Origin of the sequence: Gracilibacillus orientalis (assembly GCF_900114645.1) — a bacterium.
Taxonomy (GTDB): Bacteria; Bacillota; Bacilli; order Bacillales; family Amphibacillaceae; genus Gracilibacillus; species Gracilibacillus orientalis.
The window spans coordinates 401,302-631,987 of the sequence record NZ_FOTR01000001.1; the positions used below are offsets into that span (position 1 = coordinate 401,302).

Consider the following 230,686-nt stretch of genomic DNA (forward strand, 5'->3'; position numbering starts at 1 on the left):
GCGTTAGGTGCTGCGATTATCATGTTTATCGTATATCTTTATAATTTACGTTTAGGGAAAAAAATCAATAGTACTGCACTACAAGCAGCCGCTCAAGATAATAAATCAGATGCATTGGTTAGTATCGGAGCATTTGTCGGAATTACAGGAGCTCAATTTCAATTATATTGGTTAGACCCTTTAGCCGGAGCCATTGTAGGTTTGATTATTTGTAAGACTGCTTGGGATATATTTAGAGAAGCTACACATACACTAACAGATGGATTTCACCCAAAGGAACTGGATCTAATTAAAGAAAGTATTGATACTCATCCAGATGTATTATACATTAAAGATGTCAAAGGACGGTTGCATGGAAATCAATCCTTGATCGAAGCAACTATTTACGTAGATCCTTTAATGACAGTGGAAGAAAGTCATGAAATTACTGATCGTATTGAAGAAAATTTAAAAGAAAAACACGACGTACCTCATGCCCATATCCATATTGAACCATTTGAAGGGGAACAATAATTTATATGGTTTTCTGAACAAATCATACCCTGCAGCGAAGAAATTTCCTCTTAAGTGAAGCTGCTTACCACAGTAGGTTGTCAGAAGGCACATTACAAAGAAGATGAAGAAAAATAACTCCTCGAGAAGTTTACATTGTCGTTTATGATTTTTCGAGTCTTGCAAAAAGGACTGTAGCCCAGGCTACAGTCCTTTCGCGAGTAATTTATCTAACAGTAGGTCGATTGTTACAAAACCGTAAGCTGTCTCCTGATAAGTTCCGTGACCAATCGTTGTTTGCTCTTGCTCAATTTTCTCTGCTCCAAAATGCAGATAAAACTGATGAGTTGGATTGTTTGTTAACACCCAAATTAATAATGATCGGTAGCCTAGTTCTTTCATTTCTTCTGCGAACGCTTTTAGTAAGCGCTTACCTAAACCCTTGCTTTGATGGGTTGGTAATAAATAAATCGCAAAAATTTCCCCGTCGTAACCAAACCGATCGGTTCTTTCTTTACCACCAGAAATAAACCCGACAATTTCACCCGCTTCTTCAATCACTGTCACCGGCTGTTGCTGTCGTGGCAACTTAAGTATTGTTTCCCAATATATTTGCCGATGTTCTACTGTTGTATTCGATAAATCGAGTTCGTTAATTAAATTCTGATAAGTTGCTTTCCAGCTATGTACATGAACTTCTGCAATAGCTTGTGCGTCTTCGATACGTGCTTTTCTAATATGATACATGGTTAACACCCTAACATTTAGATAGTTAAAAGAAACACTGTTAAAATTGCACTTAATACAACTAAAATAACATGGATTTGGAGCCAGGCCAGCAAAATTGCCACTACACCTGCTATCACCCCGATGTATGGTTTTTCTGGTACCACTGTCATAATTCCTGGAAAAACCAGCGCACCTAATGCTGCATACGGAATGGCTTGTAACCACTTATTCACCCAATCTGGAAATTGAATTAAATCAACGATAAAAGCGGGGATTATTCGGGGAATTACAGTGACAAGCGCCATTCCAATAATAATGACCCAAATCATAATTTTTCCTCCTCTAATACGAAAATACCGATAAATGCTCCAAAGACGGTACCTACGACAATTCCCCAGCCTTCTCCTATCCATGGGCTAACTAAATAATTAATAAGCATTGCAGCAATACTGATAACAGCGATCCTTTTATATTTTCGTATGGATGGAATCAACAATCCAATAAACATAGCATATAACGCTACACCCATGCTCTGACTTAAGTTTTGAGGAATAATATCACCTAATACTCCGCCAAGGAACGAGCCAAATACCCATGAAATGTAGGAAGAAAGCATAATCGTTCCGTAGAAAAAGTACCCATACGTCTGATCACCCTGTTTTTTATAAATCGATGAAACAGAAAAGGTTTCATCTGTTAAACCTAAGGATAAACCAAATTTCCATTTCATTGCATAATGCTTCACTTGATTAATAAAGGACAAGCTCATGACAAAATGACGGAAATTTAACACGAAAGTAGCAATAATAATCTCCAAGGCGCTGACTCCAATTCCGATCATTCCTGCGCCCATAAATTGTGCTGCACCAGCATAGACAAGCAGACTCATGCCAGTAAGCTCCAGCAATGTCATGCCGGCCTGCTTTGCTAAAACACCATAAGCAATCGCTATTGGCAAATAGCCTACAAAAATTGGTGAACCAGCAATGAACCCATCTCTTATCTGCATTTTTATCCATTGTTTCTCCTCTAGGCCCATTGCAACTGTTTCTCCTTTATCTTAGTCTTCAATATTGTCTTGATCTGTTAAGATAATCGGTCCTTCTTTAGAAATCACTAATGTATGCTCAAATTGGGCAGATCGCTTTCCGTCGACTGTACGTGCAGTCCAATTGTTATCATCCATTTTACTTTGCCACGCGCCTTCATTAATCATTGGCTCGATCGTTATGACCGTGCCTTCTTTAAGACGTGGACCTTTACCTGCTAAACCGAAATGAGGAATTTTTGGATCTTCATGAATCGTTGGACCAATACCATGCCCTGTAAACTCACGAACAACGGAAAAGCCTTCTGCTTCTGCATATTGTTGAATAGCATGACCAATGTCACCGATCCGATTTCCCGGCATTGCTTGTTCTATACCTTTATAAAGAGAAGTTTTTGTCACTTCTAATAATTTTTCAGTCTTTTCATCGGGTTGCCCGACAACATACGTCCATGCAGAATCTGCTAGTCCGCCATTAAGATTAACAACCATATCAACTGTGACGATATCACCATTCGTGAGCTTTTCATCACGTGGAAAGCCGTGACAGATTTCATCGTTTACAGAAGCACAAGTAGCATATGGATAGTCATTGTAACCTTTTTGTTCTGGTGTTGCTCCATTTTCTGCCAAAAAGGATTCAACAAATGCATCAATTTCTTTGGTTGTCATCCCAGGTTTAATTCGTTTCGCAATTTCTGTATGACAACGTGCCAGTAATTCACCAGCTTCCTGCATCATTTCTATTTCACGTTTGCTTTTTCTCGTAATCATCTAAATCTTCCTTTCTAAAGCCCTTACCTTTTTTCATCTCTATAAAGTTTATCATATTTTGCTGAAAAGGTGTGTAAGAAAATACTCTCTGTACAAAGTGGTTATTCATGTAACAAAAGAGTAGTATTTTTATTTTGAATAGTTAACATTTTTCAATCATGATATAGAAGAGTGATGGGATATATTAGCAGTATAAAGAACTGCAGAAACCTCGCAAAAAACGAGATTCCTGCAGTATTTTGTGAAGCACTTATTTAGAAAACATTTCAAAAATAATATGTAATACCCGTTTCATCAGTATGAAACGGGTTCATTTCTTGTCAAGCTATCTTTTGAGACAGCTTATATTCTTTTTTGATTAATAGCCGCCGAATCCCCAAGAAGCACCAATGATGATTAAGAGAATAAACAACACGACGATTAGCGCAAAACCTGAACCCTGACCATATTGTTGTGCACCCATCTATATCCCTCCTTAAAATACTTACAGTTATAAAGTATGTAAAGGGAATGGAAATGGTCAGTGTTATTCACTAAAATGGGTGTTCACCTATTCAAAAAACACTTGCATAATCATGCATAGATGAAGAACATTAGTATTTCAAACAAATCGAAATAATTACTTTTGCAGCTGATTTAAAATCAGAAAAGCCAACCTAGGTTAAACAAGGTTGGCTTTTTAATGCATGTCATTTAGTTTAAATCAACTTTAACTTTCGTTAACTCAACAGGAATATTGGAACTTAATGATCCCATATTAACTTTTATTACATAGTCTTTGAGGTTAAAATTACTAATTTCACTAATGTCAAACGTGCTTGTAAAAGTTAAGTTATCTTTGTTAATTACTTCAACTGAGTGTTTAATTGGCTTCTCATAAATATCCTTTTCTGATTCTTTAACCAAAGTGACATCATTGCGGGCAAAATCACTAAAAAACGAAAAGCGTCGATTCATGTTATTACCATTTATTTGAAAATCAAAAGTAATGCTCTTATCCTTAACAGTAATATCATCTATTTCAACAGCTAAATCTTGCCTTTCAGCATTAATCTCGACAGGAGTCTCATCTAATTTAACAAATTGATCAGGTTCACTTAATGCCACTTTAGGAAGCACCTCTATGTAACTAGTCTCTCCCTTTATTGACTTTGAAATAATACTTCTGCCTTTAACAATAATTCTATTGTTCTCTTTGGCAGTTTCTAGGTCGATGCCATCTGTGGAGATATTGATTTCTTTACCTTGATCATCATAAACCTCTAGTTGTACTTGATCATGTTTTCCTTCAATTGGAAAAGCGGCTGTATAATTAATAGCAGTTGAAGCCTTTCCTTCAATAATTGAATTGAAATGAACATTTACCTCTGCATCTTTTTCGTTAGTTCCTTTGTCAACATTTACTGTTTCATATGGCAATTGGTTTATCGGAACGTCGAACTGCCAACTCCCTTCCTTTCCACCTATTCTCTTAAATTCAAGTGAGAAAGAAGTTTCTGAAGGTAATTCTGTTTTGGGATAGTTTAATTGTATATGGCCTATATAGCCATTCTCCGATGGCTCCATATATACTAGTTCTTTACTATCTGCAATGCTACTCATACCACCAAATATTTCATAGAACCCTTGAACACTGCCATCTTCTTCTGTACTTACTTTTCCTTCAACAAAAAATGTAACTCCTACGACAACTCCATCATAATAAGCATTTGTAATAGATACATCTACACCTTTATAATTAGAGGATTGATTCAATTCTGTTATTAAATTTTGAGATTGTAAACTTCGACCCACAGCATCATTAAAAGCAGTATACACATTTCCAAGCAATGGTACTTCCGCCATTACGTGAGATAGAGAAGGAGAAATGAAACTGGAAGAAATAAATAAAGTTGCAGCCGCAACTGTAGACCATACAATTTTACTTGCAATTTTTTTATTTTTAGGTGCATTATGACTAGCACGTTCCTTTCCAGACTTTATTGCATCTAAAACACCATCTTTAGGTACTTCAATCTTCTCATATAATTCTCGAAGTGATTTTTTCTCCATTATGGTTCACTCCTCCTAACATTTTTTTTAGTCGACGTTTCCCTCTACTTAAATAAGTTTTCACTGTATTTTCAGGTATGTTCAACACTTTAGCTATTTCACTTATAGGGAGATCCTGAAAGTAAAAAAGAATAATGGCATTTTTGTGTTTTTCATCTAGCCTATTAATTGCTTCTAATAGGTCTAAGTACTCCTCTATGTTTTCCTTTTTATCCGCAGTAAGTTCAGTTATATTGTTCCAAGGTAATTCTTTCTTGCTCTTTTTTAATAAATCATACGAACAGTTTATAAGTATTTTTGTTAGCCAAGTTAAAAAGAATTTTTCATTTTTCAATTGACCTATTGATAAAAAAGCTTTAAAAGATGTTTCTTGAACAATATCCAAAGCATCTTCCCGATTCCGGACATATATGTAAGCAGTACGGTATAATTGATCGCCATGTATAACAAGAAGTTCCTCCAGACACTCCTTATTTCCCTTAATCGCCTTTTTAATAAGTTTGAGTTCTTTCATCAATTTGACCTCCTTTCTGCTTATTAGAGCGATTTTATTATTAAAAAGTTTCAATTTTTTTATAATAAAACAAAGATGCTGTCAACACAAAAAAGAGCGTCTCAAGACGGCTCTCTACTATAGCATTTTATATCATAAACTTTTATAATATAAAAACTCTTCTTTTATTAAACATTCAGTTAGCACAATATCTACTTGCATCATTTTAATTTTAGGACATAAAAAAGACGATCATTTGAGAATCGTCATGTTTAACTATTGCACCAGTTACTTTTAATGTAATAATATTATCGTTGTTAGTAGAACCAAGTATGAAAAAGACCTATAACTAAATATTTATCTTCTATAAAGTCATCATCATATATTTTCACTTCAACTCGTCGTGCAGTAATCTGTATTTTCCAAACAGCTATCAATGAGTCTTGCATATATAGTTTAGCCTGTTCAAAAAGGGGTTGCGATAGCAAAAAATCTTTTTCTTTATATTTAAAATGAATTCCTTTTTCACCAAAACCATCAAAATGCTTAATATCAACCATTGTTATTTCATGTCCTCTACCATTATTCTCAAAATAAGTAATATATACTTTTCTCTTCAATGTACCACCATTTTTTGAAAATAAGCGAATATGTTATCATTATCTTTAATTTGATATTTAAGAAAACCAGAGCTATTACCAATGTTATCTATAATTCTTTTAAGAAGCTTATCATAATACCCTTTTATTTCACCAATTTTATTAGCACCTGCTTTAACCCCCAATATCTTAGTCTTTGTTCCAAATGATATTGGATAATAATAGTGCATCATTATAAAGCCCCCCTGAAGTATTGCTGTTCTTATTCCATACATCCTTAAGCTTTTATAGGTTTCCATAGCTTTTCAAACATTCCTGGCTTATAGCACAATGTCTTCTTTTATCAATTCAACATAATATTCCAACACTTCATTTAAATTTTAAGTCATGAAAAAGGCGATCATTCGTTGAGATCCATATTTAGTTATTCACCATAATTATCTGTTATATCAAAAACTTGCTTTGCTGAATCTTTTTCTAAAGTATAAATAGTATTTGTGTTGCTAGTTTTCATTACGGAACCTGAACCAGCACTTATCCAAAGAAAATAGCTTTTTTTACCATATTCGAATTTGTAATCTGGGTCCGACACATCAACAACACCCGGCTCTCTATTCGCACTTTTAACTGCCTTGTCGAAAACTTTAATTTCTTCTTCATCAGTTATATCAAGCGCTGTATCTACTTTAATTTTTTCAAAACTTTCCATTTCGAATATTGTTACTTTATTCTGTAAAGAACAAGAAACTAGAAAAAAGGTAAAGATTACAAAAGTTGCACAACACCAAAATACTCGCAATAGGAACACGCCCCTTTATAACTATTTAACTATCCTGCTTCGTTTTAATTTTAACATAATATTCCATCAATTCTTCCGCAAAAAGAAAAGACCACCAAATTAATGATAGTCTTGTTCTCCTATTACCTCTTCTTTTTCAAAATAAAGGGAATTCTGTTTCTGTTTACTATAAAACATTTGAGTTCTTTTCTTCCAAATATCAATCCTAGGATGAAATTAACTCCGTTTTTCTTTTTTTCTTAGAATGCGTTTCCCCAATAAGGAAGAAGCGCTTTTTTGAAGTACTTTCCCTTATTGGGCATTAAAGCATAAATTGAATACTTAGTGACCTCTTCTCTCTTCTGAAGGCTCCTCATCTGGATCTGGTTCTTCTTCATCCATGTTATTCGGGGTATCGGCCTCATTTGGTTGCTTTCTATCGCGTGGATCCGTATCAATATCTGGACCTCTGTTATTGTTATCCCCATCATTAAATTGAGTGGGCTCATAATTTACATCTTCTGGTTGCTCATTCATATTATTGTCGTCACCAGTAGCACATGCTGTTAGAGCACCAATTGATATAGCCACAGATATTATTAGAGTGATTATTCTTTTCATAACTTAACCTCCATATAGCTTTTTTAGATTGCCACATTTGTATCTTGTTCATTTTTTGATATTTTACTCATTTTTAAGTACGTACTTAAATCGATTTGTATTTCAAAATTGGAAAGAAAAGATTGCCACGCATGTTCTAATTCATTTTCCACAACATATTAAAGGCTGAAAAGCTAATTTTCTTGGGAGGTGTTTTTATGAGAAATATTCAATGGTTATCTCTACTAGGATCAGTAGGAGTAGGTATTGCCGCTTATAATATGATGAACAATCAAGGTCAAGGAAATCAGATGCAAGAATTACTTTCTAATGTAACGAATATTGGAAATCAAAATCAATAGTAATAACCCATATTTATGGCGACCTACAAAATAGTTAGGTCGCCATGGAATAAGAAATTTAATGATAATTAATTTGATATCATTAAGAAATCAAAAGATAAATTCATAACAGCAAATGATTTAAAAAAGCAAAAATAGTGGGTGGGGACAAAATAAAAGTCCCCCCATTATAATTACAAGGCTTTGAATGCCATTTAGTTATTAAAATACATCTTTCACACTATAATATTCACCATTTTGAATGGATGATTCATCTAATAGACGCTCCACTAATACTTTTGCGACTACATCTGTATCACGAAGTTTATCTTCCGTTTTATAATTTTTGAATTGATCGACATCTACAAATTGACTAGGATCTGCTGAGCGGATTTCACCCTGCATATCGGTATCCATAATACTTGGATCAAATAAAATTATTTTATTACCAGTCTCAAGTTTTTCTTGTTCCACTGCTACTGTATCCGTATATCGATCAAGACCAGCTTTTGTACTTCCATACGCATTCCAGCCATATACTGATCGATTGGCTGCACCAGATGTTATATTAGCGATCACTAGTGACAAATTTGAATCGCGCCAAGCATCTAACCATAAATTGCTCACCACCATTGGGGCTAATAAATTTACGTGGACATGAGCGGTTAACTTTGCTATGTCTTGTTTCCCTACTTGTTCAATCGGGGTAACTAATGCTGCATTCTGAACTAATTGCAAAGATTCTAGTGGTTGCTCCTTCAAAAAAGAAATGATATTTTCAAATGTTTTTTCTGTTTGTTCCATATCGACTAAATCAACTTGGTAATGTTTGTAGCTACCTGGTAAATTAGCGTTTTCTAGTTCCTGATTTTTTCCTCTGGCAAGTCCGATCACGTTAACAGATGCTTCCATTAACAGTTTTGCTATGGATGCACCTAGTCCTTTCGACGTTCCTGTAACAACTGCATATTTCAAATGATCACCTCATTTTTTGGATTGATCTAATGCTTGTTTCATCGTAGAAATAATATCATCTGCATCTTCAATCCCAACAGAAATTCTTACTAAACCTTTTGTAATTCCTAATGCTTGTTGGGACGATTCTGGTAAGCTTCGATGAGAAGTAGCGATAGGATAAGATACTGTTGTTTCTACTCCTGCTAATGTCGCCACAATTTTGATCCAATCCAATGATTCAAAAAAGGTGGCAATATCGCCTTTATTGGTAATATCAATCGTCACAATCGCTCCATTGCCTTTTTCCGATACATTTGTCGGATAATAGACTTTATCTACTGCTGGATGTTCTGCTAGTGCATCTGCCAATCTGGCTGCATTATTAACATGACGTTCCATGCGAACACTTAATGTTTTAATACCTCTTACCGTTAACCATGCCTCAAACGGACTTAAATTAGAGCCTAAATTGACAGTTTTTGTTTTTGCTTTCGCAATCAATTCTTCCTCTCCTGCTAAAACACCCGCAGTAATGTCACTGTGACCACCTAAATATTTCGTTGCACTATGTACTACAAGGTTAACTCCTAAGCTATAAGGTTGTACCAAATAGGGAGTAGCAAATGTATTATCCACCATTGTCCTGATGTTATGCTTGTTTGCAATTTCGACTATATTTTTTAGATTCTCTACTCGTAACAGAGGATTCGTAATTGATTCTGTATAAACTAATACTGTATTTTCTCGAATGGCCGTTTCCAGATCGTTCTCAAAGGAAACAAAACTTACTTCTATCCCAAATGCAGTTAGTTCGTTTGCTAACAATTCATAGGTTCCACCATATAAATCTTCTGAAGCTACGATATGGTCTCCCGCTTGTGCTACCGAAAGAATCCCAACCATGATAGCTGAAAGTCCCGAAGAAGTCGCAATTCCTACAGGTGCCGCTTCTAAATTTGCTACAGCTTGACCTAGTTCATCTGTATTAGGGTTCCCAACTCTTGAATATAGATATTCTCGCTCACCATTGAAGAAATTCTCAATATCTTCTAAGTTGTCAAAGGTAAAAGCTGATGTTTGATGAATTGGTGTAACTTTTGTCGGTACACCTTCATTTCTTTTCATTGTTACGTGCACAGATTTCGTGTCAAATCCTTGTCCCATTGTTGCTCGCCCTCTCTATCTAAACATTCTGACTTCTATTCTAATAATACTACTTTAACGTAAAAATCAAGTTTTTCCAATAAGAAAAACTTGACCTATCTAATCTCACTTGATTCATAGTAGATACAAACTGCGCAACAGTGAAAATGTCTGTATTAAAGTTTCCATCCATTCTGATTAAAGATATGTACATGGATACGCTACGGCAGAACACTGCGCTTTCCATGGGCACGGCTTCAGCTAACTTGGTAAAGAAAAGCACTTTACCAAGTGGATCTTCAGCCCGTGCTGTACCCACAGGAGTCTCCGTATTCTGCCTCCGCTAATAACATGATTCTATCTTTTTAAAAGTGAAAATACTCGGAAGCTAATTCCCATGTATTACTTCTTTTTAAAACCAGAACACTACGCAAAGCGGAGGCAAGATACGTAGACTCCTACGGGAACAGCGCGAGCCGAAGACCCCGCAAGAAAACGTTCTTTGTTTTCTGAGGAGGCTAAGGCCGTGCCCGTGGAAAGCGAAGTATCTTGCCGTAGCGTATTGCAGCAATCATCAAAATGCAGAATGGAAGGAAGTAAGTTCTTTATAGAGTTACTGCGCAGTTTATGGTTTTTGTGTATCATTTTTTATATTTCTGAGAAAAAATTTAATTTCCGTTTAGTCTCTTAACCACGCCAAACAAATTGTACCATGTCCAGTGTGCACACCAGCTACTGGTACGAGGGTTTGAATGTTAACTTTTAGCTCCGCATGTAGTTTTTCGATTTCATCTTTCCATTTATGAGCTTGATCTTTAACACCTGCGTGTAATATACAAATTTCCTTTAAATGATATATATCCATTGCATCATCTAATAATTGAAACATTTTTCGTTTTGCTCTCTTTTTAATGCGCACCTTATCTTTCACAACAACCTTTCCATCGTCAAAGCCAAGTATTAAATGAATATTTAATAATGATGCAAAAATAGATTGTGCCGCACTTACTCTACCGCTTTTTCTTAGTTGTTCAAAACTTTGAGGCATTAAATACATCTGTGCAAGCTCCGGATAGGATCTTAGTTTTGCTACAATATCAGTCATGCTATATTCTTCCTTAACCATCTGCACACCATTTTGAATCATTTTTCCTAAAGCAAAATCACCAATTTTTGAATCAATCACTTCCACATCAAAATCGACCATTTCAGATGCGGAAATCGAACTTTGGTAAGTCCCTGTAAGCTGGCTTGAAGCGTGAATGGCAATGCCGCAATCGTACTCCTCTTTTAAACGCTCATATAACGTAATGAAGTCACCATAGGCAGGTTGACTCGTTTTCGCGCCATCACCGTGCTCTTTTAACATTTGATAAAACTCTTCTTTTGTTAAATCCACTTCTTCTTTATATGTTTTCCCGTTAATGATGACACTTAAAGGAAGGATAAAAATATCATGTTGTTCCGCATATTCTTTATCTAAGCCACATGAGCTGTCGGTAATCCATGCTATTTTCTTCAAGATACTCGCCCCTTTTCTCACACACCGTGTGCAATAGTTATAGCAACTATTTTACTTGATATAAGATGTCAAGTAAATCGACAAATTACGCAAAGCAGTAATAAATTATTATAAAGGTTAACAACTAATAGGTAACCAACGATAATAACCAGGTACATTCAATGATTTAATTCTCTACCAAAATATAAGAAAGGAAGTCCCCAGACCATTATTATTATTTGCCAAAAATCAGTTATTTCAAACTTTGGGGCAAACATAGCTCCTGATATCAGTTGAATAATGAAAGCAAGTGCTGTACCATATTTCAAGATATCACGAGAATATTTATGAATGCCCTTAAAGAAAGGAATAGATGTAATGATGGAAAAACCCCCAACTCATTTTAGATGTAGGTGGAGTTCTGGCGACTGACTTAGATCTATTTTGGGATGAACTCGTCAATCAGGCAGGTCTTCCTTATGATAAAATCCGAGCCATTTATAAAGTGAGACTATGATCAATGGGGGTTTTGACCCCACTGATCATTAGCGAAACTTATCAGGGTGTTAACGTCTGTTATCCCCCACTTAGCTCCCTTGTGTTACTTGAAGCTTGAAGTGGGGAGCTTACAGACGGTTAGCACCGTGATAAAACAGAAATTCGCGAACAACTTTGGCAAGGCGATATTTCAGAGTGTGATTTTTGGCTATGGCTCGATGATACTTTTCCTGGAATCAAATTAGAATATTTACAAGCAGTTATCCAGAAAAGCTTAGTTGAATTGGAAGGCATCCATCATGTAGAAAAATGGAGTACTATCAGTGACATACATATATTGAGTAACCATCGCTCAGAATGGCTCCAACCAGTTATGGATCGACTTCGACCTTTTTTAACTAGTATGACCATATCTGCCGAGGTTGGTGTAGCTAAGCCTGATCCGATTATCTATAAGATTTGCAATAAACAAACAGATCCCGATCGTCCCATTTTATTTGTTGATAATAAACTAGAAAACCTGATCCCTGCTATTGACCTGGGCTGGCAAACGATTCACGCTGATCCAGATCATGAATGGATTTCAAAAGTCGACCAATTCGTCCGTGGGTAAGGTCAACTCTATTGTTTTGGATCTTTCAATTTTTAAACAAAAAGGGCTGCACGAAAACCGCAAAGGTTCCAGCAGCCCTTTAAATTGTTTAATGCATGGATGCGTGTCCTGATGTTAATACCCAAATCGAACCGAAGATAATGATTAATGCTAGGATAAGACTGTTGACCATGTTTATCACATTAATGATACCTTCTTTTCCTTCTGTCACGTGCATAAACATAAACAGTTGAATAATCGCTTGAAATAGCGCTAATATTCCGATAACCCATATAATAATGTTGTTGGAGAAATCAGTGTTGAATGCTATAAAAACAGCTAGTAATGTTAGTACAATCGACAGAATATATCCGACTAAAAGATTCCATGGAAAACCATGAGACTTTGCACTCATTTACATCACCATTCCTTTCAGGTAGACGAATGTAAAGATAAAAATCCATACTACATCTAAAAAGTGCCAATATAGACTTGATATAAATAATTTACTGGATGTTTTTTCAGTAATTCCGCGACGATAAACCTGTACAAGTAATAAGCTAATCCAGATAATCCCGAAAGTTACGTGTGCACCGTGTGTTCCTAGCAATGTGAAAAAAGCAGCTGTAAAACCACTAGTTTGAATTGTTGCACCTTCATGAACATAATGGATAAACTCATTAATTTCCATGTACAAGAAGCCTGCTCCCAGTAACAAGGTCACGATCATCCAGATAAGTAATCCTTTTTTATCATGATTACGCATGGAATGAATTGCTAACCCACTCGTAAAACTACTTGTTAACAAAATAAAGGTCTCGATCAAGACATCTTTTAGAATAAAGATGTCTTGACCCGCTGGTCCATCAGCTGTGTTATGCTCTAATACAAAATAAGAAGCAAACAATGTGGAGAAAAGTACTATTTCCGCACCCAGAAAGACCCAAAAACCTAAAATATTCATCTGACTTTGCTCTGTATTATATTCTAACGGTGTAGTAGTATGGGATGTCATTCTAAATCACCTCTCCACTCTCTTTCTTCCTCTTCTAATTCATCCACCGGAATGTGATAACCATCGTCATAATCAAATGTGTTGGCAACTAAACCAATCACAATACCAACCGCTGCGATAATTGCTAGCGGAATCCATTCAAAGACTAGGAAAAATCCGACTAGACCAAATGCTCCTGCTAAAACGATCGGTGTCCATGAATTACTTGGCATATGAACAGGTTTTAAATCTGCTTTCTTCAAACCTGTTTCACCTTTTTTCTTCTTATACCAGAAGTCGTCTAAGGTCTCCACTTCTGGAACTACCGCAAAATTATAATGTGGTGCTGGAGAAGCTGTGCTCCACTCTAGCGTACGGGCATTCCACGGATCATTCCCGACATCTCTAGATGCATAACGGAAGCTCCAGTAAATGTTATAGCATAATGCTGCAAATCCTGCTGCCATCACAAGTGATCCGATTGCTGAGAATCCTAGCCAAGCACCCCATCCGGTACTTTCCGCATAAGTGTACATACGGCGTGACATGCCGTCCAGTCCAACAAAGAACATCGGCATAAATGTTAAATTGAAGCCAATCACAAATAACCAGAAATGCCATTTACCGATTTTTTCGTTCAGTTTGAAACCAAACATTTTTGGCCACCAGTAATAAAGAGCAGCAAATACCGCAAATACCACACCAGGTATTAATACATAGTGGAAGTGTGCCACTAAGAACATCGTATTATGGTATTGATAGTCCGCTGCTGCCATCGCAAGCATAACACCTGTTACTCCACCTATTGTAAAACATGGAATAAATGCTAATGACCATAACATGGACGTAGTAAATTGAATCCGACCCTTACGTAACGTAAATAACCAGTTAAAGATTTTTACGCCGGTCGGAATTGCAATCATCATCGTTGTTAGTGAGAAGATCGAGTTCACCGCTGCACTGTTTCCCATGGTATAGAAGTGGTGTACCCAAACTAACATACTTAAAAACGCAATACCGGCAATGGCATATACCATTGATTTATACCCGTATAAATTTTTGCGTGCGAAGGTTGCAATGACCTCTGAGAACATACCGAACGCTGGTAATACAACAATATACACTTCCGGATGTCCCCATAACCAGAACAAATTCAGCCATAACATGGGGTCGCCGCCAGCTGCCACCGTGAAAAAGTGTGTGCCAAATAAACGATCTAACGTCATGAAAAGCAATGCTACGGTTAGGATCGGGAATGCAGCAACGATAATGATGTTTGTGATAAATGCTGACCACGTGAAGATTGGCAACTTCATCCAAGACATACCTGGTGCACGCATTTTAATAATCGTTACGACAAAGTTAATTCCCGTCGCTAATGTACCGATACCAGCTATTTGTAAGGAAAGGGCGTAATAGTTATTCCCGACACCTGGTGTAAATTCTTTGCCTGCTAAAGGAAAGTAAGAGGTCCATCCTGCGTCAGGTGAACCGCCGATAACAAATGAAAGGTTAAATAACATGGCCCCAGCAAAGAATATCCAAAAGCTGAAAGCATTCAACTTCGGAAACGCCACATCCCGTGCTCCAATTTGTAACGGAATAACGACGTTCATAATACCAATCAACAGGGGCATCGCCATAAACAAAATCATGATAACACCATGAGTTGTAAATATTTCATCATAATGCTGTGCATCTAATATATCCAATTCTGGTCTAGATGTTTGTGCCTTCATTAAAAGGCCATCCACCCCACCTCTAAAGAACATGAGCACCCCAGCTAAAACATACATAATCCCTATTTTTTTATGATCAACCGTTGTGAACCATTCACTCCACAACCATTTCCATCTTTTTAAATACGTAATTAAAGCAATCAGACCAACCATTGTCAGACCAATTCCAATTTGTGATGCCAAGATTAATGGATCACCTGTAACAAAAAATTCATCCCATGACATGTCGTTCACCACCTCTTTTAATGATGTGAGTGATCTGTCGTAGCAGAGTCACTTGTTTCTTCTGTATCTTGATTTTCGTTTTCTTCCTGGACATCTTCATGATCTTCTTCATGATCTTCTTCTTGATCTTCCTCGTCATCTCCGTGGTCAATTCGATATAGTTCTGAATCAATATATTTTTCTGAACCACCATGAGCATGATCAATCCACTCTAAATGTGTTCCGTTAAATGTCATACGTCCCAAAACACCTGGCTTGAGGATTTCACTGTATTTTTCTTCAGATAAATCTATCGCTGTGTTATGCACTTCATGTACCCATTTATTAAAATCTTCTTCTGTTTGTGCTTGCACTTCAAACTCCATGTGAGCATATCCTTGACCATTAAAGTTTGTGTTTCTACCATAAAATGAACCTGGTTTGTCTGCTACTAAGTATAGATTGGTTTGCATATTGGCCATTGTATATTTTTGCCCACCTAATTGAGGTACCCAAAATGATTGCATCGTTCCTGCAGATGTTAATTTGAATTGAACGGGATGATCTGCCGGAATATTAATATAATTCACTGTTTCAATATCTTGTTCCGGATAACTGAAAATCCATTTCCAATCCGCTGATGTTACATTGATAACAAGCGGTTCTTCATCTTTATAACCTTTAGGAATATCCTCGACCTCATAAATGGTTTTCATCGTGGGAATCATCAAGGCAATAACGATAATAATCGGAATCGTAAACCAAGTTATTTCCAGAAGATGATTTCCTTTTTCCTCTTTTGGTTCGAAATCACCGTCATCTTTTCGCGCTCGATATTTCCAAACAATGTAGGTGAATAACACAAAAATAATGACTACGACGACTAACATTAAAATAATCGAATATACAATTAAATCTGTTAAACTTCTTGCGACAGGCCCTTTAGGATCAAATACGAGCAGTTTTGATTCACAGCCTGCAAGTAAAACAGGAATGAACAATAAAGTGAGAGCATATATGAGCTTCTTCATTGCTTTCATGGTGTTTCTCCTTTCGTTAAAAACATTTCTATTACTTTACATACCCTTTTGTTTACTAAGTAAAATTACATCTGTGTTACATTGTGACAGGTAAATGTGATGAAAGTATGATGAAGTCATAAATGTCATAATTTGTTCAAAATAACGCCATCCATTTTACTAATAACGTATTTTTCTATACTATTTGAGTAGAGACAAAATTGAAGTTTGAGAGGGATAACAATGAAGACGATATTAATTGTCGATGATGAACAACAAATGAGAACGATGTTAACCTTATATTTAAGAAATGATTTTAATTTAATAGAAGCTAAAAATGGCAACGAAGCAATCCATTTATTAAAACAAAACGAGATTGACCTTGTATTGTTAGATATAATGATGCCTGATTTAGACGGTATAGAAGCGTGTAAGCAAATGAAAACGATCAAACCGGATGTTCCAATCATCTTACTTACCGCCTTAAACGAAACCTCTCAAAAAGTAGAAGGACTAACAATTGGAGCAGACGATTATGTAGTTAAACCTTTTGAGCCGAAAGAATTATTAGCACGGATTCAAGTACAACTCAGGCATTTTCACAAGGAGAGAGAACAGACAAAAAACATACAGTTCAATGAATTAAAAATTGATCCTCTATCCCATACCGTTACGGTTCATGGAAAAGAAGTCAAATACAGTCCCAAAGAATTTGATTTACTCTATTTGATGGCATCCCATCCAAACCGGGTATACACCAGAGAACAGCTATTAGATTTAATATGGGGATTGGATGATATTGTCGATATCAGAACAGTAGATTCACATGTTCGATACGTGCGTGATAAATTGAAGAAAGCTAGCGTATCCCATCAGCCAATAGTAACCGTTTGGGGTGTTGGATACAAATTTGATTGGGAGGATAACCATGAAACTTAATAGTGTTGTTTTTAAGCTTGGAGCCACCATCTTATTTTTACAACTCATTATTTTAATTCCACTTGGGTATATTATTTTACAACTCATTTTAAACTACTCCATGAACCAGACGGAGCAGCAGCTTGTACAGCTGTCAGAAAAATATGCAACACAAGTAAACAATATAGATGATCCAGAAAATCTACAACTGTTGGAACACCTAGCAAATATGACAGATACAAGTGCGGTCATTCTGGATCAAAATGGCGAAACCGTTTTACAATCAAATTGGCATGAAGATATCACCGATGAAGTGCTCGCTAATCCACAAATCAGGCAATTAGAACACGGGGAAACGATTGTGGAAGAGTACACATTTAACAGTACAACTTATTTAAAAGTAGCACAGCCGATCACGAATCAGGATCGTATACAAGGTAGTGTTGTTTTATTCTCTTCATTCGGACTTATCAGCAATTCGATTCATAATATTATTTTTCTTGTGATTTTTGCAAGTTTAGGAGCAGTTGCATTAGCAATCGGATTCACCTTTTTCATTTCAAAAAAATTAGGTGCACCATTAATCGCTATGGAGAAAGTCGCTAAACAAATAGCGGAAAAAAAGAACTTCTCTTTACGTGTTGATTATAAAGCGAATGACGAAATTGGTTCTCTGGCACATGCAATTAACCATCTATCCGAAACATTGGAGCGTTATCAGACAAACCGGAATGAATTTTTCTCGAATATCACACATGAACTAAAAACCCCGTTAACTTATGTAAAAGGGTATGCCAACGCCGTACGTCACGAGATGTATCAAAGTAAAGAAGAACGTGAGGAATTCCTCGAAATTATCGAGAATGAAGCGGATCATATCAGTAACTTAATGGATGATCTCACAGACATATCCAAAATTGAAGAAGGAAAGATCGATTTAAATAAAGAAGATATCAATATAAATAACTTAACGGAGGAAATGATAAGACGATCACAGTTCAGAGCTTCGGAAAAAGGACTAAAAATGAATTTAGATGTACCGGACAATACCGTCTTTTTATTCGCAGACAAAAACAGACTTGATCAAGTATTAACAAATCTAGTCGAAAATGCCGTTCGATACACAGAAAAAGGCAGTATTACCTTGCAAGTAAAAGAAGAACGTAATCAAATAATCATTCGGGTAAAAGATACAGGTATTGGTATTAAAACAGAAGCTATACCATACCTTTTCGAGCGTTTCTATCGAGTTGATAAATCTAGATCCCGCGCAAATGGAGGAACTGGATTAGGCTTAGCAATTGTAAAAAATTTAGTTGAAATGCATGAAGGAGACATCGATGTCGATAGTGAATTAAATAAAGGAACAACGATCACATTACGCTTTCCGAAAGAGGAGAATTCCCAGCATACGACATCAAAATAAAGTGATAAATACGAACATTAATGGAAAGGACGACCATCATGGAACTGCAACTAATCGAAGTCTATATCCCTGTCCATCGATTTGAACGATTTCTAAGAGAAGTCGAAGAATACCATGTGATAGAAAAATGGTATACGCAAATATCGGAAGAAGAGCAATTAGTCAAAATATTAATCGAAAAAAAATATGCAGAAGAGATCTTAGATTTTCTCGAAGTAAATGACCGTGGCCAGGAAGATATACGAGCTCTACTCTATAATATTTCGACATATATACCAAGAATAGAAGTTGAAGAGGAAGAAGATCAAGAAGAAGAAGATCCTGAAGAAAAACAAAAAGAAATTACTCGTGCCAGCCGACATGAATTATATAATGTTGTACAATCATCCAGTACTTCAAATGTGAATTATATTTGGATGTTGCTATTATCTTCTGTAGTTGCAACAGCTGGCATTGTCAAAGATAGTGCTGCTATTGTTATTGGAGCCATGGTAATTGCACCCTTAATCGGTCCTTTTACTGCACTTGCTTTTGCTGCAACGCTAGGTGATTATAATTTGATGAAAAGGTCTGTTTTAACATGTTTATATGGTTTAGTGATACCTATAGTAATAGCGATTATTTTTGGATTAATCTTTAATTTGCCGATTAATAGTGATGAATTTTTAGCAAGGACAAACATTGGATTGATGGATATTGTCGTAGCACTTGCGGCTGGTACAGCAGGTGCGATGTCATTTGCTAAACGGGTATCCGAAGCACTTGTTGGGGTGATGGTGTCAGTCGCATTATTACCACCTGCAGTCGTACTAGGAATGATGCTAGGAGCTTTTGAATTTCAGCAGGCACTAACTCCGTTGATTCTCTTAATGGTAAATATAAGCGCCATTCTTTTCTCAGCAATACTTGTTTTTTGGACAAGTGGCATAGAACCGGTTAAATGGAGCGAAATTCAAGTTGCCCAAACGTCAAAAACCTATTCTCTCTTATTTGTCAGTAGCGTCATTATTATTTTAGCTGTGATGATTATTATTATTCAATTTTAAAAAAAGTGGTCAAAACTCACTTCGTTTAACTTATCAGATACTAACTGGGACGCAATGCAATTTAAATTCACCTCTTTCTCAGTTTGTTGAGTTCTGCCATATGCCCGGTATGTTCCGCCCCGGGGTAAAATAGAGATTTTAAACGTTTGCACTTTTAACAAAAACTTTACTTGTCGATGTGTGACGGGATTGCTATACTTACAAAGAAATTTTGAACAGGGAGGTTTTTATGACTACAGAAAAAAACACTTTTCGTGATTTACTGGTCATTTTGTGGATTGCAACTCGATTAGGATTCACCTCATTCGGTGGCCCTGTCGCACACCTCGGCTATTTTCATGAGGAATACGTACGCCGAAAAAAATGGCTCGATGAAAAAGCTTATGCAGATTTAGTAGCATTGTGCCAATTCCTACCTGGCCCTGCGAGCAGTCAAGTCGGCATTGGTGTCGGAATCATTCGTGGCGGTGTATTAGGTGGTATTCTAGCATTTCTTGGCTTCACCTTACCATCGGTTATCATCCTTATCTTATTTGCATTAGCGCTTCACCAGTTTTCCTTTTATGATGCAAGCTTTATCCATGGTTTAAAAATTGTTGCTGTGGCCGTTGTCGCCCATGCAATTATGGGAATGGGTGCTAAATTAACTCCTGATTTACCACGAAAAGCGATAGCTATAATCGCTTTAGCTGTCATGCTTGCATGGCAAACAACGATTACACAAGTGATAATCATCTTGGTCGCAGCGGCAATCGGTATTTTCTTTTTCCAGAAACAAGAAAGACAAGACCAACCTGCACGGCTACGTTTATCTTTATCCAAGAAAACAGCCATTATTAGTATTACTTTATTTTTTATCTTATTAGGCGTGCTTCCAATTGCAAGTCAGATCACAAACTGGCAATGGCTTGCGATGTTTGACAGCTTTTACCGTTCTGGTGCTCTTGTATTTGGCGGTGGACATGTTGTTTTACCATTATTAGAGCAAGAATTTGTACCAACTGGTTGGGTAACGGAACAAGAATTTTTAGCTGGTTATGGGGCTGCACAAGCAGTACCTGGTCCGCTCTTTACTTTTGCAGCATACCTTGGAACTGTAATCGGCGGTATTCCTGGTGGTTTACTCGCTACAGTTGCTATCTTTCTACCGGCCTTTTTACTTATTATTGGTAGTTTACCTTTTTGGCATGCGTTACGCCACATTTCCTCTGTACGTGGTGCCTTACTTAGTGTCAATGCAGCCGTTGTTGGTTTGTTAATCGCTGCTTTTTATCAACCAATTTGGACAAGTACGATTATAGAAACGAAGGATTTTATCTTAGCTGCAATTCTTTTTTGTTTATTAGCATTTTGGAAGTTGCCATCCTGGGTTGTTGTTATAATTGGATTGATTGGTGGCATCTTATTACCATACTTACCTTTTTAGTGATCGGGAAATCCGGTCACTATTTTTCTGGACAGTTTTTCTCCATATCTGGACAGTATCGATTACTTTCTGGACAGTTTTGCCTTTTTTCTGGACACTTTCCATTTTACTTGCACATTTTTGATACTCATTTTATAATATGAATATGTGTTCATGTATTGTATTGAGGAGGATATGTATGGGACATCATCACGGACATGGTCATGGTCATAGTCATGATCATACTAGCAATAAAAAAGCATTGCTGATCAGTTTTATATTTATTTCCACGTTTATGGTTATCGAAGTTATTGGTGGTATTCTAACAAATAGTCTAGCGTTATTATCTGACGCTGGTCACATGCTAAGTGATGCGTTCGCTTTAGCACTAAGCTTGTTTGCATTTAAATTAAGCGAAAAAGCAGCCAACTCTCAGAATACTTATGGCTACAAACGCTTTGAAATTTTAGCAGCATTTATCAATGGTGTCACACTTCTGGCCATTTCTATTTATATTTTTTATGAAGCCTTTCACCGTTTTTTAGACCCTCCTAATGTAAGTCCTATGATGATTTGGATTGCGATTACAGGACTTATCATTAACATTGTCGTCGCATTTATATTAATGTACGGTGGAGATACGAAAGATAACCTAAATATGCGCAGTGCATTACTTCATGTATTCGGTGATTTACTTGGATCAATTGGCGCGATTATAGCTGGTCTACTCATTATGTTTTTTAATTGGAATATGGCAGATCCAATCGCAAGTATTATTGTCGCTGCTCTCATTTTGATTAGCGGCTACCGGGTCACTCGTGAGTCCTTTCATATATTAATGGAAGGTACTCCTAATTATTTATCATATGAGGACATTGAAAATAAGTTGGTCCAATTAGACGGTGTCATTAATATTCATGATTTACACGTCTGGACCATCACTTCAGATTTTCCAGCGTTAAGCTGTCATATGGTAGTAGAAGAAAATCTGGATCGGGATCTACTATTAAAAAAAGCAGTTAATGTTTTGCATGATGAATTTGCGATTCATCATACAACCATTCAAATAGAAGGTCCACATGCAGATATGGAACATAATGAAAACAATTGTAATTGATCACAGGAGGGATACATGATGTCAGACGAAAACTATCAGTCATTAGATGAAGAAACACTTTTTTTAATATCTCAAACTTTTAAAGCGTTAGCTGATCCGACAAGAATACGTATCTTGCATCTATTGTTTAATCGTGAGTTGTCTGTTTCCAACATTGCAGAACAACTTGATCTCAATCAATCAAATGTCTCCCATCAATTACGGTTTTTAAAAAATTTACGACTAGTGAAATACAGGCGTGATGGTAAGACAATTTATTATTCCCAGGACGATGAGCATGTGATGAAAATATTGCAGCAATCGATTGACCATGCAACACATCATTAAAAGTCGCTCAGACGTTATGTAAATACAACAACACATGCATTTACCTTAGGGGAAAACGCATGTGTTGTTGTTGTTTTAGACACATGTAAAAGATTGAATTCTTTCGGTATCTATACCGAAATATACCCAGTTAAACCCTGTCCACCGGTAGCCAGCTACAGAGCGTCTGCCTATATAGGTTGGATAAAACCAGAATGAATTAAAGCGACTGAGCCAGACATACGTAAAACGATATAAACAACCTCTCATCGAACCGGGATCAACTGCATATAATTGTGGTCCGTCTCCTAGCTGTTGGGAAGGCTGTGGTATTTGAGCAGGTGGTGGACCTGTTGGCGCCATACCTTGTGGCCCCTGTCCTGCACCTGGTGGCCCAAATGGTGGCGGAGTCGATGGGCCGCCTCCTTGCCCCGTACCTGGCGTACCTGGATAACCTCGTTGAGATAATGGCGAGAATTGACCATTGACTGGATACACATTTCCATATTGATCATACATATATTGATGTGATGGATAGTATTGTTCCATGATGATTAACCTCCTGTCACTAACATTATATGTTAGGCATGAGGTTGGGTATTTTGTCCATATTAAAATTAGGCGTTTTTTGTGAACAAGTCTATTTTTTTAATCAACAAAAAAGAACCAGTATTATATACTGATTCTACATTCTACTTGATAGGTAACATTTTCTACTTTATGAGATATATTTTTTCATCACTTTTGTACCATCACAAGAAAATAAGCATTCTTTACCTTCCATTAATGTTTCAATATGGACGTCTCTTCCCCATAATCGAAAAATGTATGGCAATGTTTTCTCTAAATAACGTACATCAAGCTCTACACCCTCATAATGATGTCGGATATATAACTCACCATTGCGCATATAGTCACCATCAACAACCGTCAAATAAGGAAATCCTCCATTTAATCTGCTCGAAATTAGCTGATCACGTACATCTTCCCATTTTTTATCGACAATTTTATATTCTGGTCCTTGTTTTTGAAAAAGGTATAAGTCTTCCTTTTCAACAAGATCTTTGGTTAGATAATTGCGCATAAAAGAGATATCTGATTCTATTTCACGAACCTCGAAAATCTTTTCTCTCCCTGTCCCGGATTCTGCACCAAATCGCTTCATTTCATCAGAAGGATTGTTGTATCGTTCCTCAATATCTTCAAACATTTTCACTCCAAGATAATAAGGATTAATCTGTGTTGTCGATGGTTGAACAACACTGGCATTCAGTGATGCAAATTCAACTGTTTCATCACTGGTTAAATCTAACGCTCTGACAATCCGTTGATGCCAGTACGTTGCCCAGCCTTCATTCATAATTTTAGTTTCCAATTGTGGCCAAAAATAAAGCATTTCTTCTCGCATCATCGTTAAGATGTCCCGCTGCCAATCCTCTAACTCTCTACTATGCTCTTCAATAAATAATAAAATATCTTTTTCCGGATGAGGTGGAAAGGATTTTTTACTTTTAGTTGATCGTTGTGTACCTGCAGACGATGACTGGTCTAAGTCCCATAAATCATCGTATTCTGTTCTTGTACGTTGCAGTTCTTCTTCCTCATCATTTTTTTGCCAATCTAATTGTGCCTTTAATAAGGTGGGATCAATGTGCTCTTGAATAGAGAGTACCGCATCTAGGAATTCTTCTACTTCTTTAATTCCATGTTGTTTCTCATATTTCGCTACACGCTCAGCTGTCGCTGCCATACTTTCTACCATATCACGCTTCGTATTTTGAAATCGTACATTATTTTTAAAAAAGTCACAATGTGCTAATACATGGGCAACAATTAATTTATTTTGAATCAAACTATTGGAATGTAATAAAAAAGCATAACAAGGGTTAGAATTGATCACCAATTCATATATTCTACTTAACCCGAGATCATATTGCAGTTTCATTCGGTGAAATTGTTTACCAAAGCTCCAATGCGAGAACCTTGTCGGCATCCCATATGCACCAAATGTATATAATATTTCAGGCGGACAAATTTCATATCGCATCGGATAAGAATCTAAGCCAAATCCTTCTGCGATCTCAGTGATTTCGTGAATTGCCTTTTCTAAATTCTTTTTATCTTCTGCTTTCAAACAAAACACCTCCACTATAATATATGAGAGGTGTTTGAAAATAGGACACACTTTATAAGATTAATGGGTGTCCTAAACCACATTAAATAATGATTCTTTAGTTACCTAACCTATACTAATAAAAATCACCTTCATAAACTGTACTGTTGAATGAAAGAGAGGTGATTAACATGCGGAAACTCTTTATCGCTCGATTAAAAGGTAAAAATGAAGTCCCTCCTGTTAAAACTAATGCTTTTGGTTTGGCAAAATTTTTAGTTAATAAAAACAGAACTAAGATAAAGTTTAGACTAGAAGTTAACAACATTGAAAACTTGGTTCAAGCGCACATCCACTTTGGTAGACGAGGTGAAAATGGACCTGTAGTAGTGTTTCTTTTTGGTGCTGACTTAGAAACGCTTGAGGAACAAAATGGTATATCGACAGGTAGAGGCGTTGTTACTGGAACTATTACGGATGACGATATTATAGAAAATGACGTAGGTATAGAAACTGTAGAAGAATTATTACAATTCATGGAACAAAAATCAACTTATGTTAATGCTCATACTGAACAAAATCCATCCGGTGAAATTAGAGGCCAAATTATACCCAATTAAGTTTCCACTTTGTTGGTTTTATTTTAATGCAAAAAATAAACCTTGCCTACTTAGACAAGGTTTATTTCCTGCATTATGCTAGTTTTCCTATCTTTTTTTTACATTTACATTCCGTAAGGGTATAACCTGTTATTTCAAACCCTTTATTTTTCAAAAAGCGAATCGCTAAATTCTTTTCCACATGATTCGAAGCAACAATGTGAACGAACCTGGAAGGAATTTCGTGATAATATCTTCGTAGATATGGAATGGGAATCACAAGCGCTTCTTCTACTTTATCATTATCTGCTTCTTGATAATCACGAATATCCAGGGTTAATTTCTCCCGATTGCGATTTTTATCAAATTCCACACATGGTATCCCTTTAACAGGTACATAACGTGTATATAGTAAATGGCTTAAAAATACGATGATCAACAATAAAACAATCCAAAAGATTGACATATTAAGTTATCCTCCATTACCTATGATAAATGGCTCACAAATATCTTTACACCGTTACAGTATATTGTCAACCTTTTGCTTTCATCACAGTTTATTGTTTAAGATTTTTAACTTTCTCCCAATAATGGACAATTGTCTTCATTCCTTTATCAAAATGAGCAATCGGGAAGCTTTCATTAGGAGAATGCAATCGGTCATCTGGTGTTCCGAACCCAAGCAATACAACAGGTATTTGATAGATCGAGTCAATCCATTCCACCACTGGTATAGAGCCACCCATTCGAACATATACTGCTTCTTTTTCAAAGGTATCTGTTAAACTCTCTGCTGCTTTGGTAATCAACGGGTGATCTGGATCCACTTTATAAGCTTTTGCTGATAATGGTTCACGCTTTATAGTTAGTTCCACACCTTTTGGCACGTGTTGTTCTAAATGTTTTACTAATAAATCCTGAATTTCTTGCGGATCCTGGCCTGGTACTAGACGACATGTTAGTTTCGCTGTTGCAGTAGACGGGATAATGGTTTTCGTTCCCTCTCCTTGATAACCGCTGAATAAACCATTGACTTCTAGAGTTGGTCTAGCCATAGTATGTTCTTTTGCAGTATAGCCTTTTTCAGAAACCGTTTCTTTTACTCCCGTAGTCTCTTGGTAATCTTCACTTGGTGCATCTTTAATTAAAGCGCGTTCTTCAGTGGATAAAGGTTCAACATTATCATAAAAATGAGCAACTTGAACAACTTCTTCTTCATTTTTCATTGTTGCTAAAAGCTGTGCCATAGCCATTGCGGGGTTTTTCACCGCACCACCGTACAGACCTGAATGCAAATCATTGTCAGGCCCTTTCAAAGTAAATTCCAATCCGGTAAATCCTTTTAAACCATAAAGAATGGTCGGCTGATCCTTGGCTACCATTCCCGAATCAGATATGACTGCAAAATCAGCTTGGAATTTTTCCTTTTGTTCATGAAGGATATCATAAAGATTGGCACTACCGATCTCTTCTTCCCCTTCGACACAGACTTTCACATTGATTGGTAATGAGCCTGTCGATTGCAGGAAAGCTTTTAATACAACGAGGTGCATAAAGACTTGCCCTTTGTCATCACTGGCACCACGGGCATAGATTCTTCCATCTCTAACTTCTGCTTGAAATGGGTCACTTTTCCACTGGTCGAGTGGGTCTGGTGGCTGTACATCATAATGGCCATAAAATAAAACAGTTGGTGCATCTTCACCAGCATTCATCCATTCAGCGTATACAAGTGGATGACCTTTTGTTTCTTGGACTTCCACGGTTTCAAATCCAGCGTTAGTTAAATAGTCGCCTACAAACTCGGCTGCTTTCTTTACATCTTCTTTATGGTTTGAATCTGTGCTGACACTTGGTATATGTAAAAAGCTTTTAAGGTCTTCCATGTGTTGATCTTTATATTTTTCAAGATATTCAATAACTTCTTTCATTGTGATCACGTTCCTTTCGCTTCATTCCTTCCATAGTTTAACATGGAATTGCTAAATCATTCACCCAAAAAGTTTTAGGAACTGCTTTTTCTTGAATGTTAAGATGGTGCTTTGAAATTTGGCTGATGATGGACATTTTTTCTAGTCTTCTGCTTATTTTGTCCTTCATTGAGCTTATGATGGACACTTTTCTTATTTTTCTGCTTGTTTTGTCCTTCATCAAGCTTATGAAGGACATTTTACTTCGATTTCCTGATCTTTTGTCTTTCATTTTAGCGTAAAAGATAAAAATACATATCATCTCCACCAATTCAAATTAAAAATGCATAGAGCTAAGCCCCATACCAACACTTTAACATCCTTACTAGCAAAAATTACTCAGATATTTTGGTAATTCAACAAACAAATCATTAGTTTTTCGAGCGGTTTTTGCTTTAGCTTCGGAGAAAACCCCGTGGAAAGGGAAGTGGGCAGCCGAAGCGATTTCCTTGCACATGATTACATTCATAATAAACAACAAAAACGCACATGAATTTCAGTGTGAAATCCAGTGCGTTTTCTTTGAGATTCGATTGTTTGCACCTTTGAAGTAACCCGTTACTCCCAAATAGGCAAGTGTATTTTATTGCTCTTAGTCTAACCCTTTTGCCAAGTCTTCAATTAAGTCATCAACGTCCTCGATTCCGATTGATAGGCGAATAAGGCCGTCGGTTATACCTAACTCTTCGCGGCGGTCTTTTGGAATCGATGCGTGTGTCATACGTGCCGGAATGGAAATTAAACTTTCCACTGCACCAAGACTTTCCGCTAAGGTGAAATAATCGACCTTACTCAATACTTGATCCGCTTTTTCTCCGCTACCGACGTCAAATGCGATCATACCACCAAAACCTTCTGCCTGCTGTTTGGTAACATCATGTCCTGCATGTGATGATAAGCCTGGATAATAGACCTTCTCGACATGTGGATGCTGTTCAAGATAAGCTGCAATTTTGTTTGCATTTTTTTCGATTGCTTCCATACGCAAGCCTAATGTCTTAATACCTCGCATTAATAACCATGAATCCTGTGGTCCTAAAATAGCACCGACCGAGTTTTGAATAAAGTGGATTTCTTCAGCCAGTTTTTCATCATTTACAGCCGCAAGCCCTGATACAACGTCACTGTGCCCGCCGATATATTTGGTTGCACTGTGTAAGACAATATCTGCACCGAAATCTAATGGATTTTGCAAGTATGGTGTCGCAAATGTATTATCAACTACTAATAAAAGATTATGCTTATCAGCAATTTCTTTCATTTTTTTCAAATCAGTTACTTTTAAAAGTGGATTCGTCGGTGTTTCAATATATAGCATTTTTGTATTTGGCTTAATCGCTGCTTCTATTTCAGTGATATCACTAGTATCAACAAACGTGTGTCCCAATTCAATACGATTTAACACTTTAGTTGTTAAGCGATAGGTTCCACCGTATACATCATCTGTTAATACGACATGATCACCCGATTTGAGTAGCATCATGACAGTTGTAATTGCCGCCATTCCTGAAGCAAAAGCAAACCCTGCTTTTCCATTCTCTAATTCAGCGGTAACTGTTTCTAGTGCATGACGTGTTGGGTTACCTGTTCTTGAATATTCGTAACCAGTATGTTTTCCGGCTTCTGGTTGTCTGTAGGTACTTACTTGATAAATTGGTACAGATACAGCGCCTGTTCTTTCATCCCCTGTGATACCGCCATGTACCATTTTTGTTTTACGTTTCATAACTATTCCTCCTACGAATCAAACGTATAAATATCTTTACTTAAATATCGTTCACTGCTATCTGGAAAAATGGTAACGATGTTGCTACCAGGTTTTGCATTCTTCGCTTCTCTTAAAGCAGCAACCATTGCTGCACCTGATGAACTTCCTACCAGCAGTCCTTCTTTTTCTGCCAGTTGCCGCACCATATCAAAGGCCATATCATCATCGATCGTATGGATTTCATCAAACAATGCCCGATCCATATAATCAGGTAAAAATTCCATACCGATTCCTTCCGTACGGTGTGATCCTATATCACCACCAGCAATAATCGATCCTGTCGGTTCAACAATTACTGTTTTCGTATTCGAATTTCTATCTTTGAAATAACGGGCAGCTCCCATAAAAGTGCCACCTGTTCCTGCGCCTGCAACAAAAACAGATACCTCATCACCATGTAAGTCCTTCACAATTTCTGGTGCTAATGTCTTATAATAAGTCTCTGGATTTGCTTGATTTTCAAATTGTTGCGGAGCATAACTGTTCGGAATTTCTGATAGTAACTGTTTGGTTTTATCGATCGCTCCACGCATCCCTTCAGCGCTTGGCGTATGAACAATTTCTGCACCTAAAGCTTTCATTAATAATTGTTTTTCCTGACTAAATTGTTCAGGAACAACAAAAATAACATGAAATCCTTTATTAATAGCCGCTAATGCAATTCCGATCCCGGTGTTACCAGCGGTCGGTTCGATAAGCGTTCCACCTGGTTTCAATGCACCAGTTTCCATTGCTGTTTCGATCAAATTTATGCCTAAACGATCTTTAATACTGCCACCCGGATTAAAAAATTCTAATTTCGCAAAAAGTCGTACACCGTTTGGAAGTTCGAAATTCGATAACTCCATTAACGGTGTACCTCCAATTAATTGTTGTATATTCTTATAAAGTGCCAATCTAATCCCTCTTTTTATTCAGCAAACACAATGTGCCATTCGTCTTTACCAGCTAACATATTTCTTGCGATGTCTTTGGCACCTTCCAAGCTATGGTTAGCTGCCCAACCGCATTGGACTTCATTACATGCTGGTACTTCTGTTGCTTCTAAAACATCTTGCAATGTCTTCTCCAACGCTTCTACCACATCATCATAATTGTCATTGTTTAGGATAGCAAAATAAAAACCTGTTTGGCATCCCATTGGACCAATATCCAAAACATTGTCAATGTGATTTCGAATATTTTCTGCCATTAAGTGTTCAATCGAATGGAGTCCTGCCATATCCATATGGTCTTTATTCGGTTGACAAAAACGGATATCGTATTTATAAACTTTATCACCATTTCCTCCTGTAGTAACTCCTACAAGTCGTACATATGGTGCTTTTACTTTAGTATGATCTAAATTAAAGCTCTCAACATTCATTTTTTTAGTCATCTTCCATTCACTCCTCTTCTTTTTTTTCCGCTACAAATAACCAAACAAATTTATTTCGCTGTTTAGCTTCAAAATGAAAACCATTTGCTTCAAAAAGTTGGCGTACGTCCTCTAATTGAGGATAGTATTCTCTGTTCAAATCTTCTAGTAAATCATAATAGCCCAACTCATGTGCTTCTTGTTTGATCTGCTGTTCATCCTGACTATTTTTATAAACCGTATCTGCAAATACCACACGACCGCCATCGGCTAACAAGAAATAAAACTCAGCAATCGCTTTGTTCTTTTCTTCTTTAGTTAAATGGTGAAAAGCATACGTACTAACAATTGTATCTACTGGTTTATCAGGTAATGGAAATGCAAGAAAATCCCCTTCATGCAGATCTAATTCAGGTAATTTCTTTTTAGCTACCTCTCTCATCGGCTCTGACGGTTCAACCCCAATAACTTTTAAATCTTTAGCTAGAACTTTTTCCGTTAAATTGCCGGTGCCTACGCCGAACTCCATCACTGTACCTTCAGTTAGCTGAGCAACTTCATCTAATATTGTATCATATCCTTCGAACACATCTCTATACTGAGGATCATGTCCGGTGACAGCCTCATCATAAGTGGAAGCCCACTCTTCAAACACTTCCAAAAACTCTCTGCCCATGGTAAACTCCTCCATCTATGTTAATCCATACTATTTTACTCTGTTTTATCGGAATTGACACTAATATAGCACAAAAATAGCCGATATGCAAAAATGGAACTTGGGCATAAAACCTTCTGTCTGGCACCTTTTATCTAATGAATGAAAAGAAAGACTGCGCAGTATGTACCAAAGCAAATTTACGCCCCATATTAAAATGAGCAAGTATCCGAAGATACTTGCTCATTCTAATTATTCTTCATCATTCGGGAAAACTCTTTCAATCATATTTCCCATACGTTTGAAAAAGCCTTCTACCGGTTCGCCACCTTCTACATCATTGGCATATTGACCTGCTAAATCAAAGAAATCCGGGTTTGTCGAAACATAAACATTATCGATATCATCATTCACAGATTTAACTGTTTTCGTAATTTTTTCTTTTGTTTCTTCACTTAATTCTTCATTGTTTCGATTAGGACTTTCATTATCTGTTTCTTTATCCCATGATGCCGCTACATATGCATTATTGTCAGTTGTTACTACATATACACGGTCAATTTCCGGAACTTCAGACTGGATTTTTTCAGCCGCTTCTTCTCCAACATTATAGTTTGCACCATTACGTCTAGAGTTAGTCATATTATCGGCATCTCTGTTTGTGTTGCCATCAAACATAAATTGATTGTTGTCATTTCTACGAGTTTCACGGTTCATATTATCTTGTCCGCGGGATGGATCTGTAGTTTGATTTCTATTGTTAGCACGATCATTGGCTGGATCGTTAGATGTCTGATTGTATCCTATCGGTTGTGCCGGATTACCATTATATTCTCCATTTTCTTGACCATATTCATTTCCGCCACATGCTGTCAGTGTTAATGTTGCAGCAAAAGTCATTGCTAAAGCCGGCTTTGATAATTTCATCTGTTTCCCTCCTTTTTTTAATATCATCAATAGTATGGATGGAAACAGAATGACTTATGTTGATTAATATTTGGTAACGAGACCAACAGTTCTTTCGACTTTTTCATTGTAAACCGCACACACTAATAAGGATTCCCCAACTAAAATGTATACAACAATTTAAGAAAAGGGGGATTATTCGTTGAATATTGACTACGATAAAGCAATGTATTATACGTTATGGGGGCAATGGGATGACTTGCTAGTATTAATGGTCCGAACAAATGATGACTTACTGTCCAAAAAAATCGAACAATTTTTACATGCCTATCATTATCCAAGCTCACAGGATTATCTAATGAGTTCGCATGAACAACTTATGCATTATATCGACCATGCTTTAGTCAATCAAATGAGCCTTACTTCACAATAAAAAGATGCTGAGGAAAGATTATCATCAGTTCCTAGTTCGTCGGTTCTGTATTTGTCTCCTCAACTGCTTTAACTTTCCTCAGCTGATTTAAATAAGGGTTAGTTTAACACTAACCCTTCAACTTAATGACATCGTCTAACACGCTATTGTCATTATTTACACAAAACTCGCTACAAAAAAACTCTAGTTATTACCAAAAAAAAACTGGAATCTCTTCATACTGAGATAACAGTTTAAACTTTATTTGTTATGTCCTTTACCTGGATGCTGTTTTTGCGGTTTATCTTTCTTTTTAGGTTTGTTATTCTGCTTAGATGTTGACTTTTTATCATCCGATTTCTTGTTTTTGTTAGTTTTTGATTTTTTATTTTTATTATCCTGTTTTTTTTTCTTATTGTTTTTCTCTTTTGTTTTTTTCTGAGTCTGCTCTTTTGTCTTTTTGTTCGCTTTTTGATCTTGATTGTCGGTCTTTGTTTTTGCCTCATCGCCCACTTTTTGACCGTGATTATCTTGTTTCTTACCATTATTTACTGATTTTTGTTCTTTGGCACGTTCACTTGCATTAGCAGGTAAAATAGCAGGATCATTTGTCTCTTTTTTCGATTCGCCTTGATTGTTTTCCTCGATATCTTCTAGATTCTCTTCCTGTTCTGTTTCATCGATTTCAATCTCTTCCTGATTGACCTCTTCCTCTTGTTCTTGCTCATTATGATTATAAAAATTTTCAATTAGTTCTCTTTCTTCTGTATCTAAGGAAGTTTCAAGCGTATCATTTTCGGTTGATATTTGTTTTACTTCTGATCCAAGGCTTTCCTCTAACGACTGTGCTGTTAACTCATTCATCGAGACATGATCTGTTTCAGCCTGTGCTCTAAGTTCTTTCGACACTTCATAAATGGCCACTTGATATCCAAGTTGTTGATAATAACTACCTAATTCATCTTCAAAATGATGATCCTGGTTGTTCTCATCGTAGTAGCTTACCGCCATTAAAACCGGACGATCTGCTTCAGCTTCTGTGTTAACTGTTACTTTGTCAATAATTTCATCTGTCAACGATGTTATGGTACGATTTTTAACCTCTAAATTATCCATCAACTGTTCAGCATCGTCATTCATCGGTTCAACGTCAAGTACTTGATATTGTTCATCAATGGTAATATTTAAGCTTGGATTAATGTCAATACTAACTACTGCATAAGCTTTATTACCTGCTAACCATATGTATAATGGACTTAATAGCAGTAAACATATTAAGACCATAGGAACTAGCTTCCACGTTATTGATCCTTTGAAAAAATTAAAAAACGATTGCAAGACGGATTTTTTTTGTTGATAAAAGGTTTCCGTACCAATTTCTTTTTCCTTCATTGGTACCGCTCTGTGGAACACACCATTCTTATCCATCACGATTGTGTATCGTGATGTATGTTCCACAATTATTCCTTTTTTCACAGATCTACCCCCTCGAGGTATTCTTTTAAATATACATAATCACCTGTAAGGATAATAAATACCGTTAATATATATTTTCGATTTCTCTCTAACGTTTTTTTACTAACAGGTACGACCTTCAATAATTTTTTAATAGGTACTCTTTTTTTAAGTAGTACATAATCTTTTAATTCTGAGTCATTTATTAACTGTTTCGCAGCATAAACTGCAGATTCACGCGCATCTTGGTGTTTTGGTGAAATTTCTGTAAGCTCTCTAAATGAAATTTTAAACTGTTTCAATTGTTCAGATAACTCCAAAATTTCTTGTCTGCGATTCCATGATTCTTGTTCCAGTTGAAATATTTTTTTAGCTTGTGATATCTGTAACGGACTTTCTTCTATTTCTTCCTCGTCATTCATATTCAGAGCTGGATACATATATTGTCTCTGTTCTTTCCGGATATAGTCAATTACTTTGCGTTTAATTATGACTTGAGCAAAGGCAAGAAATGATGAGCCTTTCTCCCGTGAATACAACTCTATTGCCTCATTAAAAGCAATCATACCGACGCTAAATTCATCATGTTCATGTTTGATATATCTTTTACACACATCCGAAACACATTTTGCAATAAATGGTTGATATGCTTTAATTATATCATTACGTAAGTAGTCATCACCTCGCTGTATCAACTCAATTTGATCTTCTAATCTATATTCTTTATCGGTTAACTGGCTTTCTATCATATTCGGCACCACCAGTCCTTTATAAAATTCGTATTGTATTAGTGTTTTTTTGTCTGTTATTAATAAAAATTAAGTCTATTTTCACCAGTTTTTTTTGTCACTTTATACAGAATAAAAGAAAATCTTGTTTCTATCTACCATAATTCAATTACAATTCATTAAGTTTTATTTTCAATCAATAGATATATTGACTCATTATGATTAAATACTCACAGAAATAAGGCAGTAACGAATAGTCCTTTGGAACCTATTCTTTAATGTTAAAGTATATAATCGCCCTCTTTTTTGAGATAATAAACTAACTCTCAGTAAAAACAATACTGAGAGTTTACATGAATCATTGTTTATTTATATTTAGATATTCTATAGGCACGGCTAAGCCTACTCTGCCGTGTTCCTCATTTTTTTGTGTCGCAAAAACAACTGCAATGACATCACCTTGCTCATTCAAGACCGGACTGCCACTGTTTCCTCGATAAACTGGCGCATCTAACATATAGACTGGTTTCTCCCAGGAAGATAATTGTGTCTTTCCAATTAAATCTCCCTCGTTGGCAATGCCATTAAAACGTAGAGGATTTCCAATAAAAAGAACATCTTCAAGCTGTTCTTCGCTATTTTTATCGCTTAGTGCTAAATATGGAAGATTTTCTGCCTCTATATCTAATACAGCAAGGTCTATTTCTGGATAGGTTTCCACTACTTCACCATTATACAGGCCTTCCTCCTGGAAAGCGACAGTGATCCTTGGTTGATCCTCAATCACATGATAGTTGGTGATGATATAACCATCTGTTGAGATAGCAAAGCCGGTACCTTTATTGTCCTCGCCTTCAATGACAACAACTGCATCGCGATACTGTTGTACTGTTTCATCCTGCATTAACCTTCCAGAAGTTTGAATAAATTCAATTGCTGGAATCGAAAAAGTTTGTGGCAGAATGGCAATCACTTGAATAAACATCGCAATAGCAATCGACCACACCGCCCATTTAGGAAATACTCTCTTTTTACTATCTTCTGCTTCTGTTCGTTCATTCTCTTCTAATTTGCGTCGTTCTTCTTGGACCAGTTCATACATTTCTTCCGGATCTATTTCTTCATATAAATCTTCATCAATAATATCCCGTTTTTTGTCATCCGAATGTTTCATACTACACCTCATCCAAAAACGATCTGTTGACTTCATTATATCATTTTGATTGATTGAATTGCTATCTTGTTTTATATTATAAGTTAATAGAGAAAGGAGTGTCATGATGTTATTAGATGAAATTCTTGACTACAATAAACAATTTGTCGAAGAGAAAGGCTATGAGGTATATGAAACGGATAAATTCCCAAATAAAAGAGCAGTAATTTTCACATGCATGGATACTCGCCTAGTCGAATTATTACCAAAAGCTTTAAATTTACATAATGGCGATGTGAAGATGGTTAAAAATGCTGGTGCTATTTTGAATGATCCGTATGACAGTACAATGAAAAGTATATTAGTAGCAATCCATGCCTTACAAGCAGATGAGGTATTTGTGATCGCACATCATGGTTGCGGAATGAATGGTTTCAATACGGATAGTTTCGTTGATTTAATGAAGGAGAAAGGTATTAAACAAATAGCAATTGATAGTCTTGATAAAGAGCCCAAAGAGTGGTTAACCGGTTTTGACGATGTTACTGCATCTGTTGAACAATCAGTGCGTATTATCGATAACCATCCATTGTTACCGGAAGAAATACCCGTACACGGACTAATCATTGATCCTGCTACAGGAAAATTAGATTTAGTTAAAAAAGGATATTAGACTCTTTTAAAAAGAAAAGGCTTGGTTTGTACCAAGCCTTTTCCTTTTGCCTTTCATCTATCATTTCACACTCTAAACTCCATAATCAAACTCATCAGGATGAGCGCCTAACCGTTTGTCTGCATCCATACCTTTGATTTTTTCAATATCTTCCTTCGATAATTCAAAATCAAAGATATTAACATTTTCCTGTTGACGTTCCTTATGAACAGACTTTGGAATCGTAATAATACCAGATTGATATTGCCAACGCACAATAATTTGTGCAGGCTTTTTATTATGTTTCACAGCTAAATCTTGTAAGACTGGATGATCGAAATAGCGTGCTTTACCTAATGGAGCCCATGCTTCCACTTTAATATCGTGCTTTTCGCAAAAATCCCTGACAGCTTGCTGTTGTAATTGTGGGTGTAATTCTACTTGGTTAACTACTGGCGTAATCTCTGCCTCTTTTAACAATTCCTCTACATGATGAGGCTCAAAATTACTAACTCCGATCGCTTTTGCTTTCCCGTCCCGATATATTTCTTCCAGAGCTTTGTAGGTTTCGGTGAATGTACCTGGTACCGGCCAGTGTACTAAGTATAAATCAACATAATCCATTTGCAGACGTTCTAAACTGCTCTTAAATGCTGCTTTCGTTTCTTCATACCCTTGTTCGTCATTCCATACTTTTGTTGTCACAAAGATGTCATCACGAGGAATACCACTGTCGATAATTGCTTGACCTACCCCCTCTTCATTTGCATAAAGGGATGCCGTATCAATATGACGATAGCCTAATTCTAATGCTGAACGTACCGCATGGTAAACCTCATCACCTGGTTCCGCTTTGTATACGCCAAGTCCTACCGCAGGAATTTCTGTTCCATTGTTCAGTTTTAATGTTGTCGTTAAGCTCATTCTTAGAAACGCCTCCTTTTTAATTAACCATTCACTTTCTATTTTAGTATTCTGTTGGATTTTTCCAAAATAAACTGCTTAATTTGCTTGCTTTTTAATAATTTCAATAACCTTTTGCTTTGCTTCACTGGAACGGTATTGATTCATTTTATCTTTTATCTCAAATTTATCTTTTTTCAATTCAAGCAGAGAAGCTACTAATGACTCTGTCGACAAATTTTCTTCCTCCAATACTTTTGCATATCCTTGTTTTTCGAAAGATTGAGCATTGACAATCTGGTCTCCACGGCTTGCTTGACGTGATAATGGAATAAGTAGCATTGGTTTATTTAATGCTAAAAATTCGAAAATCGCGTTAGCACCTGCACGTGAACAAACCAAGTCTGTGATCGCTAGTAAATCTTTTAATTCATCCTGGACATATTCATATTGAACATAACCTTCTTGAGCATATGTCTCATCAATATTGTCTTTTCCACAAATATGAATAACTTGAAATTGATTTAACAGGTCTTCTAATCCTTCGCGAACTGCCTGGTTAATCTTTTGAGAACCGGCACTCCCACCCATAATTAATAAAACATTCTTCTGGCTGGTAAAGGCAGTCATGGCAAAACCTTTTTCCCTGTTTCCTGTGAAAAGCTCCTCACGAACAACCGCGCCGATCCATTCAGCCTTTTGTTCAGGTAAATATTTTACCGTCTCAGGAAAGGTTGCCAACACTTTTTTGGCAAAAGGGATTGCTAATTTATTGGCAAGTCCTGGTGTAAAATCGGATTCATGAATGACGGCCGGTACACCTTTCATGCGTGCAGCCACCAATACGGGAACAGAGACAAATCCACCTTTCGAGAAAATAACAGCAGGCTTTTTTTTACCAATAATTCGATGTGCTTGCCAAGTTCCTTTTAATACTTTGAAAGGGTCTTTAAAATTTTCCTTGGAAAAATAGCGTCTAAGTTTTCCAGTTGAAATCGGGTGGTATGTCACCCCTTCTAATGGTTCCATTAAATCTTTTTCGATACCATCTTTCGATCCAATATAATCAACTGTCCAACCGTCTTTTAAGAAGGCAGGAATAATGGCTAAGTTGACCATTACGTGTCCTGCTGTGCCACCACCTGTGAAAATGATTTGTTTAGTGGTCATAAATAAAACCGTCCTCTCTTTTAACAAAATATGTTATAATCCTCCTACTAGCGTAGAAAAAGGAAGAATGATTATGTACAAAACAAAAACCTTACGAGAAAAAATAAGACTCTTTATGATTATACTGATACCCATTCTAATCACGCAAGTAAGTATGTATGCGATGAATTTTTTTGACACGATTATGTCAGGCAGGGCAGGCGCTGCCGATTTAGCCGGAGTAGCGATTGGCTCTAGTTTATGGGTGCCGGTACAAATGGCGGTCGTCGGTATTCTGATGGCAATGTCCCCGATTGTTGCTCAACTGACAGGTGCTAATGAAGAGGAGAAAATACCTTTTACCGTACAACAAGGTATTTATGTATCGATTGGATTAGGGGTTGTCGTTACATTGATTGGCACTTTCCTGATCGATCCGATTTTAGGATTGATGGATTTGGAAGACAGAGTACAACACGTTGCCAAGTATTACATTATTACGATTGGATTAGGAATGATTCCTCACTTCATATATAATTTATTACGGTCCTATATCGATGGTCTTGGACATACAAGAATTTCGATGGCGATTATTTTAATTTCGCTTCCATTAAATATTGTATTTAATTACATATTTATCTTTGGCAAATTAGGTTTGCCAGCCTTTGGAGGGATTGGTGCCGGAATTGCATCAGGATTAACGTTTCTTGTCAATTTAATCTTATCCATTTTAATTGTCCATTATGTACGGCCATTTCGCGGTCATAAAATTTTCCACAAGTTCGTAAAACCTTCCTTGAAGGAATGGTTCAGCCAATTACGACTAGGTCTTCCGATTGGCTTTTCGATCTTTTTTGAAGTAAGTATTTTTTCTGCGGTGACATTCATGCTAAGTGTTTATAGCACCAATACGATCGCCGCACACCAGGCAGCAATTAATTTCGCTTCCTTTTTATATATGATACCATTAAGCATTGCCATGTCACTAACAATTGCAGTCGGCTTTGAAATCGGTGCAAAACGGATTCAGGATGCGAAAACCTATTCCTATATGGGCATTATATCAGGTGTAATAATCGCCTTCTTAGCTGGTGGTATCATTTATCTGTTGGACGATCAGGTGGCTCATCTTTATAGTGATCACCAAGAAGTAATTGAGCTAACAAAACACTTCCTTTATTATGCAATATTTTTCCAATTCGCTGATGCAGTTGGTGCACCAGTTCAAGGAATTTTACGTGGGTATAAAGATGTGAACATTACCTTTTGGATGTCACTTGTTTCCTACTGGTTAATCGGATTACCAAGCGGTTGGCTATTTGCGAATTATACAAATTTGGATGCGTTTGGTTATTGGCTAGGGTTAATCGTTGGGCTTTCAGCTGGAGCAATCACCTTATTTGGACGGATGTATTACCTGCAAAACAAATTAGCCAAACAGATGTAATTTTTTCTGGACACTTTCCCCGATTATCTGGACACTCGTAAAAAAAAGGTGTAGCTTATCACATGCTACACCTTTAAATTCATTACAATTAATTTCTCTTCTGTCATTTCCTCAATTGAATATTTTGGTCCTTCTTTTCCATTACCACTATCTTTCACACCACCATATGGCATTAAATCCACACGATATTGTGAGCCGTCATTAATCATAAATCCGCCAACTTCAACATGTTTTGCTGCGTAATAAGCAGTATCAATATTCTGTGTGAAAATGCCTCCTTGCAAGCCATAATCAGATTGATTCATTTCATGAATACACTGCTTCATATCTGAAAAAGGAATGACACTTGCTACTGGTGCAAATATTTCTTCACACACCACACGCATTTCTGGTTTAACATCAGTCAAAATAGTTGGTTTCAGTAGTGCTCCTTTTCTTTCACCACCGATGAAGATATTAGCACCTTTTTTTACTGCTTCCTGAATCCATTCTTCTGCACGTTCAGCCTCTTTTTGTGCAATCATTGGACCTACATCTGTTTCTGGATCGGTTGGATCTCCTATTTTCAGTTCAGCCATATGCCCTTTCAGTTTTTCTAAAAAGAATTCCTGAACTTCTTCATGAACATAAATTCGTTGTACGGAAATACATACTTGACCGGCAAAAGCAAATGACTGTGCTGCAAGTGTTTTGGCAGCTAAATCAAGATCTGCTTCTTTATCGACAATCACTGGTGAATTATTTCCTAATTCTAAAATTAAGCAATTCAGTCCTGTTTCCTGTTTTAATTTCAAACCTACTTTTGCACTACCTGTAAAGGTGTAAAGTGCAATTCGCTCATCCTTCATCATTTGATTACCGACTGTTGATCCAGATCCAACTATAACTTGTAATAATCCTTTCGGCAAACCTGCCTGATCAAGGATTTCTGCTAGCTTTAATGATGAGATCGGTGTTTTACTGGCTGGTTTCAAGACAACCGCATTACCGGCTGCTAGGGCTGGTGCTACCTTATGTGATACAAGGTTAAGCGGAAAATTAAAAGGACTGATCGCACCGACAACTCCTACCGGTACTTTAATGGTAAAAGCCATCCTATTTTCCGATCCAGGTGCTGCCTCAACTGGAACACCTTCACCATGGATTCGTTTTGCCTCTTCTGCTGCTATTAAGAAGGTTTGAGCAGAACGGTCAATTTCAGATCGTGCTTGTTTTAACGGCTTGCCTGCTTCTCTGGTAATAATCATTGCCAACTCTTCTTGTTGATCTGAAATAAGTTGAGAAGCCTTGTGTAAAATTTGATAGCGTTCATACGGAGACAGTTGCTCTTGTTCAAAGGCATTCGATGCACTATTAATTGCTTGATCCACTGCATCTTTATCTGCTTTGGCAACTCGTGCATATACTTCTTGTGAGTATTTATCTAATACATCCAAAGTTTCCTTTGTATCTACCCATTTTCCACCAATAAAAAGTTGAAACTGCTGCATTGGTTAACACCTCTGTTTTTTAGATTTTCACTATTAGAATGCATAAAGTAGATATTCTGTTTTTCTTATGATTGGTATTCCACTTTCTTACTATTTTAAACGTTAAATCAAGCAGCAGCTTGTATTTTCATTATCCCTTGTATACTTGTTGTAGCTTTGTAAGATCAAGTTTCTTCATTTTAAGAGTTGCCTGATTAACACGCGCAATTTGTTCCGGTGTGCCATTGCTCATCATCTCGTCCATTTCTCTCGGCACAATCTGCCAGGACACTCCATACTTATCTTTCAGCCAACCGCATTGCTCGGATTCAGGAACCGCTGACAGCTTATCCCAGTAGTAATCAATCTCGTCTTGCGTGTCACAATATACCATAAATGAGACTGATTCATTGAAATTAAATTGATGATCTTGTGCGCTATCCATTGCAGCAAACCACTGATTCTCAAGCATAAAATCAGAAAACATGATGGTTCCTTCTTTGTCAGGTTCCATTCCTTGAGGGTAACGGGCAATTAGGCCTTGTCTTGAGTTCGTAAATACAGATAAATAAAAATTAATCGCCTCTTCCGCTTTGCCACATTTATCACCGACAAACATTAGTGACGGCACTATCGTTGGCCGCTCTTCACCTTCTGGATCGGTAAGAATTAACTGCCACGACAAACCATACTTATCTTGAATCCAGCCATACTTCTCACTAAACGGATACGTATCAAGTGGCATTAATACTTTGCCACCTTCGGACAATCTATTCCAAACCTCATTTATTTTTTCACTCGCGTCTTTTTCTCGTGATGGGTCAAAATTAACCATGAACGACACAGACGGATTGAATCTGAAAAAAGGTCCTGCGTTGATTGCCATGAATTTCTGTCCCCACAACTCAAAAGAGACTAAATCAGCGTCGCCTGATGGTGTGTCGTTGAGTGTTGTTTTATTCGTAATATTTGAGTCAGGGAAAATGGAAGCATAAAACTCAGCTGCTTCATTCGCCTCCTTGTCATACCATAAATGTGGAACAATATTTTGATTTGTCTTTGTCATTGTGATTCCTCCTAATTTATTTTATTTTTATTTATTCTACCATTTTAATTCTGCTTTGATTTCTTTTTGATTGCTGCATTCATCCGTTCTTATTTTTGAAATACAAAAAAATAAAAGACCAAATCACTGTACGATTCGGTCTTAGAAGTTTATTTTTATTGTTTCTTTACAAAAACTGAATTATTTTTAAGATAGAGACTTTTTTTATTCTTGTGGATCATATATAAAATAATCGAAATCTGCGTGTTTATTTTGGCCAGATGTATCCTGACATTGCATACCTACAAATGCACCTGTAAAGAATCCACCGCCTTGGATATAATCGTCTGATAGTTTGTATGATTCGAATTCAACCGGCACTGTATGCCACGTGTCTCCATCGAATGAATAAGCATACGTATAAATAGAAGTTTTTACGTCCACACGTAGGTACACATATTCTACATCCTCTGGAACTTCAATTTCGTTTCCATTAATTGGCTGTCCGAAAGTCGTATTATCGCAAGTCGCTAATTCCAGGATACGGCCTTTTTCTTCATGCCATGTGATTTGGAAAGAAGTCCAATTTTCAGTATTATAGTAATTCACCAGACCTGCCGAATGTTGGAAGTCTTCCGGTTGGAAAGCTACTTTTGTTTCCGCTCTGAAGTTAAAGTGTTGCCAACGTCTTGCGATAAAAGATTGTGTAAATAACGAAGTAAGTGATTCTCTACCATATAAGCGTAAATGACTAGGATTATCTTTCAAGGAGACTATATCTTCTCCTAATGGAATACGTAAGCTTTGGAAATGAAGGTTTAATTCATCTACGTCAAAATCATCTTTTGTCGGATAATCAGGATCCCATTTTACTTCCTCGATTTTTGGTCCTTCGATTTCTAATGAAGGTTGGTTTCCACCAACAACATACGGCCAATCATCCTTCCACTCTATTCGTTGAATTGCGGTTTCACGACCTAATGGACAAAACCCGCGTGGATCTAATAATGGTTGTCCATCCTTCGGTAAAACACGACCAGTTAAATGTACAAGAAACCATTCATCAGTATGTGTCTGAACAATCGACGCATGTCCTGCTTTTTGTAACGGATTTCTCGGATATGGCCAAGATGTGATAAGTGGATTGTCCGGATGGACTTCATATGGTCCGGTAAGCTCTTTCGAACGTGCGATGGTTGCACAATGATCGAATTTTGTACCACCCTCAGCTGTTAATAGATAATAGTAGCCATTCCATTTATATAAGTGTGGTGCCTCTGTTAGTTTAATATCAGTCCCTTTAAAAATGACTTGCGATTTACCAACGAGCTTTTGTTGTCCGTGATCATATTCCTGTAAAACGATCCCATAAAAGTTATGGTGTCCAACACGGTGATCCCACTTCATGTTTACCAAATATTTTTTTCCATCATCATCATGGAATAGTGATGGGTCAAAGCCTGAACTGTTTAAGTAAATTGGATCTGACCATTCACCATCAATCGTGGCACATGTTGCTAAATAGTTGTGAGAATCCTTCCAGTTACCGTTTACAACTTTGACATCCGTGTAAATTAAATAGAATTGACCATCATGATACGATATCTGTGGTGCCCAAATACCACCAGAGTTAGGGTTACCCTTCATATTTAATTGACTAAGTCTATTAAGTGGTCTTGATGCTAAGCGCCAGTTTTTTAGATCTTTAGAATGGTAAATACCTACTCCAGGAAACCATTCGAATGTAGAAACAGCGATATAATAGTCTTCCCCCACCCTACACATACTTGGATCTGGATTAAAACCTGTTAAAATTGGATTTTGAATTGTAGCCATTATTTCACCCCTGCTTTGTTTTGTAAACGCTTGATTATTTCACAATGAATAGTATAGCATAAAACCCACACAAAGTATAATGGATAAACTAAGTTTTTATAAATATTTTTTGATGAGAACTTGAATGAATTCAGGCTTTAGTAACTCCCCTGTCCCTTAGGTGAAAGCGAAGTATTCTGCCGATCGGTACTCTATGAACGAAGCAAAATTTCGCTAAGATTACTACGTATTTTATTATTTGTGCGGACTGACATACTTTCTTGCTTCATAAAAAAAGTCAGGCAATATACCTGACTTTTTTCATCCTATAAGAATAGACCTGCTATGGTTGCGGATAGGATAGAACCTAAAGTTGCACCAATCAAAAGCTTCATACCAAACTTAGATACGGTTGCACCTTTCTCACGATTAATCCCTTGTACAGTACCTGCGATTATACCAATAGAGGAGAAGTTAGCAAAACTTGTAAGGAATACAGAAACAACACCTACTGTTTTTTCTGATAATTCACCAATTAATGGTTCTAATTCTAGCATGGCTACGAATTCGTTTGTAATGATCTTCGTCCCCATAATACCACCTGCTTGAATTACTTCACCAGGTGCGATACCCATCAAGAAACCGATTGGAGCAAGTACATAACCTAAAATTTCCTGTAAAGTTATACCTGCGAAAGCAGCTGCAATGACCCAGTTTACTAATTCCAATGCTGCAATAAAGGCAATTAACATAGCTGCTACGATTAGTGCTATTTTACCACCATCTAACGCACCATTCCCCATTGCTTCAAAAAAGCTTTTGGAATCAGAAACGTTCTTAACATCCACTTCATCGTTCTCATCGTCCACTTTTACTGGTGCAATAAGAGAAGCGATAATGAGTGAACTGAACATATTCAATGGAATAGCCACTAACACAAATTGTGCAGGAAGCATTTGCATGTAAGCACCAATAATGGATGCTGATACAGACCCCATTGCTGAAGCACTTACAATATAAAGACGATTATTATTCAAATGGTGAAACTGAGATTTAATCGCAATAATTGCTTCAGATTGACCAAAAAACATACTGTTTACAGCATTAAAGGATTCTACTTTCGGTAATCCAGTAATTTTCGAAATTGCCCAGCCAATATATTTAATAATTAATGGTAGGATTTTCAAATAAGTAAGTACGGATAATAAAGTTGAAAAGAAAATAATAATCAATAACACATTGAAAAAGAATACAGATCCACCTTCTTCAATAGCGACTCCACCTAATACAAAGGCAACACCTTCGTTAGCAAATTCAATTAATTTATTGAAAACGTCTGCAATAAAATTAATAATTTTCTCACCTATTGGTGTCATAAACATAAACCAAGTAGTTAGAACTTGTGCTAAAAGCATAAGTCCGATTCCTACAAAATTGACATTTTTACGATCATTTGACATCGCATACGCGATAGCTAGTACAATAATGATTGCTAAAAGTCCTAATAAAATTCCCACAAGTTTTCCTCCTTCTTAAAATACACTATTATTTCTACCATACCCAATCACCTGTAGAATTACACTTTATTTTAGCATGAAAATGGTTTCTTGTGGGAGTATTAATAAAAGTCTAAAAATTAAGAAGATTGAAAAGATTTCGCTACTTGTACTAATTCTTTTTCTGAAAGCGACTCTTCATTTGGTCGATAAATAATTTGATAGGTAATGCCAGCTTTTTCCCAATACAAAGTTTGAGAATATGGTTGATCTTGATAATAACCTTCCAATGAATTACCTAAAGAAATTGTTTCAAAATCACTTTTATCTTGGTCTAATTCTCCGTTAATCAATTGTATCGTAAAGATGTCGTTATCTTCAGTGAACATGGTAATATCAAATGCTTCATTATTAAGTTCATTCAAATTAAAACGATCGGTGACAAGTATCTCAGCAGCAATTGGAACATAAGATGGCAATTCTGCGCTAAAATCTAAGTTCTCCATAGCTTTTTCCACTTTCCCTTTTTCATAGGAATAAAAGCCCTCTGGTATAGCGGATTGTGTATTGCATCCTATTAAGAAGAAAAGTATTATACTTGCTGTTATTACGTGCTGAAAAAACTTCATACTTGTCTGCCTCCATAAATTAATTCGTATACTATTAGACGATTTTTAAGAGTAATAAGTTTCAATAATGTAAACATCTTAATAATTTGTTAACTTATCGCACTTATTATAACATTTCCAGTCATATTTACCTAAAAAATTGTTGATACGTAACAATTTTTCCTCCAAGTAAAAAAACGCCGATACTATTTAGCATCGACGTTACTTTTATGGAAGAAGTGCTTCATGGCGTAAAAAACATCTTCTCTATTTTTCAAAACAAATTGTTTGAAACGTGGATGATCAACCTCTTTGAACGCTTGCGTTAATGTGGAATACCGATTGTATTGATTGACCTCTCCATAACAAAACATACTTGCACTCTCTAACAATTCATTAACAGCTTGTAATGATCTCCGGTTATCAGAAGTTAAATTATCACCATCTGAAAAATGAAAAGGGTAAATATTATAACGACTCGCTGGATATTTCTCATTCACCAGTTCCAACGCTTTGCGGTATGCGGAAGAACAGATTGTTCCGCCACTTTCTCCTTTGGTAAAAAAGGATTCTTCATCTACAACCTTTGCTTCTGTGTGGTGGGCGATAAATTCAACATCGACTGTTTCATATTTTTTTCGTAAAAAACGTACCATCCAAAAGTAAAAACTGCGGGCAACATATTTTTCGAATTGCCCCATCGATCCGCTAGTATCCATCATTGCTAACACAACTGCTTTTGATTCTGGTTTTTCAATATTATCCCATGTTTTGTAACGTAAATCATCTGGATAAATGGGGGCAAAAGAAGGAGTTCCTTCTAATGCATTTCTTCGGTAAGATGCCAGCATCGTTCTTTTCTTATCAATGTTTCCTATTAAACCCTTTTTACGTATATCACGAAATTCCACGTCAGTAATCGTAATATTATCTTGTTCTTTCTCCATCAAATTGGGCAATTCAAGCTGTGAAAAGAATGCTTCCTCTACTTCCTCAAAATCTACTTCAGCCTCATAATAGTCTACTCCAGGTTGATTTCCCGCTTTCTCACCTTTTTGCCCCTTTTTGGCTTGTTGTTGTGGGTCTTGAGCAACGACATCCCCTACCTCACTTTCTCCGTTTCCTTGCCCTACATGTTTGTTTTTAGATTGACTGTAGCGTATTTTATATTCGTCTAAGGAGCGTATCGGGATCCGAATAATTTCTTTTCCCCGAGACATAATAATACTTTCTTCACTAACAATGTCAGGTAGTTTCTTTTTAATTACTTCCTTTATTTTGTCTTGATGTCGTTTTTGATCATCAAACCCTTTTCGATGGAGGGACCAATCTTCCTCTGCGATCACAAAGTTAACATCAGTCATCAATTCCCCTCCTTCGCTTGTATTATTTTATTGTATGCAACGAAAGAGAGAATGATTAAGTATTTTTGGCAGAAATTAAATCATTTAAAATATAACTACTTTACCAATGGTGCATAAAGAAACTTACCCTAGTAGATACAAACTGCGCAACAGTGAAAATGTCTGTATTAAAGTTTCCTTCCATTCTGATTAAAGATATGTACATGGATACGCTACGGCAGAACACTTCGCTTTCCGCGGGCACGGCTTCAGCTAACTTGGTAAAGAAAATCACTTTACCAAGTGGATCTTCAGCTCGCGCTGTTCCCACAGGAGTCTCCGTATTCTGCCTACGCTGATAATGATTTTCTGATGATTGAAAGGGTAAAATCCATCTCGTGGATCTTTTCTCACTTAATCAGAAAACCATACGAAGCTGCGGAAAAATACGACAATCCTGTGGGAAAGGAATAGTCTGAAGACCCCCATGATGCGCCTGTGTCTTCTAGCAACGCTTCGTAGTATGCTTCCTTGGCGCAAGGGAACAAAGAATTTATTCAAGTAGTCCCCTGGCTGAAGCGTTCCCCGACGGCATAGAAGACACTATGAAAGCGATTTTTGCTTGAGTAGATGTTGCCACTTGTGCCCTTGGTGAAAGGGAGTGTTTTTCCGCAGCTTAGTGTGCATTTCGTATCATGCAAGAAGAAATCCATAGAATATCATTCCATAGTTCTCTTCTTTCGATAATCAGAACACTACGCAAAGCGGAGGCAAGATACGTAGACTCCTACGGGAACAGCGCGAGCCGAAGACCCCGCAAGAAAACGTACTTGGTTTTCTGAGGAGGCTAAGGCCGTGCCCGTGGAAAGCGAAGTATTCTGCTGAAGCGTATCCCTGCACTCACCATCAAAAAGGTGGAAGAAAGTAAATCCACACAATAAGTTACTGCGCAGTTTATGTTTTACGTGCTCTACGTTAAAAGCACCCACCATTTTAAAATGATGAGTGCTTTTGATTTTAACCTTCTAATAATAGGTCATATGGATCTTCTAGTAGTTGTTTTACACGTACAAGGAATTTTACTGCATCTTTTCCGTCCACGATACGGTGGTCGTAAGATAGTGCGATATTCATTATCGGACGAACCTCAATTGAATCATCCGGCATTACTATCGGACGTTTTTGAATCGTGTGCATTCCTAAAATACCAACTTGTGGTGAGTTTAGAATTGGTGTAGATAATAGTGATCCAAAAATACCACCGTTTGTAATCGTAAAGGAGCCACCCTGTAAGTCACCAATTTGCAGTTCCTTATTTTTGGCTTTGGTACCTAAATCAGCAATATCAGATTCAATACCTGCAAAGTCTAAACGATCTGCATCACGTACTACTGGAACAACTAAACCATCATCTGTTGATACAGCAATACCGATATCATAGAATTTCTTCTTAATAATTTCTTTTCCCTGAATCTCAGCATTTAGATAAGGGAACTCTTTCAATGCACTAACTACTGCTTTGGTAAAGAATGACATAAAGCCCAGTTTAATGCCGTGTTTTTCTAAAAACTTCTCTTTACGTTCACTACGTAGTTTCATAACTGCTGTCATATCTACTTCGTTAAACGTTGTAAGCATTGCTGCTGTTTGTTGTGCATCCACAAGGTGCTTCGCAATCGTTTGACGACGGCGAGTCATTTTTTCACGCTCTACCGGTTTATCAAACGCTTGTTGTGAGTTAGAAGACTTATCTTTGTTTTCATCATTAGGTTTCTTTTCTGCTTTTGCAGGTTTAGCTGAGTTCTCCACATCTTCAGGGCGAATGCGACCCAACGGATCTGTCGATGTAATATCGTTCAGATCAATGCCTAATTCACGAGCGCGTTTTCTAGCTGCTGGGGATGCGACAACTTTTTGTTCTTTTCCTGCTTTTTTCGGTTCAGTCGCTTCTTTACTAGCTGGTTCTTCTTTCTTCGGCTCTTCTTTTTTCTCTTCTTCTTTTGATTCTTCTTTATCGTCAGAGCTTTCTGCAGAACCTCCACCAGCTTCACCATTCTCATCTATCTTCGCAATAACTTCTCCAACTTCTACATCATCGCCTTCATTTTTTGCAAATTCAGCAATTACACCTGAATTATCAGCGTTAACTTCTACATTAACTTTATCAGTTTCTAGTTCACAGATCGGATCACCTTTCTCGACGGAATCACCCTCACTAACTAGCCACTCTGCTATTGTACCTTCCGTAATAGATTCTGCTAATTCTGGGACTTTAATTTCCTTCATTGGTTTCTCCTCCTTCAGACAGCTCTAATGCTTTTTTTACTATGCGTCTTTGTTCTGCTTTATGAATGTGTGGGTCCCCTACGGATGGTGACGAACGTTCTGGACGTCCAATATAGTGTAATTCTAATTTCGTATCTTCAAGCATTTTGTAAAGTAGTTCTTTCACAAAATTCCATGCACCCATATTTCGTGGTTCTTCTTGTACCCATACCACTTCTTCCAATTTAGGACTTCCATCCATGACCTCTTGAATTTTCTTTTCAGGGAATGGATAGATTTGCTCTAAGCGAACAATATGAATATCTTCATATTTTTCTGGGCTTTCGCTCATTTTCTCTTGAATATCTACCATTACTTTCCCTGTACCAATTAATAGGCGCTTAGCTTTTTTGGATGTTAAATCCAAGCCTGGTTGTGGAATTAATGTATGAAATTTATCATTCGTAAACTCATCTATTGTTGATACTACTCGCGGACTGCGTAGCAAGCTCTTCGGTGTTAAAACAATTAACGGACGAGCTGCTTCACTATCCACTAACGCTGCTTGACGTCTTAATAAATGGAAGAATTGTGCACTGGTTGTAACATTAGCTACAATCCAGTTATTTTCTGCTGCCATGGTTAAGAATCTCTCCGCTCTTCCACTAGAGTGTTCCGGTCCTTGCCCTTCATAACCATGTGGTAATAACATAACCATATTAGAACGTTCATCCCACTTCGCACGGCCAGACGAGATAAATTGATCAAAAATTACCTGACCTGCGTTGGCAAAGTCACCGAATTGTGCCTCCCAAATAACAAGCGTTTTTGGTGCTTTTACACTATAACCGTATTCAAATCCAAGCACAGCAATTTCTGATAATGGACTGTTGTGAATATCAAATGTTGCTTTTGCTTCATCCAATCCATGCATCGGACAATACGTATCACTTGATTCCACATCGTGTAACATTAAGTGGCGATGTGCAAATGTTCCACGCTCTGTATCCTGTCCTGTCATACGAATTGGAATACCATCTTGTAAAATCGAAGCATATGCTAGTGCTTCTGCAACTGCCCAATCGGCTTTTTCTTCTTTTTCAAAAGTGTTATGACGCTTTGATAATATCTTTTCGAGCTTCTTATAGGATTGGAAACCTTCTGGTCGTTTTAATAGACCTTTATTAAGAGAAAGCAATACATCCTTCGGTACTGATGTTTCGATGTCACTCAACCCGTTACGCAGTGCCTGTGGTACCGGCAATGCTTCCGGATTTTCATTAACACTTTCTGTCATATCATCATAAATGCCTTGTAATTTATTAAAAACAGCATCTTTCATTTCTTCAAAAGTATTTTCTGCTAAAATTCCTTCTTCTTGTAGTCGTTTAGCATAAACATGAGCACAAGAAGGATGTTGATCGATTGAATTGTACAGTTTAGGTTGTGTTGCTCGTGGTTCATCCATTTCATTATGACCATAACGGCGATAACCAACTAAATCAATTAAGACATCCTTTTGGAATTTTTTCCGATAATCATATGCTAATGTTGCTGCTGAAATACAAGCTTCAGGATCATCTGCATTTACATGGATAATGGGTACTTCAAAACCTTTAGCTAAGTCACTTGCATATCTGGTAGAACGTCCTTGTCGTTGGCCCGTTGTAAAACCAACCAGGTTATTGGCAATAATATGCATTGTTCCACCTGTTCGGTAACCTTCTAAAGCACTTAAGTTAAAGGTCTCTGCTACGACACCCTCACCAATAAACGCAGCATCACCGTGAATCAAAATACTAAACGCTTTGTTCACATTTAGTTCCGGACTACCTTTTTGGAAACGAAAATCTTGTGCTGCTCTTGTAAAACCTTCTACAACCGGGTTAACAAACTCCAAGTGTGAAGGGTTGTGTGCTAAAGTAATCTTTGTTGGTGATGGTTTTTCTTCCCCGAGATCTCGTTTTGCACCAAAGTGATATTTCACATCCCCAGTCCATCCATAAGTAATGGCTCTGGAACCTGGTGAGGATGGTACTAATTCCTTATCTGCTGACGGATGAAACTCAGAAAATAATTTATCAAATGGCTTACCCAAAATATTGGTTAGTACACTCAATCTACCTCGGTGAGCCATTCCCATCAGTATTTCTTCTGTTTCATCATAGAAGGAATTTTGAACCATACGATCTAAAACAGGAACCATCATTTCCAAACCTTCAATAGAAAAACGTTTCTGAGCTACAAATGTTTTAGCTAAGAAATTTTCAAAACCTTCTACATCAACTATCTTTCCAAGTAGTTCTTTTTTTTCATTTTTTGAGAAAGGAAAACGATACTTACCTGACTCAATATTTTCCTGAAACCACAAGCGTTCTTTGTCATTGTGTACATGATCGTACTCAAATGAAATCGTTCCTGCATACTGAGCTAACAAATAATCAACGACTTCTTGCGCGTTGTTAACCCCTTGAACAGTGGTATCCCAAACCCACTCAGCCGGAATCGCTTCCAAAATGTCTTTACTAAGGTTGTAATAACTTGGATCAACAAGAGTGGTGTCACTCGATATACCTGATCCTACAGAGTAAATTTCAGCTTTCAAATGACCATAACGACGAATAGCCTCAACAAGCTTAATTGCTGAGGTTAATTGTTTCGCACTTATATCAGATGATAAGCCTTTACTACTTGCTACCTCTGCTTGCTGTCCTTCAATTAATTCTTTTGGAGCTCCGTACTGGTCGAACATTTCTTTCAGGGATGGATCGACAGAGTCTCTGTTTTCCAAATAAAGTTCATACTGCTCTTGTACATAGCCCATATTAGGACCGTAAAATTTTTTCCAGAATCTCTCACTGGATTCCTGCTGTGTCACGTCTTATACCCCCATTAGAAGTCACTTTCTCCTGCTAAACTAAACTCCCATCCAAATGTTGTAATGAGTAAAACATTACATCAATAAATATAACCTATTTTACCTAGGGAAACAACATATAAGTGACGATTTTTCGGAAAAGTTTCATTCATATCAAAAAAGCTTAAAAAAGCTAGTGTTTATGCGTTAAAAGGCACACTACGATCGTTGATGAGAATGCTTACATCAAATAGACACTACTAATATTTTAATGTTAAAAATAGGATTGAAAAATTAACACAGCAGCACCTATAGATATGGTACGTTCACTTCTACTTTCTTTTAAAAAATGGATAGGTTCTCGATCCATTCGATAGATATATTCTTTTGCTGATTCTACTATTTTTTCATAATAGGGTGGATAAGCTTTCACGAGTTCACTACTTAAAACGACTTGATCTGGATGCAATATATTGATGATATTTGCAATGCCAACTCCATACATTTGAGCTGATTCCAGCACAACCTCTCGTACTATTTTGTTTTCATTTGCTAATGAATCCATTAATTGATCCATTAATTCCCTTTGGTTACCATCCACATCAAAATACTCAGAAAGTTCGTTATCAAGATAACGCTTATTTACTTCTTTTAACAAGTAGTCATAAGATATACACGAAGTAAGTGATCTTTGATTTTTCACATCAATGATCATTTCACCAAAAGAACTTGCATCACCTGTTTTATTCTTCAAAATATGCCCATCTGCCAGTACACCACACCTCAAACCTCGACCACTTATACAATAAAGAATCGTTTTATCTTTCGTATTATCTTTTATAGCTGAATGCAATGTAGCAACATTTGCACCATTTTCTAGCAAAATTTTATCTGTTTTTATTTTTTTTAACTCTTCTATGATAGAGATATCTTTCCACCCTTTTGCAATAAATGCATTCGGATCAAGGATAACCCCATTTTCTCGGTCTAAGGGTCCTACCGTGCCAATGCCTATACCGAGGAGAAAATCATCAGATATGTTATATTTTTCAATAAAGTGTTCGATTTTCTTTATTATAATCGGAATAGTATAGGAAGGCGTATGCCTCTCTGTCATTACAAAGGTATAACTTTCGATGATCTCAAATGACATATTCACTAATGTAATAGATGATTCAATTCGAGATAATTCTACACCTATGATATAACCCGCATTTGGCTCCATTTCAAATAAAGCTGGTGGCCTACCGCCAGAAGATTCTTGATAGTGACTAATTTTAATAATATTGTCAGATAATAAATTCTCTAAATATCGATTTACTGTAGTTTGCTTCATCTGCATTTTGTCAACTAACTGAGCCTTTGTAATAGGTCCGTTCTCGTGGATATATTGATAGACTTGTTTCATTCCCATATACTTGGTTGAAGTTTGTTCTAAACAGTACTTTAACACGAATTTCGCTCCTTTACTTTTGCTATAGGTTTGTTGATATTTTGGAAAAGGAGTTCAGAGTTCACCCATTTTAATATCAATAGTTGTCAAACCTGATTCATTTCGTTAATCTAGATCCACCTCTAACAGTTAGATCGATTTGTTCTGGAATTTGATTTTTAAGTTCTGATAAATGTATTTTCACTTAAATCCTGCACACATCGAAAACCAATGTTACCTGAAGAGCTATCGACTGTATTGGAGCTTCTAGCTGCCACTCTGTACCGGTTGCAATAAGATTTATGACATAAATACGAGCCACCCCGCATGACTTTGGACATATTACCATTCACAAAATCCTGGTCTATTTTCCCATTTCGGTCGACTTCGAAACTATCTGCACACCATTCCCATACGTTGCCGGAAACATTATGTAATCCATATCCATTGGGTGGAAACGATTTTGCAGGTGCTGTACCAATATATCCATCGTCTTTTGTATTATGACGCGGAAACTCACCCTGCCATATATTACAGTAGTGCTCCCCATTAGGTGTTAATTCATCCCCCCAAGGGAATGTCTTCTGTTCTAAACCACCTCTTGCCGCATACTCCCATTCTTTTTCTGTCGGCAGCCTTTTCCCTGCCCACTTACAATATGCCACAGCATCGGTCCAAGACACATGTATGACAGGATGATCCATACGGTCTTTGATAGTGGATCCGATTCCTTCTGGTTGGAACCAATATGCTTGTTCTGTTGCAAACCACCATGGTGTTTGTGGGACTTGTTGTAATTTGCCCGGAAATTCCTTGGAGATAAATTGATAAAATACAAAAGACCAACCATATTGCTCTGCTTCTGTTTTATATCCCGTATCATCAATAAACTCTTTGAATTGTTTATTTGTCACGGCATGAACATCTATATAAAAAGGAGATATCTTTACTTTTTGGACGGGGCCTTCTCCATCTGTTTGAAAACCCTCTTCATCATCAGTACCCATCAAAAACTCGCCACCATCTAATAAAACCATATTGTGGTCAAAACTGGAATCTTTTTTGTTGATGGTTTGACCTTCCTCTTTATTACCAAATGACATAAAGTCTGCTCTACTTACTTGACAACAACTTGGTTTTTTATCTTCCATAGATAGCCCTCACTTTCCTAAAAATTAATCTTAGTATAACACGATTCCACATACGCCCGCTAAAACAATCACAAAAATTGGGTGCAGACGTAATTTCATTAATGCAAAGAATGAAAAGCCGCAAATGATTAACAAACTAACTGTGTGCCAGGATAATTCTCCGATCACATTATTCGTAATCGCAAAAGTTAAAGCGGCATATAAAATTAACCCTGTAATAATAGGACGTAAGCCATAAAATGCTGATTTTACAATATATAACTCATTAAATTTAAAAAAGAATGCTGCAATAACCAATATGATTAACAGAGAGGGAATAACCATACCTAATGCTGATACCATCGCACCTGATAAACCAGCTGTTTGATAACCGACAAAAATGGCACTATTTGTAGCAATTGGTCCGGGCGACATTCCTGCGACTGCAATAACATCCGTGAATTCTTGTGTTGTCATCCATCCATGTTGAGATACTTCCATCTCTATTACAGGAATCATCGCATACCCGCCTCCAAACGAAACAGATCCAATCAATAAAAAAGTCCAGAACAAATCTAAAAGTACCACGTTATTCACTCCTATTTATCATTTCTTTCTAATTTTATTGTATAACCTAACAGTCTTTTCACTTTCACAATGAGTATGCTCATCCCTATTCCAACTATGATAATTAGCACAGGATGAATATCTAAAAAAAACAACAAGGCCGTAGATATAATCATAATGCTAAGAGTTGTTTTGTCATAAATGGCAGTGATCCCTATTTTATAAGCAGCAAACGCAATAATCCCTACAATCGCTGCTCTAATTCCAACGAATGCGGATTCCACATAAGGATTATCCTGAACAAAAATGAAAAGTATACTTAACGCCACAACAATAAGGAATGTTGGTAGCAAAACAGCTGTCATCGCAATAATTGCACCTAATGTCCCGGCTAAACGATATCCGATAAATGTTGCAGAATTAATAGCTATTGCTCCTGGTACAGACTGGGCAATGGCTAATATTTCTGAAATATCTTTGGTATCGATCCAATTTCTTTTCTCTACTACTTCCTTTTCCATGATTGGAATCATGGCATAACCGCCACCAAAAGTGACCGGACCTATTTTAAAAAAAGATAGAAAAATTTGTAATAAGTATTTCCGATTTGTTTTCAATGACATTCCCCCATCATTCTGCTAATAACTTTTATCCATTTTGATTATAACGCACTTTATTTCTTTTTGGATAAAAGTAGGTGTAATAATAAAAATTGTTAGATTCACAATAATCCAAGTTGCCACCAAAGCTCTGATATGATTTACTTTTAAGACAGGAAATATTTTTAGGAGGAGAATGTTAAATGAAAGAACTAGATAAAAATCCTTTTAAAATTGCCAACCGTGAAGCCCTTATCGGAGTAATTTTAGTAATATTTCATTTTACCTGGTGGTTCGCCTTTGCGTATGGCTTAGGGAAAAAGGATCCAGCTGATTATCAATATATTTTAGGATTTCCTGCATGGTTTTTCTACAGCTGCATTGCAGGTATCATCATTATGTCTATTCTGGTATTTATTATCGTGAAATTCTTTTTCACTGACATACCATTTGATGATGAGGAGTTCGAGCAATCATGAATTTAGTAGCAACAATCACATTATTCAGTTCCGTTGCCATCATTTTTTTAATCGGTTTACTTGCAAGCAGAACGAACAATACAAGTGCTTCCTTTATGGAAGATTATTACCTAGGGGGGCGCAGTTTAGGCGGCTTCGTCTTAGCGATGACAATGACTGCTACATACGGAAGCGCCAGCAGTTTTATCGGCGGGCCTGGGGTAGCATACAACGAAGGATTAGGTTGGGTGTTATTATCCGTTATCCAAGTATCAACAGGTTATTTCACCTTAATGATTCTCGGAAAAAGATTTGCCATTGTAGCAAAAAAATATAAAGCAATCACGATGGTTGACTTCTTAAAAGAACGATACCAATCCAAATGGGTCGTATTATTGTCTTCATTTAGTATTATTGTCTTTTTATTTTCTGCCATGGCTGCTCAATGGATCGGTGGAGGCCGATTAATCGAATCTATCACCGGGTTATCCTATCATTCTGCATTACTTATTTTTGTATTAACCGTACTCGTTTATGTCACATTCGGTGGATTTCGTGCCGTAACATTAACAGATTCCATTCAAGGAACGATTATGCTTATCGGAACTGTCATCCTGCTTACATCCATTATTATTGCAGGAGGCGGAATTTCATCCATCATGACTGACCTTAGTACAGAGAACCCAAATCTAATTACACCATACGGGGCAGATGGAACTTTATCACCGCAATATGTATCATCATTTTGGATATTGGTTGGGGTTGGGGTCGTAGCTTTACCGCAAATTGTGATCCGGGCAATGTCCTATAAAAACACAAGATCTTTTCATCGTGCACTTATCATTGGTACTATCGTTGTTGGGATCATTATGTTGAACATGCACTTAATCGGAGTATTCGCTCGTCCGATTTTGCCTGGCATAGAAGTTGCTGACACGGTGATACCACTAATTGCTTTAGAAGTATTACCGGCTTGGTTAGCAGGAATTGTGTTAGCAGCACCCCTCGCAGCAATCATGTCGACGGTCGACTCCTTACTATTATTAGTAAGCTCAACCATTGTTAAAGACGTCTATATCAATTATATACAACCACATGCACCTAGGAAAAAAGTGCGCAAGTTAAGTATGACCATAACTGCTATTCTTGGGATCATTGTTTACTTAATCGCGATACATCCGCCTGATTTAATTATTTGGCTTAACTTGTATACAATTGGCGGGTTGGAAGCAGCCTTTATCTGGCCAGTTGTTATGGGGATCTATTGGAAGAGAGGGAACAAGTATGGAGCAATCGCAGCGATTATCACCGGTTTTAGCTCTTACATTTTGTTTCAAGCATTTTATCCAGAACCTTTTGGCATGCATGCAGTGGTGTCATCGATAGGGATTTCTCTTATAGCATACGTCGGGGTTAGTTTGAGCTTAAAAAAAGTATAGTGTAATTTATCTGGACACTTTCGAAAGTCGTCCTATAAAATGGAAAAATGACCTCCAAACGTAGGAGGTCATTTTCTTGTTATCTATTTAACAAACTACCAACATACCGCAACAAATCATTAGCAGACTGTGTATTATATCCATACTCTTCCACAAGTGTCGCCACCACTTCGTTCATTTTCTTCAACTGCTGCTCATCTGGTGTTTTGGTGGAAGTAGTAATTTTGACAATGTCCTTCAGATCAGCAAACAATTTCTTTTGAATTGCCTCACGCAGGCGTTCATGTGATTGATAATCAAATTTTTTGCCTTTTCTTGCATAAGCTGAAATTCGGATTAAGATTTCTTCACGGAATGCTTTCTTTGCGTTTTCAGAAATACCAATCTGTTCTTCAATCGAGCGCATTAATTTTTCATCAGGATGCATTTCTTCTCCTGTTAATGGATCCTGTAATTTTGCTTTATTACAGAACGCTTCGACATTATCTAAATAATTATCCATCAGTGTTTTGGCAGACTCTTCATAGGAATAAACAAAGGCTTTCTGTACTTCTTTTTTGGCCAGTTCATCATATTCTTTACGAGCAATTGATATAAAATCCAAATAGTCTTCTTTCTGCTCTTTGGTAATCGAAGGATGATCATCTAAACCATCCTTTAATGATCTTAATACATCAAGTGCATTGATCGCTTGCATTTCTTTACGAATAATGGTCGATGAGATGCGATTGATAACATAGCGAGGATCAATCCCTGTCATGCCTTCATCAGCATATTCTTTCTTCAACGCATTTACATCTTGGTCACTAAATCCTTCGACATCTTGATCATTATATAAATAAAGTTTTTTCAGCATGCTGATATTGCTCTGTTTGGATTCTTTTAACCTTGTTAGAATGGTAAACATCGCTGCTACTTTCAATGTATGTGGTGCGATGTGAAAGTCCTCAATATCACTTTCTTCAATCATTTTTCGATATATTCGTTCTTCTTGATCTAATTTTAAATTATAAGGAATGGGCATCACGATCATTCTAGAGTGCAATGCTTCATTCTTTTTGTTGGAAATAAAAGAACGGTATTCTGATTCGTTCGTGTGAGCAACAATCATTTCATCCGCTGAAATCAAGGCAAACCGACCAGCTTTAAAGTTGCCTTCCTGTGTTAGCGAGAGCAAATGCCAAAGAAATTTCTCATCACACTTGAGCATTTCCTGAAATTCCATCAAACCACGGTTGGCCTTATTTAATTCTCCATCAAAGCGGTACGCTCGGGGGTCTGACTCTGACCCATACGTGGCAATCGTGGAAAAATCAATCGATCCAGTCAGATCAGCAATATCCTGTGATTTCGGATCAGATGGACTAAACGTACCAATCCCTACCCGGTTATCTTCTGAGAAAAAAATCCGCTCTACTTTCACGTCTTCAATTTTGCCGCCGTATTCCTCCTCCAGTCGCAGCCTGTTTAATGGAGATAAACTTCCTTCAATTTTAATTCCATACTCTTTTTCAAAATCAGCTCTCAAATGTTCCGGAATAAGATGCAGTGGGCTTTCATGCATAGGACAATCTTTAATAGCATACACCGCACCTCGATCAGTCAACGTATATTGCTCTAAACCTCTTTTTAATAAAGTTACTAAAGTGGATTTCCCACCACTTACTGGTCCCATTAATAATAAAATCCGCTTTTTAACATCTAATCTTTTAGCAGATGGGTGAAAATATTCTTCAACTAGCTTTTCTAATGCTTCTTCCAGCCCAAATAATTGCTCGCTGAAAAAGTTATATTTTCGTACACCGTTTTCTTCTTCTATCCCTTCTTCTTGTATCATCTGGTATATTCGGGAATGAGCAGATTGTGCAAGATATGGTTTTTCTTTTAACAGTTCAAGATACTCTGCAAATGTACCTTCCCATTTTAAGGCATCTTGTGTTTGACGATATTCTTGCACCCTTCTTAAGATATCCATAGAACGACCTCCCAATAATGTAAACCTCGCTATGCTATAAAAGCATGATGAAATTATTTCGGTAGTTGCTTTATCTATATGTATGTAGGAAACCGTTAAAAAATGAATGGACTATGGATAAGATGGCATATCTATTCGCAAAAACAATCTGCTTTCTCCATGAGAAACCAGAATCTTGTGGAGGATGTTTCACTCGGGAAAAGAATGAGAGTTATTCGTAAAAAAAGCATGGAGAAATGGATCTCCATGCTTTTTGTGTCTGCTATTTAGCTTAACTCATTCACTCAATTATTTACGTATTTTTTTAATTTCTTCTGCTACAAATTGCACCTGTGTTCCCACAATGACTTGGATACTATTTTTACCTACAATATTTATTCCTGGAACACCAGTATTTTTTATTCGTTGTTGATCAACTGCATCCATATCACTTACATCGAGTCTTAATCTTGTTACACAATTATCTAGCGTGACAACATTTTCGTCTCCACCTAATCCAGCATAAATTTCTTTTGCCATTGTAGCTATATCATTATTAGAAGAAGATTCTTCACTTGCATTTTCCACCTGCTCTACGTCATCCTCACGACCTGGTGTTTTGAAATTAAATTTCGTGATTAAGAATCGGAATAATACGTAATAAATGACCCCTATGACTAACCCTTGAACAATTAACATAAACGGTTGATTGGCTAATGGTAATCGGGAGCTTAAAAAGAAATCGACAAAACCAGCACTAAATCCAAAACCAGCTGTCCAATCAAAGGCGGCTGCTACAGCCATGGATATACCTGTTAACGCTGCATGGACAACATATAATGCCGGTGCTAAAAACATAAAAGAAAATTCTAGTGGTTCTGTTACCCCCGTAAAGAATGATGCAAAACCTGCCGCTAACAGTAATGATGCTGCTGTTTTCTTTCGATTTGTTTTAGCTGTATGATACATTGCTAATGCTGCTGCCGGTAAACCAAACATCATAACCGGGAAGAACCCTGCCATATACATACCTGTAACACCTTTTTCCCCTTTTCCAGACCAAAAATTCTCTATATCATTAATACCTGCGACATCAAACCAGAACACAGAGTTTAATGCATGGTGAAGTCCTATCGGTATTAATAAACGATTAAAGAAGCCATATAAACCTGCACCAATTGCGTCTAAATCAAGAATAGCTTTACCAAATGAAACTAATCCAGAATAGACAACTGGCCATACAAAGAATAGAATGGCAGCTATAAGTAAACTGCTTACCGCTGTCATGATTGGTACTAGACGCTTACCACTAAAAAATGCAAAAGCATCCGGTAGTTTTACATGGCTAAACCGATTATACATAATAGAAGCTACGATACCTGAGATAATACCTATAAATTGATTTTCTATATTAGCAAAAGCTTTATTCACATTTTCTGGCTCCACACTTTGCAACAAAGCCACAGAATCTGTTGTTAACAACGTCGTAATGACGAGATAGGATACTAAACCACTTAGCGCGGCAGAACCATCTTTATCTTTTGACATTCCAAAGGCAATACCGACGGCGAACAAGATGGACATACTCTCAGTAGAAATAATTGATTCACCAGCTTTAATTAAAAAGGCCGCTACTACATTCGCTTCCCCCCAACCTTCTGGATCCATCCAATAACCGAGCCCCATTAATATCGCTGCTGCTGGTAAAACTGCAACCGGCAACATTAATGATCGACCAATATTTTGCAGATATTTCATGATCATAATTAGTTCCTCCTAATTTGTAAAAGTTAAAACTACTTTTTAAGTCTATTAATGTGAATCGTAATATATCCGAGCTCTGATTCAGGAAAATAAATATCATATTTATGTTGGATAATTGCTGTTACTTCCTTCGTACACTGATATGAATCAGCAAATTTCTTTTGAATCATTCGTAACATTTCCTCGTCCAGTTCATGTAACTCGTAATGACTAACTCGAGATAAAGCAAAATGCAAATGTGTCACTAGCCTTTGATAGGAAATATCATCTTCTTTGATGGTTATTTCCATCTTCTTTAAAATGAGCTGAATCATTTCTCTCACGATGGCTGTATGCTTAATCGTCTGGCCGTAATCACCTCCCTGAAGTTTCATTGTATGGATATGCAGGGCAATATGAGCTGCTTCATCAATAGGAACTTCTATAGCATATTTTTCACGCATTCGCTGCACTGCCCATAAACCGATTTCAAATTCATTGCGATACAATATTTTTATTTCATTTAAAAGCTTATTTTGGAGGTGAATGCCATCTTGTATCCGCTCAATTGTAAACGAAACATGATCTGTCAAAGCGATATGGATGTGTTCACTTAACTTAGAGCCAAGATACTTTTCGGCATAGGAGATAATTTCTTCTGAAATAAAAAAGTGTTCCGCTGGAATTCGATTTAACAGCTGCTGTAATTTCTCATTTTCCTTCATTACAAAAAGTTGCTCCACTTTATTTGGATTAATGATATCATTCTTTTTTTTGCCAAATGCAACACCTGTACCAATAGCAACTTTTTCTTCTTGCTGATCCATTACAAGTACAGCGTTATTGTTCAAGATTTTCTTCAATCTCATTCCATCATCTCCCTTCTTTTAAGAAATCGGTCATGCTTTACACTATCCATTAATGGTTAAAACAGATGTCTGTCCAGCCTTACACTCCGTTTCTGCTGTTAGGTTATACTCCTTGTTACTTTGCTCACTATTTGTAATTACCATCGGCGTAATAATATGTGGCACTTTATTACGAACAAGCTCAAAATCTACTATCATCAACTTATCACCAACTGAAACATGGTCCCCCTCTTCGACTAAGACATTAAATCCCTCGCCATCTAAGGAAACTGTCTCTAATCCAACATGAATAAGTATCTCCATATCATCATTTGTCTTTAATCCTATTGCATGCTTACTTGGTGCAATTTGAATAATCGTACCATCAGCTGGTGCGACAACATTTTCTTCTTTTGGAATGATCGCGATTCCTTCTCCCATCATCTTTTGACTAAAAACAGGATCGGGTACTTTTTCAAGCGGTACTATTTCACCAGTAATAGGTGCTTTTAATTGTATAGGGGTAGAAGATTTTTTTAATAAGTTCTTAAACATCATTTATTCTCCTTTTGGCATGATTTTCTGTACATACTCTGCAAACATAAGCGCAGAACGCTCAAAGCTAGACAGGGACCTAATTTCTATACTTTCTTTCCTAATAAAAAAAAGCATGAAGAAATATTAAAACTGATATACCAGCCTTTATATTTTCTCCATGCCTAATTTCATTAGTAACATGTGAGTCATCATTTAATTAGACAATTCCAATTACATATAGATTAACACAAGTAGGTGTAGTTGTCTATACCTAATGTGCATTATTTATATTTTCGTACTCTTGTTATAAAAAATAGGATGCAGCCTCCAGTTATAACTAATAAGCCGATTAATATATAATTAAATTGGTTTGTAGCAGTATCCGGAAGAGGCTGACCTTCTGTTTCTTCATATTGACTTTGGGAAGATCTAGGACTCTCTTTTTCTTGAACACTTTTTTCGTTTTTCTCATTGCTCGTGTTGTCTTTATCCGTATTATTAGTAGTAGATTCTTCTTCAGGTATTTTTTCATTCGGATTTTCATCACCGTGGTCAGTTTCAGGCTCATTATCTTCTTTTTCATCCTCTGTTTGTTCTTCATTAGGAGTAGTGTTCTCAAATACTCCGTATAAACTGAAATGAGCAACATCTGCTATGACTATTTGTTGTTCCTTATCATACTCCACATCTATTTCTTGCTGTTTTTCACCATTCTCATCCAGTAAATAAACAGCTAGTTCATTGCCATTTTCTATCTTGTCCTCATTCACTGTGAAAGTCAATGTAACTCGATGCTCGCCAAAATCAGAAAACACTTCATCTCCAAATAATATAGTTAAATCATATATAGAACTAACATGATTATTATGCTTACTGATTATATCCTCTGCAGCTTCAGCAAATTGGAAAGTAATATGTTTCTCCGTCTTTAGTAAGTCAACCGGTACTTCCATGACAATGTCTTTATAATGAATCACTAATCCATAGTTCTCTTGTAATTTCTCTAAAAGGGATGCATTAAAAACGACACTTTCTGCATTATTGGAATTAGTATAAATATAATGATTATTGTTGACCTCTAGTTCATCCATATCCTTAACCGTACCATCATCAGGTGGTGTAGGTAGAGGGGTGTAGTGTCATTTGTGAATTCATTATGCATAACTGATAATAGCTTACTTCCTCGATCTGCACTTAATTCCCAAATCATCGCTCCACCAAGCTGACGGTTTTCCAGATAAGCGATTTTATCCGCTATCGAACGTTCATCATCATACGTAATAAACTCGCCTGTTTCTTCATTAAATAAATATGGTACCTTGGAAACATCATTCCAATAAGCAGTATATTGCTTATCTGTTAATTTATTGGAAATAATATCTTCATAATCATAGACCCCTGGTTCCCATGTACCTTCTCCCGCACCTTGACAGTTTTGATAATAACCACCACCCGGGTTAGTCTCTGGGTTATCACAGCCAGCCCATGAACGACCATAAAAAGGTAATCCCATCACTAATTTATTGGCAGGTACGCCTGCATTTAAATGTCCTTCGATCGCTGCTTCTACATTGAATACATCTGTATCAGGAACCCCTGCTTCCCTTGCAGCCGGATCTTCAAATAATGGGGCATTATGCGCACTAGTAGATTGCCAGCTTCCATTAAAGTCGTATGTCATAATGTCAATAAAATCAACTATTCCTGCAATTTTTTCCATTTCATTATTGTCTAGATAAGACGGGTTAGCGCTTGACGCAATCGCTAATTCATATTCCTTTCCGTCTTCTTCCTCTGCTTTGTCTAATTGATCTCGTATTGCTTGTAATAATAAGGTGTGATTTTGTTTATCTTCCAGGCGGTGAATATTTCCTTCCTTTCCACCACTAACAGGGTATTCCCAATCTATATCTACACCATCCATTTCATACTTTCTCATAAAAGCAACTGCTGATTTTGCAAAGGTTTCCCTAGTTTCTTCTGATGCAGCTATATTGGAGAAATTTTTCGAGAATGTCCATCCCCCAATAGATAATAGGGTACGTAATCCAGGGTTTTCATCCTTTAATATAGCTAAACCACCTAAGTTTCCAAAAAAATCTCGATCCCAATCTTCCAACTCCTCTTCAGTAAGTCCCAATACATTAGGATTTTGATAATCAGCCCATGGGTCTGCGGACACTACTGTGCCGTTTGTAACCCCTTCACAATCTGTAGTATCTGCATGACCTTCTCCTTCCCAACAATAATCCGCAAATGCATAAACAATATGCGTTAATTTACTTGCATCAATATCTACTGCTTGATAATCTCTCCCATATGTTGACCATTGCGTATAATAACCGACAACTCGATATTCATCTTCTGATTCTGATGCAATCATTTCTTCTGTTGCTAGAAATAAACCAACAGCAACTAATACAATGCTGACACAACCTAACACAAACCACTTCACAACCTGTTGACATTTTCCGTTCATTATCATTCTTTCCACCACTCCTTTAAGTAGATTAATAGAATACATATTGATGTAAACACAATCTATTTTAGGAACAATAGATAAGATGACTATACCTCTATACAAGATTATTAAATTTAGAAACTTTTGTCAATATCTATAAAAAAATAGGATGATGTATCTTCGGTTATGGGAAAGCAATTAATTATTTGATCAGGATGGGAAACCACTGAAGGAGCTGCTACATGCGATTCACCGAGGGATGCTGTTAGATATTGTTCACGGCAGTGCTAGTTTTTCCTTTAAAGTTGCAGAGTACGCAAAAAAGCACCAAATCTATCCTTTTTCGATTAGTACCGATATTTATCGGGAGAATCGGCGGAATGGTCCTGTGTGATGTAATAAGATAGACATATTTATCAATACGCAATATGGTGAAATTCAAAAGCATAAGCGACCAATGATCTGGTCGCTTATGCTTTTAGGGGGTTCCATTGTTTTTTATCTTCCGTCATTTCTTTTGATTTTTTCGCTCTTAGGTAAATAAAATAATAGCCTAGAAAACAGATTATTGCAGGTAAAATTCCACCATACAACACAAGAAATATTGGGTGTAGTACATATAAACTATATAGACAAACACCTGATACACCAATAATAGAAATGGTATAATGCGGAAAACCAATACTCATCATGATAGACTTTTTGATTGATACGATAAATGGCAGATGATAATGTACACTGTCCGCAAAGAAATAATTCGTAAAAGCTAATAAAAACACAGTAAAAGCGAGATAAATATAAGATAACGCAGACCCTATCTCAATCCCTGATAAATGATAGTTGTATATCCAAACAATCCAAATAACGGTTATCATAATCCCTCCTACAAGGCTTCGCCGATAGTTTTGTTTATATGCCTTCCAGAAATAAGATAGTAATCTATCATCTTTCTTATACAAAGTCCCTCTTCTAATCACCGCAAACATTGCAGTAGTGGCAGGAAAGAAAATGAAGGGAAGTAATAGCATGATGATCATGATAAGCAAATATAATTCATTCATACTTTTTACCGTTAATGTAACCAATACTATATAAACGATTGGAAAATTGAAAAGTAGCCATAACATATTTACCAGTAATAATTTCATCAACCCATACGAAATTTGATAAAACTTATCGATCATTCCCATTGATTCCATGCTCATCACTTCCCTTCCGTGAAATGAATTATTCTCCAGCTACGATTGCTAGATTCTCTTGCCATTTTTCAGTTTGAAATTCAAGGAGTTGTTGATAACCTACGTCTTGAGCCGCTGTTTCAGCTTCTTCCATAATTTGTTCGACTTCTTCATCACTTTGTGCATAAACTGCTTTGGCACGAGCCTCCTCAAAAACTTCTCCTACACGTTGCTGAATAATCCCTTCCTCACTTTCAGGGATCGGACTAATATTTAAGTATTGTGTTGCATCATATTGAGTATCCCATGTAATCGTATTTTGCCAGTGAGTCGTCCAGTTACGATGTTCTTCAGGTAAACTTTCTTCAAAATTAGCTTTCGCTGTATCTAAGAAATTGGAATTCCCATTCCATTGAAAATTCGCTGTATCTTCTTCTACTTTAGCTAAACCTTCAGGATCCTCATAGTATTTTTCCGTGAATTGCGGAAATCCTTCTTCATCAAATCCATCCCAATACTCTCCCTCAGGGCCAAATATGAGTGAAGACTGCCCTTCAGGTCCAGTTAACCAATCTAAGAAAGCAAACACTTTCTCGGGATCTTCCGCACCTTTAGTAATAACACTTACATTCCACCCCATCATATTATAAGAACCAGGGTAAACTTCATTTGGATCTAATCCTTCTTTATGAATCGGATGAATCATAAAATAGCCTCCATCAGGATCTTCTTCCAATAAATCATAATGACCTGTTCTAGCATGATCAGTCGGACTTGCAGATGCGAAAACAGCTATGTTACCTGCTGTTACTTTTTCTATAACCATATCCTGGTCTTGTGTCAATGCATCTTGTGTAATCAGTCCTTCACGGAACAATTTACTAACATATTGTAATGATTCGGTATAATTCTCATCCATAAAAATGGACGTTAACTGATCTCCGTTCGGTACAGCTACATTGTTAATGTTAGCTGGAGATTCTCCCTCGGCAAAAGCAGAGTATAAAACATTAATACCTTGACCATCTATCCCTGTTTCAAACGGAATAACATCCGGGTAATTCTCTTTCACTAATTGTAAGTATTCATATAAATCTTCTGTTGTCTCTAAAGGTGGGGATCCTAAATCTTCATAAATTCCTTTATTTACTACATACCCTGCATTACCGAATGGACTGGAATTATACCAGTTCGGAAATTGATATAACTTGCCATCATCCGAACGAAGCATATTAATACCTTCTTCACCAAACCAGTCTCTTAAATTCGTATATTTATCAAGATAAGGATCTAATGGTACAAGTGCTCCACCTTCCCGTAATCTTTCAACAGATGCCCCACGATCTGTCCAAATAAAATCAGGCAACTCATCTCCTGCAATCATGGTGGTTAATTTTTGTTCAGCATTACCACCTCCGTCAATCGCGGTTATATCTACTTTTTTATTCTCTTTGATCCAAGCTGTCGCTACATCGTCCCCCCATCCAGGCATGGTGTACCAGTCATAATTGCCAAACATTGAAATTTCCAGAGTCTCTTCACCGAAAACAAATAATTCATCCTCTTCACCTGCTTCATCATTTGTTTCGGAATCATTTTTCTCTTCTTCTACACTTTCAGTGGTATCACTATCAGAACATCCAGCAACAATTCCAACAGTTAATAGAAATACAAGTAACAGATACCAATGAATACTCTTTTTCCTCATTGCACTCAACCCCTTTTTCAATAAATTATTATTTAAGCATGTAGCCTTAAACCAATTTTATTGCACTACTCTTTCAGTGATCCGATTAGTACCCCTTTAACAAAGTGTTTTTGAACAAATGGATAAACTAATATAATCGGAATTGTCGCTACCATCATCGTGGCCATTGATAAAGATTTTCCGGTAACTTTCGCTACATTGGACATATGCGCTAAAGCTCCCGCATCGAGCTGACTCATTTGTGATGTTACGGTATTAGAATTCAATACTTGTCGAAGTAAAGTCTGGATTGGTATCAAGTTTTCTGAAGAGATATAAATACTAGGAAAAAACCAATCATTCCAATGGAACACAGCGGTAAACAAGGATAATGTAGCGATAACAGGTCCTGACAAAGGCAGCACAATTCGGAAGAAAATTTGCCAGTTCCCACATCCATCTATCTTAGCTGATTCCTCCAACCCTTTAGGCAATTGTTGAAAGAAGGTACGGAAAATAATCATATTCCACACTAATACAAGTGTTGGGATAATCATCGCCCAAAATGAATCCATCAGCCCTATTCCTCTAACAAGTAGAAAAGTTGGAATTAAGCCACCGCTAAAAAACATCGTTAATAAACAGAAAATCATAAAAAACTTTCTACCAATTAATTCTTTTTTCGATAAGCCGTATGCCAATAATGCTGTGACTAGAACAGATAGAAAAGTACCAATTACCGTCCTTAACACGGAGATCAAAAAGGCATTCAATAATCGTTTATCCTGAAAAACGATTTGATAATTTTCCAATGTGAAATCCCGTGGCCAAAAGGTTACACCGCCAAGCATCGTGTCCTGCCCACTATTAAAGGAAATCACTAACGAATTCCAAAATGGATAGAACGTCACGAAACCTAATAAAATCAGAAAAATATATATGCAAACTATCATGATCCGATCACGAAATGTCGGTTTTATCATTTGTTCTTCACCTCTTCTCTTTCTTTACCAAAGACTATTGCCATTCCTGCGAGCGATATAATTGGCCAATGTTAACAAACCTACACTTATAAGCGCTTTAAATAGACCAATTGCTGTTGCATAGGAATACCTTCCACTTCCAATACCTACCCGGTAAACATACGTATCAATAACATCGGAAACAGATCGTAATATTGCCGAATCTCCTAAAATTAATAAATCTTCAAAACCAGCGTTTAATAAATTTCCAACTTCTAAAATAAAAAAGATAACAATGATAGGCATAATGGAAGGAATCGTTATTAAAAATATTTGCTTAAATCGACTTGCCCCATCTAATGCTGCTGCTTCATAAAGCTGTTGATCCACTCCTGCAATTGCTGCAATATAAACAATCGAAGCGAAACCAATCGATTTCCATAGATTAGTAGAAACGATAATCGTCCAAAAATATTCAGGGATTGCTAGAAAACTAATCGATCCATCAATCAACCCTATTTTTTCTAATACAATATTTAAACTGCCATTGTCTGTCGATAATATCGACATCGTAAATCCAGCAACGATCACCCAAGATAAAAAATGTGGTAAATAAGTGATGGTTTGTACCGTTCTTTTGAAGGCCATGTTTTTTACTTCATTTAACATAAGAGCAAGCATGATTGGTGCAGGAAAACATATTAAAATCTTCAATCCACTAATAACAAAGGTATTACGCATTATTTCCAGAAACCTTGGATCAGAAAAAAACATTTTAAAATGCTCTAGTCCAGCCCATGAACTTCCCATCATCCCCTCAAAAATGTCATAATCCTGAAAAGCCATTATCACGCCATACATTGGTATATAGTTAAAAATAAAAATAAATAATAATCCCGGTATCACCATCATTTGCAAGTCAAATTGGCCAAAGTATCTTTTGATAAAACTTTTCTTTTTATTAGCTTTTATATCACTTGTGATGATCTCTGATTTCACTCCCATTTAGCATTACCCCCTTTTTGAGTCAAAACCATAAAAAAACATAAACATCCCAGACGCTCTAAGATGTTTATGTTCTCCATGTTGAGTAAAAGATAATCAAGCTTTTATTATTGGATAAGATAACTATACCAATTAAAATAACGAATTGCAATCCCTTTTTAAAGTTTTTGTAAAAAATAACAACAACGATTAATCATCTCCTATTTTTATAGGACAAATATACCATTTCTGAGTATTTATCATAATACCTATTGAATTTACAACCTAATTTATCTAAACTGTAGAAGTGTAAGAGTCTATTTTTCCGTTGCAAAAATGGAGGTGAGATCACAAATTGGAGCTCTTACTATTATTTTTTACTTCTTCAGGTATAGACATCTAGTATTATAATCAAGGAGGGAAAGTAATGAGTGTAGAAGTTAGTAAACTTAGTTTTCTAAAGGTCGTATTGATGGTTGTAGGATTATGTTGTGTGTCTTTAGCTTTCACCACGATGGTTTCTGCTCACGGATATGTTAGTAACCCTGATAGCAGAGCGCTGTTATGCGCAGATGGTGTTAATGTTGATTGTGGAGCTGCTGTATATGAACCACATAGTCTTGAAGGACCTGGTAATTTTCCTGAGGCTGGGGTAGAAGATGGACAGATTGCCAGTGCAGGAGGCGTCTTTCCTAAATTAGACGAACAATCTGAAAATCGTTGGGCGAAAGTTCCCATGTCAAGTGGAGCCTTCACCTTTGAATGGACATTAACTGCTGCACACGCTTCTTACAACTGGGATTACTATATTACAAAGGAAGGATGGGATCCTAATTCTCCGTTAGAACGATCAGATTTTGAATTATTCTGTACGCATAATGATAATGGACAACGCCCTGATTTCACAACAACACATGATTGTGAAATTCCTCAACGGTCAGGATATCATGTTATTTTTGCTTATTGGGAAGTAGCTGATACAGCAAATGGTTTCTATCAAGTAATTGACGCTAACTTTGACGGGGAATTTGAACCTGGAGATCCTGAGGAACCCGGAGATCCTGGTGACATACCAGAATGGGATCCAAACGCTGCCTATTTAAATGGTGATCAAGTTTCTTATAATGAAAGCGCTTATCAAGCGAAGTGGTGGACACAAGGGGATACTCCTGGTGAATCAGACGTTTGGGAATTGATAAGCGGGGACGCGCCTGAACAGCCTGAAGCTCCAGAATGGTCCAGCACCACTGCATATAATAGTGGAGATCGTGTTACGTATCAAGGTGTCCTATACGAAGCACTCTGGTGGACACTAAGTGAAACACCAGATACAAGTAACGTATGGGTTGTCGTCAACTAGATCTGAAAATACATTAAATAAAATAACAAAATCTCCAAGGTTAAATACAATTACCCCTGTTTCAAAAATATGAAACAGGGGCTTTTACTGTTAGTATAATTCGTATTACTGCAACTAAACAGTAAAAAATAGTTCAGTATGGAGTACATATTGTTCGGTTGTACTCCTTCACTGAACTGCTTACAGTACATTCATTTGTCTCAATGCAGGCACACCATCAATCGGTACCGCTCCAATTGTTTTCTTATAAAACTCCACAGGTCCTGCATCACCAATGATCGCATATGCATAACCTTTAACTCTTAATTGAAACAAACTGGCCAACAACAACTGATAACCAATTCCTTGCCCTCTTGCACTTTCCTTCACTCCGGTAGGACCAAAAAAGTTTCGAAATGTCGTATCATAACAGGCAAAACCTAATATGTCTTTATCTTGGACTGCGATTAGACAATTAGCCGGTATCTTTGCGCAAGCGACTTCACATTCACTTACCCAGTTTTCAGAAAAATGCTCTCGGACCCAATCAAGCACTTTATGCTTTTCTGGTGGTAAAACATGTCGTATTTGATAGCTTTGCGTGCTATCAAGTGAATCTTCCGATAATGAATATAAATTGACTAACATATCTGTCATTATCATTTCCCCCCTAAAAACTTTAAACAAGTCGGTTTAATCATTTCATATTTATCAGGTAGCTGTTGTAATGTACCGTCTGAGGTAATTTTCAGCACTGTAATCATGTCACTATGCTCATTAGCAACCAAAATAAATGCACCATCTGGCGTAACGGCAAAATTTCGCGGCCAGCGCCCTAAAGTTGATACTTCATCATGAAAGGTTAGCATGCCATCGGTAAACACCTGAAAAACGGTAATAGAATCTCTTCCCCTATTGGATACATATAGGAAATGCTCGTCTGGAGAAAAGTGAATATCTGCACAATAGTTATCTATCACTACATCTTGAGGAATAGTAGAAATCTCCTGAATAAGCTCAATCTCTAACTTTTCTTGATTAAAACGATAGACCGAAACAGTAGAACTGAATTCATTTGCAATATAAATGAACTTTCTATTCTGGTAAACAACTATATGCCGTGCCCCCTTATCCATTCCTAATTCAAATGAATGAACATGTATTAACCTTTGTTGATTACGATCTAATCGAAACAATGATAAAGAGTCCTGTCCTAAATCTGTGACTAAAAAAGTATCCTGATCACCTAACGGATAACAAGTATGTGGGTGTGAATTCTTTTCTTGATGAACAATAGGCAGTGTAACTACGTCGCTACATGTTTCTACTGAACCATCTTCTTGAAGTGGATGTAACGAAATGTTCCCTTCGCCATAGTTCGCGATTAACAAAAATTCTCCTTCTTCATCGGCATGGACATAACAAGGGCCTGATCCTTTTGTAGACTGTCTCCCAACTTCAATGAACTGCGAATCAAGCTGAAACCCTGCTACTTCTCCGTTATCTACCTCACTGACAGCATAAATGGTATCTAAATAAGGGTGAATCGCTAAAAAAGAAGGGGATTGAATCCCCTTTACAGCCAACAGCTTTTTAAATGACTGCTTTTTAAAATCGTATGTTATGACTTGTATCGCTTCATCCTCTTCTTGCCCATATCCTCCAACAAACATTTTATAGCTACTCATTTGAATGTTTCTCATTCCTTCCAAATATTTTTCCTTTAATAGATCGGTAATACATGAAAAAACACATTCGGTGATGCCATACGATAATAGTAACTGGACCAGCCTAAACCAGTTGTTTTATCCAGATTAGCATTAAACGGCAGACGCTCTTGTTCCAGTTCTTCAATCCTCTCCATCTCACCATTCAAATAATCAGTAATTCGTTCTATCGCGGTTTCTAAACGAGCAATAAGTCCACCATAACGAATATCGATAACTTCCCAGCCAAAAGGTTTATTAATGGTTAACCATTGCTTTTTATGCGCATCTCGTAAAACCTTGACTTTATCAATAATTTCAGGTATTTCCTGATCAGTAATTTGCCGTAATGTCTCAAACTGTTTATTATCATAAGCAGTTTTTAACGTTATTCCGATAGAAGCCTTTTGTGCTAACACCCTTGACAATTTCTCTGGCACTTCAAAAATAAAGTTAAGCTCTACACTTTGATGGCGTGACTGTTTAATCTTTTTTTCCAATTGTTGATAATGAGCAGAAACGTCATGTTCTACCCCTTCTATATGTTTATCAAATAAGCCGAGAAGTACATCTTGCCATAGCAAAAATTTCGATGGATTTGTTTGATCCAAGTTTCCATTTGCCACTCCTGGAATCGCATCTAGATCATTTAACTGTAAAAAGCTCTCCGCATCTAAACCGGTACAAAATCTCGTACGGGCATACCATTGTTCCTTATCAACAGTCTTTTGATATTGATGTTCTGCATACAATTGTAAGCCTAACAACGCTGAGTAAAAGTTATTTTCGTAACCATCGTCTCCCCACAAAGTGACAAACACGTCTTCTACGCCTTCCTGCTTACACATCGTCAGAGCCGCTTCACTCGTTTGTAACGATAGTCCATAATTTGTTGCAAATGTATTCCATACCCAAATACCACCCGCAAATGCAGGTGTTTGCCCTAATTGTTTATGTTTAGTAATCAGTGCCTGATAATCTTCTTGTTTCGTATGGAAATAATCCCAATACATTAATTGGACATTTTCGGGAATTTTATTTTGCATATCATTCGAAATTTCCGTTGACATATCATACTGATCATCCCCAGAATCAGAAACAAGTTTTAGAAACATATCACTCCACATCATGACATCGAGTTCGAGTTCATCTGTTATTTCTTTTACCTTTCGTAAATGATCTGTCATTAAATCCAGTCGATCTTTATATCCAAATCTATTTAAGTAGATGCCTCTGCCTAATTCCTCCGCTTCATCCATTCCAATATGAACACGGTTACTTCGAAAAGGTTTAGTAGCAGCAGTAATCATTTTTTGCAGGAATTCATAAGTAGCATCTTGTTCCACTAACAAGACACCTCTTGTATCTTTAAGGTGAGCTGATGCATCCCACTTTAAAAACTCTTCTAAGTGTGCAAGTGTTTGAATACATGGAATCAACTCGATACTAAATTGCAAAGCATAATCATCAAGTTCCTTTAATTCTTGCTGTGAATAACGTCCCCGCATATATCCAAAGTAAGGGAAATCTTTAACTTCATACGTATCTTCCATGTAAAGCATTGCAGAATTAAATCCCATTAATGCCATTTTTCGAAGCATATATTTAAATTGATCTACACGCATCACAGCATTTCTAGACAGGTCAAACATCGGACCAATTGTCTGAAATTGTGGAATTTCTTTAATCATAAACGTTGCTTGTTCTTCACTGTGTTGGATAAATAAACCAATCGCTCTATAGACATGATAGGCTTGACCATAAGAGATAAACCCTTCACCATTTCTGAACTCAACAACTGTATCCTTACTATCGCTCTTCTCTATTGTTAATGGAATTCCGTCTTCACGGAGGGTGAAATTAATTTCCTTCTGCAACTCTTCAATACCAGGTAAAAATGCGTGAAATTCTCCTTGTAATAAAATATACAAATTGATCACCTTTTCTTTTATGATTGTCTTTCAATCGTTAACCTTTGACCGCTCCGGATGTTGCTCCTTTTTCAAATGTCTTCTGAACTACTAGATAGAAAATCAGTACAGGAATTACTGTCATCGCAATCGCTGCAGTCATTAAACCGTAATCGGTACCATATTGTGAACTAACATTAGATAATAACACTACGATTGGTGCTACTTTTTCGTGTGAGACTAATACTAATGAGGAAAATAAATCGTTATATGACCAAAGGAATACAAATATACCCACTGTTGCGAAAGAAGGTAATGATATCGGTAAGAATATTCTAGTAAACATTTTGAAGCGACCGCAGCCATCCATTACAGATGCCTCTTCCAATTCTTTTGGGATGGTCGCCATATAACCACTGATAACCAAAATAGCAAAAGGCAGATTACCCGCAGTATGAGGAATAATCAGCGCAAGGTATGTATTGACAAGGTCCATTTGAATCATCATCCGGTATACAGGAACAATGGTAGCAAAAGCCGGAATTAGCAAACTCGCAATTAACAAAGCTTGTAATAACCCTCTTAACTTAAATTGCATCCGTGCCATTGCAAAAGCTGCTAACCCACCAATAAACAATACAAGTAGTACAACAGATCCAGATATAATAAAACTATTCATATAACTCTTTCCTATGTTAACCGTTTCAAACGCATTGACATAATTTTGCATCGTTGGGTCAGTTGGCATTTTAAATGTATCCGTAATAATCTCACGTGAGTCCTTAAAAGAATTCAAAAATACCCATGCTAAAGGAAAAATGGTAGTCATTGACCATAAAGTAAGTACGACGTAAATAAATATTTTCCCTACTTTTGACTGAGAAAAATATCTTTCTTGAAACCTTTCCCAAAATGTTAAACGGTCCTTAGTATAAGTATGCAATGGCAAACACCTCTCTTCCTTTTAGTATGTTACTTCTTCTTTTTGCAATAATTTGTTCGTAATAAACGCTAAAGTTAAACCTAAAACAACGATTAATACTGCGATAGTAGCACCATATCCCATTGCCGTATCTTCAAATGCCTTCTGATACATATAGGTTCCTAATACTTCCGAGGAACTTCCAGGACCACCTCTGGTAATAATGTATACCAGTTCAAATATCTTTAACGTACCGGTAATAGCAAGAACAATACATGTTTTCAAATCACTCACTATTAACGGAATCGTCAGTTTAAACATCTTTTGTACACCGGTAATCCCTTCTAAAGCAGCTGCTTCATAAAAGTCATCTGGGATTTTTTGAATAGCCGTTAGCAATATCACAAAGTAAAAACCAACATAATTCCATATCGTTGGGATAGCTACCATGTATAAGGACGATTGCTCGGTGAGCCATAACACTCTTTCTAAACCAAGATTAACTAAAATCTCATTCAGCAAACCATTTCTGTAATTGTAGATCAGCGTAAATAATAACCCGATTGCTGCCCCGGAAATGACGATCGGAAAGAAAAATGTAGTACGGTAAAACCCGGTACCTTTCGTAATCGCATTGACCATTATCGCAAGAATAAGTGCGATCCCAACTTGAAAAATCGTCACGTATAACATTAACTCCAAGGAATTGAATAATGCTTCTCTAGCAATCTCATCATTCCATAACCGAACGTAGTTATCTAGTCCAATAAACGTAGAATTAAAGAATCCATCCGTTTTATAAAAGCTCTGCAGAATATTTTCCACAAACGGATAATACAAAAAGATGCCTGTTATGATAAAAGCAGGCGTGAGAAAGAGAAAAACATACAGTTTATCACCCTTCATGATATCCTCCCTTCCAGATGAGCAACGAGGCTGACACTGATACAGCGACAACCTCCTATTTGCTCTCTAGTTATCTATTACTCTTCCATTTCAACTGCTTCCTGTAATACTTGCTCACCAGTTTTATTTCCACTCACAATTTCCGGTACACTCGTACGCATATGGGTAAACGCTTCTGGATAAATGCGGTCATTAATCGGTAATGCTACTGCTGGTGCATCACTTATTAATTGATGACCACCCTCTAAATATGCTGGCAAACCTTCTAATGCACCTTTTGCTGGTGGTTGACCTGTTGCTCCCGCAATCCGAACTATTACTTCTTCAGAGGTTAAATAGTTAAATAGATCTACCACTGCATCGTGCCTCGCTTCATCTTCATAAGATTTGGTACTGATAAACCATCCTTGAGATGCACCACCAACAATTTCACCAGTTTCGCCTCCATCAGCATAAACCGGCATCGGTAAAACGGTTACATCTTCGCCCATTTCCGCTTCTTCCAACTGCCCCCATAACCAGGAACCTTCGAAAATCATTGCTGCTTGTTCCTGTTTAAATAATTCTTGAGCCATAGCTAGATCTATCGTAGCTGCATCAGGAGTAAATGCTCCCATATCAGCATGTTTCTTTATATTATCTAAACCTTCAGCCCACGCTGGATTTTGGTCTGCTAATTCTGCTGAGTAATTTTCCATCCCACCTGCAGCAAGTGCATAGTGTTCTACTACATAATAAGAGTCCTCTGTTGACGCTGCAATTGGAACAATATCTGTTTCAGCAAACGCTTTAATTGCTGCTTCATATTTCTCCCAAGTGGTAGGTAGTTCAATACCTTGTTCTTCAAATAATTTTTCATTAACGAATAATCCTTCATAGAAACCTGATTGTGGTGCAGCATAAATGTTACCGTCGCTATGTCTTTGTTGTTCAAGCATGGAGTTAAATCCAGATAAGTCTATGTCTTCAGCTTCCTCTAAGTTCACAACCTTACCTTCTTCGATAATCCCTTCTGCATCTATTGTATTAAAATAGAACATAATATCAGGTTCGTTATCAGAAGAGAAATCTGTATTTACTTTAGTACGAATTGTACCGGCATCTGCTGATTGTGAGTCATTTTCAATAGTTACATGCGGATTTTCGCTCACAAATTCATCTAATACTTCTTGGAATACTTCACCTGCGGGATCCGTACCCGCCATAGTCGTTACCACTCGAAGATCAACTTCTCCAGATGCTTCTTCTGTATCTGCGTCTGTCTCTTCAGCACTGTCAGAATTGTCATCACTGTCTACCGGAGTTGAACCGCTTTCATCATTTGAACATGCTACTAAACCTATTAAAACAAACAAAAGAACTAACAACAGACTCCATTTAAATTGCTTCAACCTAACTACCCCTTTTCTTTAAAGTTTATCAACAACCTATGTACAGTTGTCTATACCTAATATAGCTTTAGGGGGTTGAAATGTCAATACCTTTTCTATAATTCTTCCATATTCAACCATCATCTCAATAAACCGGTTAGAAACCTTAATAAATCAATCTATAATAGTAGTATATTTCTCATTAATACCATACTATTTTTCGATCATACTATTGCTTAAATCCTTCCTCATTTAAAAGATCTGTTGTTTTGGATAAAAATCACTACACATGTATATACCATTTACAACCTTTTTGTCATAACTGTTCACACACTTTTCACAAAAAATAAACCATATCTTTTCATTAGGTATAGACAACCATACTTTAAACTGATATTCTATAATTAACAACTTATTCTCTAAAGGTGTGATCATAATTGGATAGACAAAAGCTTTTGATTAAAAATATGAAAATATATGCAGAAAACAAGAAACTTCATAACGGATTCATTAAAATCAAGGATCATATCATCGAAGAAATTGGTACATTAGACCACTTAACAACAGAAGAGGGATACCGAATCCTTGATTTTTCAGATAAACATGTAAAAGCGATTCCTGGATTAATCGACGTTCATATACACGGCGCAAACGGAGCTGATGTAATGGATGGTACGAAACAGGCATTGCAAACAATGGCTGATACATTACCGAAAGAAGGAACGACTTCTTTTTTAGCAACTACTATGACCCAAAGTAACGACGATATCGAAAAAGCGATTAAAAATGCCGTTTCCTACATGGACCAGCAACATTCAGGAGAAGCTGAGATTATCGGGATTCATTTAGAAGGGCCATTCATCAACATAAAGCGAAAAGGAGCACAATCCGAAGCACATATAAAAGAACCTGATATTACACTCTTTCAAAAATGGCAGCAATTAGCGAACAAACAAATAAAACTTGTCACACTTGCGCCGGAAGTAAATGGTGGAATGGAATTTATTCAACATTTAAAAAGTCAAGGCATTATTGCATCAGCAGGACATACCGATGCCACAGCCGAACAAATTAAGACAGCTATCAAATATGGCTTATCCCATATTACACATTTGTATAACCAAATGCGCGGCTTTCATCATCGGGAACCAGGTGTAGTAGGTGCAGCATGGCTTCAGAAGGAGTTGATGGTAGAAATGATAGCTGACGGTGTTCACTCTACCCCTGAAGCGATCCAGACAGCTTTTGAGCTCAAAGGGAAAGACAGATTACTCTTAATAACAGATGCAATGAGAGCAAAGTGTCTGCATGATGGTCATTATGATTTAGGCGGCCAAAAGGTTAATGTCGTAGAACAAAAAGCAAGACTAGATGACGGTACACTAGCAGGTAGCACTTTGAAATTGGGAGATGCAATGAAAAATATCATCCATTTTAGTGGTTGTACTTTCGAGGAGGCGATCGCCATGACATCTGCAAATGCTGCAAAAGAATTGGGCATGATAAACAGAAAAGGTACAATTGCTGAAAAAAAAGATGCCGATATCGTTTTATTAGATGATAACAATGATATCCTTCTTACACTATGCCGCGGAGAAATTGCTTACGAAAGGATGTAACAAAAGATGAAATTAATTCGCACAACTAATCATCTAGAAATGAGTAAAATTGCAGCAAATATTATCTTAGATAGAATTAAATCAAGTTCACATATCACATTGGGATTAGCTACTGGTGGGACCCCCATTCAAACATATGCCCATTTAGCGCAAGATTATCAGGAAAACCAAACTTCCTATCAACATGTCAGCACATTTAATTTAGATGAGTATATTGGACTTCCCGAAGAGGATCCTAACAGTTACCACTATTATATGTATAAGCATTTTTTCAGCAAAGTAAATCTTCCTCAGGATCAAACTTTCATTCCAAATGGACTTGCGCAAGATTTGGAAGCAGAATGCCAAGCATACGAAGAAATGATAAAACAACACAACGGGATTGATCTACAACTATTGGGATTAGGTAAAAATGGACACATAGGGTTTAATGAACCTGGAACATCATTTGATCAACATACACACATCGTATCATTAACTCAATCAACGATTCAGGCTAATGCCCGCTTTTTTGACTCAATCGAGCATGTTCCTAGACATTCCATCACAATGGGAATTGGTTCAATCATGGAAAGCAAAGAAATATTGCTCTTGGTCTCTGGAAAAGAAAAGAATCAAGCACTTAATAAACTCATACATGGTCAAATAGACGAACAATTTCCAGCATCTATCCTAAACAGGCATGAAAATGTTACCATCATTGCAGATGAAGATGCTATAATGGATACTAATATTTAATAAAGCATCATGTAAAAGCCAGTGATATTGCCCGAAAAAATCCCTTTTTCACAATATAAATCTAACGCTAGATAAGTGGGTGAACTTCCATCAGCGGAGTTAGCACCGTGAAAATCCACTTCATATATTAGCAATAAGAGCAAATACTGAAAGGAGATAGTCCAATGATAGATAAGCAATCACCAATCCCTATTTATCATCAGTTAGAGGAACAAATTAAATCCAAAATAGAAAATGGTGATTACAACCCAGGTGACGCATTACCATCCGAGAGAGAATATGCTGAGCAACTGAACATCAGCAGAATGACAGTACGGCAAGCAATCACTAATTTAGTAAATGAACGTTATTTACATCGTGTAAAAGGTAAAGGAACGTTCATAACAGAGCAAAAATTAGAACAAAACTTAAACGGACTTACAAGCTTTACAGAAGACATGAAAGCACGCGGGATGGATCCAAGCAACAAATTAATAAACTTTGAAATGATTCCTGCCAACCAGAGTTTAGCTGAGCAGCTTGATATACCAGAACACGCGCCAATTTATGAGATAAAACGAATACGATTAGCAGAGAATATTCCCATGGCTCTGGAACGTACTTACATATCTGCAAATTTGATTAAAGGTTTGACCGATAACATTGTCCAAAACTCGATTTACCAATATATCGAGAATGAAATGGGTTTGAAGATAGGAAAAGCAAGTCAAATATTTGAAGCTACTATTGCAAATGAGGAAGAGATTGAATATTTGGAGATACCAGAGCAATCACCGGTCCTCTTTATGAAAAGAACAACACAACTAGAAAATGGCACTACATTTGAAGTGGTTAAATCCTCTTACCGTGCAGATCGCTACAAATTTATGCTTGATCTAGAACGTTAATAAGGAGCGACGTATTATGGTCAAAACAGTTACAGAAGCGACAAATCAAAAATCACTTTCAATTGATGAAATGGACGCTATCGATATCGTTTCTTTAATGCTGGAAGAAGATCGCCATATTCAAGAAGGAATTCAAAAATCATTAACGGCGATTGCAGAATCAGTTGAGCTGATTGTAGACAAGTGGCAACATGATGCTCGTGTCTTTGTTGTTGGCGCTGGAACAAGTGGACGTATCGGTGTATTAGACGCAGTTGAGCTTGGGCCAACATTTTCGATCGACCCTGACCGTTGGATCGCGTTTGTTGCTGGTGGAAAAAACGCGATGTGGGAACCGCTTGAGCAACATGAAGATAGCGCATCCGATATTGTCCAGGAATTACAGTCATGCAATTTTAATGAAAACGATGTACTGATTGCTATTAGTGCGAGCGGCACTACTCCCTATTCGTTAGCTGCTCTTACCTATGCAAAAGAAAAACAGGCTTCCTCGATCTCGATCAGCTGTAATCATCAAACAATGTCAAGTGAATTAAGTGATGTCGCCATCGAATTGATAGTAGGTCCTGAAGTAATCAGAGGATCAACAAGATTAAAAGCCGGTACCGCCCAAAAAATAGCCATCAATATGATTTCAACTGCTACCATGATTAAACTGGGAAAAGTGTATCAGAATGAGATGGTAGATATGCAGCTCATTAATCATAAATTAGTAAAACGAGCCGAAACGATGTTGATGCAATTGACAACTCTTAATGAAGAAGAAGCAAAAGCATTAATGAACGAAACAAACAACGATGTAAAGCTTTCCCTAATTATATCCAAAACAGGTTGCACCATACAGGAAGCAAATAACTATCTAATCAGAGCAAATAATCACGTAAAAAAAGCGATCCAATTATATGAAACCAATCAGAGGAATAGTGAAAACAAATGAAGTAATATATCTCTTCACAAATCGTATAGTCTTCGCTATAATAGAGAAAGAATAAAGTACATAAGTGATCGAGGTTTTTATAAAAAAGGAGGATCCTCATGAATATCGCATTAATCATCGGTGTTATTGTGGCATTTATAGTAGCTATCTTCGCTGCAGGATACGAAGCGAAACATTAAACGAAAGGCTTGCTCTTAACGAAAGCAAGCCTTTTTCTTATTAATGATGTAACTGAAAACATTTATACCCATACGCTTCCATTGTTACTGTTGTTTCTTCTACTACTACCTCTTGGTTTGAGAATAATTCTATTGCCTTTCTATTTGTTAGTCCTTCTATTTCAATAATTTTCGTCTGGTCACTGTTATTTAAAACAAAAATAAGCTCTGCTTCTTCTACTTGTTTTTGATAGACAACTACATCTTCATCGACCGTAAGAAACCTGAATTCTGCGCAGTTTCCAAATGCAGATACTTCTTGCCGCATCTTTATAAGCTTTTGTATAAAGTGGAATAATTCCCGATCTTGCTTTGACTCATTCCATTCCATGCATTTACGGCAGCCTGGATCACCTCCACCTGTTATGCCAATCTCGTCACCATAGTAAATGCATGGTGATCCAATGAAGGACAGTTGGAATAGGTAAAGCAGTTTAATCTGGTCTTTATTACCTTCCGCCATTGTTAAAATTCTTGCCGTATCATGACTGTCCAGCAAATTAAATGCCGCTTCATTAACATTTTGCGGATACATATGCAATACATCAGTGATACTATCTGCAAATGTTTGACTGTCCATCTGCTGCGTAGCGAAAAATTCAACCGAGCTATTGGTAAAAGGATAATTCATCACGGCATCAAATTGATCCCCCTGTAACCAAGGCATGGAATCATGCCAAATCTCTCCTAGAATATAGGCTTCAGGCTTAGCATCCTTGACTACTTTTCGAAAATCACGCCAAAAGGCATGGTCTACCTCATTTGCTACATCTAAACGCCAACCGTCAATATCGAACTCCTCTATCCAAAATCGAGCGACATCAAGCAGATATTCTTTCACTTGTGGATGGGCAGTATCTAACTTCGGCATGGATGCTACAAACCCAAACGCATCATAATTGGGATAACCATCTGCTTTAACTGGGAACTCCCATATATGAAACCAATCTTTATAACGAGAATGATTTTGATTCTTTAATACATCTTGAAATGGCTGAAAATAATAGCCACTGTGATTGAACACTGCATCCAACATTACTTTGATTCCACGCTTATGACATTCTTTCACTAACTTGCGAAATGTCTCTTTATCCCCAAATTGTGGATCAATTTCGAAATAATCAATCGTGTCATATTTGTGATTCGAATATGCTTTAAAAATAGGAGTAAAGTAAATGCCATTAATACCTAAATCCACTAAATAATCCAGATGATCCATGACACCTTGAAAATCGCCTCCGAAAAAATTGGTCGGGCTTGGTTCTTCACTGCCCCAAGGTAATGTACCTTCTGGATTTAAAGAGGAATCCCCATTCGCAAATCGTTCAGGGAAAATCTGATACCAAACAGTATCCTTCACCCAGTCAGGTGCTTGAAATATATCGATCTCATGTAAATATGGTAAACAGAAGTAATTACCTATTTCAGAAGGGATCGTCTTATAAAAACCCCTTTCCGTTACAATAACCTTCTCCTTTTGATTGTCCATACATTGAAAGCCATAGCGTAATCTTCTGTATGTAGGTTTAATAGATATCTTCCAATAGTCTGTTAAATGAGTAGAACCTGTTTTGATCATTTGTTCTGTTTTATACTGCCATTGATCACCTTTAAAATCGTAGGGATCCGCAAAAATTAATTCGACTGTTTCTACATCACCTTTTTTCGTTTCTAACATAATATTAATTGTTTCTTTATCTCTTGCGTAAATATATGGATTAATTGCTCTGTGTTTTATAGCTTCAATAAACATTTAACATACCCCTTTCTATATATTAACAACCCCATTAATATTAATGGGGTTGTAGAAAAGCATTGCCCGTTTATGATAGGTTAATCACGCCATATTGAAGTTATGACATCAGTACCTTCACTTGGTACTGTATACGTATGATTTGTTCCGCTTTCCCAAATCACATTACCTTCTGTATCTTTTTTAATAAATTTATACTCTAATGGATAATCTGCAGGTACACTCACATCATAATACCATGTTGGATAAGAATACATCACTTGATTAAAGAATGGACCTATAGCTTTGTCGGTATCCCAATTTCCCAATTCCTGTGTATTTCCAACTACATATATATCTTCTCCGTAATTAGTAGATGCCTGTTCAACTACAATTCTTACGGGTAGTAAATGGTTTGTTAAAACTTCAACATTTAAATATGCGTTACTTTCCACACTATCTGCTGTCACCACTTTCACATCGTAAAGTCCTCCTGAAACTTCAGGAACAGTTAAAACGATTTCTGAATCACTCCACGTTGTAATGGATGCACCATTGTCATCAAATAAAACATCTCCCGGAGTATCTCCAAAACCTTCTCCATTCACTGTTATCTCATTACCAGGTTGTCCTGCCATTGGACCGACATGACCTATCTTTGGATCATCATTTGCTACCGTTATCTCCCAAACTGCTACTTCATTTGCCTGCAGCTCAAATTCGCTTACGGTACCATCACCATCTACATTTAACGAATTGCCATTTAACAAGCCATCCAACACATCAGAATAAGTGCCCTCTGGAAGATCCGTATTCATATTTGTTATCGTATAACTGTTTTCCCCACTATTTATTGCCGTTACGACTATATGATCTTCAAATTTTCTCTCATAAATATAAACATCCTCGTTCACCCAACGTTCGGTTGTCTTTCCATAACCTAATGCTAAATTACTTTTCCTTAAATGAGCAAGTTTACTAATAATCTGGTATGCTTTTGTCGTTTTATCGAAACCTGGCATAGGTTTTCTGTTTTCTGGATCTGATTCCCCAGTTAAATACTGCTCTGTACCATAGTAGATAGTAGGTACTCCACGGGAAGTTAGTAAAACTGCTAATGCCATCTCTGTATTCAAGTTAGAAGCAGATTCTTTTTGAAATCTGCTCATATCATGGTTATCAATAAATGTTACCTGATCATTCACTTCTTGATAACTAATGGACGTTTCCTCAATCATATCCTGATAATCCAACCAATTTTCTTCCTCAGACATTAATACAGCTCTTATTTGTTGACCATATTGGAAATCCAAAAGACTCATACCACTTTCATTTGCAAAGTCATGATTTTTAGTATCTACTTCACCTTGTCCCAAAAACCATTCTCCAAATGTAAACACTGGTTGATATGAATAGATATGATTCACAAGAGTTTCTTGCCACCCTTGGGACATATGTTTCACCGCATCTACTCTAATGCCATCAATTCCTTTATCTAACCATAATTCTATGGAATCCTTTAAATATTGATCTAATACTTCATTTTGCAGATCATAATCGGCCAAGTCATAAAGATTCTTATATATACCATCTTCATACGAAGAAAAATCAGTACCCTCATTATGATGGAATATGCCATGGGTATCATTTGAATAATTACTGATTAAGCTCCCTTCATCATAAATAGCCCCATTCTCTACATAACTTGTGTCCGTTTCCAAAGCTGGAGATGAATGATTGGGTGTAAAATCCATAATAATCTTTATTCCATTACTATGTGCGACATTAATTAGCTCATCAAAATCCTCAAAATCCCCATAAAATGGATTAGTTTTTTTATAATCTCTTGCCCAATAGCCATGATAAGAAGTATAACCTTCAGGATGTACGTTATAAATGTTTTCAACAGGTTGAGAAATCCATAATGCCGTAATGCCTAGGTCGGTAAAATACCCATCATTAATTTTTTCAATAATACCTTTCCAATCGCCACCCATATATTTGTGCAAATCTGTTTGACTATACAGTTGTCCCTCCGGGTTATTGGAAGGATCCCCATCATGAAAGCGATCCGTTACAATTTGATAAATCGTATCTTGGGAATAATTCACCTTATTTACATCTGAAGTAGCCTTCATTACTGATGATGAAGAATACATCATCACCAACACAACCATAATAAGCGCAATCGTTTTCGTTATAATTTTTAAAGAATCAAACAAAGTACGTCATCCTTTCCCCTTTTTATACTATTACATCTTTCCTCCTTTCCCAAAACAAACAACCCCCGACTTTGATAAAAGCCGGGGTTGTTTGTACTAAATACAAAAGCAGTGCCCTCAATTTGTATAATAGTGTATATCACAGTTGTTAATTACATTATTACAGCAAACTAAACGATCTGTCAATACATTTATATATGCCAAAAAGCACATATAATGTAGAAAAAATTTATTGAAAACATTTTTTAGAAAACGCTTGCTTAAATAATTTATCCTATGTATAATTAAATCCAACAAAGCGCAATCGATTGCGCAAATAATTAAAAAGGGGAGAAATTAGATGAGAAACACAAAGTATTTTTTAGCTCTAATAGCATTATTTGCAATCGTTATCATCTCCGCATGTGCTCCAGACAGAGAAGAAGAAACAAATTCAGATAATAATGAGGGGAACACATCAGAAGAATCTGAAGGTTCTGCAGATGCTGATAAGCCTGAAGAATTAACAGTTTGGGCAAATGATGAAGAAAAACAGTTAGAAGCTATTGAAAAAATAGCAGCAGATTATGAGGAACAAAATGGGATTACCATTAATGTCGTATCTAAAACTATGTTAGATCAATTAGATGAACTAGCATTAGCAGGACCTGAAGGCCGAGGACCGGATTTATTCTTTCAACCACACGATCGAACAGGGGATATTGTTGCACAAGGTTTAGCACATCCGCTTGATATTTCAGAAGAGGATTTAGTTGGGTACAGTGATGCTTCTATAGCATCTGTACAATATGAATTTGAAGGTTCGAAGGATATGTATGGTATTCCTGCTGTAATCGAAACATATGGAATTTTTTATAATAAAGATATAATCGATGAGCCCCAAAGCATTGATGACTTAATCACTGCATTAGAAGAAAACACAGATGCTTCAGAAGATAAATTTGGATTTTTAATGAAGCCAAACGATTTATATTTTTCTTATCCATTCTTTAAAACTAATGGTGCTTATATTTTCGGTGGAGAGAATGGCACATATGATACAACTAATATCGGATTGGCAAATGAAGGTGCTATTGAGGGTGGAGAATTATTTCAGTCATTCTTCGGAGAAGGAAAAATTCCTCCTTCCACTACAACTGATGTGATAGATGGATTGTTTACAGAAGGAAAAGTTGGTGCTGTTATTAACGGACCTTGGAGTATACCAAGTTATAAGGAAGCTTTAGGTGACAGTCTTGGATTTGCACCTTTCCCTGAAATCAATGGTCAAGGAGCTCAATCATTGGTTGGTGTGAAAGCATGGATGGTATCGTACTTTTCTGACAATACAAAATGGGCTACAGATCTTGCTTTATTTATGACAAATGAAGAAAACCAGAAACATTACTTTGACGTTGCAGGCGAATTGCCTACTAATACAAATGCACTTGAATCTATTGATGATCCAATTTTTAGTACATTCAGTAAACAAATTGAAAATGGCGTCCCGATGCCAAGCACACCACAAATGTCTCAAGTTTGGGAGCCCATGAATAATGCACTACAGTTTTTAGCTGAAGGTGAAGACCCTTCTTCTGTACTACCAGAAGCAGTGGAACAAATTAAAACAAACATTGACGCTAGTGGCGCTCAATAAAACATGCACGGGGAAGAAATTATTTTTCTTCCCTCTCATTTTTCACCGTACTATCGATGGGGGGAATCAAATTGAACCAAAATTCCAATAAAAACTTTAAAAACCATAATCCTAATGTTGCTACTGTACTATCGATTATCTTTGCAGGGTTAGGACAACTCTATAACCGTAGATATTTAAAAGGTACTATTTTTATTCTATTAGAACTTGCCTTATTAGTGCCCTTTTTAGATTCGATCAATTTCGGCCTTTGGGGATTACGTACATTAGGTACAATTCCTGGTACAGATCACTCTATCCGGTTATTAGTCTTTGGTGTTTTAGCATTAATTGCAACTGTTATTTTGATCGCATTATATATATTTAATGTGATGGACGCACGTAACCAAGCCAAAAAAATAAGAGATGGATGGACACCAAAAGGGTTTAAAGCCACAATAATTGATTTTTACGATACGGCATTTCCATATTTAATGACTGTTCCTGGATTATTACTGATGATTTTTGTAGTAATATTTCCACTTTTATTTTCGGTATTGCTAGCATTCACCAATTATAATTTGTACAACTCTCCACCAAGGAACCTTGTGGATTGGGTAGGATTTGAAAACTTTACAGAACTTATTACTGTGCCAATCTGGCAGGATACTTTTGTCAGTGTTTTAGCGTGGACAGTTGTATGGACAGTTCTTGCAACAACACTGCAAATTGCTATAGGTTTATTTTTAGCGTTAATCGTAAATGATCCAAGAATCCGATTCAAGAAATTAATTCGTACAATACTCATTTTACCTTGGGCTGTTCCAGCATTTGTTACGATCTTAATTTTCTCTGCCATGTTTAATGATGACTTTGGTGCGATTAACCGTGATATTATTATTCCACTATTTGGCGGAGAAGGTATATCATGGCTCAGTGAACCTTTCTATGCAAGGACAGCCATCATTTTAATTCAAACATGGTTAGGCTTTCCATTTATATTTGCCTTGTTTACAGGTGTCTTACAAAGCATTTCTAAAGACTGGTATGAAGCAGCAGATGTAGATGGCGGATCCCGTTTTCAAAAATTTCGATTTATAACTTTTCCGCATGTAATGTTTGCAACTGCACCATTATTAATTATGCAATATGCGCAAAATTTCAATAACTTTAATATTATTTACTTATTTAATGAAGGTGGCCCTCCAGTAAGGAATCAGAATGCTGGTGGTACTGACATTTTAATTTCCTGGGTATATAAGTTAACCTTTGAAACGAATAACTATGCAATGGCGGCAGTTATCTCTCTAATCATGGGACTTATTATTTCTGGTTTCGCCTTTTATCAATTTAGGCAAACGAAATCATTTAAGGAAGAAGGTGAATTATAATGAATCAAAAACAAAAATCAAAAATCGAAGTAACCCTTATGTATCTTGTAATTCTTATTACTTCCATTATTATTTTTTATCCATTAGTTTGGACAGTAGGAATGTCGTTGAACCAAGGTACAAGTTTATATTCATCTTCTCTGATTCCAGAAAATTTTTCATTGGAACATTATAAATGGCTTTTTAGTGAGGACAGCGACTATATATTATGGTATAAAAATTCATTGATTGTATCCGTAGCAGTAGCTGCAGGAAGTGTTATCATAACATCCTTGGTAGCCTACGCATTTTCTCGTTTTCAATTTAAGGGTAAAAAGAATGCCTTATATATCTTCCTGTTACTTCAAATGTTTCCTGTTATGATGGCAATGGTAGCATTATATATTTTCCTTAATATGATTGGCATGCTGGATACATTAACTGGGCTAATTTTGGTTTATCTTGGTGGTCAAATACCATTTAATGCATGGTTAGTTAAAGGCTATTTCGACACTATTCCTCGGGAACTGGACGAAGCAGCAAAAATTGACGGTGCTGGACATTTAAGAGTGTTTTGGAGTGTAATACTTCCACTAGCTAAACCTATTTTAGCGGTAGTTGCGTTATTTAATTTTATGATGCCGCTTTTTGATTTCTTATTACCATCTATCGTACTATCAAGTCAAGATAACTATACACTGGCTGTAGGACTATTTAATTTTATTAATGATCGTTTTGCTAATAATTTTACTAGATTTGCTGCTGGTTCTATTTTAATCGCTGTTCCTGTTGCAACGATTTATCTATTCTTGCAACGCTACTTAATTTCTGGACTAACGGCTGGAGGAACAAAAGGTTAAACGATATATATTGTGATATTAGTACTTGATCACATATAATAGAAATACAGTAATTTCAGACAGCGATGCATTTTTACTAAACTAAAGGGTGAGAAATTATGGCAGTAACAATAAAAGACGTAGCAAAAAAAGCAGGAGTAGCACCCTCTACTGTTTCTAGAGTAATAGCTGACAATCCTAGAATCAGTTTGGATACAAAGAAACGTGTTAGAAAAGCGATGAAAGACTTGGGTTACCATCCAAACATAAACGCACGCAATCTAGCGGTACGCTCTTCACAAGCAATTGGTGTAATTATGCCGTCATCTGCTGATAAAGCATTACAGAATCCATTCTTTCCTGAAGTATTACGGGGAATTGGCTCTTTTGCCCATGAAACAGAATATTCTTTATACGTATCAACTGGTGGTAATGATCAAGAAGTATTTGAAGAAGTACAACGAATGGTAAATGGTAACCGAGTTGACGGTATTATCTTACTATACTCACGAATTGCTGATCCTGTACAACAATTTTTAACAGAGAAAAAATTCCCCTTTGTTATTGTCGGGAAACCTTCTGAACAAGAAAGTGAAATTACGTATGTCGATAATAATAACTTTAAAGCCAGCAAAGATTTAACCAATCATTTGATAGACATCGGCCATCGCCATATCGCTTTTATTGGTGGTTCAACGGAATTAACAGTGACCGTTGACCGTTTCAATGGCTATAAATCTGCTATAGAAGAAGCAGATTTACCGTTACCAAACGAATATACCGTCCATGCCGAATTTCTCAAATCGGGTGGACGCGATGCGGTGGAGCAACTATTTGCATTAGACCAACCACCAACAGGTTTAGTTGTGGCTGATGACTTAATGACATTAGGTGTTATTAATACATTAGAGGAAATCGGACTCAGCTGTCCGCAAGACGTTTCTTTAACGTCATTTAACAACCTTTACCTATCGGAAATCACAACACCACCTTTAACAACTGTTGATATTCAAATCTATCAGTTAGGTGTGCAATCCGCTCGGTGCTTAATTGAAAAGGCAAAAGACAAAGATGAGCCGGCAAAACGGATTATTGTTCCTTATGAAATTAAATTTAGACAATCAACAAGATCGATCACGTCTGAACCGGTTGAATAACTGTCTTAAAGGTATACCCAACAAACACGGGTATACCTTTTTAAATGATATACGATTTTCCGACAGCAGCTATGGTTGTTTGATTGCTATATGTTTGTTTCGCTTCCTCAACAAGGTTATTTAAGGTGCCAAAGTGTGGTAAATGAGTCAGCATTAGTTGCTTCACTGCTGCTTTTTCTGCTAGAATCCCCGCTTGCCGACCACTCATATGACCCGAAATTTGTCCTTCATACTCCTGATAAAGATTTGCTTCCGAAACTAATAAATCAGCATGCTTAGCAAATGGGACAAGCGACTCCTGCCAGCCTGTATCTGCCGTAAATGCGACACTTTTTCCTTTTGCCGCTAAACGTACGGCTAAGCAGAACACAGGATGATCCGTTTTTGTTGTTTCGATTGTAAAAGGACCTATTTCTGTTGTTTTCGTTAAACTATATGCTTTCATATGTTCTTTGTAGGATAGAGAGTGATACTGTTCGTCCAGATCATGTGCATATATTGGCAGTGTCTTAGGTTGTTCAGCTAATTGATTTTGAATTAATTTTGCATAATGAAGCGCACCAACATCTGCTATATGATCATGATGATAGTGAGTGATGATCACCGCATCTAATTGCTGAATGGATATATGATTTTGTAAGGAAGCAAGCACACCACTACCACAATCAAACAAAAGATGAAAACCATCTTCTTCAATTAAAAACGATGATGTGGCACTATTTGCTTTAGGATATCCTCCCCAGATACCAAGCGGGATAATTTTCATTTTATCACAGCTCCTTATGATTCTTTATCAGACATAGCCACCATTACCTTGATGATGGACAATATTTTTGGAATTCACTATCTTTTGTCCTTCATTACCCTGATGATGGACAACATTCTTGAAATTCACTATCTTTTGTCCTTCATTACCCTGATGATGGACAATATTTTTGGAGTTCACTATCTTTTGTCCTTCATTACCTTGATGATGGACAATATTTTTGGAATTCACTATCTTTTGTCCTTCATTACCTTGATGATGGACAACATTTTTTGAGTTCACTCTTTTTTGTCCTTTATTGCACTTCTTAATATCTTCTTATCTCAATTCCTCATTCAAACATGCAAAAAAGCCACCAGAAATCCCTAGTGGCTTTACTATACTAATATTTATCTCATTAATCAAAAATTCCCTTTATCTGCTTCACCGGCATTTTTTACGGCTGCTTCTCGGTCTTTGGCCATTTCTGTAACTGATTTTACTTTTAATCTTGCTGCTCCCTGATAATCTTTGGTTGGTATCTGTTCTTCTTCTACCAATCTTTTTTCAGCCTCAACTATCTGTTCTTTGTATTGCGGTAACCATTCTTGTTGAGCAACTAACATTTCATCTGTCATCTGCCAAATTTCCTTCGGGTTACAAACAGCACCTACTAATGGGTCCATCATCATTGCTTGACGTAATAAATAGTCATCTCCATGGACTGCAGCTTCTACCGCTAAGCGCTGAACGGAAATGCTGACATTACAAACTGCAGCTGTGCCAAGTGGTAAATCACCCACATATGGCATATTGATTCCATTGCGATCGACATAACCTGGTGCTTCAATGATTGCATCATCTGGTACATTCGAAATAATGCCATTATTCACCCGGTTAAAATGTCCACGGTATACCCGGCCTGTCTCTAAGCCCTCTAGAATATAGGAGCCATGTTCTTCACCACGGTTTTCCTCTTTATATTCAAACGCTGGTTCCTTTAACCAATTTGGAAAATCAGTCTCAAACCAATTACGGCCCTCCGTGCAAACGCGTAAATAACCACCTGTTTCCCCGTTTATCCAACTGTTTAAATCAATCCACTCATTAATTTCTTCCGGACGCTTACGATACCAAGGCACATATTCACTCAAATGTCCGTTTGACTCTGTGCTGAAATAACCGAAGCGTCGAAGCATATCAATTCGCACTTTTTCAGTATCTTTGTATTCGGGATGATTTTCAAATGCTTCCAATAAGTCTCCGGTTCGATCTAGACCATTTGTTTTCACTTCGATATACCAAGTCTGATGATTAATCCCGGCACAAATAATATCGACTTCTTCTTTTTCCTTCCCTAATACTTCCGCGATTTGTTTATGTCCATTTTGCACACCATGGCAAAGACCTATTGTATTGACATCACCATATTTATTGCAGGCCCATGTTAACATTGCCATTGGGTTCGCATAATTTAACAGCAACACATCAGGATCCGCTACTTCGCGAATATCTTTACAAATTTCTAACATCTCGACAATGCCTCTTTGTCCGTACATAATCCCGCCTGCACTTAATGTATCACCTACACATTGATCAACACCATATTTCAACGGAATTTCCACATCATGTTTAAAAGCTTCCAATCCACCAATACGAACAACATTAAAAATATATTTCGCATCTGTTAAGGCAGCTTTTCTGTCTGTTGTTGCCTTAATCGTCATATCCAGTCCATTTTCTTGGATATCTCGCTGGCACAACTGGGTTACCATATCTAAATTTTTCTCATTTATATCGGTGAAAGCTACCTCTATCCCTTGAAACTCTGGTACCGACAAAATGTCACGAAGCAATCCTCTCGTAAAACCAATACTACCTGCACCTATAAAAGCAATTTTAAATGACACGTTTCAGCCTCCTTTTCGTCTCTGATTGCATCTTAACACGAAAGGAGTGTAAGCGATTTAAATATTATCGACACTTCTTGTGAATATGTGTAAAATCCTAACCTTTTTATATTTCACGAAAATGTTCTCGATATTCCGATGGTGATAAGGCTGTTTCCTTTTTAAACAAATTGCTGAAATACTGACTGGTGTTTACCCCAACATAATTGGAGATTTCAGTAACTGGAATTTCCGTATTTATCAGCAACATTTTGGCTTTATCTAACCGCACTTGGGTAATATATTGATTAATTGTCATTCCCAGTGAACGCCTAAATATTTTATGTAAATAACTTGGATGAAGGTGAGTGATACACGCAAGAATTTCTACCCTGATCTCGGTGTCATAATGTTCATGAATATAGGTCAATGCTTTCTTCATATGCTGGTTATTTGTTTGTTCATTATATTCACGTCGGTTTCGATCAATCCATAGTATTAATTGAACCATTAAGTTATCGATCAACAACTGATTGTTTGCTGACTGATGATCCAGTTCAAGGACAAGGTGGCGTAATGTAAAATACACCACTTCATCATCTTTTAATAAGAAATATCGTTGATGCGGGTCAAATAAAGTTTGTAATGATGGCTGTGTTTGAAAAAGTTGATCGATTGACATGTAGTGGGCAGATTTATTGCTATGAAGGATAAATTCGATATTTAACATCCGGCAAGGGTGATTCTTATCAATGATTAAACGATGTTTCACATTGCTCTGAATAAAAATATACTGCCCCTTTCGCATATCAACAACGCGGTCATCGATTTCAATTTGGCATTTACCATCAATCACATACATAATCTCCATCGCAGGATGATGATGCAAATCCATTTCAAACTCGTGCCAACGCTTATAATAATAGGCAACAGCTTTTGGAAATTGTTGCATTCCCTTCCCTCCTTCCGATCAAAAAAAGCTAGAAGACATCCTCCTAACTTTTTAAACTCTCCATTTACGTAATTCTGTGATTTTTTCGTCAAAAAAGGCGAGCACATCATCCATCTCTTGTTTCAATAACGTTAAATCTGTTGAAAGCCAACGGATAAGAATTCCTTTACCATCGATATCTGTCATCCCTGCTCGGTGATTTTTCGCCTGTGATAACCGTTGCTGCACATCCCACTCATCAAAGGGTGGATCCGGTGAGATATACCATATGGAGGCAACATATGGATATGATTCCGTCATCCCGTGGTGAGCAAGCATCTCCTCACTTCCATCAAATTGAACCGGATCATAGGCTAGGCATTGCTCTTCAGCCCAGATCTCCATTAACGAATAGTAATGATAATCGGACACTTCATCTAAATGAACGATTTCCGACCAGATAAACTCCGCATCTTCTGTGACATTCACTTTTATATGCTGATTGATGTTACTATTATCGCTTGGGATTATTTCCCTTTTGTCAAAAAATAATAACGCTTCTTCTTCGATATTACAGTTAAATTGCAGGGAGCGTTTATGCTGTGCAGGTTGATCCTTCTCCTTATCCAACAATTTAATATTAGATGCTTTTTTTACCGTAAAATCAATCGATATGGGATCTTCTGTTTGATTCAGCCCATCGATGTTATAGGTCGTAAATACTCGATGGCTTTGATCTGCTTTGGCGATTTTCAGTGGTTGATCTCCCTTATAATCTAGAAGATTCACTTTCTGAAACCGTGCTTGTAACTGCTTATTCGATTCCATCTTTACCTCCATTAAGATATAAATAATTTGGATAAAAGATATTTATGTTGCATAGCGGATATTTCCAATCCGATCGCACTATTCTGCATATCTTTAAAATGTAGTGTCATTGCCAATTCAGTTGCTTGATCCACTTCTGCTAACGCTTCTAATGTGACTTGTTCTGCGTCTTTTGGTGCTAAGGGTATCGCCCTCACCGCATGCTGGACAAGATTTGTTAAGGAGAAATATAAATAGGTTTGTATCGTTGAAAACAAATCAAATCCTTTTTCAAATGCATAAAGACTATATACGATAACATAATGATTAAGTGAATCTCTATCCTTTATTTCTTCTGACCATTTGGAAAGGATAGGTGATTCCTCAATCGACAATAACCGATCCAAGAAACGATTTCCTGCTTGACGGCTGGTCTTTTTTAATTCCAGTACATTTTTTCTAGCATTATATATTTCAGCTAAATACAAGACTTGATCCCAGTCATTTTTCTTGAGTTTTAAAAATAATTCTTTAATCATGATCGCATCATTATATATCAAATAGCTTCCTATATAACTATGGCAAAAGGAAGCGAGATCTTCCTTTGAATTAATTTGCTTGGATCGGATATACATTTCCATCCCAATGGCGTGCGCTACCTGACTTTTTAAGAAAGATGAATGATGCATATGGAGTATATGTAATAATTTTGGCGAATCATTCGTACTCATTCAATCCCTCCATTCCTCTGACCATTATATCATATTAATAAGTCTGGAATGATAATATCTTTCGATCGATTTGTTGCTAATTGAAGATAAGTTAATTCCTTTCAGGGGGAACCACTTCCCTTGATTAAAACCGTTATATCCTCTCCTCTTTTTAAATTAAATAATTCCCAATCATAAACTGTTTCAGTAGTACCATCCGGAAATTGGTAATCACCTGATATAAACCCTGCCCCATTGATAAAACTCGGAATAGCTTCAAGTTTATCCTCAATAGCAGCTTGTAAAGAAACTAATGCAAAAGGTTCCAGCGTATCGAATTTAGCATGAATTCTTGTTGAATCTTTTGTAAAGTAACCTTTATGATAACTTCGTTTTACAATATTATCACCAATGGCTCTCCCTAAGTTCAAATAGTCCTCACATGTAGTTGCTTTATAAAGGTCAATAATGGCAAATAAGGCAATGGGATCTGAACATTCGGTATCCAGATTAATATTTACTTCCCTTCCTGGTTGATCTCCTATTTCACCAAGACCATTTCCTTTTGCAATACTTCGTGACATATGCCAGAATTCAATATCCCCAGTAGCTAAGAATGCTCTGGAATAAGATAATAAAAAACCACAATGAGCAAAATAACTTTCCAACATACTTCCAGCTTTTCCGTAATAACCATTTCTTTTTAAGACATATCCAGTAAGGTCGGTTCCGTCTGTGAACATGGTTCGGAAAGAATTGCTTTCAGGTATGTAGGCATATGTTGCAAAACTCCTTAATCCATCATACGTCCAATCTAACATATCGTTAGCACCTTCACCGATCTCTTCAGCAATTTGTTGTTGCATCAGTGCATTCTTTCCATAGATGGAATTACTCCCACCTTCACGAAGAACCTTTGCTTCTAGGGCTACCTCACCGAATTCAGGTCCAAATTGCCTTTTTGCTCTATCCCCGAATTTACTTAAAGTTATCTTATCGTCATCTGTCTCTTCGGTTTTCTTCGGTTGAGTAAATTGATAGGCTCCAAGACCTGTGTTTTTATCTCGAGCCGAGACGAATTGATAAGCAAGATGTTTTGCCCACCTTAGAGCATCCTTGTCACCATTTAATCTATAAAGACTTGCCCCAGCATAGATAAGATCATTCCCTGTATTGATAAAAGAAAGACCAAGAGATTCGCGAAATGATGGACGTTGAACTAATTCATGCTTCCACACCGTTCCTAATGCAAGACCATATGCCCCATGTCTTCCAACATCCAGTTCCTCCCAATCATAAACATGCGCATTCCAAAAAGCTTTTATAAACTTTTCTGTAGACTTAGGGTTCACTTCATACATCAAATCATAAAAAGGAAAACAATTCTTTAATTCATGCACATAATTCTTCTCTGCCGCTCCGACCGGTTCCAAAGTCTTAAGATCAATAAATTTATGTCCTCCCCATTGTAATAAACCACTCTCATCAATTAAATGGTCGAAATGAAATCGAATAGCATCTATAGCAGCAGCTTTGTACTTAGGCTCATTGATCACATGACTTAAGGAAGTTAACGTTCGAAACAAATTTTGCTGAGTAGCTAAATTAGAAATAACAACTTCACCTGCATCAGAGAAACGCCACTTTACTTGCTCTAAAGTATCGATATTAAGTCCATCACAAAATAATGGAGATGGATTCTCTCTATAGTGATCACGCCCATTTTTTAAAACATTATCGCAAAATTCAATCACCGCGTTAATTCTACTTTCGTCATTTTCCAACAACCTTTTAACCGCTTTCATTTTACATCGCCTCTTTAGCCTTTTTTCACATTGTATCACATGAGAAGTAGGCTAAAAAATTTCAGATATTCATCACACTTTAAAACGTGCTCGAAACTATCTAGAGTAAGTGGTGGCCCCCACCCTTTATTTCAGATGGTGTGTGCTAACTCCATGTAGTAATGTTGACATGTTTATCACGGTGCTAACCGACTGTAAGACCCACCCCACTGATCATAGTCTTACTTTATACAGTAATTCACACGCTTAGGCGGCCTGCACTGAATCATGCTCTACAACATGTGCCAGACCTAGAATCTTGGCTTATTATCTCTGTGGAAGTGCAAAGCTATGGTGTTGAAAATCACTAATAATGGTTATAAAACCAATATGCTTTTTCTGATATTCGTTGTAGAAAAAGATATAGCGGAGGCAGACCGTTTCGACTCCTGAGGGATTAGCATGATCTGAAGATCCACTTTTGCAGGAGCGAACTCCTCCTGCAAAAGTTAGCTGAAGAACATGCCCCTAGGAAAGCGAAACGGTCAGCCGCAGCGGTTGGCTTGCACAAGCTATCTTTCAGAATGACAAACAGGAGATAAGTACACATCCTACTCCATCTGACTATCTATCCTTACTTTTTTCATGACATGTTTTGCATCAATCTTGCTTGGATACCGATGGTTATATACTTTCTTTACTTGTAAAATGGGATATCACGATTTTTTCGTGATATCCCTACTTCATTTCTATCTATAGTTCTTTGCAACAAAAAGTTAATCAAATGTTAAAGGAACACTGTATCTACTTCCTGTAAATATTTTTTCATATATTTTTTCACTAATGTAGCGGATTTTACTTTTAATGATAACTGATCTGTAATCTTCAGTTGATATTTTTTCTGTAAAATAGCTTGTTTCAGCTCATCACTGTTATGACAATCATGCTCAAACTCATTAACGATACTGCCGTACTGCAAAAATTGATGTGTATCACTTCCACCTACAATTGGTAAGCCGATTTCATCCGCTAATGTCGTTAATTCTTGCTGACAAGCCTCCACGCCTTTTGCATATAAATCCTTACCATTCAAATCCAACGCATCTAGCCTTTTTAACTGTGTTTTCGAAACATTTCGTGCTAATGGAGTGCTGTCACGGTAGGGATGCGCGCCAATTTTAAGCAGCGAATACTGTTCAGCAAGATCCATCAACAGATCAAAATGAATAAAATGTTCTTCTTCAAGATGGGATGCTAATTGCTCGCGAAGAGAACACACTTCCTTTCGATCACCAATTAACAAAATATGTCCCACTTCCTGAACGTCCACTTCAATCCCAGGGAATAATTTCAACCCATCTACATCATAAAATCCGTCCACATACGTATATTGCTCATCTAAAAATGCATAAATATCAAAAAAACGAATGGTATTAAAATGCTCGGTTAGTGCTAAAGCCGTTAAGCCATTTTGTTTCGCCTCTTCCATCATCTCATGGAAATAATCGGGCATAAAACGAGATTTTTTTGATATTTTAACATGACTGTGAAAATCTATAATCATCGAAACACCTTCCTATATCAATATAAATAATCCTGTTACATAAACAGCTGAACCAATTAAAAATAAATAATCCTGCCGTTTCATGCTTAATGATGCTAATTTCAATTTCTTAACTTCTGGGTGATTAAAACCATACATACTTCCTTTTGTTTCTAATGCCTCCACTGTTGTTCGTGCTCTTTTAGCCGTTGATAACAGTAATGGATAAAACGAGAGCATCGCAATTTTGACAAAATAAGCAATCGAACGAATATATAAGAAACCATGTTTTTCAGGGGCTTTCCCACGCAACCGAAATGACTGAAAAACATGATGGTATTCCTCTAACAATGTTGGTAACATCCGGTACCCATATGCAATACTGAAGGAAACTTGACCCGGAACTTTAATTTTTAGTAAACCATCACTTAATTTATCAGGATTCATCGAACAAAAAACCGTAATACTTGCTAGAGAAATAGTGGATAATTTTACGGTTAAGACAAGCAATGGCAGCATGGTTGACCAATCTCCACCAAAAAGTAAGGAAACAACCAATAGGTAGCCACCTTGCCCTAATAAACCTAAACATAAGATGAAAATAATCAATGGACTGATTTTAGCCATATAAGTCGTGATAACCATAAACAAACACATACCAATCAATACACCCGTATCATGAACAAACCAAGGAACGATACCAAAAAACAAGTACCATAGAAATAATGTTCTCGGATCCAGCTTTGCTAAGAACGTATCCCCGTTACCATATGCCGTATTGAGTAATTCAATTTTTACTTGTTCTACCGATAACTTATCTGCAAGTTTACGCGTATACTCCATTATCGACTTCCTCTCTTTGATAGCGCTCGATAAATTCATTTACTGTATATGCTGGCTCTTTCCATCCCAGTGATTTAGTAAGAGAAAAAATTTGCGGAGGAACAAGTCCGGCTTTTTCCAATAATCGATAATTTTGAAATACCGAGGCACGATCACCGTCATGAATCATCCTTCCTTCATGCATGACGATAATCCGGTTAGCAAATTCACAGGCTAACTGCATATCATGCGTCGCGATCACAACTGTTTTTAATTGATTCTTCAGGCCGTCTAGTATTCTAGTAATATGCTTTCTCGTTGCGATGTCCAAATTAGCGGTAGGTTCATCTAACAACATGATCTCTGGATTCATTCCTACTCCAATCGCAAGTGATGCTCTCCGTTGCTGACCACCGCTCAATAATCGACTATCACGATCTGCTAAATCAGTTAACTCAAATTGTTCAAGCAACGTTTCCACTTTCGATTGATAGTCTTTGATTTTTCGAGACTTCATAAAAAAAGCTACATCTTTCTCGACACAATCTTCAATAAACATTTGATCAGGATTTTGATGAATATACGTTACCTTTTCCGCTAAATATTCTGGAGGTACATCTTTTGTATTCTCTCCATCTACCAAAACTTCTCCAACCGAAGCTTTAACTAATCCTGTCATAAGGCGCATAAAGGAAGATTTTCCCGCACCGTTGTTACCGACCAAAGCGATATAGTCTCCCTCATGAATCGTACAATCTATTTCATGTAATACTTGTCTCTTTTCTCTTGTGATTGTTTTATATGCAAAGTTAACATTTTCGAATGAAACAATGGCTTCCTTTTGCTCCCCAAATGGAATATCTGTTACTTCTTTCGGTTCAGCGTTGGAAAAGAGAGAATACCCTTCTTCTAACGTAATTGGCAACCTTCCTTCTACTCCCTTTTCTCGTGCTGCTTGTGTCACCTGGGGCGGATAAATATGGTGTCTGTGTAACGTATCAACCTGATTTAAAGCTTCTGCAACTGGTAAGGAAAAATGGATATTGCCTTGCTCCATCAATACCACTTTCTTCGCATAAGAGGCAACAAATTCAGTATGATGTTCAATGACAATAATTGTCTTACCATGTACTTGATTTAATTCTGTCAAAATATCGTAAATATCTTTCGCATGATGAGGATCCAGTTGTGCAACCGGTTCATCCATTATAATAATGTCCGGATTCAATGAAAGCACACTTGCTAGCGCCAATAGATGCTTTTGACCACCACTAAGCTGCCAAATAAATGCGTCTTGCTGTTCTTCCAAACCGACTAGCTTTAATGCCTTGAGGCCTCTTTCATGAAAATCTGCAAACCCATAGTGCAGAGGAGCAAAAGATGCATCCTCTAACACTCTTGGACTGACAATCTGGTTTTCAAAGTCTTGATACACATAACCAACATGCTTTGATAAATCTGCAACTTTATGCTCGTAAGTATTATAACCATTAACGGTCACTTCTCCAGAAAAGTCACCAACATAATAATGTGGTATCAAGCCATTTAATAATTTACACAAAGTTGATTTCCCGCTGCCATTTCCACCTAAAATTGCAATAAAATCCCCTTTTTCCATCGATAAATTCACATTATTTAACACCGGTTGTTCTGCACCCGGGTATTGAAAGGTGACATTTTTTATTTCTATGTGTGCTGTCATGACGGAATCTTGTCCTCCTGTTTCTTGGTAACATCAGTTTTAGATTTCTTCTTAACCATAACAATAATGGTGGTAATGACGACCAGTAAGGCAACACCGATACTTACCCAGATAAACCAATCACCGAACATATCAAGGAAATCTGCTTCCCATTCAACATTGAAACCGGCTTCTGAAAGATACTCAAATATGAATGCGGCAGCCGCTAATAAAAAACCTATCACGATTAATCGCGGTCCAATGATTTCTGCTAATGAATAACGATCATTACGGTCCCTTGGCTTCATACCTAATAGCGGTTCAATTTTTCCATATAATCGTGGTACTAAATATAAAGTTGGTAACAGTGCAAAAAGGATACCTGAGAATAAGACATCATTCAGAAACGAGAACCCTTCAACCACCACAACACTTTCTGCTAGACCTGGTACAGCCTCCAGTTCTTCCACACCGACCCAAACTTTTAATATATCAACCGTTACACTAATCAATTGGTGAATGATCACACCTAACATAGCAGCGATTCCTACTTGCATTTTGTTTCTAGGGTCACGAACAAATGTCCCTGCCACATACATCGCTAGTGAAAAGGCGATAAATTTCTCTAATTCACCAAAACCGCCGAATTGACCGAGCATAAGTTCTCCGAAGATTATTTCCCCTAATGATGCACCAATCGCGGCATACAATGGATGAAACAAAATACATAATGTTAAAGGAATAAATGCAAAGTACTCAATCGACAATTCGATTGGGCCAAGGTTTACACTTGGTACCAATTCTGTAATCATATTCGACAGACCATACAACGACATCGACAAAATAAAAACCATCATTTTTTGTGACTGAGTTAATGTATAGCGTTTGTTTACTGTAGTCATTTTTTTACCTCCTTTATTTTGTTACCTTCATTGTAAAGTAGTAGTATTAATCTATTTTTCAACTGAGGTTAAGAGAGTGTAAATTTGTTAACTTTTATTTTCATAATGTAAATTTTTTATCATATTCAAACATAGCTGGAATTCATTTGCTAGAATACAAACAAAGGAGGGATAAGATGCTACCATTTTCCATTGAAAAAGAACGATTAACGCCAAACCAAATAAAAATAGCTAATTACATTTCTAAACATCTCCAACAAGTATTACTATCAACAGAGCAAGAAATTGCGCAAGAAGTTGGAGTAAGTATTGCCACTGTTTCCCGCTTTTGGTCTATGATCGGCTATCATAATTTAAAAGATTTTAAAAAACAGATGAAAAAGACGTTAGAAGTATCTCCTGCCGGCAAGATTAAAAGAGTTCCAACGCACCCATCTCATTATCTAACATTAGAAAAAAGCCTTTCACTATTACAAGAAACATTTGATAATCTGGATCAGTCACGTTTTCAACAATCACTCGATATGCTCTATCGTGCCCAACATGTCTACATATTTGCCAGTGGTCCTTCGAAAGGATTAGGGGAATTACTACATTATCGAATGCGCCGTTTTGGCATATTCGTTCAATTAATTGAACACCAGGGAAATGAACTCTTAGAAGAGCTTATCCATTTTCAAAGAGAGGATGTCGTCATCGTATTTGCATTCGGAAGATTATTACCAGAGGCAAAAGTCATATTGGACTACCAACGAAAAATTCATTTTCAAACGATCATGATTACCGATCAATTAGTAGCAGATTTCACTTCTATGTCCACTATTACCTTATTTGCAAGTAGAGGGGATGCTAACGAATTCCATTCCATGGTGGCACCAACTATTTTAGTAGAAAACCTGATACTAGGATTAAGTGTAAAAGAGCACGCAGATAATATTAAAAGATTGGAGCACTTATCCCATTTAAGAAAAAAGTATGATAAAGAACTTCCACGATAAAAAATAAATGTGTCCATATTCCTATAATCACAAAAATACATTGTAACTATTTACTTATTTATTTATACTAAAAGTAATAGATCATCATTACATATGTAGAAAAGGGAGACTATAGACATGGACCTTATTCAAACAATGAAACACAATGATACCAAGCATAAGAATATTTTAATGATAAGCATCCTAGCGATTATGATGAGTGCAGGACTTATATTATCGTTCCTGACGAATCAAACTCTATCAGCAATCTTTTATGCAAGTGAGCTTCTAATTGCCTTGGTACTATTTTTTATATTGCAAAAAAGGTTCAATAAACCTCATATAATACCTTTTTTTACTCGTTATTATGTACTTCAGTCTTATCTTTATTTTTATAGCACTTCAAGGTGCAAGTGCAACAATTTTTATTATTGTACTTTTTCTTAGCTTATTTTCAGGCATTCAAATGAATAAGAAAGTGTTTTATACAGGATTTGTTATCGGACTATTTGTCATAGCTTATAATTACTATGAAATGGATAAAACAAATGAATTAATGGTAGATATTTTTCTATACACGTCACTCACTTATTTGCTAACGGGGATTATTTTTCACTTCATTATTAAAATGGCGAATAACCAAATGAAACAACTTGCTGACTTGTTACAAACATCTGAATTAGATAGTCATACAAAAGAACAACAAGGACAAGTCGTCGAAAAATCGGTCACAAACATCTTGAAAAAAATTGCACAGGTCAATGACAAATTACAAGACAATGTCAAAACACAAAATGACCTGAATGCTACTATTCATGAAATCTCTCAAGCTAGTCAATCACAATCAGAGCAAATTTCTGATATTTCCAATGCCACTAATGATACTCGGCAAAATATTGATGTTGTCGAACAGACTTCTCAGCACCTTTATGACGAAGCTTCACAAGCTACCGAATTAACATTGTCTGGAAAAGAAAAAATGGATACATTAAATGAAAATAACCGTGTCCTAGAACAGACAATTGGTGATTTAAGTAGAACCTTTGCTGAATTAACCAATAAAATTAAAGAAACAAATGGGTTTGCCGATAACATTAAAGAAATTACCGAACAAACCAATTTACTTGCTTTAAATGCATCCATTGAAGCGGCACGTGCAGGAGAAGCAGGGAAAGGATTTGCAGTTGTGGCAGATGAAATAAGAAAGCTGGCTGACTTAACAGGAGAAACAACTGAAAAAATCACAAGCAATTTATCCGCTTTAAATGAAACAAATGAATCCGCCGTTTCTCAAATGGATAAAAGTATGCAAAACTTTGTCGACGGTATGCAAACGTCTGAGCAAGTAACTGGTTATTTTGAAAGACTAACTACAACGATGGGAACATTAAATGATGCGTTACAGAACTTTTCCCAATTAGCTAAGGAAGTACAGGAACAATCAAACGGTGTAGACGAGTCCACTAATGATTTAGCAGCGATTATCGAAGAGACTTCAGCTAGTCTAGAAGAAATGAGTTCAACGATTACCATCTTAACAGAAAGCAACCAAGAGCTCGTTGCATTATTAGATGATGTAGTAGAAGGTTCAGAGACATTAAAAAAACAATTTTAAGATTTAGAGGAATGAGAAATTTTATAAAAAGCTAAGATAAAGCTTAAAAAAATCAACAACATTGAAAAGGATAGATAGAGCAGAATAAATTATGCTCTATCTATCCTTTTTTTATACTGCCATTGTCCTGTAAGTACATTAATTGAGCTTACTCTATTTTCATCTCTACTGCTTCCTTTCCAAATTTGTGCTATATTTATTGCAAAGGAGAGGATCGCATGACACAGATTCTAATCGTTGAAGATGAAGAAAAATTAGCTCGTGTATTGGAATTAGAATTAGGATATGAAGACTACCAAACTACTATCGCTACAGATGGGCAGAGAGCTTTTCAACTTTTACAAGAAAATCAGTATGACCTCGTTTTATTAGATATTATGCTGCCTGGGATCAGCGGCCTTGAAATTCTCAGGCGCTATCGAAAAACAAATACAGCAACACCAATCCTTTTATTAACTGCTCGTGATGAAGTTCACGATAAAGTTTCAGGTCTTGACTTAGGAGCCAATGATTATATAACAAAACCATTTCAAATCGAAGAATTATTAGCAAGAGTCCGGGCACAACTCCGTCAGACAGGACCTGCTAATTCTCAGCAAGACCAACTGTCCTATCAAGATTTAACCATCGATCTCCAATCACGAGATGTCACAAGAAACGGTGAAATAATTGATCTTACCCCTCGTGAATATGATCTGCTTACCTTCTTATTACAAAATAAGAACCAAGTCTTCAGTCGTGATCAATTATTAGATAAGGTCTGGGGTTTTGATTATGCCGGGGATACCAATGTTGTTGACGTCTATATCCGCTATATTCGCAATAAAATTGATAAACCATTCCAGAAGGTAACTCTTCAAACTGTTCGAGGTGTAGGTTACACGATAAAGGATGTAAAACAATGAAATTACGATCAAAAGTACAAATTTTCTTGAGTGGCTTTATGATCCTGGTTATTCTTGTCATCAACAGTGCTGTTTATCTTTTATATGAAGAGCGGGTTAGTGAAAATGAGTTAAACCGAGTTAAAGCAGATGCAGAAAACGTTATGGAGGCTATCGCAGAAAATTCTACTGTCGACGTTGAGAATAATAATCTACTAAAGGCATTCCTTCCTGCAAATGCCATTATACGGATTATAGAAGAGGATATGGAAGAACAAGATCCATTGCACGAAGTTTACACAGAAGAACAGTTTACACAGTGGCCATTCTCCTATTTGACATACGAACAAACCAGGATTGCAAGAGATGAAAATAAGACACCTTATGCTCAGGTATCCATACCGATTATTTGGGAAGATGGCTCCATTGTAACATTACAGGTCAGCGAAGCACTGTACTCAATGGAGGATTCATTAAGTACACTTCGGCTAGTATTATTCCTTACCGCAGGAGTAATGCTATTCCCAGCATTGTTTGCTGGATATTTTTTATCCCGGTATATTACAAAACAAATACAGTCATTAACATTAGAAATGAAAGAAAACCCGAAGAACGGTAAATGGGAGAAACTTACCATTAATAAAAAAAATAAAGATGAAATCAGTGAAATGCAGCAAGCCTACAATGCTATGATTGAGCGGGTTGAGGAGAATAGACAGAAGCAAGAACGTTTCGTATCCGATGCTTCCCACGAACTTCGAACCCCTATCTCGGTTATTAAGAGCTATGCAGAACTGTTAAAAAGACGTGGAAAAGATAAACCGGAAATTTTTGATGAAGCCACAGATGCCATACTCTCAGAATCAGATCGAATGCAACATTTAACCGAGCAAATGCTGGTCTTAGCAAAAAAAGAAGACCAGGAAAACATCAAATTCGAACAAGTCAATATTAGTCAGATTGCCCGTGATGTCATTCGATCGTTATCTACTGCTTATCAACGTGAAATTAAATTTTATCATGACACAGATCACGATATCACCGTTAGTGCAGACCGTAATAAGATTCAACAGGCTATCTATATTTTAGTTGATAATGCATGTAAATATAGTGAGGATATCGTGGTTGTGCAGATACAGGAAAATCATCAACAGTTAACGATTGCTGTTAGCGATAATGGAGAAGGCTTATCGAAAAATGAGCAGGAACATATTTTTGACCGTTTTTACCGTGTTGATAAGTCTCGTAGCCGAAAAGCCGGCGGAACCGGTCTTGGCCTTGCTATCTGTCATCAGATAATTCAGGCACATGGAGGCGAAATTGAAATCACAAGTCAAGTCAATCAAGGATCAACCTTTACACTAACATTACCAATGTGAGAATGAAGGCTTCCATTTCTCATCAAATTCTCATTTTTCTCTCATGGTCTACTCATTATGATTGATTAGACTGTAAGTAACAAGAAACAAGGAGTGATCATGAATGAAAAACAAACGATTTATTATTATATTAACTGTTATCATCGTCATTGGTGGTGTAGTGGCTATTTACAACTTCTCTTCTAATCCTGCCAGTGCCTATTTATCAGAAGAAGAGGCTAAGGAAAAAGTCTCCAATCAATTCTCAGGCGAGATCATGGAATTAGAATTAGATGAAGAAAATAATCGAAAAGTATATGAGGTGGAAATCAAAGGGACAGATCGCGATTATGAATTGAAAATCGATGCAGAAACAGGGGAAATTTTATTATTAAACGAGAAAACCGATACTCTAAAAGACAACTCAACAACAAAAGAAAAAACTCCTGATGATCACGATAATACTGCTCAAGAAAATGAAAATGAAACGGACATTAAAGACGAGCAGAATGAAGAAACGAAGCAACAATCCAATAACTCAAATAACACATTAATTTCAGCGGAGGAAGCACGAGCTATTGCTACAGATCAATATCCAGGTACAATTACAGATTTTGAGCAGGATGAAGATGACGGAACATACCTATACGAAATCGAAGTAAGAACAGACACGCATGAAGTTGATTTGGAAATTGATGGATACACTGGTTCCATTATCTCCATTTCAAAAGATGACCTCGATGATGAGTAAATAATGTCCTTCATGCGTGATGAAAGACATTAATCCAAGTAAGTCTCATTTTTATGGAAGAAAAACAATATATAATAAATAAACAACTAACAAGTAAATCAATGAGCTTGCAAATAAATGATTTGCCCATTTCTTAATAGAGTGGGCTTTAAATCCTGCGATACCAATTGCTAACCAACCGAGATTCAACAATGAAATGAGGATATAAAACAAGTTGCTAAATCCAGTTAGAAACAAAGGTATAATTAATAATAACGCCATATAAACAACAGTCCGACGAATGGTAACCTGGTAACCACGCACAACTGGTAACATTTTCAATCCTGAACGAGCATAATCCTCATATTTGCGTATGGCAATTGCATATGTATGTGGCATTTGCCATAGGAACATAATTGCAAAAAGTGTCAGTGGAATCGGATGAAAAACCGAACCTATCACTGCCCATCCCATCATTGGCGTGACTGCACCAGATAAACTGCCAACATGTGTATTCCATGTCACTCTTCGCTTGGTCCACACAGTATAAACCACAACATAGGTATACCATCCAATAAAACCAAAAATAGCCACTTCCATATTAATTAATAATAATAGAAGTTGACCCACCAGACTCAGTGATATTCCTAATATTAGAATCGCTCGTAATGATATAGAACCCGTGACAGACGGGCGTTGTTTGGTGCGTTCCATTAATTTGTCAACATCTGCTTCCAGCCAGTTATTTAACGTTAAAGCTCCAGCTACTAGCACCGCACTTCCAACTAAGAACAAAATAAAATCTACCCAAATGTCCTCAAATGAACGATTATAATAACGTGCTGCCATAATAAATCCAAGTAAACCAGGCAGCACGTTAGCTATTAAGACAAACCTTTTAAATAAATATTTTAACTCTGTCAACACATTAACCATTCCATGAACTCCTTAAATCTTCTTTATCACGGTGCTAACCGTCCGCAAAACCCCTACTGATGGGAGTTTCACTTTATATAAATATGCCAGCTTGAACCTGTTCCAATGTTGTGAGCTTTAGCAAATGAACCCTGATTGATCGCCACTGCTAAGTTATCCAAGGAATTCACATATAATACTGGCTCTCCTATTTGAATGGTCGCGAAAGAACGACCAAATGTCACTTTATTATGATACACTCTTCTCGTATCATGGAGAATTTCTATTTCTACTGCTTCCCCGTAATCAATATTTAATTGAAGAAAAAGTTCTCTACTAATATTGGTCCACAAATTACCAAAACGAACATCTAATATATCAATTGTCCCGCTTATCGATTGTTCCTCAAGCTTCGGCTCATAAAATGGCAGGCGTACAATATCCTCAATAGCTAATTCTGGCCCAACGTTATCAAAAGAAATCACCCCAGCTGCTATTCTGGCACCTGTATATGCATAAATATCACGTCCATGAAAGGTATGAGAAGCGCCTGACATTGGTAATCGATTGACTTCTTCATCAATTTCACGGATTTGCTTGATACCTATTTTGTAATAAATATGTGTTAGCGTACCATTATTTGGTGTAACAATATATTGATTATTCTCCGTTTGAACAACCACACTTTTTCTTCCTGAACCTACTCCTGGATCTACTACAGATACAAAAACAGTATTCTCCGGCCAATAGGACACTGTTTGAAGTAGACGATAAGAACCTGTCCAAATATCAAATGGTGGTATATCATGGGTATTATCGAATATTGAAACAACTTTACTTACACTATGTGCAACACCTTTCATTGCACTTACAGCTCCATCTTCTAGTCCGAAATCTGATTGTAATACCAATGGATTCATCATCATGATTGCCCCTTTCTATGCTTAGCACCATTATACTATTATCTTACAATGAAATAAAAGTATATCATTTGTAGCGTGAGTTCCTTGTTGATAATGTTTAGATTCAATATTAGAAGAAAAGCGAGCAGATTTCAAAGAACGGGTCCATGACTAAAGTGATGAGGTCCATTAATATGGGCTTTATTTTTTTATAAGGGAAAGTATATAACCATTGATGTCACAACTTTTATAAGCAAGTATGATAGGAAAAGGTGATTCAACACGTTTATTTTCAGAAGCAAGAATAGTTATACAGATGGAGTTGTCATTTTGAAAGCTAGCTAGTGCAAGTCAACCGCTACGGCTGACTGTTTCGCTTTCCTTTTTTCTACAACGAATAGTAGAAAAAGCATATTGGGTTTTATAACCTCTATTAGTGATTTCCCATGCCCTACCCTACACTTTCACCAGTATAATAACTCAAGTTGCCTGGTCTGACAAATGTTGTCGCGCATGCATAAACGTAGGCCGCCCACTTCAACTCCTGTGGGAATTGTTGGGCCTGAAGATCCACTTTTTCGAGCGGGTTTTGCTCGAAGAAGTTAGCTGAAGGACAAACCCCACGGAAAGGGGAGTGGGCAGCCGGAGAGGTGGTCAAGCTGTTCAAGTATTTCATAATAGATGCTTGAGAAATGGTAAATCTTTAGCTTTTAGTCATAAGGACTGAGCGGGTTTTTGCTCAGTTTTTCCTCGTAAACTTGAATTACCTAATCATTAAAAGGTACAATTATCTATAATAGGAAGAAATAAGGAGGTTGAAAAGGTGTATAAGTGGGTTTTAAGTATTATTATCATTGCATTTATAATTTTAATTTCTTATATAAGTATTAATATATTTGCAGGTTTGGAAAATCAACCAGAAAAAAATCCTGTATTTAAAAGTGAAGTAGAAGAACCAGAGGAAGAAAAAACAGATAATGATGAAGAATTAGAGTTAACTGAGCTATCTGAAGATAAAGCGGAGGAAAACAAAGAAAAAGGCTATTTAAATACATTTGGAGACCCAAAGAAGAAAGAGGAAGTTAAGGAAGAAGTGTTTAAAATATATATGAATTATATGGCCCATCAAAAAGTATATGCTGATCATATGTGGGGATTCTATGAGATCACACCAGACAGAATTAATTTTCTGTTTGAAGTGTTAGAGATTAAAACATATGAACATGAAGATGTATATAAAGAGATTTTGACAAGATGGAAAGAAGGAGATTTCTCCCAAGCAGTGCAAGATCATAATAAAATATGGAGATTACAAAACGGGAATGTAGGTAGAGCAACCCGATTATTAACAGATGAAGAAGAACAAGCAATTTTAAAGAAACACAATCAGTAAAGCTCATATGTATGAGCTTTATTTTTTTGTGAAAAATACGAGGAAAACAGGAGAAATCAATCACTCAGGGGTAGATCATTATGAGTGAATATTTTGCAAAACGTTTACGTATATCAAAGGAATCTTATGAATACATGCAAGAATATGCCCAAAAACATTACATTCCTCAGGATAACAGAATTATAAACAATATCATTGAAGATCACAAAGAAATGACTTCTTTGGAGAATAGAGAACAGGATTTTATAGAAAACATTAGTGATAACATATCCAAAGAGATTAATAAAGAAATAAGAAGAATACGATTAGGAACAAATAACACAGACCGTAATAAAAACAAAGAATAAATCCACATTATGAATTTACTTCTTAAGAAACCTCATCTGGTGGTACGATTTCGAATTCACCTTCTGCATACTCTTGCTCCGCATAATGGCTGCCCCATTGACAGAGCTCATGCAAGATAGGTTTAAGAGATTCTCCAAGTTCAGTGGGTGAATATTCAACCTTCGGAGGTACTTGATTATACATCTTTCTGCTCACAAGTCCACTGGCTTCAAGCTCTCTAAGTGTTTGAATCAGCATTTTCTGAGTTATATTTGGGATAATGCGCTTTAATTCACTCGTTCTCTTTGGTCCATTCATTAAAAAGTATAATACAAGGCCCTTCCATTTCCCGCCAATAACTTCCATTGTCATTTCAAAACCACAACTAAATTTTTTCATGTCTAGACCTCTCCATTCCAAATTTATTACTTTTTAGTTACTATATCACAAAAAAGTGGGTACTTCCAAAAACATGGATACTGATGGATACTATATGTTGTAAGGTGTTTTTCACGTACTTAAAGGTACTAGACATAAAACAAAATTAACTCTAAAGGAGTGTTAAGTATGGGTAAGTTTGAAGGTAAAATAGCGCTTGTAACGGGCGGAACAAGTGGCATTGGTCTTGCTACAGCACAAAAGTTTGTAAGCGAAGGTGCATATGTTTATATCATAGGACGCAGACAAAATGAACTTGATAAAGCTGTTAACCAAATTGGCAAGAACGTAACCGGTGTTCAAGGGGATATTTCTAAGCTTGAGGACTTAGACAAACTATATGACATTATAAAGCAGGAAAAAGGTAAGTTGGATATACTTTTTGCTAATGCAGGCGTCGGCAGCCTTCTTCCATTAGGTGAAATTACTGAAGAGCAGGTTGATAGAACGTTCGACATTAACGTTAAAGGAACGATATTTACTGTTCAAAAAGCATTATCATTATTCCCGAACAAAAGAGGTTCCATTATTGTAACGGGATCTACTGCTGGATCAATTGGCAACCCAGCATTTAGTGTATATGGAGCATCTAAAGCAGCACTAAGAACTTTAGTTCGCGACTGGATTCTTGACCTAAAAGGAACTGGCATCCGTGTAAATGTGGTTAGCCCAGGAACTATTCATACGCCTGCCTACAATGAGCTTTTTGGTGATGCACTTGAAGAAGTACTTGAAAATACAAGAAATACTGTTCCAGCCGAAAAAGTTGGGACACCTGAAGAAGTAGCAAACGTTGTATCTTTCCTTGCTTCAGACGAAAGCAGCTACTTGACTGGTGTTGAATTGTTCGTAGATGGCGGGCAAGCACAGGTTTAATTTAACAGCGCAGAGATTACAAATGGTCCCGAAAAAAGGTTTTCTTCCTTTTTTCGGGATTTTTAATATTTAGGTTGAAACGGCTTAAATAAGTTCCTCCTTACGCTTTTGCTAATTGACCCTATTAATCGCTCGAAACTAATGATAATTTCTACTTTTTATCTGGTACCCCATGATACTAATCAATTAAATATCCATATAATGTCCAGTATCATCAACAAATGCGAACTGACTTGATTTCCAGCCATTTTCTATTAATCGGTATATATTATCAGCCGTGTCATTCGGATCTTTTGGTGCTTTATCTCCACCCATAGCTGTTTTCATCCATCCAGGATGAACAGATACAACTTCTACCGGCTCTCCCTGCAAATATACGCTTAATTTTTCAGTCAGCATATTTAATGCTACTTTTGTCATACCATAAGGATAGTCACCACTATATGCATTGGTTAGACTCGCTGCTTCCGAACTGATATTAATAATAGCTTGTGTTTCTGCTACTTGTTGTCTAAGACCTATTCGCAAAACAGGTAAGAAATGTTTCACGATCCGCATAGGCCCTACAGTGTTTACATCAAATGCTTGAAGTACTGCATTCAAATCCACTTCTTCTATCGTTTTCTCCCGTTCATTTAAAATAGCTGCATTATTTATAATCACATCTAAATACTGATCGGTCAGTTTAACTGCTTCAGCAGCTTGTTTGACTGATTTTTCATTAGTTACGTCCATATGTATAATCCGAAGTTGTCCTTCATAAGATTCTTTTAAGTTTTGCAATTCTTTTATATGTTTATCCGCTACAGAGCGAACAGCAGCAAAAATAATATTGCCTTTTTTCAGACCACTGTGAACCAAGGCTAAACCTAATCCTCTATTAGCTCCTGTAACTAAAACTTTCATCATTTCACCTCATTCATCACTTTTGTAAACCCTTACAATAATCTTATCATAAATTTGCTTCGATTTGGTAAAAAACTACTAATTATAGTCGGATGGTTTGTGTGGTTATGCGTACTTTTGCATAATACACATACTTAAAAACAGACAATTTCAAAACGTAGAAATTGTCTGTTAGCGCTCTTTATTCTTTTTTGGTCCTTAATACCTTTAAAACCTCCATTAACACAACACTCATCAGTGCTAAAGAGAATGCGATCAAACCTTGATTCCAGCCAAATTCATCCGGGATGCGGAATACTGCTCTAGCAAAAGGCATGATGATAATCGAATATAAGACAAATCCAATCACAACAGCACCTAACACATATTTATTCTGAAAAAAACCTGCTCCAAAAGCAGTTTGAACATTCGATCTTGCCGGGAAGGTTTGTAATGTTCTTGATAGAATCAAGGTGGTGAAAGCCATTGCTACACCCATTCCTTCTGAGTGCTGTAATCCGATATAATGAGACACAATAACTGCCACACCAATTAATAGACCACGAATAATTACCGATCGTAATGTTCCACCAGCAAAAATTCCTTCATCTATTTTGCGCGGTTTCCGCTTCATAACATTTGGTTCTGATTTCTCCATACCTAATGCAATTGCTGGCAAGGAATCATTGACAAGGTTGATAAATAATAATTGCAATGCTGTAAACGGATTGGCCCAGTTCATTATTACCGCAAACAGAATCGCTATAATCGCACCTAAGTTACCAGCAAATAAATAAGCAATTGACTTTTTGATATTATCAAAAACGGTTCGCCCAACACTTACTGCTTTAACAATTGATACAAAATTATCATCTGTTAATATCATCGCAGCAGAATCCTTCGCCACATCAGTTCCACTTCCCATTCCGATCCCTATATCTGCTTGTTTCAATGCAGGTGCATCATTAACACCATCACCTGTCATGGCAGTTACTTGATTTTTGCGTTGCCAAGCTTTTACAATTCGGATTTTATTCTCAGGAGAAACACGTGCATAAACAGAAATACGCGCTAGTTTCTTATCTAATTCTTGATCGGACATATCATCTAATTCTTTACCGGTTACAGCCATATCATCTTCTGCCATTAATCCAATTTCCTTACCGATCGCTTCTGCGGTTGTTTTATGGTCTCCAGTGATCATCACTGGCTTTATTCCTGCTTTTTTCGACTCTTCAATCGAGCCATAAACAGCATCTCTTGGTGGATCCATCATAGCTGTAAAGCCTATTAATGTGAAGTCTCGTTCATCATCTAATGTAACCTGATGATCTGGCTCCATTTTTTTATACGCAAAAGCTAATACACGCAAAGCTTGCTTAGAATAACTCTCATTTTGATTATCCAGTATATTGAGCCAATCGGATGTTAGTTCTTGTTCCTCGCCGTTAACCAAAATAGTGCTTGCTCGATCTACCATCACATCTGGTCCGCCTTTGATCAACATCAATCGTTCATCACCAATCGTATAGACTGTCGACATCATCTTTCGTTCTGAATCAAAAGGCAATTCTGCTTCTCGCTTATATTTATTTCGCAACTCTTTATATGGTTGCTTTTGCTTATCTGCTAAACGAATTAGCGCAATTTCCGTCGGATCTCCAATCTCCTTGTTATCTTCATTAATATAAGAGTCATTACAAAGTGCTGCCGTCTGAATTAATAACCGTTCAGCTTTCGTCCATTTTTCATTACTGAATGGATCCTCTACTTCCGGCAAATAAGCTTCTGTTACTGTCATTTGATTTTGGGTTAGTGTTCCTGTTTTATCAGTGCAAATTACACTGGTAGAACCTAGTGTCTCTACGGCTGGTAAACGGCGGATAATCGCATGTTGTTTTGCCATTTTATTGGTACCAACAGATAAAACAATCGTCACAATCGACTGTAATGCCTCTGGAATAGCTGCAACCGCAATCGCAACTGAGAACATTAAGGCATCTAATACCGCTTTTGTCATATCAACATCGGCATCCCCCAACCAGATACGACCTACCTGCACAGCAAAAATAACCATACAAATGAGTAAAATCGCAATACCTAGTTTCTTACTGAAGGAATCTAGCTTTCGTTGCAGGGGTGTTTGTTTTGCTTCCGCTGTTTCAATCATTTCAGCAATTTTCCCAATCTCAGCTTTTTCACCAGTTGCTGTCACCACAAAAGTACCGCGACCATTGACCACTAAGGAGCTGGAGAATACCATATTTAACTGATCCCCGATCGATACTTCCTCTTGAATAGGATCCGTGACTTTTTCTACCGCATCAGACTCACCTGTCAGCATGCCTTCATTAATTTTTAATGATTCAGCGTCTAATAAACGACCATCTGCGGGTATGTAATCCCCTGCTTCTAGTAAGACAATATCACCGGGTACTAATTCGCGTGCCATAATCGTCTGACTTGTACCATCCCGAATTACTTTTGCTTCCGGTGCAGACATATCCCGTAGTGCATCCAATGAGCTTTCCGCCTTCTTCGTTTGCACAACACTGATAATTGAATTTAACAAAATAACGATAAATATAATGATGGATTCTATTAATTCACCCAGTACTAATTGCACAATTGCCGCCACCAAAAGCACAACGACCATTGCATCTTTGAATGTATCCATAAATAGCTTCCATGTGGGTACTTTTTCTTTATCAGCGATTTCGTTATACCCTTCCTGTTCGAGTCGGTTGTTCGCTTCATTACCTGCAAGACCTTCTAATTTCGTTACTTCCCATTTATCTAAAACTTCTTGCTTCGTTTTTTGGTAACTACTCAAGATTTATCTCCTCCTGATTCGATCGTAATTAGTACTTTTTCGATACGATAATCGGACATTTCTACTGCTTCAAACGTTAAATTTTTATATGATATTGCTGGGCGTTCTGAATTCTTTGGAATATATCCCAATTGATGAACAATAAATCCATTCACTGTATCGAAATCATCAGAAGGTAACTCTATTTGAAAAGCTTGCTCTAATAAATAGAGATGAGTCGTACCTTCTACTTCAAATTGATTCGTGTTTACCTTTTTCAAGCTACTTGCTTCATCTTCACCGGGTAAATGATGTTCGCTTAATATTTCCCCGACTATTTCCTCAATTATATCTTCCATAGTAATAAGGCCATCAATACCACCATACTCATCGACTACCATTGCGATATGGAGGTTATGCTTTTTCATATCTCGAAAGGCTACATCAATTGGCTGGGACTCCATCACATAATAAGGTTTACGCAAGAGATGATTCCACGTCTGACCATTCTTTTTTAAATAAGCAAACATGTCTTTCATATGTAATGTACCAACAATATGATCAATATCCTCCTCATAAACAGGAAAACGAGTAAAGCGCTTGTCATTGATGACGTCTAATATTTCGTCGCTACTTAAATTGATATCAATCGCTGTAATATCCGTTCGATGTGTCATTATATCGGAGACAGTTTTATCATTAAATTCAAATATGTTATGAATCATCCGTTTTTCGTCATTTTCAATCGTTCCTCTTTCGCCACCAATATCCACCAGCATTCTTATTTCTTCTTCATTTGCCTCCTCTTGTTTTGCATGAGGATCTACCCCAAATAATTTTACGATTAAGTTCGTCGAAATATTCAAAATTTTAACAAATGGATAACTTACTTTAAATAAAATCGATAAAGTGCTAACTGTTTTATATGCTATTGTTTCTGCCCTTTGCAAGGCTAATTGCTTCGGAACCAATTCTCCAATTACCAATGTAAAGTAAGAGAGCAGTATCGTGATGGTAATAACAGCGATTGTTTTCAGTAATGATAAAGCAATCGGTACACCGATAGCCACTAACCATTCTGCTAAAGGTTCTGCAAAACGATCGGCAGCAAATGCACTGGCCAAAAAGCCTGCCAGAGTAATTCCAATTTGAATTGTTGCTAAAAAACGGCCAGGTTCTAATAATAAAGCTTGTAATTTTATCGATTTCTTATCACCTTGTTCCGCTCGTTTCTTTATTTTATTGTCATTTAAAGCTACTAACGAGATCTCAGAAGCAGCAAAAAACGCATTTATTACTATTAGTAATAAAAGAATAATGAAAGATAAAATCAAAATACCACCTACTTTTTACTAGTCTTATCATTGTTATACCCAAATTAAACTGTAACAAGACAATTTTTCCCGATAATAAATGATTAAAATGTCTAATTCGGATGAAACCTGTTACAAATTATGGCATAATAGATTATGTTAGAAAATTCATGCTTAATATGTGATAATAAAAATAATTTAATTAGTACTCAGAAAGTAGTTGGTGAGAATTATGCAATTAGAAATAGATAAATCTTCCTTATCGGTATATGAAGCATTAGCAAGCCACGTCAGGTTAGAAATTATCCAATTATTATCCAAGAATAAAATGAATATTAAGGAACTATCCAGTGTTTTGGGGATCAGTAGTCCAATTGTGACAAAACATATTGAGAAATTAGAAAAGGCTGGTATTATTCGGACGGAGAAAATTCCAGGAAAATCTGGCTTACAACGAATTTCCATACTGAAAGTTGACCACATTGAAGTGAACTTTCCTAAAAAAATATATCATTCGTTTGCCACATATGAAACTTCGGTACCTGTTGGCCATTACACAGACTATCAAGTTGTACCTACATGCGGCTTAGCGACTAGTAAAGACTTTGTTGGTCCAGTAGACCAAACGAAATATTTTATGGATCCTAAACGGATGGATGCACGAATATTATGGTTTACACAAGGATTTATTGAATATAAAACCCCTAATTTTTTGCAAGAAGAAGATCAATTACAACAGATGGATATCAGCTTTGAAATCTCATCAGAGTTCCCATTCTCAAACGAAGTATGGCCGTCTGATATCACTTTTACTCTAGACAATGTTGAATTAGGGGTATGGCAAAGCCCTGGTGATTTTGCGGATACCAGAGGGAAGTATACCCCTGACTGGTGGCCACATAATATTAATCAATACGGGTTATTAAAAACAATTCGTATAACATCACATGGTACTTATATGGACGGGGAACCTATGTCAGATGTAACCATTAATGATTTAAACACTTCTGTAGATGGATGGAAATTTAGAGTGGAAGTAAAAGAAGATGCAGAGCATGTCGGTGGTGCCACACTGTTCGGAAGAGAATTCGGAAACCATGATCAAGATATTAATTTTAAATTATATTATATATAATAGTTAAGGCTGTCTCATAAAAGAAAAAAGAGATGAACCCGTTTCAATAAAATTTTATTGAAACGGTTTTTTTTGCTTTGAAGATAAACTAATGTGTGTCCATTGATACAAAACAAACAACTTCACATTCGCTAATACTTCATTTAAAATAAAAGTAGAAGAATGTCGAATTATGAAATGATTTAGAAAATGAGGGAACAGCCATGAAAAAAACAGTTATCATTGCAGATGATTCGCGGTTTATGAGACATTGGCTTAAACAGACAATTGAAAAACACCATTATCTAGTTATTGCTGAAGCTTCAACTGGATTAGAATCGATCAAAGCATATCAACAACACAAACCTGATATTATCATTTTAGATATCATCATGCCAAAATCAAATGGATTAGATGCTTTAAAGAAAATCAAAGGATTAGATCCATGCGCAAATGTCATTATGGTCTCTTCCCTCGCCACTCATGATAACGTAACGAGAGCATTGCATCATGGGGCCAAGGACTTTATCATCAAACCACACTTTCATAATCTAATACAAATAATGGATAATATATTTGATTAAGAAATGCTTTATTCACGTAAGAAAAAGCTTGGTATTAGTATAATTCAACCAAGCTTTTTCTTATTAAAATAATTCGAAATAACTTTCTTGTCCAAGGTGTTGCACATATTTATCCACCAACTCTTTTAAATCCGCCGATTCTTCTAAAAAGAGCCACTGATCGTCTCTTTCACCAGTATAAGATTTCCGCTCTACTTGAAATGCTCTTGTGTTTTTATCTAGCAATGTAAAACATAACTGCGCATCATATGTTTTATATTTTGGATCTGATAACGCCTCAACAATTACAGGATTTTCATCAAACGGGACCGGATTTTCATACGTATACAAATAAATGCTCTTTTGTCTGATATCTAACTTATAATCCTTGATCGGGCTATTGATTTCCATACTCTCTTTAATTAGCTGCACTTCTTCACTGGTTATTTTCCGTTTTGATTGTTTCGTTAAGAACACTCTTCCATTCGGGTGTTCATATATTTCATAACCTTCTGGAATACTATCAATCGAAGTATCAGGATCATCTTTTTTAAAATAATAAGTTGGATTACCTTTGTTTGTTTTTCTTACATGTAAAAAATACTCATCTCCGCGAAAGTTCGTATATTGCACTGCCATCTTTACACCACCTTTAGTTTCATAGCCACTACATAATTTCAAGAATTTACTTTCATTAGTATAACAAAAATCAGAGTAAAGTGAAACTTTGAAAAAATGCATTTCCTTCATTGCAGAAAAATGTGTTGGCTGATGCCAAAGCACAGTCCTCCCCAACTTACTTATTGGGATATCATCGAAATGAGTAGATGCCCCCACTATCTAGGTAATATTATTCAACAAACGAATGAAGTAACGTTATCGAGGGATTTTGAAAGGAGCAAGATGCCATAAGTGTGTTAGGTAACTTTTTGGGTTATCTAACCAAATTATGAGCAGACCTTTCCCTTTATAATAGATTCCTAAGTTTTTTTACATTTATTTCGGAAATTGTTTCTTTGGATTATGATAATATAGTGTAAGAAGGATAAATATTGGGAATAGTTTAAAGGGAGTTACTTTTGTGTAAATAAAGGAGTGCATATGCATGGAAATCAAAGTATCAGATCAAGCTTTACAATGGTTTAAAGATGACGTAGAAGTAAGCGATGGAAATACCATTAAATTTCAAGCTAAATACGGTGGCTATAGTCCGATACATGAAGGTTTTTCACTAGCCTTTGCACTAAATGAACCAATGGGGGAAACCATTACAACAACAGAAAAAAATGGCATTACTTTTTTTATTGATGATACAGATGCATGGTATTTTGAAGGTTATAACTTAATCGTCGAATATGATGATAAATTAGATGAAGTTGCATATGATTATGAAGAAATTCATTAAGAAAGAGTGAGGGATAGCCTCACTCTTTTTCTTTATCCAAACCTCCCACTTCTTAAACGCTATTACAACGAAATAGTAAGAACTTATGTTAAAATAAAAGCAAACTTAATAGTAAGTATTGAAAGTCAGGATATACGATCTATGAAGGAGGCTTTATTCAATGAGCAAACAAGATTTCCGCAAAGCGATGAGCAAATTCGCAACAGGAATTACTGTCGTTACATCGGAATTTGAGAATAATATACAAGGGATGACGGTCAATGCATTTATGTCTGTTTCTCTAGACCCACAATTAATCACTATATCACTAGATTCCAAAACGAATTTTCATCAAAATGCCGATAAAATTAAACGATTTGGTGTCAGTATACTCCGGGAAGAGCAGCAAGAAGTATCAATGATTTTCGCTAAACAAATGGATAAAGAATTCAAAGATTTTACAACATTAGACGGTATCCCCGTCATTAATCATGCACTCACTACACTGGCATGTACTGTTGTTAATACAGTGGAAGCTGGTGATCACTTGTTGATTATTGCTGAAGTAGACGAAATCAAATTAGACGAAGGTAATCCAATTCTTTATTACAACAGTGCTTACAAAAGAATCTCAGACGAATAGAGAAGGTACGGAGGAAGGTCATGGCAATTCTTGCAATCTTACGAAAAAGTGCTATATTACCTAAAAAAGAAGCTTTGTTTTGGCTTAATCGAGTAAGTATGAGGGATACACTCGCTTATCTTTTTCTATTATTCTTTATCAGTTTCTTACCAAATGTAATCTTAATTATAGCAAACTTTGAACAAGATCAATCACATATTTCATTCAGTCAATTTTTACTACAAATTATTATCTTCTATCCCTTCTTTATGATGTTTGTAGTTGTTACAGGTATTTCAATATTGGCAATCGGTTCATGGATACTTAAATGGTCCCTGCAACGAAAATTAGCGTATCAGCAACTATGGAAAATGACTTCCTTTGCGTTACTGTGGCCATTAATATTGTATCATCTGTTATTTTTCACACCATTACCGACTTCTTATGCTTTTTTGGTTGGTTTAATGTTGTTATATATACTCATGTATCAGATGATTTTGATTTACCCGAAAAAAAGGAAGTGAGGGAGTTTCTTTGGCAAATAGTGAATGGAAAATAAACCATAGTTCAACAACACAAATAGATCGTTTTAAAATAACGATTGATGAAGTATTACTTGCAAATGAGCAGACACAAAATTTTTCGTATATTGATTTTCATGACGGGGTATGTGTTTTAGCAATTACGGAAGATAATCAAATAGTAATGCTAAAGCAATATCGCCATCCGTTACATTCTACAGAGCGTGAATTTCCTGCGGGCATGATAGAAGAAGACGAAGAACCTCTGCACGCAGCAAAACGGGAATTATTAGAAGAAACAGGATACCACGCAGAAGACTGGCATTCTCTTGATTATTTCTACCCGTCTCCTGGTTCCACAACCGAAAAAATTCATCTTTATCTGGCATCAAAGGCAATAAAAGTGGCTGATCAATTCTTAGATGAGCTTGAAAACATTGAAGTAGAAGAAGTTAGTATAAAAGATTTTTGCAAACTGATTGAACAAGGTAATTTTCGTCATGGTGCCGGTCTCGCTTGCTGGGCAAAATATTTAAGCATGACTTTCAATTAACAAATGAAACACTGGATCAGCCAAGTGTCTGCAAGAACGTTATATTCTTGCGGACACTTTTTTTGTTTGTTATTCGTAAGATTCAGGCCACAAAAAAAGCTAAAGCCCCATGGAGGCCTTAGCTATTATTGATCATGTCTCTTACATTTGTTACTTCTTCGTCGGGGACTATATAATAATAAGTTCCACCTATAGTTGTCCCTGATCCTTTCATTCGATAACTTGTCACATTTTTTCTTGTATTCCTATACCCATTTAGTAACGACTTCATGGCATCAAAGTCCAGACTGGTAGACATATTATTACCCATGATATCAATTACTTCATCCACCTTGGTAATATTTGCTACGCTGGCACCTTCATTAATAATCGCTTGAATTACTTTTCGTTGACGATCTGTTCTTCCAAAGTCACCAGCTGGATCTTTCTTTCTCATCCTCACATATGCGAGAGTTTTTTCTCCATCCATGTCAACTGGGCCTTTAGTAAACTGATACTTGCCATCATTCCACTCGATCTCATTATCAACAGTAATCGTTCCCACCTCATCCACCAACTCTTGTAGGCCTTCCATGTTGATGCGAACGAAATAATCAATATCAATATCCAGGAAATTTTGAACAGTTTGTACAGCCATATCAGGTCCACCAAATGCATAGGCATGATTAATTTTATCCTCACTACCTCTGCCAACGATCATTGTACGGGTATCTCGCGGAATACTAACTAACTGCATCTCATCTTTTTCCGGTTTTAATGACAATACCATCAAAGCATCAGACCGGCCTGAATCGTTAGCACGTTGATCCACACCTAATAACAATATATTTAATGGTTCAGCATTTTCTGTTTTCTCTTTTACTTTTTCAGTATCTATTGATTCTACCGGATCATGCATTTTAGAATCGAATGTATCTTCCACATCATTCACAATCGACCATATGTAACCACCTACAGCTAAAATAATAACCAACAGAATAATGAGTGGAGTCAATATCCACCATTTTTTTGATTTTCTTCTATTTGTTCTTGTTTCCACGCTCAATCAACATCCTATCTTATTTTTTCTGAATAATCTTCCATCATTATAGCACAATTAGACTAAGAAAAGAAAACTACTATTTGAATTTTTTAGCAAATTATCACAATTTTTGTATAAGTATATCAAAAAAGGTTTATTCCTTGGCTAAATATTTTTTATTACTTAAACGTTTAATTATATTTTAAAGTTTATCATAGTTGAATTATATATTTTATTATATATAAAATCCTTATTAACACACTAAAAACATGGCATATCAAACTTTTTTATTACTATATCGATAACTTAATTTTTATATTTAATTACTTTACAAATAAATAATATTATTTATAATACTAATTAGATAGCGTTTTCACTCGTTGTTGGGGGTGATCATTTTTATCCTGAAAACGTTAGATGACTGTAAAGGAGGAGAAGTATGAAAATCAAAAAAAAGACTGCTTATATTTTGATAACGTTTACATTTATTCTTTTGATTCTATCCCATACAAAAATGGATGTTGAAGTCTCTGCAAATGAACAATCACTTAATCTAGTAGATCCCAAAATAAGTGATCAGACAAAAGCATTATTCTCTTATTTTCAAAGTATTAATGGAGAACATGTTCTTTTTGGCCAGCAACATGCGATTGATGAAGGCTTAACATTAACGAACGATCCCCCACGTACTGCTTCTGAGCAATCAGAAATTTTACATGCTGTGGGGGATTATCCCGCCATTTTCGGTTGGGATACGTTAAGTATTGTTGGTGATGAAAAACCTGGTGTAGAGGGTGATGTTGCTCAAAGTATTAAAAACTTGGTAGCATCAATGGAAAAAGCAGACGAACTTGGCGGAGTAATTGCTCTGAGCATGCACCCTAAAAACTTTGCAACAGGTGGACGATACAATGATACGTCAGGCAATACAGTTCCAAAAATTCTACCAGGTGGTCCCAATAATGATGATTTCAATGCATGGTTAGATAATATTGCTAAACTAGCTCATTCGGTAAAAGACGAGAATGATAACCCAATTCCGATAATTTTCCGACCATTTCATGAACAAACTGGTGGTTGGTTCTGGTGGGGAGCACATCAGACAACTCCGGAAGAATATAAAGCTCTTTACCGTTATACGGTTGAGTATTTAAGAGATGAAAAAGGAGTCCATAACTTTTTGTATGCATTCTCACCAGGTGCCGGTCCTGCTGGTGATTTGGACCGTTATTTAGAAACATATCCTGGTGATGAGTATGTGGATATTCTTGGTATCGATAATTATGATGATAAAAATAATGCAGGTTCGGAAAGCTGGTTAAATGGACTCGTAAAAGATTTAGCAATGTTAGTGGATCTAGCAGAGGAACGAGGAAAAGTTGCAGCCTTAACAGAGTATGGCTATAGTGCTTCTGGCATCAATGAAAAAGAAAATACACTAGATTGGTACACGCGTGTTTTAAATGCGATTCAAAATGATCCGAAAGCAAGCAAAATTGCCTATATGCAAACATGGGCTAATTTTGGTTGGCCAAATAACATGTTCGTACCTTATAAGGATATTCACGATGATTTAGGCGGTGACCATGAATTATTACCAGATTTCCAAGCGTTTAAAGAAAGTGATTATTCTGCTTTTCGTGAAGACATCCAAGAGAAAGTCTATACAGAAGAACATAAAAATAGTCCCGTGGCAACTGAAGGACCAACCGCACATATCGCATCCCCTGTTTCAGGTACAACGATTACAGACAATTCGACAAAGTTCCGGGTACGCGTACTTCACGACAATCCACAACAAGTTACTTACACAATAGAAGGTTCTGATCAAGCGCATTCGCTCACCTTAGATGCAGACAGCAATTATTATGTAGCAGATTGGATGCCAACTACAGATATGAATGGAACTGCTACTAATATTACATTCAAAGTAGTTCATCAAGATGGTTCCATTTATGAAGAAACGGTTAAAGTATTTGTAAAAGCAAGTAGTTTACCGTCAAAATTATATACTTTCGATGATAATATTGACGGGATTAAAACAAATGGAACGCATCCAGTAACAAACACAATCACATTTGAACATGCAACATTAGCTGATGACGGTAAATTAAAATTCCAAATTGAAGGCATGGATGCGAATGAAACATGGCAAGAATTAAAGTTAGAATTGACAGATCTATCAGAAGATGATTTGCAGGCTATCAACCAAGTTGAATTAGAAGCTCTACTACCTGTTTCTGTTGGTGACGGATCGATTCAAGCTGTAGCCATGCTTCCTGATGATTTGGAAACCAAATATGGGATGAATGAAACATCCAAAGATATATCCGACTTAGAAGAAGTAACCATCAATGGGGAGACTTTTAAAAAATACCATACATCCATCAATGTGCCAGATACGATAGAAGCACGCACGATTGCGATATCGTTAGTAGGCAATCAACTTGACCTGACAGATGCTATCTACATTGATCATATTAAACTGAACAATACCTATGTCGAAGCACCAATTGATCCATTATTGGTTGACAATTTGGAAGGCTACTTGGGTGACGACAGTTTATTAGAAAACGCTTATTCCAGTAACGGGGACAAAGTAACACTCCATCATTCCTCTGAAAACAAAAATGAAGGGGAATACGGTTTAGCGTATAACTTTACGATTGCTGGAATGGGCTATGCTGGTCGTCAGACATCATTAGCTAATGTGGATTGGTCAGAAACAAATGCTTTCCAATTCTGGTTAAAGAATGATAGCTATCCGAATGATTTAACCATTCAAATCCAAATTGGTGGCATAAGTTTTGAAGCATATCATGATTTAGACGAGCCTTCTGAAGGGATCATCACTATCCCTTTTACCAAATTCACTCCTGCTGCTTGGGAAAATAAACCCGATGTTGTAGTGGACAAGGAGAAACTGACAAATGTCACACAATTTGCTATTTACACAGGCGGTGAAGAAGGAAGAGGAACACTTTATTTTGATGATATGCGCGCAATATATGATGAAGCACAGCCCGAAGTACCCGAGGCAGTAGAAACACCAGAGGATGAAGAACGTAATCCAGTATTATTCGATTTTGAAGACGGTGAATTAGCTTGGAATATTACTTCCGGAACTGCAGAAGAACCTTCCATTGTGGAAAATGGCATTAATGGATCCAGTCTAAAGACAACATTAGATTTAACATCAAATGATAGTATGACTATTTCTACTACAAGCATTACAGATTTATCTAATGAAAAAAGCTTGAGTGCTAAAGTTCACTTATCTGAAGGACAGGCTCAAGCTAAATTCTTTGTAAAAACTGGCGAGGATTGGGCCTGGGCTGATGGTGGTGTAATTGATTTAAATAGTGGAGACGTGACAACACTTTTATTAGATTTAACAACGATCGAAAGTCTCGACAATGTGGGAGAAATTGGCCTGGAGCTGATCCCTGTTGAAGGAGATACAACTGCTACTATTTTAATGGATGATGTCCTGTTAACAGATGGTAGCGAAACTCCTGATCCTGAGCAAGAAGAACCAACGGAAGATATCCATTCTATTGACAACAAAGAAACATTTACTAAAGAAGATAACAGCTATCAATTTGATTTAACTACAAAAAAAGTAGAAATAACCAAAGATATAATCACACAATTAGAACATGATGCTACTGTTCAATTAAACTATAAAAAAACAACTGTTACTATTCCTGTACAACTCTTACAATCATATAATGACAACATCACCTTCGCTTTTAATCAAGTATCAGAAGATATCAAAGAAAAGCGCAAAGACGTATTAAGCGATCTTATTGATTTTCAATTATTTGCTGGTGAACAGGAAATAACTGAATTCGAACAGCCAATAAACATTACTTATACTTTAGATGCTGATCAAGAATTCGATGCAAATAAACTTCAGGTCATTCTTGTTGATGAAAATGGTGAACTTGTGACAGAACAACGCTTTCAAGCTGTTTGGAATGAGGAAACCAAAAGGGCGAGTGCAGACGTGACACACTTTAGTATATATGGTGCGTTTGAGTATAAGGAAGAAGAACAATCAGAAGAGGCAGAGCAAGATCCAGATAGTAACGAATCTGATGAATCCGCTAACCATGATAATACGGGCGCAGGTCAGAAGGATGAATCAAAAAATAATTTAGGAATTAACAACACAGACAGCAATTCTGATCAAGATCAATCCTTGCCAGATACGGCAACTCATACCGCCAATTGGCTACTAGCTGGTTTACTACTTACGCTTTCAGGTATTGTAACGTTGGTGATGGCAAGGCGAAAAAAAGTTCAATAAACAATGAAGATGATCCATAGGGCGGTCCAATAAGTTATAGCTTATGACGGCCCTTTCCCTCTATAGGATAAAGGGAGCTTTCCGTCAGTAGTAGTTTTTGGACCATTAGCACCGTGATGAAAAGGTAATTTTCCTATTTAGATTATTGTTTAATTATTATTTCCGTTCTATCGACAACTACACTTATTTTTCTTTTTCACCCGAAAACAGAGCACTTCTTCTGATTTTCAGCTCCTCGCGGTGTTTAGAACACTTCTATTCGACGGTCTCTTCTGATTTTTATAGCTAACCACGAATACTTGCATTTCGATAGCAAAAGGCAGATAATAATAACAGAAATTTTTTGAATATGGAAGGAACGTGTCAATATGGGGTCTACTCATGAATTTTCAGTAAGAGAAGAAATTGCTAATTCCATTACCCATGGAATAGGAATGGCGTTAAGTATTGCCGGTTTAGTTATTTTGATTGTCTATTCATCACTATACGGCACCGTGTGGCATATCGTAAGTTTTACTTTATTTGGTGTTACGATGGTACTCCTCTACACATCCTCTACGCTGTTGCACAGTCTTCCGAAAGGTAAAGCAAAAAACGTTTTTGAAATTTTGGATCATTCATCCATCTATTTCTTTATTGCAGGATCCTATACACCATTTTTATTAGTTGTTGTTCGTGGATGGGAAGGCTGGACATTATTCGGTATTATCTGGACACTTGCCATTGGCGGAACGGTGTTTAAAGCCTTTTTTGTCAAAAAGTTTTTATTCTTTTCCACCATACTTTATGTATTAATGGGGTGGATGATTACATTTGCATGGCAACCACTTGTTAATAACATGCATCCAAACGGTATGTTGCTTTTAGTCATAGGTGGTCTATTATATACAGTTGGTGCTATTTTTTATGTATGGCGTGGGTTTAATTACCACCATGCATTGTGGCATTTGTTTGTTTTAGCAGGATCAATTACCCACTTTTTCGCTGTTTTGTTATATGTATTACCAATTAGATAGTAAAAGAAGCCTCAGAATCTGGGGTTTTTTTTATGAAAGAATTTCTAGTCGTTCGATAGCTATGCAAACGCCAAAAAAAGATACAAAAAAACTGAACGACATCTTCGCTCAGTTTCATCAAGCCTCTTTTTTCAAAACACCGATTCCGTCTAATATTACTTTGGCATCTTTGTTTAAGAAGTTTAACGCTTCCTTTTCCATAAAAAGATGAGGCTTTTCTTTAACGATTAACTTTATTCTTCTTACGTCAAATTGTTCAGCGTAGTCATTGACTGTTCTAATCGAAGCTAACTCTTTTTTGTTTAAACTTCTATAGCCCGATTCCTGACATTTGATCATAAAACTCAAGAGCTCTCGGGCATTATGGTTTAACAAATGGCTTTTCTCTTTTAATAATTCGAGGTTTTCCTCTATATAATGTCTGGATGTCACTAAGTCAAGATTCGTTGTAGCATGGTTGATACTTTTTACTATTTCATTGGATTGCATATCAATCCTCCTGCTTTATATTAGTTCGGTATCCATATACTTACTATATCATATGAAGGTGTTTTTTACTCATTTATTGGTGAATTTTATCTAAATTTGTCGAAAAATGAGTTACCCTAGCAATTTTAATCCAATCACTGATAATATAATTAATGATAAAAAGAATATTCTCTTCGCACTTTTAGATTCATTGTAAAATAGAATTCCAATAATAGTTGCGCCTGCAGCCCCTATACCTGTCCATATGGCATACCCCATACTCATTGGAATGACTTTTAAAGCAATTGACAAAAACAAAAAACTTATAGCAAAACTTATAATCATTGAACTAAATGCCATCTTCGTTTTTTGTCGATGCCACTGGTTCATCATCAACACTGCCAACATTTCAAATAATCCTGCAACAATTAAAACTATCCATGCCATTACTTACTTTCCTCCTTTGGTGGTTCCGATGTCCATTTCAATCCAATGATTCCTGTTAATAACAGAAGTATAAGTGCTATTTTGGCTATACTTATTTCTTCATTAAAAAAGAAAACACCAAATACTACCGTACCAACAGTACCTAAACCAACGAAAACAGCATAGACCGTCCCCACCGCAATTTTTTCTCCAGCCATAATTAGAAAATAGAAACTAATAAAAATAGCGATAATCGTACCGATCCACTCTAAAACTTGATCAGCGTGCGTTAACCCAATTACCCATAATACTTCAAAAACAGTTGCGATGATGACTTTTAGCCATTCCTTCCACATACCTACTTCCTCCTTACTTTTTTCATGAAAAACAAAACTAACGTTTATTCCAGATTTTTGTCCTTCATACGTTACATTTTTATAAAACGGGACTTCGTTATTCGACATTTTTGCCCACATTAATGGTGAGCGAAACTTATCAGGATGTTAATATCATCCCCCACTTTGCTTCTTTGATTTACTCGAACCTTGAAGTGGGAACTATTAATGAAAAAAAAGCCTGGGAGAATGAATCTCCCAGGCTTTTATCCTTCCGTGTCACAGCAAATAGTTACTGTGTGTTTTCTCTCGGACCAGTCCAACATGCGTTGCGGAACCCTAGAAAACTGTTACCGTATATCGTTGTTACTTATTGTACCATTTTTTGCTTTCGTTTTCTAGAAAACCATAATAATCCGACACCTAACATTAACAGTAGTCCACTTGCTAACAACCAATTAAAAATGTTTGTTGCAGTGTCTGGTAACCCAACACCGTTTGTTGATTCATCATTATCAGTTGCAACTTGTTCTCGTTCCTCTTCAGCAGCTAATACACCATAGGTTGAGAAGTGATTTACTGTTGCAGTCACAACACCTTCACTTACTTCACTGTCAATAAGCTCCCAACTATTATTTGCTTCATTATAATAGTAGATCGCTATATTTTCCGCATCTTCCTCATGACCCATTGTTAATTGAAAATCACCAGTATAGTCTTCAAAACCTTCAGGGAATGTAAATTCAAACGTATATACATCACCTTCTACTTTAAGTTCCCCTAAGTTTTGAGGCTGTGCTTCTTCGACAACTAAAGAAGTTCCCTCTGGTAAATCACTTGGTAAAGTCACTTTAGTTTGAGAATCAGCAATAGTGATTACCCAATCTGCAGCTACTTCTGTTTCTTCACCTAATTCGACTTCTATTTCCTGCGTCTCATTACCGGACTCATTGTCATCTTCATTTTCACCTTCAGGGGTCTCAGTTTCTGGCTTATCACTGTCTTGTTCTCCATCAGACCCTTCTTCTGGTGAATCTTCATCATTATCATTACCTGGATTTTCTCCTTCTGGCTCTTCACCTGGATCCTCTTCAGGTTCTTCTTCTCCTGAATCCTCATCCGGATCTTCATCTGGTTCCTCTACTGGATCTAACGCATATGGATCCCAGCCTTTTAATACGTTTTGTACGGTCCAATCGGCAGCCTCTTCATCTGTTAATTGGCGACGAGACTCATTGATTACTGCCCCTGGCCCTTCATTTTTATATTCGTATAAGCGTGCATCTTCAGGTTGTAGGCCACTCATCGATGTCCAGCCTTCTGGTTTGATATGCTCACCAAGTTTACTTTCCTTAATTACAACACTTCCAATTGCTTCCGAATTACCGCCAGCAGGCCATGGTCTTCCTAAATATACTGTTTCTGCAGGCGCATCACTTGTAAATTTACTGTCTAAAAATAACATGCCGTATTCTTCTGAAAGTAACGTACTTGCTGCCGTCACATAACCATTGTTAGAGTCTGATCCTCGGTCCAACGAATGAATAACGGCATCATCGATTACAACTCGTGCTCCACCAAAAATGAAATCTACATCACCTTCAATATAGACATCACCATAATATTGAGTACCTGAATGAGTGTATAGCGTATCTTGATTACCGATGAAACGGACATCATTGAAGTATTGACGATCACCGCTAGCATATACTGCTACAGCTTGTTGACCTTCGACATCAGCACTTTCATCAAATGAATTTTCCAATGTTAAATTTTCGATACGAAGATCATCTGCTCGTAAATAAACACTAGCACTACCACTTGTTCCCATCGTTCCACCTACACCATTATCACGGCCGGCATAATTATCATACGTAATAATCGTGTCTGTTTTACTTTCACCTAATAATGTAACAAAAGGTTTATTGTTTGGAATGGTGACAACTTCTTTATACGTACCATCTTTGACAAAAATGGTAACAGGATTACGGTTATTATCAGGAACAGCGTCAATAGCGGCTTGAACGGTATCATAATCGCCGGAGCCATCCTGTGCGACAACTAAATGACTTTCGATCTCATCCATCTGCTTGGTTTGTCCTTCCAACGCTTTGATATCACCTTGCGCTAATGTCTTACCATTGACATCAACAGAATCGTTACCTGTTACTCTAACAAATACTTTGTCCGTATAATCACCTGTCGTTTGCATGATTTCTAACAGCTGAGTTGCCCAGTGACCTCCCCAGGAATAGCCGTCTCTTCTTTCTGCTTCTATCTCCATAATGTCATGTTTAATCACACCATCACGGCCAGAGAAAATCGGTTTATTCGTACCAATTTCATAGAAACGATACCAAGCAGTTGAATTCGAATCTTCTACAAAATATTCATTATTCGGATCACCGCTAACATATCTTGTGTTCTCCAATTTTGCTTCGTCAAACCATTCTAACGCTGCCAATACCGCTTGATTAATTTCCTCTGTCTGTGGACGAGTCATTAAATAACGAACAATCCCGACTGACTCTGATCCTGAAATAGACGGATGCTCATAAGAACGCGCTTCTCTTGCTTCATACGTATAGGGATCATGTTGCGCACACCAAGCGGTTAATTTACCATCCACTTCAATCTGTGCATTTAAAATGTAGTCAACTCCTAAATCAATTGACTCTTGCGATTTCGCAACATATTCTTCACTAAGAAGATCAGAATTAAATGGATAACGTTGTTCTGCAACTAAATCCAATAGTTCCAATACATTAACCATCGCTTCATCATTAAAGGTTACATAATCAGAATAGTTGCCTCTCTCTGGATAAACTTGTGCAAAACCTCCTGATTCATACTGCAGATCAAATAGGAAGTCCAATCCTTTTTCAATGCTTTCTTTATATGCTGGATCTTTCGTTTCCTGATATACCTCTGCTAAAAATTGAAGCTCTGAAATGGTCGCATCATTGTCAATCGTACCTAATTCAACACCATCTTCTACCCACTCAGATCGTGATTCTTCACCATCCCAAGGACGAGTATAAATATGTGGCCAGTTTTTCGTCCATCCACCGTGATCCATTTGCCATGTTAATAGATTATCTGCTTCTTCTATTGCATTATCCAAGTCACCGGAGAATCTTGTTTCTTCAGATTCTACTGGATACTCAGCATACTCATTCCACTCATCTAAACTGTGCATCACGATAACGGTTTGACCAAATTTATTGGTACCTTTTGCTGCCTTATCAATATTTAAACTCGTAAACCCTGGTGATAATAGCTCCAATCTTCTTGTGGGAACTACTACCTCAAGGTCAGTAGGTGTAAATTCTTCAAAGTTTCCGTTTAATGTTACAGCAAGCAGATTATTTGAAACAGCATGTACACCAGCAACTTCAACTGTCTCACTTTCATTTTCTGCTTCTAGTAATGCTATTAATTCTCTTGCTTCATTCCAAGTTAATTGTTCACTTGAAGATTCAGCCGTTTGATCAGAAGCTGACTCTATAATTTGTACCGCTTCTTCACCAGTAATCGTTTCGTTCGGATTCAGATGATGATCACTTACTAAATGATCGGCATACCCTAGTTCTTGAGCAGCCTCAAGCACATAAGAATACCATTCTTCAGTTGATGTTTCCCAAACAGTTTCCTTATCGGTCAAGCCTTTAAACTGTTCCTCTTGAACATAGCCTAAAGCTTGATTGACCAATGCGAAAAACTCAATTCTAGTAATTGCTTCGTCATTCGCTGGAAGTTCATTAACCACGATGCCTAATTCATTCAGTTTTTTCAATTCGACACCACTAACCACTTCTTCGATATCAGTGGCTTCGACATCAATTGGACCTTCGTTACCAGCTTCAGATTTATTATGCACACGCAGATGGTCAATGTTTGCTCCACCGCTTGATCCGACTCCAGTAGCTAGTATTGTATTTTCACCAGCTTCAAGCACTGTTTTCGTAGATGTATACTCCCAATTAGCCCAATCACCGGTTGAATCAAAAGCAAGCTCATCTTCTACAATCTCATTATTGACTTGAATTTCTGCTGGACGTTGATCTGTACCTCCATGCCCATATCGAAAGTCTAAGAAATATTCTCCTCCCACAGGAACATCTACAGTCCACTCCACCCAGCTTCCAGGAGCGTTAGGGCTGAAATCGATAAAACCATCTCCAGTAAATCCGGTGTGTTTATTGTCGATTATAACCGTATCTTCTTCTAATTCGGCATCTTCAGCTTCATATATTTCATCATATTCCATTAAAACTTGTAAGTGGTCAATGTTCGCTCCACCACTCGAACCAACTCCGGTGGCTCGAATAACATTTTCACCTGCTGATAATTGTGCTTTGGTTGCGGTGTACTCCCATCCAGCCCAATCACCAGTCGGGTCAAAAGATAATTCTTCTTCTTCTACTTCACCGTTCACTTCAATTTGGGCAGGGCGCCGATCCGTACCACCATGAGCATAACGGAAATCCAACGTATACTCACCATCTACAGGTACATTCACCACCCATTCTATCCAGCCACCTGGCGCATTAGGGGCATAATCAACAAAACCTGTACCGGTAAATCCAGCATGCTTGTTATCGATAATCGCATCGCTAATTTCTGCATCCTCTGCTTCATAAATATCTCCGCCTGCTGGTTCTTCTGGTTTTTCAGGTTCTTCCGGTTCATTTGGCTCTTCTTCCTCTGGTTCTTGATACAGATTACCTGATATTTTCAGGTCATCAATATAGTGGCCGTCTGTTCCACTATTAGGAGTAAAACTTTCCACAAAATTAACGTTTGTTGCCGATTCATTAAGAGCAGCTTCTTCATGAACTAACTCATCATCAATATAGACATTGGCATGCTGCGCGTCTAAATCAATTTCAACTGTTACCTTATACCAAGTTCCTTCTTCTACTTCGACTAATGGATGGTAATTATCACCTGTACGGTAGGTAATAGAACCATCTTTTGTTTCAATAATGACCGGTGTACCGTCACCTTTAACTCGCATAACTTTCGTCGAGCTCGTATAGCTTGGCTGCATAAATAACGTTTCAACCGTTACGACACCACTTAAATCTTCCACTGATTTACTTAGAATGACATTCGTCTCATCACTTGTATCATCAAGAAAGGCGCTCTTATTAGCATCAGAAGGTTGATCTGCTACCGTTACAGTTCCTCCACCTTCTAATACGTCAACATTTGCCGGAGCGTCCCCTGTACCATCATCATTAAAATTTGCTTCAAAGCTAAATGACTCTTCTGTTGCTTCTTCCTCTTCTTCTACATCCTCCTGAGGATAGAAACCTGTTATATTCAGGTCATCAACATAGTGACCATCTTGCCCACTATTAGGTGTAAAACTTTCCACAAAGTTAACTTTTTCAGCAGGTTGATTAAGTTCCGCTTCTTCAAGCTCTAACTCATCATTGATATAAACATTCGCATGCTGTGCATCAAGATCTATTTCAACCTTCACTTTATGCCATGTTCCTTCTTCTACTTCGACTAACGGTTCAAATTCACCGCCTGTTCGGTAAGAAATATAGCCATCATTGGTTTCAATGATAACCGGTGTACTATCACCCTTTATTCTCATGACTTTCGTTGAGCTAGTGTAGCTTGGCTGCATAAAGTTCATTTCAAGCGTTACCACACCATAAAGGTCATCCACCGATTTGCTTAACAGTACATTGGTATCGTCACTCTCATCATCTAGAAATACACTTTTATTTTCTTCAGAGGGAACATCTGCTATTGTTGCGGTTCCTCCACTTTCTGATACCGTTACATCTGATGGTGCCTCTCCAACAGCATCATCATTAAAATCTGTTCCAAAAGCAAAATCAGCTTCCGGCTCTTCTGGTGGAAGCTCCACTTCCTCTAGCTGTGAAATACGAAGATCATCAATATAATGTCCTAACGCTTTACTGCCAGGAGTAAATGATTCCATAAAATTGATTTTCGATGCATCCTCGTAAAATGCTTCCCCTTCAACTTTTAACTCTTCATTAACATAGGCATCGACTGTATTGTTTGTTAAATCTACTTCGACTTTTATGTCGTACCATTCACCTTCTTGCACTTCTACTAAATTCTCATAAGAATCATCACTGTTTCGATAACCGATAAACCCATCATTGGTTTCGATAATTACAGAGGTACCATCACCTTTGAGGCGCATGACCTTTGTTGAACTTGTATATTCTGGTTGCATAAATTTCATTTCGATTGTTACCTGATTTTCCAAGTCTTCCATTGATTTAGAGATTAATACATCATCACTGTCACTTGTGTCATTCAGAAAAACACTTTTATTATCTGCATCAGGTAATTCTTCCACAGTTACTTCTCCACCATCTTCAGACACATCTAAATTTGCTGGTGCTTCACCTGTTACATCTTCATTAAAATCTTCCTCAAAAATAACAACGTTGTTAAAATCAGACTCAGCTTTTACCATTGTAACTGGCATCGTAGAAAATACAGTAGTGAACACTAACATAAAAATGAGAACTACGTTGACTGTTCGTTTACCCTTCATTAGTTAATCTCCCTTCTCTTAATTAGTTAACATGAAAATCAGTATAGGAAATACAACGATCCCCTCCTTCTCTATTAAGCTTGATTACGGTATTGCTTAGGAGTTTCATGTTGATATTTCTTAAAGCATCTAATAAAGTTAGATGCTGTTGAAAAACCAATTCGGAAAGCTATTTCTGCAATAGGCATGCTCGTTTCCACTAGTAATTTCTTTGCTTCATACATTCTTCTTTGCAAAATGTACTGATGGATAGTCACACCAAATTCTTTTTTAAAAAAATGACACAAATAATACTTGTTGAAGTGCAACTTTTCAGCAAGATCCTCTAACTGCCAATTGGTATTCCAAAGGCTATTAATTTCTTTTAAAATCCTTTCTTGTGTACGAACTGGGTTAGAGTTCGATATATGGAAAATGTGATCCATTGAAGTATGTATTGCTCGACTGAAAAAAAGTAATAATTCCGATACATAAAGGATTAATGCATGTTGATGTTGCCATTTATCCGGGGACATATCTTCTTGTAATAGTTGTCGAATAATATGATAAAAATTTTCATATCCTCGTTCTTCTATTTGCAAAAAGAAATGTGGTGTAGGTTGTTGATCTAATAGACGTTTAAACTCTTGAAAAATAGGCTGTTCATAGCTAAATAAATCATCATGGAACATAAGCATCACTCGATCATATGTCTGCTTATCTGGTAATCTCACTTTATGTAACTCTGAGCTATTAAACAAAAGCACGTGACCTTTCTTTAGATGAAACACTTTTTCTTCAAAAATAAACTGTGCTTCCCCACTTCTCACCCAAACCATTTCATAGCCTCGGTGGGAGTGAAAGTCTTTTGGTGTTTTATTATCCATCTTATGTTGGATGGTGAATACAGGCACTTCCACTTGTTTTTTCTCAGAAACTAGTTTTTCTATTATCACCCTGTCACCTCCTCCTAAAATAGAAAACGTTTTCATTTTGTATTATAGCATAGTTTTCCTCATCTCTAATAACGAAATATTGTTGAAATAATATTCCTAGATTGCTATTTAAAGAATGGCTAGAAATACTTTCTAACCATTCTGTTGATATGTAGTGTCTTTCTGCCTATGCAGGTACCAATCTTGAAAGGTTTTGGCAAAATCTAATGGTACATCGTCGATAGTCTCGATGCGAGTAGGTGTAGACCGATTCATCGTTGAGATAGAAACGAGATCGAAGAACTTCTGTAGCATTGATTGTGAATAACTCATTTCAACCACTCGTTTTCTTTTTGTAATAAACATTCGACTAGTTAAGCCACCATGCCACCATTGCAATTGGTCATCAGATATTAAGTATTTCGTATGAAGATAATCCAACATTCTATTCACAATCACGATCACCAGTAAAGTCAGAGACAATAACCACCAGGCTGCATCAATTTGAAAAATAGCTGGTTTGAAATAGATCAGACCAAGTGTTGCAATAATCCAAATCCAACTCGGTTTTATTAATTTGATATACATAGAAACCTTCGTTAACCGATTCATAGATTCAGACACATGGTAGTCCGGTAATAATTCTTCGATCAATTGATAAGCTCGTTTAAGAGGCAGAAAGGGATATAAGGAATTAATACTAACGGTATGTTCTTCTGATTGAGGACTGGCGGAACTGATTAGTTTTACTTCCGCTAATCCAAAAATGCGTTTCATCAACGTTTGCTCGATTTCCAACCCTTGAATTTTTTGTTTTTCTATTGCAAAATGCGTCTCAGCTAATAACCCTCTATCAATATAAATATGGGTATCATTGGATGAAATTCGATATCTCCCATAACGTGAAAATGTTCTGAGAATACCAATGATTACCGCAATCACAACAGCTATTATACTCAACAAAAAAATCACCCATCTGTTATTCATGATCTGATAAAATACTCCTTCATATTGTTCTGAATCCGGTATTAAAGGCCCGAATAAATCATAGAGAGCCGTAACAATGGGAATAATCGCTAAGAAACTCAAGGAAGTAAAACTTGCTTTGAACAGATCCCGTTTAGAAGGCTCAAAATGTATATTCCGATTCGTTATCACTCTATTAACAGATTCCTTCACTTCTTCCACTTGCGGTTCTGTTTCTTTCTTTTCCTCCACCTCTGGCACTTGGCTTTCCTCTACTTTGACTAAATCTAGTAAAAAGGCTGCATATTGTTTCGATACAACGTGAAATGTAATCGCATCATCTTCACCATCCATTGCTGTTTCAAATGTAATAGAAGTCAGCCCAAATATTTTATGGAAAAGGGTGGTATGCCTTGTTACATTTTGAATCCTTGAAAAAGGAATCGTGCTTGAATGTTTGACAAAAATACCTTTTTTGATATGAAAAGCGCGCTCTTTCCATTCATACGTTTCCACAAACCAACTGACGATAATATAAATTAGCCTTAACAAAATAGCACCAACAAAAACAAAGCGGCCATATTCAAACAACCAAAAGTCAGAATTCCTTTTAATGATAAATAAGAAAATCCCGACAAACAAGCTGTTTCTTATTAGTTGATAAATTCGAAAAACACAAGTTAACGGATGATATCTCATTATTCATCCACTTCCTTTAACTTAGCAAGTTCAGCAATCTGCGCTCTCCATTCTGAAGCTATTTGTTCTTCTAATCCAGGAATAACATGTGAAGATCCCATTGTTTCTACTTTTATCGAACGGATCTGATACTTTCGCATAATTGGCCCTTGGCTGGTAGATACAGATTGAATTTTTGACATAGGAATGGTAGTCCATTCTTTTTTTAACACACCATAGCTTAATTGAAGAAATTCCTTATCTATCTGATAACGCCAACTTCGATATAAATATTTAGGTTCAATGAAGCCCCAAATGGTTCCGACAATATTAAATACTAAAAGACCAAACAATATCCAAAAGGCCCATGTTGGCCACTCAAAATAGTTATCCAACCAAAACAATACTACCAGAACAATAAATCCAATCACATTGCCAATCGTTTCAGAGATTATTTGGACTTTAGGAAAATTTGGAGATAATTGATATTCTAATACTTGTTCACTCATATACAACACCCTTTGCTTTCATTTTCGGTTTTGACATGAAGGAAAGATCAGTCTTGCAATACGAAAATCTCAATACCTAATAATAAGGCAAGCTTCGTCTTTTCCGTATATGCCATACTGAAAGATTAATAGATTGGCTAAAACTAAAGCCTCTTATAGCACCAATCAGTGAAATTCTCTGAGTACTAATCATTCCTTTAATCCATATTTTCTCATTTAACTATAACCAATCTTTCTTATACTTTCAATAATTATTTATTGTTTTTCGATAAAATTTTGTTGTATAATAAATAATATTATATCCTATCATTTGAGGTGAGTATCATGAATCTTTTATTTAAAGTGGCATACTTGATATGTCGGATTTTATTCATTCTGGTTATTCCGATTGCTTTATTTGGCATTTTATATCATATTGCGTATGTATTTTTTCCGCATTCCAATTTCGCAGCATCCTTTGGCAATTTCGAACCAATTTTCAGCTATTTAACGATTGAATTTGAAAAGCAACTTGATTTATTTATGAAAACTGAAATAAGAACATTATCTTTTATTGGGACAGTTTCACTGTTTATTCTTGCTTTATTTGTTTTACGAATTTTAGATAAGCTATTTCAAAATGTGTATAAGCATAGTTTATTTATGGAGGAAAATGTTAACCTTTTTTATAAAATGGGAATATTAATTCTTAGCTTAGGAACTATTTTCTGTTATATTGATGGTCTACTATTTAATAAAACCATTGAAGCTTTACATATCACGAATGCTTCCATTCAATTTTCGAATTTTTCTTACCTTGATTCAATCCTAAGTGGCGCTGTCTGTTTGTTAATAGGAGCTGCACTGAAGGTTGCTGTAAAAGCAGTGGAAGAGAATAAATATACAATTTAAAGTGGGCGATTTAATGATTAGAATAAGATTAGATGTCATTATGGCAGAACGAAAAATGTCTTTAAATGAATTATCAGAAAAAGTGGGGATTACCCCCGCTAACCTTTCCATTCTAAAAAATGAAAAAGGCAAAGCAATTCGCTTCAGCACGTTAGATGCTTTGTGTAAAGCACTGGATTGTCAACCAGGCGATTTATTGGAATATAAAGAAGAGTGAGTGATATAATATATGCAATAAAGATAAGGAAAAGGTCCATTTGATTAGTTTTAGAAAGATAATCTCATTATAGGAGATCAGAAATATTAGCCACGAATTTGATTTTTTATCATGATTTTTTCAACAAATCTCTACTCAATACGGTTAGATTTGTAGTTCACCTCAATTTTTGTAACAAATCTTTATTCTTTCTCATGAGATTTGTCTGTTATCTCAATTTTTGTGACAAATCTTTATCCTTTCTCATGAGATTTGTCTGTTATCTCAATTTTTGTGACAAATCCTTATTCTTTCTCATGAGATTTGTCTGTTATCTCAATTTTTGTGACAAATCTTTATCCTTTCTCATGAGATTTGTCTGTTATCTCAATTACTCAAAACTTCGCCGCCTCGATCTTCTTGCTTCTAATTTGGACTTTTGAACACGCACTTATAAAATTTATAATACCAATGGTTATATGCTTTCTTTGCTTATAAAAAAAGGCAACTCGTTTAATACGTTCTGTAGTAGTAACGTTTCAGTTATTGAAAGTGAATGAAGATATATGTCAGTTCTCCTTATGCAGATAAAAAAATCGTCATGATCCTTTAAATCATGACGATTTTTTTATTTAATTATTGGACATTTTTCTTCTATATTGTCTGATAACAACAATGGCCATACCTATCAATAAAAGGCTTCCGCCAATTAGTAAGAGAGTATACATATTCGTTGCAGTATCTGGTAAGCTATTATTGCTATTTTCTGTTGGAGATGTAGTTGATTTTTCTTCGTCATCAGTATCTTCTTCAACAGTAGAAGTATGAGTATCTTCTCCTGTTTCATCGGTGTCTCCGGTCTCACCTGTTACATCTTCATCTTTATTTTCATCCCGATCTTCTTTTTCCTTTTCAGCCTCAGCTATAGCCGCTGAATCCAATACTGTAAATCTACTGAAATGATCTGTCTCAGCTGAGATCCAATTATCGTTCAATGTGCTGTCCACTTGATTCCATTTATCGTCTTCCTGATTCCAATGATAAATAGAAGCTGCTTCATTAGTTTCCGCTAATTTAAAGGATAGTTTGACAGGTGTTTCAAAGTTAGTAACAGCTTGATCAGCTTGCATAAACTGTAACTGATAAATTTCTGTTAGAGTAAATTCACTATAATCGTATTGTTCCTGATCTAACTTTTGAAGCGACAAGGTAACCGGTGCTTCATCTGTAAATGATGTGACATCAAACGTAACAATAATATCTGATTGCTCTACCGTAACCGTCATCTCTTTATCCTGTAATTGCTGTACTTGCTCCTGCGTAAAGGTAATCTCATTCATTTTTGTGTCTGTCTCAGGCACAATTAGGTTTAATGTTCCATTATGGTCTAGTTCAGCAATATCTGTTTCAACGATAAATCCGTTATCAGATAGTTGTAGTTCTTCCTTCGCACTACTATATAGTCTTTTCACATAAACTGTATAGTTCGAAACAGATCCATCTTCTGCAACTACTTCTACACTTATTTCATTATTGCCTTCCTCTATAGCAACAGGTTCAGATGGATCATTGCCGTTGACAAGTACATGTGCATCAGGTGATTGTGTCATTCCTGAAATTTGTATTTCGTCTACGTGATTCGCTACTTCCAGCTCATATTCAAATTGTTCTGGCGAAAAACTTGGATTTAACTCACCTTGATTCACTGTTAACTCACTTAATGACGAGTCTGAGGATTCTCCTAATCCATATGCAGCAATTGTTCCACTTACTTCATGTGCTGCTAATAAAATCGGCTGTCCGGTTGGACTATCCTCTGCTTGAATAAAAGTTAAACCTTCTGGTGCTACATCACCGCTTGCTGGCGTTACATCTAGATCAAGTCCTTGAAATACTCTCGAAGAAAAATAATTGTCAAAGCTAGGTGAAGTCGGATTCGTAATATCATAAACCATGATACCACCTTGTCGTTCTAATCCTGTAAAGGCATAGTTTGTTCCATTTACTTCCCCGGTTGTCACACTTTCGGGCTCTACACCCTTGTCATCACTTCTTGATTCAAAAGTATCTTCATCATTATTGCTATGGAAGTACTCTGGATCAAATGCTGCAATCTTCTCTTCAAACTCTGAGCCACTGTCATAAACTAATTCTAATGTTTCTGCATCCCATATAGAAAAGGAACGTCCACCATATGCATAAATGGCTTCATATTTTCCATCTTCATTTTTTGGATGGGAAGTCGAAGTCTTCAGTCTTCCTAATTGTTCATCATCAAAAAGACCATTCTCGACTAATTCGTCTAATTCATCCTGGTTATATCCCTGGTAAAGGTCTGCGTTTAATTGATAATTATCAACAAGATCCTCCACTCGTGATTCTTCTGAGAAACCATCCCAATCTTGTGCATCTCCTTCATTTGCAGTTAACAAATATGTTTTACCATTAATTTCTACTAAATCCATTCCATCCGGTTGATAGATGGATAACACTGGCCAATTGCGGATATTGATCTCATCATCTTTATCTGATGCGTCCAATTTGTTTTCAGGTAATGAAAAGTCTTTATACCCTAAACTTTTTACCGTAACAAATTCTCCTGATTGGATATCCAGTTTGGCAATTGCATTTGCTTCCTGCAGGACAACGTATCCATATTGACTTGCAGCATCGACGACAATGTACTCCGGCTCTAAATCTTGCGGATAAGTACTGTCAGGATGTACTTTTCTGACATCTTCTTCTACTATCTCATCTGAGAATGTAGCTGTAGTCGTAGTTAAAGTATCTCCTTCGCTCACACCATTAGAAACATCAATTATCGATACAGAGCCTTCTGGATTTACCGAATAATCTTCATTAGGCTCTCCTTCATTCGCAACCAATACTTTACTGCCATCAGCTGTAAAGGTAACCATATCTGGTAAAGCACCAACTTCAACAGTTGTTAATACATCTCCCTCTGTAGACATAAAAACAACATGACCATTTTCGACTTTATTTTCAGCCGGTACAGCCACAGTAATAAAGCTGCTATCTGGTGCTATTGCTACACTTGTTAGATCACCGGCATCCACACCAAAATCACTTAGATGAATTTTATTCACCAACGGGATTTCAGTTTGGCCATCAGCCAATCCAGATAAATCCATGATATCTAATGTTTCTTCCGATCCATTCACAGAGTAAGCTAAATATGTATTCGGATCATACGCCACAATTTCTGTGCCACCATCATCAATTGGTGCTTCGCTTGAATAGCGACCTAGCCATTCTACAGGCAATGTGTCTTCACTATCTGAATAATATGTTACATCTGAAGATGCATTTATCATGATGGGTTCTACTGATAGAAGAAAAGGTATACATAAAATTGCAACAACAAATTTCTTCATTATTCCACTCCTTTTTCCATATTCACCTACTATTCTACTTTTTTATCATTAATTGAATATATTAATAATGTTAATAGTTTGTAAAATTATTGTTGTGACAAACCACTTTTATTCATTTATGTCTTCTTTTTACATGAAAATACCACTTGATTTTTGTGTATTCGTTAAAGAATTAGTATGGTAGATTTATATACAAGAAAGCGCTTTCTATTATTTTATTGGAGGGATTGATATTGAAGAAAAAGTTCACATTAACCATGCTCATCTTAGTTTTTCTACTAAGTATTACTTCCATCTCAACCTTTGCTGAAGAAGACTCCACAGAAGAAATTGATATCCAGACATATGCAGAAAACATGCAACCGGGTTGGAACCTTGGCAATACTTATGACGCTGTTGGAGAGGACGAAACAGCATGGGGAAACCCTTTCGTTACAAAAGATTTAATTAAAAAAATTGCTGATGATGGTTTCAAAAGTATTCGCATTCCCATCACATTTGATCAACGAATGGAAGAAAGCGGCGAATTTGAAATTGATGAAGATTATTTAAATCGTGTTGACCAAACAGTACAATGGGCATTAGAAGAGGATTTATATGTGATGATTAATATTCATCATGATTCATGGATTTGGATAGAATCTGGAATGCAAGATAACCATGAACAAACAGTGGAACGATTTAAGGCGATCTGGATAAAATTGGCAGAACGTTTTAAAGATGATTCGATTAAATTAATGTTTGAAAGCATTAATGAACCGAGATTTTTGGGGACGGAAGAAGAAAGCCAGCAATACTTAGACGAATTAAATACTCATTTTCATCAGATTGTTAGAGAATCCGGTGGGAATAACGATACCCGACCATTGGTGTTACCTACACTTGATACTGGATCAGAACCAGAAAAAATTAATCCTTTATATGATTTCATTAAAGACTTAGAGGACCCTAATATTATCGCTACGGTTCATTATTATGGATTCTGGCCATTTAGTGTCAATGTTGCCGGATATACCCGATTTGAACAGGATACCAAAAATGATATCCATACTGTATTTGATCGTGTACATGATACTTTCACGGCTAATGGTATTCCAACAGTGATCGGTGAACATGGATTACTCGGATTTGACGTAGAAACAGGTGTTATTCAACAAGGAGAAAAACTGAAATTTTTTGAATACATGCTTCATTATGCTCAAGAGAAAGAATTGGTGCATATGCTTTGGGACAATGGCCAACACTTAAATCGCAATACCCTGGAATGGTCAGATCAGGAATTTCTTAATATCTTACAAACGAGCTGGAATACGAGATCTGCCGTTCCAAGTGATAATTTTATTTACCTAAAGGAATCAGAACCCGTCACAGATAAACCAATAACGTTTGAACTGCACGGAAATGATTTTAAGAAAATATATCATGGTGATCAAGTGCTCGAAGAAGGCAGCGATTATCAAATCGAAGAAAATACAATAACTTTTTCTGAAAAATTATTGAGTTCTTTGGTTACTGAAGATGATCTTGGTACCATCTCCACATTAACTGTCACATTTAGTGATGGGGTCGATTGGGATATTAATGTACGAGTCTATCAAACGCCTGTGCTGGAAGAAACGGAAGGTACAACTTCTGAATTCCAAATTCCCACAAACTTTAATGGTGATCAATTAGCGACAATGGAAGCATACTATCCAGATGGATCCAATGCAGGTCCACAGGATTGGACAGGATTTAAAGAATTTGGTTATGCCTTCACTCCAAATTATGATGAAGGATTTATCGGACTAAAAGATACCTTCTTTAATGAAATAGAAGATGGAGAAGTTGATCTTACCTTCCACTTCTGGAGTGGCGAAACAGTTGATTATACGATAGAAAAAGATAGGGAAAGTATTACTACATTAGTCGAAGAGGAAACAGAACCGGTTGAAGAAGAGGCAACGGAGGATGATCCAGTGGAGGAAGAAACAGAAAATGACAGCACACAGGAGGAGAAATCACCTGACAAAGAAGAGGAAGCAACGGAAAAGGAGGAAAGTGAATCTACAGATCAAACGAATGAATCAAGTGAGGAAGAAATGCCTACTGCCGCTGATAACGATAACCATACAGACTCTGAAGTTCCATCAGATCAACAAATAGCATCGAAATCTAACGAAAACAACCGGTTACCTGATACCGCAACAACTTCATTTAATACGATGGGTATTGGTTTGTTCTCGCTATTATTTGGTATCGGAAGTTTATTCTGGTATCGCAAGAAAAAAACTGTTTAAACAGGAAAAAGGGACCTAGCTTTAGCTGGGGCCCTTTTTTGACAACTATTTATTCCGTTTTCCAACAATAAATAAAACAACAATAATAATGACAAATAGTAGCGTCATCGCTAGTGAGAACCACACTAGCCCTGTTATGCCGAATATTAAATATCCGATTCCTGCTGCCAAAGCACTGATAAACGCATACGGCAATTGGGTAATGACGTGATCCATGTGATTTGCCCCTGCACCGGTAGAAGACAGAATCGACGTGTCAGATATCGGTGAACAGTGATCCCCAAAAACAGACCCTGCCAGTACCGCAGCCATTGCCGGAAGTACTAAATCAACATCATATACAATGGCGATTTGTGCAGCAATCGGAAGCATGATACCAAATGTTCCCCAAGAAGTGCCGGTTGCTAAAGCCATAAATCCGGCAATCACAAACAACAACAGCGCTAGATAATTAACATTAAACGAAACCTGATCTACTAAATTAGCCAGATAACCACCCGTATCTACAATTTCTATAATGGATCCAATCATCCAGGCTAGAATTAATATATAAATCGCTGGCATCATTGATAGTGAACCATCTTTTATCACTTTCATAACAGATAGTTTTGACCCTTTTAAGAAAAGGTACATCACTATCCCGATAACTACAGCACATAGACCACCAATAAAAAGAGACAGATTTACATTTGTGTTTTCAAACATCGTTAAGATTGTAGCACTACCTTCAGTCGCTTGATAGCCTGTGTAAAGCATCATTGCAATGGTAGCTACTACCAATAAGATAATTGGAATTAATAAATGCATGATCTTTCCGTTTTGATTCACAACTGCATTTTCGTTCATATCAGCTGACATTATTTTCTTTGCAGGATCAACCACATGACCTGTTTCCAATGCTCTTTTTTCATGTGTTCGCATCGCACCAATATCAATGTTAAAAATTGCAACTAAAAAAACTAAAAGCATGGCCGCAAAAGCATACATATTTAATGGAATCATTTTTATAAATGCTTCTAACGGCTGGAATTCCGTCACTTCCGCTGCTGCGAAAATCGAACCGAGCGTCCCGATAATGTAGGCTCCCCAACTTGAAATCGGTGTAATCACTGTAATGGGCGCAGAAGTAGAATCAATAAAATAGGCTAATTTTGCCCGGGAAATTTTATAGCGATCTGTTAATGGTCTGGAGACTTGTCCAACCGCTAAACTGTTAAAATAATCATCAATAAATATGAGAACGCCTAGAAATGATGGAACAAGTTGCGCACCACGCCTTGTTTTAACTTTTTTAATTGCCCATTCTCCAAAAGCCTTACTACCTCCTGAAGCCGTCATTATTACCGTCATAATCCCTAATAACAACAAAAAGACGAGTAAATAAATACTTCCCAGATTCCAACCATCAGTTGTATAGAAAATATCACGAAATACGAACCAAATTTGCTGAAGACTTGCTACTATATTAAAATCGTGAATAAGCAAAGCCCCAACAATGATGCCAGTTCCTAAAGATAATAACACTCTCCGAGTCACCAATACTAAAACCAGCATCAAAATCGCCGGGATTAGCGAATATATAGTACCTTCCATAACATAACCTCCACTATTACTATCCTGTCCAATTATACACAGAAAAAACAGCAACAGAACACAGTCTATCACTGTCCTACTCCGAAAATAGATACTAAAATAGTGTACCAATTTTCAAAGCATCTGTCACTGACTTTTTTTAATGGGATGGCAGAGGCGGAAATGCTGCGTTAATCTGGAAATATATCTACTAGTTGTAGGGGAAGAATTGATGTTACAATTACGGAAAGTTCAGACCCTTTTATTCTAATGATTCGTTTAAATGATGGGATATCTCCGCTGTCCCCTCTGATCCACAACGCCTTAATTACCTGTATATGTCATTTAATCCTTCATGCTGAATCGCCCAGCCTTCAGGAAATCCTGTTTTGGTTGCCATCATGGCTATTGCAATCAGCAGTGCTCCGTTTCCAGGCAGGTAGACGGTTAATGCATCATGTTGATAATTATGGCCGTTATTAGAGTAAGTATTTTTCACTTGATCCATTAATAAAAAGTCAACAGCTAATTCCAGTTCACCCAATCTTGCAGCTGTCATCGCACACATAGGAAAATCCCATCCCCAGGCCGTTTCCCATTGCCATTCTTCTTTGACTTGATGCAATGTATGTAGCATTACTTCCTGATCGATTAATTCCCCGGGCAATACACCAAATGCCGCTACCATGGATGGATGATCGTGATTTTTTTCGGTAAAGGTGTTCTCGCAGTCCCGATGAGCTAAATATACGCCATCTTTCACTCGTGGTTTTGCCATATTTTCTCTGACATCGATCCATTTTTCCGGTACGTCTTTACCTAAGCGTTCACACCATTCAATCGCAATTCCTAAACCGAAATGCCAATATTCTAATTCGTATGGCGGATTAATACTGTCTTCCATCCGGTGATTCTCTTGTGCAGGTATCAAACCAGGTCCAAGTTGATAGACACCTTCTGATTTGTTATAGCTTGCAAAAGATGTCATAAAATCAGCCGACGCAAAAACAACATCACTTAATTTCTTCAACATGCTCTTATCTTTTTCCGCCTGATAGCACAGCTCTGCTAAGAAAATCGGATGTGGTTGCTGCCAAATTAATCCTGGGGCAATCGGTGATGGTGTCTGCTCTCCTTCAATGCCAACCATTTTCGGCCAGCGCGCACCTTGATAACCTTGGAATTCTGCCAATTGATAAGCTTTTGGCAAAATATCAAGATACCAGTCCATGCTTGTTTCCAAGATAGAACTTCTTCCCCATAATGGAAAATGAGCCGCATGCCACCAGTGCATTTCTAAATGAAACTTCCCGAACCAGCTGTTATACATATAGCCAGTTTCCTGTGGAGGAACCGAGCCTCCACTGTTTACAGCTAAGAGATATTGTGACAAGATCACCCGACGTTCCAATTCATCAGCACGAGAATCCTTACTTCCTTCAAAAGACATAAAGCCTCCATTAGACCAGAATGATTCCCAATGCTCACTTGCTTCAGCAAAAATCTCGTTCACCGGCTTCTCCACTATCTTCTCTTCAGAAAAGGACAATGTAAATACCAATGTTTTCTCATTAGCTGTTAACACCAGTTGATGATCTGCAACCTGTTTAATTTCGCCGTTATTCCAACTCCAACCTACCATATAAGACGTATCATCCATTACACGTTTCAACTTGACAGATTGATCAGACTGTTCAGCAACTTCCGTATGATGGCCATTTTCTTCCCAATTCAATGCTAACGTATTTTCCCATTTTTGATCAGACACATTCGGGCTTGGAAAAGCTAATTGCACTACTAACCGTCCAGACTCCAGCAAAGAAGAAGATACGGTTACTCCGATCAGATCATCATCTGGTGCACAAGCAGTCTTGACCGTAACCTTCTTGCCATCAACGGTAAATTCACTTTCAATCACACCCGACCATAAATGTAACTGCTGCTTTACAGGTTCAACCGCCTCCAATGAAAGTAATTCGCCAGTTTCATCATAAAAAAGAAAACCAATCTGACCGAGTTGTAACCGATGTGGATTTTGTCTCAGCCAGTGATAAGCTTCCTCTTTATCTTCCGGAAAAAGCGGATATGGTGCTCCTTGGTAATGTTGCATCTCGACATCGTTTAAGCTGAATCTATCGCTTCCGCCTGTGGCATGCCAACCCCAATTGGATTGCGTACTTAATGGTGTCACATATTTTTCAGGCAATGTTTGCAACCCGGTATAATCAACTGACATGCCAAATTCACCATTCCCCACCGATAAAGGTGCCCGTGGTTCTATCCCCGTAACTATTGGGGAATGCCTATCGACAATCTTTTTCCTATCCATTTTCACCCCTCCTGATTACACCAGCATTCTCTTCCATACTAATAAAAATCGGTCGTTCATTCGGCGTTTTATTTGGTGAATGTAATGTTAGATGTAATTGTCCTGCTAAATCATGAAACAACATCCCATGACCACCATCACTCGCAAATAACGGCTTTTCCTCATGCACCCATGGTCCTGTCACCTTGCCTGTTGTCGAGCGGGAAATCCCTTGTGCATAGACATTATCGACAAAACTGGCCCATAGCATCAATAGTTCACCATTTTCCGCACGGTATATGTAGGGGCCATCTGTCACATAATTTTCTTGAGTATTGCGTGTTTTATGATGAAAAGATGTTGGCCAAGGAGCTTCTGATGCTGCAAAAAGGGGCACCGGTTCTCCAACTGCTTCTTTTAAATCATCTCTTAAACGAACGGCACAAATTTCCCCGTCACCTACCTGTACCCATTCATGGCAGAACACCATCCAAGGCTTTCCTTCTTCATCAATGTGTAACGTACCATCCAGCGAGAACCAGTCATTTGGTGTGACAACACCGTCACTGTGGGGATGAAATGGACCTGTTAACGAATCAGATTTTAAGATTGCAGTCCCTCTTTTGCCGCTATCCTTTAGCAAAAAGGTCGCAAACATATAATAAGAACCCTGATATTCATGTACTTCCGGTGCCCAGAAATTCTCCTCCGAGAAGAACTCGACATTTGGTCGAAATACTGGATATGGTCCTTCCCAATGTTCCAAATCCTCGCCTACCCAGACATCAAAGCCAGTTCCTCTTCCCCAAATATTTTTATCGGTACTGCCAAATAAGTAATACTTCCCTTCTTCACGATCCACAAAAACAAACGGATCCCTAATTTGCACTTCCTGATTAACCTTCATTAAATCCTCTCCCTTACTTTTAAGATTAAGTCTTATGAATTCAAATTCGAAATAGATACATACTGCGAATTTGTGAATATTTATTTTATTTTAGTCTTCCTTTCCTTCTAATTTGAGATGGGTGCTATTCTTCGCTCCGGCAGAATACTCCGCTTTCCGTAGCTTAGTTTACTTTTCTATTCAAGTGAGAAGAAATCCATAGAATATAAATCCCATAAGTTTTCTTCTTCCCATAATCAGAACACTACGCTTAGCGGAGGCAGAATACGAAGACTCCTATGGGAACAGCACGAGCTGAAGATCCCGCAGGAAAGCGATATTTGCTTTCCGAGGAAGCTGAAGCCGTGCCCATGGAAAGCGAAGTATTCTGCCGCAGCGTGTGAGAACACTCATCAATATTCAGAATGGAAGAAAGCAAATTCATGTTAAAAATATTCAGATGGACTGACGCCGGTGATGGCTTTGAACACTTGGCTAAAATATGTGGAATTCTGATAGCCTACCATTTCACTCACTTCATAGACCATGTACCTTTTTTCGCGCAATAATTCCTTCGCCTTCGTTATCCGATACTGATTTAAAAAATTCACAAACGTCTCTCCGGTTACTTTTTTAAACAATTGAGACAAGTAATTACGATTCACATAAAGCGTATCGGCAATTTCAGCCAACGTGATTTCTTCATCATAATAATGGTGCACATGCTCCTTTACGCGCTCTACTAATTTACTCGTCTTTTTGCTTGCAAGTACTTCCCTGGAATGCTCCACCCATTTTCTTAATTGTTCTGTCATCCATTCCAGTAAATCTTTTGTTGTATGATGATTATAGACTTCTATAAGCAAGGAAGATTTCTCTTCAGGATGCGGTGCGACTTGATCCATCGACTGATCTTCCATCATTAACGCACTTAAAATATTGATTGAAATCGTCTGAATCATATAAAAAGGAGAATATTCTTCTTCCGATAAACCGTTTACAAATTGCTCCCATATTGCTAATAACTCCTCGTAATCCTTTTCCGTAATTTTGGTATGGATTTCCTTGATCGTTTCAAAAGGATACACATAGGTATCACTTGAGCCTTTTATCTTCGTTTCTTGATAATGATATACTTTATTCCATTCTTCATACTCAGCTACTTCCAATGCTTGCATACTTTCCGAATAAGCATCTGTTAATTGGTGCAAGCTTTTTCTGACATTACTGACCCCAATCATAACTGATACCTTTAAATAATAGAGGACATTCTTGAGCATCTTATTTACGAGCTGATCATTTAATTGCTCCAAATAAATATCATTATCCGGCAAAAAGGCGACCATTACATAGGTAGAATCAGAATAATCAAGAAGATGTGTAACCACCCCATTTTGTTTGGAATATTGGCGTATTGTTTCCAATAGTATATTGCCTACACTAAACTTCATTAACTGCCAATCACGCTCATGTACTTTCGTTAGATAGGGAGGACGGTTAATCATAATCGATGTCACAATTTGTGAAGCATCAACTTCCACCCCTAAAAGGTCTTTACTTTCAACTGATAAATCCTTTGACTTGTAACGGTTAAACAGGAGGTTACGGATAAAGGTATCCTTGCGATAAGCTAAATAGGCCGGACGTTGTTCCTTGTATGTTTCAAGAATCGCCTGTTGTTTATCCTCTGACTCCATCTCCTGTAACACTTCCTGAATAACCGTCTCAATTTCGGTAACAGGTGATGGCTTTAGAAAGAAGTGCTTAACACCATATTGAATCGCCTTTCGCGCATTGTCAAAATGATTATAACCGCTATGAATAATAATCCGAATAGCCGGATAGCTTTCTCTTACTTTTTTTATCAATGACAAGCCATCCATTTCAGGCATATAAATATCGGTAATCATAATATCCGGTGTTTCTTCTTCTATCATTTGAAAAGCTTGCTGCCCGTCACTTGCAGTACCTAGTACATGTATCTGTAATTTCTCCCAATTGACATGCTTGGTTAAACCTTTTCGTACGGATAATTCATCATCTATAATGATCATTGACTTCATTGTCTATTCCCCCGAACCTTCCAACTCTGTAAATGGTTGCTCTTCAAAAATTGGTACCCGAATTTCGACCATTACGCCACCTTTTTCATGATTATAGATAGTTACATCAAACTGCTCTCCACAATACATGGAAATTCGCTCTCTTACGTTCTGAATACCGATACCTTTCGCATCAGAAAAGCTCCAATTATCCGGTAATCCGGTTCCATTATCCTTGACTGTTAATTTGATACAGTCATTCTTTCCACACATCTCGCCATGAACGGTAATCTCCATCTTTTGTGACTCTACATTGTGATAGCCGTGTTTGATACTATTTTCAATAAACGGCTGCAAAATAATTTTGGGAACATAATAATCTTTCATCGATGCAGGCACACGAACTTTATAATCGATTGTTTCTGGCTGACGTTGTTTTTGAATATCGATATAGCATTTGGCATGATCTAATTCATCACGCAAGCGAATAAACTTCAAGCCGCCGCTTAGGCCTATTCGTAACATTTTACTTAGTTTATTTACCATATCTCCAACATCTTCTGCGTCATGATCAAGTGATTTCCACTTAATCATATCGAGCGTGTTATAAAGGAAATGAGGCATAATTTGACTTTGTAATGCACGCATTTCTGCTTCACGGCGATTGGTGTTTTCCTTTTCCAGCTTTTCAAGTAACTCTGACAATTCATTTGTCATTTGATTAAAATTCTTGCCTAATATATCGTACTCTTCGACGTAATGGCGTTTTACTTGCACATCGAACTGTCCTTTTTCCACTTTACGCATCGCTTTTACCATATGACTGATTGGTTTGGTGATCCATTTGCCAAGACCGTAAACAATCGGGATCGATAAAAGGATCGCAATTAGCCCAATCACTAGCACATTAATACCTAGCTCTTTCGTTTCAGCATACAAATCATCTACTGGAATGACTTGAACAAGACGCCACTGTTCATAATTCGGCTGAGATATTAATAATAAATAATATTCATTATCTTTTTTTATTAATTGATGATGATCGGTTAATTCGTCATATTCCGGGATTAACCGTTCATAAATTTCTTCTTCAACTGGCACAGTAATATCATGTAAAATCGGAAACTCTTCCCGGGAATGTGTTTCTGCAATAATTCTTCCACCGGTATTTAATAAAATAAACGGTTCATTAATTTCGTCATACAAATCCATATCAACTAAATATTCCAGAAAGTTTTCAGCCAGTACATTGACTTTAATATAACCAACTGTTTCACTTCGCTGGTTTAAAATCCGATGAACATAACTGATCATTTCCCGATCCAACAGTTCATCCGTATGTTTGGGTACCCAGCCATTATCGACATTTTTAATAAAAGGTTCAAACCAAGCCTTCTCTGTCAAGTTGGACTCAGGTTGAACGTTAAAGTCGTAGAGATAGGCATGATCCTGATAACGATCCGTATATATTTCAACGGAATAAACCTCTTGTTTTAGAGAGGCAACATTATTAACCAAATTTTTCAATTCATTGCGCTCAACTAATGCTTCATAGGGACTGATATCAGTATTATTGAAAATATCAACTACCGTACGATCAATTGCAATAAACGTACCTGCCTCACGAATGTTTTGGATCACACCTGATAATTTATTAGCGCTTTCATTTAATAGCGTCAGTTTTGCTTCACTAATCTCTTCAGAAGTAAAGTTAAAAAAATATTGATAAGAAGAATAACTGACTCCTGCAAGAAAGAGAGCATTCACGAAAACGAAACATACAACCATCATCGTTTTTAATTTTCGAATCATGCATCCCCTCTTTCTTAGCAAAATATGACTACCCTTTAATACCGGTAGTAGCTATACCTTCCACAATATATCGTTGGAAAATGAAAAATACAGTTGTAATCGGGATTAGGGAAAGCACGGACATTGCAAAAACAGATCCCCATGAGGACTCCCCTTGAGAGTCAAGGAATAAACGTAAACCTAATGGAACCGTAAAAGTATCAACAGTATTTAAATAGAGAATTTGACTAAAAAAATCATCCCATGTCCAGATAAACGTAAAGATAGCTGTTGTAATTAACACAGGTACTGCCAATGGCATAATGATTCTCGTATAAATCTGGAAAATTCCACAACCATCCATAATCGCACTTTCATCTAACTCTCGTGGAATCCCTCTAAAGAATTGTACCATGAGAAAGATAAAAAAGGCATCCGTAGCTAATAATTTTGGAACGGTTAATGGCAAAATAGTATTAATCCAATCTAAGTTATGGAAAATGGTATACTGTGGAATGAGTGTCGCATGTGCCGGTAACATAATAGTCATTAGCATACATGCAAACCACAGCTTTTTCAATGGAAATTTCAATCTAGCAAAGGCATATGCTGCCATGGAACAAGTGATAAGATTGGCAAGTACCGCAATGATACTGATCATGAAAGAATTTTTAAAAAACTGACCAAAATTAACATTTCTTACTACATTCCAACCATTCGTATAGTTATCCAATGTCCACTCTTTAGAAAAAATACTCGGAGATGAGAAGATAAGTGTTTCCGGTTTAAAGGAACTTGTAACCATCCATACCACCGGATATAACATAAATAACCCAAATACGATAATGAACACGTGTGTTAAAATTTTGCTTGTATTGGTACTTTGATTCATTACAATTTCCCCCCGTCTTCATAGTGCACCCAATATTTTGATGAGAAGAATATAAGCAGTGTCATTACACCTAATACAAACACTAATATCCATGCCATTGCAGAAGCATAACCCATTTCAAATTGAGTAAAACCTTTTTGATATAGATAGAGGGTATAGAATAACGTCGAGTTAATCGGTCCACCTGTACCTTCACTAATAATAAAGGCTGAGGTAAACACTTGAATCGATTTAATTAATTCAATAACTAAGTTAAAGAAAATTACTGGTGATAATAAGGGCAATGTGATTCGAAAGAATACCTGAGGTTTAGTTCCTCCATCTACTGCTGCCGCTTCATACAATTCTTTCGGTATTTGTTTTAATCCTGCTAAGAAAATAACCATCGAAGCACCAAATTGCCACGTTGCTAAAATAATGATCGTGCCTAATGCATAATCAGGATGTGAAATCCAACCTTGCCCCTGAATGTTAAAAAAGGCTAAGACTTGGTTGATTAACCCGTCAATCTCGAATAAATTTTTCCATAGAATCGCAATCGCAACACTTCCACCTAGTAACGAAGGCAGATAATATGTTGTACGGTAAAAACCTACTCCCATCATTTTTTTGTTTAATAATACTGCTACTAATAAAGCTGCAACCAATTGTGTTGGTACTGCAACAAACACAAATGTTAAGGTAACTTTTGCGGAAGCAATCCATCGATCATCTTGGAACATCTCTTGAAAGTTCGCAAGACCTATCCACTCTGGCGTACTTAATAAGTCAAAACGTGTAAAGGATAAATATAACGAACTGATCATCGGTCCTAATATTAATCCTAGAAAACCAATTAACCATGGTAATAGAAATACATAGGCGGCTATATATTGCTTACGTCTTTCCTTGTTTATTTTCGATTTTTTCTTTATAGTTGTTGTTTCTAAAGCCTCTGAACCTTTCAATTGTCACCCCTCCTAATTTCGCTGATATTGAAGTCTTCATCTCAGCAAACCAATAACAGTTGATTTCCTGAAATTAAATATAGACCAAGACTTCAAAATGTAGATGGATGGAACAAAGTGACTCACACGGAGTCACTTTGTTATCCAACTATTGATTATTCCTCTTCCACTTCATATTTCTCAATATTGGAAAGTAGTTCCTCATAATACTCTTCTGAAGCTTCGTCTACTGATTGTTGTTCATAGTAAATGATTTGTTCTGTTTCAGTGAATAATTGCGTGTTTTCGTTGTAACCTGGTAAGTTTGGAACATATGGTGCATCTGATGTTTCACTTACTAAATCAATGTAAGAGTAAACAGCTTCATCTAATTCTGTTGCCTGATCAATTAAGTTTTTACGTACATCTGAGTTAACAGGTGCACCTCGATCATTACCTAATACTTCAGTTGCTTCGATGTTATTCACGAAGTAATCCATAAATTTTGCTGCCTCTTCTGGATGCTCTGTATCCTTATACGCTGCGAAATACTGACTAGGTCTTAGCGAAACGCCATTTTTACCAGTCTCCGTATTAGAAGGATAAGGATATAATTCAAACTCATCCTCTGTCGCACCTGTATATGCACCTAACTGATTACTTGCAACAGACTCAATCGCAACATCACGTTGTACAATTAAAGATTGTTCCGGTGTTTGAGTTGCAGATACTTGTACTTCTGGAATTGCTGCTCCGCCGCTTTCACGAAGCTCCTTCCATAAGTTGAACCATTCTTTGACATCCTCTGCTTCAAACCCAATTTCACCATCTAAATAAGTGAATTTGTCTGTTTGTGACAAGAATACACCGAAGCCATCTTCCCCAAAGTCACCTGTACCATATGTTCCATCTAGATTCTCTGTTAATTGTGGTGTTAATTCTTTAAAATCTTCCCATGTCCACTCTTTACTTGGCATCGAAATCCCAGCTTCTTCAAAGGCTGTTTCATTTAATAATAACCCCCACGCCGTTGTGCCAAGTGTTATTCCAAATAATTGGTCATTAAATGTTGCAGACTCTAACATACTTTCACCATGTAGACTTGTATCTATTTCATTTCCAACATAATCGTCTAATGGTAAAATTACGTCGCGAGCAACAAAGTCATTTAAGTTACCGCCAAATTGAATAACATCCGGAGCATTTCCTGCTGCCAATTGTGTATTTAATTTGTCAAAATAACCATCAAAACCGGAATATTCTGCCTCAATCGTTACATGAGGGTTTTCCTCCTCATACATTTCAATTACTTGTAATGTGCGGTCATGTCGTTCCTGACCACCCCACCATGCTACTCGTAAAGTTACTTCTTCTTTATCTGAAGCTTCTTCATCATTTTCTGTATCATTACTTTCTGTCTCTGTTGTGTCCTCAGATCCTGTATCTTCTTCATCTTCACTAGCAGAATCTGAACTGCAGGCTACAACCAAAGCAGTCAAAAATGCTAAAACTAAAAATAAGTACCACTTTTTCATCACTAATAACCCCTTTCTTCATTAAGATACGTTTATTTTACATTGTAAGCCTTCACAAATGAATAAAGAAAAGTAAGGGCTTACATAAAATTTCTTAGGTTATTGCTTAAATTGGATAAGTTTGGACATGAATCCATGTGAGCTCGGTAGGTAAGCGGAACAGGGAAAACGTCCCATTTTTTATTTAAATTCATAAACATTTCTCATGTGCACATATTATAAAGTGAAACTTCCATCAGTCGATTAGTGGGGGTTTTCTCATCCCTCACTTAGACTTTTTTGATTCTTCTAAGTCTTGTAGTGGGGGCTTACCGCGATAATCAAGCCATACAAAGGAGTTGAAAACCATGCCAAAGAGGAAATATAACCTTAAAAATGTGAGGGCAAATACAGAACGTAATTTCTTAGCGACGAATACCACGTTGCCACAACATAAAAGCAAGTGAAAATAAAGTGTGTGATACGAAGTGCTGTTCCTTGGATAAATATTTATCCACGGAACAGCACCTTTATCCCATAAAGATAGAAGATTCATTATCCTTCTTCATGTTCGAATAATGATCCCGTCAAAGCCATAATCGCATGTCTTCATTTCACTCCATCCTTACAATTTTTTCTGCCTCGTGGAAATTTAATGCTTTCCTATCGCTTCAAAGAGAAAAAGAAGGCCATTTTACTTAGCCTTCTCTTTCTTTTTCCATTATTTTATTTAGTTTTTCAAGATAAAGCGATTGGTCAAAAGGTATGTCCACTTCTCGTTGCAACCAATCTGATAAATAGATTGCATTAATCAGCTCTACATTGCGTTCGCCGTCTTCTCTTGTGGCATATAATGGAGCATTTTCTGTTATGCTTTCACTAAAATTTTTCATTATATTGACATATGGATTTTGTCCCCTATCATGAAACTCAAAAACCTTTTCCTGGTAACGTGGAGCATTCTCCTCAATAGCCTTAAATGCTGAGATATCCAAATCCTTACTCCAGAGTTGTTCCTCCTGTTCAAACACCTTCATATTCATGGAATCACCGTTTTCTATAATGATCTTTCCTTTATCACCAAGAATCTCCAGTCGGTCTGTCCCAAAAAAGTCATGGGTTCGAGTAGTGAAAACACCTGACATACCGTTAGCATAGCTAAGAACAGCTGTAACATCATCATCTACAGTAATGTTTCGTTGTGACCCATATTTAAGATGAGCATACACTTTTTGGGGCATACCAAATAACCAGGCTATTAAATCAATATGGTGTGAAGCTTGATTGATTAATATACCGCCACCTTCCCCATTCCATGTAGCACGCCAATCATTCTGTTCGTAATAAGCCTGAGGACGCCATGTTTTTGCCGCAGTCCATTGCCAATTTCTTATCTTACCGATAGCATTATCCGCCAATAAATCCTTTAACTTCTGATAAGCAGGCTTCGACCGTTGATTAAAGATGAGTCCGAAGTATATCTTCAGCTAATTGCCTTAGTGGTTCAAGCTCTTTTGTATGTACACTCAGCGGTTTTTCAACTAATACATGTTTGTTATGCAATAGTGCTTCAGTGGTCATTTCTACATGCTGAAAATGCGGTACACAAATGATAACAGCATCGATAGCATCATCTTGTAATAAATCTCGATAATCCTGATAAAACAGCACCTCTGTAAAATGCTCTTGTACATAGTCCCGTTTATCACAACTACGTGAACTAATTGCTGTTAATTCCATACCTTTTACTTGTCCATCATAAATTAGCGATGCATATTTGGAGCCTTGTAGGCCGAGTCCAACGATTCCTACTTTAATTGGCAACGTCTATTACCTCCTTTTCACAGTAATGGCTTAGATAACTGAATATACAGATCCTCACTAACCTATCACTTACCCTAATTAGGTCCATTTATTTTTGATACTTTGATAGGTTTGTTTTGGTTGACGGTAGCTGTTAACGATCCCTTTGTTGTTTTGAGTTCCTGCTCTTGTCATAAACCATTCTTCTTCAGTTACTCGACAGTCGGCAAATTGCCAGATGAACATACCGGAGATGTAATCTTTTTTCATATAAGCATCCAAATTCGCCTCAATAACCATTGCCTGTCTTTCTTCTGTCCCTTTTACTGCTGTTGGGGACCGATATCCATATAATCCATCCGCACCAAACTCACTCATAATCATTGGCTTTCCTTTTCCACCTAATTCATCTGCCCACTTTCTTGCTTGATCAGCTAACTCACTAGGATCTTCATCTGTATACCATTGGGGATATAAATTAAAAGAGACAATATCTACCAAATCAAAACAAAGTTCCGCTGCTCGATGATGAGAGGCAAAAGTTAGCGGACGACTCTGGTCGAGAGTACGAATTTGTTCCAACTGTTCCTGATACATCTCACGTCCCTGTTCGGTATTACTCGCACATTCGTTTAAAATTCCCCACATAATAATAGATGGATGATTATAATGGTTCTCTACCATTTCTCGATTCACCTGTTCACACTGCTTACGGAAAAGTGGATGCTGCATTCGCTCTAAACTTAAACCACGAGCATGATTTTCCTCCCAGACAAGCAATCCCATCTCATCACATATGTCGAGAAAAAGCTCATCATTTGGATAATGACTAGTGCGAACAGCATTTGCCCCAATATCCTTCATTAATTCTAAATCTTTAACCATCAAACTGAACGGAAAAGAAGCACCGACAATTGCATGGTCCTCATGACGGTTAAATCCTTGTAAAACAACATTTTCACCATTTACTTGGATCTTTCCATTTTCCGTTGTAATTTCCCGAAAACCAATCCGCTCTATATAATCGTCAATAACTATTTCATTTGTTTTGTTTACAATTTGAAGTTCTAACTCATATAAATGAGGGTTATCCGGTGACCATGCAGACACATCCAAATCTTCTATTGAATGAGTAACCTTTAAGTGTTTTGATTTGCCATTTTGCTTTATATCAGTAGCAAATGATTGATTAGCAATCTTCCCCTTGAGATAGTAACTGTCTGAGGAATTTTCCAATAATTCAATATCAACCTCTAACTCCAGTTTCCAACTCTCTCCTTCGTTGACAGGAACACTTTTTACTTGATTTACCATTACATTGTCAATCCACTCGATCGCAACAGGACGTATGATTCCACCATAGGTATAATAATCATTAGGAATATGCAATGATGATTGGTCCGTGAAACGATTGTCAACCATGATGACCAACTCATGCTCGCCTGCTTTCACATTTTTTATTACATGAGAGAAAGGGGTATAAGCATTATAGTGAGTCGTAACATAACTTCCATCTAAATATATTTCAGCAGTATGACTAATTCCCTTACAAACCAGATGTAAATGCGTTTCATTTTTTATCATGATCTGTTTACGATAGACTGCTTTGCCACGATAATTGGCAAAGGAAGGGTGTGATTCCCAGCAACCTGGAACAGGCAATTGATAATCATAACCCTCTACGTCCTCCACTTTACTGTTCTCATCCATAGGCTGAAAATCCCATATGCCATCTAATTCCTGATACTTTCTTACATAATGGTGTTGAAACAAACGTATCATAATGTGACTTCCTTTCGCTCTATTTCTTGTATAAGGGTAACTTTTTCAAACGTTTTCAAACTAAAATGCATGACAATCAACACGAAACCACTTAGACCGCAAACTGGAATAAATCCTGGTATCGTCTTCATCATCATACAAAACATTGAAACCGTTATCAACATTAATACTGTATTTAACGGAGAAATAAATAAAAGTAAAAATGCATGCTTTAAAACAGAAAAGAAAGAAGACCGAAAATGGATATATATAGGAATGATAAATAAACATAGAAATAGGAACAATACAAAAATTGTTAAAATAGGAAAATAGCTTAATTGCACCAGTGAATGATTGATCACATCCGCAATCGTTAAATTAATATATAACAATAAACCAATCAATGTTAATAGCCAACCAACTCCATTACTTTTAAAAAATTCCTGTTTAAAAACGGTATAGAAATTTTTTGTTATTTTAATATCACTGTAACCTGTTAACCATTTTCTCACAATATAAAAAGTAGCTGTCATGGCTGGAAACAACCCGAAAAAAATCAGTCCCAGCAAGCTAAAGGTTATAGCTAACATATTTAAATAGACCACTCTTAAAACAAACTCAGCAAAATAGTACATCCGCTCCATTCCTGTCATATTCAATCCCGTCACTCCCCTTCCTACTCTTTTACAGATCCTAATGTGATTCCATGAATAAAGTATTTTTGTAAAAATGGATACACTACTAATACGGGAATCATCGCAATAAAGATTTTGGCAGCATCTAACGTTCTATTTGATAATTCACTCATTCGTTTATATTGATCCTCTGTCATCGTAGAAGGATCCACCGAAACAACCAGTTGTTGAATATATGTCTGTAATGGATAAAATTCCTCTCTTGTCATGAAAATAAGGCCATACAAAAACTCATTCCAATGATAGACAATACTGAAAAGCGAAACTGTCGCGAGAACCGGAATAGATAACGGAATAAATAATTTGGTTAAAATATACCATGGACCTGCGCCATCTACTAAAGCAGCCTCCTCTAAGGAAGAAGGAAGATTTCTAAAAAAGTTAATGGTGAGGATGATATTAAACACAATCGTCTGGGCACCACCAACTAAAACTAAAGCCCATACACTATTCATTAACCCATAGGCTTTCACCGTGAGATAGAGAGGGATCAATCCACCATTAAATAACATTGTAAAAATCAACGTCCACATTAATACATTACGTCCTTTGAAATCTTTAACGGTCTTAGATAATGGATAAGCCATAAGAGGCACGATTATAAAGTTAAGTCCTGCTCCTAAGACAACCCGTTGTATCGATATCCAAAAGGATTTAAAAAATTGACTATCCTGTAATAACTGCTGATAGGAATTAAAATTAAATTCAACTGGCCATAAGGCAACAGCACCAGCTGCTGCAGCTGTTTTGGAGCTGAAAGATAAAGATAACGTATACCATAAAGGTAAGACACAAGTAAGCGCAATCGCTACTAATATACTAATCAAAACAGCATCCGCTATTTTGGAAGATAATGATTTACTTCTTAACATATGCTTTTGACCCCTCTCTTAAAAGATTCGATAATTCGTAAACCGATAAGCCATGTAGTATGACAGACTAATTAGAATAAAGCCTGCAACAGATTTTAATAACCCGACTGCCGTCGCCAATTCATACTGCAAATTTAATAAACCTGCCCGATAAACCCATGTATCAATAATATCCCCTGTTGAATAAACGAGAGGGTTATATAAGTTGAAAATTTGATCAAACCCTGCATTTAGTACATTTCCTAAACTTAATACAGCTAATAAAACCGCCGTAGTTCGAATTCCAGGCAATGTAACATGCCATAGCATACGGAGTCTTGAAGCACCATCAATACCTGCAGCTTCATATAATGCCGGATTGATTCCAGTTAATGCAGCTAAATATATAATCGTATTAAACCCGAATTCCTTCCAAACATCACTGCCTACTACAAGGAAAGGAAACAGATCTGCACGGCCAAAAAATAAAATAGGATTAATACCAAATGCTTCTAATAATTGATTAATCGGACCGCCATAAGCGAAAATATCGAGTAATACCCCGCCTAAAATAACCCACGAGAGAAAATGGGGTAAATAAACAATCGTTTGGATCGACCTTTTCAAGCGCATATATCTTACTTCATTTAACATTAAGGCAAACACCAGAGGAACGATGAGGTTCCCAATAATCTTCATGATTGCAATAAATATGGTATTAAAAAACACGTTAACCGTATCACTCAATTCAAACATATACCGAAATGTTTCCAGTCCTACAAACTCTGAACCAAAGACACCCGCCCCAGGGTTGTAGTCTTGGAAGGCAATCATAATACCAAACATCGGTACAATACTAAATAAGGTTAACCAAATGAATCCAGGTATCAGCATCGCATAATAATGTTTTGCAAAACCCTTAGATCTCACGACAATCTCTCCTCTCCGACAATTGTTATTCATTATTAAGAAAACCGGGCAAAATCCTCGAACGTTACATTTTCTAGACTTTGCACATTTCATTTTTTAGAAAAGCGCCGAAATCCATTCGACGCTTGTTGGTTTATTTATTTGTTTACAACTTCTGCGACTTCTTCGGTAATCTGGTCTCCACCTTGGCTATTCCAATTTTCCACAAATTGATCAAAGGAATCGAGCGGCTCTGTACCCATAATGATTTTTAAAAATGTTTCGTCCTCTAATTTTTTTAGATTCACCCATCTGTCTTCCATCGTTTCTGTTTGAGAATAAATTAAGCTCATGACACCATTTATTTCATTATCGACTAAAGGAGCTGTTCCGACTAAAGCTGAATAAGCCCTGGTCCATTGTCCTAAATTTGCTTCTGGATCCCAATGTTCAATATCCGTATTGTCATATGGTTCTAATTTAATTTCATGAATGCTGTCCACATCAGATTTCAACAATTTGTAGGCTGGCATATCATAGAAATCTTCTGGTTCTTTCGTTCCTGCAAGCACTTCTCGAAGTGCTACAGTTGTTACTTCCATTTCATCTGCAGGTGCATAAACCAGACGTAATGGATAATAACCTGGACCACCAATACTAGGGTCAAATTCTGATTCGTTAGCTAATAAATTATTTAAGATCTTCATGGCAGCTTCTGGATGTTCATAACCTTTTCGAACAACTACAAATTGAGTTGTTGTAGTACTTAAGTGTGGTGTATATTCACCATTTGCATTAAGTGGAAGACCGTAAGATTGCCAGTTTGCTTCTGGATTATTCGTCACAGCATCTGTAATCGGACCATACGGCATCCAAAACGGTCCGAAGAACATGCCTGTATTCCCACTAATAACAGATTCACCAGAATCCTCTCGCACACCCATTTCCGGATCAATTAATCCTTCACTGTACATATCCCGTAAAACAGATAATGCCTCTTTCGTTTCTGGTAAGGTTGAGCCGTAGACTGGCTGTCCGTCATCTCCTTCTAACCAATAGCCTGGATAAGCGTTCAACGCTGAGAATATCCCATCAAAACCATATAAATTGTTCGTGGATTCCAAGAAGTTAGCATACAATTTATTAGTGGTATCCGGTCCAGCTAAACCAATCGTATCATCCTGCCCATTGCCATCAGGATCTTGTTCTACAAATGCTTTTGCTACTTCTTTAAAATCTTCAATGGTTTCTGGTGGCTCAAGTCCAAGCTTATCAAGCCAGTCTTTTCTGATCCATAGATTGTGTACACCATCGGCACTAGCTTGGGAGTTAGGTATTGCCATGATTTTTCCATCAAACGTAACATTTTCAAGTGCAACTCCTTCTGAACTATCGATAATTTCTTTAATTGCAGGAGATGCATAATTCTCATATATGTCTGTCATGTCGGCAATTTGATCGGCTTCTACGAGCTGCCTTAACTCGACAGGACCTACGACCATCGCATCTGGCAAGTCATTACTAGCGATCGCCAGACTTACTTTTTGATCGTAGTTAGAAGGAGAAGCAGTAAATGCATGTTCCACTTCAATGTTCAAATTTTCGTTAACATGCCTTGTGTACTGATTATCAAGTGGCGTATCTCCATCTTGTAAACTGGTATCACTAGGATCAACTTCTTGACCAATAGCAATCGTAATCTTTTCTTCATATGCACTAAATGGATCCGCGGTCTCAGAAGATGTTTCCGTGTCACCATTTTCGGTCTCATCTCCATCATTTGGTTCAGAGCCTGCATTATCATCAGAACAAGCGACTAACACCAACGCAAATAATAATAAAAATAAGTACTTTCTTAGCATCCATTTCCCCTCTTTTCCTTGGATTTTATTTTTCCATTTAATCATAACAAAATTGTAAGCGCATTCAATAAGAGGGTTGTTTCGAAAAAAAGGGGGGAATTGTACTTTCTAATCTCCTTCTAAAAAGGAAACAACATTTCCCTTACAATATCGAAACATTTGACCCTTTTTTATTCAATTTTCGATACTCACTTGGTAAGAGTCCTGTCGTCTGGCGAAATATTTTACTGAAATATTTAACATCAGAATAACCAACTTTTTCAGAAATAACACCAATTTTTTCTCGCGTATATAATAGATAATCTTTCGCTTTATTAATTCTCGCAATCCGGATATATTCATTAAATGTTTCTCCAACTATATCTTTAAAACAAGTAGAAAAATAACTTCGACTGATATTGACTTGTTGAGCAATATATTGAGCTGTCAACGGGGACGAAAGCTCACGTTCAATAATAGATATAGCATTTAAGATGCATTGGTTTGTCTCAGGAGAGTATGCTGGACTGAATACAGTTGTATACATAACTCGCTGAAATTGTTTGAACCATTGTTCCAAGTCACTCCAATAATTCATTCGAACAGGGTATGTAACCTCCTGAGGAAGAATATCTCGATATATTCGTTTATATTCATGAATCAGCCAGGACAACAGTTCTTCTAATTGACTAATTGAAAAACCGGTCTCATATAAATCACCTAATATATCCGTTAGTTCTCGTTTATTAGCTATCCAATCCGATAAAATTAACCTTTTTTTCCACTTTTCCAGTTGGTGCTTCGTTTCCTGTAAAGGTTTATGCAGATCATGAAACGCCTTTATAGCTATTTGCCTATCCTGGCTGATTTCATAAAACAATAACTGTTGATGATAAAGAGGTGTCCATTCTTTTATTTCGTTAAAATCATCTTCCGTTTCTGGATAAACTAGAAGCAATGGGCGGATATCATACTTTGAATCTACTATTTTCCGTATGATACCCTCAGTGGTGAACGTATCGCTTCTTATCAGAACAGCATGATCATTCCATTTACAGATATTTTTTACCTCCAGAAACTCTTTCAGTGCCTTTTCAACAGTAAGAATTTCCTCTGATATCAATGTGTATCCATTAGTCCATGTAGTTTCTTCGGCAGTTGGCATAGAAGATTGCTTTTCTGATTCTTTTTCAATCCTGTTCTGAATACGAACCAAAATATCATCCATGTTATTACCATCCAGCTCAATTTTTGCTATATAATCAATTGCTCCTAAGCGCATCGCTTCCTGTATATACTCAAAATCCTGATGCAAAGAAAGCACGACAATAAAGATTTCTGGATATTTTTCTTTGACAATTCGAATAAGTTCGATTCCTGACATAATTGGCATCGCTAAATCGGTAATGATCAAGTCAACCTGATTGTCTTCGATAAACTGCAAAGCTTTTTCCCCATTTTTCGCATCTCCAACTATCTTCATGTCAAATTGTTCCCATTGAAAGGAAGAGATGAAACTTTTTCTGACTAACTTGTCATCTTCCACTATTAACACTTTAATCATTTCATATCACCCTTTATATATGGTATTCGCAACCGGACAATCGTCCCTTCCCCAACCATGCTATCCATTTCAATTTCTGCATACTTTCCATACGTTCTTTCCATCATTCTCTTAACATAATTCAATCCAATGCCCATTCCATTCTTTGTCTGCTTAAAGACTTGATTATTTAAAATTTCGTTCATTTTCTCTCTCGTCATGCCTCTGCCATCATCACGCACTTCGATAACAATCATTTCCCCTTCAAGGTTGATGGTTATATCAATTGTTCCTTCATCCACAAGCCCATGGTACAGTGAGTTCTCTACTAGTGGCTGCAGGATAAATCTTGGGATCGGAGCTAGTAAGACATTTTCTGGTACATTTACATTTGTGACATATTCAAAATCATACCGAATTTGCTGCAACATTAAATATTGCTTCATCGAATCTATCTCTTCTTCAAGTGTTGATAGAATCCCCAGTTTTCCCATGTTGTAATAGAGCAATTTATTTAAAGAGGTTAATAGACCAGTAAGTTCCTTCTTGTCTCCGGAGATAGCCAACCATTTTGCCGTGTCTAATGTATTCATTAAAAAATGAGGATTGATTTGATGTTTTAACTTTTCTACTTCTAAATCAGCTCGTTTCCTTTCCTTCTGTTCGATCTCCTGAATTAGACTGACTATTTGCACTCTCATATTACGAAACCGACCTATTAAATCAACAAATTCAGGTATTTTGGTATGAACAATTTCTGAATGAAAATTGTTATTTCCCATTAATTTAATTTCATGACGAAATTCATTTAAAGGCTTGTAAAGTGTCTTCCATAACAACAAGGAAACAACGAGACTGATAAAAACAAAAAGAATCGCAATATAGATCATCAAAATAACCCATTGATTCATTTCCTCGTTGTACTCCGATATAGGTATTAACGCAATAATACTCCATCCTTTGTCCGTAGGCTCTTCAAACCAGTAAAATCCATTATTTTTACCATAACCTTTGTCATTACTGTCGAAGGAACTATTTACCGGAAAGGTTGCATTTTCACTATATATGATATGTTTGGTATCATCTGAAATTATGTAGTCTGCATGATTCAATACATTGTCTACTTCTAAAAGATCCTTCGTTAAATCAAGGTTTGATTCTAAATAAATATAAATGTCATCAGCATAGTTAACATCTAGTTTTCTGGCGACAGACAGTACATATTTATCTTTGTATTGTTCCATGCTTATGTGAGGACCATAAGTATGCATGTTATATCCTTCATCCAACAATGGATCATTGTCTAATGAAAATTCTTCTTTGACTCCATGATTATAAAAAAAATATTTATCATTTTCTTTCAAATAAAGTAGTGATAAACCGATACCAGGGTTACTAAAGGTAATCACATTTAATTCATTTTTTATTTCCTCATAAACTTTGACTCTATCGTAGGACGGAGAGGAATGTAAATAATCATCAAGCTTAAAGGTGAGATTCTCAGAAAAGGCAATTTGTTGGGCAACATAGTTTAAATCTTCTATTGTATTTTCCATAGACAACCGAATTTGTTGTAAATTGCTATTGAAGGTAGCATGTAATTTATTTGTTAGAATATTCGACATGGATTGATAGGAAAACATAATCGTAAACATGAGAAGTAAAAAAGTACTTAAAGCAAATACTAAAGAGATCCTGCTTTTCAAACTTAATTTTTCAAAAAAAGCAACCACTTCCCTAAATAATCGTTTCAAGTGAATACACTCCCTTCTTGTGATAGCGGTTACATAAAAGTATCATTACAATAGCATCTTTTACATGCTTATTCAAGGAATCGTACAATTTACGAGAAGTTCACAAAATCGTCACTTACAGTAGTTATAATAAATCTTTATACTACGAATATATGTCATGAAAGGATGAATGAATTTGCCAACAACAAAAAAAGAAAGTATACAATTTGGTTTAATAATGTGTTTTGGAATGGTATTAGTTATGACGATGTATAACTATTATCTTAATGGAATGATTGGAAAAATGACTTTTTATGAAGGAATAACAGATTTCTTGATTGCTTTTATCATTGCAATAATACTTGACCTATTTCTCGTTGGTCCCAACGCAAAAAAATTAGCATTGAAATTAACTGCAAACACTAAAAGTGAATTATTTACTGTACTAACTTTTTCAACTTTCATGGTTATAGGAATGGCGTTATTCATGTCTGTTTTTGGGTTAGTTACAACCATTTTACACAACGGATATACCTCCAACTTTATCATAGGTGATTATCTATCAGTGTTTGGTAAAAATTTTATTATGGCATTACCTTTACAAATATTTGTTATGGGACCACTTGTGCGTTTTATATTTACTAAGTATATGAAACCCAATAAAAATGAAGTTAGAGAAGCATAAAGGAGCTTCCATTCGTGGCAATTAGCACCATGATAAACAAAAAGATAGCCTAATCTCCTACTATTAATATAGAGGAAATTAGGCTTTATAATTACTATTGACGTAAAGATTTTATCTGCTCTATATCCTCCTCTATTTTATCCGTTATCTCAAATTCACGACTATTGTGATATGAACCAACCGGATTCATTTCAAATCGTTCATATTCATTTAACAGCTTTTTATAGGTTTCCATCGCTATATTAGTATATGAATATTTCTGTTCCTTTGCCAAGTCAACAGAAATTGAGATGATTGCCTGATAAATTCTTGAATCAAAAGGATCTAGTTCTAGTGCGCGCTCAAATTGATTTAGCGCGTCTTTCCTTTCATTGATTTTTGCCAGTAATACACCCGATTGATACATTACTTGCGAATTCATCGGTTCCAACTCAGCCATTATATATGCTGTATTTTTTATAGAAGAGTCGCTTGTTTTATTTTCATCTGACTGATTTATTAACGTATCACTTAACTGATACCAGTATTCTGTATCAAATTGATTGTAGCTCGTTGCCTTGATCAGATACTGTTCACGTTCTGCTAGATTATTAGTATCCATCGCCTTATGATAGGCAACATCTGCTTGCATAAATCGATAGGAAAAGATTAGTGCAAATAATAAAATGACTGCATACACTCCTAATGTATAGAAAGGCCATTTTTGGGGTTTATTTAGTTCAACAGATGGTTTTAATCCGATTGCTATTAACCAGAAAATCATAAAGACAACAAATCCGAATGCTAAGTTAAAATCGATAAAGCTGTGAACAAAAATGGTTGATAAACTTAATAGAATCGCAATATATAAGGACCTATCTTCTGCATGACGCATAGTTTTCCATATTCGGACTATTAAATATACCAAAATACTAATCATGATTAAAAAACCGAGATAACCAATATCTACTATCATTTCGGCATATTCATTATGAATTTTATTAGCTTGATAGGGTAACTGCTGGTAATCACGATATATCGATTCCCAAGCTTGTCCCCCATATCCTATAAAAGGAGAATTCATACTTGCTTCCATTGCATCTTCTAAAATGAGCAGTCTTTCTCTTGCTGTCTCACTATCACTAATACTGAGAATTCTTTCTTGTAATGGAGTGGGCAGTTGCTTGTATACCAAGCCTTGATTACTTATATCTAGTAATAACAGCAATCCAAATAGAACGATTATAGCTGGCAACACAACACGATGGATTTTAAACTTTTTCATGTGTTCCTCTTTATCTAGTGCATCAGCTCTGGAAATCCACCAAATCACCAAAACGGATAGCAAAGACATGACAACAGCGCTGATACCTGTCAAAAACATATTTCCTGCTTGTAAAATAAGAAATACAGAAAAACCGCTCAGCGTGGTAATCATAGAATACAGCATATAACGTAATTGATAATGAAAGGTGAAAAAGCATACACCAATCACCCAAACAATTGGAAAGATAAGATACATACCTCTTGAATACGATTCAAGGAAAGTTACAATAAAAGCGGTTAAGGGAAAGGAGTAAAAGAATATATATCGCCAATCTTGCCTTTTACCTAGAAGCATAACTAACCCGAACATATAAAAAGCAATCATAACCATACCAAACGTATTCGGATATTGAAAGACGCCAGCAAACCGATCTTTTATAAATGCACTTGGATAATTTAATAAGCCAAATTGATTGAGTAACATATGATAAGCAATCAGCACACCAGAAATATAAAAAATATAAGGAGCAAGTTGTCTTATTTTATGGTGTTTATTTACACTCCAATACAATATATAAAAAAAACTTATGTAAGTTGTCCAACGAAATACCATTTCAAACGCACCACTTGGATGCTTTGCCTGGACCAATGAAAGGATGTAACAAATCGGAATAAACAAGCTTAATACCAGATCATTCCAAGCAGTAAATTTCCTATAATATAATATCCTTATCAGCAACAAAAATGCAAACAAATAAATCAAAATATGTATCAGATAAAAATCCGAATCAAAATACAACCCCTGTTGAAAGGGGGAAACAATAAAAAGAATCGCAAGGAAAATAAATAAAAACCAATGCATTACAAACCTCCATCACCTGGATCAGTGGGACAGGTGAATTGTCCCATTATTCAAGATAATCATAAATACGTTTTCGATAATATTGCTGCAACCTTTTGGTGATATCCCCTATTTCATTATTATTCACAGGGTTCTTATCTATTTGGATGATCGGAACTACTTCTAAAGGAGTAGCCGTAAGAAAACATTCATCAGCATCCTGTAATTCCTCTACTTTTATTTCTCTTTCTTTGACCGGAATTTCTAGTTCTTTAGCAAATAACAGTACTTTTTTTCTAGTAATACCACCAAGAATATAGTGATTAGTTGGATGCGTATGTATCACTCCATCTTTAATCATATAAAAGTTGGAAGCACCACATTCCCTAACAATACCTTCACGGTGAAAAAGAGGTTCATGATATCCGCTGCGTTGTGCTTTTGTTCTCGCTATCACATTCCCCAGTAAATTTAATGACTTAATATCACAACGAAGCCAGCGAATATCTTCTTGCAACATGACCTTCACACCTTTATCCCACATTTCAACTGGCTGGTCAAAACGGTCCACTGTCGCATAGAAAAGCGCATCTAAATCTTCCATATAAACATGATCCCTTGGTTGTATCCCTCTTGTTACTTGTAAATAAATCTTTCCATCGATAGTGAATTTATTTTTTTCGATAAGTTGTTTTAATAATTGCTTGATCTCGGATCGGGAAAAGGGAGCTCGAATCGCCAACTGTTCCATCGAATAAAATAAACGGTCTAAATGCCAATCCAAAACGTGAAGCTTTCCATCATATATACGAATAACTTCATAGACACCATCACCAAATTGATAGCCACGGTCTTCAAAAGAAACCATTGCATTTTCTGGTTTACGCTCCACTATCTCATTTTTCCATAGCATGTAATCTGTCATTGCGAATTCCCCCTTTATGGTTTCATTTTATCATATGTCTTAGAACTGTTGTTTAGGATTCTATTACTACCTCTTTCCTAATCCTTTAACCCAATTCGGCAAAACTTTCTTTATTTCCCGGGAAATGGACAAGCTAATTTCCGACAGGTGATTTCATTTGCATCTTATTGTTCATTGCCTTGTTCAATCCTAGACTGTCAGAATAATTTTCCCAATATTTTTGTTGGCTTCCATGTGTTTGTGAGCGTTCGCTGCTTCGGTAATGGGGAAAGTGATGTCGATTACCGGTTTAATGGTGTCTTGTTCAAAATGATCGATCGTTTTGTTAATGAAATCCTTGCTAAGTTCAGCTTTATATTCGTCACTTCTTGGCGTTAGCAGTGTTCCTGTTAATTGAATTCGTTTTGCCATTAAATCCATTAAGTTAACTTGATTTACTGTATTGCCACCCAGCACGCCGATCAATACCCATCTGCCATCGACTGCGATACTCTTATAATTTTGTTTCCAATAGCTTGCCCCAACAAAATCGAGGATTAAATCGACACCTTTTTTGTTAGTTGCTTGTAATACTTCCTCAGCGAAATCCTGTTCCTTATAATTAATCACCGTATCGGCACCTAATTTACGGCAATAGTCCAGTTTCTCTTCAGAACCAGCCGTTATGATTACTTGTGCATCGGACATCACTTTAGCTAATTGAATGGCAGCAGTACCTACACCACTTGCACCTGCATGAATCAGAATTGTTTCGTTCTCTTTCAATTGACCAATCCAATATAAGGTTTGAAATGCTGTTAAAAATACTTCCGGAATCGCTGCAGCTTCTGCAAAGCTTAAGGAATCAGGGATCTTCATCGCTCGTTCTGCCGGCATAGCTGCTTTTTCAGCATATGCACCGCCATTCACTAATCCCATTACACGATCACCTTGTTTAAATGCATGATGGCCGTTAGCATCTGTTACTACACCTGCTACTTCTACTCCAATAATCGGATTGTTTACATAACCTAATTTACCTTCTCGATTTAAAATATCTGTGCGATTAACTGCTGTCGCATGCACTTCAATGAGTAAATCACCAGCTTCTAACTCCGGTTCAGGCATTTCCGTATATATTAATTGATCTGCTCCACCTGGTTCTTTCGCTATAATTCCTTTCATTTACATCCTCCTAGTCAACATTTTTAATAACATTATTTTGTAGGATAAACATGCCCAATTCTATACTTTTCGATATGCTCTACGTTCTGCATATGGTACACATTGAAAACAAACAGGGATTTTTTCATCCTTATCATTATAATAGTAACTTGGATTAACTGGCTTTTTCCCACAAATACCACAATTTTTCCTGCGAAAAATTCGTGTAAGTAACTTCATATTTACCGCTCCTTATCATGCAGTTTCAATAGTTACCAGATACATTATTCATTATACCTCATAAAGTTCTATAGGTAATTGATCAGGATCTTGAAAAAAGGTAAAGCGTTTATTCGTCATCGAATCCACTCTTATCTTTTCTACCATAATCCCCTTATCTTCGAGAATTGTTGCAGTCTGCTCTACGTCTTCCACTGAAAAGGCAAGATGTCTTAATCCGCATGCTTCTGGAAAACTTGGTCGTTCTGGTGGATTTGGAAAGGAAAAGAGCTCGATGACATATTTATCATGTAAAGCCAAGTCCAACTTATAAGAATTACGTTCTTCACGGTATACCTCTTTAATTATTGACAATCCTAATTTATTAACATAGAACTCTTTCGACACTTGATAATCAGAACAAATTACTGCAATATGATGAACACCTGCAAACAAACCAACACTCTCCCTTATCAATAAGTTATCTGCCCTTATTTTACACAAAAAATACCACAGATGGACAGGGATAGTATCCTATATAGCAAAAATGAATTATATTCAAAGTAAACGAACAATACATTTCTTTATATAGTACAAAAATATGGATGTGATACTATGAAACAAGTCTTAATTTATATCTTCTTTCTATTAGTGCCTAGTCTTGCATCAGTTGCGATTCATTCCAAGGATAATTTCTACTTTTGATATGGGAAGGTTGAAATGCGGGCTAAACTTCAGAAGAGGCAAAATTCAATAGAAATGATTCGAAATATACAGAATAAGAGTGATGTATTGGAATTTGAAAGCCATACTTATTACGCATCTTCGCCTCCCCATACGGAGCATTTGACGAAGACAATATTCAACTATTTAAAGAAATAGGCTTCAACATGGCAGTTACCGTCGTTCCAGAAACCGGTCCAGCCAGGTACAAACATCTACCAAATCCCAAGAAAAGAAGTCTATTCAAATGAAAAGGTAGAAGACTTCAAAGAAAAAATCGGATTAACAGAGAATGGAGAGGGGTCATTGCCCCTATCCCTGTATTTCTTACTCACGCCATAATTGTTCAAGGATAATAACCAATCCAGTCCCCACCAGGAGACCATTGCTCATGATGTTCTGAATAATTAGTGGCAGTTCCGAGAATACTTCTGCTGGTAGAAACATAGTCCCCATCCCGATCAGATAAGCAATTCCCAAAATAGTCATTCGTCTATTGTCTAATGGCTGTACCGTGACGTTTCGTATCGCCAGTCCAACAAGCTGTACAAATGATGCCATTAATGCAGCATTTGCAATTGGTGCTGGAATCCCAGAGATAAACGAAACAATCGGCGGAAAAAAGGCAAACAGCATTAACAAAAAGGAAGCATAGATAAAAGGTGCTTTTCGCTTTTGACCGGTTAGTCCTATAAATCCTGCTGAAGTGGACAATGGTACATTAGCAATAGAAGAAAATATCCCCGCTAAACCATGGTTAATTCCAAAAACCGATGTCCCGTGATTAATTTCTTTATGTCGGTCTTTCCCCTCATTTCCTAAAACTTGATCAACTGCAACAACTGATGCAATCATATTAGAAATTAATATCACTGCGATTAGTAATGCAATCGGAATCACACTAATATTAAAGGTTGGCATCCCAAAAGCAAACATATCCGGTAATGAAAATATCTTCACATCCCCGACAACAGGCGCTTCTCCTTCGACCAGAATAAAAATAATCCAGCCAATCAAAATCCCAATGAACATCGAATAACTTTTCATCCATCCTCTAGCAAAAAAGGATAAACCTAATACTACTAAAAAGATAAAAGAAGCAATCAATGCTTCCTTAACTTGAATATTACTTGATTCACCTTGCAGGCCTAGCATACCTTCCAAAAAGGTGCCGCTCAACTGTACGGTTAACAGAAAGAAGAAAGTCCCTGTGACAAGTGGTGTAAAAATCGGTAAAATAAATTGAGAAATTTTAAAGATACCAAATATAAATAAAAATACACCCGTCAATATCATCGTTGTTTGTAATAATTGGAGTGTCCCATCAAGTGACGTACCACTTTGCAACCCTGTTGCTGCCATCACCGAAAAAATACTGATCCAAATCCCGGCAGGCCCTTCCATAATCGGCATTCTGTGCCCTATGATACTTTGGAGAAAAGAAGCCAGTCCTACTACAAAGAAAGTCCGCTGCATCAGCCCAGCTATTTCAGCAAGGCTCATATCAAAAATGCCGCCTACCACAATAGGTAAAGCAACAGAACTGGCTAAAAGAAATATAAACCACTGGATGGTTTCCATCGACGTTTGAACTAGTTTTTGTTTATCCAACATAAACGCTCCCACTCTATCCATTTTCACTTAACGTATCATATCATGATATCACATAAGAAGAAAAGCGAGGCAAAAGTGCTAGAATACACTTCAGCAATATACTTCACTTTGTTTATGTCATTGACAAAACACAACAAAACTTTTCAATAAAGGTTTTTTCATGAGAATCTTTCTTTTTTTATGCAAAAAGTGTAATGTTTTCGTATAAACGTCGTCTTATAAGTAAAGAACAACCAAAGACAGACAAACAGGGAGGTCACGGAATGAATGAAGAGTTAATTACAGATTGGTTTGATGCCTATGCTGATGATGTATACCGCTTTTTGGTCTATTACACATCCACATCCGATGTCGAAGATCTAGTACAAGAGGTATTCATTAAAGCAATCAATCGATATGATTCTTTCAAAGGTGATTCCAGTCCTAAGACATGGTTAATCTCGATAGCACGAAATGTGGCCATAGATGAAACAAGAAAACAAAAACGGAAAGACTGGCGCAAGCTGATTAAAACCTATGAGGACAAAGTCGACATATCTCCAGAAGATAAACACCTTTTAAATGAAAAAAAATTGGAGCTGCACAAAGCAATAGCAAAACTCAAGCAAGATTATCGTGATGTCGTTATCCTTCGTGGAATCGAGGAATTATCTGTATCTGAAACAGCAAACATTTTAAAATGGTCTGATTCAAAGGTTCGTGTAACATTTCATCGTGCTTTGAAGGTTTTGAAATTGCAAGTGAAGGAGGTCCATTATGAGTCATAACGAAGACGAATTAATAAAGGAGCTAAAGAATTTGAAATCTAATGCCAAATTAGATCCACAAAAAAAGGAATCGATGAAGATGGTTCTCCAGCAACATGCGAAGAAAAAACGGGCAAAGTCAAAGACAAAACATAGTTTCATCTGGTTTTCCACTGCTGCAGCTATCTTGATTTGCGGGGGACTTATTTACACTCTGATCAATACAGACCAAATCACATTACCTGCAGATGACAATCAACAAATTGAAGAAGTTGGTAATGCTGGGGGAGATCCAAAAGAACCGAATGATATGGAAGGTTTAGGTATGGAAGAGTCGGATGATAATGACGAGCAAGCGACACCAGGAGAGGAAGATTCTGGTAATGAAGAAGTCAGTCAACAGGAATTTAAAGTAGATAAGCTAGGTAACGAAACACAAACCATTATCCCTGAAGGAACAGAAGAAAAAATAAATGTGGTAAACTTTCGGATCGAACCATATGGAATTGATTACCAAGTTGCCGAATTATTAAATAAGTATGTAATCGAAGAAAATACTGTAAAACACCACGGTGAAGATGATATGGTTGGATCGATTCGATTATCCGTAGAGGAAAATGAAACGATAGAACAACTTTCAAAAGAATTTCAAGAGAAATACAGTGAAGAGTTTGACAATGTAAGTGAAGTCACGGAACCAACAGATGGAGATAATCCTTATTCCGGGTTAACACAACGCGTTTCCGCTACACCACAAGGATATTATCTTTATCAAATCGAAGAAAATGTACTCGTTATTCAATACGAATACGATGCAGGAGCCAGTGATGGAATGGGACCAAGGCTTCAGAAATTCATTGAATCTATTCGATAATATTAAACTCCAGCATATAAGCTTATGTTGGAGTTTTATTATTGCAAATTCACTTAAATCTTTACTCATTACCTCTTACCACCTTGATTACTAACTTCACATGTTTAAATAGTTTTAAGTGCTAGCATATTTAAAATATCTTTTTTTCTAAAACTTCTAGAACACTAGTCCTATAGAACTATTATACGACCGACTTTAAATAAGGATCTTTTATTTTTCTAACAACAAACATCAAAAAATAGATATTTATTTATAAAAAACAGACATTACCTTGACTAATATAGTTCACTTCTCTAATCTATATTGTAATCAAGTAATCCGGATTCTTGATTGAAGATATGTACTTCTTTTTAAATGTAAGCGTTATCACTATTTAGGCCTATGACTTATGAACCTACTAATATCCTAGGAAGGTGGTGATACATGCACACTTCAACCCCATTATTACACCATAGAACCCACATAAAGTAATCTATTACAATCCAAAATAAATAGGAGGTTTTTTCTTTTGATGAAGAAAATTTCCCTGGTCCTGATTACTGTATTAGTGGTTAGTCTACTTCCCACCAATCTATCAAATTCTATTCAAGCAGAAACAGATAACAGTTATTTATTTGACTTTGGCTCAGCAGATAGTCCTGTTGCTGATGGCTACACACAAGTGTCCAATACCTTACTTTATGATGAGGAAAGAGGTTATGGTTTAAGTGATGAAATCGATAACCGTGATCGCGGTAATCCCGATGACTTACGACGTGATTTCATCATTGGATCTGATTATTCTTTCAACCTTGATATACCAAATGGAGAGTACTTCGTACGTATTATTGCAGGTGATGATATTGCCTTCAATCGTTCAAGTTTTGCCATCAATGGCGAGGATTATGGAAATATTACCTCAAGTGGTGGTGAATATGCTGAGTTAACAACCGATATAGCTATTACAGATGAAAAATTAATGATTGATATCGGAGAAAATGGGCGAATTAACGGGCTGGAAATTGTGCCAATGGAGCAAATTGACAGTTTGGCAGTTGACTCCATTTCGTATTCAGCAGACAGTGAGGTTACTTTGTCTTGGCAAAGTGATCCAAACGCCAGTCATTATAATATCTATCGTAAAGGAGAAAATGACGAAGACTTCAAAAAAATAGATGACTCCACGGAAGCGAATTATACTGATACTAGCGTAGAATTAGGATACTCTTACACGTATGCGGTAACACTTGTGCATTCATCTGGTATCGAATCAGACAAAAGTAACGAAGTATCCGCTTCTATCATCAATGAAGAAGCTGAAAAACCTCAACCGCCTAGTGAATTGTCCTTAAGTAATGCTGAGCTTGATAACGTAACGCTGAGTTGGGATGCAGTTGATAATGCTAGCCTGTATTATGTCTATCGTGCTAATTTTAATCCGGACGATTATCCAGAAGGAGCTGTTGAATTTGAAAAAATCGATACCACTTCTGATACTAGTTTTACCGATGATTCAATTTTAACCTATAACAACTACTATTATCAGGTGCGCACTGTAAATGAAGGTGGCATTTCGGATCCATCCAATACAACAGAATCTCCTGTTACCGAAGTGCAAAAACGCCAGATGGAGCAACTTGATCGTGCGTTAGTAGCAGTTGAATCGGATGAAGGTGTGTATGTAGGCTGGAAGATGCTAGGCACCGATCCGAAAGATGTCAAATTTAATTTGTTCCGTGATGGTGAAAAAGTGAACAAAAAACCGATTGAAAACAGCACGAACTTCTTCGATGAGGATGGAACTACTGATTCCACCTATCAAGTAAAAATTATTAAAGGCAGTGGAGATAAAGTAACAAAAGAAGTTGATGTATGGTCAGAAAACTACTTAAGTATTGCATTAGATAAGCCTGAAGGTGGTACAACACCAGATGGCGTAGACTATACGTATAGTGCAAATGACGCAAGTGTTGGTGATCTTGACGGAGACGGTGAATATGAAATCATATTAAAATGGGATCCGTCTAATTCAAAAGACAATTCCCGATCTGGTTATACAGGCAACGTCTACCTTGATGCTTATAAACTGGATGGTACGAAAATGTGGCGTCTAGATCTCGGTAAAAATATTCGCGCCGGCGCTCATTATACGCAATTCTTAGTGTACGACTTTGACGGCAATGGCAAATCAGAGGTTGTCCTAAAAACAGGTGATGGAACCGTCGATGGTGAAGGTAATGTGATTGGAGATCCAGAGGCTGATTGGCGAAACAGCAGTGGTTATATTTTAGAAGGTCCTGAATACCTCACTGTGTTTGAAGGTGAAACAGGCAAAGAGTTGACAACAACTGACTACGCTCCTTCTAGAGGTAATCTCAATGATTGGGGAGATAACTATGGCAATCGTGCTGATCGCTTCTTAGCAGGTGTTGCCTACCTTGATGGAGAACGCCCAAGTATTGTGATGGCTCGTGGTTACTATACACGCGCCGTGCTTGTTGCCTACAACTGGCGTGATGGCGAACTAACACAGGAATGGATATTTGATAGTGATGAAGAAGGTAATGAAGACTATGCCGGACAAGGAAATCATAGTCTATCTGTAGCCGATGTTGATCAAGATGGTAAGGACGAAATCATCTACGGTGCAGCGGTTGTAGATGACGACGGTACCGGACTTCATACAACTGGCTGGGGACATGGTGATGCACAACACGTTAGTGATTTAAATCCAAATCGTCCAGGTCTGGAAATTTTTCAAGTTCACGAAAATACATCAATTCCAATTGGTTACGGTATTCGAGATGCTGCAACCGGTGAAAAATTGTTTGGTGTAGATCTCAATACAGATGTCGGTCGAGGACTAGCTGCAGATATCGATCCACGCTATGATGGTGTTGAATTCTGGGCATCTGGTGCTTGGGATGGCAGTACAGGAAATGGCCTTCACGCAGCAGACGGGGAACTGATTTCTCAAAATACTCCATCTGTTAACCATGCTGTTTGGTGGGATGGCGATCTTGGCCGTGAATTGCTTGATCATACTTTTGATTCCAACAATGACCCACACGGTGTTGGCAGCATTGATAAATGGGATTATGAAAATGAAGAACTAGTTAACTTGTTAACTCCAGAAGGTACACGAACTAGTAACTGGACAAAAGGTAATCCATCTTTACAAGCAGATTTAGTTGGTGACTGGCGTGAGGAAGTGATCTGGCCATCAGCTGATAGCGAAGAATTACGTCTTTACACGACAACTGATCAGACAGAAGAGAAAATTCATACATTAATGCATGATCCAGTTTACCGTTTATCGATCGCATGGCAAAATGTCGCTTATAACCAGCCCCCACATACGGGCTTTTTCCTAGGTTATGACATGGATGAGCCACCGCGACCTACCATTGAAACAGGCGATGAATTGTTTGGATCAGATAAAAATAAGCAGTAATCCGTTTTAAGGCGAGAGTATATTTGCTCTCGCCTTTTTCATAAGACAAGAAAGTATATAACCATTGGTATCACAACTTTTTTATCACGGTAACTCCATGTAGTAATATTGACATGTTTATACAGCAACCCCTCCGCTTCGACTGCCCACTCCCCTTTCCATGAGCTTTTCTTATGTATATTTCCAGTGATATTACATCACATTATTACTGTGATGATATACAGAGGAGGAGTAACATTGAAAAAAGGTAACAATATCTCCAGTTTGCAGGATCAAAACCAGCTTGCGCAAGCTCAACAGTCCATCCTGCATTTGCAGCGAGCAATGAATCAGGCACAAAGTCATATGAATGAAGAAATTCTTGAGCAAATCAAGCATACAATGGATAGGGCTGAGCGTTCCCTGGTTCAAGCAGAGAATGTAACCGATGATCAAAATGCACTAAACCTTGTACGACAAGAGTTAGTACAGCAACAACAAGCTTTCCATGACTTAACGCAATAAAGTGAGACTATGATCAGTGGGGGTCTTACAGACGGGGTTAACACCGTGATAAAACAGGTAAGTGCTATTGCATAGAAATTGGGTTCTAATTCGACGTTTCTACGCACTGGAATTTTCACTCCATGGAATTTAAAAGCGTCAGACAGGCCTTTCGTCTGACGCGCATTTCTTATTACCAAGCATATGCTTCTGGTGTCTGTCCTCCTGGGCCAGGGAAAATGTTATCTAAACGATCAAGAATTTCATCATTCAACTTCACTTCAACTGCACGGAGAGACTTCTCTAATTGTTCTGCGGTTCGCACACCAATAATCGGTGCAACAACTGCCGGATTGGCTAATAACCATGCTAATGCCACCGTATCCTCTCTCTCACCAATTTCCTTACACAAGTCACTAAATTGCTCCAATTGATGGCGCTGTTGTTCTGCGCGTTCTTTGTTATCACTGCTACGTGAATTCTTCGCTGGGTTTAATGCATTTCCACCTAATAAACCTCCATCTAACGGACTCCACGGTACGACACCAACTCCATATCTTTTGGCAGCAGGTAATACTTCTAATTCAGGTAAACGGCAATTTAAGTTATATTTATGTTGTTCCATAATTATTCCCAAAAAATTTCTCGATTTTGCATGTGCCTGCGCTTCTGCTAAAGCCCATCCAGGAAAATTACTGGAACCAACATAATCGATTTTTCCTTGATAATTCGCATTCTCAAATGCCGGCCAAATTTCTTCCCATGATGTATGGCGGTCAATATGGTGCATCATGTAGATTTCAACATGATCTGTTTGTAACCTTCTTAATGAGTCCTCCAGATGACGTCTTATTTTGTAAGCTGATAATCCAGGTTCATCATTTGGTCCGTAATTGGGATCAAACATCTTTTCATGCATCTTCGTCGCTAACACTACTTTTTCTCTGCGGTTACCACCTTGTCTAAACCATTTGCCGATTATTTTTTCTGTTAAACCGGCATTCTCTCCCCATCCGTAATTGTTAGCGGTGTCAAAATAATTAATGCCGGCATCAAGTGCTGCATCCATGATTCGAAAGGCTTCTTTTTCCTCCGTACCCACTCCAAAATTCATTGTCCCTAAACAAAGTTTGCTCACTTGTAGCCCTGAGCGACCTAAATATGTATACTCCATTCCCTTCACCTCTTTATCTTTTGTTTAAAATGTACCACCGCTTTATCGCGAATGCAAACGTTACCGTACATCTTAATGTGTAAATACATTAAAAATGGGGAAAGTTTATCAAAAAGAAATAAGGAGGTATCACCCTTGAATCATCAATTTGAAGATAGAGTAGCTGTAGTAACCGGTGGGAGTTCAGGTATTGGGCGCGCTTCTGCCATCCAACTTGCAAAAGAAGGTGCCAAAGTTTGCTTAATGGATTTGAAAGAAGAACAAGCAGAAAAGGTGAAAAAAGAAATAGAAAATAACGGTGGGGAAGCTCTCATTACCGATGTTGATTTATCCGACCCTGCAAGAGTTGAAAAAGGAATGAAAGAAGTAGTCGACAACTGGGGAAGAATTGATATCGTTTTTGCAAATGGCGGGATAAATGGTGTCCTTGCACCAATAGAAGATCTAACTACCGAAGATTGGGACAACACTATTAATACTAATTTAAAGGGAACCTTCCATACAATTAAATATGCAATACCTTATTTGAAAGAAAAAGGAGGTAGTGTAATCATCACAAGTTCAGTTAATGGTAACCGGATCTTTTCTAATTTCGGGATGTCAGCTTACAGTACATCCAAAGCAGGACAGATGGCCTTTGGCAAAATGGCGGCATTAGAATTAGCCAAGTATAAAATCAGAGTCAATATTATTTGCCCTGGTGCTATTAACACAAATATCGGGGAAAACACCGAGAAAACACCTGAATTAGATAAGATTGATATTCCTGTTGAATATCCAGAAGGAGATAAACCATTAGAACATCAACCAGGAAAGCCCGAGCAAGTTGCCAATCTTGTTACCTTCCTTGCCTCCGACCAATCCAGTCATATAACTGGCACCGAGCTGTTTATTGACGGCGCAGAATCGTTGCTGAAATAATTTATTAAGGCTTATCGTTATTCTTACGTGGCGATAAGCCTTAATTATATTTGATATAATATGGAGAGTATCGTAAAATTATTTCCTAAAGGCAAAATTGTGATATTATATAATGAGAAGATGTAACGAATTGGAGGTTAGGAAATGGGAAAGCGTTTGTTATTGTTTATATTAACGAATATCTTAGTGATGACGACGATTGTTATCGTATGGTCAGTTATCACTAGATATACAAATATTGGTGGAACCATTCAGAGTGATGGTTCTATTGGTTACACTTCACTCATGGTCTTTAGTATGATAGTTGGTTTTGCTGGAGCTTTCATCTCATTAGCTATGTCTCGTTGGATAGCGAAGAAGATGATGAAAGTAAAAGTAATTGATCCGAGTCGTCCAGGATCAGCTCAAGAACGTGCAGTATATGAAAAAGTAGAACGATTATCCCGTGCTGCCGGATTAGTGCACACACCGGAAGTTGGGATTTATCAATCCAGAGAAGTGAATGCTTTTGCTACAGGACCAACGAAAAAACGTTCATTGGTTGCTGTTTCACAAGGGCTTTTAGAAACGATGGATGACGATGCTATAGAAGGTATTATCGCACACGAAGTAGCACACGTTGCTAATGGTGATATGGTTACAATGACGCTTTTACAAGGTATTGTCAACACGTTTGTCGTGTTCTTCTCCCGAATTGCTGCCATTATCGTATCGCGGTTTGTTCGTTCAGAAATACAATGGGTCGTACGATTTGCAGCCATTATTGTCTTTCAAATATTATTCTCTATTCTCGGAAGTATTGTCGTCAGTGCCTACTCCCGACACCGAGAATATCATGCGGACCGAGGTGGAGCGGATCTGGCCGGTCGCGACAAAATGGCACATGCATTACGCTCCTTAAAAATGCATGTCGATCGAGCAACAATTAAAGATCGTTCCGACGACTCTGCCATCCAAACGATGAAAATCAGCGGAAAAGGTAGCAAAATATCGTTATTCTCGTCACACCCACCATTAGAAGAACGCATTGCTAAACTAGAACAACGATAAAGTGAGACTATGATCAGTGGGGGTCTTACAGACGTTTAGCACCGTGATAAAATATAGCAAAGGGACAGAGGTGCATACCTCTGTCCCTTTTTATACACAGACAAACACGTTTATTTCCATCATCCACCTTATGCTTTTTTATTATACCTTTTAAACATAAGGATTTTTAGCAGAAATTAGATTTTAATGCTCTTCTTTCTTTGCAACAATAATGTATAGAAAATCAGTCGGATGCACTACCTGTGTTACACTGAGTCCTGCATTCTTCATTTCTTGTTCCATGACTGATGAAGTAATTCTAGGATGGTTTGCATTATGGTTTTCCTGCTTTTCAAATTCAACACATACGAAATATCCACTAGATTTAAGGACACGTTTAATTTGTTTTAAAGCAGTAGGTAAATCCATAAGTTCATGTAAGACTAAGGAAGCTAATACAATGTCAACAGTCATATCATTTAACGGGATGCTATCAATACTACCTTGCAATGTTTGGACATTTGTTATATTTTCTTTGTTTGCCTTGGCATTTACAATGTCTAACATGTTAGTATCTATATCTAATGCATACACTAACCCATCCACGATTTTAGCAGCTGGGATTGAAATATATCCTGTGCCTGCACCTAAATCTAAGATAGTATCATCTTTATTAACAGGAAACATTCGCAGTAGCTGTTCTGGCGGTATATCTCCTCTTCTTTTAGGATTATCAAGGAATTCAACTTTTTTTGCAAAATGTGCCATTCCTTTGGGACTAAACTCTTTGTTATCCATATAAATCAATCTCCTTTTTAATTAATACGAAGTAAGTTCCTTTAAAAATCTTCATTTATTAAATCACCTATTACTCTACTAGCAACTTTGCTCCCTTCACTTGCAGCAACAATTAATTGAGGAAGTGCGAAAGTGCTATCTCCGCTGGCATAGATTCCTTCAATATTCGTAAGTCCCAAATCATCTGTTTCTATTCCACCCATCTTATTCATGACACACCCTAAAGTCTCAGCCAAAGATGATGCTTGCCTTAGTTCACCAGCGACAAAACCTCCTTCCCTTTCGATTTCTTTACCATTCTTAAACTTCACCTTTTGCAAGTTGCCATTATCTCCTTGTAAACTTTCTATTTCATCTACCATAACCTTGATATTTTTCTTAGTTAATAAGTCTTCCTCCTCTTTTGAAAATATATTTTTTCCATTTGTACAAACAACGAGGTTATTGCTCCAATTAGAAACCATTTTTGTCAAATGCATCGCACGCTCGTTTTCTGAAATAACAACTAACCGGCGATCTTTTAATTCCCATCCATCACAAAACGGACAAACGAATAAGCTCGTACCATAAAAATCATGAATTCCTTCTATATCAGGCAGTACATCTTGAAGACCGGTAGCTACAATAACCTTTCTAGAACGATAATAATGCCCATCACTTGTTTGAATAATAAAGAATCCATTTTCTTTTTTGATATCAGTCACTCGTTGATTTTCTATTGAAAGATTGGAGTATTTCTTCAAATCTTGCTTAGCAATTCTTTTAAATTCTGAAGGTTTGATACCATCTCTTGTTATAAATCCGTGAGATTCGTGGGTTACAGCATTTCTAGGTTTATCATCGTCAAACAAGATGACATTCTTTTTTGCTCTCGCAAGGACAAGAGAAGCATTAAGGCCTGATGGTCCTCCTCCAATAATTACGCAATCTAACAACATTTTATCTTCCTCCTTTTATAAAGTACATTAGAGACTCTTAATATCTATGATTGAGGTAAAAAAATAATGTGATTATTCATCGTTTATTCATGTTTTTTTCCAAGTCGATTTGTTCTGCAATATCAATAATGTATTGTTTGTCTAAATCATCTTTCATTTTTCTTTCTGCTTCAATCATTACATTTTCAATTAAACATTCTCCATTTTTATTTTCTTCATGTTCCAATGAACAGCTAAATAAGGTTGTTTCTCCTTCAATAGCATGAATTACATCTAAAAATGAAATTTCATGAGAATGTTTTACAATACTATATCCTCCTTTGACACCAGGAGTTGATTCAATTAGTCCTGCTTTTACAAGTTTTGTTAATATCTTCGAAAGGTATGTTGAAGAAAGATTTTGGATTGTGGCTAATTGATCTACTCCAACAGACTTTCCCTTTGGTGTTAACGTTAAATATGCCATTGTGTGTAAAGCATAGTTTGTCGCTCTTGAATATTTCATTACTTTTCACCTCATAGATATATTAGAGACCTTTTATGTCTATAATTGATATTAAACGAAAATGGCATAAATCACAAGTTTTTTACTTAGATATTTTTTTTTAACCATGCAAAAAGACGATCATTATGATGACCGCCTGATTCCATTCTTGGCATATTAAAGAAGCAATTATTTCTTTTTCGACTTTCCAAACAGACCTATTGCAACAGCTACGGCAATCCCTAAGGCAACCCATGAACCTATCCCCATTACCATCACCCCATTATAATGTTTATGCTATATTATACGATCTATAAATATTAAAGTGAGACTATGATCAGTGGGGGTTTTGACCCCAACTGATCATTAGCGAAACTCATCAGGGTGTTAGCGTCTGTTATCCTCCACTTAGCTTCCTTGTGTTACTTGAAGCTTGAAGTGGGGGTCTTACAGACGGTTAGCACCGTGATAAAGTTTCACAAATCAACCACTAGCTACCGCTTTTTAAATTCCAAGTACATAAGCTTGTAACAATACCAACACAAATAATGGTTATAGTCGATAATAGCATGGTTTCTGTTGAAATAATTATTCCACCAATCATTATAATTAACGCATCAATTATAAAAATAATAATACCAACATTCATTCTAGTTATTCTAGAAAGGAGTTGTGCCAATAGATCAGTTCCACCAGTACTTGTCCTATAACGAAGCATGATACCAGTTCCAATCCCGATTAGCACCCCACCAAGAACTGAACTAACTACAGAAGGCAATTGAAATTTAGTTATGTAAGAATAATGTAAAGGAGCGAGGTAATCAATAGCAAAAGATGAGACCAGCAATCCGTGTAAACTGTTATAAAAGTATTCCCTTTGATACATCCAAGCTAATATAAAAATTGGCACACTTAGAAAGATGATGACCAAACCAGCTTTTACACCTGCTAAGTATTTAAAAATTAAGCCTAATCCTATCATTCCTCCATCCAACAATTTAAAAGGAATCAAGAAAAAGTTTACGCCAATCGCTAATAAGATACTGCCAATAATTATCGTATAAATTTTTTTAGTTATAAACATATCAATCATCTCCAAATTTCACTTGGATTATAGACATGTTTATTTATATGAATATAATGTGCCAATTTGAACCATACATTTGTTTATACTAAGAAAAGCGCAAAGCGCCCGCTTAGAAACGTAGCGGCTGGAGCGAATCAACTGAGATAAAGGAATCACGGTGAGTTTACGAACCGATGATGACTTATCGTAGGGTGATTCGTGAAGTCGCCTAGTTTCTGGGCGCTTGAAGCTAGACATCTCCGTTTATACTTTCTTACCTTACTAAAAAAAAGACTGGAGACCAGCCTTTATATTACATATTTCTGTAATTTTTGTAGCATACCTTTTGCTTTTACAGAACCATTATTTTCTAATTTTTTCATAAGTCTCTGTATTAATTGATCATCACACTTTTCAAGAATAAGAAACGCTTTTATTTCATTAGAAGTCATAATCTTCCGATACAATTTGGAGACACTTCTCTCATCGTCAACCATTTTTTGAAGATGAAACCCCTTTCAATATAATTTAATTTCATTATATATGTTTTTATTTTAATTGTAAACCGAAGACAATTCCACTTTATATTTACTTCTCCTTCAACTACTTGTCATAAATAAGCTGTGGCTCAGTGATTGTCTTGTTCATAAAATTCAACATAGAAAGGATGAAGACTATCATTTAAACAATATTCCATTCTTTGCTTGAAATTGCCCCAAGTAATCATTTCTAATGCTTGATGAATGGGAAAGAAACCTACTTCTAAACTTTCAGGACTAGTAGTTAGTTTTCCACCAATTGCCTTACCCACAAACAACGTGTTACAAATGGAACGACTTACATATTGAAAAATTCCACAAAATTTTTCGATTTCAATATCAATACCTGACTCTTCCTTTGTCTCCCTAATTGCAGCACTCTTTAATGACTCTCCTTCTTCTACTTGGCCACCAGGCATTTCCCAACCTCTTCTAGGACTTTTTATTAATAAAACTTCATTCTTTTCGTTTAAAACAAAAGTAGCAGCTGAAACAATATGTTTTGGTATTGCCATAATTCCACTCCTCTATAATCAAAACATAATTAAATTCGCCTCATTAAAACATAGAATTAGCAATCATAGCCAATATTCCCATTAGGATCATCCCACCGAACAGGAAATATCCAATTATTTTGATTGGAAGTGGAAGTCGGCCACCTTTATTTGTAGGAGCTCCCTCTATATTTTGTTTATGCTTCATTACATCATTAAAAGGTTTGTATGGTGCCATTTAAATCCCCTTTTTAAATAAATCATTTTCTGTTTTTAAAACCATTAAATAAAATAAACGATACTAATAGTAAAAGGACAAATCCTACTCCAAGTACTACGTTAATTATCATTTCCAAATAGCAACCCTCCAAGTTTAAAGCTTTATGTTCCTATTACACTTATCTCCTGAATAGAGAGAGTTATCTCGCGAACAGAAACTAGTGTCTTGTAAAACTTTACTTAGCACTTTGGATTTTGCTTAGCATGATACCATTTGCCACAACTCCAATTAATCCAGTAAACACAAAGATGTATGCTACAAACAAAAGTGTTGAAGTAAGTGATTCAGTTAGTATTCTAAATAAAGTGAGACTATGATCAGTGGGGGGTTTTGACTCCCCACTGATCATTTGCGAAACTTATCAGGGTGTTAGCGTCTGTTATCCCCCACTTTGCTTCCATGTGTTACTTGAAGCTTGAAATGGGGGGATTACAGACGGTTAGCACCGTGGTACACCAACAGCAAAAATAAGAAAACTACATATAATTGTAGTGATTGTTCGAACCTTACTTTTCATTTTCAAGCCCTCCGAAAAAGTAAATTATTTCCTAAATAAAATGTTAACATATCCTCTTACCATTGTTAACATCATCCCTTAAAAGCTCCTACCATTAATATTCTATTTTTGAAAAAGGTTGTCTTTTTATATATGATGAAAGTAATAATGATGAAAGAAGGGATTTCATATGCAATTGACTGTTTATTTAGCAGGACAAATCCATGATGATTGGCGAAAAGAAGTAGAAGCAAAATCAAAGGAGCAAAGCCTTCCGTTACTATTTGTCGGACCACAAACAAATCATGAACGTTCGGATAATGTCGGGAAGAACATCTTAGGTGAACAACCTAGTAATCTATATAAAGACAATGCAGCTTCAGATATTAACAATTTCAGAACACAGGTTTTGCTGAAAAAATCGGATGTCGTCATTGCTCTTTTTGGGGAAAAATTTAAGCAATGGAATACTGCAATGGATGCTAGTACTGCCATTGCAATGAATATACCTACCATTATTGTCAGACCCACTTCACTTATTCACCCTTTAAAAGAATTGTCTAATAAAGCGAATGTCACTGTCGAATCTATTGATCAAGCAATTGAGGTCATATCTTATATTTATGAATAAAAATAATGGAGCCAGGCTTATATATAAGCCTGGCTCTAAGTATCTATTAATCCTCCCTTAAGTATCATCTCTCTTCTTCCTAAAAAATTTCTTTTCTATCAATCAACTACCACCTACATTTATTTTTGTCATACTTATTATCCATTTGTCATACAAATCTAATAATTGTTGAACAAGTAAAAGATGTCCTTATTGGTTGGAGGAAAATCATGAAAAAGAATGCTGAGAAAAAAGTGGCACAAAAGAGTGAAATTATCGACATCATCGTAGAATGCCTATCAGCAAAGAAATACCTACCATCAGAAAAAGAATTAACAGAACGACTTGGTGTCAGCAGACCCGTTTTACGAGAATTGTTAAGTGAATTTGAGGCAAGTGGAATTATTGTACCTACACAAGGAAGAGGAAGAGAAGTGAAATTCCCCGACGTCAGCAACTCTATATTGGGTGGTTGGAACATCCTGCTTCGCGCTAGACCTGCATCCTTACTGGAACTATTAGAAGTTCGCTATAACCTTGAAAGGGGGTTTTTGCCTTCCGCCATTGAAGCATTAACTTTAGAAGATTTACAGATGATGAGAGATTTAGTTAATCGGATGGAAGCAAAAGCACAGAGAAAGCAACTATTCAAAGAAGAGGATCAATTATTTCACCGTATTCTTTATTCACGAACAAAAAACCTGGTATTAGATCAGTTACTTCATGCATTTTGGGAATTGTTCGAACAAAAAAGTGAACTGCATCATTCCGCAAATTTAGCACAAGCTGCTGAACTTCATCACCAATTATATCAAGCTATTCTTACGGAAAATACGGAAGAAGCAGAAAAATTACTAAAATTGCAGTTTCATGATGTTAGACAACGAATTGTAAACATGATGAAGAGCAATCAAAACTAAGAACCTATTACAAAGGAGGATGAAGAGTTAATGGCAAATACAAGAGAAGTAAAAGAAATTGCAAAAAGAATAAAACGTGATGTCATTCAATTAACAAGTAAAAATACTGGCCATCCAGGAGGTGCAATAGGTGCTGCCGATATCATTGCCGAATTATACTTCAATCGATTACATCACCGGCCTTCACACCCTGACTGGGAAGACCGTGATCGATTTGTTTTAAGTAATGGGCATATTTGTACAGCGCTATATTCAGCGATGGCAAGAAGTGGTTACTTCCCGATTGAGGAATTATGGACTTTCCGAAAGCTAAATTCCAGATTACAGGGACACCCATCACGTATTGACTTACCTGGACTAGAAACCTCAGCAGGCCCACTGGGACAAGGGCTTTCGATTGCGAATGGAATGGCACTTGCCCATCGCCTTCGAGGCAGCGATGCGAAGATCTATTGCTTAGTTGGTGATGGTGAAATTCAAGAAGGGCAAGTGTGGGAGTCAGCAATGACAGCGGCACATCACCATTTGGATCAAATCGCATTGATTGTTAGCTGGAATGACATTCAAATTGACGGCCATGTCAAGGATGTGATGAATATTGAGCCAATCGCCGAGAAATTCAAAGCGTTTGGCTGGCATACTATCGAAATAGATGGAAACAAAGTAAATGAAATCAAAAATGCATTTGATCAATTTGAACAAAACACTGGTGCCCCAACAGCCATTATTGCAAAAACAGTGATTGGAAAAGACGTTTCTTTTATGGAAGATGAAGCGATCTGGCACGGCAAGGCTCCTTCAGCAGAAGAAGCCACTCGTGCACTAGAAGAAATCGGTACCTGTAGCTTTGGAACTGACTTAATTACCAAGGAGGAATACTGATGACTAAGGCAAAAAGTGGTCGTGATGGTTTTGGAAAAGCGTTATTGGAACTGGGAGAAAAAAATCAAAATGTCGTCGCATTATGTGCCGATTTGGCTGAATCTGTCAGGGTCGAAGCTTTTGCGAATAAATATCCCGAAAGATACTTTCAAATTGGAATATCAGAGCAAGATATGATCGGAACAGCTTCAGGTTTAGCATTATCAAATTACATTCCTTTCGCTACAACTTATGCTGTTTTTGCTGCACAAAGAGCAAACGAACAAATACGTCTAGCCGCTTGCTACAACCAGGCAAACGTTAAAATAGCCGTCAGCCATGCAGGATTGACATGTGGAGAAGATGGAGCAACCCACCAAGCTTTAGAAGATATTGCATCGATGAGAGTCATGCCTGAAATGACTGTCATTGTTCCGGCAGATGAAAACGAAGCATACGAAGCCACAAAAGCTAGCGTTGAATGGATCGGACCTATTTACCTAAGATTAGGCCGCACACCGGTTCCAATCGTTACAAACGATACTTCCCCCTTTCAAATTGGTAAAGCCCGGACACTAAAAAATGGGACAGATGTATCTATTTTTGCATGTGGAATCATGGTAGAACGTGCACTGCAAGCTAGAGAGCAACTAGCTTCTGAAGGAATAAATGCTTCCGTTATTAACATCCATACGATAAAACCACTGGATAAGGAAACTATTATTAATGAAGTGCAACACACAGATTGTGTGGTGACAGCAGAAGAACATTCCATTATCGGGGGGCTAGGTGGTGCTATTTCGGAACTTTTAGCGGAAGAGCACCCTGTACCAGTGCATAAAGTTGGTACTCAAGATACATTTGGCGAATCCGCATCACCTGAAGAACTGCTCGAAAAGTATGGGTTAACTGCTGCTAAAATTGTCACTGCTTGCAAGGAAGCTTTAGGACAAAAAGAACAAAATTTAAAAAGAGTAAGGAGTTGAACATGATGAAGAAATTAATAGCATTGATGTTCATATTAGCTTTATCTGTCCTTTTAGTTGCTTGTGTCTCTAACCATAACTCCACTTCCAATCAAGATACCGACAACTCTGAAGATGGCACATCAACCGAAACGGAACAAGAAGAAACGCAGTCAGATGAGGAAGAAGAGGTTGAACTCACCTATTGGTATTGGGCAGATAACTCTGAATACTCTAACTTAATGCAAGATATTATTGCAGAGTTTAATCAAACAAATGATAAAGGTATTACAGTTATCGGCGAAGAGTACCCATGGGATGGCGGTGGTTATAGTGAAACATTATTTACTGCTGGAGTTGGTGGTGGCGGGCCAGATGTAGCTGCTTTTAAACTAACCTCCACCCCGCTTTTCACTGCAAATGATTTACTGGTGAATCTCGATGACTATATAAATAATTGGAAAGATAAAGCCGATATTGAAGAGAATTTATACGATATTATGAAAAGCGCAAGCGGTACAGAAAATTTATATGTCATGCCCTGGAATACACAAATATTATACATGTATTATCGTCCTTCGATTTTTGAAAAAGCTGGTGTCGATGTCCCAACCACCTATGAAGAATTGTTAACCGCCATTGAAAAAACAACGATGGATACCGATGGTGATGGAAATACCGATATTTACGGTTTCGGCATGCGTGGCGCTACTGGTGGCCAGGAACCTTGGGGAAGTTTTATCCATGCCCGTGGCGGGGACTTTAAGAATATGACCAGTGAAGAAGCAATTCAAGGTATGCAGGACTTTATTGATATATACGAAAATGGATACGCTCCCCCATCTGCAACTACTGATGGCTTTAATGAAATAATTGCTAATTTCAAATCAGGACGAACTGCCATGACCGTTCACCACACAGGTTCTTCAGCTGAAATGGTGGAAACATTCGGTGATGATGTATCTGCATTTCCCTTCCCTGAAGGTGTCGGACAATGGACATCAATGGGAGATACCAATAATGTTATTTTCGAGTCCACCGAACACAAGGAAGCAGCATTCGAATGGGTTTCCTATTTAGCTACTGGTAAAGGTCAAGAAGATTGGACAATTGCAACAGGTAATGTACCAGTAAGTACTCGAGTTCAGGAAATGGATCATTTTCAAAACGATAAATTTATGAAAGCTTCAATTGAAGGAGTGCCTTTCGCGGGTATTTTGCCGATAAAAGATACTACTACAGAATGGATCAGTACTGTTTGGCCCAACACTACCGCTTCTGCCTTATTAGGAGATATCACAGCAGAAGAAGCTATGCAGCAATTACACGAAAGCCTACACGAAGAATAACAAAAATGTAAACGTATTCAAATAAAGAGTTGATCAATATTTGTGTTATGAATCCTCCTACCAAGTTACTACGAAACAGAGGTGAAAAAAAGTGCGACGCAAAAAAATAAATTTATGGCCTTATCTCCTAGTATTACCGGCATTATTAATTGTCACCTTTGTTGTTTTTATACCCGTTATTGAGGCCATTTTCATGAGTTTTCAAAGCTATGATTTAAGGCGTCCTGATAAGATTGCTTATCTTGGTTTTAAAAATTTTGCGGAGATGTTTTCCGATCCAATCTTTTGGCTTGCCTTTAAAAACACGATTATTTGGGTTGTTTTTGGTGTTGGACTGCAATTTTTATTCGGTTTTATATTGGCTTTATTATTAAATCAATCCTTTCGGGGACGTGGGATGATTCGGGCGGTTAGCCTTATCCCATGGGCTACACCTGGTGTATTAATCGGGCTGATGTGGAAGTGGATCTACGATGGAAATTATGGGGTTTTAAACGACTTGTTAATCAAGCTAGGACTGATTGATCAAGGCATTACCTTCTTGTCTCAGACATCCACCGCCTTTGGTTCCGTCATTGTTACGATCATTTGGCAGGGCATTCCCTTTTTTGCCATTATGATATTGGCTGGACTACAAGTAATATCACAAGAAATGTATGAAGCTGCCGATATTGACGGTGCCAGCAAACTGCAAAAGTTGTTCCATATCACGATTCCATCATTAAAGAATGTCATTATTATTACCATTTTACTTCGAATTATCTGGGTTTCTAATTCTGTTGACATTATCCACAACATGACTGGTGGTGGCCCGTCATATTCTACACAAACCTTGAGTGTTTATATTTTCAATAAAGCTACAGTTCTAGACTTAGGCTATTCTTCCAGTATGGCACTTTTCTTAATGTTCATGTTAGCAATGGTAGCTGTTCCATATCTCAAAAATGCGTTTAAGGAGAGGTAATGATCAATGCGTTGGAAGAAAATCTTTTCATTATATTTTCCATTGGGTACTATTCTATTATTTTTGTTATTTCCATTTTATTGGACATTTGTCACATCCATTAAACCTGAAGATGAGTTATATGGTTCCACCGTCACCTACTGGCCAAAGGAGTTAACACTAGCTTCTTATCAAAAATTATTTGGAGAATTTAATTTTCTTTTGCCGATGTGGAATAGTTTCTTAGTGGCGACGATCACTACCTTTGTTACACTTTTTGTCTCTACTTTGGCAGCTTATTCTTTCACCAGATACGAATTCAAAGGGAAAGGTCTCCTGATGGGTTTATTTTTAACGAATAATATGTTTCCGAATGTATTGTTGCTTATTCCCTTGTTTGCGATCATGCGTAGTTTTGATTTACTATATACACCTATGTCACTAGTGATGGCTTATGCTACATTTACGATTCCCTTCTCTGTGTGGATGCTTACAGGCTATTTGAAAGACTTGCCTAATGCATTAGAGGAAGCAGCCATGATTGATGGTGCAAATCGCGCTATAGCTTTTATAAAGGTAATCCTTCCAGTCCTTACGCCATCAATAGTTGCAACCGGGGTCTATATCTTTATTCAATCATGGAATGAATACACCTTTGCCGTACTTTTTACCAATGAAGCTACCAGAACGATACCTGTTACATTAAAGAATTTAATTGGTCAGTTGGGTGTGCAGTGGGATTTATTAACGGCAGGTGGCATCATTACCATTATTCCTGTCTGTATCATGTTCTTCTTTGCACAGAAAAAGTTAATTGAGGGGATGACTGCGGGATCTGTGAAAGGATAAATAATCTAAAAAACCAGCCGTGAAAATGGTCACGACTGGTTTTATCTATTTATTGAAACAAAGATGCAAAAATACCAATCAGTATACCAACTATTCCAAAGTCCGTATCTCCAAAAGTGGTATTAGCAAATCCTAGATCACCTAACACTGGTAACAAAAAAGCTGGAATAAAGCTTATGAGCACCCCATTAACAAAACCACCTAAAGCAGCACCAAAGCGGCCACCCGTTGCATTTCCAAATACACCGGCACCTGCTCCTGTAAAAAAGTGTGGCACTAACCCCGGAATGATCAACGGAAGAGCAAGCACCCCTAAAACCGCCATACTAATTAATCCACCCGCAAAACTAAACAAGAAACCAATCATCACCGCTGTTGGTGCATACGGAAAAACGATTGGCACATCTAATGCAGGTTTAGCACCTGGGACAATCTTATCTGCTATTCCTTTAAATGCAGGGATAATTTCATTTAGTATCATTCGTACACCTAATAAAATAATACTAAGCCCTGCTGCAAAGGTGATCCCTTGCATGATACTATACATTAAATAATTTTGGTCTCCACTGTAATTAGAGACAACATCCGAACCTGCTAGGACAGCAATAATAATAAAAATAGCAACCATCGTTAAAGCAGTAGAAACTAAAGAATCTTTGATAAATGCCCATCGATCAGAGATTTTGATATCTTCAGTTGACTTTGCTTTATTGCCAAACCATTTTCCAACTAACCCGGCAGAAATATACCCAAATGTACCAAAATGACCAATTGCTACTTGATCATTACCAGTTATATGGCGCATAAAAGGCTGACCTAACGCCGGCATAACTACCATTAAAAAACCTAATATCAAGGAACCAATAAACACTAACCAAAATCCGCTTAGTCCTGCTGTACCAAGAACAGCCGATAATAAGGCTGCCATAAATAAAGTATGATGTCCCGTTAAAAAAATATATTTCCATGAGGTAATCCGTGCAAATAAGATGTTTGCAACAAATCCAAATCCCATAATTAAGGCAGTCTCAGCACCAAATGTTTGCTGAGCCAATGCCACTATTGCCTCATTATTGGGTACAACCCCTTGAATATGGAATGCTTCTTCAATAATGCCACCCAACGAATCTAACGAACCAATAATAACCCCTGCACCAGCACCTAATATGACAAACCCAATCACACTTTTTAACGTTCCCGTTAGAACCTTCGATACAATTGCGCGTTGAGCAACAAGTCCAATTAATACCATCAGACCAACTAATACCTCAGGAATACTTAGTACTTCATTCATTAAAAATTCAAAAAAGCCCATTTCTCCACCCCCTAGGTTATCAAAAACGGTCTTCAGTGCTATCCAACATATACAATCAATTTTTCTTTAACCTCTTGGCTATCCGCTATATTTTCTATCGCTATTACTGGTTTTGATCCATCATCCAGCTGCTTAGCAAATTCTTCATTGGTCACGATAAGATCTGCTGGCAAACTAGCTGCTGTACTAAAATCTGCGGTCTCGACATCTGCCACTTGGTTTAATTCTTTTAACACCTGTTCCACTGTCATTTTCAGCATCATACTGGAACCAAAACCCATTCCACAAACAGCTAATATTTTCATCACTTCACCCACTTTCTTTATCAAACAACTGTTGTACTTCACGTACCGTTCTTGCTTTTTTTAATTGTACTAGCTGTTCACTATCTCCTATCACCTCCGCAACCGCTTTCATTAAATTTAAATGCATTACTTTATTTTGCGCAGCTAAACCAATAAAGACAATAGCTTCTTTATCTGAGGAAAAAGAAACAGGTTTTCGCAAAATATAAACGCTTATCCCTTGTTGTAAAACCCCATCCTCTGGCCTAGCATGCGGTAATGCCACTCCTGGTGCAATGACGATATACGGACCTAATGTATGAACCGTCTCCACCATTGCACTGACATAGCGTGCTTCCACATTTCCATTTTCTATCAATAACTGTCCACACTGTTTCACCGCTTCTTCCCAATCCGACGCCAACTGCCCTACACGAATAACCTCTTTATTTAGCTTCAATCAGATACCACCTTTGAAACGTACTAGTCCTAATACAATATATCGTTGACAGTCTGATTTTATGTACAGTGATTTATCAGCGAGAAAAATAGGTGTACACAAAAAAGAGAACCCCTCATTCACTGGGATTCTCTATTCTTCTCCACTATAATTCTTCTAACAATCCAACGATGATCTCCGTAATCATCTTCCTCATTTTGATTTGAGAAATCTTCATACAGTTGAAAACCATTTATCCAAGCATATGTGTTTTCACGTCTTTCTGCTTCTTTTTACTAGCACTAATGATGATTTTCTTTTTCATAAACTTTCCTTTCCTCTTCTAAGATCACTTTGCTACCTTATTCAAACCACGTCTTTCGATAAGATTAATGCCGATGCCCATGGCTATAACACCAATCAGAAGCATGAATAACAGAGGCATCAGGATGTCACTGAAGTTGGCGTCGTAGAAGATAACGGACATAAGTGCATCCATTGCATGTGCCATAGGAAATAAGTCTGCAATAAACAACAATACTTGATTTGTGATCGTACCCGGCATCATGTATGCTCCACTTACTAATGGTATTAGCGGTATTAAAGACGGATAGATGGCATAAAATTGCTCCGGTGACTTGACGATTCCGGTTAAAAGCATCGCAATACTGATCATGCTGAACGTAAAAAACGCTGAAATTAATACAAGCATCCACAAATTATCGCCCAGTTCATAATCCATCACATACTTAAAGACTACCAGAACAACAACAATTTGGAACATTGTAATTAAAAAACTGTACAGAATATAGCCGAAATACATACTTGTTTTACTGATCGGAGATAGAATCATCCGATTCCATACACCGGAAGCTTTATCATTTGTGACATTATTGACTTTAAATCCAACAAGAAACATCGAGATCAGAAAGGTAAAAGCAAACATTAACTGAATACTCATGTTATAGTTCGGCACCTCTTCACTATCTAATCCTTGAGCTTCCATTTGCACAGGTGCATCAGCCAAATAATTTTCGACTTCACCTCGGACATTTTCATCCCCTGTAGAGCGAATCAGTGAGCTAATTTGAGCCTCCTGTTGAAACACCTTATCCACATGCTGTCTGACTAAAGAAACAGTCGGAAGCTCAGAAATAACTAAAAGTCTGTAATCCATCTCCATTAATTGCACAGCTACATCTATATTGCCATCACGCACTTCCTCACGTGCTTCATCAGGGTCTGTTACAACAAAATTCAAGGAATCATCCGCATTTAAAAGTTCTTCCCATTTTGCTTCAATCTCCTCAGCGTTCACTTCCTCACTAAAAATAGCTACTTTTGTTGGTGTTTGTATGCCACCTGCAAAAAAGAGGGTCGCCAGAATGCTTCCAATAATAAATGCGAGAACAAGGATCGGATTACGTTTATCTTTAGAAAATTGTGCCCATATTACCGACTTCATTATGCTTCCCCCCTTCTAGGATACATTGCTAATCCGATCACCAAACATAAAATAAAGAAACCTATCAGCATCAGACTCGGCATCATTAAAGAAGATGTTTCTTCGTATTGAATCCATTCCATCAACACGGAAAGCGATAAGCCATTTGGTGTCCATTCACCAAGTTTCTGCATCCAGTCAGGGAAAACGTAGATCGGAACGAAATTCCCTCCAAGTACACCTAATACCATAACAACGGCTGAAAATACACCATTCGCAGCATCGATGTCTTTCATTCTTAAAGAAATGGATGTGAACACTGCTGATAAACCGGCAACTCCCAGAGAAAACAGTGAAATGATCACCCCAACTCCTAGCCAAAAGTCGACGGAACGACCAGGAAATACATCTAATATAAAGTGCGCTAAAATAAAGACGACAGTCATTTGCAACGATGCTAAAATAAATGTTGATACCATTTTCCCAATCAAAAACAGCATAGGATGACTATTGGTCACCAAAATCCGATTGAAAACCTTCTGCCTGATTTCTTCACCTGTCTTAGCTGCTACCGTAATCGCTAAGAATAATGCAAACAAAATCCCCATTGCGAGCGTAAAATACTGGGCCAAAGTAAAAGTTTCTCCTTCGCCTAATTGTTCCACACCACCTTGTGGCTGAACTATTTCAGTTTCATTACTACCACCAATTTGCTGGATGGCAAATTGATAATTGAGATTATCTATAAACCCGTGAATGATATCATATAAGGTTCCATTGTTTGTCGTTTCCTCTTCCATTTTGTAGGCGAGCGAAACATTTGGTGCTTTACCGGTAAAGCCGGCATATAGACTTTCCACCGTAAAGCCATTCGGAATCACGAGCATACCATCGATCTCACCTTGCTCTACTTTTTCTGCCGCTGTTACTTCATCTAGTTCGTGTACAGTGATCCACTCTTGCAGATCCTCACTCTCAAGAAAATCAAACAAAGCTTGCACAGGATCACTATAGCTTGCTCGTTCTGCGATCATAGCTGCTTCTGCTTCGTCAACCGAACCCTCTGCAACCAACTTGTCCTCTAATTGTTCTGCTATATTCTCATCATCATCCTGATTGACCAAGGCCAATTGTAAATCTAATGTTGTTTCCTCATCATTGTCTAACAATCCGGCAAAAGCAAAGTTCAATACAGCGATGATAAGAATAGGCAGTGCTAGTGTAATAATGATTTCTTTACGATCACGTAAAAACAATAATAAATCCTTTTTGATAAAACTACCCATACCTACACCTCCTTAATCTCTCAACGTCCGGCCTGTTAAATGGAGAAATACATCCTCCAAGCTTGGTGTCTCAGTTTGATAATGGAGCAATTGAATTTGGTATCTATCAGCTAGATGGACAAGCTCACTGATCAAATTACTTCCTTTTTTTGCAATGATCTTTAACTGCGAATTAGCCGATTCTACCTTACGAACACCTTCCATTGATTTCAGCTTTTCCACAAAATCTTCATTAATCTTGCTTAATTCCAATTTGATCGTATCTTCCGACGATAAAATACTGAGCAATTCCGCTTTACTCCCTGCTGCAATCACTTCGCTATCATCCATAATGTATACACGGTCACATAGCTGCTCAACTTCCTCCATATAATGACTCGTATATAACACTGTCGTGCCTTCCGTTTCATTTAATAATCGTACGGTTTCAAGAATATGATTCCTCGATTGTGGATCAATACCGACTGTCGGCTCATCGAGAATCAATATTTGCGGTTGATGCAACAAGGCCGCAGCTATATTGATTCTTCGCTTCATACCTCCGGAAAAAGTTTTCACTAAATCCTTTTGGCGGTCCTTCAATCCGACAATTTCCAAAGCATGTTGAATGCTTTTCTCCAATTCTTTACCTTTCATTTTATAAATCGATCCGAAAAATTTTAGATTTTCATAAGCAGAAAGCTCTTGATAAAGCGCTAATTCCTGTGGAACCACACCTAAAATTTTTCTTATTTCCCCTGGTTTATTTACCGTATTGATTCCGTTCAACTTTATTTCCCCAGAAGTAGGCTTTAGTAAAGTGGATATCATCGAAATCGTTGTTGATTTGCCGGCACCGTTTGGACCTAACAAACCTACTGACTCCCCGTTATCGAGATATAAATTAACGTCCTGCACCGCTTTTTTGCCCTTAAATGACTTACTTAAATGTATTGTTTCAAGCATGTAATTGCCTCCTTTTTTCTCTTGCATCCTTCATATGTATCCATCATAAAACAAAAAAACCAAAGTCACTACTGACTCTGGTCATTTAATCTTCTTACAAATATTACTTTAGTCACTTTTTCTTTGAATTATACTAAACGGTGACGAATTGCATATATCGCTAATTGGGTCCGGTCTCGTAATTCTAATTTATCTAATATTTGACTGGTTTGATTTTTAACCGTACCGACTGACAGTCCTAGTCGTTCTGCCATCTCTTTATTACTCAATCCTTCCCCAATACACTTCAAGATAGCTCTTTCTCGTGGTGTTAACGTCGGATCAATGGTCACTTTTTCTTCGTTTTCCAGCAATGCTGGCATCACTTTTGCCGCTACTTGATCTTGAAGCGAGAGACCTCCTTTTAAAGCACTTTTGATCGAGCGGATCAGTGATTCAGTATCGCCGTCTTTCAGCATATAACCGCTTACTCCCAGTTTTAGTGCATCCATCACATACTGATTATCATCAAAAGTTGTCAGCATTAAAATTTTTAGATGAGGGAAACGGGATCGCAATACCTTAGCCGCTTCAATACCATCCATTTCAGGCATACGAATATCTAACACGGCGACATCGAATAATTGTTTTTCACATAATACTACTGCTTGCCTGCCGTTATCCGCTTCCCCGGTAACTTCGATTTCCTCATCCACTTCGATCATCGCCTTCAAACCTTGGCGTACCATCACTTGATCCTCTGCTAACAATACCTTAATCATTCTACACTCTCCGTTCCGTTATTCGAATACTGCCTCTGATCGCAAATTGCCGCTCATCATGATGTATTTCCAAAGAGCCGCCTACCTTTTCCAAGCGTTCTCGCATTGCTATTAACCCATAACCTTCTTGAAAAAAGGAACTCGCTTTTGCAGGATTCATCACTTCAAAGCGAAAAATGCTTCCACCCGGAGCCTCGAAAGAAATGTAAGCCTCTCTTGAAGAACTATGCTTTATAATATTAGTTAGTGCCTCTTGTACAGCACGGTAAATCGCAAATGACTGTTCTCCCGTCAATGATGCAGCGAATGCACCATGCTTTACGGAAAAGTTGATTTTCATGAATTTTTCCATTTCTAATTTACGAATTAATCTTATCAAACCTTGCAATCCGCCAACTTCATTTTGTTTAAAGGATTTCACGGCTCGCCTTGTTTCCTCCAAGCTCTGTTCTGCTAACTCTTTTAGTTTTTCGACCTTTTTTTTATCTTTTTCATCCGCAGTTAAGCGAAATGCCTCTAATTGCATTAACAGCGCAGTGAGTTTATGCCCGACAGAATCATGGATTTCATGCCCAATCAGCATCCGTTCATCCTGTCTAGTGTTCTCCTCCTCTGTCACCAGTTGTCTCTTCATCTTTCTGTATTCATCTAGTAAGACATCATTCTTTTTCTGTACCTCTACCTCACGTCTTTTTACAAATTGAAAATACGACAGCCCGATAATGACTAAAATGTAAAAAAGGATCGTCCACGCTAATTGGTAAGTGGATAGAGCTGTTTGCGTTAGAAGCCAGAGTAATCCTGCAAACTGAACCACCATCACGATCATACTATTTATCAGTGGTAATCGGAAAATCGCTTCTGCTATTACTAATGCTTGTACAAGTAACAAAAATTGAATTAAATCATGATCAGCAGGGTAAAAAATAATCAATAGTGTCAACGCCTGTATGCTGCATAATATCGTTTGTATCAGCGGTTTCTCTGAAAAAAGTGGAATAATGAACAAGATGATTAAAAATAAACAGAAACTCGCCAGCTTCGGTAAAGATAACGGATCCAACCCAAGAAATGCTAAAGGCCATACTAGGCAATGAATAGCTATCCACATAAAATACGTTTTCTTCATATAGAAATACTCCTTCGAAAATAACGGTCACCTTTTTTTCTCATTATACTATGATTCATCAAGCATCGCATTAAGGATGTAAGGAGTTATTTTTTACTACCATCGTTCCAGCTATTAAATCTGCAACATGGCGATAATCCCGACGTACAAGAACCATCATAATATAGAGAAAAGCTAACAACATTGAGGTGCTTAGAAGCGTCATCGCCACCCAATTGAAATTATGATACATCCCATGAATAACTCCCATATGACCTAGCTGCCACGGCAGAAACTTCACTATATTGCGTATTATACTCCTTGTTTTTGGATGATCTGGATAGCTTATTTTCAATCGTTTGATTCTTTTACCAAAAGTGGAAGCACGAGCTGATCCTTCCATAAGCGAAAACAAGATAATGATTGGAATCACAGAGGTTAGGGTAGATATAAGTTGCGTTTGTCCACTCGAAAAAGTAGGAGTTTCGTTAAAGACGAGTAAATAAACTAGCTGCATAATACCTAAGAGCAGGATAAGATAGGCACTGATGCATATCCAATCAATAAATAGAGCAATAAACCGTCGTTTTCTTGTAGCAACAGTTTGTAAGTTATCAAACATACGGACACCTCCTTTTCTGTGAAAGGTATAAGGCTGTTCGTGAGGTAAGCAACTACCCTTGATAAAATAGCCTTTTAAAAAGTATTCGGTGACTTCTATTCTATTATACTGGGAGCTTTTCAGAAAATTACTTTTCCCAAAAAGAAAACTGCAACACCTCCTTCATCTAAATAATACTTAAAATAACTGACAGTTTAGTGAAAGAAGTTACATGTTAAAATGGAGAAAAAAAGGAGGTCTAAAATGAAGAAAAAGATTAACATTTGGTCATTTATCTTATCCATAATTTGCATTTTATTGTTTTTTATCATTTCTTTTTCAGGTCTAATTGATTATTCACTCATGGACACACACCCTTTAAATCTGGTCTTATATATTACATTGATTACTTTTGTTCTGGGGGTATTGGGTTTTTCTGGTATCCAAGATTGGAAAGGGATGGCAAGAAGCGTAACTACTTTAATTCTTACATTGGGATTATCAGCGTTTTTAACTTTTGTTATATTTTTTGGAGACTTATTAAGTTAACTGGTGCAAGAGTTAACCATGGCGATCATAAAATATCGTCTTTTTTTCATGATTTACATTTAAAATGAATTATTGGAATATTATGTTAGAATGATGGATGAAGTCATTCTGCTATTGACAGGATTACAGAAAAGAAATTTAGGATATTAAATTAAATTAAGTTATATAATTACGGAGTGATATGATGGAAATGCCAATTGGTTTATTTATATTCCTTTGTGTTGTTTCTCTAATCATTTTTTACGCAGTTATTGAAACAGCAGTGAGAAGAGGAATTGATAGTTCGCAAACCAGTCAAATGATTAAGGAATTACTTGATAAACAGAATGAAAAGGATGACAAATAAGTTAAATAAAACGTCATTGGACTGTGAAAAAATAATGCAACATTCCTTGGAATATGATCTTAGGTGCTTCGTTAAAGGATTATAATATTTATTGCATAATTGTTGCTGTATGCTAGTTTGATTGGAGGTTAATGGAATGCAAATCTTTGATTCACATTTACATATTATTGATACTAGGTTTCCATTGATTGAAAACAAAGGATATATCCCTGATGCTTTTACCAGTCAAGATTACCTCGACAGCGTAAATAATTTAAATGTAGTTGGAGGAGCTGTTGTATCAGGCTCTTTTCAGGAGTTTGATCAAACATATTTAATCGATGCATTACAAACCCTAGGTGAAAATTTTGTTGGAGTAACTCAATTACCTTACGATACAACAGATGACGAAATCATTAAGCTTAATAAACTAGGGGTGAGAGCCCTTCGATTTAATGTGAATCGTGGAGGTTCTGAGGACATATCGCGTTTGGATTACTTTGCGAGAAGAGTTTATGAATTGGTGAATTGGCATACAGAGCTATACATCAATTCTAACTCTTTAAAGGAGATAGCAACTACAGTCGAAAAGCTCCCAGCGGTTTCAATAGACCATCTGGGTTTATCAAAAAACGGGTTTTCCACCCTTTTATCTTTAGTAGATAAAGGTGTAAAAGTAAAAGCATCTGGTTTTGGAAGAATTGATTTTGATCCAGGAGAAGCAATTCGAAAAATTCATTCTATAAACCCAGATGCATTAATGTTCGGAACCGACTTACCTTCAACAAGAGCCAAAAGACCTTTTGAAGTTTCAGATATAGAACTGGTTTACAAAGTTCTTGAGGATGAACAAGTTAACAAGGTTCTATATAAGAATGCTGTTAATTGGTATTTAAAATAACATTTCCTGAAGTGATTCGTTTTTCATTAATCCTTTCTTACTAAAATAGAATAAGCTCCACTAAACATGGCAAATAACAAACCTGTAACAGGAAATACAATCCAATTAATATGCCATTGATCATAAACTAGACCGCTTATCAAGAAAATAATGACAACTAACGGCCAAATAATTGACGCCACCGCACCAATGACACGATCTTCTTCTCTTTCATTTGTTCTTTTGGATTTACCCCTTAATAGTTTTTCGTATGCAGCATATACATTGCCAAAATAAACAAATAAATACACTGCTATAGAGACAAGTACTAACATAATACACACACCAAAATTAGCTGTGTTTTCATTAAAAGCCATCATAGTAAAGAGAACAATCGGTGAGAAAATAATAAGAATAACACCAACAATCATTACTATCATATAAGTTGACTGGAAAGCATCCTTCTTTGCTCTAACCTTATTCTTAAGATCCATTGACAAATCAAAATCCCCTTCGAAACTGATAAATTTATACTTTTCTAATTTCATCCCAGCATAAATAAACAAACCAACTGCTATCGCTACAAATAATAATAGTACAATTAATCCAAGATATGTTCCGGTTTCGCTGGAGATTTCATTGTATCCATTTTCAATTACACCAAGTAAAAGAACAAGCATCGCAGCACCTAAAATACACAAAGTCACACCAATTCCGATCCATCTACCAGATTTTCTAGTGGTGTTGAGGTATTCTTCCACCTCTACCTCTGTTAGTAATGGATTTGTCACTCTATCTTCCTCAAGTGAAACCCCAAATTCTTCAATAATTTCATCAATATTACCGAATTCCGAAATAACAATACCAACTGCTTCATTCTCCGTTTTGCCAACCTGTTTTAATTCATGATACTTCTCCTCCATATTAGCTAACAGCTCATCTCTTAGGTGCCTCATTTCAGCTGATTTAGGTAATGAAGCAAACATATTATCCAGGTAATTAATAATGGTATTCATTATAGAAACTCCTCCCTCTATAAAGTATAAATATCTCCCGATTACTCCTTAATAAATCGATTAATGACTTCTTTCGTTAACTCCCACTCTCGACATTTTTCTTTGTAATAAAGCAATCCTGCTTCGGTAATTTTATAATACGTTCGTTTTTTCCCAAAGGTTTGTTCTTTATGAAAAGATTGAATAAAGCCTTTTTTCAATAGACGGTTGAAAGCAGAGTAAAGAGTAGTTTCTTTGATGATGTACTTTTCATCGGATAGCTCTTTGATTCTTTTCGATATTTCATATCCATATGACTCTTTTTCTAACAATAAATATAGAATAATTGTATCATTGTATCCACGAATAACATCACTACTAATCAAAAAGCTGATCCTCCTTTCTTCAAGATCCATTTACTTCATCTGTCGTAGTAATTATATTTTAGCACAATTACTACGACAGGTGAAGTAAAATAGTTAGAATTTTAACTAAAATGAAAAGATAGCGTGAAATATCCATTCACACTATCTCTTTATTGCTTTTTTTATTTAATGTGCCATCATCTCATGAGCAATATCATGTCCATCCATATCTGATGGATAGTAGGTAGGCCAGTTTGTAACTTCCTCCAATAAAGCCTCACGATCGTCACCCCAGTACAGGTGATAATGATCAGCTTCAGTCGGATAGATACTATGATCACTAAATTGAATGTACTGAGGAAGTCCTTCAGCATCATCTTCTAGTGCAAATATGTATCTTACACCTCTATTTCCTGCTTCATATGTTAAAATTTCATATCCATCATAGCTGTACTCTCCAGAATTCTCTTCTCCATCTTCATAGAATGTTACTTTATTTCCATCCATTACGATTCGGTCAACCTCTGTCTCGTATCCCTCATCATAATATTCCTTATATTCTTCTGCTGTCTTATCTCCATCATGTTCTTCCTTGTGTTCAAATACTTCATCAAGCGTTCCATCCAGAAGATATGGATATACAGATTGCCAGTCTCCTTCCCAATCAGAAAGCGGGCGATCCTCTACTTGGCTGTCTTCAAAATAGCCGGCATAAATATCTTCATCTTGTTCATGACTATGATCGTGACTGTGTTCATCTTCATCATGTTCGTGTTCATCTTCATGTATGTGATCTTCGCCCTCTGATGTTTGTTCCTCTTCTTCAGAAGAATTGTCCGTTTCGGCAGCTGCTGAAGATGAATCTGTTTCACCAGCATCAGACTCGTCTTGCGATGACTCTTCATTCTGACACCCTGCTAGTAGCAGAATACTGATGGCTAATACACTTAACCCTTTTACAAATAAAATTTTCACTTTGCTACACTCCTTTTAAAACGTAATGGTTACGATTTATAATTATACATACACCTTTTATATTCGTCAAGAAAAAAATGGTATTTATAGCGGGATATAATGGGATATGTGAAACTGTTGAATATTAAAAAGCCTATCGCATCACATAAAGTGACACAATAGGCTTTTTCTTTATCTAGGATTCCGGCACATTCCCGGAATTAAGAATATATCTATAAATAACCAAATCCATAGCACGACTAATGGAATCCAGCCAATTAAGAGCCATGTTGTACTCCATCCTACGATTCCAAGTAAGAGTTGGGCAATACCACTACCAACACGACCTGTATAAAAGCGATGCACACCGATTTGTCCGAAGAAAAACCATAATAAGTATGCAATAGCCAAATTTCTTTCTCTCATATTAAATCCTCCTGTTTATCATAAACTGCACTTTTCCATTCTAGCATGCGGATTAATTATAGTATATGTTTAGTGAATTAACATATTTCTAACAGGGAATTTATTAGTTTTTGGATAATATAATAAGTATACTGTGTATATATAGCACAAAGAAGTTTTAGAAAATAATAACCGGAGCATAGAATATATATAAATTTTATTTTGCCCGTATCTTTTTATTCCCTCAATTAGTTATATAAGTGAGGGGTTGCAAAGGAGTGAATGCATTGAATGTTAACAAACGTTTTTCTGCCAATGAAGGAGGTCATCATGTGAAAGGAAAAAGACAGATAAACCAATTATATCCTGGTCTTAAGAAGTATTCGTATTTTCTTACCAAAAATAAATGGGATGCAGAAGATCTCATCCAGGATACAATGCTAAAAGCCATGCATTATTATCAATCATCTGATCTAAGCCCAGCACTGTTAAACAAGATTGCTTACCATCAATGGATTGATACAGTAAAAAAAAGAAAGCATGAGATTATAAAAGCTTTGGATGATGAATCACAAGAGGACAATGCATGGAAGGCAGACAGATTGATTGATTTGGTGAAGTATATAGTGAATAATTTAACTCCAAAGCAAGCAGTCATTTTCATGCTGAAAGAAGCATTCAGTTACCAAGCAAAGGAAATTGCTGATTTACTGAATACAACGGAAATGGCGGTCAAATCTACCCTGCACAGAGCAAAAAAAAGAGTTAAAAATGAGTCCTCTCTTCAATCCGTCGATTCCTTTTGGAGAGAAGAAGAAAAGAAATTATTATATGAACTGCTATACCACTCCCTTCAGGCAGAAGACCCGGTTATATTAATTGATTGCATTTCAGAAATACCTTCATTGGCAGAAACTCCTAAGCTGACGCAACAAAAACATGCAAGTTCACCTCTCAATATGTATTCTATGGCCGCATAGAAAAGGAGGAAATGTAATGACTACCATTCCATATGTCATTGAACAATCAAGTCACGGGGAACGTTCCTATGATATTTACTCACGTTTGTTAAAAGATCGAATTATTATCATTGGTGATGAAATTAATGATCAGGTAGCGAATATAGTGACAGCCCAATTACTGTTTTTAGAAGCTGATGATCCTGAAAAAGATATTTCCATTTATATTAATAGCCCAGGTGGGTCCACTTCAGCAGGATTTTCCATTTTTGATACGATGGAACTTATTAAACCAGATGTTAGAACTATTTGCACCGGGATCGCCGCATCTTTTGGAGCATTGCTACTTCTTGCGGGGACACAAGGAAAAAGATATGCTCTTCCCAACAGTGAAATTATGCTTCACCAACCTATCGGCGGAACTAAAGGGCAGGCAACAGAAATTGAAATTACTGCTCGAAGAATCTTAAAACTCAAAAGCCACATTAACGAAATAATTTCCGAGCGAACAGGTCAATCCGTTGAAAAAGTCGCAAAAGATACAGAACGCGACTATTTTCTAAGTGCACAAGAAGCAATGGAGTATGGGATCATCGATCAAATTGTTAAGAAAAAATGATCTGAAATTCCTCCCCCAACAGTAACATCCTGTATTCGTCATTTATTCGAATACAGGATGTTTAAGTGGATGTTAACAATAAACCAATTATCATCCAACTCTGCATCCATTTTTCCATTCATCTTTTCAACTAATTTTTTAGACAGATACAGGCCTAACCCACTTGCTTCCGTATTCGTTCTACTGGTTACTTCTGTATAAAAACGCATAAACACTTTTTCCACGGCCATTTTACTATCTGGTTTGATATCATTTTCTTCATTCCTATAGATGATAACCACTGTACTTTTAAAGAACTACTCTAATCACTTAAAATGATCAAAAAAATATGTGAGGAAGTAACGTGGCGTATATCAAGAGGAACTTTTACTGTTAGATGGTCTATTTTAAGAAACATTTTTAACTTTTTTGTTCAGCAATCAGACCTATGCCCGATTGCTGAACAGTTAACACTTATATCCGGTTTTATTCCGTTTTTAACCAATCTTTAATATTATTATTAATTTTGTTTACTCCTGCGTATTCACTTAGAGTTTCCACAACGCTATTTAATGGAAGTACATTATAAGTATAAGGTAGCTCCTCATTAAAATTATATTCGAAGGCAAATGGTTCAGACGGTGGATTCATTTTATCCATATTCTCACTTCCCACGATATGAGAAGACCATGCCCAATTTCCTATTGTTGATTTGTCATACCATGTAAATCCTTTGGTAAATAGATTTTCACCATTATTATCCCAACTGCTTCCTTCATAAGTTCCATATTTATTTGTTATGCGGGAGTTTACAATTAAATTTCTGTTATAAGCGTCATGGAATAGTTCAGCCCATTGTGCATCCATGTTTTTTGTATCTAATCCTTGAATCTCAGCACCTATAATTGGCTCGTTGATGTCATGAAATACAGAGGTCTCTGCTGCAATCGAAGCACCATTCCTTGCATTAAGAGCTCGTGAAAGTTTATCTCTTCCGTATTCATGAATAGCGCTTACATTATCTAAAACATCTTCATGAGTCGAGTTGTCAAGATACAGGTTGTAGGCATGACCACTACCTTGACGAATCATCGGAACTCGCTGTCCAATATTGGTATAACGGTTGTAGGCAAGGGTTAATCGAATTCTTTGATTGCCATCTTTATAATTCTTTCCACTACTACTCACATAATCCACATAGTCCTTATCTCCAGAACCTGTTAAATGCACCTTACTGTGGTATGCTGCATATGCCATGATCTGCTCTTTGGTCGCACCGCCATTACGCATGTTAAAATACACGCTATCGGAATCCAGTTCATTTGCATCATATTTCCCTTCCATATACTGGATCGATTGATATATATCACTATCCTCTGGCGGATTCTCATTTGCAGGTAATCCAAATTCAGACCAGGAAATAGTAATATTGGAGCCACCGTTCTCCGTATCAATCAATCCGTCCGCACCAATGGAAAATTTACTATGATCGATCCACACATTATTTGCCCCATTCACCTTAATAAAAGTCCAACCTACTTCCTTATGTCTTCCAGTGTCATCCCATTGCCACATTCCATCAAAATTAAGATTCCTTAAGACAATATCATTCGTTGATCTTTGTAAATTTATTTCTACATGCCTAATTGTTTTTCCTTTTTTCGAAAAAATAGTTAATCCATCGACATTATTTATATCTAATTGTGAAACACCAGAAGCAGCTAATTTTGGATTAGTAAATCCGTTCATAGGATCTCGATATTCTCTGATAAAGCGATACTTACTAGCTTCTTCTGAACTTAAATTTAATTCTTTCCATCCTAAATTTAGATCTCTCGCCACTTCAATTACTTTGACACTTCCATTTCCAGCATCCAAAATGGCCTGCAAAAACTCTCGTTCCGTTTTAACTTTGCGATAATAAGAAGTTCCGATATAGTTGCTTCGGTCATTAACTCCTAATGATGCATAACCAGTTACGGACAGAAAACTATCATCGTAGTCCTTTATATTACTTTCTGTGTTTGGTATAGAATCGATTTCTGCTGCATTTGTTACTGTCGTTTCACCCAATAATAATGATGATGTAAAAAAGGCTAGAACCAATAACCAGATAGTGGTCTTTTTCCAATTCATAACATTACCTCCTGTTAATATAAAGTTTAAAATGTATCTCTTAACAATGCTCCAGTGAAATTCTGATGGGCTTTTATTATCCCACTTATGTTTGATCATGAACGGAGGCCTGTCTACTTGTTTTTCTCATATATGAGTCATTCCCTTATCTTTCTAACACCTCCTTCTTTTTATAAAAAGAAAACGTTTTCATTAACTGTATTATAGCATGATTTTGTCGATTTCTAATAATGAAATATTGTTGAATAATATTCCTATATTGCTATTCAATGAAGTTCTGTGATAAATATACTTTCTAAGAAAAGCTTAGTGCGCCTGTCTAGAAACGTACTTCAGAATCACGGAGAACAAGTGACGTAATGATAACTTTCGCCCAAGGGCATAAGGAAGGTTGCGAACCTCTCGCACTTAATATACATGGCTAGGACAGAAAAATTCGAATATATGACAAAACACGAATATCGAGTTTGATGTTCATGTTTGTTGTTCCTTGGAAAAGTATCATTCTTCCTTGGAAAAATGAGTATTTCCAAGGAAGAGATAGAGAATTCCAAGGAAGCGGAGCACTTTTCCAAGGAAGGGAACAAGAATTCAAAGGAAGAAGCAACAAGTCCAAGAAATAGATCATTGCCCCTATGCAGATGAGAAAGACCCTCACATTCACGAGGGCGGTATTCAATCTGATTTTCAGTATTAAGTTTATTTTTTGTCCCCCTTCTTTCGTCACTCACTTTCATTCTTATATTGTTTAATAAACTCACTAAGAACTAAAACTGCAACAATAGCCATAACAGCACCATCTATGTAACTGTCGTTAATAAAATTAATTACTGATACAACAATTGATAAAACCAGCGAACACAAAAGAGCTAATTTGCTCAATAATATCAACCTCTGCTTTCTTCATTATACAATCCCTTGAGCAATATAAAAGCAAGTAGTAGCAAACCTTCAGTCCCAGACATATGGTGTTAAAGCATCAGCAACTGTATTTTAAACTTTATCTGAAGGTCCCATTAAAATTTAAATTATCATGTAAGAGTTTAAGGATTTTTAAATCCAAACATACCAACGAACGCAAATAGTGTATTTAAAAATAAAAATAGTACTCCAAGAATAATTAACAATATAGCATCATAGAGTAATGTTTCTATTGTTACAAGAGTTGAATTTTGTATTTTTATTATAATCCACCACTCTTCTTAATTTACATTTTTTTCTGATTAAACCTAAAAATGTTACATTATTTATAATAGTATATTAGATTAAGATGAACAGGTAAATAAATACATGTTTCTTATAATTTGTTAAGAAATAAGAAAAGTGGATCAAAATGGAGAAGAAAAAATGTAACACATCCGCAAAAAAATATTTATCCCCTATTTTAAGTATTCATCCTGCCTTTTCATTGCCTGAATACCGATTATGCATTTTTAAAAGGGATTCACTCTCCTTTTCCAATGCTCGAATAACGATTATACGCTTTTTTAAGGGATTCACTCTCCTTTTCAAGTGTACGAATCCCTATTAACGTTTCGCTCTGTTTATATACCTGAGTCTTGATTATTTCTCCTTGTGTAGTACGTCCCTTTTTTGTTTCCTTTTTTATCAAAATTTTTAGCTAATGCGTATTGAATTCGCTCTTTAGAAGCGATTGCTCCACACCTATTGCTAAGGAATGAAAAATAGGATCAATTGGTGTATTCTTTTGAAATTGACGGAAATAACGATTCAACTGTGTAGATAATAAAATTTTGGGATGGCGTGATTCGAGGTATAACGTAAATTCTGAATTAACAAAGACAACTCGAGCTTGAATGGATATGTGAAATCCTAACCCCGATACCAATTGACGCAGTAATGATTCAGATCTCTTCAATTGAGTTAATGGATCATCGACTTCAACACCTTGTTCCAAGTAGAGCTTGTCCTTTTCATAATAGTATTCGCCTTGATAGTTTTTTACTTCAAATAAATGGAGTTGATTGTTAATGATAAGGATACTGTCGATTTGGAAGTAGCGATTTTTGAAGGAAAGGGAAAGGTCTTGTAACATAATGCATTCATCAGGTATTTTACCAACATAGTCATCCAATAATAATTCGCCTTGATACCCAACTTGGAGCTTGTTATACTTTTTTCTTTCTTCTTTCGATAACAACTTTCTTCTATTTAAAGCATCATACAATTGTAACTCATACGGTTTATCCCGCCACATCTTATCAAGCCTCCTTTCTATTAGTCTTGCTCTAAAGATAATAAAAACTATTATGACAGTCTAGTAGCAAGATAAGCTACGTGATTGCAAAAATAACCACGCCTTAAGATTTCCAGTAAAACCTTGAGGCGTGACTTATATTCAAATCAATTGCTATTATTTCAATATCATCACACGTATATTCCTCAATCGTGATGCCCACAAGATCTTTAATAGTCCCAGGGATTGCTTTCATATATGTTTGATTTGATTTCCACTTCTTGAGCCGAACCAAAGTTATGAGAAGGTTATCTTATATCAAGAAACTACAACTTTTTATACATAATGGTTTGCAAATCCTGAAAACCAATTCGGTTATATATTTCTTTTGCAAAGTTATTGGCAAACACATTGAGCCTAATCTCTTTAAAACCATAAAGTTTACTGTCTGTTATCGCAGCCTGTAATAATTGCTTGGCTATGCCTACATTCCGATATTTAGGTAAAACATACAGTTCGTAAATAAATGCATGTGTTTGATTGGTCATATAATCGATGTTTTTTCCCAGCAAAATCCAACCAGCAATTTCTTTATTTACATTTTCACATACTAAGTAATATCCGTTTTGTTCAATGGTAAATAGGGCCATTTTCACAGCCTGTTCTTGACTTATAGTATCTTCTAATAACGTAGCTTCATTTGCTACATCTTTCGCTTTTGATAAAATAAACTGTACATCTTTATACGTCGCATTCCTAATCATCTTTACGCCCCTCAAAAAAAATGTAATATCCATCAGCTAGGGTTTTTATTCACCGTGATAAATCATATGTTATAAATCAATATTTGTTCAGCTATGGCAGAGAAACAGATACACTGATCTGAAAATATCTTAGCAAAACAATTAAAGGCTGCCATCCAAGATATGAAAGGATATCTCAGATAGCAGCCTTTTGTTTATAGGAAAAGTTTTTCAGATGAAGAATTTAGCGTGAGGTTGACCCATCAAATCTTCACCTATTGTGGTATAGAGTTTTCTGCGTTAATATAACCAGCACCATAAATATTATTATCTCGGTCTTCCCATAAATCCGCACCGTTTTTCAGTAACTCTTTTATCTCATCAGGTGTTAAATCCGGGTTGTGTTGTTTCATCAAACTAACTATCCCAGCACAGATTGGTGTCGCCATTGACGTACCCGACATGGTAAAGTAAAAATCTTCGACACGATTGGGTTTTTGCAGTTTATCAATATAAGAATTCGGTGAACGTAAGGATATAATATCTGCTCCAGGTGCAAGAATATCTGGTTTTACTTCACCGTAAATCGTTGGTCCTCTACTGGAGAAACTTGCTACGTCATCATCACTGCGCGTATCGGCTGTGTCACGATCATCTAATGCTCCCACGGTAATGACTCGATCACTGAGAGCTGGACTTGAAATGGTTTGTGGGTCAGGTCCACTATTACCAGCTGCAACACAGACGGTAATACCACTTCTCCAAGCCTCTTCTGCGATTTGAACCAATGGATCCTGATCTTCTTCTCCATAATCCTGTGGTTGTGTCCCCAGAGACATACTTAAAATGTCAATCGGACTATCCGGATTATCTTCATTATATTGAATACACCATTCAACACCTTGCATGATCGTATCTAAGGAACCCGATCCCATATTATTTAATACTTTTACGCCTGCCACATTTGCTTCTGGAGCCGGTCCCATGTACTTCCCGGAAGAAGCGGATCCATTTCCGGCTACATCTCCGGCGCAATGCGTCCCATGACCATTATCATCATAAGGTTCAGACCGGCCATTAATAAAATCTACAAAATCAGTGATTCTTCCCGATAAATCCTGATGAGGATAGATACCTGTATCAACAATCGCAACTTTAGTACCCTGTCCTGTTAACGTCGTATTATTTCGAACCACTTGTTTCGCGTTAGATGATTCAACCGCAACGTCTAATAACGCGTGAATTTCTTTATTCCCATAGACCTTCTTGACATGCTTACAATTTGATAACATCTCATCTAAACTGTCAGGAGTCATATCCGCTGAACAACAGGAAATTCTGGAGTAATAGTTGTATAGTTTATTCTTTCGATGTTTTTTAGTAATCTGTCCTATTTGATAACACCCTGACTCATAAGCATCAGGATGAAACTGAACAATAACCGACAACTTTTTCTTACGCTTTAACCTTTTTTCAAATAATCGATGCAAAAAGCACGGTGTATATTTAAAAGGATGATAAAGATTAACTAACTCATTACGCAAAGGTCGATCTAATTGCTTTGCATGGTTACGCACCGTCTGAATCATAGAATACCCAAACAAATTATCCCCTCATTTCTACTTTTCTTACACTCTATGAGGGAATGAAAGGTTTGGAATCCATGATTGTCCATGAATTGTCGAAAATAGGCGAATCGGAAAAGTGAGAGAATATATTCATACCTTTGCCACCTTCATTCCATTACCTTTTCAGCAATTTTCTAGATGTTTCTAGTAATATATTACATTCATTAATTTTCTTTATATTTATATACTATACTAAGTACAATATTTTTATTTCTTCTAATTAAATCAAAGAGAGGAGAACAAAATGAGCAATAAAACTAGAATTGTCCGAAACCTTAATTTAAATTGGAAATTTCACAGAGGAGATGAACCGAAAGCATGGTATAAAGGGCATGACGATTCCGGCTGGCGGGACATTACTCTTCCTCATGATTGGTCTGTCGAAGAACCTTTTTCGAAGGAGCACTCCAGCGGGTCCGGTTACGTAGCTGGCGGTACAGGATGGTATAGAAAAAGGTTTACACTTTCCCCTGAATCAGAAGAAAAGAGAGTATATATTACCTTTGAAGGCATTTATAATCATTCCCAAGTCTGGTGCAATAGCTACTACATTGGAAAAAGACCGTATGGATATAGCACCTTTACATATGACATCACAGATTTCATCACTTCTGAAGGAAACAATGTTATATCTGTAAAAGTTAATCATAAAGATGTTGCTGATTCCCGATGGTATACTGGTTCTGGAATTTATCGTGATGTTTACCTTACGATTACCGATCCCATTCATATTAATCAATATGGTGTATTCGTGACAACACCAGAAGTATCAGATGACAAGGCTACGGTAGCAGTTAACACCCAACTAACCAATGAAACTAGTACACTTGAGAATATTCAAATAAAAAATACTCTCTTTGACCAAGATAGAAATGTGATCAGTATCTCTTCTGAAACAAAAGATATATCAGGAGAATCAGGTTTAAATGTGGATCAATCGATAAATGTCATAGAACCTCATTTATGGTCACCAGATCATCCTTATCTCTATACTGTCTTAACCGAAATTATTCATAACAATCAGGTTATCGATAATGTAACAACGATAACTGGGATTCGCTCCTTTGCCTTTGATCCGAGTAAAGGCTTCTTCCTAAACAATGAAAACATGAAAATAAAAGGCGTTTGTGTGCATCATGATGCAGGCGGATTAGGAGCAGCCGTACCACAAAAGGTATGGGTTCGTAGACTTAGAGCCTTAAAAAACATGGGTTGCAATGCGATTAGGATGAGTCATAATCCGCCAGCACCAAACTTATTGGATTTATGTGACAGCATGGGCTTTCTGGTGATTGATGAAGCATTTGACGAATGGGAAGGTGTGAAAAACAAATGGTCTACTGGGCACAATGTGTATCCACCTAAACATTATGGATACTATGAAGATTTCCCACAATGGAGCGAGACAGATTTGAAGGAAATGGTTTTAAGAGACAGAAACCACCCATCTATCATTTTATGGAGTATCGGGAATGAAATAGATTATCCTAATGATCCTTATTGTCATCCTTATTTTGAAGAAATGACAGGCAATAACGATGCAAATAAACCTGCCGCTGAAAGAGTCTATGACCCTAATAAACCGAATGCAGAAAGACTCACCACCATCGCCAAACGACTAGTTCAATATGTAAAGGAATGTGATAATACAAGACCTGTTACATCCGCTTTAGCCTTTCCCGAACTGTCTAACCTGACTGGTTATGCTCAGGCCTTAGACGTCGTCGGCTACAATTATAAAGAACATTTATATGAAGATGTTCTTGAACAATACCCAGACCATGTGATTTATGGTAGTGAAAACAGCCCTAGTTTGGATGATTGGTTAAAAGTCAGAGACAACGAAGCAATCAGTGCTCAGTTTATCTGGACTGGTATCGATTATTTAGGAGAGGCAAAAGGGTGGCCTGTAAGAGCCGCTCAAGCTGGATTCTTAGACCTTGCAGGTAACAAAAAATCAAGCTTCTATTATCGTCAAAGTCTCTGGAGTAATGAATCAATGGTATTCTTGGCAGTAAAGCGGAAAAACGACGCAGAAGCAGAACGAAATTCCAGATGGATGGGTGACCCACATTGGAACTGGCAAGATGACGAGCAATTAGAGGTCTTTTGTTATACCAATTGCCCAGAAGCAGAATTATTTATCAATGATATCTCGTTAGGAACGAAAAAAATAACAGACATTGGCCATTATCTGAGCTGGAACGTAGCTTTCCAACATGGTGTATTAAAAGTAGTTGCCAAAGATCATAATGGCAAGGAACATACACATCAACTTGTTACTGCTTCAGAGCCTAAAACACTTAATATTGTGATAGACTATCCAGAATTAATAGCGGATGGCCAAGATATAACACACGTGGAAATGCAAATCACAGACGAGAACGGAAATCCAGTTTATCACGCAGATAACCGAATGGAGCTTTCTATTGATGGTCCGGGGGAAATTATTGGAATGGAAAATGGGAATGCACAAGACCTGCAGAACTATAAAACGCATCGGAGAAATGCTTACCACGGAAAATTAGTTGCATTTGTTCGTTCCAAAACAGCAGAAGGAATCATTCTTGTAACCGTAAAATCTGATGGTTTAGATACAACTCAAATTTCCATTCCAGTTCACTAATTAACTTATAAACAACAAATCACAGCACATATTTGCTGGATTTGTTGTTTATTTTTTTAAAAGTCATTGCGCAGGCTACGACTTATCATTTATATAACAAATCTATTGTGTATTCCTTTAGATTTGTTGATTATCTTTATTTTTGTGACAAATCTTTAGCGACTTGTTTTAGATTTGTCAGTTATATTCATTTTTGTGACAAATCTTTAGCCTCTCCCTTTAGATTTGTCAGTTATATTCATTTTTGTGACAAATCTTTAGCCTCTCCCTTTAGATTTGTCAGTTATATTCATTTTTGTGACAAATCTTTAGCCTCTCCCTTTAGATTTGTCAGTTATATCGATTTATGCAACAAATATTCGCTTACTCTTCTTAGATTTGATGTATATAATCTGATACAACAAAAAGCATACCTTTTATTTAATAGGTATGCTTAATTACTATAATTAAAGTGTTACAAGTTCGAAAAATTAAGCTGGCTCAGCCATCCTATTGTTTTTCACTTCCACTTTCTCAAAAGCAACATATGTAAAGCGCATAATCAGCAAACTTAATACACTGCCCGAGAAAAATAAAAAGAGAATCGAAAATGAAACAGTTACATAGTAGACAACAAAAGTCACAAACGCCATATAAATAGTTCGAACCGGATAAGAAGCTCCAATAATAAAGGCATATTTAAAACATTCCATTAACCTGATATCATAATGGACATATACGGGAAAAACAAAAAATGTCACCATGAGATAGTAAAATGAAACGGGTATTAACAATAGCAACATTACCATTTGAAATGGTCCACTCGAATTTTTGACTAACATATAATCTAAATATAATATTACTCCACCTATGGCACTTATATACCCTAAGATATTTGCCTTTAATAAATGTCTTTTGAATAAATCTAAAAAGGTTTTAAAAATCTGTTCATCTGCATTTCCTTTAATCCAATGCCTCACCATACTAAACATTGCCACTGTTGCTGGAAAAAATCCTACAAAACCTGCTCCTATAACAGTAAAAAAAATCCATAGTAAATTCAGTAAACTTAATCGCATGACCCACTCTGAAAATTTATAAATAAATGTATTTCCAAACGCATTCACCATTTATCAACCTTTCTTTTTTACAATATAGAAAGAGGTCCCACAGGAATCTCTGCTAGTGTTAATTAATGTTTCTGTGGGAAGATCTTCTAGTCCGTCCTTAACTTTTTACAGCTCCTGCTACCCCTTCAATAAAGTAACGTTGCATGATGATGAAAATAATCATTACTGGTAAAAGGGATATAGTTGCGCCTGCTGCCATACCGGAGAAATCAACTGCATACGTTTGAACAAAGCTTTGCATCCCTACTGCTAATGTTCTCAACTCAGGTTTGCTAATCGTTAATACGAGAGGTACTAAGAAAGAACTCCACGTCCAAATAAATTGCATAATCGCAGTCGTTGCGACGATTGGCATACTTAACGGTAACATCACTTTACTGAAAACTGTTAAAAACCCAGCACCATCAATTTCGGCTGCTTCTTCAATCGATTTGGGCAAATTGGCAAAGAAAGAAGCAAACATTAAAATAAACAAAACATGAGCACCAGAAGCCTCTGCCACAATGATACCAAGAATTGAATCAGACAGACCCATGTTACTTACTAACTTGAATAATGGTATGATCGTGTAGCCTTTAGGTATAAACATAATAGCTACTACACATATCATAATTATCTTTTTCCCTGGGAAATCAATACGTCCTAATGCATAGCCCGTTAGTGCTGATAGAAAAATAACAATCACAACTGTTGCCACTGTGAAAATTATGGTGTTGAGGAAGTATCCTGAAAAGTTTGCTGTATGCCAAGCATTTGTGTAATTTTCCCATTGAAATTCTTCCGGAATAAGTGCCGTACCACTGGTCAGGAATTCCTGATTTGTTTTTAATGAAGAAAACACCATCCATACAAATGGATATATCCAAACGATCCCGAAAAGAATTAATAATACATGTATAACAAGGCGTGCTGATTTGGTTGAAATCATACTTTCACACCACCTTTCCTTCTTTTATTTCCTCTTAGGTTAGTGATCTGTTTACCAAAGGAAGCAGCACCAAATATCATACTTATAACAAAGGTAAATAAACCTAATAAAACACCCGCCGCAGAAGCATAACCCATTCGCACCTGACCACCACCAAGCTGGCTTGAAAAGGCAAAATTATAAATAAATAGATCCATCGTTTCTGTCGCAAAGTTTGGTCCACCATTTGTTAGTGTTTTAACTAAGTCAAATGCATTGATACCACTTACTAGCGATAACAGAATAATAACCGCGGCCATTGGTTTTAGTAATGGTAATGTAACGTGTCTTAAAGTAGACCAAAATCCTGCTCCATCAAGTTGTGCCGATTCATATAATTCATTAGGAATCGATTGCAACCCTGCCAGCCAATAAACCATGTTAATCCCAAGACCTTTCCATGATCCAATCACAATAAGAATAATTACAGCAAAGAAAGGGTCTGTTAACCAAGGAATCGGTTTATCGATCAAATTAACATTTAAAAGAATCTGGTTGACAAACCCATTAATTCCGAAGATATTCCCCATAATTATTCCGACTATTGCCGTAGTCGTAACTACCGGAAGGAAGTATATCGCTCGATAAAAGCCTTTACCGTTCAGCTTTTGGTCATTTAATATAATGGCTAGAATTAACGCACCACCAACTCCCAATATGGTTGTACCTAAAATATAGTAAATTGAGACTAAAGCTGAATTCCAGAACCTCGGTGAAGTTAATAGCTGCTGGTAATTCCCTAAACCAACAAAATCATCCAATGGTCCAATTCCAGTCCATTCATAAAAGGAATACACATAACTCATTACGATTGGATATGCTGAGAAAACAAAAAACACAATAATTTGCGGCACAAGAAATATATATGCCCACATTGCTTTTTTCTTTTTTAATGTTTTTAGCTTTGTATTTGAGTCCGACTTACCATTAATATTATTTTTAGACAAAATCTTCTCACCCTTTATAACCATTTTTTTACAGAAAAGGATAAATTACTATAGTCCGCTAAACTAGACTATAGTAATTTATGTTGTACTTACCTTAGCTCGTCATATTTATCTATTGTATAAGGTGCTAAAGGTTCCCAGTTCGGATATATATAATCATCCTGAGAAACTTCCGGAAATTCATCCAGTGTTTCTAAGAAAGCATCTTTCATATCTTGGTCTATCTTTTCTATTTCAGCTTCCAGATCATTAATGTTGCCTGTAATATAGCCAACTACCACATCACCAATACCGCCAACTTCTAATTTATTTCTGTAAGCCTTGTTAAATTCAACTACTTCAGGGTTAAATTCCGCTGGTTTCGGTACCGGAATCGCCAGTTCATTTTCTAATTCCATAATGTCATTATATTGTTCAAATGGTGGCTCACCACCAACTTCCTTTTTAGCTGGTAGCCCCGCACCTGTATTCACATAAACGACTTCGTGAAGATGTTCAAGTGAGTATTCTAAAAATGTTTTCACTTCTTCCTCATGTTCTGTTTCGTTATCAACTCGGATACTGGTCGCTTCTGATCCAGCATGGAAATAGTATGGATTACCATCCTTAGTAGGAAGTGGAGCTACTCCCCAGTTTTCAAACTCTGATTCAACAAATAGCTGTCTTCCTACCCAGTCACCACTCCATAGAAAAGCACTTTGACCGACTGAAAAAGTTGCTTCTGCTTCACCTAAGCCAATCTCAACACTTTGAGGCGCCATAAGTCCTTCATCTAGCAAGTCTTTTAAAAATTTTGCACTTTCAACTTTACCTTCTGACAATACTTGCGGAACACCTTCTTTATAATTTTCTTGCCAAGGTACTTCCGGTGTAATTGCTGTTCCCATCATCGATACTAGCTGCTCATTCGCCCAACCAGGATTATTCCACACGATTGGATAAACAGCACCACTCGATTCATCTATAATCCTTTGACCAAGCTCCTTAAACTCTTCCCATGACGCAGGAATATCATCTTCCGTTAAACCTAACATGTCAAAAACATCTTTATTATAATACATGATCATTGCTTTACTTCTTGGTGATGCCAATGGAAATCCGTATACGGAACCGTCAGCGGTAGTCCCATTTTCAAACCACGTACCTTCCTGGAACTGATCTTTTACATCATCGGTAAATATTTCATCCAGATTTTTCACCGCATCTACCTCCATTAATTCAGCCAATTCCACTATATTAGTCCACATATCAGGAAGATCTCCTTCTGAAAGAGCGGTACGAAGTTGGGTCTCTGGTTCCGGAACTTCTTGTTTTTCAATTTTTATTCCTGGATGTTCTGCTTCAAATTGTTCAATTAAATCTTCAAATCCACCTCTAAGTTCTGGATATCTGTTCCAAAATGTCAGTGTAACAACATCGTCATTTTCCTCTTCACTGTCACCTTCTGTTTCTTCATCAGAGTTACAAGCACTAAGTATTAATAAAACTGTCATCAAACTAAAAATGAACCAACTTATTTTTTTCATTGACGTTTCCCCCATTATTAGATTTGATAAATACATGAAACTTGTTTTTTATGAAAATGACAGCATCACCTCCTTATTGATACAGACACATTCAATGTGCTGTCTTTACGATAAAGTGAGACTTCACCCCCATCTCTTTGATTTACTCGAACATCATGATAAATGTTGTAACACTTTCCGGTTTCACATTAAAATATTCTTTGATTTCTCCTTGATAAACATTGGTTAAGTTATTACTTTCAGATGTTTCAAACACTTCCATATAGGTGAAATGATTAAATTTTATTGGTACACATAGTTTATTTTCATCATTATTTATAACAACATAAATCAATTGCTGGATAGTTTCATCGTAAAATAACGAGGTTTTGAGAGAGTCTGGTTCTTCAGATAGCTTAATCCGCTTAGCACCTGGTCGAATAAATTTGCTGTAATTGCCCATGGCCCATAATCGCTTCGTTACTTCTACGTCCTCTGTTCCCTCATTGGTGTAGATGAGTCCATCGTGGAAATCATATTTTGAAACAGCAATCCAATATTGCCATGAGCTGACATTTGCTAAAGTTAAATCATCATGAATAGTATTGGCTAACACTAAAGCGGAGTCCATACCATAATCCCGTTTCTGCTGCATTTCTGTCCATTCACTCATGTTTAGCTTTATCGACGGATAATTCTTGTTCATATAATTAGCGATTTTTATTTTATCTCCTGGTTCAGACCAGTAAGAATGGGCGTCAAAATTAGTAAGCGCTGTCATTAATTTGTTATCTGTGAAAATAGGGTCGATATATTCTTGTGCTGTTTTCCATTCTCCCGCCTCAATAGCAGATACTTTTACATCCTTAACAGATTGTTGTTCTATTTTATTTTGCAAAGTTTTCAGCAACTTCACACATTCATCAGGAGTATAATGACAACCTTCTTGACCTTTTTCCCGTCTCCAATCCCATTGGGGCTCATTTATCGGACTTAAATACGTTATTGGAATTCCTTCATCTTTTATCAAATGATTAATAACATCTACAAGATACACTGCAAAATCTTCATACCTATCTTCTTTTAAGTTGGATTTGCCATTTTCCTCACCTGTGACCAGACCTGACTTTGTCATTCTTGCAGTAGGACTATTTGCAAAAGCTACAAAATTCTGAACACCCTTACGATGAATTTCTTTTAATACTCTTTTCGCATTCCCATCATGACTCCAATTATAGATACCTTTTTCTACTTCAAAAGATTCCGTTCGTCTCCACGGATCACTAATCTCTTCTCCAGAACCAGCTCCAATATTGTAACGATAGATCGACAATCCTATGCCAACATCTTGATCAAATAATAAATTAATTATTTGGTTGCGTTTGTCATTTGTCCACCCGCCAACAGCCTGTGACCACCAGGCTCCTGAAACGCCAAATCCTTCTATTGTTTGTGCTTTATCAGATATATCGAACACAAAATCTCCCCTTTTCAAAGTAACCGGTTACTATATAATATATTTAAAAAATAAAATAAAATGCTACAAAATAGAAACCGGTTACTATTTTTCGAATTGGTTTGATGCTATACGGTATTTTTCACGCTATACAAGTTGTCTTCTAAAAAAATAGTTGACATCTGTCTTTATTTGTGAGAATATAGTTAAGTTAACAAAAGTGAAGTAACAAATAAGTGTATCTGGCATTCTACGTAAAGTTTTTTGAAAATGCTTATTCACACTGGCGCGACTAAGGGGTCGCAAGGACGTAAGAGCAGGTAGGGCTTACGTTGCTTAAGTTAGAAAATTCCAGTGGAACATGTACCGCGGTAAAGAGAAATTCTAAATAATGAAATTTCCCACCCTAATTTATAGGGATTAAAAAATAATAAATCTTATGTGTTGCTTTATGAATCAAAGGGGTACTCTTATAGTAAGAGTACCCCTTTTCCAATACTTATAAATGAAGAAAGAAGGTCTTAACATGAATAATCAAATAGGTACGATCCAAACGTTGGAGGTACTACGGAAAATTGATACTGGTTATGTTTTAGAAGACGACATACTGCTACACCATAATGAAACGGACTCAGAACTTGAAGCCGAACAATTTGTTGATGTTTTTCTTTATCAAGATAAAAAAGGACAAACTGTTGCAACTACACAATTACCAACTATTCCAATCGATGCGTATGGTTGGTCTGAAGTGGTTGAAGTGTTACCGCACTTAGGTGTATTTGTTAACATTGGTACATCAAAAGAAATCCTCGTATCAAAAGATGATCTACCATTGTTTGAAGACGTATGGCCAGCGATAGGTGATGAGCTTTATGTTACATTAGGAAAAGATCAGAAAGGACGCCTTCTCGCACTCCCTGCAACAGAAGGAGTTTTTGAAAGAGAATTCGAATTAGCACCTGATGATCTACTAAACGCACGCATCAGTGGTCGCATCTATCGTACAGACAGAGAAGGTTCTGCATGTATAACGGAAGAAGGCTATCGCGGGTTTATCCATCATACCGAACGAAAAGAAGAACCTCGGTTAGGCGAACTAGTGGAAGGTCGCGTGATTGAAGTGAAGCGTGACGGAACATTAAATGTATCACTAAGACCATTAAAACAGCACAGTATGGGCGAAGATGCTGACGCGATATTAGCACGATTAGAAGAAAGTAATGGCGTTATTCCGTTTTCCGACAAAAGTGACCCAGAAGATATCCGCGGCACATTTAACATAAGTAAAGCAGCATTCAAACGTGCACTTGGTAAATTAATGAAGGAAAGAAAAATTGAACAACGTGATGGAAAAACTTACTTAGTCGCTAAGTAACAGCATATGTCTCCACACTTTTATACTAGAGGATATATTTAACGGGTTTCATTTAGAGATACACAAATTATAATTCACACACCCAATCGCACAGTAATTCATAGATGAATTCACTGTGCGATTTTAAATTAATATGGTATTTACGAGTGTCTTCTAACATAAAGTGAGACTTCCACCAGAAGGGATTTTACAGACGATTAGTATCATGATAAATTATAAATTCACAGTTTAGTTATGCTACAGGATTCTCTTACTTCTAAATAAGGGTCAAGAAGTATATCTTTACTTTCATTACTTGATTTACTAGCATTTATTAGCAGATCAATTGCCTTTTCCCCAAGTTGACTATAGGGATGACTTACGGATGTTATTTCAGGGCTTGAATTTTTTGCTAAATCTGTATTATCGAAACCGACAAAATCAAATGGCTTTATTCTTTTCCGTCTGCATGCTTTAAGCGCTCCCATGATAACCAAATCATTTATTCCTATTAATGCTGTCGGTAATTTATCTTTGTTTAACATAAGTAATTTATCTATCGCTTCTTCTCCTGTTTGCACATCAAATCCACTATAGATTTGCCAGCTGTCCCTGAATGTTAAGTCGTATTTTAATAAGAGATTTCTATAAGCCTCGACTTTAATATCCGTAGTTGTGATTCCATTTACACCACCGATAAGACCGATTTTCTTATGACCTTGGCGGACTAA

At 36.8% G+C, this 230,686-nt stretch carries 208 protein-coding genes, 1 pseudogene and 1 riboswitch (2 of these 210 running past the window's edge); of the genes and pseudogenes, 65 read left to right on the forward strand and 144 right to left on the reverse strand.

The window, feature by feature from the left end:
• A protein-coding gene (locus tag BM121_RS01980; RefSeq protein WP_091480423.1) for a cation diffusion facilitator family transporter crosses the window boundary here: on the forward strand, positions 1-513 show its 3' portion. Its footprint begins 363 nt before the window's first position; the window shows 513 of its 876 coding nt (coding positions 364-876); the start codon falls outside the window, past its left edge; it ends in the stop codon at positions 511-513.
• 183 nt (positions 514-696) lie between these two features.
• Here BM121_RS01980 and BM121_RS01985 read toward each other — a convergent pair whose 3' ends face one another.
• From BM121_RS01985 to BM121_RS02035, 11 genes are all read right to left on the reverse strand, one after another.
• Positions 697-1,239: a GNAT family N-acetyltransferase gene (locus tag BM121_RS01985; RefSeq protein WP_091480424.1), complete on the reverse strand. Its 543-nt coding sequence runs from the start codon at positions 1,237-1,239 to the stop codon at positions 697-699.
• Positions 1,240-1,256: 17 nt separating this feature from the next.
• Positions 1,257-1,550, reverse strand: coding sequence for an AzlD domain-containing protein (locus BM121_RS01990; protein WP_175495284.1), 294 nt, complete (start codon positions 1,548-1,550; stop codon positions 1,257-1,259).
• Positions 1,547-2,260 carry an AzlC family ABC transporter permease gene (locus BM121_RS01995; RefSeq protein WP_091480426.1) on the reverse strand — a complete coding sequence of 238 codons (714 nt, stop codon included), beginning with the start codon at positions 2,258-2,260 and terminating at the stop codon, positions 1,547-1,549. The genes BM121_RS01990 and BM121_RS01995 overlap by 4 nt, the downstream gene beginning before the upstream one ends.
• A gap of 21 nt (positions 2,261-2,281) precedes the next feature.
• Positions 2,282-3,043, reverse strand: a complete 762-nt coding sequence (map, locus tag BM121_RS02000) for a type I methionyl aminopeptidase (protein WP_091480427.1) — start codon at positions 3,041-3,043, stop codon at positions 2,282-2,284.
• Between the two features lie 358 nt (positions 3,044-3,401).
• Positions 3,402-3,506: a YjcZ family sporulation protein gene (locus BM121_RS02005; protein WP_091480429.1), complete on the reverse strand. Its 105-nt coding sequence runs from the start codon at positions 3,504-3,506 to the stop codon at positions 3,402-3,404.
• 230 nt (positions 3,507-3,736) lie between these two features.
• Positions 3,737-5,095, reverse strand: coding sequence for a DUF4179 domain-containing protein (locus BM121_RS02010; RefSeq protein ID WP_091480431.1), 1,359 nt, complete (start codon positions 5,093-5,095; stop codon positions 3,737-3,739).
• Positions 5,064-5,609, reverse strand: coding sequence for a sigma-70 family RNA polymerase sigma factor (locus tag BM121_RS02015; RefSeq protein WP_091480433.1), 546 nt, complete (start codon positions 5,607-5,609; stop codon positions 5,064-5,066). Before BM121_RS02015 ends, BM121_RS02010 begins: the two co-directional genes overlap by 32 nt.
• Before the next feature lie 296 nt (positions 5,610-5,905).
• Entirely contained in the window at positions 5,906-6,208 is a 303-nt protein-coding gene (locus BM121_RS02020; protein ID WP_091480435.1) for a tubby C-terminal domain-like protein, read from the reverse strand.
• On the reverse strand, positions 6,205-6,420 hold the full coding sequence (locus BM121_RS02025; protein ID WP_091480437.1) for a tubby C-terminal domain-like protein: 216 nt from the start codon (positions 6,418-6,420) through the stop codon (positions 6,205-6,207). Before BM121_RS02025 ends, BM121_RS02020 begins: the two co-directional genes overlap by 4 nt.
• A 191-nt stretch (positions 6,421-6,611) precedes the next feature.
• Positions 6,612-6,986 (reverse strand): YhfM domain-containing protein, encoded by a 375-nt coding sequence (locus BM121_RS02030; protein ID WP_091480440.1) that lies wholly within the window; start codon positions 6,984-6,986, stop codon positions 6,612-6,614.
• A 321-nt stretch (positions 6,987-7,307) separates the two neighbouring features.
• Positions 7,308-7,586 carry a hypothetical protein gene (locus BM121_RS02035; protein WP_091480443.1) on the reverse strand — a complete coding sequence of 93 codons (279 nt, stop codon included), beginning with the start codon at positions 7,584-7,586 and terminating at the stop codon, positions 7,308-7,310.
• A 197-nt stretch (positions 7,587-7,783) separates the two neighbouring features.
• Between BM121_RS02035 and BM121_RS21920 the strand changes: the two genes are divergently transcribed.
• Positions 7,784-7,927: a hypothetical protein gene (locus BM121_RS21920; protein WP_175495285.1), complete on the forward strand. Its 144-nt coding sequence runs from the start codon at positions 7,784-7,786 to the stop codon at positions 7,925-7,927.
• A 201-nt stretch (positions 7,928-8,128) separates the two neighbouring features.
• On the opposite strand, the gene BM121_RS02040 is transcribed toward BM121_RS21920, so the two are convergent.
• From BM121_RS02040 to BM121_RS02055, 3 genes are all read right to left on the reverse strand, one after another.
• On the reverse strand, positions 8,129-8,881 hold the full coding sequence (locus BM121_RS02040) for a (S)-benzoin forming benzil reductase (RefSeq protein WP_091480447.1): 753 nt from the start codon (positions 8,879-8,881) through the stop codon (positions 8,129-8,131).
• A 9-nt stretch (positions 8,882-8,890) separates the two neighbouring features.
• Entirely contained in the window at positions 8,891-10,027 is a 1,137-nt protein-coding gene (locus BM121_RS02045) for a trans-sulfuration enzyme family protein (protein ID WP_091480449.1), read from the reverse strand.
• 658 nt (positions 10,028-10,685) lie between these two features.
• Entirely contained in the window at positions 10,686-11,528 is an 843-nt protein-coding gene (locus BM121_RS02055) for a DegV family protein (protein ID WP_091480455.1), read from the reverse strand.
• Positions 11,529-12,342: 814 nt separating this feature from the next.
• On the opposite strand from BM121_RS02055, the gene BM121_RS02060 reads away from it, so the two are divergent.
• On the forward strand, positions 12,343-12,618 hold the full coding sequence (locus tag BM121_RS02060) for an HAD family hydrolase (protein ID WP_091480457.1): 276 nt from the start codon (positions 12,343-12,345) through the stop codon (positions 12,616-12,618).
• Positions 12,619-12,706: 88 nt separating this feature from the next.
• On the opposite strand, the gene qoxD is transcribed toward BM121_RS02060, so the two are convergent.
• Genes qoxD through qoxA form a run of 4 tightly spaced genes read right to left on the reverse strand, consistent with a single transcriptional unit; the run spans position 12,707 to position 16,574 of the window.
• A complete protein-coding gene (qoxD, locus tag BM121_RS02065; RefSeq protein WP_091480460.1) occupies positions 12,707-13,012 on the reverse strand; it encodes a cytochrome aa3 quinol oxidase subunit IV in 306 nt (101 codons plus the stop codon).
• Complete coding sequence (qoxC, locus tag BM121_RS02070; protein WP_091480462.1) at positions 13,013-13,612, reverse strand: cytochrome aa3 quinol oxidase subunit III; 600 nt, start codon at positions 13,610-13,612, stop codon at positions 13,013-13,015.
• Positions 13,609-15,555, reverse strand: a complete 1,947-nt coding sequence (qoxB, locus tag BM121_RS02075) for a cytochrome aa3 quinol oxidase subunit I (RefSeq protein WP_091480464.1) — start codon at positions 15,553-15,555, stop codon at positions 13,609-13,611. Before qoxB ends, qoxC begins: the two co-directional genes overlap by 4 nt.
• Positions 15,556-15,572: 17 nt before the next feature.
• Positions 15,573-16,574, reverse strand: coding sequence for a cytochrome aa3 quinol oxidase subunit II (gene qoxA / locus BM121_RS02080; protein ID WP_425432198.1), 1,002 nt, complete (start codon positions 16,572-16,574; stop codon positions 15,573-15,575).
• 222 nt (positions 16,575-16,796) lie between these two features.
• Between qoxA and BM121_RS02085 the strand changes: the two genes are divergently transcribed.
• The 6 genes from BM121_RS02085 (at position 16,797) to BM121_RS02110 (ending at position 22,792) form a co-directional block, all read left to right on the forward strand.
• Positions 16,797-17,492, forward strand: coding sequence for a response regulator transcription factor (locus BM121_RS02085; protein ID WP_091480466.1), 696 nt, complete (start codon positions 16,797-16,799; stop codon positions 17,490-17,492).
• On the forward strand, positions 17,482-18,897 hold the full coding sequence (locus tag BM121_RS02090; RefSeq protein WP_091480468.1) for an ATP-binding protein: 1,416 nt from the start codon (positions 17,482-17,484) through the stop codon (positions 18,895-18,897). Before BM121_RS02085 ends, BM121_RS02090 begins: the two co-directional genes overlap by 11 nt.
• A 38-nt stretch (positions 18,898-18,935) precedes the next feature.
• Entirely contained in the window at positions 18,936-19,943 is a 1,008-nt protein-coding gene (locus BM121_RS02095; protein ID WP_091480470.1) for a TIGR00341 family protein, read from the forward strand.
• A gap of 229 nt (positions 19,944-20,172) precedes the next feature.
• Positions 20,173-21,369 (forward strand): chromate efflux transporter, encoded by a 1,197-nt coding sequence (gene chrA, locus BM121_RS02100; RefSeq protein ID WP_091480473.1) that lies wholly within the window; start codon positions 20,173-20,175, stop codon positions 21,367-21,369.
• Between the two features lie 172 nt (positions 21,370-21,541).
• The gene (locus BM121_RS02105) at positions 21,542-22,465 is read left to right on the forward strand and encodes a cation diffusion facilitator family transporter (protein ID WP_245780721.1); all 924 of its coding nucleotides are present in this window, start codon (positions 21,542-21,544) and stop codon (positions 22,463-22,465) included.
• Between the two features lie 18 nt (positions 22,466-22,483).
• The gene (locus BM121_RS02110) at positions 22,484-22,792 is read left to right on the forward strand and encodes an ArsR/SmtB family transcription factor (protein ID WP_091480479.1); all 309 of its coding nucleotides are present in this window, start codon (positions 22,484-22,486) and stop codon (positions 22,790-22,792) included.
• 75 nt (positions 22,793-22,867) lie between these two features.
• Here the strand turns inward: BM121_RS02110 and BM121_RS02115 are convergent, their stop codons facing one another.
• Positions 22,868-23,320: a hypothetical protein gene (locus BM121_RS02115; RefSeq protein ID WP_091480482.1), complete on the reverse strand. Its 453-nt coding sequence runs from the start codon at positions 23,318-23,320 to the stop codon at positions 22,868-22,870.
• Positions 23,321-23,489: 169 nt separating this feature from the next.
• A complete protein-coding gene (locus tag BM121_RS02120) occupies positions 23,490-24,905 on the reverse strand; it encodes a SpoVR family protein (RefSeq protein ID WP_091480485.1) in 1,416 nt (471 codons plus the stop codon).
• A 170-nt stretch (positions 24,906-25,075) separates the two neighbouring features.
• On the opposite strand from BM121_RS02120, the gene BM121_RS02125 reads away from it, so the two are divergent.
• Entirely contained in the window at positions 25,076-25,504 is a 429-nt protein-coding gene (locus BM121_RS02125) for a CHRD domain-containing protein (protein WP_091480488.1), read from the forward strand.
• 73 nt (positions 25,505-25,577) lie between these two features.
• Here the strand turns inward: BM121_RS02125 and BM121_RS02130 are convergent, their stop codons facing one another.
• The 7 genes from BM121_RS02130 to BM121_RS02165 all read right to left on the reverse strand — a co-directional run bounded on the left by BM121_RS02130 (position 25,578) and on the right by BM121_RS02165 (position 32,160).
• Positions 25,578-25,949 (reverse strand): rhodanese-like domain-containing protein, encoded by a 372-nt coding sequence (locus BM121_RS02130; protein WP_091480492.1) that lies wholly within the window; start codon positions 25,947-25,949, stop codon positions 25,578-25,580.
• Between the two features lie 91 nt (positions 25,950-26,040).
• Positions 26,041-27,414 carry a dipeptidase gene (locus tag BM121_RS02135; RefSeq protein ID WP_091480495.1) on the reverse strand — a complete coding sequence of 458 codons (1,374 nt, stop codon included), beginning with the start codon at positions 27,412-27,414 and terminating at the stop codon, positions 26,041-26,043.
• 631 nt (positions 27,415-28,045) lie between these two features.
• Entirely contained in the window at positions 28,046-29,179 is a 1,134-nt protein-coding gene (locus BM121_RS02145; RefSeq protein WP_091480501.1) for a bifunctional cystathionine gamma-lyase/homocysteine desulfhydrase, read from the reverse strand.
• Between the two features lie 11 nt (positions 29,180-29,190).
• The gene (locus BM121_RS02150) at positions 29,191-30,117 is read right to left on the reverse strand and encodes a PLP-dependent cysteine synthase family protein (protein WP_091480503.1); all 927 of its coding nucleotides are present in this window, start codon (positions 30,115-30,117) and stop codon (positions 29,191-29,193) included.
• A 14-nt stretch (positions 30,118-30,131) separates the two neighbouring features.
• Positions 30,132-30,599, reverse strand: a complete 468-nt coding sequence (locus tag BM121_RS02155; protein ID WP_091480506.1) for an S-ribosylhomocysteine lyase — start codon at positions 30,597-30,599, stop codon at positions 30,132-30,134.
• A gap of 7 nt (positions 30,600-30,606) precedes the next feature.
• Positions 30,607-31,254, reverse strand: coding sequence for a class I SAM-dependent methyltransferase (locus BM121_RS02160; protein ID WP_091480508.1), 648 nt, complete (start codon positions 31,252-31,254; stop codon positions 30,607-30,609).
• Positions 31,255-31,485: 231 nt separating this feature from the next.
• Positions 31,486-32,160: a YhcN/YlaJ family sporulation lipoprotein gene (locus BM121_RS02165; RefSeq protein ID WP_091480511.1), complete on the reverse strand. Its 675-nt coding sequence runs from the start codon at positions 32,158-32,160 to the stop codon at positions 31,486-31,488.
• A 205-nt stretch (positions 32,161-32,365) separates the two neighbouring features.
• Here BM121_RS02165 and BM121_RS02170 point away from each other — a divergent pair, with 205 nt between their 5' ends.
• Positions 32,366-32,572 carry a YhdB family protein gene (locus BM121_RS02170; RefSeq protein WP_425432203.1) on the forward strand — a complete coding sequence of 69 codons (207 nt, stop codon included), beginning with the start codon at positions 32,366-32,368 and terminating at the stop codon, positions 32,570-32,572.
• A 240-nt stretch (positions 32,573-32,812) separates the two neighbouring features.
• On the opposite strand, the gene BM121_RS02175 is transcribed toward BM121_RS02170, so the two are convergent.
• The 3 genes from BM121_RS02175 to BM121_RS02185 all read right to left on the reverse strand — a co-directional run bounded on the left by BM121_RS02175 (position 32,813) and on the right by BM121_RS02185 (position 35,908).
• On the reverse strand, positions 32,813-34,027 hold the full coding sequence (locus BM121_RS02175) for an anti-sigma-I factor RsgI family protein (RefSeq protein WP_091480516.1): 1,215 nt from the start codon (positions 34,025-34,027) through the stop codon (positions 32,813-32,815).
• Positions 34,024-34,755, reverse strand: coding sequence for an RNA polymerase sigma-I factor (sigI, locus tag BM121_RS02180; RefSeq protein WP_091480519.1), 732 nt, complete (start codon positions 34,753-34,755; stop codon positions 34,024-34,026). The genes BM121_RS02175 and sigI overlap by 4 nt, the downstream gene beginning before the upstream one ends.
• A 337-nt stretch (positions 34,756-35,092) precedes the next feature.
• The gene (locus BM121_RS02185; RefSeq protein WP_091480521.1) at positions 35,093-35,908 is read right to left on the reverse strand and encodes a S1C family serine protease; all 816 of its coding nucleotides are present in this window, start codon (positions 35,906-35,908) and stop codon (positions 35,093-35,095) included.
• Between the two features lie 103 nt (positions 35,909-36,011).
• Here BM121_RS02185 and BM121_RS02190 point away from each other — a divergent pair, with 103 nt between their 5' ends.
• Positions 36,012-36,560: a beta-class carbonic anhydrase gene (locus BM121_RS02190; RefSeq protein ID WP_091480523.1), complete on the forward strand. Its 549-nt coding sequence runs from the start codon at positions 36,012-36,014 to the stop codon at positions 36,558-36,560.
• A 72-nt stretch (positions 36,561-36,632) separates the two neighbouring features.
• Here BM121_RS02190 and BM121_RS02195 read toward each other — a convergent pair whose 3' ends face one another.
• Together BM121_RS02195 and BM121_RS02200 are read right to left on the reverse strand one after the other, a co-directional pair.
• Entirely contained in the window at positions 36,633-37,463 is an 831-nt protein-coding gene (locus BM121_RS02195; RefSeq protein ID WP_091480525.1) for an aldo/keto reductase, read from the reverse strand.
• 78 nt (positions 37,464-37,541) lie between these two features.
• Entirely contained in the window at positions 37,542-38,612 is a 1,071-nt protein-coding gene (locus BM121_RS02200; protein ID WP_091481241.1) for an undecaprenyldiphospho-muramoylpentapeptide beta-N-acetylglucosaminyltransferase, read from the reverse strand.
• A 73-nt stretch (positions 38,613-38,685) separates the two neighbouring features.
• Here BM121_RS02200 and BM121_RS02205 point away from each other — a divergent pair, with 73 nt between their 5' ends.
• Complete coding sequence (locus tag BM121_RS02205; protein ID WP_091480527.1) at positions 38,686-40,038, forward strand: MATE family efflux transporter; 1,353 nt, start codon at positions 38,686-38,688, stop codon at positions 40,036-40,038.
• Positions 40,039-40,103: 65 nt separating this feature from the next.
• Here BM121_RS02205 and BM121_RS02210 read toward each other — a convergent pair whose 3' ends face one another.
• The 13 genes from BM121_RS02210 to BM121_RS02270 form a co-directional block, all read right to left on the reverse strand.
• Complete coding sequence (locus tag BM121_RS02210) at positions 40,104-41,528, reverse strand: aldehyde dehydrogenase family protein (RefSeq protein WP_091480530.1); 1,425 nt, start codon at positions 41,526-41,528, stop codon at positions 40,104-40,106.
• Between the two features lie 130 nt (positions 41,529-41,658).
• The gene (locus tag BM121_RS02215) at positions 41,659-42,573 is read right to left on the reverse strand and encodes a VOC family protein (protein WP_091480553.1); all 915 of its coding nucleotides are present in this window, start codon (positions 42,571-42,573) and stop codon (positions 41,659-41,661) included.
• Positions 42,574-42,777: 204 nt separating this feature from the next.
• Complete coding sequence (locus BM121_RS02220; protein WP_091480555.1) at positions 42,778-44,388, reverse strand: glycoside hydrolase family 43 protein; 1,611 nt, start codon at positions 44,386-44,388, stop codon at positions 42,778-42,780.
• A 305-nt stretch (positions 44,389-44,693) separates the two neighbouring features.
• Complete coding sequence (locus tag BM121_RS02225; RefSeq protein WP_091480557.1) at positions 44,694-45,884, reverse strand: NupC/NupG family nucleoside CNT transporter; 1,191 nt, start codon at positions 45,882-45,884, stop codon at positions 44,694-44,696.
• Between the two features lie 119 nt (positions 45,885-46,003).
• Complete coding sequence (locus BM121_RS02230) at positions 46,004-46,492, reverse strand: DUF4367 domain-containing protein (RefSeq protein ID WP_091480560.1); 489 nt, start codon at positions 46,490-46,492, stop codon at positions 46,004-46,006.
• Between the two features lie 185 nt (positions 46,493-46,677).
• Positions 46,678-47,835: a sporulation protein YhbH gene (gene yhbH / locus BM121_RS02235; protein WP_091480562.1), complete on the reverse strand. Its 1,158-nt coding sequence runs from the start codon at positions 47,833-47,835 to the stop codon at positions 46,678-46,680.
• A gap of 100 nt (positions 47,836-47,935) precedes the next feature.
• The gene (locus BM121_RS02240; protein WP_091480564.1) at positions 47,936-48,145 is read right to left on the reverse strand and encodes a hypothetical protein; all 210 of its coding nucleotides are present in this window, start codon (positions 48,143-48,145) and stop codon (positions 47,936-47,938) included.
• A gap of 686 nt (positions 48,146-48,831) precedes the next feature.
• A complete protein-coding gene (gene odhB / locus BM121_RS02245; RefSeq protein ID WP_091480566.1) occupies positions 48,832-50,100 on the reverse strand; it encodes a 2-oxoglutarate dehydrogenase complex dihydrolipoyllysine-residue succinyltransferase in 1,269 nt (422 codons plus the stop codon).
• Complete coding sequence (locus BM121_RS02250) at positions 50,087-52,957, reverse strand: 2-oxoglutarate dehydrogenase E1 component (RefSeq protein ID WP_091480569.1); 2,871 nt, start codon at positions 52,955-52,957, stop codon at positions 50,087-50,089. The genes odhB and BM121_RS02250 overlap by 14 nt, the downstream gene beginning before the upstream one ends.
• Positions 52,958-53,210: 253 nt before the next feature.
• A complete protein-coding gene (locus tag BM121_RS02255) occupies positions 53,211-54,389 on the reverse strand; it encodes an ROK family transcriptional regulator (protein ID WP_091480571.1) in 1,179 nt (392 codons plus the stop codon).
• A gap of 158 nt (positions 54,390-54,547) precedes the next feature.
• Positions 54,548-55,519 (reverse strand): formylglycine-generating enzyme family protein, encoded by a 972-nt coding sequence (locus tag BM121_RS02260; protein WP_091480574.1) that lies wholly within the window; start codon positions 55,517-55,519, stop codon positions 54,548-54,550.
• A gap of 30 nt (positions 55,520-55,549) precedes the next feature.
• Positions 55,550-56,086, reverse strand: a complete 537-nt coding sequence (locus BM121_RS02265) for a chromate transporter (protein WP_091480577.1) — start codon at positions 56,084-56,086, stop codon at positions 55,550-55,552.
• Between the two features lie 11 nt (positions 56,087-56,097).
• Complete coding sequence (locus BM121_RS02270; protein ID WP_091480579.1) at positions 56,098-56,688, reverse strand: chromate transporter; 591 nt, start codon at positions 56,686-56,688, stop codon at positions 56,098-56,100.
• 179 nt (positions 56,689-56,867) lie between these two features.
• On the opposite strand from BM121_RS02270, the gene BM121_RS02275 reads away from it, so the two are divergent.
• Positions 56,868-57,143 (forward strand): YhdT family protein, encoded by a 276-nt coding sequence (locus BM121_RS02275; protein ID WP_091480582.1) that lies wholly within the window; start codon positions 56,868-56,870, stop codon positions 57,141-57,143.
• Positions 57,140-58,561 (forward strand): sodium/pantothenate symporter, encoded by a 1,422-nt coding sequence (panF, locus tag BM121_RS02280; protein WP_091480585.1) that lies wholly within the window; start codon positions 57,140-57,142, stop codon positions 58,559-58,561. The genes BM121_RS02275 and panF overlap by 4 nt, the downstream gene beginning before the upstream one ends.
• Positions 58,562-58,640: 79 nt before the next feature.
• Here panF and BM121_RS02285 read toward each other — a convergent pair whose 3' ends face one another.
• The 6 genes from BM121_RS02285 to BM121_RS02310 form a co-directional block, all read right to left on the reverse strand.
• Complete coding sequence (locus tag BM121_RS02285) at positions 58,641-60,536, reverse strand: PrkA family serine protein kinase (protein ID WP_091480587.1); 1,896 nt, start codon at positions 60,534-60,536, stop codon at positions 58,641-58,643.
• Positions 60,537-60,824: 288 nt separating this feature from the next.
• Positions 60,825-62,276, reverse strand: a complete 1,452-nt coding sequence (nagE, locus tag BM121_RS02290; protein WP_091481244.1) for an N-acetylglucosamine-specific PTS transporter subunit IIBC — start codon at positions 62,274-62,276, stop codon at positions 60,825-60,827.
• A 35-nt stretch (positions 62,277-62,311) separates the two neighbouring features.
• Positions 62,312-63,127: a PRD domain-containing protein gene (locus BM121_RS02295; RefSeq protein ID WP_091480590.1), complete on the reverse strand. Its 816-nt coding sequence runs from the start codon at positions 63,125-63,127 to the stop codon at positions 62,312-62,314.
• A 42-nt stretch (positions 63,128-63,169) separates the two neighbouring features.
• Complete coding sequence (locus BM121_RS02300) at positions 63,170-63,661, reverse strand: PTS sugar transporter subunit IIA (protein WP_091480592.1); 492 nt, start codon at positions 63,659-63,661, stop codon at positions 63,170-63,172.
• Positions 63,662-63,924: 263 nt separating this feature from the next.
• The gene (locus BM121_RS02305; protein WP_091480594.1) at positions 63,925-64,734 is read right to left on the reverse strand and encodes an LPXTG cell wall anchor domain-containing protein; all 810 of its coding nucleotides are present in this window, start codon (positions 64,732-64,734) and stop codon (positions 63,925-63,927) included.
• Complete coding sequence (locus BM121_RS02310) at positions 64,722-66,128, reverse strand: glycoside hydrolase family 18 protein (protein WP_217649290.1); 1,407 nt, start codon at positions 66,126-66,128, stop codon at positions 64,722-64,724. Before BM121_RS02310 ends, BM121_RS02305 begins: the two co-directional genes overlap by 13 nt.
• A gap of 178 nt (positions 66,129-66,306) precedes the next feature.
• On the opposite strand from BM121_RS02310, the pseudogene BM121_RS22345 reads away from it, so the two are divergent.
• Positions 66,307-66,495 (forward strand): annotated as a pseudogene (locus tag BM121_RS22345) (amidohydrolase/deacetylase family metallohydrolase); the annotation flags it as partial.
• Positions 66,496-66,574: 79 nt separating this feature from the next.
• Here BM121_RS22345 and BM121_RS02315 read toward each other — a convergent pair.
• The 4 genes from BM121_RS02315 to BM121_RS02330 all read right to left on the reverse strand — a co-directional run bounded on the left by BM121_RS02315 (position 66,575) and on the right by BM121_RS02330 (position 70,843).
• The gene (locus tag BM121_RS02315) at positions 66,575-67,303 is read right to left on the reverse strand and encodes a YesL family protein (RefSeq protein WP_217649291.1); all 729 of its coding nucleotides are present in this window, start codon (positions 67,301-67,303) and stop codon (positions 66,575-66,577) included.
• A 28-nt stretch (positions 67,304-67,331) separates the two neighbouring features.
• Positions 67,332-68,990: an extracellular solute-binding protein gene (locus BM121_RS02320; protein ID WP_091480602.1), complete on the reverse strand. Its 1,659-nt coding sequence runs from the start codon at positions 68,988-68,990 to the stop codon at positions 67,332-67,334.
• Positions 68,991-69,055: 65 nt separating this feature from the next.
• Positions 69,056-69,952: a carbohydrate ABC transporter permease gene (locus BM121_RS02325; protein ID WP_091480605.1), complete on the reverse strand. Its 897-nt coding sequence runs from the start codon at positions 69,950-69,952 to the stop codon at positions 69,056-69,058.
• Between the two features lie 24 nt (positions 69,953-69,976).
• On the reverse strand, positions 69,977-70,843 hold the full coding sequence (locus BM121_RS02330; RefSeq protein ID WP_425432204.1) for an ABC transporter permease: 867 nt from the start codon (positions 70,841-70,843) through the stop codon (positions 69,977-69,979).
• Between the two features lie 499 nt (positions 70,844-71,342).
• Between BM121_RS02330 and BM121_RS02335 the strand changes: the two genes are divergently transcribed.
• The gene (locus BM121_RS02335) at positions 71,343-72,275 is read left to right on the forward strand and encodes a lytic polysaccharide monooxygenase (RefSeq protein ID WP_091480610.1); all 933 of its coding nucleotides are present in this window, start codon (positions 71,343-71,345) and stop codon (positions 72,273-72,275) included.
• Between the two features lie 180 nt (positions 72,276-72,455).
• Here the strand turns inward: BM121_RS02335 and BM121_RS02340 are convergent, their stop codons facing one another.
• The 6 genes from BM121_RS02340 to BM121_RS02365 all read right to left on the reverse strand — a co-directional run bounded on the left by BM121_RS02340 (position 72,456) and on the right by BM121_RS02365 (position 79,089).
• Positions 72,456-72,911, reverse strand: a complete 456-nt coding sequence (locus tag BM121_RS02340) for a GNAT family N-acetyltransferase (RefSeq protein ID WP_091480613.1) — start codon at positions 72,909-72,911, stop codon at positions 72,456-72,458.
• A gap of 2 nt (positions 72,912-72,913) precedes the next feature.
• A complete protein-coding gene (locus tag BM121_RS02345) occupies positions 72,914-73,942 on the reverse strand; it encodes a lactonase family protein (protein WP_175495287.1) in 1,029 nt (342 codons plus the stop codon).
• A gap of 35 nt (positions 73,943-73,977) precedes the next feature.
• Positions 73,978-75,891 carry a beta-N-acetylhexosaminidase gene (locus BM121_RS02350; RefSeq protein ID WP_091480619.1) on the reverse strand — a complete coding sequence of 638 codons (1,914 nt, stop codon included), beginning with the start codon at positions 75,889-75,891 and terminating at the stop codon, positions 73,978-73,980.
• A gap of 37 nt (positions 75,892-75,928) precedes the next feature.
• Positions 75,929-76,813: a carbohydrate ABC transporter permease gene (locus tag BM121_RS02355; protein WP_091481247.1), complete on the reverse strand. Its 885-nt coding sequence runs from the start codon at positions 76,811-76,813 to the stop codon at positions 75,929-75,931.
• A 21-nt stretch (positions 76,814-76,834) separates the two neighbouring features.
• The gene (locus tag BM121_RS02360) at positions 76,835-77,698 is read right to left on the reverse strand and encodes a carbohydrate ABC transporter permease (RefSeq protein WP_091480621.1); all 864 of its coding nucleotides are present in this window, start codon (positions 77,696-77,698) and stop codon (positions 76,835-76,837) included.
• Positions 77,699-77,775: 77 nt separating this feature from the next.
• On the reverse strand, positions 77,776-79,089 hold the full coding sequence (locus BM121_RS02365; protein WP_091480624.1) for an ABC transporter substrate-binding protein: 1,314 nt from the start codon (positions 79,087-79,089) through the stop codon (positions 77,776-77,778).
• 416 nt (positions 79,090-79,505) lie between these two features.
• Between BM121_RS02365 and nagA the strand changes: the two genes are divergently transcribed.
• From nagA to murQ, 4 genes are all read left to right on the forward strand, one after another.
• Positions 79,506-80,687, forward strand: coding sequence for an N-acetylglucosamine-6-phosphate deacetylase (nagA, locus tag BM121_RS02370; protein WP_091480627.1), 1,182 nt, complete (start codon positions 79,506-79,508; stop codon positions 80,685-80,687).
• Positions 80,688-80,693: 6 nt separating this feature from the next.
• Positions 80,694-81,425 carry a glucosamine-6-phosphate deaminase gene (nagB, locus tag BM121_RS02375; protein WP_091480629.1) on the forward strand — a complete coding sequence of 244 codons (732 nt, stop codon included), beginning with the start codon at positions 80,694-80,696 and terminating at the stop codon, positions 81,423-81,425.
• A gap of 164 nt (positions 81,426-81,589) precedes the next feature.
• Entirely contained in the window at positions 81,590-82,312 is a 723-nt protein-coding gene (locus BM121_RS02380) for a GntR family transcriptional regulator (protein ID WP_091480634.1), read from the forward strand.
• A 16-nt stretch (positions 82,313-82,328) separates the two neighbouring features.
• Positions 82,329-83,249, forward strand: coding sequence for an N-acetylmuramic acid 6-phosphate etherase (murQ, locus tag BM121_RS02385; RefSeq protein WP_091480637.1), 921 nt, complete (start codon positions 82,329-82,331; stop codon positions 83,247-83,249).
• 219 nt (positions 83,250-83,468) lie between these two features.
• On the opposite strand, the gene BM121_RS02390 is transcribed toward murQ, so the two are convergent.
• Both BM121_RS02390 and BM121_RS02395 read right to left on the reverse strand, forming a co-directional pair.
• Complete coding sequence (locus tag BM121_RS02390; protein ID WP_091480639.1) at positions 83,469-85,220, reverse strand: glycoside hydrolase family 13 protein; 1,752 nt, start codon at positions 85,218-85,220, stop codon at positions 83,469-83,471.
• A gap of 80 nt (positions 85,221-85,300) precedes the next feature.
• The gene (locus BM121_RS02395; RefSeq protein ID WP_091481250.1) at positions 85,301-87,376 is read right to left on the reverse strand and encodes an alpha-amylase family glycosyl hydrolase; all 2,076 of its coding nucleotides are present in this window, start codon (positions 87,374-87,376) and stop codon (positions 85,301-85,303) included.
• A gap of 385 nt (positions 87,377-87,761) precedes the next feature.
• On the opposite strand from BM121_RS02395, the gene BM121_RS02400 reads away from it, so the two are divergent.
• The 4 genes from BM121_RS02400 to BM121_RS02415 all read left to right on the forward strand — a co-directional run bounded on the left by BM121_RS02400 (position 87,762) and on the right by BM121_RS02415 (position 92,402).
• Complete coding sequence (locus BM121_RS02400) at positions 87,762-89,057, forward strand: sugar ABC transporter substrate-binding protein (protein WP_091480642.1); 1,296 nt, start codon at positions 87,762-87,764, stop codon at positions 89,055-89,057.
• Positions 89,058-89,113: 56 nt separating this feature from the next.
• Positions 89,114-90,427 carry a carbohydrate ABC transporter permease gene (locus BM121_RS02405; protein WP_091480643.1) on the forward strand — a complete coding sequence of 438 codons (1,314 nt, stop codon included), beginning with the start codon at positions 89,114-89,116 and terminating at the stop codon, positions 90,425-90,427.
• Positions 90,427-91,266 carry a sugar ABC transporter permease gene (locus BM121_RS02410; RefSeq protein WP_091480646.1) on the forward strand — a complete coding sequence of 280 codons (840 nt, stop codon included), beginning with the start codon at positions 90,427-90,429 and terminating at the stop codon, positions 91,264-91,266. Before BM121_RS02405 ends, BM121_RS02410 begins: the two co-directional genes overlap by 1 nt.
• Positions 91,267-91,364: 98 nt before the next feature.
• A complete protein-coding gene (locus tag BM121_RS02415; RefSeq protein ID WP_091480647.1) occupies positions 91,365-92,402 on the forward strand; it encodes a LacI family DNA-binding transcriptional regulator in 1,038 nt (345 codons plus the stop codon).
• 40 nt (positions 92,403-92,442) lie between these two features.
• On the opposite strand, the gene BM121_RS02420 is transcribed toward BM121_RS02415, so the two are convergent.
• The 11 genes from BM121_RS02420 to BM121_RS02470 all read right to left on the reverse strand — a co-directional run bounded on the left by BM121_RS02420 (position 92,443) and on the right by BM121_RS02470 (position 104,216).
• Positions 92,443-93,168: an MBL fold metallo-hydrolase gene (locus BM121_RS02420; protein WP_091480649.1), complete on the reverse strand. Its 726-nt coding sequence runs from the start codon at positions 93,166-93,168 to the stop codon at positions 92,443-92,445.
• A gap of 27 nt (positions 93,169-93,195) precedes the next feature.
• Complete coding sequence (locus BM121_RS02425) at positions 93,196-93,450, reverse strand: hypothetical protein (protein ID WP_091480652.1); 255 nt, start codon at positions 93,448-93,450, stop codon at positions 93,196-93,198.
• 119 nt (positions 93,451-93,569) lie between these two features.
• On the reverse strand, positions 93,570-95,057 hold the full coding sequence (melA, locus tag BM121_RS02430) for an alpha-glucosidase/alpha-galactosidase (RefSeq protein WP_091480654.1): 1,488 nt from the start codon (positions 95,055-95,057) through the stop codon (positions 93,570-93,572).
• Positions 95,058-95,163: 106 nt separating this feature from the next.
• Positions 95,164-95,988 (reverse strand): AraC family transcriptional regulator, encoded by an 825-nt coding sequence (locus BM121_RS02435; RefSeq protein ID WP_091480657.1) that lies wholly within the window; start codon positions 95,986-95,988, stop codon positions 95,164-95,166.
• Between the two features lie 51 nt (positions 95,989-96,039).
• Positions 96,040-96,795, reverse strand: coding sequence for an urease accessory protein UreD (locus tag BM121_RS02440; RefSeq protein WP_091480659.1), 756 nt, complete (start codon positions 96,793-96,795; stop codon positions 96,040-96,042).
• Between the two features lie 11 nt (positions 96,796-96,806).
• Positions 96,807-97,505 (reverse strand): urease accessory protein UreF, encoded by a 699-nt coding sequence (locus BM121_RS02445; protein WP_091480662.1) that lies wholly within the window; start codon positions 97,503-97,505, stop codon positions 96,807-96,809.
• Positions 97,506-97,606: 101 nt separating this feature from the next.
• Complete coding sequence (locus BM121_RS02450) at positions 97,607-99,289, reverse strand: hypothetical protein (RefSeq protein ID WP_091480664.1); 1,683 nt, start codon at positions 99,287-99,289, stop codon at positions 97,607-97,609.
• Between the two features lie 766 nt (positions 99,290-100,055).
• The gene (locus BM121_RS02455; RefSeq protein ID WP_091480667.1) at positions 100,056-100,832 is read right to left on the reverse strand and encodes a PHP-associated domain-containing protein; all 777 of its coding nucleotides are present in this window, start codon (positions 100,830-100,832) and stop codon (positions 100,056-100,058) included.
• Between the two features lie 12 nt (positions 100,833-100,844).
• On the reverse strand, positions 100,845-101,654 hold the full coding sequence (locus tag BM121_RS02460) for an energy-coupling factor transporter transmembrane component T family protein (RefSeq protein ID WP_091480669.1): 810 nt from the start codon (positions 101,652-101,654) through the stop codon (positions 100,845-100,847).
• A complete protein-coding gene (locus BM121_RS02465) occupies positions 101,638-103,335 on the reverse strand; it encodes an ABC transporter ATP-binding protein (protein ID WP_091480672.1) in 1,698 nt (565 codons plus the stop codon). The genes BM121_RS02460 and BM121_RS02465 overlap by 17 nt, the downstream gene beginning before the upstream one ends.
• Positions 103,332-104,216, reverse strand: coding sequence for a DUF8171 family membrane protein (locus BM121_RS02470; protein ID WP_091480675.1), 885 nt, complete (start codon positions 104,214-104,216; stop codon positions 103,332-103,334). Before BM121_RS02470 ends, BM121_RS02465 begins: the two co-directional genes overlap by 4 nt.
• Positions 104,217-104,392: 176 nt before the next feature.
• Here BM121_RS02470 and BM121_RS02475 point away from each other — a divergent pair, with 176 nt between their 5' ends.
• From BM121_RS02475 to BM121_RS02495, 5 genes are all read left to right on the forward strand, one after another.
• On the forward strand, positions 104,393-105,214 hold the full coding sequence (locus BM121_RS02475; protein WP_091480677.1) for a MurR/RpiR family transcriptional regulator: 822 nt from the start codon (positions 104,393-104,395) through the stop codon (positions 105,212-105,214).
• A gap of 445 nt (positions 105,215-105,659) precedes the next feature.
• The gene (locus BM121_RS02480) at positions 105,660-106,808 is read left to right on the forward strand and encodes a methyl-accepting chemotaxis protein (protein WP_245780707.1); all 1,149 of its coding nucleotides are present in this window, start codon (positions 105,660-105,662) and stop codon (positions 106,806-106,808) included.
• 218 nt (positions 106,809-107,026) lie between these two features.
• The gene (locus BM121_RS02485; protein ID WP_091480680.1) at positions 107,027-107,713 is read left to right on the forward strand and encodes a response regulator transcription factor; all 687 of its coding nucleotides are present in this window, start codon (positions 107,027-107,029) and stop codon (positions 107,711-107,713) included.
• Positions 107,710-109,071 carry a sensor histidine kinase gene (locus tag BM121_RS02490; protein WP_091480682.1) on the forward strand — a complete coding sequence of 454 codons (1,362 nt, stop codon included), beginning with the start codon at positions 107,710-107,712 and terminating at the stop codon, positions 109,069-109,071. The genes BM121_RS02485 and BM121_RS02490 overlap by 4 nt, the downstream gene beginning before the upstream one ends.
• Positions 109,072-109,174: 103 nt before the next feature.
• Positions 109,175-109,801 (forward strand): PepSY domain-containing protein, encoded by a 627-nt coding sequence (locus tag BM121_RS02495; protein ID WP_091480685.1) that lies wholly within the window; start codon positions 109,175-109,177, stop codon positions 109,799-109,801.
• A gap of 51 nt (positions 109,802-109,852) precedes the next feature.
• Here the strand turns inward: BM121_RS02495 and cyoE are convergent, their stop codons facing one another.
• Together cyoE and BM121_RS02505 are read right to left on the reverse strand one after the other, a co-directional pair.
• Entirely contained in the window at positions 109,853-110,716 is an 864-nt protein-coding gene (cyoE, locus tag BM121_RS02500) for a heme o synthase (RefSeq protein WP_091480686.1), read from the reverse strand.
• A gap of 68 nt (positions 110,717-110,784) precedes the next feature.
• Positions 110,785-111,621: an SAM hydrolase/SAM-dependent halogenase family protein gene (locus BM121_RS02505; RefSeq protein ID WP_091480688.1), complete on the reverse strand. Its 837-nt coding sequence runs from the start codon at positions 111,619-111,621 to the stop codon at positions 110,785-110,787.
• A gap of 799 nt (positions 111,622-112,420) precedes the next feature.
• On the opposite strand from BM121_RS02505, the gene BM121_RS02510 reads away from it, so the two are divergent.
• Complete coding sequence (locus BM121_RS02510) at positions 112,421-112,990, forward strand: DUF6241 domain-containing protein (protein WP_091480691.1); 570 nt, start codon at positions 112,421-112,423, stop codon at positions 112,988-112,990.
• A gap of 80 nt (positions 112,991-113,070) precedes the next feature.
• Positions 113,071-113,337 carry a hypothetical protein gene (locus tag BM121_RS02515; RefSeq protein WP_091480693.1) on the forward strand — a complete coding sequence of 89 codons (267 nt, stop codon included), beginning with the start codon at positions 113,071-113,073 and terminating at the stop codon, positions 113,335-113,337.
• Positions 113,338-113,359: 22 nt separating this feature from the next.
• On the opposite strand, the gene BM121_RS02520 is transcribed toward BM121_RS02515, so the two are convergent.
• Positions 113,360-113,716, reverse strand: a complete 357-nt coding sequence (locus BM121_RS02520) for a winged helix-turn-helix transcriptional regulator (protein WP_091480696.1) — start codon at positions 113,714-113,716, stop codon at positions 113,360-113,362.
• 168 nt (positions 113,717-113,884) lie between these two features.
• Here BM121_RS02520 and BM121_RS02525 point away from each other — a divergent pair, with 168 nt between their 5' ends.
• Entirely contained in the window at positions 113,885-114,631 is a 747-nt protein-coding gene (locus tag BM121_RS02525; protein ID WP_091480699.1) for an SDR family NAD(P)-dependent oxidoreductase, read from the forward strand.
• A 186-nt stretch (positions 114,632-114,817) separates the two neighbouring features.
• On the opposite strand, the gene BM121_RS02530 is transcribed toward BM121_RS02525, so the two are convergent.
• The 3 genes from BM121_RS02530 to BM121_RS02540 form a co-directional block, all read right to left on the reverse strand.
• Positions 114,818-115,537: an SDR family oxidoreductase gene (locus BM121_RS02530; protein WP_091480703.1), complete on the reverse strand. Its 720-nt coding sequence runs from the start codon at positions 115,535-115,537 to the stop codon at positions 114,818-114,820.
• A 181-nt stretch (positions 115,538-115,718) separates the two neighbouring features.
• Positions 115,719-118,349, reverse strand: a complete 2,631-nt coding sequence (locus BM121_RS02535; protein WP_091480705.1) for a cation-translocating P-type ATPase — start codon at positions 118,347-118,349, stop codon at positions 115,719-115,721.
• A complete protein-coding gene (locus BM121_RS02540; protein ID WP_091480708.1) occupies positions 118,346-119,662 on the reverse strand; it encodes a hemolysin family protein in 1,317 nt (438 codons plus the stop codon). Before BM121_RS02540 ends, BM121_RS02535 begins: the two co-directional genes overlap by 4 nt.
• Positions 119,663-119,873: 211 nt before the next feature.
• Here BM121_RS02540 and BM121_RS02545 point away from each other — a divergent pair, with 211 nt between their 5' ends.
• Both BM121_RS02545 and BM121_RS02550 read left to right on the forward strand, forming a co-directional pair.
• Entirely contained in the window at positions 119,874-120,776 is a 903-nt protein-coding gene (locus BM121_RS02545) for an ArsR/SmtB family transcription factor (protein ID WP_091480711.1), read from the forward strand.
• A gap of 203 nt (positions 120,777-120,979) precedes the next feature.
• Positions 120,980-121,339 carry a response regulator gene (locus tag BM121_RS02550; RefSeq protein WP_091480714.1) on the forward strand — a complete coding sequence of 120 codons (360 nt, stop codon included), beginning with the start codon at positions 120,980-120,982 and terminating at the stop codon, positions 121,337-121,339.
• 63 nt (positions 121,340-121,402) lie between these two features.
• Here BM121_RS02550 and BM121_RS02555 read toward each other — a convergent pair whose 3' ends face one another.
• The gene (locus BM121_RS02555; RefSeq protein WP_091481252.1) at positions 121,403-121,957 is read right to left on the reverse strand and encodes a hypothetical protein; all 555 of its coding nucleotides are present in this window, start codon (positions 121,955-121,957) and stop codon (positions 121,403-121,405) included.
• Between the two features lie 466 nt (positions 121,958-122,423).
• Here BM121_RS02555 and BM121_RS02560 point away from each other — a divergent pair, with 466 nt between their 5' ends.
• The 4 genes from BM121_RS02560 (at position 122,424) to BM121_RS02575 (ending at position 124,398) form a co-directional block, all read left to right on the forward strand.
• Positions 122,424-122,723, forward strand: a complete 300-nt coding sequence (locus BM121_RS02560) for a HesB/YadR/YfhF family protein (protein ID WP_091480716.1) — start codon at positions 122,424-122,426, stop codon at positions 122,721-122,723.
• 160 nt (positions 122,724-122,883) lie between these two features.
• Positions 122,884-123,345 (forward strand): flavin reductase family protein, encoded by a 462-nt coding sequence (locus BM121_RS02565; protein WP_091480719.1) that lies wholly within the window; start codon positions 122,884-122,886, stop codon positions 123,343-123,345.
• A 20-nt stretch (positions 123,346-123,365) separates the two neighbouring features.
• Entirely contained in the window at positions 123,366-123,848 is a 483-nt protein-coding gene (locus tag BM121_RS02570) for a DUF1189 family protein (RefSeq protein WP_091480721.1), read from the forward strand.
• Between the two features lie 10 nt (positions 123,849-123,858).
• Positions 123,859-124,398 carry an NUDIX hydrolase gene (locus BM121_RS02575; protein ID WP_091480724.1) on the forward strand — a complete coding sequence of 180 codons (540 nt, stop codon included), beginning with the start codon at positions 123,859-123,861 and terminating at the stop codon, positions 124,396-124,398.
• 118 nt (positions 124,399-124,516) lie between these two features.
• Here the strand turns inward: BM121_RS02575 and BM121_RS02580 are convergent, their stop codons facing one another.
• The gene (locus tag BM121_RS02580) at positions 124,517-125,437 is read right to left on the reverse strand and encodes an LCP family glycopolymer transferase (RefSeq protein ID WP_091480727.1); all 921 of its coding nucleotides are present in this window, start codon (positions 125,435-125,437) and stop codon (positions 124,517-124,519) included.
• Between the two features lie 421 nt (positions 125,438-125,858).
• On the opposite strand from BM121_RS02580, the gene BM121_RS02585 reads away from it, so the two are divergent.
• Positions 125,859-129,731, forward strand: coding sequence for a glycosyl hydrolase (locus BM121_RS02585; protein ID WP_091480730.1), 3,873 nt, complete (start codon positions 125,859-125,861; stop codon positions 129,729-129,731).
• A 368-nt stretch (positions 129,732-130,099) separates the two neighbouring features.
• Positions 130,100-130,747 carry a PAQR family membrane homeostasis protein TrhA gene (gene trhA, locus BM121_RS02590; protein WP_091480732.1) on the forward strand — a complete coding sequence of 216 codons (648 nt, stop codon included), beginning with the start codon at positions 130,100-130,102 and terminating at the stop codon, positions 130,745-130,747.
• 117 nt (positions 130,748-130,864) lie between these two features.
• On the opposite strand, the gene BM121_RS02595 is transcribed toward trhA, so the two are convergent.
• From BM121_RS02595 to BM121_RS02625, 7 genes are all read right to left on the reverse strand, one after another.
• Positions 130,865-131,236: a hypothetical protein gene (locus tag BM121_RS02595; protein ID WP_091480735.1), complete on the reverse strand. Its 372-nt coding sequence runs from the start codon at positions 131,234-131,236 to the stop codon at positions 130,865-130,867.
• A gap of 111 nt (positions 131,237-131,347) precedes the next feature.
• Entirely contained in the window at positions 131,348-131,662 is a 315-nt protein-coding gene (locus tag BM121_RS02600; RefSeq protein ID WP_091480739.1) for a DMT family transporter, read from the reverse strand.
• Positions 131,662-132,105 carry a DMT family transporter gene (locus tag BM121_RS02605; RefSeq protein WP_425432199.1) on the reverse strand — a complete coding sequence of 148 codons (444 nt, stop codon included), beginning with the start codon at positions 132,103-132,105 and terminating at the stop codon, positions 131,662-131,664. Before BM121_RS02605 ends, BM121_RS02600 begins: the two co-directional genes overlap by 1 nt.
• Positions 132,106-132,229: 124 nt before the next feature.
• Positions 132,230-132,330, reverse strand: a riboswitch (guanidine-I (ykkC/yxkD leader).
• A gap of 16 nt (positions 132,331-132,346) precedes the next feature.
• Positions 132,347-138,532: a pectate lyase gene (gene pelA / locus BM121_RS02610; RefSeq protein WP_091480742.1), complete on the reverse strand. Its 6,186-nt coding sequence runs from the start codon at positions 138,530-138,532 to the stop codon at positions 132,347-132,349.
• Positions 138,533-138,606: 74 nt separating this feature from the next.
• A complete protein-coding gene (locus BM121_RS02615) occupies positions 138,607-139,467 on the reverse strand; it encodes a helix-turn-helix transcriptional regulator (RefSeq protein ID WP_175495288.1) in 861 nt (286 codons plus the stop codon).
• A 132-nt stretch (positions 139,468-139,599) separates the two neighbouring features.
• On the reverse strand, positions 139,600-141,111 hold the full coding sequence (locus BM121_RS02620) for a PH domain-containing protein (protein ID WP_175495289.1): 1,512 nt from the start codon (positions 141,109-141,111) through the stop codon (positions 139,600-139,602).
• Positions 141,111-141,599 (reverse strand): PH domain-containing protein, encoded by a 489-nt coding sequence (locus BM121_RS02625; protein ID WP_091480748.1) that lies wholly within the window; start codon positions 141,597-141,599, stop codon positions 141,111-141,113. Before BM121_RS02625 ends, BM121_RS02620 begins: the two co-directional genes overlap by 1 nt.
• 324 nt (positions 141,600-141,923) lie before the next feature.
• On the opposite strand from BM121_RS02625, the gene BM121_RS02630 reads away from it, so the two are divergent.
• Both BM121_RS02630 and BM121_RS02635 read left to right on the forward strand, forming a co-directional pair.
• Positions 141,924-142,490 (forward strand): DUF2975 domain-containing protein, encoded by a 567-nt coding sequence (locus BM121_RS02630; protein WP_091480751.1) that lies wholly within the window; start codon positions 141,924-141,926, stop codon positions 142,488-142,490.
• A gap of 13 nt (positions 142,491-142,503) precedes the next feature.
• Positions 142,504-142,707 (forward strand): helix-turn-helix domain-containing protein, encoded by a 204-nt coding sequence (locus BM121_RS02635; protein WP_091480753.1) that lies wholly within the window; start codon positions 142,504-142,506, stop codon positions 142,705-142,707.
• Positions 142,708-143,318: 611 nt separating this feature from the next.
• Here BM121_RS02635 and BM121_RS02640 read toward each other — a convergent pair.
• Entirely contained in the window at positions 143,319-146,081 is a 2,763-nt protein-coding gene (locus BM121_RS02640) for a choice-of-anchor I family protein (protein ID WP_091480756.1), read from the reverse strand.
• Positions 146,082-146,314: 233 nt separating this feature from the next.
• On the opposite strand from BM121_RS02640, the gene BM121_RS02645 reads away from it, so the two are divergent.
• Complete coding sequence (locus BM121_RS02645; protein ID WP_091480758.1) at positions 146,315-148,360, forward strand: cellulase family glycosylhydrolase; 2,046 nt, start codon at positions 146,315-146,317, stop codon at positions 148,358-148,360.
• Between the two features lie 45 nt (positions 148,361-148,405).
• Here the strand turns inward: BM121_RS02645 and BM121_RS02650 are convergent, their stop codons facing one another.
• The 17 genes from BM121_RS02650 to BM121_RS02730 all read right to left on the reverse strand — a co-directional run bounded on the left by BM121_RS02650 (position 148,406) and on the right by BM121_RS02730 (position 171,448).
• Complete coding sequence (locus BM121_RS02650; RefSeq protein WP_091480761.1) at positions 148,406-149,953, reverse strand: Na+/H+ antiporter NhaC family protein; 1,548 nt, start codon at positions 149,951-149,953, stop codon at positions 148,406-148,408.
• 307 nt (positions 149,954-150,260) lie between these two features.
• A complete protein-coding gene (locus BM121_RS02655; protein ID WP_091480763.1) occupies positions 150,261-152,261 on the reverse strand; it encodes a glycoside hydrolase family 65 in 2,001 nt (666 codons plus the stop codon).
• Positions 152,254-153,147 (reverse strand): glycoside hydrolase family 43 protein, encoded by an 894-nt coding sequence (locus BM121_RS02660; RefSeq protein ID WP_091480766.1) that lies wholly within the window; start codon positions 153,145-153,147, stop codon positions 152,254-152,256. The genes BM121_RS02655 and BM121_RS02660 overlap by 8 nt, the downstream gene beginning before the upstream one ends.
• Before the next feature lie 425 nt (positions 153,148-153,572).
• Complete coding sequence (locus BM121_RS02665) at positions 153,573-155,189, reverse strand: response regulator (protein ID WP_091480769.1); 1,617 nt, start codon at positions 155,187-155,189, stop codon at positions 153,573-153,575.
• 3 nt (positions 155,190-155,192) lie between these two features.
• Complete coding sequence (locus BM121_RS02670) at positions 155,193-156,980, reverse strand: sensor histidine kinase (protein WP_091480771.1); 1,788 nt, start codon at positions 156,978-156,980, stop codon at positions 155,193-155,195.
• A 28-nt stretch (positions 156,981-157,008) separates the two neighbouring features.
• On the reverse strand, positions 157,009-157,851 hold the full coding sequence (locus tag BM121_RS02675) for a carbohydrate ABC transporter permease (RefSeq protein ID WP_091480774.1): 843 nt from the start codon (positions 157,849-157,851) through the stop codon (positions 157,009-157,011).
• Positions 157,851-158,765 (reverse strand): carbohydrate ABC transporter permease, encoded by a 915-nt coding sequence (locus tag BM121_RS02680; protein ID WP_217649296.1) that lies wholly within the window; start codon positions 158,763-158,765, stop codon positions 157,851-157,853. The genes BM121_RS02675 and BM121_RS02680 overlap by 1 nt, the downstream gene beginning before the upstream one ends.
• 188 nt (positions 158,766-158,953) lie before the next feature.
• The gene (locus BM121_RS02685) at positions 158,954-160,312 is read right to left on the reverse strand and encodes an ABC transporter substrate-binding protein (protein ID WP_091480779.1); all 1,359 of its coding nucleotides are present in this window, start codon (positions 160,310-160,312) and stop codon (positions 158,954-158,956) included.
• A 677-nt stretch (positions 160,313-160,989) separates the two neighbouring features.
• Entirely contained in the window at positions 160,990-161,778 is a 789-nt protein-coding gene (locus BM121_RS02690) for a Gfo/Idh/MocA family protein (RefSeq protein WP_091480782.1), read from the reverse strand.
• On the reverse strand, positions 161,750-162,115 hold the full coding sequence (locus BM121_RS02695) for a Gfo/Idh/MocA family protein (protein ID WP_091480785.1): 366 nt from the start codon (positions 162,113-162,115) through the stop codon (positions 161,750-161,752). Before BM121_RS02695 ends, BM121_RS02690 begins: the two co-directional genes overlap by 29 nt.
• Before the next feature lie 78 nt (positions 162,116-162,193).
• Positions 162,194-163,876, reverse strand: coding sequence for a glycoside hydrolase family 2 protein (locus BM121_RS02700; protein WP_091480788.1), 1,683 nt, complete (start codon positions 163,874-163,876; stop codon positions 162,194-162,196).
• Positions 163,873-164,508: a YesL family protein gene (locus BM121_RS02705; RefSeq protein WP_245780723.1), complete on the reverse strand. Its 636-nt coding sequence runs from the start codon at positions 164,506-164,508 to the stop codon at positions 163,873-163,875. The genes BM121_RS02700 and BM121_RS02705 overlap by 4 nt, the downstream gene beginning before the upstream one ends.
• Positions 164,509-164,531: 23 nt before the next feature.
• A complete protein-coding gene (locus tag BM121_RS02710) occupies positions 164,532-165,422 on the reverse strand; it encodes a carbohydrate ABC transporter permease (protein ID WP_091480793.1) in 891 nt (296 codons plus the stop codon).
• A gap of 18 nt (positions 165,423-165,440) precedes the next feature.
• Positions 165,441-166,331 carry an ABC transporter permease gene (locus BM121_RS02715; RefSeq protein ID WP_091480796.1) on the reverse strand — a complete coding sequence of 297 codons (891 nt, stop codon included), beginning with the start codon at positions 166,329-166,331 and terminating at the stop codon, positions 165,441-165,443.
• A 137-nt stretch (positions 166,332-166,468) separates the two neighbouring features.
• Positions 166,469-168,172, reverse strand: a complete 1,704-nt coding sequence (locus BM121_RS02720) for an extracellular solute-binding protein (protein ID WP_091480799.1) — start codon at positions 168,170-168,172, stop codon at positions 166,469-166,471.
• Positions 168,173-168,314: 142 nt separating this feature from the next.
• Positions 168,315-169,715 carry a response regulator transcription factor gene (locus BM121_RS02725; protein WP_091480801.1) on the reverse strand — a complete coding sequence of 467 codons (1,401 nt, stop codon included), beginning with the start codon at positions 169,713-169,715 and terminating at the stop codon, positions 168,315-168,317.
• Positions 169,712-171,448 carry a sensor histidine kinase gene (locus tag BM121_RS02730; RefSeq protein ID WP_091480804.1) on the reverse strand — a complete coding sequence of 579 codons (1,737 nt, stop codon included), beginning with the start codon at positions 171,446-171,448 and terminating at the stop codon, positions 169,712-169,714. Before BM121_RS02730 ends, BM121_RS02725 begins: the two co-directional genes overlap by 4 nt.
• 169 nt (positions 171,449-171,617) lie before the next feature.
• On the opposite strand from BM121_RS02730, the gene BM121_RS02735 reads away from it, so the two are divergent.
• Positions 171,618-172,112 carry a DUF2798 domain-containing protein gene (locus tag BM121_RS02735; RefSeq protein WP_245780708.1) on the forward strand — a complete coding sequence of 165 codons (495 nt, stop codon included), beginning with the start codon at positions 171,618-171,620 and terminating at the stop codon, positions 172,110-172,112.
• Positions 172,113-172,206: 94 nt separating this feature from the next.
• On the opposite strand, the gene BM121_RS02740 is transcribed toward BM121_RS02735, so the two are convergent.
• From BM121_RS02740 to BM121_RS02760, 6 genes are all read right to left on the reverse strand, one after another.
• Positions 172,207-174,219, reverse strand: coding sequence for an O-antigen ligase family protein (locus tag BM121_RS02740; RefSeq protein WP_091480808.1), 2,013 nt, complete (start codon positions 174,217-174,219; stop codon positions 172,207-172,209).
• Between the two features lie 46 nt (positions 174,220-174,265).
• Positions 174,266-175,123: a D-amino-acid transaminase gene (dat, locus tag BM121_RS02745; RefSeq protein WP_091480811.1), complete on the reverse strand. Its 858-nt coding sequence runs from the start codon at positions 175,121-175,123 to the stop codon at positions 174,266-174,268.
• Between the two features lie 189 nt (positions 175,124-175,312).
• Positions 175,313-176,287: an NAD(P)H-quinone oxidoreductase gene (locus BM121_RS02750; RefSeq protein ID WP_091480813.1), complete on the reverse strand. Its 975-nt coding sequence runs from the start codon at positions 176,285-176,287 to the stop codon at positions 175,313-175,315.
• Positions 176,288-176,347: 60 nt separating this feature from the next.
• The gene (locus BM121_RS21930; protein WP_175495291.1) at positions 176,348-176,506 is read right to left on the reverse strand and encodes a hypothetical protein; all 159 of its coding nucleotides are present in this window, start codon (positions 176,504-176,506) and stop codon (positions 176,348-176,350) included.
• A gap of 51 nt (positions 176,507-176,557) precedes the next feature.
• A complete protein-coding gene (gloA2, locus tag BM121_RS02755; protein WP_091480816.1) occupies positions 176,558-176,941 on the reverse strand; it encodes an SMU1112c/YaeR family gloxylase I-like metalloprotein in 384 nt (127 codons plus the stop codon).
• 594 nt (positions 176,942-177,535) lie between these two features.
• On the reverse strand, positions 177,536-178,819 hold the full coding sequence (locus tag BM121_RS02760) for a purine/pyrimidine permease (protein WP_091481257.1): 1,284 nt from the start codon (positions 178,817-178,819) through the stop codon (positions 177,536-177,538).
• Between the two features lie 266 nt (positions 178,820-179,085).
• On the opposite strand from BM121_RS02760, the gene BM121_RS02765 reads away from it, so the two are divergent.
• The 4 genes from BM121_RS02765 to BM121_RS02780 all read left to right on the forward strand — a co-directional run bounded on the left by BM121_RS02765 (position 179,086) and on the right by BM121_RS02780 (position 184,379).
• Positions 179,086-179,589, forward strand: a complete 504-nt coding sequence (locus BM121_RS02765; RefSeq protein WP_091480818.1) for an RNA polymerase sigma factor — start codon at positions 179,086-179,088, stop codon at positions 179,587-179,589.
• Positions 179,579-180,442, forward strand: a complete 864-nt coding sequence (locus BM121_RS02770) for a hypothetical protein (protein WP_091480819.1) — start codon at positions 179,579-179,581, stop codon at positions 180,440-180,442. The genes BM121_RS02765 and BM121_RS02770 overlap by 11 nt, the downstream gene beginning before the upstream one ends.
• A gap of 511 nt (positions 180,443-180,953) precedes the next feature.
• A complete protein-coding gene (locus tag BM121_RS22520) occupies positions 180,954-183,875 on the forward strand; it encodes a rhamnogalacturonan lyase family protein (protein ID WP_091480822.1) in 2,922 nt (973 codons plus the stop codon).
• A 237-nt stretch (positions 183,876-184,112) separates the two neighbouring features.
• Positions 184,113-184,379 carry a hypothetical protein gene (locus tag BM121_RS02780; protein WP_091480824.1) on the forward strand — a complete coding sequence of 89 codons (267 nt, stop codon included), beginning with the start codon at positions 184,113-184,115 and terminating at the stop codon, positions 184,377-184,379.
• A 172-nt stretch (positions 184,380-184,551) separates the two neighbouring features.
• Here BM121_RS02780 and BM121_RS02785 read toward each other — a convergent pair whose 3' ends face one another.
• On the reverse strand, positions 184,552-185,532 hold the full coding sequence (locus BM121_RS02785; RefSeq protein WP_091480827.1) for an aldo/keto reductase: 981 nt from the start codon (positions 185,530-185,532) through the stop codon (positions 184,552-184,554).
• 135 nt (positions 185,533-185,667) lie between these two features.
• Here BM121_RS02785 and BM121_RS02790 point away from each other — a divergent pair, with 135 nt between their 5' ends.
• A complete protein-coding gene (locus tag BM121_RS02790; RefSeq protein WP_091480828.1) occupies positions 185,668-186,453 on the forward strand; it encodes an SDR family oxidoreductase in 786 nt (261 codons plus the stop codon).
• 144 nt (positions 186,454-186,597) lie between these two features.
• Complete coding sequence (htpX, locus tag BM121_RS02795; RefSeq protein WP_091480831.1) at positions 186,598-187,503, forward strand: protease HtpX; 906 nt, start codon at positions 186,598-186,600, stop codon at positions 187,501-187,503.
• Positions 187,504-187,686: 183 nt separating this feature from the next.
• Here the strand turns inward: htpX and BM121_RS02800 are convergent, their stop codons facing one another.
• The 6 genes from BM121_RS02800 to BM121_RS21935 form a co-directional block, all read right to left on the reverse strand.
• Complete coding sequence (locus BM121_RS02800; RefSeq protein ID WP_091480833.1) at positions 187,687-188,280, reverse strand: class I SAM-dependent methyltransferase; 594 nt, start codon at positions 188,278-188,280, stop codon at positions 187,687-187,689.
• A 41-nt stretch (positions 188,281-188,321) separates the two neighbouring features.
• Positions 188,322-189,218 carry an NAD(P)/FAD-dependent oxidoreductase gene (locus BM121_RS02805; RefSeq protein ID WP_091480836.1) on the reverse strand — a complete coding sequence of 299 codons (897 nt, stop codon included), beginning with the start codon at positions 189,216-189,218 and terminating at the stop codon, positions 188,322-188,324.
• A gap of 76 nt (positions 189,219-189,294) precedes the next feature.
• Positions 189,295-189,723: an Rrf2 family transcriptional regulator gene (locus tag BM121_RS02810; protein WP_091480839.1), complete on the reverse strand. Its 429-nt coding sequence runs from the start codon at positions 189,721-189,723 to the stop codon at positions 189,295-189,297.
• Between the two features lie 469 nt (positions 189,724-190,192).
• The gene (locus BM121_RS02815; protein WP_091480841.1) at positions 190,193-190,786 is read right to left on the reverse strand and encodes a YitT family protein; all 594 of its coding nucleotides are present in this window, start codon (positions 190,784-190,786) and stop codon (positions 190,193-190,195) included.
• A 610-nt stretch (positions 190,787-191,396) separates the two neighbouring features.
• Positions 191,397-191,822: an NUDIX hydrolase gene (locus BM121_RS02825; RefSeq protein ID WP_091480846.1), complete on the reverse strand. Its 426-nt coding sequence runs from the start codon at positions 191,820-191,822 to the stop codon at positions 191,397-191,399.
• A gap of 43 nt (positions 191,823-191,865) precedes the next feature.
• The gene (locus BM121_RS21935; RefSeq protein WP_175495292.1) at positions 191,866-192,039 is read right to left on the reverse strand and encodes a hypothetical protein; all 174 of its coding nucleotides are present in this window, start codon (positions 192,037-192,039) and stop codon (positions 191,866-191,868) included.
• Between the two features lie 728 nt (positions 192,040-192,767).
• Between BM121_RS21935 and BM121_RS02830 the strand changes: the two genes are divergently transcribed.
• From BM121_RS02830 to BM121_RS02860, 7 genes are all read left to right on the forward strand, one after another.
• The gene (locus BM121_RS02830) at positions 192,768-193,208 is read left to right on the forward strand and encodes a YtoQ family protein (RefSeq protein WP_091480849.1); all 441 of its coding nucleotides are present in this window, start codon (positions 192,768-192,770) and stop codon (positions 193,206-193,208) included.
• A 209-nt stretch (positions 193,209-193,417) separates the two neighbouring features.
• Complete coding sequence (locus BM121_RS02835; protein ID WP_091480852.1) at positions 193,418-194,107, forward strand: FadR/GntR family transcriptional regulator; 690 nt, start codon at positions 193,418-193,420, stop codon at positions 194,105-194,107.
• 30 nt (positions 194,108-194,137) lie between these two features.
• Entirely contained in the window at positions 194,138-194,989 is an 852-nt protein-coding gene (locus tag BM121_RS02840; protein ID WP_091480855.1) for a transketolase, read from the forward strand.
• Positions 194,989-195,954 carry a transketolase family protein gene (locus BM121_RS02845; protein WP_091480857.1) on the forward strand — a complete coding sequence of 322 codons (966 nt, stop codon included), beginning with the start codon at positions 194,989-194,991 and terminating at the stop codon, positions 195,952-195,954. The genes BM121_RS02840 and BM121_RS02845 overlap by 1 nt, the downstream gene beginning before the upstream one ends.
• Positions 195,955-195,959: 5 nt before the next feature.
• Positions 195,960-197,282, forward strand: coding sequence for an ABC transporter substrate-binding protein (locus BM121_RS02850; RefSeq protein ID WP_175495293.1), 1,323 nt, complete (start codon positions 195,960-195,962; stop codon positions 197,280-197,282).
• Positions 197,283-197,373: 91 nt separating this feature from the next.
• Positions 197,374-198,246: a carbohydrate ABC transporter permease gene (locus tag BM121_RS02855; protein ID WP_091480862.1), complete on the forward strand. Its 873-nt coding sequence runs from the start codon at positions 197,374-197,376 to the stop codon at positions 198,244-198,246.
• 6 nt (positions 198,247-198,252) lie between these two features.
• On the forward strand, positions 198,253-199,074 hold the full coding sequence (locus tag BM121_RS02860; RefSeq protein WP_091480865.1) for a carbohydrate ABC transporter permease: 822 nt from the start codon (positions 198,253-198,255) through the stop codon (positions 199,072-199,074).
• Between the two features lie 49 nt (positions 199,075-199,123).
• Here the strand turns inward: BM121_RS02860 and BM121_RS02865 are convergent, their stop codons facing one another.
• The 9 genes from BM121_RS02865 to BM121_RS02905 form a co-directional block, all read right to left on the reverse strand.
• Complete coding sequence (locus tag BM121_RS02865) at positions 199,124-200,389, reverse strand: PTS ascorbate transporter subunit IIC (RefSeq protein WP_091480868.1); 1,266 nt, start codon at positions 200,387-200,389, stop codon at positions 199,124-199,126.
• A gap of 38 nt (positions 200,390-200,427) precedes the next feature.
• Positions 200,428-200,694 (reverse strand): PTS sugar transporter subunit IIB, encoded by a 267-nt coding sequence (locus BM121_RS02870; RefSeq protein WP_091480870.1) that lies wholly within the window; start codon positions 200,692-200,694, stop codon positions 200,428-200,430.
• 4 nt (positions 200,695-200,698) lie between these two features.
• On the reverse strand, positions 200,699-201,133 hold the full coding sequence (locus tag BM121_RS02875) for a PTS mannitol transporter subunit IIA (RefSeq protein WP_091480873.1): 435 nt from the start codon (positions 201,131-201,133) through the stop codon (positions 200,699-200,701).
• A 328-nt stretch (positions 201,134-201,461) separates the two neighbouring features.
• Positions 201,462-202,577: an ABC transporter permease gene (locus tag BM121_RS02880; RefSeq protein ID WP_091480876.1), complete on the reverse strand. Its 1,116-nt coding sequence runs from the start codon at positions 202,575-202,577 to the stop codon at positions 201,462-201,464.
• A complete protein-coding gene (locus BM121_RS02885) occupies positions 202,577-203,842 on the reverse strand; it encodes an ABC transporter permease (protein WP_091480878.1) in 1,266 nt (421 codons plus the stop codon). Before BM121_RS02885 ends, BM121_RS02880 begins: the two co-directional genes overlap by 1 nt.
• 12 nt (positions 203,843-203,854) lie before the next feature.
• Complete coding sequence (locus BM121_RS02890; protein WP_091480881.1) at positions 203,855-204,787, reverse strand: ABC transporter ATP-binding protein; 933 nt, start codon at positions 204,785-204,787, stop codon at positions 203,855-203,857.
• Between the two features lie 128 nt (positions 204,788-204,915).
• Positions 204,916-205,548, reverse strand: a complete 633-nt coding sequence (locus BM121_RS02895; RefSeq protein WP_091480884.1) for a response regulator — start codon at positions 205,546-205,548, stop codon at positions 204,916-204,918.
• 1 nt (position 205,549) lies between these two features.
• Positions 205,550-206,677: a sensor histidine kinase gene (locus BM121_RS02900; protein WP_091480885.1), complete on the reverse strand. Its 1,128-nt coding sequence runs from the start codon at positions 206,675-206,677 to the stop codon at positions 205,550-205,552.
• 70 nt (positions 206,678-206,747) lie between these two features.
• Positions 206,748-207,278: an RDD family protein gene (locus tag BM121_RS02905; protein ID WP_091480887.1), complete on the reverse strand. Its 531-nt coding sequence runs from the start codon at positions 207,276-207,278 to the stop codon at positions 206,748-206,750.
• Between the two features lie 243 nt (positions 207,279-207,521).
• On the opposite strand from BM121_RS02905, the gene BM121_RS02910 reads away from it, so the two are divergent.
• From BM121_RS02910 to BM121_RS02915, 3 genes are all read left to right on the forward strand, one after another.
• The gene (locus BM121_RS02910) at positions 207,522-207,806 is read left to right on the forward strand and encodes a hypothetical protein (RefSeq protein ID WP_091480890.1); all 285 of its coding nucleotides are present in this window, start codon (positions 207,522-207,524) and stop codon (positions 207,804-207,806) included.
• A gap of 184 nt (positions 207,807-207,990) precedes the next feature.
• Positions 207,991-208,152, forward strand: a complete 162-nt coding sequence (locus tag BM121_RS21940) for a hypothetical protein (RefSeq protein ID WP_175495294.1) — start codon at positions 207,991-207,993, stop codon at positions 208,150-208,152.
• Between the two features lie 136 nt (positions 208,153-208,288).
• Positions 208,289-209,032 (forward strand): amidohydrolase family protein, encoded by a 744-nt coding sequence (locus BM121_RS02915; RefSeq protein WP_091480892.1) that lies wholly within the window; start codon positions 208,289-208,291, stop codon positions 209,030-209,032.
• A gap of 26 nt (positions 209,033-209,058) precedes the next feature.
• Here BM121_RS02915 and BM121_RS02920 read toward each other — a convergent pair whose 3' ends face one another.
• The 4 genes from BM121_RS02920 to BM121_RS02935 all read right to left on the reverse strand — a co-directional run bounded on the left by BM121_RS02920 (position 209,059) and on the right by BM121_RS02935 (position 211,751).
• A complete protein-coding gene (locus BM121_RS02920) occupies positions 209,059-210,027 on the reverse strand; it encodes a permease prefix domain 1-containing protein (RefSeq protein ID WP_091480895.1) in 969 nt (322 codons plus the stop codon).
• Positions 210,028-210,068: 41 nt separating this feature from the next.
• Positions 210,069-210,392, reverse strand: coding sequence for a PadR family transcriptional regulator (locus BM121_RS02925; protein ID WP_091480898.1), 324 nt, complete (start codon positions 210,390-210,392; stop codon positions 210,069-210,071).
• Between the two features lie 165 nt (positions 210,393-210,557).
• A complete protein-coding gene (locus BM121_RS02930; protein WP_091480900.1) occupies positions 210,558-211,346 on the reverse strand; it encodes a metal-binding protein ZinT in 789 nt (262 codons plus the stop codon).
• A 171-nt stretch (positions 211,347-211,517) separates the two neighbouring features.
• On the reverse strand, positions 211,518-211,751 hold the full coding sequence (locus tag BM121_RS02935; RefSeq protein WP_091480902.1) for a TM2 domain-containing protein: 234 nt from the start codon (positions 211,749-211,751) through the stop codon (positions 211,518-211,520).
• A 266-nt stretch (positions 211,752-212,017) separates the two neighbouring features.
• Between BM121_RS02935 and BM121_RS02940 the strand changes: the two genes are divergently transcribed.
• Both BM121_RS02940 and clpP read left to right on the forward strand, forming a co-directional pair.
• On the forward strand, positions 212,018-212,710 hold the full coding sequence (locus tag BM121_RS02940; protein ID WP_175495295.1) for a sigma-70 family RNA polymerase sigma factor: 693 nt from the start codon (positions 212,018-212,020) through the stop codon (positions 212,708-212,710).
• Positions 212,711-212,726: 16 nt separating this feature from the next.
• The gene (clpP, locus tag BM121_RS02945) at positions 212,727-213,308 is read left to right on the forward strand and encodes an ATP-dependent Clp endopeptidase proteolytic subunit ClpP (protein WP_091480907.1); all 582 of its coding nucleotides are present in this window, start codon (positions 212,727-212,729) and stop codon (positions 213,306-213,308) included.
• 38 nt (positions 213,309-213,346) lie between these two features.
• Here the strand turns inward: clpP and BM121_RS02950 are convergent, their stop codons facing one another.
• From BM121_RS02950 to BM121_RS02970, 5 genes are all read right to left on the reverse strand, one after another.
• Entirely contained in the window at positions 213,347-213,589 is a 243-nt protein-coding gene (locus BM121_RS02950; RefSeq protein ID WP_245780709.1) for an ATP-binding protein, read from the reverse strand.
• Positions 213,590-213,773: 184 nt separating this feature from the next.
• Entirely contained in the window at positions 213,774-215,423 is a 1,650-nt protein-coding gene (locus BM121_RS02955; RefSeq protein ID WP_091480909.1) for a pectate lyase family protein, read from the reverse strand.
• A gap of 1,621 nt (positions 215,424-217,044) precedes the next feature.
• Positions 217,045-217,641: a nuclease-related domain-containing protein gene (locus BM121_RS02960; RefSeq protein WP_091480912.1), complete on the reverse strand. Its 597-nt coding sequence runs from the start codon at positions 217,639-217,641 to the stop codon at positions 217,045-217,047.
• A 305-nt stretch (positions 217,642-217,946) separates the two neighbouring features.
• Positions 217,947-218,384: a GNAT family N-acetyltransferase gene (locus tag BM121_RS02965; protein WP_175495296.1), complete on the reverse strand. Its 438-nt coding sequence runs from the start codon at positions 218,382-218,384 to the stop codon at positions 217,947-217,949.
• A gap of 254 nt (positions 218,385-218,638) precedes the next feature.
• Entirely contained in the window at positions 218,639-219,967 is a 1,329-nt protein-coding gene (locus BM121_RS02970) for a S8 family peptidase (RefSeq protein ID WP_091480916.1), read from the reverse strand.
• 268 nt (positions 219,968-220,235) lie between these two features.
• On the opposite strand from BM121_RS02970, the gene BM121_RS02975 reads away from it, so the two are divergent.
• Positions 220,236-222,617: a glycoside hydrolase family 2 TIM barrel-domain containing protein gene (locus tag BM121_RS02975; RefSeq protein WP_091480918.1), complete on the forward strand. Its 2,382-nt coding sequence runs from the start codon at positions 220,236-220,238 to the stop codon at positions 222,615-222,617.
• Positions 222,618-223,087: 470 nt separating this feature from the next.
• Here BM121_RS02975 and BM121_RS02980 read toward each other — a convergent pair whose 3' ends face one another.
• The 5 genes from BM121_RS02980 to BM121_RS03000 form a co-directional block, all read right to left on the reverse strand.
• Positions 223,088-223,723, reverse strand: a complete 636-nt coding sequence (locus BM121_RS02980) for a YesL family protein (RefSeq protein WP_217649292.1) — start codon at positions 223,721-223,723, stop codon at positions 223,088-223,090.
• 100 nt (positions 223,724-223,823) lie between these two features.
• On the reverse strand, positions 223,824-224,654 hold the full coding sequence (locus BM121_RS02985) for a carbohydrate ABC transporter permease (RefSeq protein WP_091480924.1): 831 nt from the start codon (positions 224,652-224,654) through the stop codon (positions 223,824-223,826).
• Positions 224,651-225,640, reverse strand: coding sequence for a carbohydrate ABC transporter permease (locus BM121_RS02990; protein ID WP_175495297.1), 990 nt, complete (start codon positions 225,638-225,640; stop codon positions 224,651-224,653). The genes BM121_RS02985 and BM121_RS02990 overlap by 4 nt, the downstream gene beginning before the upstream one ends.
• Positions 225,641-225,729: 89 nt before the next feature.
• Positions 225,730-227,166, reverse strand: a complete 1,437-nt coding sequence (locus BM121_RS02995) for an ABC transporter substrate-binding protein (protein WP_175495298.1) — start codon at positions 227,164-227,166, stop codon at positions 225,730-225,732.
• A gap of 142 nt (positions 227,167-227,308) precedes the next feature.
• Positions 227,309-228,622 carry a glycoside hydrolase family 30 protein gene (locus BM121_RS03000; RefSeq protein WP_175495299.1) on the reverse strand — a complete coding sequence of 438 codons (1,314 nt, stop codon included), beginning with the start codon at positions 228,620-228,622 and terminating at the stop codon, positions 227,309-227,311.
• A 505-nt stretch (positions 228,623-229,127) separates the two neighbouring features.
• Here BM121_RS03000 and BM121_RS03005 point away from each other — a divergent pair.
• Positions 229,128-229,976: a CvfB family protein gene (locus BM121_RS03005; RefSeq protein WP_091480933.1), complete on the forward strand. Its 849-nt coding sequence runs from the start codon at positions 229,128-229,130 to the stop codon at positions 229,974-229,976.
• Positions 229,977-230,197: 221 nt separating this feature from the next.
• Here BM121_RS03005 and BM121_RS03010 read toward each other — a convergent pair whose 3' ends face one another.
• Positions 230,198-230,686, reverse strand: the 3' end of a protein-coding gene (locus BM121_RS03010) for a LacI family DNA-binding transcriptional regulator (RefSeq protein ID WP_091480936.1). The gene runs 543 nt beyond the window's last position; only the last 489 of its 1,032 coding nucleotides appear in the window; the start codon falls outside the window, past its right edge — the gene reads right to left on this strand; its stop codon occupies positions 230,198-230,200.

Coding starts and splice junctions, on each gene's coding strand:
- BM121_RS01985 (WP_091480424.1), bottom strand. CDS start 1,239: ATGTATCATATTAGAAAAGCACGTATCGAAGACGCACAAGCTATTGCA.
- BM121_RS01990 (WP_175495284.1), bottom strand. CDS start 1,550: ATGATTTGGGTCATTATTATTGGAATGGCGCTTGTCACTGTAATTCCC.
- BM121_RS01995 (WP_091480426.1), bottom strand. CDS start 2,260: ATGGGCCTAGAGGAGAAACAATGGATAAAAATGCAGATAAGAGATGGG.
- map (WP_091480427.1), bottom strand. CDS start 3,043: ATGATTACGAGAAAAAGCAAACGTGAAATAGAAATGATGCAGGAAGCT.
- BM121_RS02005 (WP_091480429.1), bottom strand. CDS start 3,506: ATGGGTGCACAACAATATGGTCAGGGTTCAGGTTTTGCGCTAATCGTC.
- BM121_RS02010 (WP_091480431.1), bottom strand. CDS start 5,095: ATGGAGAAAAAATCACTTCGAGAATTATATGAGAAGATTGAAGTACCT.
- BM121_RS02015 (WP_091480433.1), bottom strand. CDS start 5,609: ATGAAAGAACTCAAACTTATTAAAAAGGCGATTAAGGGAAATAAGGAG.
- BM121_RS02025 (WP_091480437.1), bottom strand. CDS start 6,420: ATGATGCACTATTATTATCCAATATCATTTGGAACAAAGACTAAGATA.
- BM121_RS02035 (WP_091480443.1), bottom strand. CDS start 7,586: ATGAAAAGAATAATCACTCTAATAATATCTGTGGCTATATCAATTGGT.
- BM121_RS21920 (WP_175495285.1), top strand. CDS start 7,784: ATGAGAAATATTCAATGGTTATCTCTACTAGGATCAGTAGGAGTAGGT.
- BM121_RS02045 (WP_091480449.1), bottom strand. CDS start 10,027: ATGGGACAAGGATTTGACACGAAATCTGTGCACGTAACAATGAAAAGA.
- qoxD (WP_091480460.1), bottom strand. CDS start 13,012: ATGAGTGCAAAGTCTCATGGTTTTCCATGGAATCTTTTAGTCGGATAT.
- qoxC (WP_091480462.1), bottom strand. CDS start 13,612: ATGACATCCCATACTACTACACCGTTAGAATATAATACAGAGCAAAGT.
- qoxB (WP_091480464.1), bottom strand. CDS start 15,555: ATGTCATGGGATGAATTTTTTGTTACAGGTGATCCATTAATCTTGGCA.
- qoxA (WP_425432198.1), bottom strand. CDS start 16,574: ATGAAAGCAATGAAGAAGCTCATATATGCTCTCACTTTATTGTTCATT.
- BM121_RS02085 (WP_091480466.1), top strand. CDS start 16,797: ATGAAGACGATATTAATTGTCGATGATGAACAACAAATGAGAACGATG.
- BM121_RS02090 (WP_091480468.1), top strand. CDS start 17,482: ATGAAACTTAATAGTGTTGTTTTTAAGCTTGGAGCCACCATCTTATTT.
- BM121_RS02095 (WP_091480470.1), top strand. CDS start 18,936: ATGGAACTGCAACTAATCGAAGTCTATATCCCTGTCCATCGATTTGAA.
- chrA (WP_091480473.1), top strand. CDS start 20,173: ATGACTACAGAAAAAAACACTTTTCGTGATTTACTGGTCATTTTGTGG.
- BM121_RS02110 (WP_091480479.1), top strand. CDS start 22,484: ATGTCAGACGAAAACTATCAGTCATTAGATGAAGAAACACTTTTTTTA.
- BM121_RS02115 (WP_091480482.1), bottom strand. CDS start 23,320: ATGGAACAATACTATCCATCACATCAATATATGTATGATCAATATGGA.
- BM121_RS02125 (WP_091480488.1), top strand. CDS start 25,076: ATGCGGAAACTCTTTATCGCTCGATTAAAAGGTAAAAATGAAGTCCCT.
- BM121_RS02130 (WP_091480492.1), bottom strand. CDS start 25,949: ATGTCAATCTTTTGGATTGTTTTATTGTTGATCATCGTATTTTTAAGC.
- BM121_RS02135 (WP_091480495.1), bottom strand. CDS start 27,414: ATGAAAGAAGTTATTGAATATCTTGAAAAATATAAAGATCAACACATG.
- BM121_RS02145 (WP_091480501.1), bottom strand. CDS start 29,179: ATGAAACGTAAAACAAAAATGGTACATGGCGGTATCACAGGGGATGAA.
- BM121_RS02155 (WP_091480506.1), bottom strand. CDS start 30,599: ATGACTAAAAAAATGAATGTTGAGAGCTTTAATTTAGATCATACTAAA.
- BM121_RS02160 (WP_091480508.1), bottom strand. CDS start 31,254: ATGGGCAGAGAGTTTTTGGAAGTGTTTGAAGAGTGGGCTTCCACTTAT.
- BM121_RS02165 (WP_091480511.1), bottom strand. CDS start 32,160: ATGAAATTATCAAAGCCGGCTTTAGCAATGACTTTTGCTGCAACATTA.
- BM121_RS02170 (WP_425432203.1), top strand. CDS start 32,366: ATGTATTATACGTTATGGGGGCAATGGGATGACTTGCTAGTATTAATG.
- sigI (WP_091480519.1), bottom strand. CDS start 34,755: ATGATAGAAAGCCAGTTAACCGATAAAGAATATAGATTAGAAGATCAA.
- BM121_RS02185 (WP_091480521.1), bottom strand. CDS start 35,908: ATGAAACATTCGGATGACAAAAAACGGGATATTATTGATGAAGATTTA.
- BM121_RS02190 (WP_091480523.1), top strand. CDS start 36,012: ATGATGTTATTAGATGAAATTCTTGACTACAATAAACAATTTGTCGAA.
- BM121_RS02195 (WP_091480525.1), bottom strand. CDS start 37,463: ATGAGCTTAACGACAACATTAAAACTGAACAATGGAACAGAAATTCCT.
- BM121_RS02200 (WP_091481241.1), bottom strand. CDS start 38,612: ATGACCACTAAACAAATCATTTTCACAGGTGGTGGCACAGCAGGACAC.
- BM121_RS02205 (WP_091480527.1), top strand. CDS start 38,686: ATGTACAAAACAAAAACCTTACGAGAAAAAATAAGACTCTTTATGATT.
- BM121_RS02210 (WP_091480530.1), bottom strand. CDS start 41,528: ATGCAGCAGTTTCAACTTTTTATTGGTGGAAAATGGGTAGATACAAAG.
- BM121_RS02215 (WP_091480553.1), bottom strand. CDS start 42,573: ATGACAAAGACAAATCAAAATATTGTTCCACATTTATGGTATGACAAG.
- BM121_RS02220 (WP_091480555.1), bottom strand. CDS start 44,388: ATGGCTACAATTCAAAATCCAATTTTAACAGGTTTTAATCCAGATCCA.
- BM121_RS02230 (WP_091480560.1), bottom strand. CDS start 46,492: ATGAAGTTTTTTCAGCACGTAATAACAGCAAGTATAATACTTTTCTTC.
- yhbH (WP_091480562.1), bottom strand. CDS start 47,835: ATGACTGATGTTAACTTTGTGATCGCAGAGGAAGATTGGTCCCTCCAT.
- odhB (WP_091480566.1), bottom strand. CDS start 50,100: ATGAAGGAAATTAAAGTCCCAGAATTAGCAGAATCTATTACGGAAGGT.
- BM121_RS02260 (WP_091480574.1), bottom strand. CDS start 55,519: ATGGAAGATAAAAAACCAAGTTGTTGTCAAGTAAGTAGAGCAGACTTT.
- BM121_RS02270 (WP_091480579.1), bottom strand. CDS start 56,688: ATGTCATTGAAAACAAATCGGAAATACTTATTACAAATTTTTCTATCT.
- BM121_RS02275 (WP_091480582.1), top strand. CDS start 56,868: ATGAAAGAACTAGATAAAAATCCTTTTAAAATTGCCAACCGTGAAGCC.
- panF (WP_091480585.1), top strand. CDS start 57,140: ATGAATTTAGTAGCAACAATCACATTATTCAGTTCCGTTGCCATCATT.
- BM121_RS02285 (WP_091480587.1), bottom strand. CDS start 60,536: ATGGATATCTTAAGAAGGGTGCAAGAATATCGTCAAACACAAGATGCC.
- BM121_RS02295 (WP_091480590.1), bottom strand. CDS start 63,127: ATGAGATTGAAGAAAATCTTGAACAATAACGCTGTACTTGTAATGGAT.
- BM121_RS02300 (WP_091480592.1), bottom strand. CDS start 63,661: ATGTTTAAGAACTTATTAAAAAAATCTTCTACCCCTATACAATTAAAA.
- BM121_RS02305 (WP_091480594.1), bottom strand. CDS start 64,734: ATGGATGAACTAGAGGTCAACAATAATCATTATATTTATACTAATTCC.
- BM121_RS02310 (WP_217649290.1), bottom strand. CDS start 66,128: ATGATAATGAACGGAAAATGTCAACAGGTTGTGAAGTGGTTTGTGTTA.
- BM121_RS02315 (WP_217649291.1), bottom strand. CDS start 67,303: ATGGAATCAATGGGAATGATCGATAAGTTTTATCAAATTTCGTATGGG.
- BM121_RS02320 (WP_091480602.1), bottom strand. CDS start 68,990: ATGAGGAAAAAGAGTATTCATTGGTATCTGTTACTTGTATTTCTATTA.
- BM121_RS02325 (WP_091480605.1), bottom strand. CDS start 69,952: ATGATAAAACCGACATTTCGTGATCGGATCATGATAGTTTGCATATAT.
- BM121_RS02330 (WP_425432204.1), bottom strand. CDS start 70,843: ATGATGGTGATACCGGGATTATTATTTATTTTTATTTTTAACTATATA.
- BM121_RS02335 (WP_091480610.1), top strand. CDS start 71,343: ATGAGTGTAGAAGTTAGTAAACTTAGTTTTCTAAAGGTCGTATTGATG.
- BM121_RS02340 (WP_091480613.1), bottom strand. CDS start 72,911: ATGACAGATATGTTAGTCAATTTATATTCATTATCGGAAGATTCACTT.
- BM121_RS02345 (WP_175495287.1), bottom strand. CDS start 73,942: ATGAGTAGCTATAAAATGTTTGTTGGAGGATATGGGCAAGAAGAGGAT.
- BM121_RS02360 (WP_091480621.1), bottom strand. CDS start 77,698: ATGAAGGGTGATAAACTGTATGTTTTTCTCTTTCTCACGCCTGCTTTT.
- nagB (WP_091480629.1), top strand. CDS start 80,694: ATGAAATTAATTCGCACAACTAATCATCTAGAAATGAGTAAAATTGCA.
- BM121_RS02380 (WP_091480634.1), top strand. CDS start 81,590: ATGATAGATAAGCAATCACCAATCCCTATTTATCATCAGTTAGAGGAA.
- murQ (WP_091480637.1), top strand. CDS start 82,329: ATGGTCAAAACAGTTACAGAAGCGACAAATCAAAAATCACTTTCAATT.
- BM121_RS02390 (WP_091480639.1), bottom strand. CDS start 85,220: ATGTTTATTGAAGCTATAAAACACAGAGCAATTAATCCATATATTTAC.
- BM121_RS02395 (WP_091481250.1), bottom strand. CDS start 87,376: ATGGTTGTGTTGGTGATGATGTATTCTTCATCATCAGTAATGAAGGCT.
- BM121_RS02400 (WP_091480642.1), top strand. CDS start 87,762: ATGAGAAACACAAAGTATTTTTTAGCTCTAATAGCATTATTTGCAATC.
- BM121_RS02405 (WP_091480643.1), top strand. CDS start 89,114: ATGGGGGGAATCAAATTGAACCAAAATTCCAATAAAAACTTTAAAAAC.
- BM121_RS02410 (WP_091480646.1), top strand. CDS start 90,427: ATGAATCAAAAACAAAAATCAAAAATCGAAGTAACCCTTATGTATCTT.
- BM121_RS02415 (WP_091480647.1), top strand. CDS start 91,365: ATGGCAGTAACAATAAAAGACGTAGCAAAAAAAGCAGGAGTAGCACCC.
- BM121_RS02420 (WP_091480649.1), bottom strand. CDS start 93,168: ATGAAAATTATCCCGCTTGGTATCTGGGGAGGATATCCTAAAGCAAAT.
- BM121_RS02435 (WP_091480657.1), bottom strand. CDS start 95,988: ATGCAACAATTTCCAAAAGCTGTTGCCTATTATTATAAGCGTTGGCAC.
- BM121_RS02440 (WP_091480659.1), bottom strand. CDS start 96,795: ATGGAATCGAATAAGCAGTTACAAGCACGGTTTCAGAAAGTGAATCTT.
- BM121_RS02445 (WP_091480662.1), bottom strand. CDS start 97,505: ATGAGTACGAATGATTCGCCAAAATTATTACATATACTCCATATGCAT.
- BM121_RS02450 (WP_091480664.1), bottom strand. CDS start 99,289: ATGAAAGCGGTTAAAAGGTTGTTGGAAAATGACGAAAGTAGAATTAAC.
- BM121_RS02455 (WP_091480667.1), bottom strand. CDS start 100,832: ATGATTATAGATTTTCACAGTCATGTTAAAATATCAAAAAAATCTCGT.
- BM121_RS02460 (WP_091480669.1), bottom strand. CDS start 101,654: ATGGAGTATACGCGTAAACTTGCAGATAAGTTATCGGTAGAACAAGTA.
- BM121_RS02465 (WP_091480672.1), bottom strand. CDS start 103,335: ATGACAGCACACATAGAAATAAAAAATGTCACCTTTCAATACCCGGGT.
- BM121_RS02470 (WP_091480675.1), bottom strand. CDS start 104,216: ATGACTACAGTAAACAAACGCTATACATTAACTCAGTCACAAAAAATG.
- BM121_RS02475 (WP_091480677.1), top strand. CDS start 104,393: ATGCTACCATTTTCCATTGAAAAAGAACGATTAACGCCAAACCAAATA.
- BM121_RS02480 (WP_245780707.1), top strand. CDS start 105,660: ATGAATAAGAAAGTGTTTTATACAGGATTTGTTATCGGACTATTTGTC.
- BM121_RS02485 (WP_091480680.1), top strand. CDS start 107,027: ATGACACAGATTCTAATCGTTGAAGATGAAGAAAAATTAGCTCGTGTA.
- BM121_RS02490 (WP_091480682.1), top strand. CDS start 107,710: ATGAAATTACGATCAAAAGTACAAATTTTCTTGAGTGGCTTTATGATC.
- BM121_RS02495 (WP_091480685.1), top strand. CDS start 109,175: ATGAAAAACAAACGATTTATTATTATATTAACTGTTATCATCGTCATT.
- cyoE (WP_091480686.1), bottom strand. CDS start 110,716: ATGGTTAATGTGTTGACAGAGTTAAAATATTTATTTAAAAGGTTTGTC.
- BM121_RS02505 (WP_091480688.1), bottom strand. CDS start 111,621: ATGATGATGAATCCATTGGTATTACAATCAGATTTCGGACTAGAAGAT.
- BM121_RS02515 (WP_091480693.1), top strand. CDS start 113,071: ATGAGTGAATATTTTGCAAAACGTTTACGTATATCAAAGGAATCTTAT.
- BM121_RS02520 (WP_091480696.1), bottom strand. CDS start 113,716: ATGAAAAAATTTAGTTGTGGTTTTGAAATGACAATGGAAGTTATTGGC.
- BM121_RS02525 (WP_091480699.1), top strand. CDS start 113,885: ATGGGTAAGTTTGAAGGTAAAATAGCGCTTGTAACGGGCGGAACAAGT.
- BM121_RS02530 (WP_091480703.1), bottom strand. CDS start 115,537: ATGAAAGTTTTAGTTACAGGAGCTAATAGAGGATTAGGTTTAGCCTTG.
- BM121_RS02545 (WP_091480711.1), top strand. CDS start 119,874: ATGCAATTAGAAATAGATAAATCTTCCTTATCGGTATATGAAGCATTA.
- BM121_RS02550 (WP_091480714.1), top strand. CDS start 120,980: ATGAAAAAAACAGTTATCATTGCAGATGATTCGCGGTTTATGAGACAT.
- BM121_RS02555 (WP_091481252.1), bottom strand. CDS start 121,957: ATGGCAGTGCAATATACGAACTTTCGCGGAGATGAGTATTTTTTACAT.
- BM121_RS02560 (WP_091480716.1), top strand. CDS start 122,424: ATGGAAATCAAAGTATCAGATCAAGCTTTACAATGGTTTAAAGATGAC.
- BM121_RS02565 (WP_091480719.1), top strand. CDS start 122,884: ATGAGCAAACAAGATTTCCGCAAAGCGATGAGCAAATTCGCAACAGGA.
- BM121_RS02570 (WP_091480721.1), top strand. CDS start 123,366: ATGGCAATTCTTGCAATCTTACGAAAAAGTGCTATATTACCTAAAAAA.
- BM121_RS02585 (WP_091480730.1), top strand. CDS start 125,859: ATGAAAATCAAAAAAAAGACTGCTTATATTTTGATAACGTTTACATTT.
- trhA (WP_091480732.1), top strand. CDS start 130,100: ATGGGGTCTACTCATGAATTTTCAGTAAGAGAAGAAATTGCTAATTCC.
- BM121_RS02595 (WP_091480735.1), bottom strand. CDS start 131,236: ATGCAATCCAATGAAATAGTAAAAAGTATCAACCATGCTACAACGAAT.
- BM121_RS02600 (WP_091480739.1), bottom strand. CDS start 131,662: ATGGCATGGATAGTTTTAATTGTTGCAGGATTATTTGAAATGTTGGCA.
- BM121_RS02605 (WP_425432199.1), bottom strand. CDS start 132,105: ATGTCGAATAACGAAGTCCCGTTTTATAAAAATGTAACGTATGAAGGA.
- pelA (WP_091480742.1), bottom strand. CDS start 138,532: ATGAAGGGTAAACGAACAGTCAACGTAGTTCTCATTTTTATGTTAGTG.
- BM121_RS02620 (WP_175495289.1), bottom strand. CDS start 141,111: ATGAGATATCATCCGTTAACTTGTGTTTTTCGAATTTATCAACTAATA.
- BM121_RS02625 (WP_091480748.1), bottom strand. CDS start 141,599: ATGAGTGAACAAGTATTAGAATATCAATTATCTCCAAATTTTCCTAAA.
- BM121_RS02630 (WP_091480751.1), top strand. CDS start 141,924: ATGAATCTTTTATTTAAAGTGGCATACTTGATATGTCGGATTTTATTC.
- BM121_RS02635 (WP_091480753.1), top strand. CDS start 142,504: ATGATTAGAATAAGATTAGATGTCATTATGGCAGAACGAAAAATGTCT.
- BM121_RS02640 (WP_091480756.1), bottom strand. CDS start 146,081: ATGAAGAAATTTGTTGTTGCAATTTTATGTATACCTTTTCTTCTATCA.
- BM121_RS02650 (WP_091480761.1), bottom strand. CDS start 149,953: ATGGAAGGTACTATATATTCGCTAATCCCGGCGATTTTGATGCTGGTT.
- BM121_RS02655 (WP_091480763.1), bottom strand. CDS start 152,261: ATGGATAGGAAAAAGATTGTCGATAGGCATTCCCCAATAGTTACGGGG.
- BM121_RS02660 (WP_091480766.1), bottom strand. CDS start 153,147: ATGAAGGTTAATCAGGAAGTGCAAATTAGGGATCCGTTTGTTTTTGTG.
- BM121_RS02665 (WP_091480769.1), bottom strand. CDS start 155,189: ATGAAGTCAATGATCATTATAGATGATGAATTATCCGTACGAAAAGGT.
- BM121_RS02670 (WP_091480771.1), bottom strand. CDS start 156,980: ATGATTCGAAAATTAAAAACGATGATGGTTGTATGTTTCGTTTTCGTG.
- BM121_RS02675 (WP_091480774.1), bottom strand. CDS start 157,851: ATGAATCAAAGTACCAATACAAGCAAAATTTTAACACACGTGTTCATT.
- BM121_RS02685 (WP_091480779.1), bottom strand. CDS start 160,312: ATGAAAAAGTGGTACTTATTTTTAGTTTTAGCATTTTTGACTGCTTTG.
- BM121_RS02700 (WP_091480788.1), bottom strand. CDS start 163,876: ATGATACGTTTGTTTCAACACCATTATGTAAGAAAGTATCAGGAATTA.
- BM121_RS02705 (WP_245780723.1), bottom strand. CDS start 164,508: ATGACAGGAATGGAGCGGATGTACTATTTTGCTGAGTTTGTTTTAAGA.
- BM121_RS02710 (WP_091480793.1), bottom strand. CDS start 165,422: ATGTTAAGAAGTAAATCATTATCTTCCAAAATAGCGGATGCTGTTTTG.
- BM121_RS02720 (WP_091480799.1), bottom strand. CDS start 168,172: ATGCTAAGAAAGTACTTATTTTTATTATTATTTGCGTTGGTGTTAGTC.
- BM121_RS02725 (WP_091480801.1), bottom strand. CDS start 169,715: ATGATTAAAGTGTTAATAGTGGAAGATGACAAGTTAGTCAGAAAAAGT.
- BM121_RS02735 (WP_245780708.1), top strand. CDS start 171,618: ATGAATTTGCCAACAACAAAAAAAGAAAGTATACAATTTGGTTTAATA.
- BM121_RS02740 (WP_091480808.1), bottom strand. CDS start 174,219: ATGCATTGGTTTTTATTTATTTTCCTTGCGATTCTTTTTATTGTTTCC.
- dat (WP_091480811.1), bottom strand. CDS start 175,123: ATGACAGATTACATGCTATGGAAAAATGAGATAGTGGAGCGTAAACCA.
- BM121_RS02750 (WP_091480813.1), bottom strand. CDS start 176,287: ATGAAAGGAATTATAGCGAAAGAACCAGGTGGAGCAGATCAATTAATA.
- BM121_RS21930 (WP_175495291.1), bottom strand. CDS start 176,506: ATGAAGTTACTTACACGAATTTTTCGCAGGAAAAATTGTGGTATTTGT.
- BM121_RS02765 (WP_091480818.1), top strand. CDS start 179,086: ATGAATGAAGAGTTAATTACAGATTGGTTTGATGCCTATGCTGATGAT.
- BM121_RS02770 (WP_091480819.1), top strand. CDS start 179,579: ATGAGTCATAACGAAGACGAATTAATAAAGGAGCTAAAGAATTTGAAA.
- BM121_RS22520 (WP_091480822.1), top strand. CDS start 180,954: ATGAAGAAAATTTCCCTGGTCCTGATTACTGTATTAGTGGTTAGTCTA.
- BM121_RS02785 (WP_091480827.1), bottom strand. CDS start 185,532: ATGGAGTATACATATTTAGGTCGCTCAGGGCTACAAGTGAGCAAACTT.
- htpX (WP_091480831.1), top strand. CDS start 186,598: ATGGGAAAGCGTTTGTTATTGTTTATATTAACGAATATCTTAGTGATG.
- BM121_RS02800 (WP_091480833.1), bottom strand. CDS start 188,280: ATGGATAACAAAGAGTTTAGTCCCAAAGGAATGGCACATTTTGCAAAA.
- BM121_RS02805 (WP_091480836.1), bottom strand. CDS start 189,218: ATGTTGTTAGATTGCGTAATTATTGGAGGAGGACCATCAGGCCTTAAT.
- BM121_RS02810 (WP_091480839.1), bottom strand. CDS start 189,723: ATGAAATATTCAAGAGCGACAAACTATGCTTTACACACAATGGCATAT.
- BM121_RS02815 (WP_091480841.1), bottom strand. CDS start 190,786: ATGTTTATAACTAAAAAAATTTATACGATAATTATTGGCAGTATCTTA.
- BM121_RS02825 (WP_091480846.1), bottom strand. CDS start 191,822: ATGGCAATACCAAAACATATTGTTTCAGCTGCTACTTTTGTTTTAAAC.
- BM121_RS21935 (WP_175495292.1), bottom strand. CDS start 192,039: ATGGCACCATACAAACCTTTTAATGATGTAATGAAGCATAAACAAAAT.
- BM121_RS02830 (WP_091480849.1), top strand. CDS start 192,768: ATGCAATTGACTGTTTATTTAGCAGGACAAATCCATGATGATTGGCGA.
- BM121_RS02835 (WP_091480852.1), top strand. CDS start 193,418: ATGAAAAAGAATGCTGAGAAAAAAGTGGCACAAAAGAGTGAAATTATC.
- BM121_RS02840 (WP_091480855.1), top strand. CDS start 194,138: ATGGCAAATACAAGAGAAGTAAAAGAAATTGCAAAAAGAATAAAACGT.
- BM121_RS02845 (WP_091480857.1), top strand. CDS start 194,989: ATGACTAAGGCAAAAAGTGGTCGTGATGGTTTTGGAAAAGCGTTATTG.
- BM121_RS02850 (WP_175495293.1), top strand. CDS start 195,960: ATGAAGAAATTAATAGCATTGATGTTCATATTAGCTTTATCTGTCCTT.
- BM121_RS02860 (WP_091480865.1), top strand. CDS start 198,253: ATGCGTTGGAAGAAAATCTTTTCATTATATTTTCCATTGGGTACTATT.
- BM121_RS02865 (WP_091480868.1), bottom strand. CDS start 200,389: ATGGGCTTTTTTGAATTTTTAATGAATGAAGTACTAAGTATTCCTGAG.
- BM121_RS02870 (WP_091480870.1), bottom strand. CDS start 200,694: ATGAAAATATTAGCTGTTTGTGGAATGGGTTTTGGTTCCAGTATGATG.
- BM121_RS02880 (WP_091480876.1), bottom strand. CDS start 202,577: ATGAAGTCGGTAATATGGGCACAATTTTCTAAAGATAAACGTAATCCG.
- BM121_RS02885 (WP_091480878.1), bottom strand. CDS start 203,842: ATGGGTAGTTTTATCAAAAAGGATTTATTATTGTTTTTACGTGATCGT.
- BM121_RS02890 (WP_091480881.1), bottom strand. CDS start 204,787: ATGCTTGAAACAATACATTTAAGTAAGTCATTTAAGGGCAAAAAAGCG.
- BM121_RS02895 (WP_091480884.1), bottom strand. CDS start 205,548: ATGATTAAGGTATTGTTAGCAGAGGATCAAGTGATGGTACGCCAAGGT.
- BM121_RS02900 (WP_091480885.1), bottom strand. CDS start 206,677: ATGAAGAAAACGTATTTTATGTGGATAGCTATTCATTGCCTAGTATGG.
- BM121_RS02905 (WP_091480887.1), bottom strand. CDS start 207,278: ATGTTTGATAACTTACAAACTGTTGCTACAAGAAAACGACGGTTTATT.
- BM121_RS02910 (WP_091480890.1), top strand. CDS start 207,522: ATGAAGAAAAAGATTAACATTTGGTCATTTATCTTATCCATAATTTGC.
- BM121_RS21940 (WP_175495294.1), top strand. CDS start 207,991: ATGGAAATGCCAATTGGTTTATTTATATTCCTTTGTGTTGTTTCTCTA.
- BM121_RS02915 (WP_091480892.1), top strand. CDS start 208,289: ATGCAAATCTTTGATTCACATTTACATATTATTGATACTAGGTTTCCA.
- BM121_RS02920 (WP_091480895.1), bottom strand. CDS start 210,027: ATGAATACCATTATTAATTACCTGGATAATATGTTTGCTTCATTACCT.
- BM121_RS02935 (WP_091480902.1), bottom strand. CDS start 211,751: ATGAGAGAAAGAAATTTGGCTATTGCATACTTATTATGGTTTTTCTTC.
- clpP (WP_091480907.1), top strand. CDS start 212,727: ATGACTACCATTCCATATGTCATTGAACAATCAAGTCACGGGGAACGT.
- BM121_RS02955 (WP_091480909.1), bottom strand. CDS start 215,423: ATGAATTGGAAAAAGACCACTATCTGGTTATTGGTTCTAGCCTTTTTT.
- BM121_RS02960 (WP_091480912.1), bottom strand. CDS start 217,641: ATGTGGCGGGATAAACCGTATGAGTTACAATTGTATGATGCTTTAAAT.
- BM121_RS02965 (WP_175495296.1), bottom strand. CDS start 218,384: ATGATTAGGAATGCGACGTATAAAGATGTACAGTTTATTTTATCAAAA.
- BM121_RS02975 (WP_091480918.1), top strand. CDS start 220,236: ATGAGCAATAAAACTAGAATTGTCCGAAACCTTAATTTAAATTGGAAA.
- BM121_RS02985 (WP_091480924.1), bottom strand. CDS start 224,654: ATGATTTCAACCAAATCAGCACGCCTTGTTATACATGTATTATTAATT.
- BM121_RS02995 (WP_175495298.1), bottom strand. CDS start 227,166: ATGAAAAAAATAAGTTGGTTCATTTTTAGTTTGATGACAGTTTTATTA.
- BM121_RS03005 (WP_091480933.1), top strand. CDS start 229,128: ATGAATAATCAAATAGGTACGATCCAAACGTTGGAGGTACTACGGAAA.